We start from the raw sequence: 225,668 nt of genomic DNA, 5'->3' as shown, positions 1-225,668 counted from the left end.
AGGGTGGCACCCGCCGCGCTCGCCTCTACGTTCGTCACCTCGGTCGCCGGCGCGCTCACCTACGCCGTCCTGGCGCTGACCACCCCCGGCGCCATCGCGCCCGAGTGGGCGCTGGGCCTGTCGTGCGGCGCGGGCGGCCTGATCGGCGGCTACGCCGGCGCCCACCTGCAGCCCCGCCTGCCGGAGAACGGCCTGCGGCTGCTGCTGGGCACCCTGGCCATCGCCCTGGCCTGCCTGTACGCCGCCGAGGCCCTCACGTGAGTGCTGTGGCCGTTTCCGGGACAGATCCGGGAGAGATCGCGTACGGTGACCGGTTGATGACCGACCGAGCCAGTAAGCCACCCGGAGCCTGTTTCATGCGAACCGCAGCGGCGATCCTCTCCTTCGTCCTCGCCATCACCCTCCTCCCCGTCCAACCGGCGGCCGCCGCGGCACTGCCCGGCGGCAAGTCCACCTTCGTCGTCTCGCAAGGTCACCTGAAGGCGGCCTCCCAGCAGAACTGGCTCCGCCTGGGCAGCTACCGCTTCGCCGCGAACGGCACGGTCAGCGCCTCGCTGTACCTGTGGTGGCAGCGCAACCCCGAGGCCAGGCAGCGCACCGGCATGGTCCCCGACAAGGGCTGCTCCACCAAGGCGGGCGGTTCCGCCTCGCGTGCCAGGACCTGCCGGGTGCTCACCGCCGGCGGTTTCACCGGCGCCCCCGACGAGAGCCGCACCGGGACGTACAGCATGGCGGGCAACGTGCTCACCATCCGCTGGAAGATCGCCCAGACCTGGACGGAGCAGTGGTACGTCCGCCGCTCGCCGGACGGCAAGCTGGCCCGCCTCGACCTCAAGCGGAGCACCCTGGCCACGCACGGGTACGGCTACGGCAGCAACGCCGCGATCGGCACCCGGCGCGAGATGAGCTCGGTGAAGGCGTTCCGCGGCTCGCTCAGGCAGGACCTGACGAGCTGGGCGGGCGGCAAGCTGGTCACCTCGAACAACCAGCCGTTCAGCCACTCCGCCTTCCGCGCCTGCACGACCACGACCTCGTGCCTGACGTACCTGCAGCCGTCCTCGCGTGGCGCCTGCCAGAAGTCGGGCGGCTGCCCCCGCTACGGCGGCGGCACGAAGGCGGGGGTCAGCTCCATCCAGTACTACCTGACGAAGATCTCCAACTCCGACCGCCGCGACACGATGTGGCACTGGTGCACCTGCCTGGCGATGGAGCGGGGCGAGTTCTGCTACACGGGTAACTCGCACGTCAAGCCGCTCATGCAGATCATCGACGACAGCGGGGCCTTCCGCGGCTGGGTCGGCGCGGAAGCCTCCTTCTCGACCGGCTCGTCGCGGGCGGCGGACATGCTGGCCGTCTTCCGCCTGTCCGACTTCCGCTGACCCGCAGCGGCGGCGGAACTTCCGCCGACCTTCGGCAGTGGCGGGACTTCCGCTGATCTACAGCAGTGGCGGGACGACGATCAGGTCGTCCGAGTCGCAGGCCACCTCGCACACCACGTCCACGACGCCCTCGACGGCGCGGACGGCCTCGGTGAGCGCGACGGCCTGCGACCGCCACCGCACCCGCCCGCCGACCTTCACCACGCCCGCCTCGATCTCGACCGTGAACGGCCCCGGCTCCGGCAGCACCGCCCGGACGTCGGCCTCCAGGTCGGCGGCCGGGCGGGTGAAGACGCGCAGCACGTCCCGCTGGTGCAGGGTGCCCGCGATGCGCCCGGTCACCACGTCGATCACGGGGAGCTGCTTGACGCGCCGGTCGTGCATCAGCCGGGCGGCCTCCCGCACGCCGGTGCCGGGGGTGACGGTGATCGCCGGAGCGGTCATGAGCTGCGCCGCCGTGACGCCCGCGGCCTTCTCGCGGTCGCGCCGCCTGCGGGGCCCGAACCCCGGCCCGCTGTGGTCGATCTCCTTGAGCAGCAGGTCGTCCTCGGAGACCACGCCTATCGGGCGGCGGTCGGCGTCGATCACGGTGACCGCGCCGACCGCGAACCGCTTCATCGCGGCCACGATGTCGGCGAACGACGCGTCCGCCGGCACCGCGATGGCCACCCGTCCCATGACGTCCTTGACTTCGATCGGCATGAACATCCACCTCGCTTCCGCTGCCACGCTCCCGCATCGTGGCGCGCGCGGTCAGCGGCGAACGTCCCCGATGACCATGACGAAGGTCCCGTCCCGTCAGGCGCGGGCCACGGCCACCGGGCTCCGTGCCGTCAGGCGCGGACCACGGCCACCGGGCAGCGGGCGTGCTGCAGCACGTTCCGGCTGACCGAGCCGAGCAGCGCCGATCCGAGGGCGCCGCGCCCGTGCGAGCCGACGACGACCAGGTCGGCCCGTTCGGCCGCCGCGATCAGCGCGTCCACCGGATGCGCGCTCCGCACGTCCTCGACCACGCTCACCCCCGGGTGGTCGCGACCGAGCGTCTTCAACCGGTCGCGGACGACCTGGAGCCGCGCGGCGCGGACCTCGTCCATGTCGAAGTCGAGATCCGGGGCGTAGGCGTGCACCGGGAGCTGCCAGGCGTGCACGGCCCTGAGCGTCGCGCCGCGCAGCTCCGCCTCCTCGTACGCGAACGCCAGGGCGGGCTCGCACTCCGGCGAGTCGTCCACCCCCACCACCACCTCACCCTGGGCGGGCAGGTGCGCGGCGTGCACCACCACGACGGGGCAGTGCACGTGCCCGGCCAGGTGCATGCTCACCGAGCCCACCAGCGCGCCGGCGAACCCGCCGAGCCCGCGGCTGCCGGTCACCAGCTCCGCGGCGTCCCCGGCCCGCTCGCGCAGCACGTCGGCGGGGCTGCCCGTCACCAGCTCCGTGGTGGCCTCGACGGCCGGCTGCCGCTCGCGGGCCAGGGCCTCCGCCTCGGTCAGCACCTGGCGCCCGCCTCGCAGCAGCGTGTCCGGGAGCGCGGCGCCGGGGGGCTTGCCGACCTGGTACCACGAGGTGTCCACCACGTGCACGATGCGCAGCGGCACATGCCTGAGGGCGGCGTCGCCCGCCGCCCACTCCACGGCGGCTCGCGAGGCCACGGATCCGTCCACTCCAACGATGATCACGATTTCCTCCTTCGTCACCTCTCATCGCATCACGCGCGGGCCCGTCGCGGCAGGGCCTGCCGTCGCCGACGCATGCCCTGAGAGGGGCGACGCATGCACCGCCCGCCGGGTACGACGCGCCGCCTATGGCGCGGCGGTCGCGGCACGACGGTCGCGGCACGACTGGCGCGGCACGACTGGCGCGGCACGGCGGCTTGGCGGCTGCGGCTTGGCGGCTGCAGCGCAGCGGTTGCGGCGTGTTCGTTCGGCATCGTGAGGTCACCGGCCGCTGAAGGGCCGCGCGTGAGGACACCCGCCGGGCAGGAGGGACGCGGCCCTGCCCGGCGGGCCGGGCTCGCCACTGTGACTGCCGGTCACCGCCACCGATCCGCTGCCGGGCCGGGGGCCGCCTCGGGGATGGGGATCTCCCACCTCGGCGGGTGTCTGCTCCCATGATCACCGTACGGGCCGTGCCACGGCAGGGCCGAAAGTCCCCGGCCTTCCAGGACGAACGACCCGTACCGCGCCCGGCCCTTACTCCGCGTACGGCTGGTCCGCCCCCTGGGCGCTGTAGCCGAGGCTCCAGATGTAGCCGTCCGGGTCGGCGAACGTGCCACCGTACCCGCCCCAGGGCAGCGCGCCGGCGGGCTTGAGTATCGTGGCGCCGGCCTTCCCGGCCTCCGCCATGACCTCGTCCACCCGTGCCTCGCTGCGGACGACGTACGTCAGCACCAGCCCGCTGAACCCGCTGCCCTCCGGGCTGGTGCCCACCTGCTCGGCCAGGCCGTCGCGGCGGTAGAAGCCGACGGGCGAGGCGCCGTCCGACTCGAAGAACACCGAGATGCCCCAGTCGTTCTTGACCTTCCAGCCGAGCCCGTCGGTGTAGAACCGCTTGGCCCGCTCCATGTCCCGGACGCCGAGCAGGATCGAGCTCACGTGCGCTTTCATGGTGTGTCTCCTCTATCTGTACTGACAGGTGCGGCACCGGGGACGGGCCCCGGTGTCACATTTCTCCCTTGCGTCGGTCAATCTGAATGACCGGCGAAACGGAGGAATGTGACAGATGGCCGAGCATGACTGGGTCAGCGAGCGGTTCGCCGAGCACCAGGACCGCTTGCACGCGGTGGCCTACCGGATGCTCGGCTCGCCCGGCGAGGCCGAGGACGCCGTACAGGAGGCGTGGCTGCGGGTCAGCCGCGCCGACACCGGGCAGGTGGAGAACCCGGCCGGCTGGCTGACCACGGTCGTCGCCCGCGTCTGCCTGAACATGCTGGAGGCCCGCCGCAACCGGCGCGAGGACGCGGCCGGAGCGCTGCCGGCCGAGCCTGTCACGACGCACGCGGATGTCCGGTCGAGCGCGACAGGCCCTGAGGAAGAGGTGGTGCTGGCCGATTCGGTCGGTGTCGCGCTGATGGTGGTGCTGGACACGCTGGCGCCCGTGGAACGGCTCGCGTTCGTCCTGCACGACGTCTTCGCCGTGTCGTTCGGCGAGATCGGCGGCATCATCGACCGCTCCCCCGCAGCGGCCAGGCAGCTCGCCAGCCGGGCGCGGCGCCGGGTGCGGGGAGCGGCCGGCGAGTCCGAGGCCGCGCGGTCGGTGAAGCGGGACATCGTCGAGGCGTTCCTGTCCGCCTCCAGGAACGGGGACTTCGCCGCCCTGATCGAGATCCTCGACCCGGACGTCGTGGTCGGCGAGATCCACGGCGATCGGGCGGTGGCGGCCTTCTTCGCCGGCGGGGCCAAGGCGGCCCGGCTCGCCCTGGTGGACGGTGTTCCCGCGGCCGTCTGGCTGCACAGGGGCCGGCCGAGGGCGGTCTTCGCGTTCACCGTCACCGGCGGGAGGATCACCCGGATCGCCATCGACACCGATCAGGACCGGCTCCGCGACCTCGACATCCTCCTTCTCCCCGCCACCAAGGAGCGGCCTTGAAACTCTCGCACTGCGCGCTCGCCGTCCACGACGTGGACCAGGCGCTCGGCTTCTACCGGGACGTGCTCGGCTTCGAGGTGCGCGACGACGCCGAGACCGAGGGGACCCGATGGGTGAGCGTCTGCCCGCCCTCGCAGCCGGACGTACGGATCCTCCTCCGATCGTCCGGCGCGGACCCGGGGGTCCCGCAAGCGGACCGCCGGGTGATCGAGGACCTGCTGGCCAAGGGCCTGCTGGGCCGCCTCGTCTTCGTCACAGGCGACTGCGACGCCACGTTCCGGCGCCTTGAGTCGGCGGGCGCCGAGGTGATGCAGGAGCCGAAGACCCGGGCGGACGGCACCCGCGACTGCGCCTTCCTCGACCCGTCCGGCAACCTGCTGCGCTTCACCCAGCAGGCCGCCTGAGGAGGAGGGTGCGTATCGATTCCCGAAATTCTCAGGCGCTGACGATTTGACGTGGGGCATCCGTGTGAACCGTTACCCAGACCGGCCTTGACGATCTCCTACGGCGCGCTTACGTTAACGGCATCTGCAAGGTTCTTAAATCGTTTTAGAGCCGCAGGGAGTGACTCTCATGTCCTCATTACGCCGCTTGTTGCCAGGCCTGGGACTGACGTTCACCCTCGTCCTGGTCAACCCCTCACCGGCCACCGCCGCCGCACAGCCCAACGTCGACGTCGTGGACCTGCGCGTGGACGGCCGCCGCGACCAGCCGCTCGGCATCGACAACCCGGCCCCCTCGCTGGGATGGCGGATGGCCCCGGCCCGGCGCTCCGCCGGCCATCCGTGCCACCGTCCCGCCTCCCGGGCCGCCTGCCCGGCGGACGCGCAGACCGCGTACCAGATCCAGGTGGCCGCGAGCGACGGCGACCTCGGGCGCGGGCGGCTGCTGTGGGACTCCGGCAAGGTGCGCTCCGCCATCCAGTCCGGCGTCCGCTACGGCGGCCGGGCCCTGGGTTCGCGGCAGCAGGTCAGCTGGCGCGTACGTGTCTGGGACGCCGGCGAGCAGCCCTCGGCCTGGAGCAGGCCGTCCTCCTGGGAGATGGGCCTGCTCCAGCAGAGCGACTGGGGGCAGGCCCGCTGGATCGAGTACCCCGGCCGCACGGAAGCGCAGCCGATGCCGATCTTCGCCCGCGCCTTCGACCTCGACCGCCGCAAGCGGGTGGCCAGCGCCCGCCTCTACGTGTCGGGCGTCGGCCTGCACCTGCCCACGCTCAACGGCCGCGAGCTCACCGACGAGGTGCTCGCCCCCGGCAACTCCAACTACCAGCTCTCCAGCGAGTACCGCACCTACGACCTCACCCGTGCCCTGCGCGCCGGCGCCAACACCCTGGGCGTCCGGCTCGGCAACGGCCCCGCCTACGTGCGGCGCAGCGTCACCAACCCGGCCGTCGGCCGCACCTCCCCCTACTCCTGGTGGCAGAGCCAGCTCAAGGGCACCGGCACCCTGACCGCCGCCACCGACCCCGGCGCCACCGCCGTGCCCCTGGACAACGTCACCGGCTACCACGTCGGCGGCACCATCAACATCGACACCGGCGACGGCGGCGACAACCTCGAATCCCGCACCATCACCGCGATCGGCACCTCCGGCATCACCTTCACCCCCGCCCTGTCCCGTCCCCACTCCGCAGGCGCGACGGTGACCGGCTCCGGCAACAACCTCGCCGCCAGCGACCCGAGCGCCGGCGCGGCGGTCACCCCACGCCTGATCGCCCGCCTGGAGATCTCCTACACCACTGGCTCCTCTGACGTCATCGTCTCCGACCGGAGCTGGCGCACCGCCCTCGGCCCCCTGGTCACCGACGCCTGGTACTCCGGCTCCGACCACGACGCCCGCCGCGAGCAACCCGGCTGGGACTCCCCCGGCGCCGACCTCTCCCCCGCCGCCAAGCGCCGCGACGGCTCGGCCATGGAGTGGACCTCCGCCGGCATCGCTCCACCGCCGAACCTCGCCACCCAGCTGGTCGCGCGCACCGCAGAACCCATCAAGGTGGTCGAGACCTTCAGACCGGTGTCGATGACGAACCCGGCACCCGGCACCTGGGTGTTCGACTTCGGGCAGAACATCGTCGGCTGGCCGCAGCTGAACCTCAAGGGCACCGTGCCCGCCGGCACCGTCATCCGCATGTCCCCCGCCGAATCCCTGGCCGCCGACGGCACCGTCGACCAGGCCTCCCTGATGGGCGGCGGCGGCAACAGGGGCCGCGACCTGTTCAACACCTACACCACGGCCGGGCTACGCGGCGGCGAGCGCTGGCGCCCGGACTTCACCTACTTCGGCATGCAATGGGTCCAGGTGACCGGCCTGCCCGAGGGCCACACCCCGGACAAGGACCTGATCAAGGGCGTCCGGCTGCAGGCCGACACCCCCGTCGCCGGCCAGGTGACCACCTCCAACGCGCGGGTCAACCGGATCCACAAGATGGCCCGCTACTCCTTCGCGTCCAACATCATGTCGGTGTTCACCGACTGCCCAGGCCGCGAGAAGCTGTCCTACCCGGCCGACTACACCATGCCGATGGGCGCCATCCACCGTAACCACGACCTCGCCGCGTACCTGAAGACCACCATGCGGCACCTCGTCGAAGGCCAGTCGGTCGCCGACACCCCGATGCGCGGCAACGTGGCCCTGAAGACGCCCGTCTACGACTGGGGCTACAGCGGCCGCTTCGGCGACGAGATCAACTGGGGCAACGCCATCATCCTCGTCCCGGCCATGCTGTACGAGCTGTACGGCGACACCGAGACCATGGCGCGTCACTACGACCAGATGGTGGACTTCGCCGACTACATCCAGCGCCAGAAGGCCGGCACCGGCGACAACGCGCACATCGTGGACGCCGCCCTGGCCGACTGGGTCGCCGCCGACCAGACCTCCGGCCGCATCACCGGCACCTGGGGCTACTACACCATGATCACCAAACTGGCCAAGATGGCCGAACTCACCGGCCACGCCGACGACGCCACCCGCTACCAGGCCCTGGCCGCCGACATCAAGACCGCCTTCAACGCCCACTTCTACAACCAGCAGCTCCGCCGCTACACCACCGACGGCAACGCCGGCGCCACCGGCGCCACCCAGACCGCCCAGGCGCTCGCCCTGGACGCCGGCCTCGTCCCCGACGGCGAACGCCAGGCCGTCCTCGACGCCCTCGTCGAGCTCGTCTACGCCTTCCACCCCAACGGCGAAGGCCCGCACTTCAGCGGCGGCACCATCGGCATGGCCCCCACCGTCCGCGCCCTGGCCGACGGCGGCCGCGACGACGTCCTGTGGGAGCTGCTGCAGAGCGACACCCAGCCCGGCTACGGCTACTTCATGGCCTCCACCCCCGCCAACCCCGGCGGCATGACCACCATCGGCGAGCGGTGGAACCGCGGCGACTCCAAGAACCACATGATCCTCGCCCAGATCGAGGAGTGGTTCCACACCGGCCTGGCCGGCATCCGCCCGGCCCCCGGCACGATCGCCTACCGCAAGCTCATCATCCAGCCCAAACCGGTCGGCGACCTCACCTCCGTCAAGGGCGGCTACGAAACCCCCCACGGCACCGCCCGATCGGAGTGGACCAGGACCGATCAGCGCTTCGAGCTGACGGTCGAGGTCCCGCCGAACACCAGCGCCGAGGTATGGATGCCGGCCAAGGACCGCCACCTCGTGGCGGCACCGCACCGGGCCACGTTCCTGCGGATGGACGGCGATCATGCCGTCTACCGGGTCGCCTCCGGCTCCTACACGTTCGTGGCACCCCCCACCGGCCAGGCCGCGTAGGCGCATCCGTGTGCCCGCAGCCCCGCCCACGACGCGGCTGCAAGCGCCGTGCGGGCATCGGCCTCAGGCGTGCCCGCCTACGGCGGCGAGGGCGGTCCGGCAGAGGCCGAGCAGCTTTTCGTCCTCGCCGACCGCCGCGCTGTGGTAGCTGTCGTCGCTCGCGTTGTGCCGGCGCGACCGGGCCAGCTCGGCGGACAGGAGCCCGGCGGCGTCCGCCGCGGGCGGACCGATCTCGGCCCAGAGCGCGGCGGCCTCGCGCCGGGTGTGCACGTTTGCCGCCCAGGCCCGCTCCAGCACCGGCAGCACCGGCTTGGGGTCGCCGGTCGCCCGCCACAGCGCGCGGGCCGCCGACAGCGGCAGCCAGTGGTGCGGGTCCTTGCGCCTGGCCAGGCGTCGCAGCCGCACCACGTACGGCCCAGCGGCCGGGCCGAGCTCGGCGAGCAGTTCCGTCCCGTCCCGCCAGGCGTACGTGCTGTCGTCGTCGAGGCAGCGCCCGGCCACCGCCAGCGCGGCGCCGTCGTCCTGGCCGATCCGCCACAACGCCGCCGCAGCCTGCACCGCCAGCCGCCGATCCTGCCCGGCGGCGGCCTCGCGCAGGATCGGCAGGCAGGCGGGCGCGTCCGGCGCGACGGCCACGAGCGCGCGCAGCACGGCCGGGGTGACCGGCCCGTCGAGCAGGTCGGGCAGCGCCTCGGCGGCGGCAGGGCCGATGGCGGCCAGCGCGTAGGCCATCCCATCGCGGCGATCGTCATGCCGGTCGCCACAGGGCAGGTCGCGCAGGCGGCTGCGCAGGAGGGGCACCAGCGGGGCGGCGCGCGAGCCGAAGGCGACCACGAGTGAGCCGGTGTGGCGCGGCATCGGCTCATGGTCGAGGACCCAGCCCAGCATCGGCAGGACCCGCTCATCCCCGGTGCGGCCGAGTGCTTCCAGCGCGGGGCCGACGGTCGGCAGGTCGCTGGGCCATTCGACGACCCAGGCCACGCGCCCTTCGTCGGTGCTCGGATGCGGCAGCACACGTTCGGGAGCGGCCGTCAGCGCCCCCACCAGCGCGTCGGCGGCCGGCGCGGCCAGCGGGCCCAGCCGCTGCAGCACGCTGACGGCGCGCGGGCGCGTACGCGCGTGCCCGTCGCGGACCTGCTCGCCGATCTCGCCGACGAGCTCACCGTAGTCGCCCCGCCAGCCCTCGATGAGCAGGGCCGCCGGCCACAACGCGTCCAGGCGGCACTCCCCATCCGGTACGCGCAGCAGGGCCGTCAGCAGGCGCACGCGGTCGGCCACCCGGTCCCCGAAGGAGGAGCTCACGCTGCGCACCAGCTCGGCCGCTCGGGGCGCGCGCCGGCCCTCGTCCTCCTGCTCGCGTAACCGGCGTACGGCCCCGACGAGGGTGCCGGTCTCGAAACCCGCGGGCGGGACGCCGGCCGTGCCCGAACGGTAGACGGCGGCGACCACCTGCAGCACGTCCTCGACCTCGGCCACCGGCGGGCCGTCCGCCGCGCCGGGCAACGAGGCGAGCTCGGCCAGAGTCACCAGCCGCAGCCCCGGGTCCGGATCGGCGGCGACGATGCCGGCCAGCAGGTCACGGAGCGCCGCGTCCGGCTCCCCGACGCGCCGCGCCAGCGTGCCCAGCGCACGTACGAACGCCGCCCGCACCCCGGAGTCACCCTCAACCGCCCGCACCCCTGGGTCACCCTCGACCACCCGCACGGCCGTGCCACCCTCGCCCGCCAGCAGGGCCGTCAGGCGGGTGAGGGCCGTGCGGCTCTGGTCCGCGCAGGCGGGCAGGACCTCGGCCGCCGCCTCCCGCACCCGCGGGTCGGCGTCCTCCAGCAGCCGCTCCCACAGCGGGTACGCCATCGCGACCGCCTGGTTGGCCTTCCGGTACGCCCCCGTCAGCTCACCGGGATCCTCAGCGGAGCCGATGCCGGCCAGCAGCCGCACCACCTCCGGCCGCCCGGGCAGCCCCGGATGGGCGGCGAGGCGCAGCAGGAACGGGATAGCCGCGATCGTGCAGGGGTAGATGTCACCCTGGTGATGCACGGCCGCGTACATGCCGTCGAGCGCGGTCTCGCGAACGGCGGGGTCGGGGTGCGCCAGCCCGCGCAGCAGCTCCGGCACGTCGCCCGCGGAGCCGTAGGCGTGCCGCATGCGGCTCCAGCGAACCTCGTCGAGCCCGGCGAACGGATCAAGGGCCTCGTCCATGGGCCGCCATCCTGCCCGAGGGCACTGACACTTTCGCTACGAGGGGCGATCGCCTGCGGTGAAGCTGTTCTGAAGCCGTCATGACACCGCCATCTGCTTGGATCATCTGTCATGAACCGCATCAAGAACTGGCCCAGGATCGCCCAGGCGGTGTGCGCGCTGTTCGCCCTCGCGACACTGATCTACACCGTGGGCGCGCCATGGGACTCGCACTGACCCGCCCGGCATGACCCCGGCCCACGGGGTAGGAGGAGGGCCCACCTGAACAGGGAGGTCCGATGGACACCCCCCGTACTCCGGCCACCCGCTCCCCCGTGCAGGTCGCCGCCCTCGGCGTCGGCGTCGTCTTCCTGCTCGTCGGCGTGCTCGGCTTCATCCCCGGCGTCACCACCGGCTACGACGACCTGCGGTTCGCGGGTCACGAGTCCGATGCGTACCTGCTCGGCGTCTTCCAGATCTCCATCCTGCACAACCTCGTCCACCTGCTGTTCGGCGTCGCCGGCGTGCTGCTCGCCCGTACGTGGGCCGGCGCGCGCAACTTCCTCGTCGGCGCCGGGGCGGTCTACCTGGTGCTCTGGATCTACGGCATGCTGGCGGGCCACGACAGCCCGGCCAACTTCGTCCCGCTCAACGCCGCCGACAACTGGCTGCACCTGGTGCTGGGCATCGGCATGATCGCCCTGGGCCTGCTCCTGAGCCGCCGCCGGGTGGCCGCCGGCGGCTGAGGGCACCGTCCCGCCGGCGAGAGCGGAAAATTTACCCGGCCGCAAATCCCCGGCCGGCACGGCATTGGAGCCCCGTTCGTGGCCTCACGGACGGGGATCCTTTTTGCCATATTTGCACCGTCTTTGGGGTGATATGTACCTTCTGTAGGTAGCGGTGCACGTACTGACGCCTTGCTGTCGTGTCGTCGCCCGCGCTGTTGACCGGACCGGACGCCGTTCTCCCAGCCTCTGGGCTGTTCGAGGACGACGCCCGGCCGCCGAATCCGCACCATGAGCGGAGCCGGGGACCCAATCTTCCCGGGGTGAATCGGACGCCGGCCCACGCCGCGCCCGTAGGGCACTTCCCAGCCCGAACCCGTCAGCTAACCCGGTAGGCGGCATGGAAGCAAGGAGTCATCACCTCATGCTCAAGCCCAAGCTCGCCGCGACCCTCAAGAACCAGATTTCCGAGCGCTTCGGCCTGGCCGTCGGCGGCGCGATCCTGGCGAGTGCCGCCGCGCTCACCGGGGTGGCCGGCACGGCGCCGGCCTCGCCCGCCGGCCACGTCGCCGCACCCGAGGTCCAGCACGAGACCCGGCAGGAAGCCCACCAGCTCTCCTACGGCCTGGACATCTCCAACTACGAGCCGCTCTACGACTGGAGCGCCAGCTCGGCCCAGTTCGGCATCGTCAAGGCCACCGAGGGCACCGGGTTCCGCGACGCGTCGTTCGCCAGGCACTGGCGCGAGCTGGGCGACAAGGGCATCGTCCGCGGCGCCTACCACTACGGCCACCCCGGCAACGACCCCATCGCCGAGGCCGACCACTTCCTGTCCGTGCTGAACGCGCAGCCCGCCAAGCCCGGCGACCTGCTGGTGCTGGACCTGGAGACGTCCGACGGCCGGTCCGTCGAGCAGGTCAACGCCTGGGCCAGGGCCTGGCTGTCGCACGTGAAGGCCAAGACCGGGGTCACGCCGATGTTCTACAGCGGCTGGAACTTCGCCGACACCTACGGCAAGGGCCTGGCCGAGTACCCGCTCTGGGTCGCGCACTACGGCAGGGCCAAGGGCGCGGTCACCCCGCCCGCCGACTGGAAGTCCTGGACGATCCACCAGTACACCGACTCGCCGATCGACCAGAACGTCTCCGCGCTCAGCCCCGACCAGCTGCGCGGCCTGGGCAGGCCCGCCTGACACCCCGGCGGACTTGCCCGAGGGCTGTTCACCTGGCATGTCGACAATGACCGCGATCAAGGCCATGTGATCAAGGCCATGTGATCAAGGGGCCGGCCGCTGACATGGCGGAAGAGGGCACGCGCTCGGACTTCAGGAAGAGCCGGATCCGCATGTGGGACGTACCGTCGCGGTCACGATCAGCCCGACGGCACGTCGGTGCTGGTCACCGACCGGGACGGCGCGCTGCGGGTGTGGGCTTCGACTGGGAGCTGTCGGTCGCGGGCGGTGAAGGGATCTCCACATGACGGCGACGGACTTCCAGCACGCGCTCCTGGCGGCCTCCGGCTGGTCCCGCACCTCTGCACAGGTCAGCAGTGTTGGGCAGGTCAGCAGTGTTGGGCACAGCAGTGTTGGGCAGGTCAGTGGCCGGCGGGCTGGCCGGCGACCGCCGCGAGCCGCAGCTTCGTCTCGTCCTGGCTGCCGGGCGCGGCCGTCATGATCACGATCTTGAGCTCGGAGTCGCCGTCGGTCAGCACGTCGCAGTCCACCGTGACCGGGCCCACCGAGGGGTGCCTGATCGTCTTGTGGTCCTCGCGGTGGGCGGCCACCGCGCCGGTCGCCCAGAGCTCGGCGAAGCGCGGGTTGCCCGCGTTCAGCACGCGGATCAGCTCGGCCAGGCGCGCGTCGCGGGGGAAGCGGCCGGTCGCGCGGCGCAGGTCGGACACGACGGCGGCGTCCGTGCCGTCGCGGTCGGACTCGGTGACGGGCCAGAGCGCGAGGCGGGCGGGGCCGCCGTCGAGCGGGAACCTGTCGCGGGCGAAGTTACGCAGGTGCGGCGGCGAGGAGGAGGGGTCGCCCAGCAGCGCGGCCCAGCCGTGGTTCCACCAGATGAGCTGCCAGTCCGCCGCGAACACGGCGACCGCCACGTCCCCGAGCCGGGTGAGCACGCGGTGCACGCCGGGCGGGATGTGGTCGCGGACGGTGCCGTCCGCCGGCGGGACGAGGCGGGCCAGCCGGTAGAGGTGGTCGCGTTCGGCGGCGGACAGTTGCAGGGCGCGGGCCAGGGACGCCACCACCTGCGCCGAGGGGGTCGTGGCACGCCCCTGCTCCAGGCGTACGACGTAGTCGACCGACACGCCGGCGAGCTCGGCGAGCTCCTCGCGGCGCAGCCCCGTCGCGCGCCGCGCCGGACGCACGGGCAGCGCCACGGCGGACGGCGGCAGGCGGTCGCGCCACGCGCGGATCGTCGCGCCCAGCCCGGCCCCGGGAGGTGTCGTCTCCATGCCCTCCATCCTCTGGCATGCCCGCCCATCAGCGGCGACGCGGAGGTGGTACTGCTGTTCCTACCGTCGAGCCGTCCCCGGCGAGCTGTCGCGGTCCGGAGGTGGTACTGCTATTCCTACCGTCGAGCCGTCCCTGGCGGAGCTGCTCGCGGCCGGACGAACATTCCTTACATGACGATCACTTTCATCACCGGAGCGAACAAGGGCCTCGGCCGGGAGACCGCCCGCCGCCTCATCGAACTCGGCCACACCGTGCTGCTCGGCGCCCGCGACCCCGAGCGGGGCGCGGAGGCCGCCGCCGCACTCGGCGCACGCTTCGTCCCGATCGACGTGACCGACGACGCGTCCGTGGCCGCCGCGGCGGCGGACGTGGCCGGGCACGAGGGCTCGATCGACGTTCTGATCAACAACGCCGGTGTCCACGGCCCCTCCGGCGATCCCAGCGCCCTCACCGGCGCCGACGCCCTGACCGTCCTCGACGTCAACCTCGCCGGCGTGGTCCGGACGACCACCGCGTTCCTGCCGCTGCTGCGCCGATCGGCGGACCCGGTCATCGTGAACGTCAGCAGCGGCATGGGCTCGCTCGCCCACACCCATGACCCGTCCAGGCCCGAGTCCAGGGTCGTCGCGCCGCTCTACACCGCCTCGAAGGCGGCGCTGACGATGCTGACCACCCAGTACGCCAAGGCGCTGCCGGGCATCCGCGTCAACGCCGCCGACCCCGGCTACACGGCGACCGACCTCAACGGCCACACCGGCCCCCAGACGGTCACCGAGGGGACGGACGCCATCGTCGGCCTCGCGACGGAGCGGCCCGGCGCGGGCTCGGGACGGCTCGTCGACCGGCACGGGGAGGTCGCCTGGTCCTGACCGCCGGGAGCCCGTGCGAAGATCAGCGCGCCGGTCTCCCCCGCCCCGCTCCTTCCGCCAGTGCCACCAGCCCGGCCAGCACGGCGGCGAGCACCGGGAGCCACGCGAGCCGGGCCGGCCACCATCCGGAGGCCGTGGGGACGGCGTTGAGCCCGGGGAGGGGGCCGAGCCTGGTCGTGGCCAGGGCGACGATCACGGGAACCGTCTGGTGCCAGAGGAAGACGGGCAGCGCGAACCGCCCGCCCAGCCGGGCCGGCCGCCCCGCCACCCTGCCGTCGCCATCGGTCCCGCCGGCGACGCCGAACCCGCCTCCGGGCCTGCCGGCGACGATGAACAGGTACGCGGCCACGTACGGCAGCGGTTCGAGAACCACGAGCAGGACCTGCCAGACCACGTCCCGCGAGTAGCCGTTCGCCAGCAGGACGACGAGCCCGGCCACCCAGGCCAGCAGGAACGTCACCACGGACCGCGGCACCCGCCTGTCGCTCGCGTGCCCGCCGGCCAGCACCGTCAGGGCGGCGAGCTGCACCGGCCAGGTCAGCCACGACGGCAGGCCGGCAGGCTCGCCCGCCACACGGACCTGGGGCGTGCTGACGAACACCGTGGCGAGCCAGTGCACCAGCACCATCCCCACCAGGACCAGCACCGCGACGGCGACCCGCGGCTCGATCCGGCGAGACGCCCGCCCGCCACCCGCCCGCCCATCAAGCCCCGCGATCCGCCCGGTCATCCGGCGCTTCCCGTGACGGCGATGCGGGCGATGCGTTTCAGCGTGGCGCTCCCCGGCCGCAGGTACGTCCCGTGCCGCGCGTCCCCCGCGTCGAACACGCGGGCGCCGAAGCCCGGGCTCACCGGATCCGCGCCGAACCCGAACGGCCCCAGCGACACCCCAGGCCGCCACACGTCGTCCCGGCTGCCCAGCCCCGCCCACACCCTGGCCCGCGTGCCCAGCTCACCGGCCGTCCCGGCGCCGAGCCCCGGGCTGCCGGTCACGACGAGGTCGGACACGCGCAGCCCCGCCACCGCCCGGCCGCAGACGACGGAGCCGTAGCTGTGGCACACCAGGCCGATCCTCGCCCGCCCCGGCAGCGCCCGTACGAACGCGCGCAACCGCCCGGCGCCCCGCTCGGCCGGCCAGGTCGTGAGGATCTCGGGGTTGATGAGGTCGGGCGGGTCGTAGCCCAGCCAGCCGATCACCGCGGTGCGGGGCTCGATGGCGGCCGCCTCGCCATGGAGGGCGCGCGCGGCCAGGCCCGGCCCCTCGTACGAGCCGTCGAACGACCGCAGGCTCTGCCCGGAGCCCGGCACGTAGACGACGATCGTGCGGGCGCTCGCCAGGTCGCCCACCACCTCGATCGCCTGCCCGTCCCCCTTGCGGCTGATCGCCAGGAACTGCCGCCCCGGCCATCCGGAGGCCGCGTACCGCTCCGCCAGCGCCCGCTCGGTGAGCGGCGGCAGCGGGGGCAGCGCGTCCACCTGCGGCCGGCCGGCCGCAGCCGCCAGCGCGGCGAGCAGGACGGCGGCCGGGACACTGCGCGGCAATCTCATGCGTGCAGATTAGGAACGCGGCCCCCCGCACGGCGTCGGCCAAAAGGTCGATCTTGGTCGGGGTGCGACGGGACCCGGGTACCACCCCTCAGGGACGACGGTCGGGGATCCAGGAGCCGTGGAAGCCGGTCGGCACGCCGCGCGGCAGCTCCACCGACGCCACCGGCCCGCCCGCCACGCGGCCGGCGTCGAGGACCAGGAGCTGCGAGGCGGAGCCGTCGCGGCGGGTGGCGACGGCCATCAGCCAGCCGTCGTCCTCCCGGCGCGGCCCCTGCGCCGCCGGCACGAACACCGCCTCGCCGATCATCGTGTCGCCGTCCAGCTGGTGGACGGCGCACGTCCCGTCGTGCAGGTCGTACTTGACGATCGCGCAGCGGTCGCGGCTGCGCGGCTCGCCGCCGGTGACGGTGTAGAGGTAGCGGGAGTGCCGCCCGGTGAGGTCGTCGTCGATCGTCGGGAACTCCACCACCCGGTCGTCGAGCCGCTGCTCGGCAGCGGTGCCGGTGGCCGGGTCGAGGGTCCAGCGGTGCAGGCGGGCGCGGCCGACCGCCGGGTCCGTCGGGACGAAGCCGCGCGCGGCGTCGGCCCGCGACAGCAGCGCCCACAGCGCGTTCCACTCGGCCGGCGAGTAGCGGACCGCGTCCACGACCACCCGCCCGGCGGCGTCCTCATGGGCGTTGCCGACGTGGAAGACCCAGCACGGCTCGATCTCGAACCAGGTCACCTCGGGGTCCGGCCGGTCGTGCCGCATCAGGCCGAGGCGGGCGCCGTGGGAGTCGTCCCACCCGTACGGCATGCCCTGGCCGGCGAGCGCGAGCTGGAAGGTCATGGGCAGGTCGAGCCAGACGACGTGGTGCTCGGTGACGGCGAAGTCGTGCATCATCGTGCCCGCCCGCACCGGCACCTCCCGGCTGTGGACGAGCTCGCCCTTGGCGTCCAGCCGGTGGTAGGTGAGGAACGGCGGGCGGAAGCCGTAGCCGAAGAAGTGCAGCTCGCCGGTGTCCGGGTCGCGCTTGGGGTGGGCGGTCATGGCGGTGGTGAGCCGGCCGCCGAAGTCGCAGGGGCCGACGGTGCCGAGCTCGGGCGTCACCTCGTACGGCAGGCCCACCTCGACCAGGGCGTAGATGCGGTCGGCGTGGGCCATCACGTGGGTGTTGGCCGAGGTGGAGGCCAGGTCCACGCGGCCGTCGGGCGTGACGAACGGCCTGCCGTGGAAGGCTCCGGTCCGCACCCACCGGTTGCGGTACCACTCGGCGCGGCCGCCGCTCAGCCGTACGCCGTGCAGCATGCCGTGGCCCGTCTGCAGGTGGCCGCTGCGCCGGCCGGGCAGGGGGTTCGGGCCGTTGCGGAGGTAGCGGCCGTCCAGCTCGGGCGGCAGGGCGCCGGTCACGGGCAGGTTCACGGCGTCGATCTCGTCGGGCACGGCTTCGAGGTGGCCGGGGAGGTCGTACTGCTCGACGGTCTGCGGGTCGATCATGGCGCCCCTCCAGCGGAAGTCGGGAGAGCGTCACCATAGAACGGGGCGGCGGCGTCGCACAGGCGCGCCGCGGACACAGTTCCGCCCTGCCGGTCAAGGCCGCGGCAAGCCAGGTCGTGCCCTCGGCGGTTCGGCTGGGTTCGCCGCCTGGTGTTGCTTATCGTGAGCGCCTGTTGTCCAGGAAAGGTGGATTCAGGATGCTCCATCGGCTGGCCGCGCGGCCCGTGCGGGAGGAGCCGGCATGAGCCGGTCACGGTACTCCAGGGTGACCGGGGTGGCGGTGCACGTGCCGGACGATGAGCTGACGACGCCGCAGCTGGAAGACCTGCTGGCCGAGCGCAACCCCGGGTTCCGCGTGCCGCGCGGCCTGATCGAGCGGCACAGCGGCGTACGGCGGCGGCACGTCGCCCCGCCGGATCGCATGGCGTCGGACCTGGCGGTGGAGGCGGCCCGCGAGCTGCTGCGGCGGACCGGGCACACGCCGCCGTCGATCGACCTGATCATCTACGCGGGCGTGTCCGGCGACGCCGTCGAACCCGCGACGGGGCACATGGTGGCGGCCAAGCTGGGGGCCTCCTGCCCGGTCTTCGACGTGCGGGACGCCTGCAACAGCGTCCTGCGGGCGATCCACCTGGCCGACGCGCTCATCACCGGCGGCCATCACCGTACGGTGCTCGTCGCCTGCGGCGAGGTCGTCACCTCCAGCATCCGGTGGCGGGTGGAGTCGCAGGAGGACTTCGAGGCCGCGATCCCGTCCTACACGGTGTCCGACTCGGGGTCGGCGCTGCTGCTGGAGTCCAGCGGCACTCCCGGGGTGCTCGGGCACCGGTTCGGGGCGAACTCCGCGTACTGGGAGGCGTCGATTCTGCCGTTCGTACGGGAGGCCGCCGGTGGTTTCCGCGGCGGCGAGTTCGCCATCGATCCCATCGCGCTGGCCATCGGGGTGCAGAAGCTGGACCTCGGCGTGCTGCGGCAGCCGCTGGCCGAGCGCGGGCTCGGCTGGGAGGACCTGGCCGTGGTGTGCGCGCACCAGCCGTCGCTGGCGGCGCTGCACTGGCTGTGCGAGCTGATCGAGCTGCCCCGGGACAGGGCCGAGGTGACGATCGCCGAGCACGGGAACCTCGCCGCCTCCACGTTGCCGATGCAGCTGCACCAGGCCGAGCGGGCGGGACGGCTGCGGCGGGGTGACCTCGTCGCGCTGGTGGGCGTGGCCAGCGGGCTCAGCTCGGGCACGATGCTGCTGCGCTGGTGACAGGGGACGGCCGGGCTGCCTGCGGGACGGCCCGATCGCCTCGCCATCAGGGGCGGAGGGAGGCTTGACCATGCCGGTCGATCTGCGTGGCCGCCGGCTCCGTCGCGGCGCCGTCCTGCCGCCCTCGGGGATCGGCGGGCGGCGGGACGGGCTCGCCGGTGGCTCCGGCGTCCTCGACCGGCTGGGCCGGGCGGCGGCGGGCACGGGCGGCCTGTTCGTCATCGCGGTGTGGCTGCTGCTGGCCGCCGGAGCCGTGATGTCGCTGCCCGGGCTCACGCACCGGCTGGCCCCGCCCTCGCTGGAAGTGCCCGGCTCGCCGTCCGCGGCGGCCGCCGCGCTGGTCGCGCGCGGGTTCCCGGAGCTGGGCGGCGAGCAGATGATGCTGGCCTTCGGCTCGGCGACGCTGAACGCGGACGAGCCGCGCTACGAGCAGGCGATCGCCGCCACGGTGAACAGGCTGGCCGCCAGGCCCGACGTGGGTGCGATGTTGCCGCTGCCGGAGACCGACGGCAGGCATCCCCGGCACGCGTACGTGCTGGTGGGCGTGCACGGCGACGAGCCGGCCCGGCAGCGGAACCTGCCCGCCCAGCTCGCGAGCGCCCGGCAGGCGGCCCGGGAGGCGTCGGCCGGGGCGGTCACCGTGACGATCCTGGGGGTGAGCCGTGCGTTCGCGCAGCTCGCCCATGCCGACCTGGCGGATCTGCGGTCGATGGAGGCCATGACGGTTCCGGTGGCGGCGGTGCTGCTGGTGCTCGGGCTGGGGGCGGTGGGCGCGGCGGCGGTGCCGCTGGCGGTGGGGGGCGTGGCGATCCTGACCGGCGTGGGCGCGCTCGCGTCGGCGGCCGCGTTCGTGCCGGTCGATTCGACCATGCTGACCTACACCGTCACCATGTCGCTGGGGCTGGGGCTCGACTACACGCTGCTGATCCTGCTGCGTTACCGGCAGGCCCGGCGGGCGGGGCTGCCGCCCCGGGTGGCCGCCGGGCGTGCGGCGGCCACCGCGGGCGGGACGGTGACCTGGTGCGGGGCCGCCATCGTCGTCACCTCGTGCGCGCTGCTGGTCGTCGAGGTGCCGTGGGCGCACTCCCTGGCGCTGGCCGGCATGCTGGCGGCCCTCGTCACCCTGGCGGCGGCGCTGACGCTCGGCCCCGCGCTGCTGTCCCGGATGGATCGCCACCTGGAGTGGGCCACGCTGCCGTGGCGGCGGCCCGGCCGGGACACGCCACGTCCGGCCTGGCCGCGGGCAGCACGAGGTGGGAGGCGGCCCGCGCGGGCCTCGCGGGGTGCCGGGCAGCCCGCGTGGGTGCGCGCGGCCGGGCACATGATGGAGCGGCCCGGCCGGTACGCCGTGGCCGCCACCGCCGTGCTGGTCCTGGCCGCCGTCCCGGTGCTGCATCTGCGGATGGGGCTGCACTACGACCGTCCGGCGCTCGCCGGGACCGACCTCGGCGCCGGGCTGGCGGAGCTGGAACGGGACGCGGTGGCCGGCCTGACCACCGTGGCGCTGCCGCACCCGGGCAGGCCCGTCCCCGTGGACACGTTCGCGTTCCAGCAGGCGTTGCGGGCCGACCCGAGGGTGTCCATGGCCACCGTGATGGACAACGGCAGGGACCTGACCGTGATGCTGATCGCCGACCGGTGCCCGCCGGACGGGGCCGCGGCGGCCGCCTTCCAGCGGGACCTGCACGCGCTCGGCGCCCGCCTGCTGCCCGCCGGTCAGCCGCTGCTGGCCGTCGGGCCGGCGGCGCGGCTCGGCGACCTGGCGGCGGGCGCCGCCGGCGGGTTGTGGCGGGTGCTGGGGGTGGTGCTGCTGGCGTCGTTCGTGCTGCTGTTGCTGACCTTCCGCAGCCTGCTCATCCCGGTCAAGGCGGTCGCCATGAACCTGCTGTGCGTCTGCGCCGCCTTCGGGCTGCTCACCGTCGCCTTCCAGGACCTCGGCGGGGACGGCGCCGACATCAACGCCCTGCTGCCGCTGATCGTCTTCACCATCGTCTTCGGCCTGTCCCTGGACTACGAGGTCTTCCTCGTCCACCGCATCGCCGAGCACTACCGCCGCACCGGCGACAACACCGCCGCCGTGCTCCACGGGCTGAGGCACACCGCGCGTCCCATCACGCTGGCGGCCGCCATCATGGCCGTCACGTTCGGCGGGCTGATGCTCACCCGGCGGCTGGACTTCCAGCAGGGCGGGTTCGCGGTGGCGGCGGCGATCATCCTGGACGCGACGATCATCCGGATGGTGCTGGTGCCGTGCCTGATGCGGCTGCTGGGGCATCGGAACTGGTGGCTGCCCGGCTTCGGGAGCGGGCGGGGCTCAGTTCCGTAGGAAGCCGGTGATGGCCGGTACGAGTTCGTCGTGGGCGTCCTCCAGCACGTAGTGCCCGGCGCGGGGGAAGACGTGCGCCTGGGCGCGAGGCAGGCGGTGTCGCCATTCGCGCAGCATGAGCGGGTCGAAGACCGGGTCGCGCAGCCCCCAGCCGATCAGGACGGGCCGGTCGGCGAAGGCGGCCAAGGTCTCCTCCGCCTGGAGCAGCAGCGGCCAGGACGGGTGGCCGGGCCGGAGCGGGATGTCGTGCACGAACCGCTGGACGGCCAGCCGGTGCCCCGCGCGGTCGTCCGGGGCCAGGAAGGCGGCCCGCACGTCCGCCGGCAGCCGGCGGCGGACTCCGAACGGCGGCAGCGTGGCCAGCCGGGCGAACGCGTGGTGGCGCAGGAACAGCCGCTCCCCCAGCCGGGTCTCGCGCAGCAGCCACAGCGGCGGCCGCAGCGCCGGGCGGACGCGCGGGCCGTGCGGGTCGGGGAAGGCGGCGGTGTTGAGCACGACCAGCCGGGACACCCGGCCGGGGTGGCGGGCGGCCCAGGCCAGGCCGATGGGGCCGCCCCAGTCGTGCACCACGAGCGTCCAGCCGCGGTCGGGGGCGGCGCGTTCGGCGATGAGGTGGCCGGTGAGCGCGTCGAGGTCGTCCACGCGGGAGGCCAGGGTGAAGGGGTAGCGGTCGGCGCCGGGTTTGTCCGACAGGCCCATGCCGAGGTGGTCGGGCGCGACGCAGCGGTGCTCGCCGCGCAGCGCCACGATCAGCCGCCGCCACAGGTAGCTCCACGAGGGGTTGCCGTGCAGCATCAGAACGGGGGCGCCGCCGCCCTCGTCCAGGTAGTGCCGGCGCAGCCCGTCGCGGGTGAACCAGCGGGAGCGGAACGGGTAGCCGGGCAGGCGCGGCCGGGTGTGCCCGGACATCAGGGCGCCACGGGGTTCGCGGAGAGGTGGGCGGCGAGCCTGGCGAGACCGTCCGCCATGCTGATGCGCGGCTCGTAGCCGAGGTCGCGGCGGGCGGCGGAGATGTCGAACCAGTGGGAGGTCGTGGCCTGGACGGCGGCCAGGCGGGTGAGGGGCGGCCGGGCCCGGACGCGGGCGAGCCGGTAGCCGTACTCGATGGCCGCGGCGCCCAGGCGGGCCAGGCGGGCCGGCACGTGCCGGGTGACCGGTGGCAGGCCCGCGGCGTCCAGCAGGGCGTTGACCCAGTGGGTGAGCGGGAGGGGCTCGCCCTGGGTGATGAAGTAGGCCCGGCCCGCGGGCGGCGAGCCCGGCGCGAGCGCGTCCAGGGCCAGCAGGTGGGCCCGGGCGGCGTTGTCGACGTACACCGTGTCGATGAGCTTGCCTGGAGCGTGCGGCAGGACGAGCCGCCCGCGGCGTGCCCGGGCAGCGAGGTGCGGCAGGAAGTGCGGGTCCCCCGGGCCCCAGATGAGGTGCGGGCGCAGCGCGACCGTGGCGAGCCGGTCGCCGTCGGCGGCCAGGACGAGCCGTTCCGCGACCGCCTTGCTCGCCGGGTAGGGGGCCAGGAACCGGCGGGCGTGCGGGGCCGACTCGTCCACGCCCTCCAGGTCGCGCCCGCCGTGGACGACGCTCGGCGAGGAGGTGTGCACCAGGCGCGGGACGCCGGCATGCAGGCAGGCGTTGATCACGTTCGCCGTGCCCCGCACGTTGACGGAGCGGTAGTCGCCGGCCGGTCCCCACAGGCCGGCCAGGGCGGCGCAGTGCACGACGGCGTCGCAGCCCGCCACGGCGGCCCGTACGCCGTCCGGGTCGCGGAGGTCGGTGGCGTGCTGGACGACGCCGAGGCCGGCCAGCGCCGGGTGGCGGCGGCGGTTCAGCGCGGAGACGTGGTCGCCCCGCTCGGCCAGCAGCCGGCACACGGCCTGTCCGAGGAACCCGCCGCCGCCGGTGACCAGGACCTTCACCGTTCCTCCCGGCCGAGCTTCCCGGCGGCCCAGCGGGCCAGCAGCGGGCGGCAGATCTTGCTGGCGTGCCGGACGTCCATCGGGAAGCCCGGGTGGGCCAGCACGTGCGTGATGCCGCCGAGCGCACGCACCCGTTCGACGGTCTCGCGGCGTTCGCGCCGTGAGGTGCCCGGCTCGCACTCCACGCACAGGACGGGGTGCTGGTCGCCCGGCGGCCCCACCCCCACCAGCGCGCTGCGCCGCACGCCCGGCACCGCGTCGGCGACCGGCTCGACGTGGTCGGTGTACAGCTCGCCGCCGGCGGTGCGCACGCGCTCGCTCTTGCGTCCGGCGAACCACAGCCGCCCCTGCTCGTCCTGACGGCCGAGGTCGCCCATGCGGTGCACGGGCTCGCCGTGGTCGTCGATGCGGGCCAGGGCGCTGTCGTACGGGCGGGCGAGGTACGGGTCGCCGACCGCCGGGCCCGCCACGGTGATCTCCCCGACGGTGCCGGGCGGTGCCAGCAGGTCGTCCGACCAGCGCGGGATCGGCTCGTCGGTGATCCTGATGACGCGGACCCGGTTGCCAGGCAGGACGCCGCCCAGGCAGGTGCCGGCGCCGCGGGCGGTGGCCTCGGCCGTGGCGGTGAGGTCGGCCGCGTCCGCCATGCTGACCAGCAGGCATTCGGTCGCGCCGTACACCGAGCGCACGCCGGCGTGCGCGGGCAGGCACCGCTGGGCGCGCCGCAGCACCGGGAACGGCAGGGGCGCGCCGGCGGTGAGCACGGTCTCGACACCGTGCAGGACCAGGCCGTGGCGCAGGCAGTGGCGGGCGAGCCGGTCCAGCAGGGCGGGCGCGGCGAACAGGGCGCGCACGCCGTGGGCGGTGATGGAGCGGGCCATGGCGGCCGGGTCGGTGCGTTCGGGATGGCGCAGGTCGAGCTGCGGGATGACGGCGGCGCACCCCATCGACGGCGCCGCCACCGCGAACGGCAGGAACGTCGAGTACAGGGTGGCGCCCGGCTCGAACGCGCCGACGTGCGCCAGCAGGCCGGTCTGCCCGGCCAGGTGCCGGTGGCGGTAGGGCACCCCCTTGGGCGGGCCGGTGGAGCCCGAGGTGAAGACGATCAGCGCCGGATCCCCGGCCTCCGGCTTCAGGGCAGGCTCGCTTCGATGGTGGGTGCGGGCGAACCACAGGGTGCTCGTGGCGAGCGTGACGGTGGTGTGCACGCTGTCGCGCGCCCAGCCCAGCACGACGCGCGCCAGGTGGGCGCGCGGGACCGCGATGAACGCGCCGGGCGCGGCCTGGTCGAGGCAGGCGCCGATGGCGCGCGCGCCGAGCCCCGGATCGATCAGCACCGGCACGGCCCGCAGCCGCAACAGAGCCAGGATCACGGCGACCAGCTCCCTGCCCGGCGGGACGAGCACGGCGGCCCGCGTCCCCGCCGTCACGCCGGCGCGCGCCAGCCTGGTCGCGGCCAGGGTGATGAGCTCGTCGAGCCGGCCGTAGGTCAGCGTCTCGGCGTGGCGGCGCCGCTCGACGCGGCACGCGACCGTGTCGGGATGGGCGTGCATCCAGTGCTCGGTCATGGCCACGACGTCGAAGAGCGGGGTGGTCACACCGCATCACCTCTCACAGCTCCGGGAGTGCCCTGGTGGGCGGGGCTCAGCAGGACGCGGCCTCCAGGACGCGCACCTCCCTGGGCAGCTCCAAGCCGAAGAGCCGCACCGGTGGTGCGGTCGCGGGCGTCGTCCCGGCGGTGGTGCCGGAGGTGAAGAAGTTCGTGAAGGCCTGGGCGAGGGACTGCACGGGCACGGTGACGCACACCCTGTCCGGGTCCGCGAACGGCACGTCGGCCGCCGCCGGGGCGGCCGGTGCGCAGGCGATCAGGGTGGTGGCGAGCAGGGCGGCGGAGATACGCATGTCAGGTCCTTGGTCAGTGCGGCGAGAAGATCAGCGTGGCGTTGTGGCCGCCGAAGCCGAACGAGTTGGACATCACCGGCCCCGGCGGCATGGGCCGGACCCGGCCGACGACGTCGAGGTCGCATCGAGGGTCCAGGTGGTCGAGGTTGGCGGTGGGCGGGATGGCCCGTTCGTTGAGCGACAGGACGGCGGCCACGGCCTCGATGGCGCCGGCGGCGGCGATGGCGTGCCCGGTGACCCCCTTGATCGAGGTGACGGGAACCCTGGTGGCGCCGAACGCCTCGTTGATCGCCTGGGCCTCGGCGACGTCGTTGAGCGGCGTACCGGTGCCGTGGGCGTTCACGTGCGTGATCTCTTCGGGGGCCAGGCGGGCGTCGGCGAGAGCGGCCCGCATGCAGCGCGCGGCTCCCTCGCCGCGCGGCGGCGGCGCGGTCAGGTGGTGGGCGTCGGAGGTGGCGGCGTAGCCGACGAGCTCGGCGTGGATGCGGGCGTCGCGGCGCAGGGCGTGGTCGAGGTTCTCCAGGACGAGGAAGGCTGCGCCCTCGGCCAGCACGAACCCGTCGCGGTCCCGGTCGAAGGGCCTGCTGGCCCGCTCGGGCGCGTCGTTGCGCTCCGACAGGGCCTGGCAGCGGTGGAAGGCGAGCAGCACGCTCGGCGTGACGCAGGCTTCGGCCCCACCGGCGATCACCAGGTCGGCGGAGCCGTCGCGCAGCAGACGGGCCGCCTCGCCGATCGCGTGGGAGCCGGACGCGCAGGCCGTCTCCACCCCCAGGCTGGGGCCCTGGACGCGGTGCTGGATGCTGATGGCCGCGGCCGCGGAGTTGTGCATGATCATCGGTACGTGCAGCGGGCCGGGATTGCCGCGCCCGGGGTGCCGCCCGGTGAGCATGCCGGACTCGTCGGTCATCCTGCCGCCGAAGCCGGAGCCGGTCACCACCGCCCGCCGGTGCGGCGGCGTCCGCGGCGCTCCGGCGTCGGCGAGGGCGTCGGTGGCGGCGCACAGCGCGAGCTGGGCCATCCGGTCGAGCCTGGACGCCTGCTTGGGCGTCAGGTACGCCGAGACGTCCAGGTCGGTGACCTGGCAGGCGAAGCCGACGCCCAGCCCCCCGGTGTCGAACGAGGTGATCGGGCGGGCGGTGGACCGTCCGGCCAGCAGCGCGTTCCACAGCTCCTTGGGCTGGGCGCCCGCCGGCGTGCGGACCCCCAGCCCGGTCACCGCGACCCGGACCCGCGAGGCCGTCACGCGCGCTCGCTGAGCAGCAGGCGGGCCTTGGCCAGCACGTCGCCGACCGTCCGGACGTCGGCGAGGGTCTCGCGGGGCAGCGGCCCCCACGTGTCCTCCAGGGCGACGTGGAGCTCGGCCAGGTCCAGGCTGTCGGCCTCCAGGTCCTCGCGCAGCAGCGCGTCCTCGGTGACCCGGCCGGGATCGACCTTGAGGATCCTCGCGCAGTGCTCGCGGACCACGGTCACGATGTCTTCGTCGCTCACGGCGAGCTCCTTCCTCCGAGGGCGTCGTACGCCTCGTGTCACCCAGCGTCCCCGATGGGGCGATAGATGATCACTTGTGGCACGTCGTCCGCCGTTAAGGAGTTGATCAAGTTTTGCCGCGAGGCGGTTGGCCCGTGCGGCCGCAGATCATGCTCGCTTCTGTCGCGGACGCGCGCCGGCGGGGATCGGCCGCGCACCGATCACGGCCCGTACAAGGAGACGACATGCCCTTTCACCCGCCCATCCGCTTCCGGTCGCTCGTGCCCGTAGCCGTGGCGGCCGCCCTGACCACCGCCCCGGCCGCGGCGGCGACCGTCCAGCAGACGCTGCTCACCTGCCAGGTCTCCACCACCTCGGAACGGCCGATCACGTTCGAGCCGCCGGTCGGGCTGCTGCCCCGCAACGTGACGGCCAAGGCCTCCATCGTGCTGACCGGCTGCACCTCCTCGGCGCCGTCGGCGGCCGGCCTGCGCTCGGGCATCATGACCGTGCACAGCACCGGCCGCGCCTCGTGCGCCGGCGTGCGGGACGTCCGCGGCAAGGGCACGATCACCTGGTACGGGGCCGACGGCCGTCAGACGGGCGTGTCCACCGTGCGGCCCTCGGTGGAGAAGGTGGCCGGCTACAACCCCGGCGACATGCTCCTCGGCGGGCGGGTCACCAAGGGCACGCTGGCCGGATCGAACCTCGTCGGCACCGCCACCCCGACCTCCGGCGTGAACTCCTGCGCCACCAAGGGCCTCGGCGCCGTCCACGGCACCGGCAGGATCACCTTCACCTCCTGACGTAGGCGCGCTGGATGAAGGGGCGCTCGCACAGGTGGTAGAAGAGGTAGATGCCGGCCTGGAAGGCGGCCGCGAAGGCGAGGCCCGCCAGGGAGCCCGACCAGAGGGCCCAGCCGTAGGCGTGCAGGTTGCCGGCGCCGTACATGGGGTTGCGCAGGTGCCGGTACGGGCCCGCGGCGACCAGCTCGCTCGCGTCCGTGAGCGGGCGGCCCGTGAACATGTCGCGGCAGTAGTAGGTGTCCAGGCCGGCGGTGCGGGCCGCCCAGACCTTGTAGAACGTGCCCACCGCCATGAGGGCCGCTCCGGTGACGTAGGCGGCCCAGGAGGGGATGGCCGCTGGGAGGCTGTTGCCGTGGGCGTGGATGACGACGGCCTGGGCGAAGCCCTGGTTCATGAAGAGCAGGCCCAGGGCGACCTCGTACAGGGCGTAGGCGCGGTCCTCGCCGAAGCGGGCGATGAGTGCCGTGCGGACGGGGCCGCCGAGCGTCAGGCACAGGCCGCCGTAGTAGAGCAGCCACACCGTCCCCGCATAGGCGGTGGCGACGGCCGGGGTCGTCAGGATCGGGGTGAGCAGGTAGTACAGGGCTGCGGTCAGGGCGAACAGGAGCAGGCGCGCGGGGCGGTAGCGGGTGCCGCGGTCCAGCCGCAGGCCGGAGATGCCGAGCAGGATGACGGGCAGCCGCCAGGTGCCGGCCCGGGCGGTGGTGATGGTGTGCATGTGCGGGTCTTCCGGTCGCTGGACGGGTGGAGCCGGCTCGACTCGCCGGCGGCCTGGATCGGGCCGAGAGGCGGCCCGGCTCGGCTCGCCGCCGGGCCGGATCGGGCTGAGGGGTGGTCCTCAGCAGGGTGCCGCCTGTAGGACGAGCATCCGCTCGGGCAGGGTGGGACCAGCGGCCGGTTGAGGTGCCGCCGGTCCCGCCTGGCCCTGCGCGGGCGCGCCGGCGCTGGGCGCCGCGGCACCCGGCGCCACGCCACCCGAAGGCGCGGCAGCACCCTGCGCGACACCGCCGGCGGGCGTGGCAGCGCCCGGCGCCACACCACCGGCGGGTGCGGCGGCGCCCGGCGCCACACCGGCGGACGCGGCGGCGCTCGCGGCCAGGCCGGACACGACGGTGCTGAAGGCGTCGGCCATGGCGCCCACCGGGATGCTGAAGCAGAGCTTGCCCGGGTCACCGCCGGGCGCGGCGGCCGGCGGGGCGGTGGCCGGGTCGGGGGTGTCGGCGGCGGCGGGCCCGGCGAGCAGGAGGCTGCCGAGGGCGGTGGCGAGAACGCGGATGCGCACGATGGCTCCTTGCGGCGAAGGGTCGTGATCGGGTGCTGAGAGGCGGTCTGTCACCCAGCGTCGCCGATGCGGCATTAGATGATCACTTGTGACGCGACGTACGCCGTTAAGGAATTGATCAAGTTTGCCCGCCCTCACCGATGAGTTCCGGAGCCCGCCGAGGTCTTCCCACAGACCCACCCATCTGAGGAGAGGACCCGGCATGGGACAGCCTGTGGTGCACTTCGAGATCATCGGCCGGAACCCGGAGAGGCTGCGCGAGTACTACGGCGAGCTGTTCGGCTGGCGGTTCCACACCGGCGACGCGGCCACGGAGCAGGTCTCGGCGCCGGGCCAGTACGGCTTCGTGGACGGCAGCACGACCGGCGACGGCACGGTGATCACCGGCGGCATCAACGGCGGCGTCGGCGGCGGCCCTGGTTTCGGCGGTCACGTGCTGTTCTACGTGGGCGTACCGAACGTGGAAGAGGCGCTCAAGAAGGCCGAGAGCCTGGGCGGCAAGCGCCGGATGGGCCCGGAGGGCACACCGGGCACGCTCGTCGTCGGCCGGTTCACCGACCCGGAGGGCAACCTCGTCGGGGTGGCCGGCACCGCCTGACCCGGCCCGGCCGGCAGGGAGCGCTCCGCCTGCGCGGCTGCTACCGGGGCCGCCGCCGAGCCTCTAAGGTGAATGATCGTGGCAACGGCGCGATGGGCACTGGGCGGCGACCTGAGCGTCGCCAGGATCGGCTACGGCGCGATGAAGCTGACCGGCTGGCCGAGGGGCGACCGCCCCAGCCGGGACACGGCCCTGGCCGTCCTGCGCCGGGCCGTGGAGGTCGGGGTCGACCACATCGACACCTCGCACTACTACGCGCGCGACGGCGTGGCCGCCAACGAGCTGATCCGGGAGGCGCTGCACCCGTACCCGGACGGACTGGTCATCGTGACCAAGGTGGGGGCGCTGGTCGAGGGCTCCGACATCGACCTGCCCGCGTCCGGGAAGACCGGCCTGACGCCGGACGGCCTGCGCCGCGGCGTCGAGGCGAACCTGCGCTCGCTCGGCGTGGACCGCCTCGACGTGGTGAACCTGCGGATGGGCGACCTCGACCGCGGCGGAACATCGCTGGCGGCGCCCCTGGAGACCCTGCTGGCGCTGCGCGAGGAGGGCCTGATCCGCCACCTGGGCGTCTCCAACGTCACGGCCGCCGAGTTCGCCGAGGCCAGGAAGATCGCGCCGATCGCCTGCGTGCAGAACCTCTACAACCTGACACGGCGCGAGGACGACCCGCTGGTCGACGCCTGCGCGGAGGCCGGGATCGCCTACGTCCCGTTCTTCCCGGTCGGCGGCTTCCAGCCGCTCACGGCCGCGCGCCTGGACGCCGTCGCCGCCCGGCACGGCGCGACCGTGCCGCAGGTGGCCCTGGCCTGGCTGCTGGCCAGGTCGCCGAACATCCTGCTCATCCCGGGCACCGGCTCCCCGGCGCACCTGGAGGAGAACGTCGCCGCGGGCACGCTGGAGTTGACCCCCGCCGACCTCGTCGACCTCACAGAGGCCGGTTAGCACCGCACGTCAAACCCTCACAAGGCCGGTTGGCACCGCAGGTCAGACCCGCACGGGGCCTGGCAGCACCGCAGGTCAGACCCACCGGCCTCACTCGGCGGCGCCGGTCAGGCCCACCAGCCTCCGGCGACCTCGACGTCCTCGCTGTCCAGGGCCTTGTGCCACACGGGGTCGCGCAGCAGCCGCGCCTCCCAGACCCGCACGACACCGTCGGGGCCCCTGACCGCGTCCTCGCGGGACGGGTGCAGGAACAGCTCGCTGGTGCCCTCGGGCAGGGCGGCGAGCCGGCGCAGGTAATCGTCCCGCAGCCGCTCGTAGGTGCCGAGCTCGCGGGCCGTGCGCCGGTTCGTCGCGATGGTCTGCGGGATGGCGACGCCGAGCGCGTCGGCGTGGGCGACGGCGAGTTCGTGGGCGGCGGCGAGGGCCGGCGGGAGGGGGCCGCCGAAGTACGGCTCCGGGTCGCGGGGCAGCCGGAAGGCCAGGCCGTGGCGGGCGCACCAGGCGAGCGCCTCGGCCAGCCAGGATCTGCCGTGCAGGCCGTACAGGGTGCCGGCGTGGGAGTCGGCGGCCACGGGGGCCAGGCCGCGCTCGCGCATCCACCGCAGCTGCGCGTCCGCCTCCCGGATGACGTCGCCGGCCTCGCCGCGGGCGCCGAGCACGTACGGATCGTCGCTGAGCGTCCCGTCCGGGTCGGCGAGGCTCGCCGGGCCGTCGAGCGGCCGCCAGCGCGGCAGCCCGCGCTCGCTGGTGAGCGTCACGTGCAGGCGCGGCACGACGCCGGTCTCCGCCACCCGGCCCGCGGCCCGCTCCGCCTCCGGCGAGACGCAGATGAGCGTCGTCGCGGACACCTGCCCCTCGGCCAGCAGCTCGACGATGACCTCCGTCGTCCCCGGCTCCCTGCCGAGGTCGTCGGCGGTGATCACGACGCGGCGGGTCATCGCGGACGCTCCGCGGCGGTCTCGTCGCCGGACCTGGGAGCCTGCGGCCCGACCGGCCCGTCACCAGGCCCGGGAGGCGGCGGCTCGGCCGGCTCGCCCGCCTCCGGCGGCGTCTCGATCGGCACCGAGACGAAGCGCGCCGCGACCGCGCCGATCGCCGTCAGCACGAACGGGTACACGCATAAGTACACCCGGAACGCCAGCCCGGGATCCCCGCCCGGGTCGGCCCCCGAGTTGTAGCCGAAGAACACGCCGAGCGAGGTGAGCGCGAGCCCGGTCACGATCCCGTTGAGCCGGGTGAAGAACCCGAAGGCGGACAGGAAGAGCCCTTCCCGGTGTTCCCCGTTGCGGGTGGCGTCGGCGTCCAGCACCCGGGCCACGATGAGGTCGTTGGTGGCGAGCATGCCCGACCAGCCGGCCCCGACGAGGATCCCCGCGGCGATCGCGGTGATGAGGTCGGTGGCGAAGAACAGGGCGGCGAAGCTGACCGCGAGGACGGCGAAGGCCAGCCGCCAGGTCCACAGGGCGCCGCGGCGGGCCACGACGCGCGTCCACACCGCGAGGCCGGCCGCGGAGACGAGGATGACGATGCCCTGGAGGTAGAGCGCGTTCCCGACGGGGAGGCCGAGCGAGTAGCGCACGTAGAGCTGGATGCCCGACAGCACGAGCGCCATGGCGATCCCGTAGCAGGCGCCGGTGAGGCCGACCGTCCAGAACATCGGGTTGCGCACGATGGACCAGATGCTGGGCAGCAGCCGGGGCCGCTCGCGGGTGGAGTAGCGGGGCCGCTCGCGCGCGCTGAGCGCCATGAACACGATCACGGCGACCGCGACCGCCCCGTAGACGATCGCGGTGGTCTGGAAGCCCTGCGTGGACTCCTCGGTGCCGAACACGCTCGTGGTGAGCAGCGGGGTGACCGCGAGCGAGATCACCAGCGCCACGAGCTGGAAGCCCTGCCGCAGGCTGTTGGCGACGGCGCGGTCGCGCTCGCGCGGGTACAGCTCGGGCAGCAGCGCGCCGTAGTTCGCGTTCAGCATCGAGTCGAAAGCCTCGCACAGGATCGCGAACACCGCGAACCACAGCACGAGGCCGACCCCCTCCAGGGACGCCGGCGCGGAGAAGAACGCGATCATGCAGGCGGCCAGCATCGGCGCGCCGACGAGCAGCCAGGGCCGGCGGCGGCCGAAGCGGGTGCGGGTGCGGTCGGACAGGTGACCGAGGAGCGGGTTGTCGAGGGCGTCGATGATCGCGTAGATCACCATGACCGCGCCGTAGGCGCGTACGTCGAGCCCGAGGATGTCGACGTAGTAGAGGATCATCGACCCCTTGATCATGTTGATCGGGATCGAGGTGCCGAACATCCCGATGGCGTAGCGCCACGCGGGAGTCCTCCCCGGATCGGACACCGTGACAGGCTGGGACACGCGATCACCTTCCTCGGGGGCGCCGATGCCGTACGTCGTGGGCCCACGTCGGCGATGTACCCCCACTCACCTGATCGTCCGGCGGCCGGATGTCGTTGCAATCGTTCCCAGGATGACGGACGTTCCCGGCCGCTGGACGACGGGAGCCCGTCAGCGGGGTGACTTCTCCCCGGCTTCGACCGCGAAGGGCAGCCGGTTCCCCGATGGCGGCAGCGGGCAGATGGGGAAGTGCTCGCTGAACGCGCACGGCAGGTTGACGGCGCGGTTGAAGTCGAGCGTCACGTTGCCGCCGGCGTCCGGGACGGGCAGGTCCAGGGAGCGGCCGGCCCCGTAGGTGGTGACGCCGCTGGTGGCGTCGGTGAAGACGGTGAGCAACCTGCCGTTCGAGGTGAGCGCCTGGAGGGTGTGCTCGGTGCCCGCGTGCTCGAAGCGGATCAGGCCGGGTGTGTCGTGGGCGTGGCTGCCCCAGCCCACGGAGTCGAGCGTGATGGACGCCGGCGCTTCGAACCGTTCGAGGCGGCCCTGGAGCACCCAGCGCGGGCTGGGCTCGTGGACGGGCACGCCGTGGAAGTCGCGCCGCGCCGGTGAGCCCGGGTCGTAGGTGACGATCAGGTACGTGCCGCGGTAGGTGATGCCCACCTCCAGGTCCCCCACGGTGACCCGGACGTCGTCGGGGGCGCCGGCGAGGGTGAGACGGCGTTCGGTGGTGAAGGTCTCGCCGTCGAAGGTCATCGGGGTGCCCTGGGGGTCGAGATGGAGGGCGTCCCCGTCCTGCCACCACAGGCCGGGCAGGCCGGGGCGGTTCCTGGGCGTGTCGTCGAGCCATTCGTGCGCGGTGGCGGCCAGCCAGCCCAGGGGCCGGCTGAGCCACTGCTCCCAGCCGGCCCGCCACTCCTGCCAGGCGCGGGTGAACTCCTGCGGGCCGGTGGGCACGGGTGCGTTGCTCATGGTGTGGTTCTCCAGGTCGTCGTGGTCAGCGTGCGGTCGTGGTGGGGCGGGCCCAGGTGGCGAAGAGGGTCAGGGCGAGCAGGGGGAAGACGATCCCGGCGGTGAGGGCGGTGGCGATCGCCGTGGCCTCGCCGGTGCCGGCGCCGCCGTACACGGTGGTCATCACCGCCAGGCCGAGCGCGCCGCCGAGTTGCTGCATGCCCTGGTTGAGGCTGGAGGCGGCGCCGAGGTGGGCGGGCGGCGCCTGGTGCATGATGACGGCGGTGACCGGGGCGACGGTCAGCCCCGCGCCGAGGCCGAGCAGGACGAACGGCCCGAGCAGGCCGCCGGCGTAGGTGTCGGCGGCGTCGATCCGCGACATCCACAGCAGCCCGAGCAGCAGGGCGGACATCCCGAGCGAGCCGACGATCCGCTCCCCGTGCCGCGGCACCAGGCGGCCGGTCAGCAGGTTCGTGACGAGCAGCGCGGCGCTGAAGGGCAGTACGGACAGCCCCGTCTGGAGCGGGGTGAAGCCGAGCGCGTTCTGGGTGAACAGCGCGGCGAAGTAGAGGAATCCCGCCTGGCCGGCCGGGATCAGCATCATGGCCAGCAACGGGGCCGCGCTGCGCATCCGCGTGAAGAACTCCAGCGGCACGACGGGGGCGGCGTGGCGGCGTTCGATGAGGACCAGCGCGAGCAGCCCGGCCGCCGCCAGCGCGAACGAGGCCAGGACCGGCGGGCCGGTCCAGCCCTGCGACTCGGCGCTGATGAGCCCGTGGACCAGGGCGGTCATGCCGACGGTGGACGCGACGGCCCCGCCGACGTCGAGCCGGGCCGGCGTGCGGGGCGCCTCCGGCACCAGCAGGCGTACTCCCGCGAGCACGACCAGGCCGATGGGGACGTTGACGTACATCACCCATTCCCAGCCCAGGGACGTGGTGAGCAGCCCGCCGAGCACCAGGCCGAGCCCGGCGCCGATGCCGATGGACAGCACGAACACGCTCATCGCCCGGGCCCGCTGCGGGCCCGGCCGGGTGATCGACATCAGCAGCACGAGCGTGCCCGGCGCGGCGAGCGCCGCTCCCAGTCCTTGCAGGACGCGGGCGGCGATGAGCATCGCCGGCGTCGTGGCCGCGCCGCCCAGCGCCGAGGCGGCGGTGAAGACGGACACGCCGATCAGCAGGGCGCGGCGCGGCCCGATGATCGAGCCCACCTTGCCGCTGAGCAGGACGAGCCCGCCGAAGACCAGGGCGTAGGAGGTGACCACCCAGGACAGGCCGGTCGCGGAGAAGCCGAGCGCGTGCCGGATCTGCGGCAGCGCGACGTTCACGACGCTGTTGTCGATCACGAGGATGAGCTGGGTCAGGCACAACACGATGACGGCCGGGTAGCGCAGCCGCTGCGCGGAGGGCGGCTCGTCGCCGCTCGCGGGCGGGACGGCACGGCCGGCGCCCGGATCGGGCCCGGCGTTCCGGAGGGAGTGGGTGCTCACCGTGAGCGTCCTTTCTGACGGTGGCCGGCGAGATGTCCGGCGCACTGCTGGGAGTCTGCGTCACCTCCGGGCGCGGGCACACGAAAGCTTGCCGATCCGGCAAGAAGCGCTCTGCGGGAATGCGCAGGCATGCCTGGGCGGTTGATGCCGGGGCCGGACGTCCGGTGCTTGTGTTCCTCGTTGCCAATTCAGCATGGGCGGCCACTGTGGACGACGATCTCGACGCCGCGCTCGCGGCCATGGGCCCGCGGCTTCGCCGGTTGCGCCGCCATCGGGGCCTGACCCTGGCCGGCCTGGCCGCGGAGACCGGCATCTCGGAAAGCACCCTGTCGCGCCTGGAGAGCGGCCGCCGGCGGCCGAACCTCGAGCTGCTCCTCCCCCTGGCCAGGGCCCACGGCATGCCGCTGGAGGAGCTGATCGGGGCGCCGCAGACCGGTGACCCGCGCGTCCACCTGCGGCCGATCCGGCGCGACGGCATGACCTACATCCGGCTGACCCAGCGGGCGGGCGGCACCCAGGCGTACAAGCTGATCATTCCCGGGGCGGCGGGCCCGGCCGAGCCCGTCCCGCAGCGGCACGAGGGGTACGAGTGGCTCTACGTGCTCAACGGCCGGCTACGGTTCGTGCTCGGTGACCAGGACCTGACGCTGGCTCCTGGTGAGGTGGCCGAGTTCGACACGCGGGTGCCGCACTGGATGGGCAACGCGGGGCCCACGCCGGTCGAGCTGCTCATCCTGTTCGGGCCCCAGGGGGAACGCGCTCACGTCCGCGCCCGGCCGCGCCCGCACGGCACGGCGGGGCGCACCTAGCGCGGCGCGGACGTGGTGGTGTCCCCGCAGCCTGGCGGCGCGTGGGTCCGGGCCCGCGCGCCATGAAGGATGAAGTCGGCCGTGCGCTCGAGGAAGTCGTCGTCCAGGGGGCGGCCGAGCATGAGCAGGTGGAAGTAGAGCGGCCCGGAGACCATCTCCAGCAGGAAGCCGGGGTCGGTGCCGGCGGGCAGTTCGCCGCGTTCGACGGCCCGCTCGAAGATGACCCCCGAGACCTTGAACCTGGCCGGCCAGAACCTGTCGAGGAGTTCGTACAGGTCGGCGTTGGCGGCGGTGCGCGGGCCGGCTTCGCGCTGCAGCGCGACGACCCAGGGCACGCCGAGGCCGAGCCGGATCTCCTTGAGCAGCTCGATGAGATCCCCGCGCAGGGTACCGGTGTCGGCGGGCGGCACGAGCTGGCCGCGGCGCTCGATGAGGGCGGTGGACACCAGGCCGACCTTGTTGCCCCACCGGCGGTAGATCGTCGTCTTGTTGACACCGGCGCGCTCGGCCACCGCGTCGACGCGCAGCCCCGCGTAGCCGACCTCGCTCAGCTCGGCGATGGTGGCGTCGATGACCGCTTCGCGGACGCGGGCCGTCCGGCCGCCCGGCCGTACGGTGGCGGTGTCGCCGCGCAGGTGCTGGACGTCTTCCGGCGGTTCTCCTGCCATGTGGCCAGGTTAGGGGTGCGGCGATGCTAGACACAACTTGCGGGTGCGTTAAGCCGGGAATTAAGCCAACAGTTGGTTGCGTTAAGCGGAGGCTGAACCTAGAGTCCTCAAAGCGACAACCCGTTGCATCCAGGTTCACCCGGAGGAGAATCGCCATGATCTACCACCAGGTACGCCTCGCCATGAAGCCCGACGCGCCGGAGGACCAGGTCCAGCACGCGCTCGACCTGATGCGTACGCTCGGCGAGAAGCTCGACGTCGTCGAGTTCTTCATGGTCGGCCGCGACTTCGGCGGCGAGTTCCACTACGGCGCCATGTACGCGCTCAAGGACATCGACGCCTTCCGCACCTACATGTACGACCCGCTGCACCGCCAGATCGACGCCATCGGCCTGCCGCTCACGGCGAACATGATCTCCCAGGACCTCACCGACGACCCCGACCCCGAGATCGGCGCCAAGATCGCCCAGGTGCACACCGACCGGTTCAGCGACCACCCCGAGCTCCTCGGCCTGGTCGAGAGCCTGGACGCCTACGAAGGCAGCGGCGTCCCCACGGACGACTCCAAGCCCCAGTCATAGCCCGCGCGAAGCGAGGGCCCGCACCTCAAGGAGACTCCATGATCGCGGTCAGCGACGCAGAACTGAACGAGCTCCGCGCCCGGCTGAAGGCCACGCGGTGGCCCGAGCCGTGGCCGGTGGGCGGCTGGCAGGCCGGTACCGACGCCGCGGAGCTGCGCCGCCTGGTCGCGTACTGGGCCTCGGGCTACGACTGGCGGGCCCACGAGGCCGCCATCAACGCCCTCCCGTCCCATCTCGCCGACCTCGGCGGGACGCCGGTGCACTACCTCCGCTTCGACGGCGAGCATCCGGACGCCCTGCCGATCGTCCTCACGCACGGCTGGCCCAGCTCGTTCCTCGAGCTCGTCCCGCTCGCCGAACGGCTGGCCACCCCGTCCCGGTACGGAGGGGCAGCCGCGGACGCCTTCACCGTGATCGTCCCCTCCCTGCCCGGATTCGCCTTCTCACCCCAGCGGCCCACGCTCACGGACGCGGACCAGACCCACGACCTCTGGCACCGGCTGATGCGCGACCACCTCGGCTTCGAGCGGTACGCGGCCCACGGCGGCGACCTGGGCGCCGGCGTCACCTCGCGGCTCGCCGAGGCCCACCCCGAGGCGCTGGCAGGCATCCACCTGCTGGCCGTGGCGCCACCGTCCGGCTACGACCCGGACGGCCTCACCCCGCAGGAGCAGGCCCACCTCGCCTCGGTGGCGGCCTGGCAGGCCGAGGAAGGCGGCTACCAGCACCAGCAGAGCACCCGCCCCCTCACCCTGGCCCACGGCCTGGCCGACTCGCCCGCCGGCCTGCTCTCCTGGATCGTCGAGAAGTACCGCGCGTGGAGTGACAGCGGAGGCGACCTGTCCAAGCGCTTCAGCGACGACTTCATCCTCACCCAGGCGTCCCTCTACTGGTTCACCGGCACGATCTCGACCTCCTTCAGGCCCTACTACGAGTACGCCCACGGCCTGACCAGACGGGCGGAACGGGTGACGGTGCCCACCGCCGTCGCCCTGTTCCCCGCCGACCTGAGCCGCCCCCCGCGGAGCTGGGCCGAGCGCACCTACCACATCACGCGCTACACGCTCATGCCCCGCGGCGGCCATTTCGCCGCCCACGAAGAACCCGGGCTGCTGGCTCACGACATCATCGAATTCTTCCGCGATCTTCGCTCCCCGGCCCGATGAATTTCCGCACGGCGAATTCGTTAAATGAATGATCCGCGCATCGAGCGGGTTTATTTCTCGTTTCCCGCCATGACCAAAGATGCAAAAGTACAGCCTGCTGTACCTGTGGTGGGCAGTGGGCGGTATCGTCACGACTCATCGCTCTTTCCTACGGTGGAGAGGGCGTCATGGCGATACGCCATGGTGCGTCCTGTTGAATTCTTGGCCGGCCGGATCCGTGAAGGGTTCACCGAGAATCCGGCCAGCGTCCGAGGCGGACCGGCACTCACGAGTGGTATATGCCGGGTGTTCGGAGAGGGATCAGGGGAAATGTCATCGGGGAGCAGTAACCAGCCCGAATTGCTGGGATCGCGCCTGGAAGCAGCCCGCGAACAGGCCTTCGTCGGACGCGAGGAAGAGATCGCACTGTTCAAAGCCGCACTGTACGGCGGCGGCTGCAACGTCCTCTACATCCACGGCCCCGGCGGCATCGGCAAATCCGCCCTCCTCCGCCGCTTCGCCCACGAAGCCACCCTCACCGGCCGGCCCGTCACCACCCTCGACGGCCGCACCCTCGAACCCTCCCCCACCGCCTTCGCCACCGCCTTCGCCACCGCCTTCGCCACCGCCTTCGCCACCCACGCCCAACCCGCACCCGGCCACCCCGACCCCATCCTGCTCATCGACAACTTCGAACGCATCCAAGCCCTCGAAACCTGGCTGCGCGAACGCTTCCTGCCCCACCTCCCCCTGACCGCCCTCGTCGCCATCGCCGCACGCAACCCCCCCGACATCCGCTGGCAAGCCGACCCCGGCTGGACCACCGCCCTGACCATCCTCCCCCTGCACGACCTGCCCCCCACCGACGCCCAAGCCCTCCTGGACTCCTGCGCCGTCCCCACCGACCTACGCGACCCCCTCCTCACCTTCGCCGGCGGCCACCCCCTCGCCCTCCTGCTCGGCGCCGCCGTCGCCATCAAAGACGGCCACGCCAGCACCCGCTGGACCCCCCACCACAACGTCGTCGCCACCCTCCTGGACCAACTCGTCGGCGAACTCCCCACCCCCGCCCACCAGCACGCCCTCGAAATCTGCGCCCACGCCCACCTCACCACCGAAACCCTCCTCCGCGCCGCCCTCCCCCACGACGCCCCCCACCTGTTCCGCTGGCTCCGCCACCTGCCCTTCATCGAATCCACCCCCCACGGCCTCCTCCCCCACGACCTCGTCCGCGAACTCCTCGACACCGACCTACGCTGGCGCGACCCCGACGGCTACACCACCATGCACAACCGCATCTACACCCACCTCTCCGACACCATCCGCACCACCACCGACACCGACGTCCTGCCCGCCGTCGCCTCCCTGCTCTACCTCCACCGCAACCACCACACCCCCACCCACCCCGACCACGACCACCATCAGGAAGGCCAATTCCAGGAAGACACCCTCCACCCCCACGACCTCGGCACACTCCTCCGCGTCGCCACAACAGCCGAAGGCCCCGCCTCCGCCCGCACCGCCGCCCACTGGGCCGCACACCACCCCGAAGCCTTCCGCCTGTACCGGCGCACCGAAACCGGCGAACTCGTCGCCTTCTCCACCTGGCTCCGCCTCACCGAACCCGACGACCACCACCTCACCGCCGACCCCATCGTGGCCGCGGCGTGGACGCACGCACGCGCCACCACCCCGCTGCGCGCCGGCGAACACCTGGCCGTCAGCCGCCTGTGGGTGCTACCGCACTACCGCGGCAACTCCCCCGTCCTCGACCTCATCCAATGGCGCCTGATCGGCAACTGCCTCCGCGCCGAACGCATGGCCTGGTCCTACATCGCCATCCGCCGCCCCAGCCGAGCCTGGACCGAACACCTCCAGCGCTACGGCATGCGCACCATCCCCGCACAACCACGACTGGACAACGACCCCTACACCCTGTTCGTCCACGACTGGCGCGCAGTACCAGCACACACCTGGCTCGACCGCATGAACCGCCTGCTCCTCGGCCGCTCCACCGACACCCCCCTCGCAGATCTGGTCGTCCTGTCACAGGCTGAATTCGCCGAAGCCGTCCGCATAGCACTACGCGAGCTCTCACGGCCCGGTGCCCTGGCCGCCTCTCCGCTGGCCCGCACCCGGCTCATCGCCGACCAAGCCCCCCAAGACCCTGGCACGGCACTCAGCGACCTGCTCCGCCAAGCCATCGACGACCTACGCGAAGACCCACGCTCGGCCAAACTCCACCGAGCCCTGTCCATCACCTACCTGCACGGCACCCCCACCCAGGAACTCGCCGCAGAACAACTCGGCCTGCCCTTCACCACCTACCGCCGCCACCTCACCGCCGGCATCGAACGCATCTGCACCGACCTCTGGCACCGAGAACTCCACGGCGCCGACGCGTCGTGACCGGGTCTCCCGTCAGGCGCTCACCTCGGGCCCATGGCGTCGCCGGAGTCCAGGCCGAGCCGCGACCAGATCCGAGCCAGGTCCCGCAGGTCCTCTTCGTCCAGCCGGTCGAGGAAGAGGCGGCGCAGGTCGCCGTGCTGCTGCTGCCAGGCCTTGCGCAGGACGGTCCGCCCCTGTGCGGTGAGGACGACGACGTATCCGCGCCCGTCCTCCTCCGCCCGCCTGCGCTCGATGAGCCCGCGGCGTTCGAGCCGGTCGGCCAGCCGGGTGAAGCCGCCGGTGGACATCACGCGGCGCTTGGCCAGCTCGGACATGCGCATGCCGGTGCGCCCTGCCCTGCCGAGCAGGGACAGGACGCTGTACTCGGCCATGCTCACGTTCAGCGGGGCCAGGCCGGCCTCGATCTCTCGCCAGATGTGGTCGTGCACGTGCAGGAAGCCCTGCCAGGCCTCGTCCTCGAGCTCGGTCAATCGCGGTATCGCCATGCCGGCACACTATCGGGGCGCCCCCGGTAGGTGACTGCGCAGGCAGCACGGATCCGGCAATGCCTGTCTGCGCAGACACCCGGACGGCGCGCGCCCGCGACACGCCGAACTGTCACCGCCTCTCTCGGTGGCGTGGACGGGCAGGGGGCACCTCACGGCGGGAACGCGTGGCCGGGGCCGGTGCTCGGCCTGGTCAGGGTCCAGCTGGCCAGCAGGTTGAGGACGTCGCGTGAGGTGCTGGCGGGTTCGGTGGTGTAGAGGAACAGGGTCTGGTCGTGGTCGCCGGGCATGGTGAGGGTCTCGTAGGCGACGGTCAGGTCGCCGGCGATGGGATGGTGCAGGCGTTTGCTGCCGAAGGTGCGCTGGTAGACGCCGTGCTCGTCCCACCAGGTGCGGAACTGCGAGCTGCGTTCGGACAGGGTCGCGACCAGGTCGCGGGCGAGCGGGTCGCCGGGGTTGGCGGCCAGGTCGAGGCGGAGGTTCTCCACGCAGTTGCGGGCCTGCTCGTCCCAGTCGAGGAACAGCTGCTGGGCGGCGGAGTCGAGGAACATCCAGCGGGAGTAGTTCCGCTCCCTGGGCGGCATCGCGTCGAAGTCGGTGAACAGCGCGCGGGCCAGGCGGTTGGCCGCGAGCACGTCGGTGCGCCGGCCGAGGATGAGCGCCGGGTGCCCGTCCAGGCTGTCGAGCAGCTGGTGCAGCCCCGGCCGGACCCGCTGGACGGCCGGGGTGCGCCGGCGTGCGGGGCGTGCGGTGGTGCCGACCAGCTCGTGCAGGTAGGTGCGGCCGGCGTCGTCGAGGCCGAGCGCGCGGGCGACGGCGTCGAGCACCTGGTCCGACGGGGTGATGCGGCGGCCCTGTTCCAGGCGGGTGTAGTAGTCGGTGGACACGCCGGCCAGCAGCGCGACCTCCTCGCGGCGCAGCCCGGGGACGCGCCGGATGCGGCCGTCGGGCGGCAGCCCGGCCCGCGCCGGGTCGGCCTTGCTGCGGGCGCGGCGCAGGAAGTCGGCCAGCTCGCGGTTGAGACTCATCCCTCCATGGTGCCGAACGGACCGGTGGTCGTGCCTGGGACTGCGCGTCCTAGGTCGCGCAGGGCCGATCATGGCCCCCACGAAGGCGTCGGCCGCGTGAAGACTCGTTGCTGTCCGCACATGACAGATCAGCGAGGTCCAGCATGTCCACGATTCGTTCCGCACAGGTGACCGCGCCCGGTGGCGCCTTCCGCTTCGCCGACACGATGCTGCCCGAGCCGGGGCGGGGCGAGGTCCGCGTCACCGTCGAGGCCGTCGGGGTGTGTCACACCGACCACTACTTCGTGCACGGCGGCTACCCCGTGCGGTGGCCCGCCGTGTTCGGTCACGAGATCGCCGGCCGGATCGACGCCCTCGGAGAGGGCGTGACCGGCTGGACGGCCGGCGACCGCGTCGCCGTCGGCTGGTTCGGCGGGAACTGCGGCTCGTGCGGGGCCTGCCGCGCGGGCGACTTCATCCACTGCGCCGACCTGAAGGTGCCCGGCTGGCACTACCCCGGCGGGTACGCCGACGCCACCGTCGTCCCGGCCACCGCGCTGGCCCGGATCCCCGAGGGGTTCTCGCCGGTGGCGGCCGCCCCGATGGGGTGTGCGGGGGTGGCGGTGTTCAACGCGCTGCGCCACAGCTCCGCCCGGCCCGGCGACCTGGTCGCGGTGCTCGGCATCGGCGGGCTCGGCCACCTGGGCGTCCAGTTCGCCGCCAAGATGGGGTTGGAGGTGGTCGCGATCTCCCGCGGCACCGAGAAGGCCGAGCTGGCCAAGCAGCTCGGCGCGCACCACTACCTCGACTCCACGGCGGGCGACCCGGCCGAGGCCCTGCAGGCCCTCGGTGGTGCGCGGGTCGTGCTGGCCACGGCCATGAGCTCCGCCGCGATGAGCGGCGCGATCGACGGGCTGGCGTACAACGGTGAGCTGCTCGTGGTCGGCGCCGCGCCGGAGCCCATCGAGGTCAGCCCGTTCCAGGTCATCCCGGGCACGAAGTCGGTGCACGGCCACCCGTCCGGAACCGCCAGGGACGTGGAGGACACCCTGCGCTTCGCCGCGCTGACCGGCGTGCGGCCCATCACCGAGGAGCGCCCGCTGGAGCAGATCAACGAGGCGTACCAGCGAGTCGTGGACAACCAGGCCCGCTACCGCGTGGCGCTCACCACGGGGAACTAGGGCAGCAGGACGATCTTGCCCCGGACGTGGCCCCGCTCCAGGCGCTCGAAGGCCGCGCGTACGTCGTCCAGCGCGTACGTCGCGGCGATCGGCACCTCCAGCTCACCGGCGGCCACCAGGGCGGCCAGCTCCGCCAGCATCGCGGCGCTCTTGGCGGAGCTGCCCTCGGCCTTGACGCCGTACTTCCCCACGGCGGCGAAGTCCACGATCGTGTTGACGCGGTCCGGAGCGACGCCGAGGCCGAGGGCGAGCTCGACGTACCCGCCGCCGTGGGTGTCGACGAACGCGCCGATCCCGGCCGGGCGCAGCCGGTCCGCCAGGCCGTCGCCGTACGCGACCGGCTCGGCCCCGTGCGCGGCCAGCCACTGGTGGTGGACGGGGTCGGCGATGCCGATCACCTCGGCGCCGGCGCGCCTGGCGAGCTGGACGGCGATCGAGCCGACGCCGCCCGCCGCGCCCGACACCGCCACCGTGTCGCCCGGCCGCGGGGACACCGCCCGTACGGCCGCGCAGGCCGTGCAGCCCGCGACGGCCAGCGAGCCGGCGACCTCCCAGGGCACGCCGGGCGGCTTGGGCGTGAGGTCGCCCGCCTCCACGAGCACGTACTCGGCATGGCTGGCGCGCCGGTCGGTGAAGCCGATGACCTCCGCTCCCGGCTCGACGCCCGTCACGCCGGGCCCGGTGGCGGCCACGATCCCGGCCAGGTCGCTGCCCTCGCCCGACGGGAACGTGGCGGGCCACCGGTCGTGCAACAGCCCTTCGCGGATCTTCGCCTCGCCGGGGTTGACGGCCGCGGCCTTGACCTGGACCAGCACCTGGCCCTGCGCGGGTTCGGGGACCGGGACGTCGGCCACCCGCAGGACGTCCAGGCCGCCGTACTCGTCGAATCGCACTGCTCTCGCCATGCCAGGGTCCTTCCGCGCGGGCCACGCGGAAAACACCGCCAGGCCAATCGTCCTTTCGCGGATAATCTGCGAAGGGATGGTTTGGGTAGGCTGGCAGGCATGACAGCGATGGCCCCCGCGCGTACAGAAACGGACCTGTCCTTCCTTCTCGACCACACCAGCCACGTGTTGCGCACGCAGATGTCGGCGGCGCTGGCCGAGATCGGGCTGACCGCCCGCATGCACTGCGTGCTGGTGCACGCCCTGGAGGAGGAACGCACCCAGATCCAGCTCGCCGAGCTGGGCGACATGGACAAGACCACGATGGTGGTGACCGTGGACGCCCTGGAGAAGGCGGGCTACGCCGAGCGCCGCCCATCCAGCACCGACCGGCGGGCCAGGATCATCGCGGTCACCGAGCCGGGCGCGGAGATCGCCAGGCGCAGCCAGCAGATCGTGGACGGCGTGCACCGCGCGGCGCTCGGAGCGCTACCAGACGACGAGCGCGAGGTGCTGGTCCGAGCCCTGAACCGCCTGGCGACAGGGCATCTCGCGACCCCCGCAGAGAGCCCGCAGCAGGCTCGCAGGGCACGGGAGCGCGCAAAGTAGGTCCGAAAAGGATCGTCTATTACGGAACCATCTGCTACGGTCTCTCCTGTCGACCTGAGACGGGAGAGACCATGTCGAATGTGCTCACCTCGCGCTGGACCGCGCTGGGCGTGCTGTCCGCGACGGGACTGATGACCATCCTGGACGGCAGCATCGTGACCGTGGCGATGCCGGCCATCCAGCGGGATCTGGACTTCTCGGCCGCCGGGCTGAGCTGGATCGTCAACGCGTACCTGATCCCCTTCGGCGGCCTGCTGCTCCTGGCGGGCCGGCTGGGCGACCTGATCGGGCGGCGGGCGATGTTCCTGGCCGGGAACGCGATCTTCACCGCCGCCTCCGTGCTGGCGGGCGCGGCCACCGATGCCAGCCTGCTGATCGCCGCCCGGTTCCTGCAAGGGGTGGGCAGCGCGCTGGCCTCGGCCGTGGTCCTGGGCATCCTGGTGACGCTGTTCACGGACCAGGCCGAGCGCGGGAGGGCGATCGCGATCTTCAGCTTCACCGGGGCGGCCGGCGCGTCCATCGGCCAGGTCGTGGGCGGCGTGCTCACCGACGCGCTGAGCTGGCCGTGGATCTTCTTCATCAACGTGCCGATCGGGCTGGTCACCCTGCTGCTCGCGCTGCCGGCGCTGCCCGCCGACCGCGGGATCGGCCTGTCCGCCGGCGCCGACGTCATCGGCGCCCTGCTGGTGACCTCCGGGCTGATGCTGGGCATCTACACGGTCGTCAAGGTCGAGGAGTACGGCTGGCTCGCCGCCCACACCCTCGGGCTCGGCGCGCTGTCGATCGCCCTGCTCGGCGCCTTCGTGGCACGGCAGGCCACCGCCAAGGCCCCGCTGATGCCGCTGCGCATCCTGCGCCCGCGCAACGTCGCCGGCGCGAACCTCGCCCAGATGCTGAGCCTGTCCGGAATGTTCGCCTTCCAGGTGCTCGTCGCGCTCTACATGCAGCGGGTCCTGGGGTACGGCGCCCTGGAGACCGGCCTGGCCATGCTGCCCGCCGCGGTGGGCATCGGCACGATCTCGCTGTTCGTCTCCGCCCGGCTCAGCGCCCGCTTCGGCGCCCGTACGGTGCTGATGGGCGGCCTGGTGCTGCTGGTGGCGGCGATGCTGCTGCTCACCCGGGTCACGGTGGACGCCGGTTACCTCACCCACCTGCTCCCGCCCATGCTGCTGATCTCGGGTGGCGGGCTGGTGCTGCCCGCGCTGGCCACGCTGGGCATGTCCGGCGCCAGGGACAGCGACGCGGGCCTGGCCTCCGGCCTGTTCAACACCACGCAGCAGGTGGGCATGGCCATCGGCGTGGCGGTGCTGTCCACGATGGCCGCCTCGCGTACCGGCGAGCTGCTGGCGGCCGGGGCCGGCGAGGCCGCCGCGCTCACCGGCGGTTACCGGCTCGCGTTCGCCATCTCCGCCGGCCTGCTGCTGGCGGCGTTCGCGGTGGCGCTCGCCGTCCTGCGGCGGCCGGCCGCCGGCGGCGACCTGCCCGCCGCGGCGGAATCGCCGGCGATGGAGACCTCCTCGACCTCCTGACCGCCACTAGGTGGACAGCGTGAACGCGTTCTGAGCCCGCGGATCGGGCCTTCACCAGCCGGCGTGGCCTGACCACGCCGGCACTTCTGTTTCAGCAAGGTTTCGGACTCTTGACAGGAGGAGGGCCACGCCTCAGTATCTTCACCACTAACTTTATTCCTAAAGAAAGTCCTCTCACATGGCAGGCACGGACCGCGGCGACCTCACCAGGACGGCCATCCTCGCCCTCCTGGGCACGGTCGGCCCGCTGAGCCGCAGCGAGATAGCCCGCGAGCTCGACCTCAGCCCCGCCACCGTCACGCAGCTCACCAAGGAGCTCATCGGGCACGGCATGCTGGAGGAGCTGGACCTGAAGCCGTCACGCGGCGGCCGTCCCGCCCAGCGGCTCGGGCTGGTGGGCAGCGCCGGGCGGGCGCTCGGGGTGAAGGTGACGGCCGACCACCTGGTGCTGGTGGACGTACGGCTCGACGGCGAAGTGCTCGGCTCCTGGGAAAGACCCCACGACCCGGCGGCGCCCGACGCGCTGGAGCAGCTGGCGGACGCGGTGGAGTCCGTGGTCCGCGAGATCTCCGGGGTGCCGCCGCTGCTGGGCGTCGGGGTCGGGGTGCCGGGCAGCGTGGACGACCAGGCCGTCGGCACCGTCAACGCGCCGACGCTCGGCTGGCAGGCCATGCCGGTGGGCGAGCGGCTGCGGCGCCGGCTGAACCTGCCCGTCCTGGTCGAGAACGACGTGAACGCGCTGGCCGCGGCCGAGCGACTGTACGGCCGGGGGCGCACGCACAGCGACTTCCTCGTGCTGACGATCGGACGCGGTGTCGGCGCGGCCATCGTCGCCGGTGGCCGGGTGTACCGGGGCGCGCGGGGCGGCGCGGGCGAGTTCGGCCACCTGCAGGTGGATCCCGGAGGGCCGCCCTGCGGGTGCGGCGCCCGGGGCTGCCTGGAGGCGTTCGTCGGCTCGGCCGGCCTGCTGGCCGCCGCCCGCGCCAGAAACGCCCAGGCGGCCGGTCGAGCGGCTCAGGTGGAGGTGCGTGACCCGCTCGGCGGGGTGGCCGCGCTGGGCCGGGCCGCGGCGGGCGGTGATGTGGCCGCGCGGGAGGTGTTCGCCGAGGCCGGGGCGATCCTCGGCCGTGCAACGGCGGGGCTGATCAACGTGGTGGACCCGGAGGTCGTGGTGGTGCTCGGCGAGGGCACGGCCGACTGGCCGCTGTGGCGGACCGGCTTCGAGCCGGCCCTGCGCGCGCAGCTCTACCCGGGGCGGCGCGACATCTCCGTGGAGGTGGAGAGCTGGGACGACACGAGCTGGGCGCAGGGGGCGGCGGCGCTCGTGCTGGCCACCCCGTTCGACTCCGCCGGAGCGGCGGGCGAGCAGGGCCGCCTGGTCCGCGCCCGCCTGATCGGAGCCGGCTCATGAACGCCCGCCCGATCCGCGCCCGCCTGATGGGAGGCGGCTCGTGAGCGTCCGGCAGGCCATCCCTCAGGCGCCGCCGAAGGCGCCGGTCACGCACGCGCGCCCGCGGCGGCGCGGCGGCTGGCGCTACGCCGGCACGGTCGCGCTGTTCCTGCTGCCGAGCCTGGTGCCGCTGACCCTCTACACGCTGATCCCGATGGTCGGCTCGTTCTGGACCAGCCTGCACGAGTGGGATCTCATCACCGAGATGCGCTGGGTGGGCCTCGGCAACTACATCGAGCTCGTCGGCGACCCCGACACCCGGGCCGCGTTCCTGCACACGCTCTACTTCATCGCCGGCTACCTGCCGCTGGTCTACCTCGGCGGCCTGGGCCTGGCGGTGCTGCTCAACCGGGCGATGCCGGCGCGCGGGTTGCTGCGCGGCGTGTACTTCCTGCCCGTGATCACGAGCTGGGTCGTGGTCGCGCTGATGTGGAAGTGGCTGCTCAACCCGGCCAGCGGCATCGTCAACTGGGCGCTCGGCCTGGTGGGCGTGAGCGGGCCCGGCTGGTGGACCGACCCCGACTGGGCGATGCCGTCGATCATCCTCGCCTCGGCCTGGAAGGACCTGGGCTTCGTGATGATCATCCTGCTGGCCGGGCTGCAGGCGATCCCCCGGGAGTACCAGGAGGCCGCGATGGTGGACGGCGCGACGGCCTGGCGCAGGTTCCGGCACATCACGCTGCCGCTGCTGTCGCCCTCGACGTTCTTCGTGGTGGTGATCTCGCTGATCAACGGTTTCCAGGTGTTCGACCAGGTCCAGATCATGACGGGCGGCGGGCCGGGCGGCGCGACGCAGGTGGTGGTCTCGCAGATCTACGACCTGACCTTCCGCTACGGCCGGGCCGGCGCCGCCTCGGCGCTGTCGTGGCTGCTGTTCGCGCTGGTGCTGCTGGTGACGATCGTGCAGATCCGCGGCCAGAAGAGGTGGGTGACCTATGGGTAAGGTCCTGAGGTACCTGCTGGTGGGGATCGGCGCGCTCGTCATGCTGTTCCCGTTCGCCTGGGCGGTGATCACCTCGATCACGCCGAGCGACGCCGTGCTGTCCGTCCCGCCCGACTTCACCCCCGAGGGGGCGAGCCTCGACGCGTACGGGCGGCTGCTGGAGACGCTGCCGTTCTGGCGGATCGTGCTCAACAGCGCCTGGATCGGCGCCGCCTCCACCACGTTGCAGCTCGTCACCAGCGCGATGGCGGCCTACGCGTTCGCCCGGCTGCCCTTCCCCGGGCGGGGCGCGCTGTTCGCGGTCTACCTCGCGACGCTGATGATGCCGCTGCCGGTGCTGGTCGTGCCGCTGTTCATCGAGATGCGCGCGTTCAACCTGGTCGACACGTACTTCGCGCTGCTGGCGCCGACGATCGCCTCGGCGTTCGGGGTGTTCCTGCTGCGGCAGGCCATCAACCAGGTGCCGCGGGAGTTCGACGAGGCGGCCGTGCTCGACGGCGCCGGACATTTCCGCATCTTCCTGTACGTGGTGCTGCCGCTGATCCGCCCGGCCCTGGCCACGTTCGCCATCTTCGGCTTCATGGCGAGCTGGAACAGCTACCTCTGGCCGCTGATCATCATCAAGTCGCCGGAGTTCATGACCCTGCCGCTGGGCCTGGCGACCCTGCACGGCCAGTTCACCACGCAGTGGGACGTGGTGATGGCGGGCTCGGTCGTCAGCGTCGTCCCGATCCTCATCCTCTACGTCTTCGCGCAGAAGCACGTCATCGCCAGCGTCGCGCAGAGCGGGCTCAAGTAAAGGAATCCCCCCATGTCACGACACATCAAGATCACCGCCGCCGTCGCGGCGGCCGCGTTGCTCGCCACCGCCTGCTCGCAGGGATCGGCCACCAGGGGCACCACCGCCGAGGCCGGCGGCAAGGTGACGCTGCGGTACTTCACCTTCTCCGCCGCGCCCGACCACGTGAAGGACCTCGACACGATCGAGAAGGCGTTCGAGAAGGAGAACCCGAACGTGGACGTGGTCGTCGAGACCGCGCCCTTCGACCAGTACTTCACCAAGCTCCAGACCAGCATCGCCGGCGGCACGGCGCCCGACACGTTCGAGCTGAACTACGAGAACTTCGTCACCTACGCCAGCGCCGGCTCCCTGCTCGACCTCGCCACGGTCGCCGGCGACAACGACACCTCGGTGTACGCGCAGGAGTCGCTCAACGCCTTCAAGCGGGACGGCAAGCAGTACGCGCTGCCCGCCTCCTTCTCCACGGTCGTGCTCTTCTACAACAAGGACCTGTTCGACAAGGCCGGCGTGCCCGTGCCGACGGCGGACTGGACGTGGGCGGACGAGCAGGCGGCCGCCGAGAAGCTGACCGACAAGAAGAAGGGCGTGTACGGCGACTTCCAGCCGGTGCAGTTCTTCGAGTTCTACAAGACGCTCAAGCAGGCGGGCGGCGAGTTCCTGTCGGCCGACGGCAAGAAGTCCGCGTTCAACAGCCCGCAGGGCGTCAAGGCCGCCACCTGGCTGGTGTCCAAGGTGGGCAAGACGATGCCGACCGAGGCCGAGGTCGGCGGCACCGCCGACTACGACACGAACCTCTTCAAGTCCGGCAAGCTCGCCATGTGGCACAACGGCATCTGGCAGTTCGCCGGGCTGAAGGACGTGCCTTTCGAGTGGGACGTCGTCGTCGAGCCCGGTGACGCGGCCAAGGCGAGCGCGGTCTTCCACAACGCGGTGGCGGCCTCCTCCACCACCAAGCACGGCAAGGAGGCGTGGGCCTGGGCCCGGTTCCTGTCGGCGTCCGGCACCGCGGCCACCACCCGCATCCGGTCGTCGTGGGAGCTGCCGCCGGTCTCCGACCAGCAGGTGCTGTCCGGCTACCTCAAGGATCCGAAGCCGGCCAACCGGCAGGCGGTGTTCGACTCGCTCCAGGCCATCGCGCTGCCTCCGGTGATCAAGCGCCAGCAGGAGATGCAGGACGCGGTGACCAAGGAGCTCAGCGAGGCCGCGGCCGGGCGCAAGAGCGTCGAAGAAGCGCTCAAGGCGGCCGCCACCGAGGTCGACGCGCTGCTCGGCTAGCCGTTCCCCCTTCTACGCATTTACAGGAGAGATTTCGTTGTCCCTCGTCGCGCACAGCCTCGACGTGATCAAGAGTTTGCAGGCGCCCACAGGGGCCTACCCGGCCTCGCCCACCTTCTCCGCCTACCGCGGCTACTCCTGGCTGCGCGACGGCGCGTTCATCGCCGAGGGGGTGAGCAGGCACGGCGACGTGGCCGGGGCGGACGCCTTCCACGCCTGGTGCGCCCGGGTGGTGGGTGACCGCGCGGGCCAGGTGGACGCGCTGGTGTCCCGCGCCGAGCGCGGCGAGGTGGTCTCGGCGGCCGAGATGTTGCCGACCCGCTTCACGCTGGACGGCGTGGACGGCGACGACGACTGGTGGGACTTCCAGCTCGACGGGTACGGCACGTGGCTGTGGGCGCTGCGCGAGCACGTCGTACGGCATGGCGGGGCCGTGGCCGGGGTCGAGAAGGGTGTCAGGACGGCGGCCCGCTACCTGACGGCGTTCTGGCAGGTGCCCTGCTACGACTGGTGGGAGGAGCACGTCGAGCACCGCCACGTGGCGACGCTCGGCTCCATCCACGCCGGCCTGCGGGCCGCCATCGCGCTCGGCGTGCTGAGCGCGACGGAGTCGGCGGCGGCGGCCGAGGCCGTCGAGGGCATCGCCGGGCTCGTCGAACGCGAGGGCCTTGCCCAAGAGGGGCACCTGCGTAAGTGGCTCGGGAGTGACGCCGTGGACGGCAGCCTGCTGGCCTGTGTGGAGCCGTTCGGGCTGTACCCGGCCGGGCATCCGGTCGGCGAGGCGACGGTCGCGGAGGTCGAGCGGCAGCTCGCCCGCGACGGCGGCGTGTACCGCTACCTCGACGACACCTTCTACGGCGGCGGGCGTTGGGTGCTGCTGGCCGGGTTCCTCGGCTGGAACCACGCCCGCGCCGGGCGGCGGGACGAGGCCGTGCGTTACCTGGAGTGGATGGCGGCGCAGGCGACCCCCGAGGGTGACCTGCCCGAGCAGGTGCCGGGCCTGCTGCTGGCCCCCGACCGGCGGCAGGAGTGGCTGGACCGGTGGGGCCCGGTGGCCACGCCGCTGCTGTGGTCGCACGGCATGTACCTGATCCTCGCCGACGAGCTGGGGGTGACGGCGTGATCCGGCACCGGCCCCACGGTTCGGGGCACCCGTACGCGGAGACCGAGGACCAGCGCGTCCCCGCCCGGCCGCTGGACGGCGAGAGCGTGGAGCTGCGGGTACGCGCGTCGGCGCGGGTCGTCTCCGTCGCGTGCGACTGGTCGGTGGACGGCGCCGCGCCTGCCGAACTGACCCTCACCAGGCGGGACGCCCACCCACCAGCCGACGCGGCCGAAGCAGGCGGCGAGGGCGGGGCCGTGGACGGCGGGCATCTGGCCGCCGCCCAGGCGCGGGCCGCTCGCGCCGCCGCCGGCTCCTGGGCCGTGCGCACCCCGCCCCTGCGGACCGGCAGCCGCTACACCTACCGCTTCCGGTCGGCGACGGCCGACGGCGCGACCCGTACCACCAGGTGGTTCGAGGTGACGGCGGCGAGCTGGTCGGACGCGGGCGGCAAGCTGGAGGTCACGGGCGCCGACCGGATCGTGCCGGGCAGCGTGCGCTGGCTCGCCGACGGCGACGGCCCGCTGCGGGTGCGGTTCGAGCTGGCGCTGGGGCCGCAGGAGCACGTGGTGGGCTTCGGCGAGCGGTTCGACGCCGTGGACCAGCGGGGCCGCGCCCTCGACGCGGTGGTGTTCGAGCAGTACAAGGCGCAGGGCCGGCACGGTCGCACGTACCTGCCGATGCCGTACGCGATGGTGGTCGGCGGCCCGGCGAACTGGGGCTGGCACGTGCGGACCTCGCGCCGCACCTGGTACGACGTCGGCGCGTCGCAGGACGGCCGGATCGTGGTCGAGGCCGAGACCGGCCCGGACGGCGAGCTGGGCGTGCGCTTCTACGACGGCGAGCGCCCGGCGGACGTGCTGGGCGCCTTCCTCGGCGACGTGGGCCGCCCGGCCGAGCTGCCGGAGTGGGTGTTCCGGCTGTGGGCCAGCGGCAACGAGTGGAACACCCAGGAACGGGTGCTGGCCGAGATGGACCGGCACCGCGAGCACGGCATCCCGGTGGGCGCGCTGGTCATCGAGGCGTGGAGCGACGAGACGACGTTCACGGCGTTCCGCGGCGCCGAGTACGAGCCGTCGGAGGAGCCGCACCGGCTGGCCGACTACACCTTCCCCGCGGACGGGCCGTGGCCGGACCCGAAGGGCCTGGTGGACGAGCTGCACCGCAGGGACGTCAAGGTGCTGCTCTGGCAGATCCCGCTGCAGAAGATGCGCCCGCACCCCCGCCACCAGGCCGCCGTGGACGCCCGCCAGCTCGTCGAGCGCGGCTACGGCGTGCGCGAGTCCGACGGCCGGCCCTACCGCAACCGGGGCTGGTGGTTCCCGCTGGCGCTCATGCCCGACCTGTCCTCCCAGGAGGTCCGCGACTGGTGGACGGCCAAGCGCCGCTACCTGGTCGAGGAGGTCGGCGTGGACGGGTTCAAGACCGACGGCGGCGAGCACGCCTGGGGCCACGACCTGCGGTACGCCGACGGGCGCGACGGCGCGGCGGGCAACGGGCTGTTCCCGGTGCACTACGCCCGCGCGTTCGGCGACCTGCTGCGTGCCTGCGGGAAGGCGCCGGTGACGTTCAGCCGGGCCGGGTTCGCGGGCTCGCAGCCGCACGGCGCCTTCTGGGCGGGTGACGAGGACTCGACCTGGGAGGCGTTCCGCTCCTCCATCAGGGCCGGGATCACGGCCTCGGCCTGCGGGATCGTCTACTGGGGGTGGGACCTGGCCGGCTTCTCGGGGCCGGTGCCGGACGCGGAGCTGTACCTGCGGGCGGCGGGCGCCTCGGCGTTCATGCCGATCATGCAGTACCACTCCGAGTTCAACCACCACCGCACGCCCGTCAGGGACCGCACGCCCTGGAACGTGGCCGGCCAGACCGGGGACGAGCGGGTGATCGCGGTGTTCCGGCGGCTGGCCGAGCTGCGGGAGCGGCTGGTGCCGTACCTGGCCGAGCAGGCGCGGGCGGCGACGGCCGGCGGGGCGCCGCTGATGCGCGGCCTGTTCTTCGACCATCCGGACGACCCGGAGGTGTGGCGGCACCCGCTGCAGTACCAGCTCGGTGACGCGCTGCTGGTCGCGCCCGTGACCGAGCCCGGTATCACCGAGACGTCGGTCTACCTCCCTGAGAGGGAGGGTGGCTGGGTCGACGCCTGGACCGGGCGCGAGCTGGCCGGCGGGCGGACGGTGAGCCTGCCGGCGCCCCTCGACCGCCCGCCCGTGTTGTGCGCGGCGGAGCACTGGACCCGTCTCTCCCCCGTGTTCACCGTTTGAGAGGAGCATCCGCCCCATGAGCTGGTTACGGTCGGTCGGCACCGTCACGGCGCTCGTCCTGCTCGCGTCCCTGGTCACCGCCCCCGCCTACGCCCTTGACGGCGTTCACCACAACCCGGCCGGAATCGACGACCTCTACTCCAGCGAGCCCACCGAACGGGTCCCGCGCGACCCGATGGCCGGGGAGCCGGTCCAGATCAAGGCGACGACCTGGCCGGTCGAGCCCGGCCAGACCGTCTGGGTCACCTGGACGAAGAACGGGGTGAACCAGACCCCGGTGGGCGCCGCCTGGGACCACAACAGCGGCAACAACAGTTACTGGAAGATCGACCTCGGCTCCTTCTCCCGGGGCGACAAGATCTCCTACACGGTCAACGCGGACGTGAACGGGGGCGGGCAGAAGAGCACGGGCCCGTTCGCGTTCACGGTCACGTCGTGGAGCACGGTGACGGACGTGACCGGGTTCGTGAACAACGGCACGTCGGTGGACGTCACGACCGGTGACAGCGCGGGGAGCTTCACGCCGAAGATCCGCTTCGCCTTCCCCGCGCTCGACCGGTTCCGCACGCAGATCGCCCCCAGCGGCTCGGGGCTGTCCATCTCCGGCGTCTCCGGCTACACGGTGACGAACTCCGCCAGCACGCTGACGATCTCGACCAGCTCGCTCGTCCTGAAGATCCAGAAATCGCCGTACCGGCTGTCGGTCTACAAGGGCGACGGCACGACGCTGATCACCCGCCAGTACGACCCCGCCGTGTTCCGCAACCTCGGCTGGGCCAGCGACGGCGTCACCACGATCACGAAGATCGAGGACCACTTCCTGTCGCCGCCGGGCGAGCGCTTCGAGGGCTTCGGCGAGCGGTACGACCGGCTCGACCAGCGCGGCACCGACGTGCACAACTACGTCTACAACCAGTACCGGGACCAGGGCGCCACCCGGCGCACGTACCTGAGCGTGCCGTTCTTCCTGAACTCGGCCGGGTACGGCGTGCACGTCTCCGGCACCCGCTACGCGATCTTCAACCTGGGCACGCACCTGAGCGACCTGGCCGGCTTCACCGTCGACACCGGCGGCGGGCTGAACTCGACGCTCGACTACCACTTCTTCGCCGGCACCCCGGCCGACATCGTGGACGACTACACGGCCGTCACCGGCCGGCCCCAGCTCCCGCCGAAGTGGGCGTTCGGGGTGTGGATGTCGGCCAACGAGTGGAACACCCAGGCCGAGGTGACCGCCGAGCTGGCGAACGTGGAGGCGTACCAGATCCCGCACACCGCGATGGTGCTGGAGCAGTGGAGCGACGAGGCCACGTTCTACGTCTGGCACGGCGCCACGTACACGGCCAAGCCCGGCAGCGGCAAGCTGGCCTACGGTGACCTGACGTTCCCGGCGGGCAGCGCGTGGCAGGACCCGAAGGCCATGGTCGCCGACGCGCACGGCAAGGGGATCAGGATGATCCTCTGGCAGATCCCGGTCTTCAAGGAGAACTTCGACACCAACCCGCCCGCGGCGCCGCAGCAGCACCTCAACGACAAGGCGTACGCGCAGGCGCAGGGATACGTCGCCAGGAACGCGACCAACGGCCCGTACCGCATCCCGACGGGCCAGTGGTTCGGCGACAGCATGATCCCCGACTTCACCAGCGCGGCCGCGACGAACTGGTGGATGAGCAAGCGCGACTACCTCCTCGACGAGGTCGGCGTGGACGGCTTCAAGACCGACGGCAGCGAGGCCGTCTTCGGCAGGGGCGTGCAGTTCGCCGACGGCCGCAAGGGCGACGAGATGCACAACGCCTACCCGGGCAGCTACACCGGCGCCTACAACGCCTACGTCAAGGGCAGGCGGCCCGACGGGACGATCTTCAGCAGGGCGGGCACGACCGGCGCCCAGACCACGTCGATCTTCTGGGCGGGCGACCAGAACTCCAGCTTCTCCGCCTTCCAGGAGGCGGTGCGGGCCCAGCTCAGCGCGGGGCAGTCCGGGGTGCCGTACACGGCGTGGGACCTGGCGGGCTTCACCGGCGACTTCCCGAGCGCCGAGCTCTACCTGCGCTCGACGGCGCAGGCCACGTTCTCGCCGATCATGCAGTACCACTCGGAGAAGGCCAGTCCCGGCGTCTCGGAGGCCCGCACGCCGTGGAACGTGCAGGCCCGCACCGGGAACACGAGCGTGGTGCCCATCTTCCGTACGTTCGCCAACGTGCGGATGAACCTCATCCCGTACCTCTACACCGAGGCCAGGGCCGCCTCCACGACCGGGGTGCCGATGATGCGCGCCATGAGCTTCGCCTTCCCCGGCGACGCCGCGGCGGCCGGGCACGACCAGCAGTACCTGTTCGGCTCGCAGCTCCTCGTGGCGCCGATCACCACGCAGGGCGCCACCAGCAAGAACGTCTACCTGCCCGCGGGCGAGTGGTACGACCTGTGGAACGGCGGCCGCTTCACCGGGCCCGGCACCAAGACGTACCAGGCGGGTCTGGACAGCATCCCCGTCTACGCCAGGCCGGGCGCGATCATCCCGCTCAACCTCAACGCCGACTACCAGCTCGGCGGCGAGATCGGCAACAGCGTCGACACGTACCAGAACCTGACCTTCCGCATCTACCCCTCGGGCACGACGTCGTACGCCTACTTCGAGGACGCGGTGAACGCCACCCGCACGATCACCTCGGCCGAGAACTGGGCCGCGCACTCGGTGGCCGTCACGGTGCCCGCGCTCACCACGACCGGCACGCTGCAGGTCGCGAGCACGAAGCCGGCGTCGGTGACCGGCGCGACCGCGCGGGCGAGCCTCGCCGCGCTCAAGTCCGCCTCCGAGGGCTGGTGGTGGGACCCGGTGCGGCAGCTCACCCACGTCAAGCTGGCGAGCGCCGCGTCGAACCGCACCGTCACGCTCAACGGCGTGGACAAGGCGGCCTACGAGTCCGAGTTCGCCACCGGGACCGGCACCTCCACCAACACCGACCACGCCGGCTACACCGGCACCGGCTTCACCGACGGGTTCGCCACCGCGGGGGACGCGGTGACGTTCGCCGTCAAGGCGGACGCGGCGGGCAGCCACCAGCTGAGGTTCCGCTACTCCACCACGGTGGCCGCCACCCGGACCGTCTACGTGGACGGCGTCGCCGCGGGCACGCTCTCGCTGCCCGCCCTCGCCGACTGGGACACCTGGGGCACGGCCACGCTGACCACCTCGCTCACCGCGGGCGCCCACACCGTCAAGATCGCGTACGACGCCTCGAACACCGGTGGGATCAACCTCGACAACCTGGTGGTGGCCCGGCCATGACTACCCGCGCGATCGTCATCCTGACGGCACTGTTCCTGCCCCTGCTGGTCGCGCCGCCCGCGCAGGCGGCCGTCCAGCGGGTGCAGTTCACCAGCGGCTCCACCTACCTGATCGTGGAGTTCCTGGACGACGACCTGGTGCACTTCGAGCTGGCGAACGGCACCTCGCCGGGGACCGGCTCGCCGATCTTCACCACCCCGCAGGTGGCCAAGACCGACTACTCGGGCCCTTCGAGCTTCAACCACTCGGGGAACACGCTCACCACGGCGGCCATGAAGGTCGAGGTGACGGCCGGCACGCTGTGCGTGAAGGTGTCCGACCCGGCGAGGCTGCTGTACGAGGCATGCCCGCGCAACCTGGCCCAGGCGTGGAAGGGCCTGTCGATCGGCAAGGGCTCGATGCAGCACGCGTACGGGCTCGGCGAGCAGTTCTTCACGGGCGGCAGCGCGAACGGCGACTGGGTGGGCCGCACCCGCTCCCCGGGCGGCCCGTACGGCAACGCCATGGTGTACGACGGCGACAACGGCCCGGTGGGCAACGCCCAGATCCCGGTGCTGTTCGCGGTCGGCGCCGCCAACCTGAACTACGGCCTGCTCCTCGACCAGGTCTACAAGCAGGAGTGGAACCTGACCGGCGACCCGTGGACGGTCGACACCTGGGGCGACCAGCTCAGGTGGTACACGATGACCGGGCCGGACCTGCCCGACCTGCGCAAGGACTACATGGAGCTGACGGGCCGGCCGCCGGTGCCGCCGAAGAAGGCGTTCGGGATGTGGGTGTCGGAGTTCGGCTACGACAACTGGGCCGAGATCGACAACCGGCTCTCCGGGCTGCGCGCGGCGAAGTTCCCCGTGGACGGCTTCGTGCTGGACCTGCCATGGTTCGGCGGCGTGACGGCGGGCTCCGACAACACCAGAATGGGTACCCTCACCTGGGACACCACCGCCTTCCCCAGCCCGTCGGCCGCCATCGCCGGCTACCAGGCGAACCAGGGCATCGGTCTGATGACGATCGAGGAGTCCTACGTCGGCAAGAACCTGCCGGAGCACGCCGACCTGGCCTCCCGCGGGTATCTCGTCCGGGCCGGCTGCGCGGCCTGCGCGCCCGCGTACCTGACCACCAACGACTGGTGGGGCCGCGGCGGCATGATCGACTGGACCCAGGACGCCGCGGGCGACCACTGGCACGCCGTCAAGCGGCAGCCGCTGATCGACGCCGGGGTGCAGGGCCACTGGCTGGACCTGGGCGAGCCGGAGATGTACGACGCCGGCGACTGGACCTCCGGCGTGCTGCCGGGCAAGCACGCCCACGCCGACTACCACAACCTCTACAACCTCAAGTGGGCCGAGAGCATCGCCCGCGGCTACGCCTCCGGGACCAGGCGCCCGTTCATGCTGGCCCGATCCGGAGCGGCGGGCATGCAGCGGCACGGCGTGGCCATGTGGTCGGCCGACATCGGCTCCAAGCTGACCGCGCTCGCCCAGCAGCAGAACGCGCAGCTGCACATGTCGATGTCGGGCATCGACTACTACGGCTCCGACATCGGCGGCTTCCGCAGGGAGATGCTCGACTCCGACCTGAACGAGCTCTACACGCAGTGGTTCGCCAACGGCGCGTGGTTCGAGGTGCCGGTGCGCCCGCACACCGAGAACCTGTGCAACTGCGCGCAGACCTCACCCGACAAGATCGGCCATACGGCCAGCAACCTCGCCAACCTCCGGCAGCGCTACGAGCTGACGCCCTACTACTACTCCCTCGCCCACCGGGCCCACCAGTTCGGCGAGCCCGTCGTGCCGCCTCCCGCGTACTACCACCAGAACGACCCGAACCTGCGCGAGGCCGGCCACGAGAAGCTCATCGGCCGCGACCTGCTGGTCGCGGTGGTGGCGGGCGCGGGCGAGCGTGAACGCGACGTCTACCTCCCCGCCGGCACCTGGTACGACTACGCCACGGGCGAGAAGCTGACCAGCACCGGCCAGTGGTTCACCGACCGGCCGCTGTGGGTCAACGGCGTCTTCCGCCTGCCGGCCTTCGCCCGGGCGGGCGCGATCCTGCCCAAGATGCACGTGGACGACCAGACCATGAACGTCACGGGCAAGCGCACCGACGCCACCACCAGGAACGAGCTGATCGCCCGCGTCCATCCCGACGCCGCCGCCACGAGCTTCACGCTCTACGAGGACGACGGGGCCACGACGGGGTACCGGACCGGCGCCGTCCGTACGACGCAGATCAGCCAGCAGCTCACCGGCGGCACGGCGACCGTGACGGTGGCCGCCGCCGGCGGCACCTACCCCGGCGCTCCGGCGAGCAGGCAGAACGTCATCGAGCTCGTCACCGACACCCAGGCCTCGGCCGTCACGCTGAACGGCAGCCCGCTCCCCCAGCACGCCACCAAGGCCGCCTTCGACGCGGCCGCCAGCGGCTGGTACAACGCGGGCGGCAACCTCGTCGTCGCCAAGTCGGCGGCCACGACCGTCACGACGGCCAAGACGTTCGCGTTCACGCTCGGCCAGGCGCCGGTGTCGGCCACGTTCACCTGCCACAACGGCACCACCACGCCCGGCCAGTCGGTCTACGCGGTGGGCAGCGCGCCGCAGCTCGGGGCGTGGTCGGTGGCGTCCGCGGTCAAGCTGTCGCCGACCGCCTACCCGACCTGGACGGGCACGATCGGCAAGCTCCCGCCCGGCACCGCGGTCGAGTGGAAGTGCGTCAAGCGGCAGGAGGCGAACTTCCCCGACACCGCCGACCAGTGGCAGCCCGGCGCCAACACCGTGCTCACCACTCCGGCGAGCGGCAGCGCCGGCACCACGACCGGCACGTTCTGACACTCCACATAAAACGGACAAATGCATATAAACGGGACGGGGTGGGTAGGAGTACAGATCCAGGGGATCGATTGCCCACCCCGCGAGGGCGCCTCTGCCGCGAGCAGCGGCCGGGGGCGTTCTCGTGCGCGGAGCCACCGGACTCCGCTAACGGGCGGCGGGCACCACGACCTCTTCCGTGTCCTTGGCGCGCGTCACCCAGAGGTAGACCAGCGCGCCGGCGAACAGCAGGATCGACGTCCACTGGTTGATCCGCAAGCCCAGGAGCAGCACCGCGTGGTCCACCCCGCCGACCGGGTCGATCCGCAGCCCCTCGATCCAGAACCGCCCGAACGTGTAGCCGGCGACGTAGAGGGCGAACAGCCGGCCGTGGTGCAGCGCGTACCGCCGCCCGGCCAGGATCAGGGCGAAGCCGAGGGCCGCGTCCCACAGCGACTCGTACAGGAACGTGGGGTGGTAGAGCACGCCCGGCTCGCCACCGTGCGCCTGGTCGATCTCCAGGCCCCACGGCAGGGTGGTGGGGCTGCCGTACAGCTCCTGGTTGAACCAGTTGCCCCAGCGGGCGATCGCCTGCCCGAACGCGATGCCGGGCGCGACCGTGTCGGCCACCGCGCCCAGGGGCACGCCCCGGCGGCGGCAGGCCAGCCACACTCCCACGCCTCCCAGGGCGACCGCGCCCCAGATGCTCAGCCCGCCCTCCCAGATGAACAGCGCCTGGTAGGGCTCCTTGATCGCGCGCGGGCCGAAGTAGGTCTGCCAGTCGGTGATGACGTGGTAGAGGCGGGCGCCGATCAGGCCGAAGATCACCGCGGGGAACGCGATGTCGCCGATCAGGCCCTTCTCGCCGCCGCGGGCGCGCCAGCGGCGCTCGCTCAGCCAGATGCCGAACGCGATCGCGACGATGAAGCACAAGGCGTAGGCGCGGATCGGGATGAATCCGAGGTCCCAGGCCCCTTGGGCGGGGCTTGGAATCGAGGCGAGGCCCATGGTGGAGAGCCTAGCCAGGGCAGGCGGGCGGACGGCTAACGATTGAGGCTCCGTTCGGGCAACAGGTTCATGACGTGACCCGCGGCTGAGCTCAGGCCACGCGGTAGCGTTCGGCCGCCGCCTCCCTCAGCGTCAGACCGTGGCCGGGCGTGTCCGTGCCGGGCCGGGCCTCTCCCCCGCCGGGATCGGCGGCGCCGTCGAACAGCTCCGCCTCGATGCGCTGGTGGTCGTGGAACCATTCGATGTGCCGCAGGTTGATCGTCGCCGCCGCGGCCGGGAGGTGCAGGTTCGGGGCGCAGTGCGCGGACACCTCCAGGTGGTGACCGGCCGCGACGGCGGTGGCGGCGAACCAGCCGCTGTAGCCGCCGCAGCGCGTGGCGTCGATCTGGAGGCAGTCCACCGCCCCCGCCGCGCACATGCGGGTGAAGTAGCCCAGGTCGCAGCCGTACTCACCGGCGGTGACGTCGGCGGCGCACCGCTCCCGCACCAGGCGCAGCCCGGCCAGGTCGTCGGAGGAGACGGGCTCCTCGAACCACGTCACGTCCTGCTCGCCCATCCGCTCGGCGACGCGGACGGCCTGCTTGGCGGTGTAGCCGCCGTTGGCGTCCACGTACAGCTCTGCGTCCTCGCCGATCGTACGGCGGGCCAGCGCCACCCGGTGCAGGTCGCGGTCCGGCCTGCTGCCGGACGACTCACCGATCTTGATCTTGACACGGCCGATGCCCTGCTCGTGCACCCAGCGCGCGAGCTGCGCCCTGGTCGTGGCGTCGTCGTACGTGGTGAAGCCGCCCGAGCCGTACAACGGGACCCGGTCGCGGGCCATCCCCCACAGCCGGGCCAGCGGCACCCCGATCAGGCGGGCCTTGAGATCCCACAGGGCCACGTCCACGGCGGAGACGGCGTAGCCGGCGATCCCGGGCCGGCCCGCGTTGCGCACCTGGCGCGCCAGGGCGGCGTGGAGCGCGGGGACGCCGTCGGCGCCGGCGCCGGTCAGCACGCCGGCGAGCGTGCCGGAGACGAACGCGGCCGCGGCGGCCGGGGCGTAGGTCCAGCCCGTCCCGGTGACGCCCGCCGCCCTCACGGTGACCACCACCATCGTGGTCGCGTCCCAGGCGAGCGTGCCGTCCCCCTCCGGGCTCTCCGTGGGAACGCGGTAGGCGGCCGCCGTGACCTGGTCGATCGTGCAATCTCTCACTGGCTGCTGCTACCCCGTGGACGACGCCCGAAAATCATCAGGCGGCGGGCGTACCTGTGGGAAAGTTGGGGCTTCGTACCAGGCCAGCGGCCTCGGGGCCGAGGGAGGTAGCGGCGCGTGGCTCATCCGTATGGTCCCTGGAAACCCGACGTGTCGGGTATCGACCCCGCCCGCATGGACGGCTTCGCCGCCGCCATGGAACGGGCCGGCGCCGACGTCGCCGAGCAGACCCAGGCGATCAGGGCCGAGCTGACGCGCCTGGGGGTCGGCACGCTGACGCTGACGCCGTTCGTGGAGATCGAACGCTGGGTGCGCGGGCAGGTGCCGAAGCTGCGGGCCCGCAACGCCGCCATCCGCCGGCGGGTCCCCGGCTGGACGCCGGGCATCGTGACGTACGACGAGGCCGCGATGCCGTACGCCACCCCGGAGGAGTCCCGCCGCGAAGGCGCCGCCATGGCCGTCCTCTACCGGCAGCACCTCCAGGCAGCCCAGCACGGCATGAGCAGCCCGCTCCCGAACGACGCCGTGCGACGCTTCAGCGAGCTGCTGGCGCGCGTGCTGGCGCACCGGGACGACCCCGACTTCGCCGCCGCCTTCTTCGGCCGCCTCGGCACGACCGCCACCATCGCGCTCCCCAAGGACCTCCTCGACCTGTTCGGCCCCGCTGCCACCGGCCTCCCCGCGGGGCTGCGGGCGAAGCAGCTCCTCGGCCACTTCAGCCGCCTGTTCGCCGCCGCCACCACCGCCTCTCCCCCGGACTCCCGCTTCCCCAGGGTCATGAGCGACCTCGAACGGGGCGGGGAGGGCATCGACTCGGAGTCGCTGTCCTGGCTCGTCAGCGAGGGCACATTCCCGACCCAGTGGCTCACCGCCGTGGCCCGGCGCCACCTGACGGACTCCGGGCGGGTGGACGTCACCGGACGCTTCCTCAGCGCCCTGTCGCACGATCCGACGGCGGCTCGGGCCGTGGTGACGGATCTGGACGGGTTGAGCGCGTGGGTGGCGGGGGATCCGGAGGCCAGCGATGCGTTCGGGCGGGTGCTGGCGGCGGCTTCGGGGGTGTATGACGAGGAGGATGGGGGGCATGGGGAGGGGGCTGCTGAGTTCGCGTTCCAGGTGATCACGCGGGGGCCTGGGCTGGTGGGGAACGATGCGGTGCGGAAGTACTTTGCGGAGATCGCCGGGGCTTATGCCACGGAGTTCGCCGCAAGCGCAGCCTTTCTGGACCCCGACTCTCAACTGCCGAGCCGGTTCGGTGGGTTCGACGACAAACTTGTCGGAACGACTCCGAGGTTCCGCCTGTCTCTTACGGACAGCTATCGGTTCATGAAGACGTTCACAGACACCAACGCTCACATGGAGCCGTTCAACAAGGGCATGGCGGCGCTCACCCAGCGACTCTTCGAGGCGGGCGTGCGAGCGGATCGGCACCTGCTGGCCTTCCCTCCTCTGCACGGGCGGCAGCAGCAGACTTCGGTCGAGCAGGTGTTCGCGCGGCTGGGCACGGTCGCGGGCATCCAGTTCGCCGCGATGAAGGCCGTCCGCGGTGCCGCGGACCTCAGGGACAAGGAGGGGGTCGAACGCTTCGGCCAAGTGCTGGACAAAGGCATGGACGCGGGGATGCTGTTCCTCCCCGCCGCAGGGGGGTTGCCAGCGGCGGCAGGATGGATGTTTCTCAGCTGGGGGCTCAAGGACGGCGTCGCAGCCGCGATGGAGCCCGATTCCCGGATGCCGGACGTCAACAAACAGGAGTTCGAGCAGGCGCGCGCAGCCCTCTACGAGATCGCTGCCGGGCTCATCGCGCAGGGCTACACCTCGGAGGATCCCCCCGTGGAATTTCAGCCTCCTAGCGACCCGCTCATCGCTGACGAGGCTGGGCGGCTGCGACCCTACTCGGAGATCAACGAGAATCCGCAGGCGATGAAGGCATTCCTGACCTGGCTGAGGGAGAACGGCAGTGTCGATGACCAAGCCGACCGTCGCGCGCTGGGAATGGTGACCGCCACGGCGTCCACAAGGTTCTCTGGAGATCGGGAGAACGTGGTGAACTACCTGGCCACGATCGATCCCGACCTGAAGGAGGTTCTGATCGGAGAATGATCGTGTCCGAACTATCCACGCGGAATGCAGTCCGTTTCACCCGAAGCCACGGCCTCGTGGTCGCTGGGCGTCTCCACAGTGATGCTGGTGCGAGACGAGACGAGTCTGAGCGTTGTCTTGGGCCGACCCGGCTTGTAGGGGTCATGAACCTCGTAGCCCCACATCGTGCCGAGCCTTCCGGCCATCTCTGCGATCAGATTGTCATCGAATCTGTTGAATGTGGATCTCACACCATAGGTACGCTTCACCCCATCCACCCCACAAGCCACATCCCTCCCCCCAGGATCAGTAACCACAAGCTCCTCCGCCCCCACCGACTCCATCAACTCCGTGATGTGCTCCTGAAGCGTCCGCCCCGCCTGCTCCACCGTCGGCCCCCGATCGCCCGTCGAGCACCCGCCCACAACAGCGACCACCCCCAAAGCAGCCACCCAACGCCACACCCCCACCATAGAGATCGTCTCCGTCCCGAACGCCCGCCCCACCGCCCCCATCCTCCATCACCAACCCCCCGCCGTACCCGTAACGCCAGGATGGGTTGCCCCCGATGACCGAGCTCCCGGTGGACAATCCCCGCTATACAGCCCTACAGCAGGCACTGGCCAGGGTCGAGCAGCACATCGCCAGGCTCCGGGCGGCGCTGGACGAGCCGTTCGAGCTCTTCTGCGGCGACGCCGTGTGGATCGGGCCTGTCGCGAGGAGGTTCGGCGAGGATCTGGGGCATCACAGGCAGCGGCTCAAGCAGCAGGCCGAGACGGTGGTCGCGGAGCTGGAGGCGGAGATCAGGCGGACGCCGCCGAAGGTGTCCCCGGCTGTGGCGCGGGAGGAGGCCGCGCGGCTGTACGGCGGGCCGCGCATGTTCACCGGCTTCTAGGAGGGGTGCCCCGGCGTTCGCGGGACGAGCAGCCCCCGGTTGAACGCCTCGGTGACGGCGGCGGCGCGGTCGTTCACGCCGAGTTTGGCGTAGATGCTCAGCAGGTGCGACTTGACGGTGGCCTCGGTGAGGAACAGCCTGGCGGCCGCCTCCCGGTTCGTGGCGCCGGACGCCACCAGGTGGAGCACCTCGACCTCGCGCGGGCTGAGCGGGCCAGGGGCGGGCCGGCGTACCCGGTTCATCAGCAGGGCGGCCACCGACGGGGCGAGCACCGCCTCGCCCCTGGCAGCCGCGCGGACGGCGCGCAGGAGTTCGTCGCGGGGGGCGTCCTTGAGGAGGTAGCCCGTGGCGCCGGCCTCGATGGCGGGAAGCACGTGTGTGTCGGTGTCGTACGTGGTCAGCACCAGGACGCGGGCTCCGTTCGCCCGTTCGGCGAGCGTCCTGGTCGCGCTCACGCCGTCCATGCCGGGCATCCGCAGGTCCATGAGGATCACGTCAGGGCGCAGGGTCTCGGCCAGCCGGACGGCCTCGGCTCCGTCGGCTGCCTCGCCTAGCACCTCGAACTCGGGGTCGCGGGCGAACATGCTGCTCAGCCCGTCCCTGACCACTGGATGATCGTCCACGATCAGCAGCCCTATCGGGGTGGCGGGGCCGCTCACGCGCACACCTCCGCCCGAGAGAGGGGGACGCGGGCCGAGATGCCCGTGCCGTTGCCCGGCTCCGACTCGATCTGCAGCGTGCCGGACAGGCTCTCGATCCGCTCCCGCATCGCGATCAGGCCGAACCCGCCGCCACGTTCGGCGAACCCGCCATACTCGGCGAACGGGCAGTGTTCAGCGTGTGGGCCGTGTTCGCCGTGCAGACCGTGTTCGGCGTGCGGACCGTAGTTGGCGTGCGGACCGTGTTCGGCGTGCGGGGCGGCGGCGTGGGTGGAGATCCGGGCCGGGTCAAGGCCGCCGTGATCGGCGTGCGGGGCGGCGGCGTGGGTGGCGACCCGGGCCGGGTCAAGGCTGCTGCGATCGGTGAGTGGGGCGGCGGCGCCGAGCTGGGAGGGGTCGAAGCCGCCGCCGTCGTCGCGGATGTCCAGGGCAGCCTCGTGGTCGAGGTACGACAGCGTCACGCCCACCCTGCTCGCCCGGGCGTGCTTGGCCACGTTCGCCAGGGCCTCCTGGGCGATCCTGAGCAGGGCGGCCTCCGCTTCTGGCCGGATCGGGCGTGCCGTGCCGGTGGTCGTGACCTGGACGGGGATCTCGTGCAGCGCCGACCAGCGCTCGGCGACGCCCTCCAGGGCCTCGCTCAGCCGCGCCGATCGCAGCGGCTCGGGGCGCAGCGCGTGCACCGAGCGCCGCGCCTCCGCCAGGCTCTCCCTGGCCAGCTTGGCCGCGGCGGCGACATGGCGACGCCAGCCCTCCGGGTCGGCGGCGACGTGCCCGCGCCGACCTGCCGGCTCGCCGGCAGCGCGGCCGCGCCGGCCCTCCGGATCACCATCGACATGGCCGCGCCGGCCCTCCGATTCGTCCGTGGCATGGCCGCGCCGGCCCTCCGGATCGCTACCGACGTCGCCGTGGCCGCCCTCCGGATCGTCGCCGACGTCGCCGTGGCGGCCCTCTGGAGCGCCATCCGCGTGGCCGCGGCGGCTCGGCGCGGTGTCGGCGGCGTGTTCGGCTGCGCGTAACTGGCTGATGATGCCGGTGAGCCCCTGGGCCAGGGTGTCGTGGATCTCGCGTGCCATCCGCTGCCGCTCCTCCTGCACCCCGGCGTCGCGGGCCTGTGCCAGCAGTTGTTCGTGCAGGGCGGCGTTCTCGGCGAGTGAGGCCGCCAGCCGGCGGTTCGCCTCGCGGGCGGCGCGGAGGGCCTGCTCGCGTTCCTCGTTCCGCCGGGCGGCGCGGCGGGCGAACCAGGCGAAGGCGCACATGGGGATGGCGTTCGCGGCCACGACGGCGGCGTAGGTGAGCAGGCCGATGGCCGTGCTCTTGTCCACGCTGTACGCCTGCGCCGTCCCCGCCACCACGGCCACCGCGGCGACGCCGGCCGGCTGCCACGGCCAGCGCAGGAGCCGGAAGGCGTAGACGTACGCGGCGGGGGTGAAGAATCCGAACCACGGAGCCCGGACCACCAGCGCGGCCATGAGCAGGAGCAGCACCGCGAGGAAGCCGGCCATCACGGCCGCGCGCCCGCGCCAGGCGGGCCGGAGTGTGAAGACGCCCAGCATCCAGGCCGCCATCAGCGCGCACAACACCAGCTCGAGCGCCGGGGACACGCCCTCCGAGCGATAGATCACCACGGTGACGGCGGCCAGGAGCGCCAGCAACGCGTACGGCCCGACCGCCAGCACCACGGGCCACCGTGCCGCGGGATCGTTCACACCGCCTCCTCTTTCCCGGGTTCCCGCCAATCTAGCCGCCACGCCCCGGCACGCCCGGTCAGCCGGCCCATCAGCCCGACCCGTCAGCCGGGCTCGGGGAGTTCGATGGACAGGGCGTGGCGGAAGACGTTGCGCGGGTCCCAGCGGGCCTTCACCTGTTGCAGGCGGGGGTAGTTGTCCTTGTAGTAGAGCGTGTGCGCGGGCACGCCCGAGGTGTTCCACGCCGGGTCGGCCAGGTCGGCGTCGGGGTAGTTGATGTAGGAGCCGTCGTCGACGTCGCCGGGGACGGGCACGCCGCCGGTGCCGGCGTACACGTCACGGTAGAGGGCGCGTACCCAGGCGAGGTTGGCCGCGTCGTCCGCCTCGTCGGCCCAGACGGTCTGGTAGACCGCTTTCATGATCACGTCGCGCTGGGCGATCGCGGTGGCGCCCGGCTCCACGGCGCGAACCTGGCCGCCGTAGCCGACGAGCAACATGCCCGAACCCTGCCCGCCGGTGGCGTTCGTCAGGTGGCGGTAGACGGCGGCGAGCTGGGTCTCGGTGAACGAGCGGCGCAGGTAGCCGGCCTTGATCTTGTACCGGCGGACGAGCACGTCGCCGGGTTCGCCGCTGCCCGGCCAGGTCATCCGGTGCAGCCACGGCATCGTCCGCCGGAGGTCGAGCGCGGGCGTGAGGTCCACGCCGGCGGTCACCGCGGCGATGAAGTCGTTCACCATGCCGCCCGCGCCGGGGAGGTCCGCGTCGATCTGCGCGACCAGCATGACGGTCCCGCCCGCGCGGTGCGACGGCTGGAGGATCCCGTACAGGCCGGCGTACGGGGAGCCGGGCGCGCTGTTGCGTTCGTGCCAGGTGCCGAAGTTGCGCAACAGCCCGGTGAGGGCCTGCTCGGTCATGTGCTCCCAGGGCCAGATGACCACGTGCTGCAGCATGTGCCGCGGCGCCGGCGGCAGCAGCCGGGACGGGTCCGTGCCGGTGGCGCCGGGCGAGCGCAGCCAGTACCGGGTGACCACGCCGAAGTTGCCGCCGCCACCGCCGGTGTGGGCCCACCAGAGGTCGCGGTTCGGGTCGTCGGGCTCGCGGGTGGCGACCACGGCGCGGGCGGTGCCGTCGCGGTCGGCCACCACGACCTCCACGCCGTACAGGTGGTCCACCACGGAGCCGTACCGGCGGGACAGCGGCCCGTACCCGCCGCCCGCAAAGTGCCCGCCGGCGCCCACCTCCGGACAGCCGCCTCCCGGGATCGTCACGCCCCAGCCCGTCATCAGGGTCCGGTACACCTCGCCGAGGGTGGCTCCGGGCTGCACGGTGAACGCCCTGCGGCGGGCGTCGTAGCCGACCTCGTCCATCGGGGAGAGGTCGAGGAGCAGCCGTACGGCCGGGTCGGCGGTGAGGTTCTCGAAGCAGTGGCCGCCGCTGCGCACCGCAATCCGGCGGCCGGATCTGATCGCGTCCGACACGGCGCGCACCACCTGGCCGGTCGAGGCGACCACGCGGATCTCGTCCGGGGTGCCGGCGAAACGGAAGTTGTTGCCGCGCAGGAGGTTGTCGTAGCGGGGGTCTCCTGGACGTACGGTCACCGGGCCGAACGCCACCGTGCCCGCCGGATCCGCCGTGTCCGCCGACGCGGTGCCGGACAGTGACGCGGTGTCAGCCGCCGACGCGGTGCCGGCCGCCGACATGGTGCCGGTCGCCGACGCGCCGAGAACGGTGGCGCCCGCGGCGGTGAGCATCCCGCGGCGGCTCAGTGCGGGGCTTGTGGCGGTGGGCATGTCGCCGCGGCTCAGCGCGGGGCTCGTGGTGGGCTCGTTCGCTGCGGGCATGGGGCTCGCTCCCCCTTCGGATCGGAGGTCGCCAGCCTCGCAATCCGGCGCCGGACCGCACATCAGCCGATGTCGTGAATCGGTGGCTGAGCTCCCGGACCCACCGACCGGCTGATCCTCTCCACCGAACGGCTGAGCCCCGCCGCCGATCGGGCTGGTCTCTCTGCCGAACGATCAGCCCCCGCCCGCCGATCCGGCCGGCCCCTCTGCCGAACAACCGGCCCCCGCCGCCTGACGCCGGGGAGGTGTCGTCAGCCCGTGGCCGCCACCGTCTCGTCCTGCTGGTCGTCGTGCTCGCCCGGCTCCTGTGCCCCCAGGGAGCTCAGGCCTCGCCGCCAGCGGTCCATGACGTACTCGGCCCAGCGGCGTTCGAGGGCCAGGGCGCAGGCGGCGCCGTGCAGGAGGTCGCCGGTCAGGGAAGGTTCCTGGGCGGCCAGGCCGGTGCAGAGGTCGAGCGCGGTGTGGTGGCCCGGTGGCGACGAGGTCAGCTCCAGCGCCGCGAGGTGTCCCGCCAGCGCGCCGCGCAGCCGCCGGTGCAGCCCGAACAGCGACAGGACGTTCGAGACGGCCAGCGTGATGCCGGGCACGTCGGGCAGGTAGGCGCCGTAGGAGTCGTCCAGGCCGAGCCCTCTCATGGTGGCTCTGAACAGTTGTGCCCCGCCGCCGTGCCCGGTGGGCGGGGCCGCCTCGGGGTCGCCGGGCAGGTGCGGGTCCTTGAGGTGGTGGATCGAGCGGTGCACGACGAGCTCGCGGTACCGTCCCAGGTCGGCCTCGCGCTGGAGCTGGGCGGCCGGGGACGGGGCGCTCGCCTCGTCCTTGGCCACCAGCTCGGCCAGCGCGTGGCGTACGTGCTGCGGCGGAACGACCGGCGGGCGCGGGACGGCGAGCGCGAGCGCGGACTCCAGGGAACGCTCCAGCTCCCGGCGGGTGGCCAGCAGTGACGGCTGCCACTCCCAGAGGTCGTCCACGTCGTCGAAGCCACGTGAGTGCAGCTCGTAGCAGGCGAACAGGGCGAGCTGGAGGTCGCCGTCGTCGAGTGCCGCGGCCGGTGGCGGGGTGACCAGCGGCGGGTCCAGCTCGCCCGGCGGGCCGCCGAGACGGGCGAAGAGCCCTGCCGTGATCGGGCCACGGGCGGCGGGCAGACGCATCCGGAACCTCCTCCGCTCGATTTCCGGCTGTGCCGCGACGGGCGTGTGCGTCCAGCGCCGGCAGCTCACCTGCTGGTCGCGGTCACCTGCCCCGCCCCGGCCCGCTCAAACGGTCCACTCAAACGGTCCGCTGAACGGGCCCGATTCGCAGGCCCGGTCAAGGGAACGGCTGCCGGACGAGTTCCGCGTTCCGCGCCGCCTACGCGGAGCGGAACGACGGCCGCTGCGACGGCTCCCCGCCCGGGACGCATCGCCACTGTGGCCGCTGCCCCACTCGGGGCGCATCACCGCTCCGGCCGCTCCCCCGCTCAAGGCGAACGGCCACTGCGGCGGCTGCTCAGGGGCGGGCGAGGAGGGCGGCGGCGATCGCGTCCGCGTCGCGGAAGAACGCGCTGTCCTGGCCGGGCCTGCCGGTGCCGACCTCGGTGAACCAGCGGGTGTGGTTGCCGGCGCCGCGATCCCGGCCTCCAGCAGCGCCGCGAGCTGGTCGACGTGCGCCGCCGGCGCCCGCGCGCCTGGCGTCCGCTCGCAGCAGCCGGGCCAGGCCGGCGTGGTAGTCGCCGGGGGTGGTGAACCAGCGGTCGCCCCGGCGGGACGTAGCGCAGGCCGTGGTCGTCGGCGTGCCGCAGCCAGGCGAGCTGCCGCTCGTCGGGCTCAAGGCTGCCGTGGCCGCCGCGTCGAAGGCCCAGATCGTCACGGTCGCCGCCGTGGTGAGGGGTGGCGGGCCCGGGTCAGGCGCTGTGACCTGCTGTGGCCCTGGTCACCCGCCGCCGCGCCGCTGGGTGGGGGCGCCAGGTGGCGACCAGGGCGAGGGCCAGGAGCAGCTCGGCGAGGTCGCCGCCGTAGTACATGATCTCGGCGGCGCCGCGCCGCTGCTCCCCGGGCACGGGCAGGTCCACGGCGAGGCCGGCGTACATGAGCTGGGACAGCCCGCTGTGCGCGGCGATCGCCACCCCCAGCACCGCCAGCCGGGCCACCACGGAGGGGCGGCGCGGGGCCGGGTCGGGCCCGGCGATCACCCAGGCGAACAGGCAGCCCGACAGCAGGAAGTGCACGTGCACGACCTCATGCAGCCAGCCGTTCGCCGTGGCGTGCCGGTAGAGCGGCGTGCAGTACAGGACGATCATGCCGCCCGTGCTCAGCACCAGCGCGGTGACCGGGTTGGCGACGGCGTGCGCGGCACGGCCGCGCAGCAGCCGGGCCAGGCGGCGGGCGTGGACGGCGGGCAGGGAGCGCAGCAGCATCGTCATCGGCGCGCCGAGCACCAGGCCGAGCGGCGCCAGCATGCCGATGAGCAGGTGCTGCACCATGTGGCCGCGGAAGTCGGTCGCGGCCCAGGCGGCGATCGGCCCGGTCACGGCCGCCGCCACGAGCGCGAGCCCGCCGGCGAACATCGCCGGGCGCCACCCCTTCCAGGAGCCGGCGCGGACTGCCAGCGTCAGGTAGCCCGCCAGGGCCAGGGCGAGGAGCGGCAGGGCAGGCGGCACCGCGCCCAGGTGAGCGTGGTGGCCCGTCATGTCCGCTGGTCGCCCTGGCACAGGTCGAGCTCCCCGCCGCCCCGCTGCAGCGCCCGGCCGCCGAGCACCAGCAGCGCGCCGAGGAGCAGGAAGGCCAGGTCCCACCAGAGCTGGCCGGGGCCGGTGCGGACGTGGTGGATGCCCAGCAGGTGGTGATCGATGACGCCTTCGACGAGATTGAACAGGCCCCAGCCGACCAGCATCCAGCCCCAGAGGTTCCGTGACCGCCAGAGCCGGCCGCGGGAGGCGGTGACGCGGGAGTAGAGCAGGCCGAGCCCGATCAGCACCGCCAGCCAGGTGAAGGTGTGGAACAGACCGTCCCACACCGTGTTCATCCGCAGCCCGGGGACAGTGTCCACCGGGTAGTACCGGATGCCGGCGTTGTCGGTGTCGGTGCTGCTCAGCATGTGGTGCCACTGCAGGAGCTGGTGCAGCAGGATGCCGTCGACGAAGCCGCCGAGACCGACTCCGAGGATCGTTCCGGGCAGCGCGATGGCGTTGCGCGTGGCCATGAGGCTCCCTCTCGCGGGCTTCGTGTCCGGGCGATGGCCTACCCCGCCAGGTCCACGGCACGCCCGGGAGGGTGATGCCCAGCCGGGATCCTTGCCGACTCCGCAGGTCCGCTTGGCCGGCTAGGAGCGGCCGGTGGTCTCGGCGTGGAAGCCCAGCACCGCCCGGGCGATCTCGCCCGGCTGTTCGGCCTGCATGGCGTGGCTGGCGTCCAGCTCCAGGACGCGCAGGTGCGGCCGGTCGGCGAGGAGGGGCAGCAGGTCGCGGCGGATGCCCGCGCGCAGCGCCGGCATGAGCTCGCCGACGCGGCCGGGCAGGCCGGGCAGGTTCCGGGTGGCCAGCACGAACAGGGCGGGGCAGCGGATCCGCGCCACCTGCGGGACGCTGTCCTTGAAGTACGGGTCGTGCCTGACCTGCCCGGCCAGTTCGGCGCTCGGCCGGACGAAGACGCCTTCACCGGTGGTGAGCAGCGCCCGCTGCGGGTACATGGCGGCGTGCGCTTCCGGCAGCGGCTGCGCCATCGCCGCCGCCTGCGCGTCGAAGACGGAGTTCAGCTCCGCGAGCAGCGCCTGGAGGTCGCCGGGGCCGAGGCCGGCGTAGTGCCGCGGCTCGGTCTCGGCCGAGCGCAGGCCGTCGAGGTTGACGATGCCGGGCCCGTCCGGGTGGCGCAGCGCCCACTGTACGGCGACCATGCCGCCGAGGGAGTGGCCGACCACGAGGGGCTCGGCGAGGCCGAGGTGGTCGACGACGGCGCGGACGTCGTCCAGGACGGCCTCCCACTCCCACGGCCCGTCGCCGGACAGGCCGTGCCCGCGCAGGTCCATCGCGACGACGCGATGGGAGCCGGTCAGCAGGGGCGCGAGCTCGTCCCAGTGCAGCAGGGTGCCGCCGAGGCCGTGGAGCAGCAGGACGGGGGCGCCGTGGCCGCCGTGGTCGCGGACGGCCAGGCGGACCGGGCGGTCGTCGATGACGAGGTCGGATACGGTCACGGGGCGTTCTCCTTCGGGCGGTTGAGCCGGGTGTGGATGGAGGAGGTCGTGACGCCGCCCTCGGGGTGTTTGTCGAGCTTGCCGCGTTTGACGAGGTCGTGAACGCCCTGGCGGGTGATGCCGAGCATGGCGCCCGCCGTGGAGTAGGAGACGGCCGTCGCGGAGGGGTGTCCGGCGCCCCGGGCCACGGCGCGGCCCAGGGGGGTGCGCCACCACTGCTCGGGCGGGTCGAAGGGCCCGTCGCCGGGGAACAGCACCGCGATCAGCCTGGCGGCGGTCAGTGCCGCCTGCCGCTGGTCGCGGCCGAGCAGCTGAGCGGCCCAGACCTCGGCCTCGATGCGCAGCCGGTCCTTGATCGGGGCCAGCAGCTCGTCGGAGGCCAGCAGGATCTCCAGGGGGTCGAGCACCCGCGTCTCCAGCAGCCGGACCAGCGCGGCCACCAGCTCGACGTGTTCGTCGGTCGTCGTCACTTGACGGACGATAGCAAGTACTTGCTATCGCCCGTCAAGTAGTCGCGTTCACGGCAGAGGGGGTGGTCCCACGAGGTCGATCCCGTGCCGCGCCGCGATCTCACCCAGCCGGTCAGGGCCGGCGCTCGCCTCGACCAGGAAGTCGGCGAAGGCCGGGCCGTGGTGCAGCGTCAGGTACCGGGCGGAGTCGCTGGTCACCACGAACCCGTGGGGCCGCCCCGCGGGCAGCACGGCGGCGCTGCCCGCGCCGGCCAGGTGCTCCCGGCCGTCCACGATCACCCGCAGCTCGCCTTCGAGCACGACGAACGTCTCGCTGGCGGAGCGGTGGACGTGCATCGGGCTGCCGTGCCCGCGGCGGCCCGTGGTCTCCACGACCGCGAACGCGCCGCCGGTCTCGTCCCCGGTGACGCGCAGGTGGTAGAGCTCGCCGAGGAACGACACGGTCTGCTGGGTGTCCGGCGTGGTGATCGCCGGCGTCCGGATCTGTGATGCGGATGGTGGTGTCATACCGCCAGTCTCGCGACGGCCGGGCCCGGCGTCGATGCCGACGCGTGCCCGGCCGTTCACTGTCCGTGCAGTCAGGCTCTCTCTGAGGGTGCCGCGAACCGGCCCACCCAGTACGCCGTCCGGTCCAGGTACGCGGTCTGCGCCGCGGCACCCGTACGCCCGTAGGCGCCCTCGAAACTCTGGTAGCCGTCACGCGGCACCGCCGGCTCGATCACGCTGCCCTCGTGCCACTCGTTGAACGACGTGATCGACACCCACGTGGGCCCCGTCGCGAGGGCGTTGGACCACTCCTTGTCGTAGGTGGCGCCGTTGTCCCTGGCGAGGGTGGGCGTGGTGTTGCCGGGCACCGCGCGGTCGTCGAGGTAGCCGGGCCCCACGGACGGGGCCCACACGAGCCCGTGCTGCCGCGCGTGATCGGCGGCCTGCTGCCAGCCGGGCGCGGTGGCGCCGGCGATCGCGTCGTAGGTGTACATGCCGTTGAAGTGGGCGATCTTGGAGGTGTCAGTGGTCTGGGCCAGGATGACGTTGTCCTGGTTCACCTGGCTCAGGGCCGACCAGTCGGTGATGCGCAGGCTCTCGAAGACGTAGAAGGCGTCGCTGAAGGCCGGGTGCGCGCCGTAGGTCTGGTTGATGTAGCGGATGTCGTCCACGGTGGAGGCGGCGGTGCGGCCGGAGTAGGGCTCCAGGTGCCAGGCCACCTTGAGCCCCTCCTTGGCGGCCGCGTCCAGGACGCCGCGGGCCAGGCCGTCCTCGTAGCTGCCGCGGCCCCACCAGCTCAGCACCAGCACCCCGGCGGCCGACTGCCTGATCCACTTCATGTGCTGGGCCACCGCGCCGGCGAAGTCGCCCGAGTCGTAGGCGCCCAGGGCCGGGTAGAAGTCGGCGCCGATGTCGCCCGGAGGGCTGTGCCCGCCCTGCTGCCAGTGCCGCCAGCCGCCGCTGACCTGCGGGGAGCCGTACCAGGGGTAGTAGAAGACGTGCACCTTGTCGGAGGTCTGCGGAGCCGTGCCGCCGTCCAGGGTGATGGTGTCGAGGTCGAAGAGGTTGCCGCTGCCGCCGGTGAAGACCAGGAAGAGCGGCCCGGTGGCCGTACCGGTCAGCGCGGTGGAGACGGTCTGGAAGTTCTCCCAGCCGCCGGTGACGGGCACCTGCACCGAGCCGAGCAAGGTGCCGGTGGCCGAGCCCGAGCGGATCTGGATGGTGCCGCCGACGCCGCCGGACGAGACGCGGGCGGAGAAGCGGGTGGCACCGGCGGTGGTGACGTTCGCGTAGCCCGCCCAGTCGCCGTTGTCCACGTAGCCAAGCGTCTTGCCGCCGCTGGCCGGCGCATGGTCGGCGATCTGCACGCCCGAGCCGGAGGTGTACGACTCGCCCTCGACGGTGATGCTGCCGCCGCCCAGTTCCCTGATCCGGATGTTGCGGAAGGCGACCTGGTCGGAGGCGCCGTGGTTCTGGATGCCGACGTGGCCCTGCCGGAGTGAGCGCCGGGAGTCGGTGTTGGTGAAGTCGTTGATCAGCGCGCCGTTGAGGTACACGCGCAGCCGTTCGCCCTCCACCAGCAGCTCGTAGGTGTTCCAGGAGCCGGGCGGGTTCAGCGCGGCGTCACGGGCGGCCTGGTCGGCGGCCTTGAAGCCGTAGATCGAGCCGGTCGTGCGGTCGGGGGTGTCGGTGGCGTCGATCTGCACCTCGTAGCCGTTGTCCACGGCCGACTGCGGGTCGCCCGAGGCGGGGAAGCCGACGAACACGCCCGAGTTGCTGTCGCCGGTCACCCGCCAGTCCAGCTTCAGCGAGTACGAGCCGAGCTCCCTGGCCGAGTACCAGAGCAGGCCCATCCCGCCCTGGGAGGTCAGGGTGGCGTCGGCGTTGGCGAAGCTGCCGGGGCCCGCCTGGGACCAGCCGGTGGTGGAGCCGTTGTAGAGCGGGGTGTAGCCGTTCTCGGGGCGGCAGTCGGCCTTGGCCACCCCGGCGGCGTAACGGATGCCGCCGAGCAGCACGTTGCGGAAGGCCGGGTCGGCGTAGGACTCGATGGTGTGGCCGAGGCCGGTGTAGAAGGCGCGGCCCTGGCCCTGGGGGTGGCACCAGGTGATGGGGTGGTCGCCCATGTCGCCGCCGCTGTAGGTGGCCTCGTCCAGCGACTGCAGCACGTGCACCGAGGGGCGGGGGTTGGCGCGGTAGTTGTACCACTCGTCCGTCCGCGTCCAGGCGGGGCCGAGGTGGGCGGTGGCGGGGTGGGCGCGGTCCTCCGTGCGGACGGTGGCCTGCTGGATGGCGGGGTGGCTCCTGAAGTACGCGCCGGCCAGCTTCTCGTAGTACGGCCAGCCGTACTCGGTGTCGGCGGCGGCGTGCACGCCCACGTAGCCGCCGCCCCCGTCCACGTACGCCTGGAAGGCGGCCTGCTGGGTGTCGTCGAGCACGTCGCCGGTGGTGTTGAGGAAGACGACGGCCTCGTATCCGGACAGGTCGGTGAAGGCGCCGGCGTCCTCGGTGGCGGTCACGGTGAAGTTGCCGGCCGCGCCGAGGTCCCGGATGGCCTGGACGCCGGCGGGGATGGAGTCGTGGCGGAACCCGGCGGTCTTGGAGAAGACCAGCACCTGGTACGCCGGATCCGCGGGGACGGCGGTCAGGCTCGCCGCCACGAGCGCGAGGGTCAGGAGTTTGGACAGCATCGCCGCCTACCTGGTGATCGTGAACGTGTCGAGGTCGAAGAGGTTGCCGCTGCCTCCAGTGAAGACCAGGAACAGCGGCCCTGTCGCCGAACCGGTCAGCCCGGTGGAAACAATCTGGAAGTTCTCCCAGCCGCCCGTGACGGGCACGGCGACCGAGCCGAGCAGGGTGCCGGTGGCCGAACCCGAGCGGACCTGGATCGTCCCGCCCACCCCGCCGGACGAGACGCGGGCGGCGAACCGGGTGGCACCCGCGGTGGTGACGTTCGCGTAACCCGCCCAGTCGCCGTTGTCCACGTACCCGAGCGTCCTGCCTCCGCTGGCCGGCGCGTGGTCGGCGATCTGCACGCCCGAGCCGGAGGTGTACGACTCGCCCTCGGCGGTCGTGGCTCCCGTGGCGAAGGTGAAGGCGTCCACGTCCAGCAGGTTGCCCTGGCCCGTCACGCCCTTGAAGACGAGGAACAGCTTGGCCGGGCCGGCAGGGGCGGTGCCGTTCAGGTCGGCCGAGACGTCGGTGAAGGTGTCCCAGCCGCCCGTGCCGGCCACGGCGAGCGTGCCCAGCAGGGTCCCGGTCGCCGAGCCGGCGCGCACCTCGATGGTCCCGCCGGGGCCGCCGGAGGAGACCCGGGCGGTCAGCCTGGTGGCTCCGGCCAGGAGGTACGGCTCGAAGGAGATCCAGTCGCCGTTGTCGGTGAAGCCGACGGTCGCGCCGCCCTCGGCGCCGCCGTGGTTCGCGATCTGGATGCCCTGCTGGGCGCCGAAGTGCTCGGCCTGGCGGTGCGCCGGTTGCAGGGTGCGGACGCTGTGGCCGGTCAGCCCGCCCTGGTCGGTGTACTCGGCGTCGAAGACGCCGTACAGGTTGGCCGCCGCGTCGTGCTCGCCGTCGGGCGGGATGGTGATCGACCCCTGGCAGCCGTTCTTCGAGGTGATGGCGTGGGTGTGGCTGTCATGGCCGACCAGGTACGTCACCTTGACGGCCGCGCAGTTCACGGCGCCGTCCTCGGGGTCGGTGACCGTGACGCGGAAGGGCACGGCCTGGCCGTAGGAGAAGATCTGGCCGTCGGCCGGGGTGGTGAACGTCACGGTGGGCGCCGTGTTGCCGACGGTGATCACCAGGCTGGCGGTGCCGGTCAGGCCCTGCGGGTCGCGTACGGTCAGGGTCGGCCGGAAGGTGCCGTCGGCCGTGTAGGTGTGGGTGGGGTTCGCCTGGGTGGAGGAGGTGCCGTCGCCGAAGTCCCACGCGTGGGTGAGCGCGCCGCCCTCGGGGTCGGAGCTGCCGGCGGAGGAGAAGGCCACGGTCAGCGGCGCTTTCCCGGAGGTCCTGTCCGCGGCGGCCCTGGCGACGGGGTTGCGGTTCGCGCCGCCGAGGTACTCGATCCGGTACAGCGCCTGGTTGCCGCCGCCCGTGCCGTAGTCCAGCACGTACAGGGCGCCGTCGGGGCCGAACTGCGAGTCGATGATCTGCGTGCCGTCCCACGGGAAGTCCTCGATCAGGCCGGGCGTGCCGTCGCTCTCCACCTCGATCGCTTTGATCCACTGGCGGCCGAACTCCATGGCGAAGTAGCGGCCGTCCAGCGACTGCGGGAACTTGACCGTCGAGGAGGAGCCGGCGTCGTAGCGGTAGACCTCGCCGCCCATGGGCGACTCCGAGCCGCCGCCGAACTCCGGGGGCGAGCCGGCGTCGCCGTACTTGATCCAGCTCGGCTCGGCGGCGGGCAGCCTGGCCAGGCCGGTGTTGCGGAAGGAGTTGTTCACCGGGCCGCCCGCGCAGTCGTACCTGGCGCCGGACGGGCCGCTGGGGAAGGTGTACTCGTTGTACGTCTCGGCGGCGGTGTTGGTGCCGGTGCAGTACGGCCAGCCGTAGTTGCCCGGAGCGGTGATGCGGTCGAACTCCACCTGCCCGCCGGGCCCCCGGCCGGGGTCGGCGGCGCCCGCGTCGGGGCCGTAGTCGCCCAGGTAGACCGTGCCGGTCTGCTTGTCGACCGACATCCGGAACGGGTTGCGGAAGCCCATGGCGTAGATCTCGGGCCGGGTCCCCGCCGTGCCGGGCGGGAAGAGGTTGCCCGCCGGGACGGTGTAACCGCCGTCGGGTTGCGGCTTGATGCGCAGCAGCTTGCCGCGCAGGTCGTTGGTGTTGCCCGAGGAGCGCTGCGCGTCGAACTGCGGGTTGCGGCCGGTGCGCTCGTCGAGCGGGGAGTAGCCGCCGGACTCGAACGGGTTGGTGTCGTCGCCGGTGGTCAGGTACAGGTTGCCCGCGGCGTCGAAGTCGATGTCCCCGCCCACGTGACAGCACTGGCCGCGGTCGTTGGGCACCTCCAGCACGACCTTCTCGCTGGCCGGGTCGAGGGTGTTGTCGGCCTTGAGGGTGAAGCGCGACAGGTTCAGGTGCCCCTTCCACGGCGCGAAGTCGGCCTCGGTGCCGGTCACGGGGGCGTCGCCGGCCGGGGTGCTCAGCTTGGGCGAGTAGTAGAGGTAGACGAAGCGGTTGGCGGCGAAGCCGGGGTCGGCGGCGATGCCCTGCAGCCCCTCCTCGTCGTGGGTGTAGACGTCCAGCTTGCCCGCCACCTTCGTGGCGCCGGAGGGGTCGGTGTGGCGGACCGTGCCGTCGCGGGCGGTGTGCAGCACGGACCTGTCGGGCAGGACCGCGAGCGACATGGGCTCACCTAATTCGGACGGCCCGAGGGCGAGCTGGACGTGCTGGTAGTCGGCGGGTGGGATGTCGATCGCCGCGGCACCGGTGAACACCAGTGACACCACGGCGAGCAGCTTCGGCCACGCAGACATGGGCTTCCTTTCCTGACCGGGGGGACGTCAGGCAAGGCGCGCGCCGACCGCGCTTTGCTGGTGAGGTTGCGCTTGACGATTTGTCGGGCGATTTCAGGATCTAACGAGTTGCTTACCGCGCCGAAATATGGCTGTCAAGGGCTTGACTGTTCAGTGAGTGAACGGTGAGAGACGACGGGAGATCCGCAAAATCGCGATCAATTAGCGCAAATACATGGCTGGAGCGCTCCACCCTCTTGCGCCCTCCCGGTCCGAGGACCTTTAATCCAGACTCACGCCCGCCTGGCGCCGACGGAAGGTTGCGGCGGCCCCCTTGCCGCCGACCACGGGGGCCCGCCGCATGTGGGTGCCGTCCTCCCGGCCAGGCGGGCGGACGCATCGCGCCGCGAAACTTACAGCCGCTGTACGCGCCTTGACATCCGTCCGGGCCTGCCCGCATGCTGCGTTCACCAAATCGATTTGCGGATCGGGGAGTACAACATGACCCATATTCCGCGGCGGGTGCTGGTCACGGAAGCAGCCGGGAGCGTCGGCCGGGCCACCCTCGACCTGCTCGCCCGACGGCAGATGAAGGCGACCGGGCTCGGCCTGCGCGACCCCGGCGGCCTGCCGCTCGACCGCATGGTGGTGGGCAGCGCCGGCGACCCGGAGGTCGTGCGGCGGGCGCCGGTGGGGGCCAAGGCCGTGATCCATCTCGCCGCGCTCCCCGCCCTCGGGCCGGCCTGGACGGGAACGATGTTGCACCGGCGTACGTGCCCCGTGGACGAGGAGATCCCGTTGCAGGTGGAGGACCCGCCACCCCGCCGACATCGAGGACATCACCCGCATTCGCCCCGTAAGGCCAAAGTTTTTAGCGGCTAAAAGGATTGGGTCGATGTAAGGTCTTGGCATGCCCACCCAGCAGCCCCCGGCCAGGCGTGAGCGGAAGAAGGCCGAGACGCGGCGCGCCATCGCCGACGCCGCGCTGCGGCTGTTCGCGCTACGGGGGTTCGACGCGGTGACGGTCAGCGAGGTCGCCGAGGCGGCTGACGTGTCGGCCAAGACCGTGTTCAACTACTTCCCCGTCAAGGAGCAGCTCTTCTACGAGCACGAGCCGCTGCTGGCAGGCGATCCCGCCGAGGTGGTGCGGCACCGGCCGGGCGGGCGGGCGGCGGTGGCGCTGCGCGGGCTGTTGCGTGCCAACCCTGCCGGTGACCTGGCGCTCTTCGGGCGGGTGTACCGCGGCAGCGACACCCTGCGCGCGCACGGGCGCGAGCTGTTCGCGGCCCGCGAGCGCGCGCTGGCCGAGTCGCTGGCCGAGTCACTGGCCGAGTCACTGGCCGAGACGGCGACGGGGTCTCCGGCCGAGCCTCTGGCGGCCCTTTCGGCCGGGGCTCTGGCGGGATCGGTGACGGAGTCCGGGGCCGACGGGATGGGCGGTCTCAGGGCGCGGATCCTGGCGGCGGCGGTGCTGGGGCCGTTGCGGCAGGTGTGGGAGTCGATCCTGCTGGAGGCGGCCGGCCGGGTGCCGCCCGCCGAGGCCGTCGCGCGCGGCGTGCGTACGCTCGAGGACGCCAACGCCGTGCTGAGCAGCGCCTTCGAAGGCTTCCTCGAAGGACGCGGCGCATCCGAAGGGTCCCTCCAAGGACGCGGCGCATCCGAAGGTTTCCCCCAGGGACGCGGCGCACCTCTGGGCCTTCCCCCAGTCGCGGGCCTTGCCGAGGGACGCGAGCCTGCCGAAGGCTCCGGAGCGCTCCCCCAGCCCCTCGGCGAGCAGCCGCGTGCGGTCAGGGGCGAGCGGCCGAGCATCAGGCGGGTGGCCGGCCTGGCCGGGGTGAGCGCCACGACCGTGTCCCACACCCTGAACGGCCGCCGCCCCGTGGCGGAGGAGACGCGCCGTCGCGTGCTGCGCGCGATCGAGGAGCTCGGCTACCGGCCGAACGTCCTGGCCAGGGGCCTGCGCACCAGCCGCAGCCAGACCATCGGCCTGATCATCCCCGACATCACCAACCCGTTCTACCCGGCCCTGGCCCGCGGCCTGCAGGACGTGCTCGGCCCCGCCGGCTACGACCAGATCATCAGCAACACCGACGGCGTGAGGCGGGCCGAGCAGGCCGCGATCGAGCAGATGATCGCCCGCCAGGTCGACGGGCTGGCCTTCGCGGTGTTCCACACCCACGCCGAGGACCTGCTGCCGGTCATCGGCGCCGGCATCCCGGTGGTGCGGCTCGGCGGCAGGCTGGCCCAGCGGGGCGTGGACGTCGTCCACAGCGACGACGAGGGCGGCGCCGCCGAGGCCACCCGCCACCTGCTCGCCCGGGGCTACCGCAGGATCGCGTTCGTGTGCGGCCCCGCGGCGGAGGGCCCGGCGGCCGAGCGCGTCGCGGGTTACCGCGCGGCCCTCGCCGAGGCCGGCGTGCCGGCCGGCCGGGCGCTCGTGGAGCACACCGCGTTCAGCCGCGCGGGCGGCGCGGAGGGCGTGGCGCGGCTGCTGGACCTGCCGGAGCTGCCCGACGCCGTCCTGTGCGCGAACGACGTCATGGCGATCGGCGCCCTCGACGTGGCGGCCCTGCGCGGCCTGCGCGTCCCGGACGACCTGGCCGTGATGGGCTTCGACGACATCGACGCCGCCGGCATGGTCTCCCCCGGCCTGACCACCATGGCCAACCCGGCCCGCGAGATCGGCCGGGCCACGGCCACGCGGCTGCTCGAACGGCTGAACGGCACCATCGGCGAGCCGTCCACCGAACTCGTCATCCCCGCCCGCCTGGTACGCCGCCACTCCGCCTGAGCACTGTCACCGGTTCGCCGATCCACCCGGACCGGAACTCTTGACACCGCATGCGTCGCGTGGAGGAATCGTCTTAACGATTTGCGCTCGCAGTCCGAAGGGACGCCATGATCGCAAAACGTCGAAGCCTGGCCCTCGTCCTCCTCCTGACGGGCCACTGACAGCAGGGCGGCCACACCCCACCCGTCCACGGCTGGTGGGGCCGGGGCAGCTACGAGGACGGCCTGGGGGCGATCAAGGGTGAGGCCGCGCGGCGGTGTGTTAGGCTCCGGCCTGGCTTCTCACCGTCGGGCCTCACGCCTCGCCAACCAGCTTCACCCGCGTCCGGATGACGCGGGGAAGGTGGAAGTCGCTCACCACATCCTGGAAAAGGGTGCTTCGCATGGTGGCGACGACGCGTGTCGGCCCTTCAGGCGAGCAACCGGCCACGCAGCGGCCGTGGCTGGTTCTCGCGATCATGTGCATCGGCTTCTTCATGTCGTTGCTCGACACGTCCCGATCGGGATCGTCACCGCCGTGCTGGCGCTGGCCTTCGTGCCGCCCCTGCGCTCCGGCCTGGCCCAGCGGCTCGACCTGGCGGGCGTCGCGCTGGCCACCGCCGGGCTGGGCGGCGTCGTCTTCGGCCTGATCGAGGGCGAACGCTACGGCTGGGCCACCGTCGCGGGGCCGATCGTGGCGGGGGTGGCGCTGCTGGTGGCGTTCGTGCTCCTGCAACGGCGGCGGGAGGCGCCCCTGATGCCCCTGGCCCTGTTCAGGGTGCGGAACTTCGCGGTCGGCAACGCGGCCGGGTTCGTCTTCCAGCTCGGCATGATCGGCGTCATGTTCGCGCTGGTGCTGTACCTGCAGCTGGCGCGCGGGTACTCGGCGCTGGAGACCGGCCTGGTGCTGCTGCCCGGCGCGGTGCTCACCGCGGCCGGCTCGGCGTACGCGGGGCGGTTGTCGGACAGGTTCGGCGGCAGGTACGTGGCGGCGTCCGGTGTGTCCAGCACGATCCGGCAGGCCGGCGGCGTGGTCGGCACGGCCGTGCTGGGCGTCCTGCTCTCGGCCCGGCTCTCCTCGGCCCTGCGCGCCGAGGCCGGGGAGCGGGCGGGCCTGCTGCCCGAGCCGCTGCGTGCCCGGTTCGTCGAGGACAGTGCCGCCGCGGCCCGCCACTACAGCCCGCCCGCGCCGCCCGGCGGCCTGGACCCGGCCACGGCCGCCCTGTACGAGCGGGTCACGGCCGAGACGTTCGCCGCCGGGTTCGTGACCGCCCTGCACACCGCCCTCGTGGCGTGTGCGGTGGTGCTGGTGGCCGCGGCCGTGCTCTGCCTGTTGTTCAGCCCACCCGGGAGCCGGCGCTGAACCAGGTGGCCAGGGCCGTGGCGAGGGTGCCGCCGGGCTGGGGGTCGGAGGTGGTGGAGACCCAGGCGGTGTGACCGTCTGGGCGGATCAGCAGCCCTTCGAGCCCGGGCTGGGCGGGACACCGGGCGTCGTAGGTGTCCACCCCGTCGCCGGGGGCCGGCAGCGGCCGGTCGCCGAGGCGGAGCAGGATCGGGCGGGCCCGGTGCAGCAGCTCGGCGACGCTGGTGCGGCGGCCGTCGAGGGTCAGCTCCAGGTTGGGGGCGAGGCGGCCGAGCCACGGGTGGTCGCCGGGGATCCTCGGGTCGTAGCGGGTGCTCACGCCGGTCGCCAGCTCCGCGAGGTACTTGCCGGCGCCGGTCACCCGTTCGACCAGCTCGCCGAACAGGTCCCGCACCGGGGCGAGGGCGGGGTCGTGGCCGGCGAGGGCCGTCTGGGCGCGGATGGTGCTCAGCAGGCGCTCGCCGGCGGCGTGCCGTTCGTCGTGGTAGCTGTGCAGCAGCCCGCCTGGGGCGTGGCCGAGCGCTGTGGCGGCGAGCTTCCAGCCGAGGTTGACCGCGTCGGCCAGCGCCACGTTGACCCCGATCGCGCCGGTCGGCGGGTGGATGTGCGCGGCGTCGCCCGCCAGCACCACGCGTCCGGCGACGTAGCGGTCCGCGAGCCGGGCCGCGTCGCCGAAGCGCGTGAGCCAGCGCGGCTCGCGCAGCTCCACGTGGCGGCCGAGCTGGTCGTCCAGCAGCCGCTGGAAGTAGGGCAGCGTCACGGGTTCGTCGCGGTCGGCGGGCGGCTCGGGGTCGTCGAGCACGATGCGGACGTAGCCGGGCCGCGGGATCACGAACACCGTGCCGCGCTCGCCCTTGGTCATGCCGAACGGCAGGGCGGCGGGGTCGGCGAGCTCGAGGTCCGCGAGCACGCCGTAGTGGGTGGCGGGCGTGCCGGGGAAGCCGATCCCGGCGCGCTTGCGCACCAGGCTGCGGCTGCCGTCGCAACCGGCGAGGTAGGCGGCCCGGGTGCGCCACCTCCGGCCGCCGGACTCGACGGTCACCTCGACGCCGTCGCCGTCCTGCTCCAGGTCGGCGACTGTGTGCCCCCAGCGCACCGGCACACCCAGCTCGGCCAGCCACTGCTCCAGCAGCTCCTCGACGCGGGTCTGCGCGATGCCCAGCACGTACGGATGGTCGGTGTCCATCACCGTCAGGTCGAGCGGCCTGGCGGGGTCGGCGAACATGCCCGCCGGCACGGCCGGCCCCTCGGCCAGGAATCGCCCGGCGATGCCGCGCCGGTCGAGCAGCTCCAGGCTGCGGGCGTTGAGGTTGAACCCCCTGCAGTACGGCGAGCGCTCCGGCAGCGCGTCGAGCACCGTCACCTCGGCCCCGGCGAGCGTCAGCTCCGCCGCCAGCATCAGCCCGGCGGGCCCCGCGCCCGCCACCATGATCGTGCCGTCGCCGCTCACTGGCCCTCCTCCTGGGCGCGTACCCAGCCGGACACGTCCGGCCAGGCCAGCCGGCCCGTCTCGATGTCGGCCACGATCTCCTCGATCCAGCCGAGCTCGGCCTCCTGCATGCGCAGCGCGTACTCCACCTCGACCACGAACAGGCGCGGCACCGTGCCGGCCGCCAGCAGCTCGCCGTGCTCGCGGCGGTGCTCCTCCAGCGTCGCGCGCACCCGGGCGGCGCGGTCCCGCAGCGCCTCCACGGCGCCGCCGGGCCCGAGCGCGCCGAGGTAGCCGACGGCGGACAGGAACTTCGGGTACTCGGCGGACGGGACGCGGATCAGCTCCTCCACCCAGCGGGTGAACTCCGCCCGCCCGAGGGGGGTGTGCTGGTAGACGGTGCGCTCCGGCCGGGCGCCGACCTTGACGGTCTCCCGCGCCTCGATCCACCCGGCCCGCTCCAGCGCGCGTACGACGTCGTACAGGGAGCCGGTGGTCACCTTGAACACCCGGTCCTGGCCGCGTTCGCGCAGGGTGGCGGCCATGGCGTGCGGGTGTGCAGGGGACTCGATGAGCAGCCCGAGCACGGCCAGGCCCAGCGCGTTGGACACCGGACGTCGATTACTCGTTCCCAATCGCTTGCCTCCTATTGCTCGGGTCCGAGTATTAGGAGGGCGCGCGGGTCTGTCAAGCCGCCCGCGGCTGTCAGAGCTGTTCGAGCCGGCGGGCCAGGAAGCGGCGCTCGGGGGCCGAGGTGGCCAGCTCCAGCGCCCTGCCGTACGCGGTCCTGGCCTCGGCGGGCCGGCCGAGGCGGCGCAGCAGCTCGCCGCGGGTCGAGTGGAAGTAGAGGTAGCCGTCGAGGTCGAGCCGGTCGACGGCGCGCAAGGCCGCGGCGGGATCGCCGGCCTGGGCGAGCGCCACCGCGCCGTTGAGCTCGACCACCGCGGAGCCGGTGAGGCCGGCCAGCCGCCGGTACAGCGCGGCGACCTGCGGCCAGTCGATCGGCTCGCGGGTCTGCAGCGAGGCGATCGCGGCCTGGACGACGTAGGCGCCGCGCCCGCCCAGCCTGATCGCCCGGTCGAGCACCGCGCACCCCTCGGCGATCTGGCGCAGGTCCCACAGCGACCGGTCCTGGTCATCGAGCAGCACCAGGTCCTCGCCGCGGAAGCGGGCCCGACGCCGGGCGTGGTGGATCAGCATCAGGGCCAGCAGGCCGTGCGCCTCCGGCTGGTCCGGCAGCAGCGCGGCCAGCAGCCGGCCCAGGCGGAGCGCCTCCGCGCCGAGGTCGGTCCGGCCGCGGTACCCCTCGTTGAAGATGAGGTAGACGACGGCGAGCACCGCGTCGAGGCGGTCGGGCAGCCTGTGCGCGGCGGGGACGGCGAACGGGATCCCGGTCGCCTTGATCTTGGCCTTGGCGCGGGACAGCCGCCGCTTCATGGTCTCCTCCGAGACCAGGAAGGCCCGGGCGATCTCGGCGGTTTCCAGGCCGCCGAGCGCCCGCAGCGTGAGCGCCACCTGCCCGTCCAGCGGCAGCGCCGGGTGACAGCAGGCGAAGATCAGCTCCAGCCGCTCGTCCTTGATCGCTGTGTCGTCGAACTCGTCCATGGCGGCCTCGGGTTCGTGCAGCAGGTGGATCTTCCCGGCCAGGGCGCGTTCCCTGCGCACCCGGTCGATCGCCCGGTTGCGGGCCGTCGTCAGCAGCCACGCACCCGGCTTGTCCGGCATGCCGGAAACGGGCCAGCGCTCGGCCGCGATCGCGAACGCCTCCTGCGCGGCCTCCTCGGCCCGGTCGAAGTCGCCGAGGAACCCGATCAGCGAGGCCAGCACCCGGCCCCACTCGTCGCGGAAGACCTCCTCCAGCGCGCTCAGAACCGCATCACCGGCCTGACCTCCACCACCCCGCCGAGCCGGGCCGCCGGGACACGCGCGGCAAGCTCGATCGCCTCGTCCAGGTCGGCCGCCTCGACCAGGCAGAACCCGCCCAGCACCTCCTTGGTGTCGGCGAACGGCCCGTCGGTCGGCAACGTCCGGCCCCCGGCCACGCGCACGGTGGTCGCCGTCTCGACCGGCTGCAGCTGCGCACCGCCGGCGTAGCGGGGGTCCTCGGCCAGCGCGCGATAGTCCGCGTACGCCGCCTCACGGTCCTCCTCCGTTAGCCCGTCGAGGTAGCCGGGCTCCTCGTAGATGATCAGGGCGTACTGCATGCGACCTCCGCAGGGGCGACGTGGGCTCTCTCCTCTACGACGAACCGGCGGCCGCGCAGGGGACACTCACCGGTATTCTCCTCCGCGCCGTCCCCGGGCGCCGGTCCGCTTCGTCGGTGGGGTGTAACCGTCGACACGCAAGGAGATCACCATGGACGCCCGTCTCGACTACGCAGGCAACCCGGTCGGGGCCAGGATCGTGAAGCACGTCGTCTCGGCGAGCAGGGCCGCGCACGACTCGTCCCTGCCGGCCGCCACGCGCGAGCTGGTGCAGCTGCGCACCAGCCAGATCAACGGCTGCGCCGTCTGCGTCGACCAGCACGCCAAGGACGCCGCGCACGCCGGGGAGACCTCCGTGCGGCTCAACCTGGTCGCGGCCTGGCGCGAGGCCACGGTCTTCACCGAGGCCGAGCGCGCCGCCCTGGAGCTGACCGAGCAGGGCACCCGCATCGCCGACGGCGCCGGCGGCGTCACGGACGAGGCCTGGGCCGAGGCCGCCAGGCACTACGACGAGGAGCAGCTCACCGCCCTGGTGAGCCTGATCGCCGTCATGAACGCCTGGAACCGGCTGAACGTCATCACCCGGCAGCCGGCCGGCGACTACCGGCCCGGCCAGTGGGGGTGAGACCCGCTCATCCCGGGGCACCCGCGACCGGCGGGTCCTTGACGAAGGCGCCGGCGAAGGCGGCGAGGGCGGCGGCCCTGGCGGCCAGTCCGGGCAGGTCCGGGTCCGGTGGCGTGCGGAGCAGCACCAGGTGGTGGTAGAGCGGCGCGGTGGCGGCGACGAGCAGCACTCGCGCATCGGTGCCCGCCGGCAGCTCGCCGCGCCGCACGGCCCTGCCGACGATGACCTCGCAGCGCGCGTAGCGGTCCTCCCAGAGCCGCCGCAGGCCGCGGGCGGCCTCCTCCGAACGGAACGAGGCCGCGATCAGGGCGGCGGCGATCGACGGCTGCGCGGTCATGGCGGCCAGGTTCTCCTGGTTCAGCACGGTCAGGTCGCCCTGCAGGGAGCCGGTGTCCTGGGGCTGCCAGTCGTCGTCGCTCGTGGTCGCCTCCAGGAGGTCGGCGAGCAGGCCGCCGACGTCCCGCCAGCGCCGGTACACCGTCGCGCGGTGCACGCCCGCGCGGGCCGCGACGCCGTCCAGGCCGAGCCCGTCGTAGCCGCGCTCGGCCAGCTCGGCGCGGACCGCGTCGAGCACCTGGGCACGGACGCGGCCGGTGCGGCCACCCGGGCGGCGCCTGGACCGCGCGCTCTCGGACGTCATCGGTTCGGTCTCCGTTTGCTCATCGGGCGGCGCCATGCCACCATCTTAATGTACATCTTGTCGCATTAACGGAGCCGCCGTCCATGAATCCGCTCGTTCCCGCCGATCCGGCCGTCCTGCACCCGATGCCGGAGCAGCCGCGGGTGGTGCTGCTCCGGCCGCTGGTGAAGTCCCCGTTGATCGAGGCCGGGGAGTACTCCTACTACGACGACCCCGACGATCCGACCGCGTTCGAGACGCGCAACGTGCTCTACCACTACGGGCCGGAGAAGCTGGTCATCGGCAGGTTCTGCGCGCTGGGCACGGGGGTGCGGTTCATCATGAACGGCGCCAACCACCGCATGGACGGCCCCTCGACCTTCCCCTTCCCCACCATGGGCGGCTCGTGGGCGCACCACTTCGACCTGCTGACGGGCCTGCCGAACCGCGGCGACACCGTGGTGGGCAACGACGTCTGGTTCGGGTACGGCGCGACGGTGATGCCGGGCGTGCGGATCGGGCACGGCGCGATCATCGGCGCCGGCTCCGTGGTCACCTCCGACGTGCCCGACTACGGCATCGTCGGCGGCAACCCGGCGCGGCTCATCCGCACCCGCTACGGCGCGGAGGACGTCGCCCGGCTGCTGGCCGTGGCATGGTGGGACTGGCCGGTGGAGCACATCACCGCGCACGTACGGACGATCATGTCGGGCAGCGTCGCCGACCTGGAGGCCGCCGCACCGTGAGGCCTCCGTCGCCCGGACACCCGCCGCGAACCCGAAACGAGTGATCTTCCATGCCCCGCCGCGCCCACCTCGCATTCCGGGACGACCACCACCGACGCCGACGCCTTCTCCGGCGTCCCCTCCCGCGCTCTGGCCCTGATCACCCGGGCCATGCAACCGCACGCCGACCAGGTCGGCCCGGCACGGTGACCTTCGTCGGCCCCTGCTTCGGCCCGCGCCGCGAGGAGGACGGCTGGACCCGTCCGGCCGGCTCGTGGAGCTGGGCGTGGCCCGCCGAATCGACACCGCGGACGCCACGGCCGGCGCCCTGCGGTCCGCCCTGCTCGACCTCACCGCCGACCCGGAGGTCGCCCGCCGTTCGGCCCGGCTCCGGGCGGACGCGCGCGGAGGGCGGCACCACCCGCGCCGCCGACCTCGTCGAGCGGCTGCAGCCCTGACTTGTGCGGAGGTCAGGACTCCTTGGCGACGGGCGCCAGGGGAACGCCGCGCACCGTGAGGAGGAAGAGGAAGGCGCAGCTCAGCGTGAGGGCGATGTCGGCGACGTTGCCGACGAACAGGTCGCCGTAGCCGATGAAGTCGACGACGTGGCCCCGGGCGAAGGCCGGCGGGCGGAACAGGCGGTCGAGCAGGTGGGAGGTGGCGCCGCCCAGCAGCCCGCCGAGCACGGCCGTCCAGGCCGGGGAGTGCAGGCGGCGCCCGGCGTACAGGATGCCCGCGACCGCCGCGGCCGCCGTCAGCGTGAACACCCAGGTCACGCCCTCGCCGATCGAGAACGCGGCGCCGGGGTTCAGCAGCAGGCGCAGCTCGATGAGGCCGGGGATGACCGTGATGTTCCGGCCGTCCGAGAGCGCGGAGACCGCCCACAGCTTGGACGCCTGGTCGACGAGCAGGACCGCCGCGGCCAGCACCAGCATCCACCCGTACGGCCTCAGGCCCGTCCCGCGCGCGCCGTGGTTCTCGGGCATCTCGACCTCTCGTCCGGCTGACTGATCCGCGTCGAATGTACCGGCCGCTGCGCGGAACCGGCACCTTGATGTGCCGCGCCGGTGCCGCCCGCTTCTAGGATCAGGTGTGGCCAAGTACTTCGACGTCCATCCGGACAACCCCCAGCCCCGCCTGATCAGCCAGGTCGTCGAGCTGTTGAACGCCGACGGGCTCATCGCGTACCCGACGGACTCCTGCTACGCCCTGGGATGCCGGCTGGGCAACAAGGAGGGCCTCGACCGGATCAGGGAGGTCCGCGGCCTCGGCGGTGACCACCACTTCACCCTGATCTGCAGGGACTTCGCGCAGTTCGGGCAGTTCGTTCATGTGAGCAACGCGGTGTTCCGGCTGGTCAAGGCGGCCACCCCGGGCGGCTACACGTTCATCCTGCCCGCGACCAAGGAAGTGCCGCGGCGGTTGCTGCATCCGAGGAAGAAGACGGTCGGCGTCCGGATCCCCGACCATGTCGTGACGCAGGCGCTGCTGGCCGAGCTCGGCGAGCCGTTGCTGTCGAGCACCCTGCTGCTGCCGGACGAGACCGATCCCATGACCCAGGGCTGGGAGATCAAGGAGCGGCTCGACCACGTGGTGGACGCCGTCCTCGACGCCGGCGAGTGCGGCGCCACCCCCACGACCGTCATCGACCTGTCGCAGGACGAGCCCGAGATCCTCCGAAGAGGGACGGGAGATCCGTCCCTCTTCGAGTAGGGGCGGGTACGCGGTCAGCCGAGATCCCCCGTCACGTCGGGCACCGGTGTCTCCACCCTCGGCGGCCGCCGGTACCCCGTAGGGGCGGGCCGGGGCGGGATCTTCAGCGGCGGGCGCTCCACCTCGCCGTACGGGACCGTGGACAGCAGGTGGGAGATCATGTTGATCCTGGCTCGCCGCTTGTCCTCGCCCTCCACCTCGTACCACGGCGCCTCGGGGATGTGGGTGTGCACCATCATCTCGTCCTTGGCCCGCGAGTATTCCTCCCAGCGGGTGATCGACTCCAGGTCCATCGCCGACAGCTTCCAGCGCCGCATCGGGTCCTCCAGCCGGTCGCGGAAGCGGCGCTCCTGCTCGGTGTCGCTGACCGAGAACCAGTACTTGCGCAGCAGGATCCCGTCCTCCACCAGCAACCGCTCGAAGATCGGGCACTGGTGCAGGAACCGGGTGTACTCCTCTTGGGTGCAGAAGCCCATCACCTGCTCGACCCCGGCCCGGTTGTACCAGCTCCGGTCGAACAGCACGATCTCCCCCGCGGCCGGCAGGTGCTCGACGTAACGCTGGAAGTACCACTGCGTACGCTGGCGCTCGGTGGGCGCGGGCAGCGCGACGATCCTGGTCACCCGCGGGTTGAGATACTGGGCCACCCGCTGGATCGTGCCTCCCTTGCCGGCGGCGTCGCGCCCCTCGAAGATCACCACCAGGCGGCGCCCCTCGGCCCGCACCCACTCCTGCAGCTTCACCAGCTCGGCCTGCAACCGGATCAGTCGTTTCTCGTACGGCTTGCGGCTCAGCTTGCCGGCGCTCATGACCATCACCTCCGCCCCGCCACCGTACCCGCCGCCGCCCATCGGGGTGGTGCCGCCCTCCTTGCGCAGGAGCGAGTCGTCCGGCTGATCCGCCGGGCCTCGCCGGGCGAATCCCCTCGTGTCACGACAACGGGGAGGACAGTCATGAAGAAGCTGCTCGTCGCGCTGCTGGCCGGCGGGGCACTGGCCGCCACCGCCGCGCCCGCCCTGGCCGCCGCGAAGGAGCCCGCCCTCGGGCCGTACGGCTACGGCCCGGTCAAGCTCGGCATGAGCGCCGCCAAGGCGCGGGCCACCGGGAAGATCGTGCTCAAGCTGCCCGCGGGGGCGGGCCTGTGCTCCGGCTGGAACCTCAGGGCGCACCCGGCCGGGAAGGGGCGCGTGGGCCTGTACATCTCCAGGAAGGCCGGCGTGGCCGTGATCCTGGCACAGAAGGGGATGCGGACGCCGCGGGGAATCGGCCTGGGCTCCTCGGTCAGGCAGGTCAGGAAGGCGTACCCGGGCCTGAGGACCTCGCCCAGCGGGGTCGCCTACACCGCGGTGCCCGGCAACCCGAAGGCCTACTACGCCTTCCTCTACTCCAACGGCAAGGTCAGGGAGCTGGCGTTCGGGCTCGACAGGCAGGACTGCATCAACTGACCCCGCTCACGCGGCCCGGCACTCCTCCAGGAACGGCAGCACCCGGGCCAGCACCTGGCGTGAGCGCCGCGGGGCCTGGCCGTGGTCGGAGTCCGGGACGGAGAAGAACCGGGCGCCGTGGGCGAGCGCGTGGTCGCGCATCGGGTCGTGCCACGGGTCGGCGGTGCCCGCGTACATCAGGACGGGCACTCCGGAGGCGGCCAGGCGCGGGCCCAGGCCCGGCTCGCGGGAGAACCTGTCGTAGTTCGCCCGGTACGCGGCCGGGTCGCCCGCCTCGATGACCGCCACCTGGTACGGGTGCCCCAGCGCGCCCTGCTTGACGAGCTCGTACACGTCGTGGTCGCCGGGCAGCCCGAGCGCGGCCAGCACCGCCGGCACCCGGGACCGGAAGCCGTCCGGGTCGAAGCCGCCCGCCACCAGGCGGGTCAGCCGCTCGGGCGCGTACGCGGCCACGGCGTACCCGGTCATGGCCCCCAGCGAGTACCCCCAGAAAGCGGCCCGGTCGAGGCCGAGGTCGTCCAGGACGGCGGTGACGGACTCGGCCCGGCGCTCCGCCGCGTACGCCTCCGGCTCGTGCGGCGCGTCGCTGGCACCCAGCCCGAGGGGGTCGACGGCGATCACGGTGTGGGAGGCGGCCAGGACGCCGGTGTAGCCGAGGTGCGCCCAGTGGCCGCCGTCCTCGAACATCCCGGGGTGCAGGACCACCGGCGAACCTCCGCTCCCGGCGACCTGGTAGGCGATGCGATGTCCGTTGCTGCGCGCGTAGTGCACGATCAGAACCCCCTGAGCAGGAACGTTACCTCTTGTAACGAGAGCCCATCCTGGAGGATGATCGACGGGTCCGAAAGGAGGCACTTTCTTGTCGCAACGGAACACCGCCGTAACGGACCAGGTCACCGACTGCCCGCTGCCCGAGGTGCTGCGGCTGATCGGCGACAAGTGGTGCATCCAGATCCTGGTCGAGCTGGGCGCGGGGCCGCGCAGGTTCACCCAGCTGGAGCGCGCGATCGAGGGCGTCAGCCGCCGCATGCTGACGCTCAACCTGCGCAACCTCGAACGCAACGGCCTGGTCACCCGCACCGTCCACCCGGACGCGCCGCCGAGTGTCGAGTACGCCATCACGCCGCTGGCCGAGGACGTCCGCGAGCCCCTGGAGCTGCTCGCCGAGTGGGCCCGCCGGGCCACCCCGGCCCTGATCGCGGCACGGCAGGAGTACGACGCCCGGCCTCGCGGCCTGTGAAGCGTGAGTATTTACATCGATATTTGATATAAATACGCCCGTGCCTTCTCCACCTGGGGATCCCGCCCTCGGCGCGCTGGCCCGCGCGATCGAGGACTTCAACGGGTACTTCATCCGGCTCCCGTCGGTCGGCAGGCTGAGCTTCTCCAGCCTGTCGGTGCTGCACACCCTGTCCCGCAGGGGGCCGATGAGGCTGACCGCGCTGACCGCGACCGAGCAGCTCAAGCAGCCCGCGCTGACCAGCCTGGTCGCCAAGCTGGAGCGCGACGGGCTGGTGGCGCGCGGCCCCGACCCGCGCGACCGGCGTGCGGCGCTGCTGTCCCTCACCCCGGAGGGCGAGCAGGTCGTACGGTCGCGGCACGCGGAGCGCGTGGCGCGGCTGGCGCGCGTGGCCGGACACCTCGACGAGGAGGAGCGGGCGGAGCTCGCCGGTTACGCGCGGCTCCTGGCCCGGATGACGGAGATCGCCGCGCGACTCGACGGTCTGGAGGATTGATGAGCATGCCGAACCGCCCCTTCCCGCTGGAGCCGGTGCCGCTGCACGTGCCGGACGAGGTGCTGGACGATCTGCGCCGCAGGCTGGCGGCGACCCGGTGGCCGCTCGACGCGGGCAACGACGACGGCCGTTACGGGGTGCGGCGGGCGTACCTGGAGGAGCTGGTCGCCTACTGGGCTGACGGCTTCGACTGGCGGGCCGCCGAGCGGGCGATCAACGCCTACGAGCACTACCGCGTGGACGTCGGCGGCGTGCCGGTGCACTTCATGCGCAGGCCGGGCGCCGGCCCCGATCCGGTGCCGCTGATCCTGAGCCATGGCTGGCCGTGGACGTTCTGGCACTGGTCGAAGGTGGTCGATCCGCTCGCCGATCCGGCCGCGCACGGGGGCGACCCGGCGGAGGCGTTCGACGTGATCGTGCCGTCGCTGCCCGGCTTCGGCTTCTCGACGCCGCTGGCGCACCACCCGGACATGAACTTCTGGAAGATCGCCGACGTCTGGCACGAGCTGATGACCGGCGTGCTCGGCCACGACAGGTACGCCGCCGCGGGCTGCGACGTCGGCGCGCTGGTCACGGGGCAGCTCGGCCACAAGTACGCCGGCGAGCTCTACGCCATCCACATCGGCTCGGCGCAGAAGCTCACCTTCTTCAACGGCGACCGGGCCTGGGACTTCAGCGGCGGCGCGCCCATCCCGCCCGGCCTGCCCGCCGAGGTGCACGACCGGTACGTCGAGCTGGACCGGCGCTTCGCGGTGCACCTGGCCGCGCACATGCTGGCCCCGTCCACGCTCGGCTTCGGCCTGGCCGACTCCCCCGCCGGCATGCTGGCCTGGATCCTGGAGCGCTGGGCGAAGTGGTCGGACAACGGCGGCGACGTGGAGCGCGTGTTCAGCAAGGACGACCTGCTCACCCATGCCACGATCTTCTGGGCGGGCGGCGGCATCGGCACCTCCATCCGGACGTACGCCAACAACAACCGCTACCCGTGGGCACCGTCGCACGACCGCAACCCGGCGGTCGAGGCGCCCACCGGCATCACGTTCGTCGACTACGAGAACCCGCCCGGCGTGACGACCGGCGAGCAGCGGATCCGCGGCTTCCTCGACGGCGACAGGGCGGCCTGGTACAACCACGTCAGCATCACCGCGCACGACCGCGGCGGCCACTTCATCCCGTGGGAGATCCCCGGGGAGTGGGTGGCGGACCTGCGCCACACCGTGTACCGGGCGTCCGGGGTGGTCACTTCCCGCAGGTGACGATCACCAGCGTGACGATCGTGGTCAGGACCAGCACCATGACCGCCACCACGGCCACCTCGGTGCGGCTGACGTGATCGGCGAAGCGGCGCGGCCCCTCCTGCGCGGCGCGTTCGTTGAACTCGTTGAGCCGGCTGGCCAGGTGCTCCCCGCTGCGCCGCAGTTCGAGCTCGATCGCCGCCAGGACGAGCCGCTCCCGCGGTGACAGGCCGTCCACGCCGTCACTCCGCCACTCGCCCGCCGGCGTGCGGATAGTGCAGGTCGAAGGCCGGTCGTTCGGAACGGATGCGCGGCATGTCGGTGAAGTTGTGCCGGGGCGGCGGGCAGGAGGTGGCCCACTCCAGGGAGTTGCCGAAGCCCCAGGGATCGTCCACGACCACCTTCTTCGCCTTGCGCGCGGTGTACCAGACGTTGAACAGGAACGGCAGCGTCGAGGCCCCCAGGATGAACGCCCCGATGGAGGAGACCAGGTGCAGGTCGGTGAAGCCGTCGTCGGGGCCGTAGTCGGCGTAGCGGCGCGGCATGCCGGCCACGCCGAGCCAGTGCTGGACCAGGAACGTGGTGTGGAAGCCGATGAACAGCAGCCAGAAGTGCAGCTTGCCGAGACCTTCGTGCAGCATGCGGCCGGTCATCTTGGGCCACCAGAAGTAGAACCCGGCGAACATGGCGAACACGACGGTGCCGAAGACCACGTAGTGGAAGTGGGCCACCACGAAGTAGGTGTCGGTGATGTGGAAGTCGAGCGGCGGCGAGCCGAGGATGACGCCGGTCAGGCCGCCGAGCAGGAACGTGATGAGGAACCCGACCGCGAACAGCATCGGCGTCTCGAAGCTCAGGTGCCCGCGCCACATCGTGCCCGTCCAGTTGAAGAACTTCACGCCGGTCGGCACCGCGATGAGGAAGGTGAAGAAGGAGAAGAACGGCAGCAGCACCTGCCCGGTGGGGAACATGTGGTGCGCCCAGACGGTCATCGACAGCCCGGCGATGGCGATGGTGGCGCCCACCAGGCCGATGTAGCCGAAGATCGGCTTGCGGCTGAAGACGGGCAGCACCTCGGTGATGATGCCGAAGAACGGCAGCGCGATGATGTAGACCTCGGGGTGGCCGAAGAACCAGAACAGGTGCTGCCAGAGCATCGCGCCGCCGTTGCCCGGGGCGAAGTACTGCGTGCCGACCTTGCGGTCGGCCTCCAGCGCGAGCAGCGCCGCGGCCAGCACGGGGAACGCCATCAGCACGAGCATGCTGGTCAGCAGCACGTTCCAGGTGAAGATCGACATGCGGAACATGGTCATGCCGGGGGCGCGCATGCAGATGATCGTGGTGATGAAGTTGACCGCGCCGAGGATCGTGCCCACGCCGGCCAGGCTCAGCCCCATGACCCACAGGTCGCCCCCGATGCCGGGTGAGAAGACCGCGTCCGACAGCGGCGTGTAGGCGAACCAGCCGAAGCTGGCCGCTCCCGACGGGCTGAAGAAGCCGCTGACCGCGATGAGCCCGCCGAACAGGAACAGCCAGAAGCTCACCGCGTTCAGCCGGGGGAAGGCCACGTCCGGCGAGCCGATCTGCAGCGGCATGATCACGTTGGCGAACCCGGCGAACAGCGGGGTGGCGAACAGCAGCATCATGATCGTGCCGTGCATGGTGAAAAGCTGGTTGTACTGCTCGTTGCTCACCAGCTGCAGGTCCGGGCGGACGAGCTCGGCCCGGATGATCAGCGCCATGACGCCGGCGAGCGAGAAGAACACGAAGGAGGCGATCAGGTACATGTAGCCGATGACCTTGTGGTCCGTGGTCGACAGCCAGCTCGCGATGATGCGGCCCTTGCTCGTCGACTCGACCGGCGCCGCGGCGGACGTCAACGGTCTGTCAGTACGCGGTTCGTCAATGGTCACCGGAGACCCCCCATTTGCCCCGTGGTGCTCTCGGCGCCCTCATATGAAGGTGTTTTCGCAGGTCAGCGCCGTACGACGGGCTTACCCCCTCCGTGGGGACCTATGCCGGTATCGCCTGGCGGGCCGGGCTCGGGCCTGCGGGGAGACCTCAGATAACCTCCTGAACGTCCAGTTTGGGAGGGAATGGGTTGTCGGGGGTTGTCGCGGCGTTCGCCGCCTTGGTGTCGGTCGCCGTGCTCGGCTACGTCATCGGAGTCATCGGCCTGCTGCGGGCCAGTGACGAGCTGGTGCTGTCGCGGCTGGCGTTCTTCGTGGCGACGCCGGCGCTGATGTTCGCCACCGTGTCCCGGGCCGATCTGGGCGCGCTGCTCTCGCCGGTGCTGCTGACGGAGATCATTGCGGTGGCGGTCACACAGCTCGTGTTCGTGCTGGTGGCGAAGCTGCTCTGGCGACGGACGACGGGGCAGGCCACGATCGGCGCGCTGGCCTCGTCGTACGTCAACGCCGGCAACCTCGGCGTGCCGATCTCGCTGTACGTGCTCGGCGACGCCGCCCTCGTCGCGCCCATCCTGCTCTTCCAGCTCCTCGTCCTGACCCCGGTCTCCTTCCTGATCCTCGACCAGGGCTCGCGCTCGCCGCGCGCGGTGCTGCTGCTGCCGTTCCGCAACCCGCTCACGGTCGCCTCCCTGCTCGGCCTGGCGTTCGCGCTCAGCGGCATCTCGCTGCCGGTCACGGTCATGCGCCCGATCGACCTGCTCGGCGGTGCGGCCGTGCCGGTGGCGCTGCTGGCGTACGGGCTCAGCCTGTACGGCTCGCGCCGGGCGGCGAGCGCCCCCGAGGAGGACGGCGTCGGCAAGGACATCGCGCTGGCGGTGACGCTCAAGGCGTTCGTGCAGCCCGCGCTCGCGTACGTGACCGCCCGCTTCGCGCTGGGCCTGGACGGCACGCACCTGCTGGCGGCGACGTTGTTCGCGGCGCTGCCCACCGCCCAGAACATCTACGTCTACGCCGTCACCTACGACACCGGCAGGCGCCTGGCGCGCGGCGCGGTGCTGCTGACCACGGGATTGTCCATCCCGATCATGACGGCGATCGGCGCGGTGCTCGGCTGACGGAATTTTCTCGGGGAACGTTGTCGATCCGGGCTACCGCTGGACGACGCATTGATGACAACGATTCCCCGAGGAGGGACCCGACATGCAGAAGATCACCACGTACCTGTGGTTCGACCACCAGGCCGAGGAGGCCGCCACCTTCTACACCTCGCTGTTTCCCGCCTCCCGCATCGTCAGCGTGCAGCGCTACGGCGAGGCGGGGCCCGGTGAGGCGCAGAAGGTGATGATGGTGGAGTTCGAGCTGGCCGGGCAGCGGTTCCTCGCCCTGAACGGGGGGCCGCAGTTCACGTTCACCGAGGCGGTCTCCCTGTACGTGAACTGCGAGTCGCAGGAGGAGGTGGATGAGCTGTGGGCCAAGCTCACCGAGGGTGGGGAGGAGTCGCAGTGCGGGTGGCTGAAGGATCGGTGGGGGTTGTCGTGGCAGATCATTCCCAGGCAGCTGGAGGAGCTGCTGCGGCATCCTGATCCGGCTGTGGCGCAGCAGGTGGCGAAGGCCATGCTGGGCATGCAGAAGATCGACGTCAATGCGTTGCGGGCGGCCGCCGGCGAGTAAGCCCGGACCGTTAGGACGGCAGCATCGTGTCCACGTCGAGGACGAGGGAGAACGGGTCGTCGTAGCCGCTCCAGGCGTCCGAGCCGGCCAGCATCTCCGTCTGGTCGAGCAGGCAGCCGTCCAGCAGGTCGCAGATGTGCCGGCGATCGAGGTCGGGGCCGGTGAAGACGAGGTGCTGCACGCGGTCGCCTGTCACGGGGTTCCAGTCGAGGGCGGCCACGGCGCGGCGGGCGGGGCGGCAGGCGTCCCACGCCGACGGGGGCCGGGCGGCCAGCCACGGCCCGGCGTCGTGCACGGTGAGCCGCCCCGCCACCGAGTCCCAGGCCAGCAGGCGGTCGTGCCGGCAGGCCAGCCAGAACCGGCCGCGCCCGCGTACCGTGCAGGCGGCCAGCTCCTCGGTGACCTGGAACAGGCGGCCGGGGTGCAGGGGCCGCAGCCGGTGCCAGACGACTGTGGTGACCGCGCCGGTCCTCGCCTCGCACGGCAGCAGAGCGGTGGCAGGATCGACGCGGTCGGCCAGCTCCTCGGTGCACACCGTCCGCCCGGCCAGCGGGGGCAGGCCGTCCCGTACGTGGTGGACGGGGGTGGCGGGCGCGAGGTGGGCGAGCACCGCCCGCGCCAGCTCGCCGTCCTCGGCGTCGCCGCCGTCGAGGACGAGGTGGGTGGCGTACTCGACCTGCCTGGCCAGCACCTCGGCGACGTAGCGTTCGTCGCGGCCGGGCAGGCGGTCACCGCGCAGGATGTCGACGGGCATGTGACGGGCGTCGAGCGCGGTGAGCGCGGCGGCCAGCCGCAGGCCCGCCCGGGCGGCGACGGCCTCGGCGAACGGGCGCGGCTCCGCCGTGTCCTCCAGCTCCACCACCAGGAGGGCGGCACCGGGGAGCGGCCAGAGGTCGCGCTCGTGATGCATCGCCACCGATCCCGGATGATCGGCCAGCAGCCGCCGCACGACGGCCGCGCGGGCGCCGGCGTACGGACCGGAGACCAGAACGACAGGAGTGGTCACGCGAGCCTCCTCAAACCAGAATGAAAACCATTATCGCATCCTGGCACACCGGAACTCCTCCGCCGACTTGATGTCAACCAGACTTGAGGTCCTAGCGTGACGCCTGACCGTTCCCACAAGAAGGGTGATCACGATGCGCCTGACCACGAGCCTGCCCACGGACGACAGAGGCGTCCCCGACGTCGCCAAGGCGCGCCACCTGGAGCAGCTCGGCTACGACGCCGTGGGCATGGCCGACGTGATCGTCGGGGACGGCACGCCGGGCGCGGACCCGGCACTCACACTGGCCGCCACCGCTGCCGTCACGGACCGGATCGGGCTGGAGTTCGGGGTGCTGAGCCTGCCGTTGCGCCCGGTGGCGTGGGTGGCCTCCCAGATCCAGACGCTGCAGCAGCTCTCGGGCGGCCGGGTGGTGCTCGGCGTGGGGATCGGCGGCTTCCCCGGCTCGCCGTTCTGGCGCGCGGTCGGCGCTCCGGCGACCGGCCGTGGCCGCTGGACCGACACTGCACTGCGAGCCCTGCCAGGCCTGATCGCCGGAAGACCCACCCTCGTGGGCGAGACCGAGGTGACGCTCGGGCCGGCCGCCGCCGTCCCGCCGATCCTGGTCGGCGGCAAACTCGGAGGCGGCCATGCGCCGCGCGATCCTGTACGGGGACGGCTGGGCGCCCTCCCTCATCACCCCGTCCGGCCTGGCGGCCAAGGTGGCCCGGCTGCGAGAGCTGGCCGGCGAGCTCGGCCGCCCGGTGCCGCAGGTCTCGGTGGGCGGCCACGCCATCCTGGTCGACGACCATGACGCCGTCGAGTCGTTCGTCGCCTCGCTGACCGGGCCGCACGGCATGGCGGAGGAGGTGGCCAGGGACATCCCGGTCACGGGCGGCGCGGAACGGGTGGCCGAGCGCCTGGCCGCGTACGCGGAGGCCGGGGCCGACGCGGTCGGGCTGGGGCTGGACGGCGGGGAGTGGATGCGGCAGGCGGAGATCCTCGCGCAGGCACGCGCGCTCCTGACCGACTGAGCGGGCGCCAACGCCCCGGGCTCGGCGACACCTGGGCGCCGGACGGCCGGAGGGACGCCCGGCTGGGGCTCGCCCATCTGCCCCACGCCTGACCCTCACCGCCTCCATCGCCCTGCCCCTCGTCGCCCCGCCCCACCGCGCCGGACCCCGCCGCCTCCCCCGCCACCCCGGCCCCGTCGCGTTATCACAGCGCCACCACACCCTTCCTGAGCCCTGCCCCACGCGCGACAAGCTTCCTGAATGTGGCGAAGCACACCGTTGTCGTTAACTTTCCTGACAGATCCCTGTCCATATGCTCGACTTACTGTCGGCGAGGCTGCACCCCCCTCTAGGAGGTTCGTCGATGGAACGCCGCCATTTCCTGCGCGCCTCGGTGCTCGGCGCCGGCACGATCGCCTTCTCCGGCAGTCTCTGGCAGGGAGCGGCCCTCGCCGCGCCCGCCCAGAACGCCCCCGGCCCGTACGGCGCCCTGCAGGCCGCCGACGCCAACGGCATCCACCTGCCCGCCGGCTTCACCAGCAGGGTGATCGCCCGCTCCGGCCAGTCCGTCCCGGGCACGTCCTACACCTGGCACAACGCCCCGGACGGCGGCGCATGCTTCGCCGATGGCAGCGGCTGGATCTACGTGTCCAACTCCGAGATCAACCCGGGCGGCGGCGCCTCGGCCGTCCGCTTCGACGCCGGCGGGAACGTCACCTCGGCCTACCGGATCCTGTCCGGCACCCGTACGAACTGTGCCGGTGGCAAGACGCCCTGGAACACCTGGTTGTCGTGCGAGGAGGTCAGCCGGGGCTTCGTCTACGAGACGTACCCGTTCGGCGGCACCGCCGTGCAGCGGCCCGCGATGGGCAGGTTCAAGCACGAGGCCGCCGCGGCCGACCCCGTACGGCGGGTCATCTACCTGACCGAGGACGAGCCTGATGGGCGGTTCTACCGCTTCGTCCCCACCACCTGGGGCGACCTGTCGTCGGGCACCCTGCAGGTCCTGATGGCGGGCTCCGCCACCTCCGGCTCCTTCACCTGGGCGAACGTCCCCGACCCCGACGGCTCACCGACCGCCACGCGCAGCCAGGTGTCCGGCTCGAAGTCCTTCAACGGCGGCGAGGGCTGCCACTACGCGGACGACACCGTCTGGTTCACCACCAAGGGCGACAACCGCGTGTGGCAGGTCGACCTGACCGGCAACACGTACGAACTCGCCTACGACGACAGCCTGGTCAGCCCGGGCACACCACCGCTCACCGGCGTCGACAACGTCACCGGCTCCTCCTCGGGCGACCTCTACGTGGCCGAGGACGGCGGGAACATGGAGATCTGCCTGATCACGCCCGATGACAAGATCTCGCCGTTCCTGCGGATCAACGGGCAGAGCGCGTCGGAGATCACCGGGCCGGCCTTCAACCCGGCCGGTGATCGTCTGTACTTCTCGTCCCAGCGCGGGACGTCGGGATCGTCGTCGGGCGGCATCACGTACTGCGTGACCGGCCCCTTCCGCACCTGACCCGATCGAACGGCACCCGGCAGCGCCGCCACTCTCCCCTCCACACCGGCGCTGCCGGCACCGTCACCACCGTCGGCGCCCTCCGGCACCGGTGGGCACTCCCGAGACCGTTCACTCCTCGCGGGGACGCACGTTGGCGAGCATGCCCGCCACGGTCGGGCTGTCGGGCCGGTACAGATCCAGCGGATCCGCGCGCATCGCCGCATCGAGGGCGCGGGCGTCGTCCCCGACCAGGATGCGCCAGGTGCCCGCGCGTACACCGTCAAGGATGACCGTCGCGGCGTCGGCGGCCGACAGCGGCGCGTTGTCGCGGAACGCCTCGCCCATGCCCTTGACCACCACCCGTACCTCCTCGTCACTCAGCCGGTCGGCGGGAACGCCCGTGACGGCGGCGGCGAGCGGGCGAGCGTCCGCGAGCTCCTCGGCGGTCATGTCGTCCGGCTCGGAGCGACCGTGGATCCGGCGGGAGTTGATCACGATCCCGGTGCCGACGTGACCGGGCATCACCAGCGCCACGCGTACGTGCGGCGCGTTGAGCCGCAGATCCGTCAGCATCGCCTCGGAGAAACCCTTCACGGCGAACTTGGCGGCGCTGTAAGCGCTCATCGGCAGTCCGGGGCCGGCCGCCCAGAACCCGTTGACGCTGCTGGTGTTGACCAGGCAGCCCTCGTCACTGGCGATCAGGAGCGGCATGAACGCGCGCGTGCAGTTGTACACCCCGCCCCAGCAGACGCCGAACGTACGCTCCCACTCGGCTCGCGGGCTGGTGACGAAGCTGTTGCCGCCGCTGATGCCGGCGTTGTTGAACAGCAGGTTGATGTGGCCGATCCCGTGCCGCTCGACCACCTCGTCGCGGAACCTCGTCACCTGGGCCTCATCCGACACATCGCACCGATGGGTCGTGACCCGCACCTCACCACCGCCCGGTGAGGCTTCGGCGGCCCGCTCGGCGGTGACGGCCAGCCCGGCCTCGTCGACGTCGCAGGCGGCGACCGAGCAGCCCTCGGCTGCCAGCTGAACGACCAGCTCGCGCCCCATCCCGCCGCCGCCTCCGGTGACGACGGCCATCATTCCCGTGAACGATCTCATCGACCAGCCCTTTCGTCGCTCACCACCCTCGCACGCGGCCGGGCGGCCATCAACGCGTTCGGCGAGGGCGGCGAGCCCCACCCCTCCCACGCGGTATCCCACGGACAGAACGCGGAGCCGACCCGTACACCCCCCGAACCCGCACCGGTCACGGCGTCGACTCCCGCGCACCGGGCTGACCCCCACCCGCGGCTGGCTCCCTCCCTATACTCCAGACTTGACCGTTCGACGAGGTCAAGCGCCCCTTCCCCAGGGAAGGCGCCGAGGCGGGAAATTTCCGTGGCGGCAGGCGCAAGAACCCGGCACCGGCTCCGACCACATGGTGAACGGCGCCCACAGGGGTGCCGCCCAACCTTGAGGAGATGACATGAAATTCCTGTTGATCATGCACGTGAACCCGCAGGTATGGGACACGCTGACCGAGGAGCAGCGCAACGAGGTGATGAACGGCCACGGCGCGTTCATGGAGACCATCACCAAGTCCGGCGAGATGATCAGCACCGCGGCGCTGGCCGACCCGTCGCAGAGCGCGGTGGTGCGGGTCCGGCGCGGCACCCCCGTCGTGACGGACGGGCCGTACCTGGAGGCCAAGGAGTTCCTCGGCGGCTACTACCTGGTGGAATGCGACAGCCGGGAACGCGCTCTGGAACTGGCCGCGCTCATCCCTGACGCCGGCGTCGAAGGTCTCGGCATCGAGGTACGCCCGGTCGTCTTCGCGGGTACGGCCGACGGCTGAGCACGGTGAAGTTCCTGCTGAACGTCTACGTGACCGCTGCCGCACCGCCGGGGGAAGGCCTCGACCACGAGCGGATCCTGGCCACGGCCGCGCGTTCGGGCGAGCTCATCAGCGGTCACGCCCTCGCCGACCCCTCCATCAGCGCCTTCGTACGGGTCCGCGACGGTGTGGTGGCGGTGAACGAGGGCCCGTACCTGCAGGCGCTCCACCATGTCGCCGGCCAGTACCTCCTCGACTGCGACAGCCGGGAACGCGCCATCGAACTGGCCGGCCTCATGGCCGGCGGCCATGCCTGGGGCGTGGAGGTCCGGCCGCTGATGGACACAGCCGGCCTGGAGATGTGAGAACGCCCTGACCGGCCGAGGACCTGCTCCACGCGCCCACGCCCCCGCGCGGGTCCTCGGCGCGGTCCCGCACCGCAACCCCCGCCTACCCCTGCACCGCAGACGTCTCTCAGACCCCTTCACCGCACACATCTCTCACACCGCCGCACCCGCCGCACCGCAGACATCTCTCTCCCACACCGCCGCACCGCACGCATCTCTCTCATTCCGTTGCACCGCAGATATCTCCCTCACGAACACCCGCACCACACGCAGCCCTCACGTACTACTCCATCGCAGCCAGCCCCACTTCCACTGCGCACGCACCGCTCCCCACATGGCCCCTACGCCGCCGCACCTTGTCGTCCGGGCGGCATCGAGGCGCCATAAATCAGTTCGGCCCCGGCACCAGCCTGGGTTAGGCTGCGCCAATGCCAGAGGGGCACATCGACAAGATCGCCGAGGAGACCGGTTTCTCCGGCGTGGTCTGGATCGACCGGGACGGCCAGATCGAGTTCGCAAAGGCCTACGGTCTGGCGAACCGCACCTACCACGTTCCCAACACCGTGGACACCCGATTCGGCATCGCCAGCGGCAGCAAGGGGTTCACCGCCCTGGCCGTGCTCTCGCTGGTCCGTGACGGCGCACTGGGGCTGGACACCACCGCCCGCTCCCTGCTCGGCAAGGACCTCCCGCTGATCGCGGACGACGTGACCATCGAACATCTGCTCACCCACACCTCCGGCATCGGCGACTACCTCGACGAAGAAGTCAACACAGACATCACCGACTACTTCATCGGCGCGGCCCACGAACTGACCACCACCGAGGCGTTCCTGCCCCTCCTGGACGGGCATCCCACCAAGTTCCGAGCCGGTGAGCGGTTCGCCTACTGCAACGGCGGTTTCGTCGTCCTGGCCCTGCTGGCGGAGCGGGCCGGCGGCGCCGGTTACCACGACCTGGTCCGGGAACGGGTGCTCCGCCCGGCCGGCATGACCAGAACCGACTTCCTCCGCTCCGACGAGCTACCCGCCGACGCGGCCGTGGGCTACCTTCCCTTGGACGGGGTGAACCGCTCCAACATCTTCCACCTGCCGGTGCTGGCTACCGGCGATGGCGGCATCCACACCACCGCCGCCGACATCTCCACCTTCTGGCGTGCGCTCTTCGCCGGCGACATCGTGGATTCCGTCGAAGAGGTGGTACGGCCACGCTGCGCCGTACCCGAAGAGTCGCTGCGCTACGGTCTTGGCTTCTGGCTGCACGAAAGCACCGACACGGTGATCCTCGCCGGGTACGACGCCGGTGCGTCCTTCAAGTCCACACACGACCCGCACACCGGCACCACCCGCACCGTCCTCTCCAACACCTCCCCCGGCGCCTGGCCCATCGCCCGCGCTCTCGCACTCTGAGCACCGACACGTCCCGCCGAACAGCACGACTGGGCTCGCGGCCCCGCCTGGACCTCGCAGCTCAAAGGCGCCGACCTACCCGTTCAGGCATCGGCCTCACCCACGCCCAGCCAGCTCGGGCGTCACCCACGCGCAGGCATCGGCCTCACCCACGCTCAGCCAGCTCGGGCGTCACGCACGCGCAGGCATCGGCCTTGCCCGCGCCGCCCCCAAGCGTTGTCCACGATCACACAGCAAGCCCAACCACGCTCACGCATCCAGGCCTTACCCACGTCCAACGCATCTGGCCCTTCCCCGGCTCGCTTCGGACCACTGTCGCCGCGGAGCCGGCAGGGCCGCCGGTGCGTGCCCTGCCGGCTGTCTTCCGTCAGGAACAGGGGCTCGCGGACCACGTGATGTAGCCGGTGACCCTGCCCCAGGTCGAGACCTCGCCGTCACAGAATTCCGTCTTGACCCCGACCAGGTTGGTGCGGGCGGGGTCGGAGAAGTACTGGGTGTTGCACATGTAGCCGGCCCGGCAGATCGGAGCGGCCTGCGCGGTGGCCGGTACGGTGGCGAGCGCGGCGCTCGCCAGGGCGGCGACGGCCAGCACGCGACGGATCATGAATCGTCCTTCCTGAGCGTGGGAGCGGTGGGGTCAGCTGCAGGTGTTTCGGTTCAGGTCCCTCGTGGGCGGTACGCACACCCACGGTCTCCGGTCAGAAGCAGGGGCTTTCGTACCAGGTCTGATAGGGGCCGCGGACTCCCCAGGTGCGGGTGGTCCCGTCGCAGTCCTCCTGTTTGCCGCCGACGGCGTTGGTGAGGGCGGCGTCGGAGTAGTAGGTGGTGGTGCAGTAGTGGTCGATTCTGCAGGCCCTGGCGTTGGCCGCAGCGACCGGCAGGACACCGAGGGTGGCGGCGGCCAGAGCTGCGGCGAGGAGCGCACGACGGATCATCGACGGTCCTTCCTGAGTACTGAACAGCACAGAGGTTTCGCGGCTTCGCGGGCGCCCCAGCCGATGATCGAAATAATGCGTCCTGCGGGAAGAAAAGGCAAGAGGGGCTCATATTCCATCGTGCCCGTATGTTTCAGTACGGCATTTCGGCCCGTAGTAACTCTCGCAAATCCTGCAAGCCATACGTGCAACACTGCAGCTCAGCCCCGACGATGGCGACTCCTCGAACGCACGATGATTCGGGGCGTCGAAAAGTTCTTTTCGGCCCGCCGAGCATGCTTCAGCCTCCTATGCCACGGTCGTCAAATTGAGCAGGGAATGGACCGCCATCCGGACATCCGGAACGCTTCATGAATCACCGATGACCGGCATCACGACCATCCGCAACTGGCCCGCGTCGCCTCTCGCGAAGTGCTAACGACGGCGGCATAGACACGATCCTCGACATGGGCCACAGCCCTCCTCATGGCCGCAATCTTCGGCACGCGCCACAAACCTCCGCACGGACCGCAAGCCTCCGCACAGGCCGCGCACAAGCCACCGGGCCGTGCGCAAGCCTCCGCACAGATCGGAAGCCTCGGGCACGGACCACAAGCCTTCGACATGGGCCACAGCTTCAGGCCCGGGCGGCAAGCCTCCTGCTGCGGCCGTCATCCTCGGACATGGGCGCGATCCTCCACACGGCGCAAACCCCCCGTGGACGCGGCCGACCAGCTCCAAGGCACGCGATGGTCCCGTTGGCATCGAGTAGTGGGGCACGTCTGTCTTCCGCTTCGGCAAGACTCCCGAAAGCCGCCGGGCGAGCCTTCGCCCGCGCCGCGGAGCACCGCGGATCCAAACTCTCCAATCCGTCGATGGATCCGAAGCCGTCAGGACTCTTGAAGCTGCACGCTAGGAGTCGTCGCCACCCTCAGTGTCCTTCCCGGAGCCGGCTAACGGCGCGGGGGCGAAGACGCAGGACAGGGCGTTGCGGAGAGTCGTGGCGAAGGAGGCGGTGACACCGGGCTGGAGCCAGTGGCGCCCCGCCACGCGGATGGCGCCCGCGACTGCGGCGGCTGTGACGGCGGGGAACAGGTCGCGGCGGGGATCGATGCCGGTTCGCTCCGCGATGGCCTCGGCAAGCGGCGCCTCGGCCATGCTGAACGCCTTCAGTGCCTCACCCTCCAACTCGGGCGTCGACATGATCATGGCGAGGCCCGCCCGGTCGGGCTCGGGATCGGTGTAGAGCTCTATCACGGCCGCGAGCACGGCCTCCTGCAGCGACTCGCCGGCGGGTCTGGAACGCAGCGCCTGCCCCACCCGCCGCGACTGGTCGGCCTGGAAGGCACAGATCGCCTCCTCCCGGCTGGAGAAGTAGTTGTTGTACGTGCGCGGTGAGACGCCCGCGGCCGTGGCTATGTCATGGACGCGGACGAGCGCCAGCCCGTTGGGGCCCTGCTCGATGGCCAGCCGCAGTGCGGCATGACCGATCGCCTCCCGGGTGGCCTGCTTGTGGCGGGCTCGCAGATCCATGGCGTCCTCGTTCATGGCTGGAAGCATATCGCAGGATGCGTGGCGCGCAACTTGTGCGCGCCACGCAATTTGTGGGTAGAGTGCGATGCGGCAACCGGCACCTCCCCGAGCGGAGTGCCGACCACGCGGCACTTCCCCGCTTGAAGTGCCGACCCACCCGGTACTTCCGCATGCGGGGTACCGACCCACTGGCGCTTCCGCGAACGGAGTACCGACCATCCGATACTTCGCGAACGGAGTACCGACCACCTGGCACTTCCGCATACGGAGCACCGACCCACTGGCGCTTCCGCGAACGGAGTACCGACCATCCGATACTTCGCGAACGGAGTACCGACCACCTGGCACTTCCGCATGCGGAGTGCCGACCACCTGGCGTGCGCCGGGGCGGTGAGGTCTCACAGACAGGCCCCCATGGCTGTGCTGCGGGCCGTCCGTCGCGGGCTCCGTCCCGGCCGCACCCGGAAAGAGCGTCGCGGCACACGGCAGCGACAGCAGCATCCCGGCCCATACCCGACAGGAGCTCGGCCAGAGCTCCGAGACACTTCGACCAGAGCAGGAGCAGCAATGACCTCGAAGATGATCGCGTTTGACGAGGACGCCCGGCGCGGTCTCGAGCGCGGTATGAACCAGCTCGCCGACGCCGTCAAGGTGACCCTGGGCCCCAAGGGCCGCAACGTCGTGCTGGAGAAGAAGTGGGGCGCTCCCACGATCACCAACGACGGTGTGTCCATCGCCAAGGAGATCGAGCTCGAGGACCCGTGGGAGAAGATCGGCGCCGAGCTGGTCAAGGAAGTCGCCAAGAAGACGGACGACGTCGTGGGCGACGGCACCACGACCGCCACCGTGCTCGCCCAGGCGCTGGTGCGTGAGGGCCTGCGCAACGTCGCCGCCGGCGCCAACCCGATGGCCCTGAAGAAGGGCATCGAGGCGGCCGTCGAGCGCGTCAGCGAGGAGCTCTCCAAGCTGGCCAAGGACGTGGAGACCAAGGAGCAGATCGCTTCCACGGCCTCCATCTCCGCCGCCGACGCCGAGATCGGCTCGCTCATCGCCGAGGCGATGGACAAGGTCGGCAAGGAAGGCGTCATCACCGTCGAGGAGAGCAACACCTTCGGCCTGGAGCTCGAGCTCACCGAGGGCATGCGCTTCGACAAGGGGTACATCGCCCCGCTCTTCATCACCGACGCCGACCGGCTCGAAGCGGTCCTGGACGACCCGTACGTCCTGATCGTCAGCGGCAAGGTCTCCGCCAACAGAGACGTGCTGCCGCTGCTCGACAAGGTCGTGCAGTCGGGCAAGCCGCTGCTGATCATCGCCGAGGACGTCGAGGGCGAAGCGCTCGCGACCCTGGTTGTGAATAAGATGAAGGGCGTCTTCCGGTCGGTCGCGGTCAAGGCGCCGGGCTTCGGTGACCGCCGCAAGGCGATGCTGAACGACATCGCGATCCTGACCGGTGGTCAGGTCATCGCCGAGGAGGTCGGCCTCAAGCTGGAGACCGCCACCCTCGACCTGCTGGGCCGCGCCCGCAAGGTGGTCGTGACCAAGGACGAGACCACGATCGTCGACGGTGCCGGTGACGCCGAGCAGATCTCCGGCCGGGTCAACGAGATCCGCGCCGAGATCGAGCGGACCGACTCCGACTACGACCGTGAGAAGCTCCAGGAGCGCCTGGCCAAGCTCGCCGGTGGCGTGGCGGTCATCAAGGCCGGTGCCGCGACCGAGGTCGAGCTGAAGGAGCGCAAGCACCGCATCGAGGACGCCGTGCGTAACGCCAAGGCGGCCGTCGAGGAGGGCATCGTGCCCGGCGGTGGCGTGGCGCTGCTGCAGGCGGGCGCGAAGGCGTTCGACAAGCTGGAGCTGAACGGCGACGAGGCCACCGGTGCCGCCATCGTGAAGAAGGCGCTGGAGGAGCCGCTCAAGCAGATCGCGGTCAACGCCGGTCTCGAGGGCGGCGTCGTGGTCGAGAAGGTGCGCAACCTCACCCCGGGTGAGGGCCTGAACGCGGCCTCCGGCGAGTACGTCAACATGTTCGAGTCGGGCATCATCGACCCGGCCAAGGTGACGCGCTCGGCGCTGCAGAACGCCGCCTCCATCGCGGCGCTGTTCCTGACGACCGAGGCCGTCATCGCCGAGAAGCCCGAGAAGACCCCCGCCGCCCCGGCCATGCCGGGCGGCGGCGACATGGACTTCTAGGTCGCTTCCAGGTCCAACGCCGTTCAGGTACGGCAGGGGTCTGGATGCACATCATCGTCGTCGCCGAGCCCATGCAGCCGCTGCTGGCTCGCCCGGCCTGTCCTCGATGACGTGGGAGCGGGCCAGGCTCGGGCGCAGGCGCCCGTTCCGTCAGGAACGCAGGTAGCGCACGCGGTTGCCTCGTGAGAGATCCAACCGGCGCGCGCAACCGCAGGGTGGGGACCAACAACTGGCATACAACCGCTTCGCGACGAACATGACCGGTACACACCGCCTCGCGAGGAACGCGCCAGGGCGGAATCGGTCCTCACTCTCCGCGGGTGGACACCGCGTGGCCGAAAGGCGGGACGGCTCCCGCAGGCACGGAAGAACCCCGCGCCGCCGATCGCCGCAGCATGCCCTGGGGAGCGGCGCCGTGTTGCGGTCTCGATCAGGCGCCGTGTGCGGTCATGATCAGGCGCCATGTTGCGGTCACGAGTGGGCGGGTTGGTGCGGTCATGAGTAGGCGGGTTGGTGCGGCCTTGGGCAGACGGCTGACGTCTGAGAGCCTGCTGACAAAGGCTTGAAGACAGGGCCGACTACCGCTGATCCCAGCGATACCGATCCCCGCCGTCCTGGCGTTCTACCGAAGCGGGGGGCTGCAGCCCCCGCGAGCGGCCACTCGCTGCGGCAGACGGCTGTGGCGCCGCCGACTTGGCCGGGTGCCGGTGCGGCTGGTTCTCGACGGCCTCCGGCTCGACTAGAAAGAGCCGATGGACGACTTATTCAGTGCCTGGTGGGTCGTGGCCGTTCCGGCTGTGCCGCTCCTCGCCGCCCTCCTCGCCGCCAGGAGCGGCACGGTGCTGCTCGTCACCGCGTTCTCGGCCGGCCCGATCGTCACAGTGCTCGGTCTCGTCGGCGGAGCTCAGGCGCTGGCCATCTCCCGTGCAACGCAGGAGGACTGGCCCAACCTTCAGGCCGCGGAGAGCTTTCTCGCCGTGGCGGACGCGGTGATCAAGGGTTACGCCTGGGTGTTCGGCACGCTCACCTTGGCCCTCGCTGTCTTGGTCTGGCGCATCAGAGGGTACGGCGTGACCGAGTCGTCCGCGGCCGCAGCGTTCTTCCTTGTCCTGCCGCACTTTTCGGTGCTGTTGTTCGCGTGCATCTTCACGCCGTTCCGGCTCGGCGACAGTGACGAGGCGGTCCTGGACGTGGTGATCGAGGGCCCGCACTGGTACTTGCCGAGTGTGGTCGCCGTCGGCGTGGCATCTGTGGCACTCATGGTCAGCGGACTCGCCCGGCTCACCCGTGCTCAAGAACAGCTGCCGTGAAGGGAGCGCTGCGCCGGTTACCAAGTAAGAAAGGCAGTCATGTCTCTGACCATGGCTTTCACGGGAGCTTGGACGAGGTGGGGCGCCACGATGGCGTGCTCTGGAGGTGACGATGGCCCGGCATGGTGCGCGGGTGCACTTGACCTGGGCCTCGATCACTCTCATGTCACGCAGAGACCTTCGCGGCGATCACACTCATGACGCGACGCCTCGCCAGGACGAAACGGGCGGAGAAATACCCGAGACCACGTAGTAACCGGAAGTCCGGCGGAAGGGCGCTGTCGAGCGGCCGGTTCGCTTCCTCTCCAGGCTGGCCAGGAAGGCTGAGCGGCCAGGAGCTGCAGGACCTTGCCGCGCCGGTCGGGGCTGGACAGGACCGGAAGCGGCGGCTGGGTCGCTCCAGCGGCTTGAGAGTGGCCGTCCCGCCAGTTCGCGTGTCAGGCGGCGGGTCATCTGGTGCACGGTGGCCCACCAGATGAGGGCTTCATGTTGTTCGGGTTTGCGTTCATAGATGCGCACCAGTCGGCGGTAACGGACCAGCCAGGGAGCAGGTGCGCTCCGCCATCATCCACCTGCGGGGCAGCGCCGCGAAGCCGGGCAGGTTTCGCTGCGCTTGACGATCGTGACGGCCAGGCCGAGGACCTGCCGGGCCCAGGCATGCAACCGTCCGGCGGAGCCGCCGTCGGCCCCGACGAGGCGGATGGTGGAGAACTTCTCGCACAGCAGCGCCAGCACCGGATGCGCGCCGTCACGGTCTTGCACCGACACGGCGGTGACCACCACGCACAACAGCAGCCCGAGCGTGTGTAGTTCCGCCCGTCCGGCCAGGATGCGCAGCCGTCCGCGGAGCCGCCCGGCCAGCGTTCGGGCAGCCGTTCGGGCAGCCGTTCGGGCAGACCGTGCCGCGACCAACGCAAGAAACCCGCATGCACCGCCTCATTCGGCGGGAAGTCGACCGGAAGAGCCCGCCACTCGATCCCGTACCGGGTCACGTAGCCGATCGCGTCCACCATCACGCGCAGGTCATGCACCATCGGCCCGACCCGGGTATACCCGTCGGATCTGGCCGATGCCGAACGGTCGGTGCTGGAGCGCGAGGCACGGGCGGTGATGGCCGAACTGATCGCCATCGCGCTTTACGGTCTCGACATGCGCATCCCGGTGAGGAGCAACCGCAGGCGTTCACGACCGCAGGCGTGTAGGCGGACAACCACAGGCTCCTGGCTGCTGAGCTGCTGAGACGCCACCCCAGCTACCGGGAGCCTGCTCCTGTTCACCGGTCGACAGCGCGAGCATGACCACACCCCGGGTCGCGGGTCTGAGCGGGCGTCCGCCGGCTACCGGGTCGGCGGCACGGTGGACGTGAGCGTGGTCAGGCCGGCGCGGGCGAAGGCGAGCACGCGGCCGACCAGGCCGGGCAGCTCTTCACGGCGGCCGGCCTCGTGGGTCATGTACAGCTCACGCAGACCTCCCACCAGCGCGTACGCGGTCAGCCGCGGCGCCAGCGCGTCCGCCGGCAGGCCCAGGTCCTTGCCGATGGCGGCGGCGATCAGCCGCTCCAGCTCGTAGTAGCTCGCACGGGCACGGCCGCGGAGATCGTCGTCCCCGGCTATCAGGGCGGCGCGCTTGGTACGCAGGGACCAGATCTCGCCCGGCTCGCGCCCCTGGTCGGCGTCGTGCTCGTCGAGGGCGCGCATCGTGTCGCGCATCCACTCGCCCACGCAGTCGAGCGCGTTACCGGAGCGGCCGGCGAGGTAGGTGGCCAGGGACTCGGGGGGGAACGGGTCGTCGGCGAACAGCAGGTCTTCCTTGGTGGGGAAGTGCAGCGTGACGGTCCGTGTCGCGACGTCGGCGTGCTCGGCGATCGCCGCGATGGTCGTGTTGCGGTAGCCCTGCGACGTGAACAGCTCCAGCGCCGAGGCCTGGATCCGCTCGCGGGTCTGCCGCTTCTTCCTGTCTCGCCTGCCTTCCATATGCAAAAGTGTAGCAGCAGAGGAATTAATACACTCCATGCTACTGTTGCAACAGACGGTATCTATTGAGGAGAGGTGAGGACGTTGTCCAAGACGTGGTTCATCACCGGTACGTCGAAAGGGTTCGGCCGCGAGTGGGCGGAGGCGGCGCTGGAGCGCGGCGACCGGGTCGCCGCCACCGCGCGCGACCTCGACACCCTGCGCCCCCTCGCCGAGAAGTACGGTGAGGCGATGCTGCCTCTGCGGCTCGACATCACCGACCGCGCGGCCGTGTTCGCCGCCGTACGGCAGGCGGCCGAGCACTTCGGCACGCTGGACGTGGTCGTCAACAACGCCGGTTACGGCCACTTCGGCATGGTGGAGGAGCTGACCGAGGCCGAGATCCGCGCCGAGATGGAGACCAACTTCTTCGGCACGCTGTGGGTCACGCAGGCGGTCCTGCCCGTGCTACGCGCGCAGGGGCACGGCCGGATCATCCAGGTCACCAGCGAGGGCGGTGTCCGGGCGTACGCGGGCATCGGCGCCTACCACGCCTCGAAGTGGGCGGTGGAGGGGCTGTCGGAGTCGCTGCGCAAGGAGGTCGCGCACTTCGGCATCGACGTGATCTGCCTGGAGCCCGGCCCGTACTCGACCGACTTCGGCGGGGGCAGCATCCGCGCCAGTGCCGAGCATCCCGACTACGCCGAGGTTCGGGCGGCCACCGAGCCCGTGTGGGACCTCGGTGACCCGAAGGCGACGCGCGGGCCGATCCTGGAGCTGGCCGACACCGACGACCCGCCGGCGCGGATCTTCTTCGGCAAGTCGTTCGAGCCGGTCGCGGCCGAGTACGAGGAACGGCTCGCCACCTGGAGGAAGTGGCAGCCGGTCGCGCTGGCCGCGTTCCGTTAGACGTGGCCAGGCGTCGAAGCGGCGGCGGGCCGACTCGATGTGGCTCAGGCGTCGAAGCGGCGGCGGGCCGACTCGATGTGGCCGAAGTAGTCGTGGGTCCAGCCGCAGAGCAGATCGACCGTCGCCCGCAGGGCCTGGCCCGGCTCGGTGAGGGTGTACTCGACGCGTGGCGGCACCGTCGGGTGCACCGTCCGCTCGGCCAGGCCGTTGCGCTCCAGCATGCGCAGGTTCTGGGTGAGCATCTTGTGGCTGATGCCCTCGACCTCGTTGCGCAGCTCGCTGAAGCGCAGGGTGCGCTCGCCGAGAGTCTCGATGATCAGCAGCGCCCACTTGTTGGCGACGTCCGAGAAGATCTCGCGCGCCAGGGAGTCGGCGCGCCTCAGGTCCGCCTCGTCCGACAGGCTGCTGAACTGCTTGGTCACCATTTGGTTCCCCAGTCACTGAAAAGTGCGTTCTTCCACGTCAGCGAACACTCTCCTACAGTTCCTGAGTAACTACAAGAGAGCACCGGAGATATCGTGGCTGTTTCGCTCATCAACCCTGACCGGCATGTCCAAGTCCCGCTCTACCACCACGTCGCCGTGGCGTCCGGGAGCCGGCAGGTTCACATCGCGGGCCAGGTGGCCTGGGACGAGAACGGCGAGCTCGTCGCGCCCGGCGACCTCGCCGGGCAGGTCGCCCAGGTCTACCGCAACGTCGCCAAGGCGCTCGACGCGGCGGGCGCGACGTTCCACGACGTCGTCCGCTTCACGTGGTACGCCGCGGGCTGGAAGAGGGAGATGTACGACGCGTTCAACGCGGGCGTCGAACAGGCGGCACGTGAGTTCGACCTGGCCACGCCGCCTGCCGCGTTGATCGGGGTCGACATCCTCTTCGAGCCCGGCATCCTCGTCGAGGCCGAGGTCACGGCGATCATCGACTGAGCCGGCACGGGGAGGCGCCTTACCAGTCCGGCGCGCGGGCACGCACATGCCCGGCCCGGCGGACCGGGCCGGGGCGGAGAGCACGGCGTGCGGACCGCGAGCCCGATGAATCAGGCCGGGATAGCGAGCAGGGTGTGCAGATCGCGGGCCCAACGAATCAGGCCGGAGCGGTGAGCAGGGTGTGCAGATCGCGGGCCTGGCGGACCAGTTCGCTGGTGCGGGCCCGTCCGGCCAGCTCGGCCACCGCCGGCACCTCGCCCCGCGCCCCCGCCCACCCCGCGACCTCGGCCGCGAGCCGCATCAGCCGCGTGTGCACGCTGTTCGCCCGCTCCCCCGGCCCCGGCAGGTACGCGGGCAGCAACCCGGTCATCACCTGCCACACCTCCCGGTGCGCCCCCAGCCTGGCGGCTTCGGCGAGCGCGGCGATGGCGTCGGCGGGCCGGTCCTGGCCGCGTTTCAGCAGGACGGCCAGTTGCCGGCCCAGCTCGGCGCCCGGCACGCCGCCGGACGCGGCCAGGAGCAGCAACGGCCGCACCCCATCGCCGTCGGGCCCTTCCAGCAGGTGGCGGGCCAGCAGCAGCGCCAGGCCGGGCCCCCCGGGGCCGTCGGCGAGCACCAGGCGGTCGAGGTCGCGGGCCGTCGGCTTGTTCATCGGCCAGGTCGACATCAGGGAGTAGACCGAGATGGCGGCCGCCAGCTCCCGGTGGCCGGCGAGCACGGGCAGCAGCAGCTCGCAGGCCTCGTCCCACGGGCGCGGCACGAGCAGATCCCCGAACAGCTCCGCGTACTCAGGCCCCAGGACGAGCTCGGCCTCGACGCGCGGATCACCCTCATGTGTCGTCCAGCGCAGCACCACCCCGGGATCGGCAGGCCGGTCGGTGAGCCAGCGGTGCACCAGGCGCCCGGCCGGGGTGGCGAGCCGCGCAGCCCGCCGCACCGCGTCGGCGGTCACGCTGCCGCGGCCCAGCCGCAGCAGCGCCTGCCGCAGGTCCAGCGGCAGCGCCTGCACGCCGTCACGCTCATAGCCCGCCACCCGCTCGACCAGCGCCTCCGCGTCCAGCAGCCCGTTGACGCGGGTGGGCGTGGCCAGCAGGTACGGCGGCATCCGGCCGTCCAGCATCGACTGGTAGACCTCGGCGAAGCGGGCCAGCGGCATGAGCCGCCACATGGCGGCGTGTGCAGTCTCCGGAACGCGCCGCGCCGGGTCGGCCCGCCCGTCCGGCATGGCCCTGCGCTCGGCTCCCGGCTCCATCAGCTCGCGCGCCAGGGCGGCGGCCCAGTCGGAGATGTCCCACCACGGGCCCCACCGGTACTCCAGGTTCCGCGCGGCCAGCGGAGCCAGCTCGGCGATCAGCGACTCCCGCCGCGCGTCCGACGCCAGCCGGACGAAGCCGTCGAGCCACCGCTCGGGCTGCATCCAGTCGAACTCGCGCAGCGTGACGCGGGCCAGGACATTGGCATGCGTGATCAGCGGCATCGGCTCAGCTTCGGGCACGGCCGGCAACGGCTGGGGCTGGAAGCGGGGGCGCGGCGGCGCGGGCACCGCTTCACCGCCGAAGACGCCGGCCAGCGCGGCGCCAGGGCCGGGCGGCAGCATCGGCACGATTTCCCTGATCGTCCCCACCGCATCCGGGCCGAACCGCCCCGCGTGCTTGACGGCCAGCTTCACCGCCCGTCCCCTGGCCTCGGCCGACTCGCACACCAGCGCGGCGGCCAGCGCGGGCGCGTACGCGTCGACGTCCTCGGACGGCTCCTTGAGCACGCGGTCGAGCAGGGCCAGCCCGGCGCGTACGAGCCTGCCTTCCGAGCGGAACAGCAGGCTCTCGACGGCCTCGGCCGGCGGCGTGGCCTTCAACCGGCGGAGCTGCCGTAACGCCAGGTCGGCGACGTTGGCCGCGGGGAGCGCGAGCATCGCCGCGTAGTCGCGTACGTGTGGCGCGACCTCCTCGGCGGCCGGGTCGAGCAGGTCGTGCAGCGTGATGAAGAAGCGCAGGTCGGCGGCCTCGCCGCCGCGCAGGAAGCGGGTGCGGCAGCCGTCGAGCAGCGCGGCGCGCTTGATCCGGCCGTCGGCCGACAGCCTGGCCAGGGCGGCGCCCAGCTCACGGTCGTCACGCAGCAGCCGCCCCACGCCCTCGGCCTCGAACAGCCTCGGCACCATGGCGTCGAGCAGCGGATCCGCGCTCAGCTCGGCAGCCGTCGCGGCGGCGACCCAGGCCAGGGTGAGCGGGTCGTGCCGGGGAGGCTCGGCCCCGGTCGCGCGCAGCAGCGCGAGCGCGAGCCGGACGCGTACGTCGTCCGGCCTGGGCCGGGCGGCGCGCAGGCGCAGCGCGAGACGGACGGCGAGATCCTCCTGCCAGGCGGCCGGCCTGGCCGCGACGACCTGGAGGATCGGCGGGATCTCGTCAAGATCGGCCCGGGCCCGGCGGCGCACGAGGCGGGGCTTGCTGAGCCAGGAGGCGACGGCCGCCGCGCCGGCGATGGCGCCCGCCCCGGCCACCCGCACGGGCTCGATCCAGCGGACGCCCACGTGCTGATGATGGGTCATCATCGCGTATCCCTCGGGCAGCTCCCAGATGCTGACGCCGGCCTCTTCGGCCTGGGCGGTCAGCTCCCGCCACCTGACCTCGCGTCTCCGATTGCGCTCGCGGTCGGCACGCTCGCCGGCCTGCTCCGCCACCGGCAGGTATCGGGGCAGCTCGCGCGCCACCTCGCGCCGCTGCGCGTCGTCGAACCCGGTCAGCAGCGCGGCGATGGCGGCGAGGTCCTCGGCGTCGATGGCCGCGCGGACCGCCTCCCAGGCGTTGATCATGCGGCGACACTAGGGCATCCCACCGACAATCCCGGCCCGCCGGCGACGGCCGCGACCGCGGCACGGGGATGGACCCGCGCCTGGACACGCCGCGGCACGGGGATGGACCTGCGCCTGGACGCGGTGCAGGCACGGGGATGAACCCGCGCCCGCACCCGCCGCGGCACCGGTGATCAGCGGAGGTAGCCGTGCAGGAACGCGCGGACCCCCGAGGAGACGGTCTCGTTGATCTCCTCCTCCGTGGGGACGGTGCCCTGGTAGGACGGATCGCTGACGGAGATCAGCAGCAGCAGGTGGACGGCGGCCCGGTCGGGGTTCTCGGCGCGCAGGAGCCCCTGTTCGGTCCATCGCCGCAGGTGAGCGGCGACCTCGCGGCGCACGCGGTGCGGGCCCGTCTCCTGCCAGGCCTCGATCGCGGCCTGCGGGATGTGCCCGGCCTCGGCGTTGATCTGCCGTACGAGGGCGAAGTGCTCGGCGTGGCCGTCGCCGACCGGCGCGGTGAACTCGCGGCCGAAGTCGACGAGATCGGCCTCCAGGTCGGTCACCTTGCGCAGGTGCCGGTCGATCACGGCGAGCTGCGCCTCGGCGGCCCGCGCGGCGCTCTCCTGGATGACCGCCTGGAACAGCACGGCCTTGTCGGCGAAGTGGTTGTAGATCGTCCGCGTCGACACCTCGGCCGCGCGGGCGATCGCGTCGACGCTGGCCCGGGTGTAGCCGTCGCGGGCGAACACCGTCAAGGCGCCGGCCAGGATCGCCTTGCGCTTGTCTTCCCTGGTCACCGCTGCCCTCTCCGTAGAAGTACATTGAGCGTTTTACTTTTTGCCACGCTCGTTGTACTTTACCCGACGTAGCGCAGAAAGGCACGAGGAGGCAGACATGATCAGGATCGCCATCGTCGTCGGCAGCACCCGTCCGCACCGCCGGACCGCGGTCACGGCCGGCTGGGTCGCCGAGGTCGCCGCCCGCCACCCCGCCGTCACGGCCGGCGAGGCCGCCTTCGAGGTGGTGGACCTCGCCGCGTACGGGCTGCCGGTGCTGGACGAGCCGGCGCCCGCCCTGTTCGGCGAGTACCGGCACCCGCACACCAACCGCTGGGCCGAGACCGTCGCCTCGTTCGACGGGTTCGTGTTCGTCACGCCGGAGTACAACCATTCGGCGCCCGGCGCGCTGAAGAACGCGATCGACTTCCTGTTCGCCGAGTGGAACAACAAGGCGGCCGGGTTCGTCAGCCACGGCGTGCACGGCGGCGTGCGCGCGGTGGAGCACCTGCGCCAGGTCATGACCGAGGTGCAGGTGGCCAACGTACGCACGCAGGTGGCGCTGTCGGCGTTCACCGACTTCGAGATCACCGACCCGGCCCGGCCTGGCATGATCACCCCGGGCCCGCACCAGGAGCCCACCTTGGTGGAGCTGCTGGACGAGGTCATCGCCTGGTCGGGGGCGCTGCGGACGCTGCGCCACCAGGTGGCGGCGGCATGACGGGCCGCCGCGCGGGGACTCTGGCCACGGTGCTGCTCGGCTTCCTGGCGCTGCCGATGCTGATGTCCGGCACCACCGTCGCGCTCCCCCTGATCGGCGCCGACCTCGGCGCTTCAGGTGCGGCCCTGCAGTGGGTGGTGGTGGGCTACTTCCTGGCGGCCGCCGCCATGATGCTGGTGGCCGGATCGCTCGGCGACCTGTACGGCCGGCGCCGGGTCTTCGCCGCGGGAGCCCTCGTCTACACCGCGGGCGCGCTGGTGAGCGCGCTGGCCGGAGACATCCTGACCCTGAACGTCGCCAGGATCCTGTCCGGCGTCGGCGCTGCCGGGGTGATGACCGGTGGCGGCGCCGTGCTCGGCGGCACCTTCACCGGCCCCGCCCGCAACCGCGCGTACGCGGCGATGGGCACCACGGCCGGCGTGGGGCTGGCCGTCGGCCCGACCCTGGCCGGGTGGCTGGTGGGCGCGCTCGGCTGGCGGGCCGCGTTCGCCGTGTTCGCCGGTGCCGGCCTGCTCCTGCTGGCGGGCGCCGCCGCCATGGCGGATTCGCGGGCGGAGGAGCGGCCGCGCGTCGATGTGGGCGGGGCGCTGGCGCTGATCGGCGCGCTCAGCCTGACCATGTTCGGCGTCAACCAGGCCGCGGCGGCCGGGTGGGCCAGTGCCCGGGTCCTGGTGCCGCTGGGCCTGGGGGTGGCCATGCTGGTGATGTTCGTGCTGGTCGAGCGGCGGGTCCGGCATCCGGTGCTGGATCTCGGGCTGCTGCGCGATCGGCGCTTCGTGGCCTGGACGCTGGCCGGGCTGGTGCTGGCCGCCGGGCCCGCCGGGGTGACCGCGTACCTGCCGACCTACCTGCAGGGCGCGGGTGGCGTCTCCGTGCAGGCCGCGGGGCTGACCATGCTGGCGCTCACGACGCCCGTGCTGCTCCTTCCGCAGGTGGGCGGGCTGCTGATCAACCACGGGGTGCCGGCTCGTGCGCTGGTCACCGCCGGCCTGCTGCTGGTCGCGGCGGGGAACGCCTGGCTGACCACGCTGCGCCCCGGCCTGGGGGTGGCGGGACTGCTCGGCCCGCTGGCGACGCTCGGGACCGGGATCGGCCTGATGATCGGGATCACCGACGCGCAGGCGGTGAACCGGGTCGCCCAGGAACGGATCGGCATGGCCACCGGGCTGCTCAACACCGTGCGCGCGGGCGGCGGCACGCTGGCCACCACCCTGTTCGGCACCGCACTCGCCACCGTGCTGCAGGCGCGTACCGACGATCCCGCCCGGGCCGCACGCATCCTCGCGGGCAGCCTCGCCGGGCCCGGCCGGGCCGTGGAGGCCGCGTGGCTCACCGGGGCGTGGCAGGTGGCGCTGTGGGGTGCGAGCGGGGTCTGCGCGGTGGCCGCGCCGGCGGTGTGGGCGCTGCTCTCTCCGCCCCGCCCTGTACGACCTGCGGCCGCGGCCGCCCCTGCCGCGCCCCGGCCACGACCGTCAGCACTGCCGTAACGTCGGCACATCCATAACACGGCCGCCCGGCGCCGCCGTCGCACGCCCGGCCTGGCACCGACGCGCTGGCTCAACCCACAACCCGGCTCAGCCGACGAGCTGGATCAGCCGTCGCGCCTCCTGGACCAGGCGGCTCGACCCCTTGCGGCCGGCGACCGCCGCCACCTCCGGCAGCTCCGCCCGTAACCCCGCGATCCTGGCCGCCCGCGCCCCCGCCGCCAGCAGGTCGGCCGCGCCCGCGCGGGGACGTTCGCCCTCCTTCGGCAGCAGGCCCGCCAGCACGCCCGAGATCACCTCCCACACCGCCTCGTGCGCGCCCGCCTGGGTGGCGTCGTCGAGGACGGAGACCACCCGGTTGAGCTTGACGAGGTCGGCCGTGACCAGGGCCGTCACCGCGTCGGCCAGGGCCGCGGCCGGGACCTCCCCGCGGGCCGCGAGGGTGAGGAAGGCGTCGGTGGCGGCGGCGCGTTCGGCCGGGTTGACGTGGCCCATGCCGCACACCAGGGCGTGGGCGGTGGCGGCGCCGAGGGTGCCGTCGCCGCGGGCGAGGGCGGTCAGCGCCTGCGTCTGCCGGTCGTTGGCGTCCATGGACCACGGCAGGTAGCCGACCAGGTGGGCCGCGGCGAGCTCCCGGTGGGCGGGGAGGGCCAGCGGCCACCAGGTCAGCGAGTACGTGTGGCCGTCCTGCACCTCGAACAGGGCGCGGATCTCCTCGGGCAGGCCCGGGCCCGGTGCGCCGAGCCAGGCCTCCAGCCGCACGCCGTACGCGGTCTCGCGCAGGGTCACGCTCGCCTCGGGGTCGGGCATGCCGCCGTCGCGCATCCACGCGGCACACGTACGGCCGGCCTCAGAGGTGAGCCGGCCGGCCCTCTCGACGTCGGCGGCCGCGAACCGGCGGGGCAGCCTGAGCAGCGCCTGGGCCAGGTCGGCCGGCAGGGCCCGCACGCCGGCGGCCTCCAGCCGTTCCAGGCGGCCGAGCAGCGCGGACGGGTCGAGGTGCCCGGTGCCCGCCGTGGGCGTGGCCAGCAGGACCGGGTAGCAGGTGCCCTCCTCGAAGGGGGTCACCAGCTCCAGGGCGCGGCGCCGGTAGAGCAGCTCGGGCGCGCCGGGGGCGTCGGGACGGCGGCGCATCCCCGGCTCCTGTGCTGTCAGTTTCCTGCTCCGCTCGGGGGCGGCGAAGGCGAGGAAGGCCCGGGACACGGCGGTGAACAGGCTCTCGTGGATCTCGCGGCCCGCGTGCCCGTACGCGCCCGGGCCGAACGGCTGCCACCACGGCCGCAGCACCTGCCTGAGCCGTTCGGGGTCGCGGTGCGACCACTCGGCCAGGCCCGCGAGCAGGCGCTCGAAGGCCCACACGCCGGGCGGCCATCGGAACGCCGTCAGCTCCACGACGAGCTCCTCGGGCGAGGCGATGGGCGGCGGCAGGGGCGGGCACTCGCTCACCGGCAGCGGCGGGGCGGCGGGCGGGGCCGCCTCGGCGATGCCGCCCCCGTACGCGGCCGAGACCTGCTCGCGCAGCTCCGACGGCAGCTCTGCCGCCGCCTGCCGGATCGTCTGGCGACCGGCGGGCCCGGCCTGCGGCGCGAGCTTGACGGCCAGGCGCACGGCGCGTTCCTGCAGCGCGAGCGTGTCCTGCGTGAAGATCGTCGACAGGGTGCCGAGAACGGTGTCCGCCCGGCCCGCGTCGCGCAGCACCGCGTCGCCCGCCCACGACATGGCCGCGCGCAGCAGCTTCTTCTCCGGCCGGAACGCCAGCGCCGCCATCGCCTCGGCGAACAGCTCCTCCCCCAGCCGCCCCGTCTCCTCCAGCCGCCGCAGCTGCGCCAGCGCCACGTCGGCCACCGCGACGGGGCCGGCGGGCAGCAGCGCGGCATAGTCCCTGGCGTAGCCGGCGGACTCGTCGAGGTCGAGGTCGAGCCGGTCGTGCAGGCTCGCGAGCTCCGACCGCGCCGCCGGGCCGTCGCGCAGCAGCCGCCGCACGACGCCGTCGATCACGGCCGCGCGGTCGAGCAGCCCTTCGTGGGCCAGGTGCACGACCGTCTCGACGACCCGCCAGAGCGGGGTCTGGGCGAGGGCGTCGACCTCGAGGATGCGGGGCCCGTACGCGGCCAGCAGCGGGTCGCGGCCGGTCGTCTCCGGGTGCACCCGGCGCAGCCAGCCGACGATGAACGGCTCGCCGTCCGGCGGCTCGGCGCCCGTCTCGCGGACGAGCGCGGCGGCGATCTCCCAGTGCCGGGGCTCCGGCAGGCGCATGCGGGCGGCGAGGCGATGGGCCACGTCGGCCTGCCACTCCGCGGGCCGCCGCCGCAGCAGGCCGAGGAGCAGCTCGACGTCGTCGTCATCGAGCCACCGGGGCAGCTCGCGCCGGAACAGCCACGCCGTCACGGCCGACGCGCCGCCCATGCAGGCCACGCCGGCCACGAGGAGCGGCCTGCCCTGACGGGCCCACTCCCGCCATCCGGCCGTGCGCGCGGTGGCCGTCACGTAGCCGGGCAGCTCCGCCGCGACCTTCCTGCGGCCGGGCTCGTCGAGCGCGACCAGGTACGCCGCCAGCCCGGTGGCGTCGCCTGACGTGACCCTGGTGAGGGTCTCCTCCCAGGCGGCCGCAGGCGGGGGTGAGGGGTGGGCGCTCGAGTGCGCCACCAGCGCGTGTGCCATGATCCGGGACACTAGCGAGCGGCCACGACAATTCCGGGATCATGCGGAAAACGTGATATGATCATTTTGTCATGAACAGTCATGACACTTCCGTGCCGCGCGTGGTCCTCGCGGGCGACCCCGACAGTCCCGCCGCGCAGTTCGTCGCCGCCATGAACGCAGGCGGCTCCACCGCGCATCTCTACGAGGAAGACGCCGTCCTGGTCCCCGTGCCCGGCCATCCCGTCACCGGTGAGGCCCGGCTGGCCGCCAACCGGCACCTCCAGAGCTTCGGCCTCCCGATCGAGGCCCGCCCGCGCCACGCGTACGTCGCGGGTGACATCGCCCTGCTCATCGTGGACTGGTCGATGCGCGGCACCGCGCGCGACGGCAGCGAGGTGGACCTGAGCGGCACGGCCACCGACGTCGTACGGCGCGGCGCGGACGGCCGGTGGCGCTACGTCATCGACAATCCCCACGGCTCCACCTGAAAGCGCGTGCCTGGTGGTACCCGGCGAGAGGGAGGTCCCCTCACCCGGGGAGCTGCTGCCGCGGGCGGGACGCGCATGGCAGGCGAGCGCCGACCCCGGCCTGACCGTGATCGCGGGGCAGAGCCGCGAGGGGCCTGACCGCCTCCTACGCCGCGTTCGTGGCTCCCGGGCGGTTCGGCCACGTGCTGTCGCAGTCCGGCTCGTACTGGTGGAGCGAGGACAACCCCGGGTGGCGGGCCGCCTCCGCGCACATGGGCGCCCGCCGCCCGGGGTCGATCAGGGGTTGCGGGACCCGTGCCCGCAACAAGGCCGCCACGGCTCACCTCACCGGCGCAGGCCGGTCCAGCAGGCGGAGACGTACGCCAGGCACGCGGCGCGGGAGTCCGGCCCGAAGCGCCATAAGTTAGATAAGCCTTGCCTAATATGATCGAGAAGTCGGCGCCTGTCAAGGTCGCACGGCCCTCGGAACGGGAGGTCCGAAGTCCGCCAGCACGGGCCGGGAGCAGGGGCGAGAGTTGTCGCCGTGAACAACACTGCTGTGAACCACATCCGGATCGAGCCGAACATCCTCTACTTCGGCACCCCCGTCGTGCTGATCTCGTCCTCCAACGAGGACGGCACCCCCAACCTGGCCCCCATGTCGTCGGCGTTCTGGCTGGGCTGGCGCGGCATGCTGGGGCTGGGGGCCAGGGCCAAGACCGCCGCGAACCTGCGCAGGACCCGCGAGTGCGTGCTGAACCTGCCGTCCGACGCGATCGCGGCGGCGGTGGACCGGCTGGCGCTCACCACCGGGTCCGACCCGGTGCCCGAGCGCAAGTACGAGCGGGGTTACCGGCATGTGGGCGACAAGTTCGGGCACGCGGGACTGACCGCCGTGCCGTCGGAGGTGGTGGCGCCGCCACGGGTGGCCGAGTGCCCGGTCGCGATGGAGTGCGTGGTGGAGGCGGTGCATCCGGTGGCCGACGGCGGCACCCTCGCCTTCGAGGTGCGGGTCGTGCGGGTGTGGGCGCACGAGGAGATCCGGGTCCCCGGGTCGGACGACCACATCGATCCCGACGCGTGGCGGCCGCTGATCATGAGCTTCCAGAAGCTGTACGGGCTCGGGCCGCAGGTGCGCCCGTCCAGGCTGGCGAGCATCCCTGAGCGGCTCTACCGGACGGAGGACCTCGACCGGTCCCGCTCGGAGGCGCCCGCACTCTGACCTTCCGGGCCAGGTCAGGCGGGCGCGGCCACGTCCAGGACGGCCTTGCCCGCCACGCGCCGCTCCAGCAGCGCCCGCGCGGCCTCGCCGACGCGGTCCCACGGGCCGCGCCAGCCGACCTCCGGCGAGAGCCGCCCCGCCGCGGCGAACCCGAGCAGCGTCGCGAGGTCCGGCCCGAACTCGCGAACGTCGCCGAACGTGCTCATCGTCTTGGCGGGCCCGATGGAGAACAGCGAGTACGGCTCGAACACCGCCGGCTCGCCGGACGCCCAGCCGATGTTCTGCACGCTCCCGCCGGGTGCCAGGAGCCGCCAGGCGGCGGTGAGCTGGGGCCCGCCCACGTTGTCGAGGATGAGGTCGACCGGCCGGTCGACGCCTTCGAGCCCGACCACGACCTCGTGGGCGCCCAGCTCGGCCAGGCCCTCGCCGCGCGCCCGCGAACCCACCGAGGCGATCACGTGGGCGCCGCCCAGCGCGGCGAGTTGCACCGCGTACCGTCCGACGCCGCCTGCGGCGCCGGTGATCAGCACCCGCCGGCCCAGGATGTCGCGGGTACGCAGGGTGCGCAGCGCGGTGACGCCGGCCATCGGGAGCGCGGCGGCGTCGGCGAGGTCCACCTGGCCGGGCACCTCGGCGACCGCGGCGCCGTCCACGGCCATGAGCTGGGCCCACGCTCCGGCCCCGAACGCGGCGACCCTGGTGCCGGCCGCGGGCCCGCTCCCGTCGGGGGCGGCGCGCACGACGACTCCGGCGGCGTCGTAGCCGTGGACGGTTCCGGCCGGGCGTTGCCCGGCGAAGGCCACCTCGCCCCGGTTGAGCGAGATGTGGTGCACGTCGAGCAGGAGCTGGTGCGGCTCGGGCTCGGGTTCCCCGGCCGTGCCGAGGCGCAGGGATCCGGGGGCGTCGGGGTCGACGATCAGCGCATACATGGGCATCCTCACCTGTGGGGGCAAATTCGGACCGATAGTCCGCTTTTGTGCACGGTAACATATGCGGACTGGCAGTCCGTTTCAGGAGGAGGGGCATCGATGTCCGGAGAGCGCGCCGACGCGGCCCGGAACCGGCGGGCGGTGCTCGGCGCGACCGAGCGGCTCCTGGCCGAAGGCGGCGGGGACCACGTGTCGCTCGATCGGGTCGCCGCGCTGGCCGGGGTGGGCAAGGGCACGGTGTTCCGGCGTTTCGGCAGCCGGGCGGGGCTGCTGCAGGCGCTGCTCGAAGAGCGTTCGCGGGAGCTGCGCGAGGCGGTGGTGAGCGGCCCGCCGCCCCTCGGGCCCGGCGCGCCCGCCCGCGAGCGGCTGCACGCCTTCCTCGACGGGCTCGGCGCGATCGCGGAGGGCAACGCCGTCCTGCTGGCGGCGCACGAGCAGGCGTGCGCGGAGGACAAGTACGGCGACCCGAGCTACCGGTTCTGGCACGGCCACCTCGGCGTCCTGCTCGCCGCCGAACGTCCCGACCTCGACGCGGACTTCCTGGCCCACGCCCTGCTCGCGCTCTTCGACGGCGCCCTGGTCCGCCACGTGACGACGCCCGGCGATCCCCGGCGCTTCACCCGTTCCGTCCAGGAGACGGCGGCGGCCCTGCTCGGCCTTTCCTGAATGAAGCATGCGTGCCGTTGACGTGCTACGGGCAGCCGGACGGGACCGGTTCATCCCCGCAGCAGCCGGTCCCGCTCCACCTTGCCGGTCGGGCTCCGCGGTACCGACGCCACGAACTCGACGTCGCGCGGCACCTTGAACCCGGCCAGTTCCTCCTTGACCGTCCGCCTGAGCTCGTCCGCCGACAGCCGCGCCCCGGCCGCCGCCACCACGTACGCGGCCAGCCGCTGCCCGTACTCCTCGTCCGGCACCCCCAGCACCGCCACGTCCGCCACCCCGGGAACGCGGGCCAGGACGTGCTCCACCTCCTGCGGGAACACGTTCTCGCCACCGGAGACGATCATGTCGTCGTCGCGGCCGTCGATGAACAGCAGGCCCCGCTCGTCCCGGTGCCCGAGGTCGCCCGTGGCGAGCAGCCCGTCCGGGCCCGCTCCCGCCGCGAACGTCAGCCGCCGCCGACGAGCACCCGCCCCACCTGCCCGGCCGGTTGCTCGCGCCCGCCGGGGCCCGCGATCCGGACGGTCGCCCCGCGCGGCGGGCGGCCGACGGTGCCGGGCGCGGTACGCAGGTCGGCGGGCGTGGCCAGGGCGGCCCAGCCCGCCTCGGTGGAGCCGTAGAGGTTGTAGAGGACGTCACCGTAGGCGTCCATGAAGGCGGTGGCCAGGTCCGGCCGCAGTGCCGAGCCGCCGGAGAGCACCACGCGCAGGTGGGGCAGCCGCCGGGGCGTGCAGGCCAGCAGGCGTTTGAGCATCACCGGCACGGCGACCAGGGTCCCGGCCCGGTGCCGGTCGAGGGCGTCGAGCACGGACTCCGGGTCGAAGCGGCGCATGAGCACGACGGGGCAGCCGAGCACGAGCGCGGCGGCGTACCAGAGCAGGCCGAGCCCGTGGAACAGCGGCGGCGCGATGAGCATCGGCTCCCCGCCGCGCACCGGGACGGTCGCCAGCATCGAGATGAACGGCTCGATCACAGCGGCCGGGGAGAGCCGCCGCGGCGCGCCCTTGGGCACGCCGGTCGTCCCGGACGTGAGCAGCACCAGCCGCCCGGGCCGCCGCGGGATCGGCGCCTCCCCCGCGCCGCCTTCTTCGATCAGCGCGTCCAGGTCGCCGGTCCGGGGCCCGTCGAAGCCGACGCCGGGCAGGCCGGGGTCGGCGATGAGCGTGTGCACGCCCTCCCGCCGCAGCACGTCCCGCAGGCGCGGCCCGGCCAGCCCGGTGTTGAGCAGCAGCAGGTCGGCCCCCAGCCGGGACACGGCCGCGACCGCCTCGGCGAAGCCGCGGTGGTTGGGCCACATGACCGCCACCGTCCTGCCTGGCCCCGTCCCGAACCGGCGGTGCAGGCCCGCCGCCAGCGCCGCGGCGCGGGCGTCGAGCTCGGCGAACGTGAGCGATCCCTCCTCGTCCACCACGGCCGGCCGGTCGGGCCAGCGCGCCGCCGCGGCGGCCAGCCCCGTGGCAGGGGACACGTGGAAGTGCCGGTACGCCTCCACGACGCGGGCGAGCGCGGAGGGGTGCACCGGGCTCAGCAGCCCGTTGCGGATGAGCGCGGGGGCGGCCTCGAGTCCGAAGCCGCCCAGGTCGGCCAGCCTTCCGAGCATCTGAGCACCCCGCCTTTCCTCAGGACAGGAGGTACGCGTACCCGCCCAGACCGCGACAGAACCCCCAGGCTTACTGCTGGCCGGGACGGCGCGCAGCGGCCGGGGCGGGCCCGGCCGTGCCGTCGGTGAAGCGAGCCGGCCGGAACGGCGCCAGCAGCGCCGACTCCTCCCCGAACACCTCCCCCGCGACCTCCGCCATCAGCAGCGGCGCCAGCGTGACCCCGCTGTGCGTGGCCACCGTGTACACCCGCCGCCCGGGATCGGCGAACCCCGCCACGGTGAGCCCGTCGCCGGGCATCGCCCGCTGCCCCACCACGGCCCGCTCGGCCGCGGCCCCCTCGGTGGCCCGCAACACGCCGGGCAGCAGCGCCATGATCTCGGCCAGGACCGCCTCGGGCACCGGCGCGGCGGGATCGGCCAGCCCGTCCAGGGGCAGGGACTGCAGCAGCAGCCGCCCTCCCCCGTCGGGGCGCAGGTTGAGCCCGGCGGTGGTCAGGACGCGCGACAGGCGCGCGGGCACCGGCGAGGTCGTGACCAGGAAGCCGTTGGTGACCGTGCCGGACACGGCCGGGTCCAGCATCGGCACCGTCAGCCCGGCCAGGGCCGCGACGTGCTGCGTCCAGCGGCCGGCGCAGGTGACGACCGCGTCGCCGGCGAACGTGCGCCCGTCGGCCACCGTCACCTTCGCCCCCGACGCGGACGCCTCGATCGCGCTGACCTCCGCGCCGCACTCCAGGGTGGCGCCGCCGTCGCGGGCCTCGCCGAGCAGGCGTCCGAGCAGGCGCAGCGGATGGACGTACGCCTCGCCGGGGAAGAACACGTACTCGGTGCCGGGAGGCGGCGGCACGAGGTCGGGCTCCAGGGCGAGGGCGCGGCGGGCGGTGACGCGTTCGACCGGGTAGCCCATGCCGATCAGCCGGGTGACGCGGGCTTCCAGCAGTTCCCGGTGCTCGTCGGTGGCGGCGCACTCGAGGTTGCCCGTGGGGAAGAAGTGGTCGCCGGCGAGCTGGTGGTGGGCCCAGACGGCGGCCTGGTTGAGGTCGAAGTACGCCCGGGGCGTCTTGTTGTTGGCGTTGACCCACGCGACGGAGGTGGAGCTCGTGCCCGCCCCCGGGGTACGCGCCTCCAGCACCGTGACCTGCGCGCCGCGCCGGGTCAGGCCGGCCGCGACCGCGGCTCCGACCACCCCCGCGCCGATGACGACGACTCGCACGCTAGCTCCTTTCCTGGGTGTCGGCGCCGAACAGCTTGGCGACGCCGACGAAACGTTCGATGACGACGACGGCGACCACGGCGAACAGCACCATGAGGGTGCCGATGGCGGTGACGGTCGGGTCGTAGTCGTACTGCATGTAGTTGAAGATCCGTACGGGCAGCGTCTGCAGGTCGGTGGTGACCACGAACAGCGCGACCGTCAGGTCGTCGAAGGAGGTGATGAAGGCGAAGAACGCGCCCCCGATCAGCGCCCCGCGCACGGCCGGCAGCGTGACGTGCCAGAACACCAGGAACGGCGGGGCGCCCAGCCCTGCGGCGGCCTTCTCCGCCGACCGGTCCAGCCCCGCCAGCCCGGCCAGGACGAGCCGCACCGCGTACGGGACGGTCAGCACGAGGTGGGCCAGCAGCAGCGTGAACGGGCTGGAGGCCAGCCCCATCTGCGCGAACCACTGCAGCAGCCCGATGCCGAGCACGATCGTGGGCACCGCGAACGCGCTGGACAGCACCGCTTCCAGCGCGGCCCGGCCGGGGAAGCGGTAGCGGTGGATAGCCAGCCCGCCGGCCAGCCCGACCACGGCGGAGACGGCCGCCGCGGCCAGCGCCACCCCGGCGCTGAGCGCGAACGACGACAGGAACTCCGGCTTCTGGAACACCTCGGCGTACCAGCGCAGCGTGATGCCCTGCGGCGGGAACGTCACGTACGAGGTGGCGGTCAGCGAGGAGGCGACGGTGACCGCGACAGGCGCGATGAGGAACAGCCCGACCAGCGCCGCGAACGCCGCGCCGAGCACCCGGAACAGCCGCGTCATCCGAACACCACCTGCCCGTTGCCCCGCCGCAGCAGCCGCGAGTAGCCGAGCAGCAGCCCGGTGGTGACGACCACGAGCACGAACCCGATCGCGGCCGCGTACGGCCAGTCGAGCGTGGTGGTGGCCTGCGTGTAGACGAAGTACGGCATGAGCTTCACCTTCGGCCCGCCCAGGATCGCCGGCGTGACGAAGCTGGAGGCGGTCAGGCTGAACACGATCATCGCCCCCGCGAGCATGCCGGGTGCGGACAGCGGCAGCGTGATCCGCCAGAAGCAGGTCCAGCCGGGCGCGCCGAGCCCCTTGGCGGCCGGCACGAGCGTCGGGTCGATCCGGTCCAGGCTGCCCATCAGCGGCAGCACCATGTACGCCAGCATGACGTGCACCATGCCGATCAGCACGGCGGTGTCGTTGTAGAGCAGCTGCGGCGGCGTGAGCCCGAGCCACTGGATGACGGCGGCGACGGGCCCGTTGGGGCCGAGCACGACCAGCCAGCCGTACGCGCGGATGACCATGCTGATGAGCAGCGGCGACAGCAGGAGCAGCGCCAGCCAGTTGCGCACCCGCGCGGACCGGCCGCGCAGGTAGAGCGCGAACGGGTAGCCGACGAGCAGGCAGCCGGCGGTGGTGAGGGCGGCGACCTTGAGCGTGTTCCACAACACGTCCCGGTAGAAGGGGTCGCCGAGGAAGCGCGCGTAGTTGCCGAGCGTGAACGCGCCGGTCTGCGTCCTGAAGCTGTTGGCCACCAGCGTGAACAGCGGCGCCACGAACAGCAGCGCGAAGATGAGGATGGCCGGCAGCGCGAGCAGCAGGCCGGTGCGCCAGCGCGGGCGGCTCAGCCGCGCGCCGCCAGCGAGGCGTCCGACGGCCGCCATGAGCAGGTCACCTCCTCCCCCTCATGCGGCACCCGCGCGTCGTACGGCAGCGCCGCCGTCACCTCGCCGGCCGGGGTGGCGACCACGCAGCGGATGCGCGAGCCGAGGAAGCGGGTCCCGCGGACGGTGCCGCGCAGCCCCTCCTGCCCGTCCTGCCCGATCCTGACGACCTCCGGCCGCACGTACACGCGCACGGCGGCGCCCTGGGCGGGCGGCTCGCCGACGGGGGTGGCGGTCACGGTCTGGCCGGCGACCTCGCATGCGCCGCCGCCGAGCGCGGTGCCGTCGAAGGCGTTGACCTCGCCGATGAACTGGGCCACGAAGTCGGTGGCGGGCCGCAGGTAGATCTCCTGGGGCCGGTCGAGCTGGTGGATGACGCCGTCGGCCATGACGGCGATCCGGTCGGAGACGGCCAGCGCCTCCTCCTGGTCGTGGGTGACGAGGATGGCGGTGGTGCCGATGCGGCGCTGCAGCGCGGCGACCTCGTCGCGCAGCCGTACGCGGAGCTGGGCGTCGAGGTTGGAGAACGGCTCGTCGAGCAGCAGCAGGTCGGGCTGGACGACCAGGGCTCTGGCCAGGGCGGCGCGCTGCTGCTGGCCGCCGGAGAGCTGGCGCGGGTGCCGCCCGGCCAGGCCGTCGAGGCCGACGAGCTCCAGCATGTCGGCGACCCGGCGTCTGCGCTCGGCGGCGCCGACCTTGCGCATGCGCAGCCCGAAGGCCACGTTGTCGGCGATCGTCAGGTGCGGGAACAGGGCGTAGGACTGGAAGACCATGCCCATGGAGCGGCGGTGCGGGGGGACGGCGGTGATGTCGCGGCCGTCCACCTCGATGAGCCCGCCGTCGGCGGCCAGGTGTCCGGCGATCATGTTCAGGGTGGTCGTCTTGCCGCAGCCGGACGGGCCGAGCAGGGTGAGGAACTCGCCCGGCTCGGTCTCCAGGTCCACGGCGGAGACGACCTCCTTGCCGCCCAGCACCTTGCGCACGCCGCTCAGGCGCAGCCGCCCGCGCCGCACCTCCGTCTCGGCGGGGGCCTCCGTCGTGCTGGTCACTGTTCGACCTCCTTCGTCCAGCGGTCGGTCCAGGCGGCGCGGTTGCCGTTGACGTCCTTCCAGTCCAGCGGCGTCATGCCGGCCGCCTGCTCGGGGCCGACGACCCGCGCGGCGAGCGCGGCGTCGAGGGTGGCGTCGGTGACGGTGGGCCCGTCGTACCCCTCGGCGGCGAGTTTCCGCTGGATGGCGGGCTCCAGCAGGGCGTTGACGAACTTCTGCGCCAGGTCGGGGTGGGGTGCGCCCTTGACGACGTTCGCGGTGGCGAGCAGCGGGATGGCGCCCTCCTCCGGGTAGGCGAACTTGATCGGGAAGTTCTTGTCGGCGAGCGTCTCCACCCGCGACCCGCCCCACACGGAGGCGACCGCCTGCCCCTGCAGGAAGTAGTTGGACACGTCGGCCGTGGTGTCGAAGGTGAAGGCGTTCGCGGCGACCTTCTTGATGCCCGCGAAGCCCGACTCGACCGTGCCGTCGCCCTCGCGGGCGGCCAGCATGAGCGCGCCCACGCCGTAGGTGTTGCTGATCGACGGCAGCACCACCTTGCCCTTGAGCTTGGGGTCGGCCAGGTCGGACAGCTTCCTGGGGGCGGGCAGCCCGTTGTCGGCGTACCACTTGCTGTTGTACGCCAGCCCGGTCGCGGTCATCGCGAACCCGACGCCGACGTCCCCGGGCAGCCGGGCGACCTTCTCCACCTTGGCCAGCCGGGTGACGGCGGCGGGGTCGAGCCCGGCCAGCAGCCCGGCCGCGGCGGCCTGCGCCTGCGGCCCGTCGTCGATGAGCGCGACGTCGATCTGCGGCGCGGCCTTCTGCGCCTTGAGCTTGGCGACGGTGTCGGTGGAGCTGCCGGCGATGTAGGTGACCTGGCAGCCGCACTCCTTCTCGAAGCCGGGCAGCACGGCCTGCTCGAAGGCCTCCTGGTACGAGCCGCCGTACCCGGCCACCACGAGCTTGCCCGCCGACGCGGTGGGGCTGGGCGGGGCGCAGGCCGTGAGCCCGATGAGGGCCAGCGCCGCGGCGAGCAGCCTTGTCATGAGGTCTCAATCTCCTTGTTCCAGCGGTCCGTCCAGGCGGAACGGCTCTTGTTGATCGCTGCCCAGTCGAGTTTGCGCAGCTCGGCGGCCCGTTCCTGGCCGACGACCTTGGCCGCCAGGTCGGGGGCGAGCTGGACGCCCTTGACGGTCGGGCCGTTGTAGTTGGACTCGGCCATGGCCTGCTGGGCCGACGGCTCCAGCAGCGCGTTGACGAACCGCTGGGCCAGGCCGGGGTGCGGCGCCTTGTTCACCACGTTGACGGTGGCGATCAGCGGCAGGGCTCCCTCCTCGGGATAGACGAACTCGATCGGGAAGCCCTTCTTGGCGAGCATCTGCACCCGGGAGTTGCCCCAGACGCTGGCCACGGCCTGCCCTTGCAGGAAGTAGTTGGACACGTCCGCGGTGGTGTCGAACGTGACGGCGTTCGCGGCGATCTGCTTGACGCCCGCGAAGCCGGGGTCGATGTGCTGCTCGGAGCCGCCGCCGACCTTGGCCGCGATGAGCAGCGCGCCCAGCCCGTACGTCTGCGTGATGGACGGCATCACGAGCTTGCCCTTGAGCTCGGCCTTGGCCAGGTCGGCGAGCTTGGTGGGGGCGGGCAGGCCGTTCTTGGCGTAGTAGTCGGTGTTGTAGGCGATGCCGGTGGCGTTGAGCGAGAAGCCGACGCCGACGTCGCCGGGCAGGCGGGCCAGGTCGATGACGTCGCCCAGGTTCGTGACGATCTTGGGGTCGAGCGGGGCGAGCAGGCCGGCCTCGACGGCCTGGTTCTGCACGCCGTCGTCGATGAGGGCGACGTCGATCTGCGGGGCGGCCTGCTGCGCCTTGAGCTTGGCGACGGTGTCGGTGGAGCTGCCGGCGATGTAGGTGACCTTGCAGGAGCAGGTCCGCTCGAAGTCAGGGATGACCGACTGCTTGAACGCTTCCTCGTACGAGCCGCCGTACCCGGCGATGACCAGCGTGTCCGGCGCGGCCGACGGGGTGGGGGCGCCGCAGGAGGCGAGGGCCAGGGCTGCGATGGCGAGCCAGAGCGGTCTGGGGTTCATGGCGACCTCCGAAGGGGGCGATTCGGGGCGAGGTGGTCGATGTCGCGCGTGGTGGTGCCGGTCTCGACCAGGTCGGCGACGATGTCGCCGAAGACGGGGGCCAGCTTGAAGCCGTGCCCGCTGAACGCGGCGGCGATCACGGTACGGCCCCGCGTGCCGAGCAGGCCGTGGCCGTCCGGGGTGAAGGCGTCGGCGAAGGTGGCCACGCGGATCGGGTCGGGCCGCAGCCCTGGCAGGGTGGCGGCGACGGCGGCGGCGACCTGCCTGACGTACGCGGGCGGGGCGGAGCGTTCCAGCGCGTCGGGCGAGTCGAGGTCCCGCCACGGGACGTGCAGGTTGACCTTGACGCCGGCGCCGTCCATGGAGGGGAAGCAGGAGTAGGCGGGCTCGCCGACGCGGATGGCGATCGGGCAGCGCCCGGGGTCGAACAGGGTCTCGTAGCGGCGCGGGAACCAGGTGGAGGTGATGGCCCTGGCGGCGATGGGCAGGTCCGGCAGCAGCCGGCGCGCCCAGGGCCCGGGGGCCAGGACGGCGTGGGTGAAGCGGTGCTCGCCGCCGTCCTCCGTCACGACGGTCACGCCGGTGGTGTCCTGGCGTACCTCCTTGACGGGGGTGTAGCGGAGGATGCGGGCGCCGGCCTGTTCGGCGGCGGCAGCGGCGGCGACCACGGCGGGCTCGGGCCGCAGGTAGCCGGCGTCGGGGTCGGCCACCATGACCTCGCCGTCGCGCAGCGGGTACTCGGGCGCCCGCTCGGCCGCCCGCCTGCCGGTCAGCACCTCGACCGGCAGGTCGTGGGCGCGGGCGGCGGCCAGCACGGCCGCCACGGCGGGGTGCTCGCGCGGGCCGACCGTGATGCCGCCGACCGGGGTCAGCAGCCGGCGGCCCGCGCCGCGGTCCAGCTCGGCCCACAGCTCGCGGGCCTCGCGCAGCAGCGGCACGTACCGCGGGCCCTCCTTGTACGCGGTGCGGAAGATCCGCGACTCGCCACCGGCGGAGCCGCGGTCGTGGCCGGGCGCGTAGGCGTCGAAGCCGACGGCCGGGATGCCGCGCCCGGCCAGCCGCCACAGCGCCATCGAGCCGACGGCGCCGGTGCCGACGACGGCGACAGAGGTCATGTTCCACTCCTTTTCGGGCATGGCTGGGGACCGTGGCGCCTGGCGGGCGCGACGGGTGGGTGGTCCGATCGGGGTTGGGACGGGGGTCAGGGGTGGTCGGACGAGCCGCTCAGGTCGGTCTCGACATAGAAGCGCTCGTTCCCGGGCGGGACGATCTCCTCCAGGAGCTCGGCGATCTCGCCGCGGCGGGTCCACGTCTCGCGGGTCCAGCGGAAGACGGGCGTGCCGGCGGGCAGCCCGAACAGCTCCGCCTCGTGCTCGCCGAGCGCGTACGGCTCCACGTACAGCCGGGCGCGTACCAGCTCGACCCCGCGGTCGCGCAGGTAGGCGTGGCTGGTCAGGGGCGCTAAGTCCTGGTCGAGCAGGTCGGGGGCGAGCCGGAAGGGCAGCACGTGCAGCTCGGTGTTGCTCACCTTGCCGTCCGCGCCGAGCTTGTGGCGCTCCATCTGGACGACGGCCTCCTCGTCGGGCACGCCCGGCAGCCGCAGGCGCGCCGCCCGCGCGGGCAGCACCTCCGCCGAGACGACCCGGTGGTCACCGTGCGTCTCCGGCCCCTGGATCAGCAGGCCGGTGAACCGCAGCAGGTTGTGCTGTCCGACGGCCTGGGCCACGAAGCTGCCGCGCCTGCGGAAGCGGACGATGAGCCCGGCGTCGGCGAGGTCGCGCAGGGCCCGCTGCACGGTGATGCGCGAGACCTCGAACTCCTGGCAGAGCTCGACCTCGGTGGGGATCCGGGTTCCCGGCCCCCACTGGCCGGTTCGGATACGTGCCTCCAGCGCCCTGCGGATCTGCACATGAAGCAAGAGGTCACGTTCTGACATGACAAAATACTCGTCGTGGCGATTAGTCATGTCAATAGGGGATTAGATATAACTTATCGGCGTTTAGCGTGGTGAGCGGCTTCTGGGGTGGCTCAGCGGACGGCGGCGGTCTCCCTTACCCAGGGCAGCAGCAGCCGCTCCACCAGCACCAGCGCGTAGAACAACGCGATGCTCATGACGGCGAGCAAGCCGATGGCGGCGAACGCCAGCGCCGTGTCCGAGCTCCCGCCCGCCTGCACGATCACGAACCCCAGCCCCGCGTCCCCCGCGCTGAACTCCCCGATCACCGCGCCCACCGACGCCAGCGGCATCGCCACCTTCAACCCCACGAAGACCTGCGGCAACGCGCCGGGGAAGCGGATCTTCACGAACGTCTGCCACCGCGGTGTGTCCAGCGACCTGGCCAGCTCCACCAGCTCCGGCGGCGTCGAGGCCAGCCCGCCCGCCACCGACAGCACCACCGGGAAGAAGCACACCAGCAGCGCCATGACCACCTTCGGCTGCTGCCCGAACCCCATCCACACCACCAGCAGCGGCGCCAGCGCCACCTTCGGGACCGCGTTGAACGCCACCAGCAGCGGATAGAACATCAGCTCCGCCACCCGGAACGCCGCGATCGCCATCCCGATCACCAGCCCGCACACCACCGCCAGCACGAACCCGAGCACCGTCTCGCCCAGCGTGATGACGGCCTGCTCCAGCAGGTAACCCGGCATCCGCAGGAACGCCGCCACCACGTCGGACGGCGCGGGCAGCACGATCTCCGGGATCGCGAACGCGGACGCCACCAGCGCCCACGCGCCGACCGCGACGACCACGCCCAGCGTTGACCAGCCCGCCGCGGTGACCGCGTCCCGGCCGCGCTCCACCCGCCTCAGCCCTTGGGCAGCAGGTCGAACGAGACCACCGACTCCGGCGTCAGCTCCCCGTCGAACGCGCCGGCCGAGCGCAGCACGGCGATCGCCCGCTCCACGCGCTCCCTGCTCATCGTCCCCATCGGCGTCCCGTCGGCGGGACGCACGTAGGAGGCCATCAGGGCCAGCTCGGCGGCGGCCACCTCGGCGTTCTGCGCGGGCTGCTTCTTCACCAGGATCTGCGCCGCCTCCTGCGGGTGCTCCACCGCGTACGCCAGGCCCTTGAGCAGCGCGCCGGTGAACCGCCTGACCAGATCAGGCTGGCCGGTCGCCACCGCGCTGGACGTGGTCACGGCCGAGCCGTACAGGTCGGTGATCACGTCACCGAACGGCAGGACCGTGACCTCCTTGCCCTTGGCCGCGTTGCGCACGGTGGGCTGGCCGACCACGTACTGGCCGATCGCGTCCACCTGCCCGGAGGCCAGGTTCGCGGCGAGCTGGGCCGGCTCCAGGCTGACCCACTTCACCTTGGACGCGTCCACCCCGGTCAGCCGGGCGTAACTGGGGAACATCATCCTGATCACCGACGACGCGGTGTCGGCGACGGTCCTGCCCTCCAGGTCCTTCGGCTCGCTGATCCCGCTGCCCTCCAGCGTCATGAGCGCGGCCAGCGTGCGCTGGTGCAGCGCCGCCACCGTGACCGCGCCCTCCGCCTTGCCGCCGGCGGCGCTGATCAGCGTGGCCGTGAAGTCGACGGCGGAGAACTGCGCCCGGCCGCCGAGCACCGCCGCCAGGTTCTCGCCGCTGCCCTTGCCGGGCTGCACGGCGACCTCGATCCCGGCCTCCCTGAAGAAGCCCTTCTCCTGCGCGACGTAGACATAGGCCTCCCGGCCGAACGCGCCGAACCCGGTCACCCACGTGACCCGGTCGGCCGCCGGCCGCGCCGGCGACGGCTCCTGCTGCCCCGAGCCACAGGCTGCGGGGAGGGAGAACGTCGCGACCAGAGCGGTGATCGTGATGACGCGCGGCAGTCGCCTCATGCCCCAGATCATGACGGACCCTGGGCAGCGGTCAATACGCACGGGCCCGCGAGACTGCAACCCCGCAAGGCTGCGACTCGGCATACCATCGGGATCAGGAGGTCCTCAGGTGATCCTGCTGCGCGAGGTTTCCCAGGTGTTCGGCGGGCGCCGAGGCGCCGTGGAAGCGCTGCGCGACCTCGACCTCGACGTGGCCGACGGCGAGTTCACCGCCGTCGTGGGCCGCTCGGGCTGCGGCAAGTCCACGCTCCTGCGCCTCATCGCCGGCCTGCTCACGGCCACCTCAGGAGAGGTACGCGTCGGCGGCGAGCCCGTCGTCAGGCCCCGCCGCGACGTCGCCATCATGTTCCAGCGGCCCGCCCTGCTGCCCTGGCGCAACGTGCTCGACAACGTGCTGCTGCCCGTCGAGATCTTCGGCTGGCCCCGCCAGGAGCACCGGGCGCACGCGCACCGCCTGCTGGAGATGGTCGGGCTGGAGGCGTTCCACCGGCGGCTGCCGTACGAGCTGTCCGGCGGCATGCAGCAGCGGGTGGCGTTGTGCCGGGCGCTCATCCAGCGGCCCCGCGTGCTGCTCATGGACGAGCCGTTCTCCGCGCTCGACGCGCTCACCCGCGAGGAGCTGTCGATCGAGCTGCAGCAGATCCACATGGAGCACGCCGCCACGGTCGTCCTCGTCACCCATTCCATCGAGGAGGCCGTGCTGCTCGCCGACCGCGTCGTCGTCCTCACCCCGCGCCCCGGCCGCATCCTCACCGTCGTGGACGTGGACGTGCCCCGGCCGCGCACGCTCGGCCAGCACGCCTGCGCCGCCGACCTGGCCCGCTGCTCGGCCGAGCTGCACGAGGTGCTCGGCGCCCGCCGCACCGCCACCGAACCGCCCCCGGCTCCTCAGCGGTAGGGGCGCGGGGTGCGCTTGGGGCGAATTCCGGTTGCCTGATGGTTGCGGTTGCCCGAATCATGTGCGTGTGGTGCGGATGGCCTTCGGCGTGGTGACGGGACGGGATCAGCAGGTACGAGATGCCGGCGGGCGGCCGGTGACGGACGAACACCCGCCCGGGCCCGCACCGTCCGGCGGCACTGGGCGTGTCGTCGCTGGTGGCGCCGGGCCTGGTCCCGTCGGCCACGCCGGGCGGGACACCGCCGGCGGTGGCGCTGCGGGCGATGGCGCTGCCGGCGGTGATGGTGCGCCTGTCGTGGTCGGGCCGGCCGGCGCCGACCCCGGGCCCGCCGTGGCGGCCCTCGCTCAGCTCCTCCAGAGCGGCAGTGACGGGGTGACGGCGGCCGGGGCCGGGATCGTGCTCTCCCCCGGCTTCGTCTCGGCCCGCCTGCACGGCGTGCGCGGTGACCGGCGTGACGCCGTACTGGCCGCGGTGCGGCTCCTCGGCCTGGAGGACCTGCACCGGCTGGGCGATCGCGCGGGCGTCCTGGTCGCGCTGTTCGGCATGGAGGCGACGAAGCCGCTGGCCGCCGCCGCGAGCCGGGCTATCGCCGAAGGCCGCTGGACCGCGCTCCAGCTCGCCTCCGCCGCCAGCGGCGTGCTCGGCGCCGAACAGCTCGTCCACCTCCTGACCGTGGACGTCCCCGCGCTCGACCCGACCCCGCGGGCCGCCGCCTCCACCATGGCGGCCCACCTCGAACAGATCCTCGCCCCGTACCCCCGCAAGCGGCGCCTCGACCTTCTCCTCGACCTGTGGCGGCAGGTCTCCTCCCACCAGGAACGGCTCCGGCTCAGGCGGCGACGGCGCGCCACCCAGGGCAGGCAGAGCAGGCTCGAAGAGCTCACCACCCGCTACCGCGCCTACGACGACGCGCAGCTCATCGAGCAGATCCGCCGCGAGCTCGGCCATGACCCGTCGGTCGCCGAAGCCGCCCGCTGGTACCCGCACACCTGGCAGGCGACCATGTTCATGCGCCGCACCCTGGCCGACGCCCTCGCCGCCACGGCCCTGGCACGTACGGCCGTCAACGTGGGCGACCACGGCGTCGTCCAGGGCATGAACCGCTCCACCGCCCTGCTCACCGCCGCCGCCCGTTCCCTCGGCTCGGACGAGGCGGGGGACGCCGCCCGCCGCGTCCCCGGCCTCGCCGGGCTCCCCGCCCGCCCCGGCTGCTACGTCCGGGACCTGGCCGGCCAGCTCGGCAACCCCTCCGAGCCGTACGTCCGGCAGCGCCTGACCAGAGCGGCCGACTACGCCGAGATCATCCTGGACGTCGCCACCGACCGCCTCCTCGAGTTCCGGCACCAGCTCGGCGACTGGTCGGCGGGGAACCTGCGCGACTGGCGCGACAGCGTCGGCTACCTCACCCACCGCGACCCCGCCCAATGGGCTCAGCCGCCGGTCAGCGGCGACCGCCCCACGCTCATGGAGCGCCTGGAGGCCCGCCCCGGCACCGCCCCTGCCGAGGAGGAGACGGCGGGCGACCTGTTCTGGTACGCCGAGCTCGCCGACGCGCTCGCCCTGCTCAAGGGGCACGACCAGGCCGACGTCGAATACGGCCCCCATTACCCCTACGTCGTCTGCTCCCCCGTCCCGGACGACGACCAGCAGCTCGTGCCCTCGCTCGGCTCCATCCCCTCGGCGCTGGCGGGAGCGGCGCAGCTCGTCTCGTTCGGCGGGCGGCCGTCCCGGCAGTGCCGCACCTGGCCGGACCTCACCGGCCGGCTCCTCGCCGACCTGGGCGTCACCGAACGGCTCACCACCACCTTCCGCATCCCCGAGCCGCTGCTCGGGTTCGACGGCGCGCCGCTGCCCGGCACCCAGGCGCGCCTGGAGTTCGCCCGCAACGCGCGGATGCTCGCCCAGTGGGCCACGTACATGGGCAACTGCATCGCCTCCCTCCCCTACGTCGAAGCCGCGGAACAGGGCAAGTCCGCCCTGGTGGCGCTGCGCGACGAGGGCGGCCGGGTCGTCGCCAACATCGAGCTCGAACCGCACGCCCGCGGCTGGCGCGTCAACGAGCTCCGCGCCCGCTTCAACGCCGAACCCGAGCCTGACCTGCGCCGGCGGATCCTCGCCTGGGCCGCCGCCCTTCCTTCGTCCGTCCCCGACGAGCCGGCCGGACCGCCCGCCCCCGAGCACCTCCCCGAGCCCCGACCGGCCACCCGGCGCCGTGCCGACCGCACCTTCCAGGAGGTCAGCGGGCCCCTGGCGCGGCTCGCCGCCGACGCCCTGGCCATGGAGGACACGTTGGACGCCCTCCACACCCTGCGTTCCCTGTACGACCGCCGCCCGGACGGTGATTCAAGGGCCCTGGCCCAGGACGACGCGCAGGCCGGGCCCGGCCCGGATCGGGACGCGCTCCCGCACACCGAGCTCGTGACCGCCCTGCGCCGCCTCTCCGCCGACCGCGTCGAGCGCCTCTGCCGGGACGAACTCCCGTCAGTGGGCCTGGCGGCACTATGGCGGGCCACCGCGGTACGCCCGCTCGAACAGGCCCTCGCCGCACTCCCCGCCGCCCACCGCCCCCACGCGACCGAACCCGGGAAACACCCCCAGCCGGCCGGACCTGGGGAAGGCCCTCGCACGCCTGGGGAAGGCCCTGACCCGGCCGGGTCCAGGGGCCGGCCGCAGCTCGCGCTGCTCCTGCTCGACGCGCCCCTGCCCGGTTCCCTCCGGAAGCTCGCCCGCTACGAGGCCGTCGCCCCGGCTCGCTCGATGGAGCTGGTCGCGCGCAGGATCCGCGCCGCCGTCGGCCGGCTGGCGCGCGCGGGGGACCCCGTGCTGGCCCTGCAGGTGGCCCGCCACGCCGACACGGCGGTGCTGTGCTCGCTGGTCGTCGCGGCCACGTCCTGGCCGCCGGATCCCCGGCTGCCGACCGTGGCGCTGAGCGAGCCGGGCAAGACGAGCATGCCGGGGTTCCCCCGTTCCGACCTCGAGGACCCGTCCGGGCCGTGGCAGCGCGCGCTCCCCGGGGCGGTGGAGCTGGGCGCGGACCTGGACACGTTCCGGGCGCGCGTCGCCGCCGAGGGGCTGCAGGTCCCGGTCGCCTGGCTGGGGCACGGCGGCTGGAACGCGCTGTGGCAGCGCGCCGCCCGCTGAGTTGACGTGCCGAGGCGCCATCACGGCCAGGCGCCTTTACGTTGTAGATCTCCACCGGAGCCCCTCTAGGCTGAGCACCATGGACCTCGCCACGGCCGCCAAGCTCTGGGACCCCGCCCCGGGCTGGCTGAACACCGCCTCCTACGGCCTCCCCCCGCGCCCCGCGTTCGAGGAGCTCCAGGCCGTGCTCACCGACTGGCGGCACGGCCGCACCGACTGGAAGCCGTGGGACGCCTCCGTCGGGCGCGCCCGGGCCGCGTTCGCCCGCCTCGTCGGGACCTCGGCCGCCGAGGTGAGCGTGAGCTCGACGGTGTCGCAGATCATGTCCGTGGTGGCCACCGCGCTGCCGCCCGGCGCCAAGGTCGTGGTGCCGGAGATCGAGTTCACCAGCAACCTGTTCCCCTGGGCGGTGGCGGCCGAGATCGAGACCGTGCCGGCGGACCGGGTCGCCGAGGCGATCACCCGTGACACCGCCGCCGTGGCGTTCAGCGTGGTGCAGTCGGCCACCGGGTACGTGACGCCGCTCGCCGACATCGTGGCCGCCGCCCGGGACCATGACGCCCTGGTCATCGCCGACGCCTCGCAGGCCTGCGGCTGGCTGCCCGTCGACGTCGCGGGCGTGGACGTGCTGGCCTGCGCGGCGTACAAGTGGCTCATGGCACCGCGCGGTGCGGCGTTCGCCTACCTGTCGCCGCGGCTGCGCGACCGCATGCGCCCGCTGGCCGCGAACTGGTACGCCGGCGCCGACGAGGGCGGCTCCTACTACGGCCCGCCGCTGCGGCTGGCCGGTGACGCGCGGGCGTTCGACCTGTCGCCGGCCTGGTTCTCCTACGTGGGTGCCGCGCCCGCCATCGAGCTGCTGAACGAGATCGGCATCGAGCGCATCCGCGACCACGACGTCGCCCTGGCCAACCGGTTCCGGGCGGGCCTCGGCCTGCCGCCGTCCGACACGGCCATCGTCTCGGTGGACGCGCCCGGGGAGCGGCTGGAGGCGGCCGGGATCCGCGCGGCCGTACGGGCGGGCGGGGTGCGCGCCTCCTTCCACCTCTACACGACGGAGGACGACGTCGATCGCGCCCTCGACGCCCTGACCTGACCAGGGCACTGCCGTGCGACGCTCCAGGCCGGTCAGGGTGCCGCCGGCTTGCGGCGCCCTGACGATCCGGCCGCGGTGGCGTCATTCGTCCGACGGGTGGGCGAGGATCAGGACCAGCGCGTCCAGCAGGCGCTGCCAGTCGCCCTCGCCGAGGTCGCGCCCCAGCGGGACGGCCACGGCCGCCAGGGCCCCCGCCAGCTTCGCGCGTACCGCCGCGTCGTCCTCGCCCGCCGCCTCCGCCAGCCTGCCGGCCGCGCGCCGGAAGCGGCGGCCGCGCGTGAACTCCACCAGGGACGGCGGCGGAGCCGGCTCCCCGCCGCGCTCCCGCTCCGCCCCGGGGTCGGCGAACGCGATCACGAGCCGGGTGCCGAGCGCCTCGGCGAGCCGGTCGAGGGCGGAGACGGTGGGGTTGCCCCGCCCGTTCTCGAGGTTGGCGACGTACGGCACCGAAAGCGCGGCGTCGGCGGCCACCGACGCCACGGTGCGGCCTTGCGCGGCCCGGCGGGCGCGCAACCGCCGGCCCAGTTCGACAGCGTCCACCCCTCTATCTTGACAGAATAATCGGCACCACGTTCTCTCTTGTGAGAATAATTCTCCTGAGAGGAGGGCCGGCGATGCCGCATGCCCATGCCCTGCGCGTCCGCGACTTCCGGTACCTCTGGGCGGCGGGAGCCGCCGGCGGGCTCGGCTCCAGCATGCTCGTCGTCGCCATCCCCGCCCACGTCTACGCCGTCACCGGGTCGGTGCTGGCCACCGGCGTCACGCTCGCCTTCGAGCACCTGCCGTCCCTGCTGCTGGGACCGGTCTCCGGCGTGCTGGCCGACCGGTGGGACCGCCGCCGCCTGATGATCGCGACCAATCTCGTGCACGCGCTGGCGATCTCCGTCGTGCTGCTCGCCAGGACTCCCGAGACGATCTGGCTCGTCTACGTGGCCGTTCTGGGACAGGGTGTGGCATCGGTGTTCTTCCGTCCCGCCGCCCGGGCGCAGATCCCCTCCGTGGTCGGCACCGGCCCCACCCTGACCAGCGCGAACGCCGTCAGCGCCGTCACCACGGGCGTGGTCGGGCTCGCCGGGCCGCCGCTGGGCGGGCTGCTGTTCGCGACGTCCGGCGTGGAGGCGGTGGTCGCCGCGGCGGCAGCGGCCGGTCTCCTGTCGGCCACGTCCATCGCCCGCACCTCCCCCGTGCCCGCGACCTCGTCCGGAACCGTCAGGAACGGGCCGGAGGGTGGTGCCGGTGTGACGGGCTCCGTGGGGGCCGCCGTCCGGGAGGGGCTGCGGGTGGTGCGGCGGGCGCCGGCGACGCGGGCGCTGCTGGCCGCCGACGGCGTGTACCTGCTCGCCAACGCCTCCCTGACCGCCCTGCTCATCCCGTTCGGCGTGGCCACGTTCGGCGGGAGCACCGAGGTCGGTTACCTGCTGTCCGCGCTGGGGCTCGGCTTCCTGCTCGGGGCGCCCGTCAGCCGCCGGCTGGTGGACCGCTTCGCGCCGAGGCGGGTCATCGCCACGGCGCAGGCGCTCGTCGGCGTCGCCTTCCTGCTGCTGTTCAACAGCACGTCGCTGCCCGCCGCGCTGGCCTCCGCGGTGCTGCTCGGGCTGCCGGGGGTGACGGTGCTGGTGGCCGTGCAGACGTACGTGCAGCGCGCCACTCCCGGGCACCTCCTCGGCCGGGTCACCGCCGTGTTCCTCACCGTGGAGGCGGCCGCCACCATGACCGGCGCCTTCGCGGGCCCGGCGCTGAGCGAGCTGTCGGGCCTGCCGGTGGCGCTCAACGCCGCCTGCGCGGTGACCCTCCTGTCGTCGCTGGTCACGCTCTGCCTGCTCCCGGCCTCGTCCCGCCCGCCGCGCCGACCCCGGACCGCGATCAGGTGAGCGGGTGCTCGAACCCGCGCTCCGACATCCGCCTGGCCACCTCCATCAGGTCCGCCCTGAACTCCTCGACCCGCTCGCCGGTGAAGCGGACGGTGGGCCCGCTCAGCGTGAGAGCGGCGACCGTCGCCTTCGATCCGCCGGTGACCGGGACGGCCACCGCCGACAGGCCGGGCTCGCGCTCGCCGTGGCTGACCGCGTACCCGTCGCGCTCGGCCTGCGCGGCCCACTCCCGCAGCGTCGCCACATGCCCCTCCCCGTACGGCGAGGAGCGCGCCACCCGTTCGAGCAGCCGCTCGGGCGCGTCCTTGAGCAGCACCTTGGAGGACGCGCCCGCCCACAGCGGCAGCTCGTCGCCCACCCGCACCACGTGCCGCAGCGGCTGCGGGCTCTCCTGCTGCGCGATGCACACGCGGTGCACGTCGCGCAGCACGTAGAGGTTGACCGTCTCCCGCTGCCGCGCCCCCAGCTCCCGCATGAGCTGCACGGTCTCCGGCGGGAGCTCCCAGGCGTTGCGGGCCAGGTGCGCCCACCGCCACAGGGCCGGGCCCGCCGCGTACCCCTTCGGCGTGGCCCACAGCAGCCCCATGTGCTCCAGCGTCTGCAACATCCGCAGGGCGGTGGTCTTGGCCAGCCCGGTCTCCTCCACCACCTCGCGGATCGTCAGCGTCCGCCGGTCCTCGGTGAGCAGCGACAGGATGTCGAACGCCCGTTGCACGCTGCGCACGCCGCCGGCGTCTTCAGCCTGGTTCGAAGGCACGGGATCCTCACTCGTCGGTCGAATGGTTACCTGCCGCTCACCCTCTCATGCGGCCGGACCGCCTGCGTTGCCGCTGATAGCCGGGCATATTTCAAATTTCCTGGAAATGGGCGCGCCGGGAAAGCGATTCCTGAGGCAGTCCCCGCTCAACTCCGGCGGTCCGGAGCCAGCGCGGCGAGTTCGTCCGCTCGCCGGAGGTCCTTGGGGCGGCCCAGGGCGCGGCGCATCCGGATCAGGTCCTCCCGGCTGACGTAGTGCACTTCCAGGCCGCCGGGACCGGTCGCGGTGATCGCGCGATCGAGGCAGTCCCGGACGCGGAGGCCGCCCCAGGGCAGCGCCGGGGTGCAGCAGTCGCCGCCGGCTCCGGGCGCGGTGAACCGCACCTTGGGGCGGAGGAAGGAATCGGGACGAGTGGCCACGGGCCTGCCCTCGTCGTCCGCGAGGCGGGCGCCGGCGGAGGCGAAGGCGGCCGCCAGGGCCGGGGCGTGCTCCGGGACACCGTCCCAGAGCAGGTCCAGGTCGCCGGTCAGCTCGGTGGATCCGTGCATGATGCCGGCCACCTGCCCGATGACGACGGCCCGGACGCCGTGGTCGTGAAGGGCTTGGAGCAGGGGGAACGGGTCGAACCCGAGGGCGCCGTCCGTGCCGATCGTGCCGACGTCGTCGTCGGCGTCCTCGTGACCCAGGCCGGTGACCGCCCGGTTCCCTGCCAGTTCGCGGGTGCGCCGGGCGGCGGCGCGGAGCCGTTCCAGCGGTTCGTCGATCATCCGGCTCATGCAACACCAGGACGTGCTCGCGGCGCACCGGATTTTCCTCGGTCAGCAATCGATTTCGCCCAGGCAGGGGCGGTGAGGGGCCTTAGACGTACGGGAGGGGGTTGCGGGTTCGGCACCGATCGGTCCCACCTCTGACAGCGCACCGTAACCGATCGCTACGTTCCGTAATCACTCTGCCCGGCAAGACCAATTCACGGAAACCCATGGACCCCTCCACTCACAGAGAGGCATCTTCATGCGCCACACAGCCCGCATCGCCACCCTCACCCTCGCCGGCGCGTTCGCGCTCGCCGTCGTCGCCGTCCCGGCCTCCGCCAACGTCCCCAGCGGCATCGAAGGCACCGTCAGCACGCTCAACGGCAACAGCGTCCTCAACGGGAACCAGGTCCCGGTGTGCATATCCGGGGTCGAGGCGGCCGGTGTCGGGGTCAAGGTGCCGGTGGGCTCGAAGGACTCGGCCGGCTGCGTCCAGCACTGACCCGCCCCCTCGCGGTCTCTCCCCGGGACCGCCCATAGGTCCCGCAGCGCGGCGTTCGTCCTGGTGCTCACGGCCGGCGTCGATGTCCGGCACCACCGGACGCCGCGCTGCGGCCCGCATCCCCGCCGCGCGGCACGGAGCCGCGCGGCGGGTCGTCTCACACCCCGTAGCGGCTCTTCAGATGCCGCCACCAGTCACGGAACATCCACGCGTCGAACTCCGTGATCGACGACGCGCTGCCCGCCTTCATCAGGAAGCAGCACACCCCGGTCGGCGTCCAGTCGTAGAAGTCGTCCAGGCCGAACGAGTGCCCCATCTCGTGCAGCAGGATGTGCACGTTGTCGGCGTTGAGGTTGGACAGGTAGTACTCGCTGCCGATGCGCTGACCCCAGTCGCCGCCCGCACCGCCGCCGAAGCCTGCGGTCAGCCAGAGCGACATGTCGTAGTGGTGCGAGGCGCCGCCCGGGCAGTTCGGGTAGTTGCCGCTCTGGTTGAAGAACCGGCCGCACGCCTCGGCGCACTGGGGAGCGTTCTCGCGGATGTCGTTGACGTAGATGTCGACGGAGGTGTCGCTCCACTGGAGCTGCGCGCGGTCGCGCACGGCCCAGCCCACCACCTTCACCGGCACACTGCTGTACGGCCAGCCGTTGTGGCCGACCATGACGTCCATCCACTTCTTGAACTGGCGGGCCAGCGTGGCATGGATCTGGTCGCGCTGCGCGGCGGTCACCGAGGCGCTGGAGTCCCAGCGGACGCAGTAGTTGATCGAGCCGCGGTTGGCCATGACCTGGTCCCAGCCGTAGTTGCGGAACCCGTACAGGTTCGGGTAGGTGCTCTCCTGGTGCTGCCAGACCTCGTTCAGCGGGGTGACGAGGTTGCCCGGAGGGTTCCAGCCCGTGCCGCCCGGCGAGCCGGCGGTCCACGCCCTGACCTCCAGCAGCCCGACCGACGCCTGCCCGCTCTGCAGCACGACCCGCAGCCGCGTGGTGCTCACGGCCGAGGCGAACGTGACCCTGTTGTAGGCGTTGACGTTGATCGGGTAGGTGCCGGGAATGTCCGCGTACGCGCTGCCTGTCCAGCGTTGCAGCTTCCACGAGGCCGGGACGCGCACGCCGCCGCCGTCGTCGAAGAAGTACACCTCGGCGGAGGTGAGCGGCTGGGCGGCGCTCCAGGTGAGCTCGGCCCACTGGGAGCCGGTGTTGGGCCAGGTGCCCCAGCGGCGGTTGACGGTGTCGTTCGAGCTCGGGGGGTCGATGCCGTCGTTGATCGCCGCGACGCTCTCCCAGGGGGAGGTGTACGAGGCCATCGGGGTCGCGGTCATCGCCACGTTCGTGTCCGCCAGGGCGGGGCGGGCCGGTAACAGGAAGCCGCAGATGAGCAGGATGGGCAGGATGGCCAGGCGTCTCATGCGTTTCTTCACGCCGGTCCTCCGTTCTGGTAGCGCTAACATTCGTGGGACCTTGTCGGCCTTGTTGGGCCTTGAGGAAGGGCGCGCTTCCTCAAGGCCCGGCTTGTCCGTTCGGCGCACCTTCTCGTCGAGCCGTCGTCCGTGTCGCCGTCGCCCGGTCCGTTCGGTCCGTTCGGGACGGCTCGCGGCGGGACGGCCGGCGTCGGAGCTGTTTTCGTTGGGACGACAGCCGAATTCCAACGGGCGGCAGCCCCTGCACGAGACTTGATCGCACGCCGTGGTGCGGGCGTCAATCCAGGCTCGGGAGGACTGTCGGCGACCTGCGGGTTCCTGCTGAAACTTTCATCTCCACCGAGGGGCCGCAGGGTGAACTCGTCGGCCCGCACCGGACCGGGCGGGGCGCTCGGGTCTCGGCCGCAGTCTTGGCCGTCGGCGCTGACGGGGGGTCCGGGGCTCGGCCGCGGTTTGTCGGTGGGGCCGCGTAGGGTTCCGGCATGGCCATGCTCATCGGGCGCGAACGACCCGCCGCCGTCCTGCGCGGCGCGGTGGAGCGTGCGCTGAGCAGCCACGGAGCGCTGGTTCTCGTGACGGGCGAGGCGGGCATCGGCAAGAGCACGCTGGTGGCCGATGCCGCCCAGGAGGCCGTGCGCGGGGGCGCCAGGCTGCTCACCGGCGCCTGCTGGGAGGGCGAGGGCGCGCCGGGTTACTGGCCGTGGGTGCAGGTGGTCAGGCAGCTGGCCCCCGGCGCCACGCCGCAGAGCCTGGCGGGGGCCGACGGGGAGGCGTTCCAGCTCTACGACGCGGTGACCGGCCTGCTGGTGGACGCCTCGCGGGAGCAGCCGGTGGTGGTCGTGCTCGAAGACCTGCACTGGGCGGACGCGGCCTCGCTGCGGCTGCTGGAGTTCGTGGTGCGGCACGCCTGGTTCGAGCGGCTGCTCGTGATCGGCACCTACCGCGACGCGGAGGTGGACGGGCCGCTCAGCCCTTCCCTGGAGGCCAGGGCCACCACCGTGACGCTGGCCGGGCTCGACCTGGAGGGCGTGGAGCGGCTGGTGGCCCGTACGACGGGGGTGGCCCCGGAGGCCGGGCTGGTCGCGGACATCCATCAGCGCACGGGCGGCAACCCGTTCTACGTGGAGCAGACCGCACGCCTGTGGCAGGGCGGCAGCCCGCTCGCGACGATCCCGCCGGGAGTGGGCGCGGCGATCCGGCGGCGGCTGTCGCGGCTGCCGGGCGGCGTGCTCGACGTGCTGCGCACGGCGGCGGTCCTGGGGCGCGAGTTCACCGAGAGCTGCCTGGTCACGGCCTTGACCCACGCGTCGTCACCGCAACCCGGCGTCCAGCACGACGACCCCGCCACCCCGGCGCCCCACGCGCCGGCGAGCGGCGCCACACCCGAGCTCGCCGCCACGCGACCAGGCGATCTCACAGCCGCCCTCCCGCACCCCGGCACCGCCAACGCCCGCCCGCATCCCACTGGTGGTCCGCTGCCGGGGCGGCGGGGCGGCGCCGCCCTTGCTTCTCAAGGGTCCGTCCGTCAGGCGCTCGAGCAGGCCGTGTCGGCGAAGCTCGTCGTCTCGCACGGCTCCGGGCGCTACGCGTTCGTGCACGATCTGGTGCGCGAGACCCTCTACGCCGAGCTCGACGAGCCGAGCCGGGCCGCCCTGCACGCGTCCGCGCTGGTGGCGCTCGACACGGCGCTGCCCGCCGTCCGCGCTCACCACGCCTACCTGGCCGCCGTGCCCGACGCGGCCGACCTGCTCCTGGTGGCGGCCCGGGACGCCGAGGGCCGGATGGCGGACGAGGAGGCCGTGGGCCACCTCCGCCGCGCCCTGGACCTCACGCCCGCCTCCGACCTGCGCCGGCGGGCCACGATCGGGCTCGACCTGGGCGTGGCGCAGCACCGTGCCGGCGACACCACCGCAGGGGTGCGCAGCCTGGAAACGGCCCTCGCGCTCATCCGCCGGCTCGACACCCCCGACCTGCTGGCGATCGCGGCCCTCAAGCTGCACGACCTGGTCCCCATCGGCGAGGGCCGCTGGACCGGCTTCGTCCACGAGGCCCACCACAAGCTGGTGCACCACGACACTCCCACCCGGCTCCCGGAGGCCACCCCGCCCTGGCCCGGCCTGGGTGGGGCTCGGGGCGCAGGCGAGCGCGGGGGTAAGGGTCCGGCGAGTGGTGAGGACCGGCTGAACGTGGCTGCGCGCGAGCTGACCGAGGTGGCCGCCGACCTGGCCAGGCAGGGCGAGGACGACGAGGCGCTCGGGTACAGCCTGCTGTCCAGGCTGGGCGTCATCTGGGGCCCCGGCACCACGGCCGAGCGGCTGGCGATCACCGAGGAGCTGTCGGCGGTGGCCGGCCGCACGGGGGACGACCAGCTCGAGCTGACCGCGCGTTCCTGGCGCACCGGAGCCCTGCTGGAGCTGGGCGACCCGCGTTGCCTGGCGGAGCAGCGCGCGTTCACCACCCGGGCGGAGTCCTCGGGGCTGGCGCTGTTCCAGCACGAGGCCGCCGTGCTGAAGGCCACGTTCGCCACGCTCACCGGCCGCTTCGACGAGGCCGACGCCTGCATCGACGCCGCCTACGACCTCGGCGAGCAGCCGGGCATCGGCAGGCACGACCTGCGCTGGATGCAACGCTGGTCGGCCGCCCTGCTCAGGGGCCGCTTCGACGTCGCCGGCACCGTGCTGGAGGAGATGCGGCACGGGGGCAGCCCGCACTTCCCGCTCTACCAGGCCGTGACCGCGGTGCAGCAGGGGGGAAGCAGCGAGACGGCCATGCGGCACCTGGCACAGATCATGGCGTCGGGCGAGCAGTACCTGCGCTGGATGGCGCCGCTGTGGCTGAGGTTCCAGGCGCAGGCGGCGGCCCGTTCGAAGGATCCCGTGCTCTGCGAGCACGCCAGGGCCGCGATCTCCCCGTACGTCGGCCAGTGGGGTATCACCGCGACCGTCGCCGTGGAGGGCCCGTACGCCCATTGGGCGGCCGTGCTGGACGCGGCCCAGGAACGCTGGGACGACGCCGTCGCCGGCTTCACCTCGGCCTACCGCGCGGCCGACGTGCTGGGCGCGCGGCCCTGGTCGGTCGAGTCGCGGGCCCGGCTGGCGGAGGTGCTGCAGGCCCGCGGCGACGACGCCTCCGCGCTGATCGAGCAGGTGGAGCGGGAGGCCGCGGAGCTGGGCATGCTGGTACGCCTGCCGGGCTCCGGCGCCGCCGCCTTCCGCTTCGACGGCGAGGTGTGGGCCCTGACGTTCGCCGGTCGTACCGTGCACCTGCCCGACTCGAAGGGCCTGGCCGATCTGCGCGTCCTGCTCGCCCGCCCGGGCAGCGACGTGCCGGCGGTCGAGCTGCTCAACCCGCCGGGCGGCGAGGTGGTGATCGCGGCGCGCGGCATGGGCGGCGACGACGTGCTCGACGAGGAGGCCAGGGCGCGTTACCGCAGGCGGCTGGAGCTGCTGGACGAGGAGATCGACCGGGCGGTGGAGCTGGGCGAGGAGCGCCGTGCGGCCGAGTACGACGTGGAGCGGCAGGCGCTGCTGGACGAGCTTCGCACCGCCGCCGGTCTGGGCGGCCGGCCTCGCCGCCTCGGGGACGAGGCCGAGCGCGCCCGCAAGGCGGTCACCAACCGCATCCGCAACACGCTCCGGCAGCTCGACCAGCGCCACCCGGAGCTCGCCGCGCACCTGCGCGCCTCGGTCTCCACCGGCTCGACGTGCCGCTACCAGCCGGCCTCGGAGGTGCGCTGGTCCACCTGACCGTTGGTGCCGGCCTTTGCGGGCGCCCCGGCCTCACGGGCATGCCCACATTGCTGGCGTCCCGGCCTACGGGCGAGTCCACATTGCGGGCGCCCCGGCCTCGCCAGCGTCTACCTTGCGAGCATGCCCGTCTTGCGCGCCCCGCTTGCGGGAGCCGCCTTGCGGGAGCCGCCTTGCGGAAGCCGGTGCCGCGCGACGCCTCAGCCAGGGCCGCGCGACACCGGCCATCAGCGCGGCGCTCGGTGAAAGGGTTCAGCGGAGCTTGGTGAAGAAGGTCGTGACGTCTTCAGCGAAGAGGGCGGGCTGTTCGGCGGCGAAGAAGTGCCCGCCCTTGTCGTATTCGGCCCAGTGCACGATGTTGTGGTCACGTTCGGCCCAGGAGCGGATCGTGACGTCGCACGCCTTGGACACGAGCACCCCCGTGGGGACGGTGCCCCGGGCAGCGGCGGCCCAGCCGCCCGCACCGCCCTCGGCCCCCGCCCAGCCCGCGGAGCCGTCCGCGGAGTCTTCCGTGACACCCCACGCCCCGGAGTCGCCCGTCTCGCCGGCGGCGTCCCAAGCCGCGCCGCTCATGTTCTCGTAGTAGAACTGCGCCGACGACCCCGCCGTCCCCGTCAGCCAGTAGATGGTCACATTCGTGAGCATGAGGTCGCGATCGAGCGACTCCTCCGGCAACCCAGCCACGGGCTCCGTCAGCTCCTTGAACTTCTCCATGATCCACGCCAGCTGCCCCACCGGCGAGTCGTGCAGCCCGTACGACACCGTCTGCGGCCGTTTGGACTGCGTCTGGAGGTAGCCGTCGTTCATGTTCTCCATGGCCGACCAGCGCGCCCGCTCCTCCTCCGACAGCCCGTCCATCTCCCCGTCCTGGCCGATGGGGAAGGTGAGCGCCGCGTTGAGGTGGATGCCGACGACGTGGTCGGGGGCGTGCTTGCCCATGTCGGGCGCGATGAAGGCGCCGGCGTCCCCGCCCTGCACGCCGTAGCGGGGGTAGCCGAGCCGGGCCATCAGCTCGGTGAACGCGCGGGCGGAGCGGGCGGCGTCCCAGCCGGGCGCGGAGAGCGGGGTGGAGAAGCCGAAGCCGGGCAGTGACGGGATGACCAGGTGGAAGTCGCGCGAGAGCGGCTCGATGACGTCCAGGAACTCCACGAACGTGCCGGGCCACCCGTGCAGCAGCATGAGCGGCAGCGCGTCGGCGCGCGCCGAGCGGACGTGCACGAAGTGCAGGCGCTGGCCGTCGATCGTGGTGGTGTAGTGGGGCAGTTCGTTGAGCCTGGCCTCGTGGGCGCGCCAGTCGTAGCCGGTGCGCCAGTACTCGGCCAGCTCCCTGAGGTAGCCGGCGGGGACGCCGCGCTCCCAGCCGGTGCCCGGAAGCTGGTCCTGCCAGCGGGTCATGGCCAGGCGGGCACGCAGGTCGTCCAGGTCCTGCTGCGGGATCTCGATCCGGAACGGGTGAATTGTCACGATATTTCCTCCCTAAGCTCTTAAATACGGAATGCGGCGGCGTTTTCGGCGGCCCACTGGGCGAACGTGCGCCCCGGACGGCCCGTGACCCGTTCCACGGTCGGCGCCACGACGGAGGCGGCCTCCATCGGCTCGGCGCCGAGCCTGACCCCGAACTCGATCAGGTCGTCACCCACCCCCGCCGCCCGCATGGAGGCCCGGTACTCCTCCTCGCTCTGCTCCTCGAACCGGATCTCCCGCCCGATGGCCGCCCCGAGCAGCCGCACCCGCTCCTCCGGCGTCAGCGCCTCGGGCCCGGTCACCACGTACGTCTCCCCCGCGTGCCCCTCCTCGACCAGCGCGGCGACGGCCACGGCGGCAATGTCCGCCTCGTGCACCACGGCCCCCGGGTGGTTGCCGAAGACCCGCACCACGCCCTCCTCCCGGACGGACGCGGTCCAGTCGAACGCGTTGGCCATGAACTCCATGCACAACAGCTGCGTCCACCCCAGCCCACCGGCCCGCAGCGCCGCCTCGACGGAGGTCTCGTCGAAGCTGCTCAGCACGCTGACGCGCGTCACGCCGGCCTTCGCCGCCAGCTCCACCAGCTCGGGCCCGTTCTCCAGCGGCGCGTAGTCATCGCCCCCGAACGTGATCAGATGCAGCCCGGTCACACCCTCCAGCGCCGGGGCCAGCGTCTCGAGCGAGGTCAGGTCGCCGCAGGCCACCTCGACCCCGGCGGGGAACGCGGCCTTGCCGGGGTTCCTGGTCAGCGCCCGTACGGGCACGCCCCGCTCGGCGAGCTGCCCCACGATCCGGCGCCCCACAGTCCCCGTGGCGCCGGTCACGAGAATCGTCATCCGAAAGATCTCCTGTCCGATGGTGTTCTCTCTGTACGAACAGGAGGCGCTACACGCGAAATAGCACCCGCTAGACGGCCGGAAACGCCACGGAAACGCCGCGGGCGGTTGCATCGTGCCCATCCCGCGAAGATCACGAGGAGAAGAGGGCACCCATGACCGGACACCAGCCCCGGCCGTCAAGACGGACCGCGCTCGGCCTGCTCGGAGCCGTCCCCCTGACGGTGAGCGGCGTGCCGGCCGCCGCCGCGGCCACCGGCTCCGGCGGGATCCCGGCCGGCCTGCGCCCCGGCGGCGCGTTCGACCGCTACATCAAGGACCTGGCCGAGCGCGACCAGTTCTCCGGGACGGTGCTGCTGGCGCACCGCGGCCGGCACGTGCTGGCCCGCTCGTACGGCATGGCCGACAAAGACCGGCGCATCCCCAACGAGCTGAACACCATCTACGCCCTCGCCTCGGCCTCCAAGCCCTTCACCGGCCTGGCCGTCGTGCAGCTCGCCCAGCAGGGCAGGCTCAGGTTCCACGACAAGGTCGGCGACCACCTGGACGGCTTCCCTGCGGAGATCGCCGAGCACGTCACCGTCCACCAGATGCTCACGCACACGTCCGGCATGACCGACCCCACCAACGACGCGCCGGAACCGCACGTCTTCACAAGTGTCGAGGAGCGGACCCGCCACCTCGCCGCGCGCGCCAGGTCACAGCGGCTGCGCTTCACCCCCGGCACGCGCAAGGAGTACTCCAGCATGGGGTACGAGGTGCTCGGCGAGCTGGTGGCCGCGGTGTCCGGGCAGCCGTTCCACGAGTACGTCCGGGAGCACGTCTTCGAGCGGGCGGGCATGGCGGACTCCGCCTACTACACCAGGACCGAGTGGCTGGCCGACGAGCGCATCGCGCACCCGTACATGCTGCAGGAGGACGGCTCGCGCGCCGACGGCGTGCGCCATCTGGACAAGGGCGGCATCAGCGGGGTGAAGGGCAGCAACTCGGCGCGCGCGTTCATCGGCTCCGGCGGCGGGAACGGCTTCGCCACCGCGCCCGACCTGGTGCGGTTCGCGCTGGCGCTGCAGCGGGACGAGCTGCTCAAGCGCGCCTACACCGAGCTGTACGTGAACGCGAAGGTCTCGGGCCCGCCCCTGCGGCAGGGCGGGCCGGTGGATCCGCGCCGCGGGGAGGCGTTCCACGCGTACGGGCCGACCGCGTCCATCTACAACGACCGGCGCTACATCTCGCACGGCGGCGGCATCGCGGGCGGCTCGACGAACTGGAGCATCTACCTCGACCTCGACTGGGTCGCGGTCGTCCTGTGCAACTACGACCTGCAGATCGAGCCGATCATCCAGGAGGAGCGCAGCCGGATCACCGCGTGAGCGGCTGCGCGCCGCCCGTCAGGTAGTGCTGCACCACCGGCCCGATGTCGCGGGCGAGCGTGTCGGCATCGGCTTCCACCAGGGGCGGGAACCGCAGCACGTACCGGGTCAGAGCCAGCCCGAGGAGCTGGGTGGCGGTGAGCGCGGCGCGCAGCTCGGCGTCGGGCGCCCCCGTCAGGCGGGACACGAGCGCGGTGACCTGCGTCGCGAACACCTCGCGCATGCGCTCGGCGGCCATCGGGTTCGTGCTGGCCGAGCGCAACAGGAGGATCAGCACGTCGTCGGCCTGCTCGCCTTCCCAGCGGGACACGAAGTGCCGCACGACCAGCTCGCCCAGCCGCTCGCGCGGCGGCCGGCCGAGCCTGTCGAGCTGCAGGTCCACGTCCACGGCCGCGTTGAACAGCCCGGCCTTGCTGCCGTAGTAGCGCATGACCATGGACGGGTCCACGCCGACCAGCGAGGCGACCGCCCGGATCGTCATCGCCTCGTAACCGCGCTCGACGAGCAGCTTCCTGGCGGCCGAGAGGATGGCGTTCCGGGTGGCTGCCGATCTCTCGGTGAAAGCCATGACAACGAGTGTAGGCCAACACCCGTACGACTTAGAACGTGGCCATCCAGTCCGCGATGGCCGCGGCGATGACCTTGGGGTGGTCCTCCGGGGTGTGGTGGCCCGCGACCTCCTCGCGCTCCACGACCTCCAGGGAGGCGATGGTGGCGCGGCACCATTCGATGGTCTCCGGCGTCCACATCGAGCCGGGGCCCGGGCGGAAGCCGATCAGCAGCTTCGGCACCTCGGGGCTGGTGGCCAGCCACCGGCCGAACGCCTCGATCCTTTCCACCACGTCGGCGGGCTCGCCGTCCAGCGGCATCGAGCGCGCCCAGCGCAGCAGCGGCAGCCTGCTCTCCCTCGTCGGGTACGGCCGCAGGTACGCCTGCGCGTCCTCGTCGGCCATCGGCGCGACGACGCTGCCCGGCAGGCCGCGCAGGAAGGCGTTGTCGTCGAGCATCATGGTCTCCCCGACGCCCTCCGTCTTGATCGCCCGGAACAGCGGCCGGCCGCCTTCGGGGAACTCCTCCCAGGTCATCGGCTTGACGATGGCCTCGGTGAAGGCGATGCCGCGGACCCGGTCCGGGTGGCGGGCGGCCCAGTCGGAGGCGAGGGCGCCGCCCCAGTCGTGGCCGACGAGCAGCACGTCGTCCAGGTCGAGGGCGTCGAACCAGGCGTCCAGGTAGCGGGCCTGGTCGGCGTAGGTGTAGTCGATGGCGGGCTTGCCCGAGTCACCCATCCCGATCAGGTCGGGGGCCAGGCGGCGGCCCTGGCCGACGGCGGGCATGACGTCGCGCCAGAGGTGGGAGGAGGTGGGGTTGCCGTGCAGGAACACGATCGGCGCGCCCGAGCCGAGCTCCCGGTAGGACATGGTGGAGTCGAGCACGTGCTGGATGGGCATGGCAGGGGTCCTCTCAGAGGTTCAGGTACAGGAAGTGGTCCACCGCGATCTCGATCACGACCCGGCCGGGCGGGTCGGGCGGTGGTGACAGGTAGCGGCGGGTGTAGCGGCGGGCGGCCTCGGCGATCCGGCGCGGGTCCGCCGACACTGTGGCCCGGCCCTCCAGGGTGATCCAGCGGAACCCCGCCACCTGGCAGAGCGCCACCCTGCCGGTGCCTGGGATGCCGGTGCCTGGGATGCCGGTGCCTGGGATGCCGGTGCCGGGGGTGCCGGTGAGGTTGCGGGCCTTGCGGGAGGTGGCGACGGTCAGCACGCGGGCCAGGCCCGCCTCCCGGTCCCAGGTGAAGCGGACGGGCGCCACGTGCGGGGATCCATCGGGCCGCAGCGTGGTCAGGGTCGCCACCAGCGGCTCGGCCAGGAAGTCCTCCGCCGCCCGCGGCGGGCGCCCGCTCACGCCGCTCGCCCGTCCGCGCGACGGGACAGGCCGGAGCCGGACGCGCGACCGCACGTCCCCGAGCCGGACGCGCGACCGCGCACCTGCGGGCCGGGCGGCCCGGCGGGCGCCGCGGCCTGGCTGTCGGCGCCCGGACGGGCGAGCGTCTCGGGCGCCGGGACCGCGAGCGGACGGGCGGATGTTCCCGTCACTGGAAGGCCGCGAGGTTGCGGGTGGCCCAGGTGGCGAAGGGGCGTGGGGCGCGGCCCAGGAGGCGTTCCACGTCCGGGCTGACCCGCCGCTCCTCCTCCGTCGGCGTGCCGAGGATGGTGAGGGTGCCCTCGACGGCCTGCTCGGGCATGAAGCCCAGCATCTGCGCGCGGGCCTCCTGCCTGCTCTGCTCGACGAAGCGCACCTGCGCGCCGATCGCCTGCCCGATCGCGGCTGCCCGCTCGCGCGGGGTGACGGGCTGCGGGCCGGTGAGCACGTACGTACGCCCGGCGTGCCCGTCCCGGCGCAGCACCACGGAGGCGACCTCGGCGATGTCGGCCGGGTCGATGACGGGCAGGGCGACGTCGGCGAACGGCGCGGCGGCCGTGCGGTGCGCACGGATCGGCTCGGCCCAGGCCAGGGCGTTGGAGGCGAAGCCGCCCGGCCGCAGGATCGTCCAGTCCAGCCCCGACCCGCGCACGGCCTCCTCGAAGGCGGCGGGATGCCCGTACAGGCCCGGCCGGGTCCCCGCGCCCTGCGAGGAGAGCAGGACGACGCGCTCGACGCCCCCGGCCTTCGCCGCCTCCAGGACGGCATGCGGCTCGTGCCCGGCCACGAGCAGGAACAGCGCGCCGGCCCCGTCGAAGGCGGCCTTCAAGCTCGCGGGATCGCCCAGGTCACCGGCGCTGTGCCGGACACCTTCCGGCAACGGCCCGGGCCTCCGGGACACCGCGGTGACCCGCTCCCCCGCCGCGGCGAGCAGCCGGACCAGCTCGCCTCCGACATTCCCGGTGGCACCCGTGACTACGAACATGATCACTCCTCAAAGAGTTAGTTAGTTGACTGACTCAGTTCCGGGACCATAGCGGGTTGCGGGATGACTTGTCTATAGTTAGTCAGGTGACTGACTCAAAACGGGCGGGGAAGCGGGAGCGGCTGGCCGGCGCCGCCGTACGGGTGCTCCACGAGCAGGGCGTCGAGAAGACCACCCTGGCCGACATCGCGCGCGTGGCCGACGTGCCCGTGGGCAACGTCTACTACTACTTCAAGACCAAGGACCAGCTCATCGAGGCGGCCATCGAGGAGCACGGCCACCACCTCGACGCCGTGATCGAGGCCCTGGAACGGCTCGGCACGCCACAGGAGCGGCTCAAGGCGCTGGTCCAGGGGTGGATCGGGGAGAGCGACCTCACCGCCCGGTACGGCTGCCCGACCGGCACCCTCGCCGCCGAGCTGGACAAGCGCGACGACGGCCTCGACCGGGCCGTCGCCAAGGTCATGGGGCGGCTGCTCGACTGGGTGGAGGGCCAGTTCGCGGCCATGGGGCGGGCCGACGCGCGGGAGCTGGCGGTGGCGCTGTTCGCCGCGTACCAGGGGGTCGCGCTGCTGACCAACACCTTCCGCGACCCCGGCCTCCTGGAGACGGAGGGGCACCGGCTGGAACGCTGGATCGACTCGCTCGCGCCCGCCCTCGCCTGATTTCGTCCGCCTGGCCACCCTGGCGTTCCCGACGTGACAGCGCGATGAAGCAGGACTGAAGCCCGTACACCGTAGTGTCGCGTCCCGGACCGGGAACCCGCCGCCGCGGTGGCGCTCACGGTCCGCGCGCACGGCCGCGTCACGGGGGTCTCCCACGCGCGGGGGCGGGAGACCCCACCGGCGGAAAATCACTCGTGCACGGAGAGTCATCGCTCCTACACTGTCCATCACTGGCACGGGTTGGTTTGCGGGCGGACGGCCCCGGTCGGGAGAGGCAGGGTCTGCGGCGATGGGCGGGGATCTGGAAGCGGCCGAAGACGTCGGGGATGCCGGGGATGTCGGTGGCGTCGGGGATGTCGGTGGCGTCGGGGATGCCGGGGCGGGGTCGGCTCGCGGGTTGGAGTCGGTGACCCGGCACGAGGAGCTGGTGCGGCTGCTGGCGGAGCAGTTCGTGCGGGCCGACGTGTCGCTGCGGGAGTTGCAGGCGCGGGCCGATCGGGCGGGCGGCACCCGGCTGCCCCGCGCCACCTGTGCCGACATGCTGGCCGGCCGGCGGTTTCCGAAGAAGGCGGTGATGGTGGCGTTCCTGCGCGGGTGCCGTGTTCCCGAGCAGCGGCTTCCCGCGTGGGAGCGGGCCTGGGAGCGGGTACGGGTCGGCCGGCTCGCGGCCATGGCGGCACGAGCGCAGGCGGAGGCTCAGGCCCAGCTCAGCGCCCTCGCCACGACCACTCCGCCCCAGCCGTCCGCCGCCAGAACGCCGGTCCACTTCGGGACTAACGCCGCGACGCCGGACCCGTCGCCGGCAGACGCGGGAACGGCGTCGAGCGGGCCCGGCATGAACATCGCCGCGCTGCCGCCGCAGCCGGACACCCCAGCGGAAGCGGCCGGACAGGCGCAACGGGAAGCGAACGGGCAGGGGTGGCCGAAGACTGCCGGGCAAGCGCAACAGGACGCGGCCGAGCAGGGCCAGCCGAAGGCGGCCGCGCAGGCGCAGCGGGAAGCGGACGGACAGGGGTTGCGAGAGGCGTCCGAGCAGACGTGGCAGGAGACGTCCGGGCAGGGGCAGCCGAGGGCGGGCGGGCAGACGCAGCAGGGAGTGGACGGGCGAGGGCGGCGGTGGTCGTTCGTGGTCGCGGTGATCGCCTCGCTCACCGCCGCCGCGCTCGGGCTCCTGGTGGGCCTGTGGGTGCCGCACCCGGCGACGTCCGGGCCGCCGGGCCGGTTCGTCGTGGACGACGGCCGTGCCTTCGGCCCCGGCGGTGCGAGCCGGTTCACCGTGACCGTCGATCCGGCCAACACCGGGGTGCGGCTGACCCGCCGCCTCGACGCGGGCATCGGCAGGCAGCGGGCCGGCATCACGGTGAACGGCACCCCCGCGGGCACCTGGCAGCCGCTGCCTGTGCAGCGCGCGCACCGGTGGCAGGACCAGAGCGTGGACCTGCCACCGTCGGTGAGCGCGGGCAGGCGCTCGCTCACCGTCGTGAACACCTTCGTCTCGTCCGACCAGGACTTCAACGAGTTCCTGTACGTCGTCGAGCAGCAGGTCGACGGCGCCTGGGAAACCGCGGACACCCTCGACGTCGGCCCGGAGCACCTGGACGCCGAGGCCGCCCACGGTTACGAGATCATCGGGCCGCAGACGTTCGCCGGGACGCAGGAATTCACCTATCCCCCGCCGGACGGCCGGCCATGACCGGCACGACGGAGCCCGGATTCGCGGTCAGGGCGCCCCGCCTGCGCGCTTGAACACCTGCAGAGGGTCGCTCTGCACCAGGCCGGCGTCCGGCTGCAGGACGACATAGATCATCAGCGCGATCGCGACCACCTGCGGCAGCACGCCGGTCAGGCGCACCGGCCAGCCCACGACCCCGTAGAGGGCGGCGAGATCGTGCCTCGTGGTCGTGGGCCGGCGTTCGAGCAGGCGCACGGTCTTGACGTCGATCGCGATGGCCGCCACGGACAGCACCCCCCAGACGAGGAGCGAGCGTTGCACCGTCCAGACGGCGAGGTCCTGGCCGAAGATCCGCGAGACCACCTGGTGCCCGAGCGCGGCGACGAGGTAGCTCACGGCGATCGGCAGGACCTTGACCGCGCCGGCCCGTCCGGGCAGATGCCGCCACAACAGGCCCAGCAGCAGGCCCGGGACGGACCAGAAGAGGATCTCTTCGAGGATCAGCGCGGGTACGCGCAGCCCGCCGAGGGCCTGCCCGCCGGCGAAGCTCCAGAACGGCGTGCTGAGCTCGGTGTACAGGAACCAGATCGCGGGAACGCCGCCCAGCGCGCCGGTGACGGCGGCGGCGAAGCGGGCCGTCCGCCAGGGATCATGGTGGGGCCCGAGCGCGAAGACCAGGCGTACGTGGTCGATGCCGCTCGCGGGTTCGTGCTGCTCGTCCTGCTCATCCCGCGGCTGACGGTATCGCCTGCGCGCCTCCTCCAGCAGTTCGGCGTGCTTCTGGAGCGGCGTGCCCGGCAGCCGTTCCACGGCGGCGCGGATGCCGGGCCTGTTGAGCGGCGCCCACGGCCGGGTGCAGGTCAGCGCGAGCCACAGGACGAGCCCGGCCACGACCGCGGACAGCGGCAACGAGGTCCCCAGCAGGCTGTCCGTCCAGTCGAACGTGGCGGCCGCGAAGACCCAGCTGACGAGCGCGAGGTCACGCCCGGTCGCGAGCGGCCCGCGTACGGCGGTCCTGGCGTGGAGCTGGGCGATCACGGCGACGATGGTGACGGCGGCGAGCAGGTCGGTGAGGATCAGCGCCACGTCCCAGGCATGCCAGGCGGTGCCGTTGATGACCTCGTCGAAGGGCTCCACGTCGTGGTCGAGCCAGTTCCAGTGGGGCAGACGCTGCGCGTAGTGGTTGACGAAGACGGCGGCAGCCGCGGTCGTGATCGCGATTCCGCCGAGCGCCACCCAGCGCGGGACCGGTCCGGCCTGCTCGTCGAGGGGGCGGGCGCGCATGGCGTGGAACAGCTGGAGCACGGTCATGACGACCACCAGGGTGATGACGTAGCCGCTCAGCGGGAATCCCAACACGCCGGCGACGAAGGGCGCGAAGGTCATCAGCACGGCCGACCGCGGGCGGATGCGGAACGCGCTCAGCCCCGCCACCGAGATGATCAGGAACGCCCACAGGAGCACGTCGAGCACGTTGTACACGCTGTTCCACGGCTCCAGGTCCAGGATCCCCGCGCTGGTCAGCCCGTCGTAGACGACCATGTCGGCGACGATGGCGAGCGACACCCCGACCTGCAGCAGGAGGATGCGATGCGCCCGGCCGGAGGCGGCCGCCAGGTACCGCCTGCTGTCGGATCCGGCCGATCGCCGTGGGTGCTCGGCCCGCCAGGGCTCCTCCTCGCGCGCCCGCCGGACCACCACCAGCGCCCAGGCCAGCACGCCCGCGTACGAAAGGTGTTCCATGGCGAAGGTCACCGTGCTGCCCGGGATCTTCGACATGGCCACCACCGCGCGGGCCTGGAAGTCAGGCGTCAGGGCGAGGACCGGTTGCTCGCGGAGCGCGGTCTTGTCCGTCCAGGTCAGGACGCCGGCCCGGGCCGTGTCCGGGGTTAGCTCCGAGCCGGTGGGCCAATCCGCGGGCAGCCGTACCTCGATCCGCTCCCAGGTCGCCCGGTTCAGCGCCTGAGGGGCGGCGAGGGCGAGCGTCCACGTGGTGGCGTTCAGGTCCGTACGCCAGGGGCCGAGGGCCGTGGCCGTGTCGGCGCTGCTCACGTACGTCTCCACCTCGTCGGCGACCGTCACGGTCGAGCCGCCGATCTCCACCCTGGGCAGGCGCCGCCGCTCCTCCCAGGGCCGGTGCCGCTCACCCTCGGCGGCCCCGAACAGGCAGCGCATGGCCCGCCGGTACCCGGCCGACTCCGGGTGGCCCAGCACGCCGCCGGCCCACGACCAGTTGACCGGCATCGAGACGGTGAAACGGCTGCGGATCAAGGGGATGTCCACGTTGTCGGCCACCACCGTCAGCTCGGCCGTCATCCTCGCCTCCGCCAGGACGGCCGGCTGGCAGTCCGGAGGGCTGGCCGGGTGGTCCACGGTCGTGTCGAAGAGCGCCATCGCCGTCCCCGCCAGGGCGAGCGCGGACAGCAGGCAGGACGCCAGGAGGGCCTTCTCCCATGGTCTCCACGGGCCCCTCCCCTGTCTGGTGTCCCGGATCCGGCGGGCGGCGACCCGGATCCGTACCGGGGACACACCCCTACGCAGGCGGCGGAGCATGAGCCACATGCTGACCGGCGGGGCGTCCCGCGCGGGGCGGCCTGCCGGGAATGAGGCGCAATCGTGTCCTGGCAGCACACGGCCGCTTCGTCGTGGGCATGCTGCACGGAAATCTCCGCATGATTACTCTCAGTGACGGGCATAGTACTTCTCGTCCCGAAGAGGGGCTACCTGATCGGAAATATGCCCACATGTCGGGAGAAGTGGAGACATCGGCGATGCGGAACAGCGGCACCATTCTCATCAGCACCTGCACCGTGGGGCTGCTCCTGGCCGCCGGGTGCGCCTCGGAGCCCATCGCCGGGCCGCCGGCGAAGCAGCAGGCGCCGGCACCGCCGCCCAAGCTGTCGATCACGCCGGTCGACGGCGCGAAGCGGGTTCCGCCCGACACCGGGATCGGTGTCCGGGTCACCGACGGCAAGGTCACCGGGCTGATCGTCGCCGACGCCAAGGGGCATGTGGTCGGCGGCAGCCTGGGCGCGGACGGGACGTGGCGGCCCCGATGGCCGTTGAAGCCGTCGACCTCGTACACGGTGCGGGCGCAGGCCACCGGGGCCGACGGCAGGCAGGTGGTCACGAGGCGGGCCGCGTTCACCACGCTCAAGCCGAAGCAGGTGCTGGAGACCGGCATGTCACCGCTGAACGGCGAGAAGGTCGGCGTCGGCATGCCGATCCAGCTCCTGCTGTCGAAGCCGGTGAGCGAGCAGAAGGACCGGGCCGCGGTCGAGCGGTCGCTGACGGTGCACATGTCCAAGCCGGTGGAGGGGGCCTGGAGCTGGGTGAGCGATCGGGAGGTGCAGTTCCGGCCGCGCGAGTACTGGCCGGCCGGGGAGCGGGTCACGGTGGTCGCCCATCTGGCCGGACTGCGGATCGGGGAGAACGTGTGGGGCGCCAAGGACCGTACCGTGAAGTTCACCGTCGGCCAGGAGCACATCACCACGATCCGCAACAAGGCGCACCGGGCGATCGTGCGCAAGAACGGCGAGGTCGTCAAGACCATCCCGGTCAGCCTGGGCAAGCCGGGCTTCGAGAGCTACTCCGGCACGATGATCGCCCAGGAGAAGGCGCCCGACTTCCTCATGGACTCGGCCACGGTCGGCATGCCGGGCGAGTACCTCCACCACACCAAGTGGAACGTCCGGATGACGTACAGCGGCATGTTCTTCCACGCCGCGCCGTGGTCGACGGGCGCGCAGGGGCGCCGCAACGTCAGCCACGGATGCGTGAACGCCAGCATGGACAACGCCCGCTGGTTCTACAACTTCACCCGGCGGGGCGACATCATCGAGGTCGTGGGGACGTCGCGCAGGCTCCGGTTCGGCAACGGGCCGACGCCGTGGGCCAAGACGTGGCAGGAGTGGCTGGCGGGCAGCGCCCTCGGCACCTCCACCGACGCCTGACCCGCACCGGCGCAGCCGCCCGCCCTCCTGAACCTCGACGGCTGACCGACCGCTTGATGGTCGGCCGCCCCTCCGCGCCTCTGATGACCGGCGGCCTCCCTCCGCGCGCTGGTCCGGCCAGTCGCCCCTCCCGCGCGTTGGCGGCCGGCCGCCCCTCCCGCGCGTTGGCGGGCGGCCGGCCCTTCCTCGCGGTGACGGGCGGCCCCTGTCCCGGGTCGCGCTCATCATGCCGGGATGAGGCGTACCAGGGAGTCGCGTAGCCGGGTGTGGCGGGTGTTCATGACGCGGTGCAGGGTGCGGGAGCCGAAGGCGACGCGCTGGGCGTTGCGGCGGCGCTCGGCGTCGTACGCGTGCAGGGCCGCCGGCAGGCCGTCCGGGCCGTGGGCGGCGTGGGCGGCGACGGCCCTGGTGAGCGCCTCGGCGTCGAGGAGCGCGGTGCAGGCGCCCTGGCCGAGGTTCGGGGTCATGGCGTGGGCGGCGTCCCCGACCAGGGCCGTCCTGCCGCCGTGGACGAACGCGGGCAGCGCCGGGTACAGGTGGCGGATCTCGTACCGGATCCAGGAGGCGGGATCGCTCTCGGACAGGACGCGCGGGATCGGGTCGTGCCAGCCGGCGAACAGCTCGCGCAGCTCGGCGGCCGTGGCGGCCTCGGGGACGGCGGCGTACCAGTTCGTGCGGCCCGGCTCGATCGGGGTCATGCCGAAGAACCGGCCGCGGCCCCAGGTCTCGCCGTACACGCCGGTCTCGAAGCCGGCGATGCCGATCCAGGCGACGGTGCCGATGTGGCGGGGGCGGCTGCGCCGGCCGAACGCTGCGGCGCGTACCGCGCTGTTGATGCCGTCGGCGCCCACCACCAGGTCGTGCTCCGCCGCCAGCGCGGCGACGTCCTTGACCTCGCTTCCGTAGCGGACGGGCACGTCGAGCGCCGCGAGCAGCGCGTCGAGCAGGTACGGGCGCGAGATCAGCAGCTCCGGGCGGCCGGCCCGGCGCTCGATGCGCTCCAGCGGCAGCCTCGCCAGCACCGCGCCGCCGGGGCTGCGGATCAGCCCGTCCCGGTACGGCAGCGCCCGCGCGCGGAACGCCTCGCCGACGCCGAGCCGGTCGAGCGCGGCCTGTGCCGTGGGGTGGATGCCGAACGCCGTGCCGTAGCGCTCCTGCGTGTCGCGCCTGTCCAGGACCGTCACCCGCCAGCCGGCGCGGCGCAGCCCGATCGCCGTCGCCAGCCCGCCCACGCCCGCACCCACCACTACCGCCGAACCCGTCATGTCGCCCTCCAGTTCTCGACTACCACAACTGTGGTACCACACCCAGGGTACGATGGCGAGCGTGGGGAACCAGGACCGGCGTGACCGGCTACGTGACGCGGCGATCGAGGTGCTGGCCGGGCAGGGCGGGCGGGGGCTGACGCACCGCGCGGTGGACGGCGCCGCCGGCGTGCCGCCGGGCACGGCGAAGAACTACTTCCCCACGCGGCAGGCGCTGCTGCGGGCGATCGCCGAGCGGTGCGTGGAGCTGTACCGGGAGATTCCCACGCCGGCGCCGCTCGGGCGGGACGGGCTGGCGGGCATGATGGCCGCGCTGCTGTCGGACGTGGCGGGGCCGGGGCGCAACCGGATGCTGGCGTACCTGGAGCTGCAGGCCGAGGCGTCCCGGTCGCCGTGGCTGGCGCCCCTCGTGGACTCGATCGCCGCCGCCGACTTCGCCACCATCGAGCAGGCCCAGCGGTCGGCCGGGCTGCCGGTCACACGGCAGCGGGCCGCCGCCGTGACGCTGGCCCTGCACGCGGCGATCCCGCACCTGCTGGCGGGCGGCTCCAGCACGCTCGCCGCCGCGGGCCTCGACGACCTGGACCGCTTCGCCCGCGACCTCCTGGAGTCGGTGTACGGCCCACCCGAGTGACCCACCACCACGCGGCTCGCGCGGCCGTGGGGCTGTGGGGCCGTGCGGCCAGGCGGCCAGGCCCGGCCCCGACGCCAGACGCGCGGGCCCGGCCCCGACATCAGACGCGCGGGCCCGGCGCCGCCGTCAGCGGGCGGGCCGCTGCTGTGGCGGACGGCGGGCGGTGCCTCTCAGGAACGGGGGCCGGTGCGCAGGACGGCGAACAGCCCTCGCACGGGGGTGCCGCCCGGCAGGCGCCAGGACCCGGCGACGTGGCCGAGAGTGCCCGGCGGGAGGGCGGGCACCCCGTCCCCGGCGGGACGCAGGATCCGGTGCAGCCGCAGGGCCGCCCCGTCCGCCGCCGGTAGTTCGGTGCCCTCGGGGTCGTCGGTGGCGGTGGAGAAGCCCGCCGGCACGGGACCCTCGCACGAGCGGGTGACGTCCCGGTCGGGGGTGTCGCTGGTGTTCTGGTCCTGGGCCTCGACGCGGCCCTCGATCAGTGCCACCAGCTGGGCGACCAGCACCGGGTCGTGGCAGCCGTCGTACGCCCACCGCCGCCCCAGCACCCCGTGCTCCATGGTGCCGACGAGGGCGTGCTCCGCCCCGTCGAGCGGGGCGCCCCGGTACGTGAGCGGCACCAGGTAGGAGACCGGCTCGGCGCCGGAGGTGTCCGTGACGACCAGGAACTCGAGCCCGACCTCGCCCGCGGGATCGTCCAGCCGGAAGCCCCCGGCCTTGGCCAGCTCCGGCCCGTCCGCGCCGCCGTGGTACCACGGCCGGGACGGGAGCCAGGAGGTGAGCAGCTCCAGCTTGGTCGGTGTGAGGACGGTGCGGTGGATGACGGCCATGCCGAAGGTTCTCCTCCGTTGAGCGCTTGCGATCTTCACATCTTGGCATCCGCCCTGGGGCTCGGACGCAGGAGGGCGGCATCTCCCGCGGCCATCGCGCCGAGCAGGGCGGTGCCACGCCGCCGCAGCGTACGCACCGCGAGCCGGGGGATCACGGACAGGACGGCCGCGGCCAGGACGACGGCGGCGAGGGCGGTCACCCACCACGGACCCCCGATGACACCGGGCAGGGCGGCGGCCAGGAGCGTCACGGGGAAGATCGTCATCTGGCCGCCGGTCGGGTCGCCCGCCTGCTGGCCGGGGTAGACCCGGTGGCGGGCGTCGGTGCCCACGGCCGGCATCAGGAGGGCGAGCAGTGGCGCCATGGCGCATCCCGTCGCGGCCGCGGCGACGGCGCCGCCGATGGCGGCCTGTCCCAGGGGCGAACCGGTCGCGATCTGCAGCCCGGCCGCCAGCACGATGGACGGCACGCCGAACAGCAGCGCCCAAGCCGCCATGCGTCCGCGTACATCGGCCTTGAGCGCGCCGGGGGTGGTGAGCAACTGCCACAGGGCCGTGCCGTCCAGGGCGTAGGTGTTGATCGCGGCCATCGCCCCGAACACGGCCGCCGCGGGCCCCACCAGGGGCACCGCCCAGCTCCAGCCGGTGAAGGCGATGATGACCGCCATCAGCAACGGTGTCAGCCAGGCGGTACGCAGCTCCACGCCGCGCGCCGGATCCCGCAGCCAGGTGGCCAGCTCCCGCGCGACGACCGCGGACACCTGCGGGGACGCGAACGGCACAGCCGCCCGGGAAACCTGCGGGGACGCGAACGGCACAGCCGCCCGGGAAACCTGCGGGGACGCGAACGGCACAGCCGCCCGGGAAACCTGCGGGGTCGCGGCCGGCACAGCCGTCCGGGAGACCTGCTGCGTTGCGTACGGCAGCATCGGACCGCCTCGTGAGGCGGCAGGCCGTCGCGGGTTCGCCCGGCGAGGCGGGCGGCGCAGCGCGCGAGCCGTCAGCACGATCCAGGCCGCCTGCAGCCCGGCGCCCACGGCCAGCAGCGCCGCGAGCGGCAGGACGACCGCGCCGGCGCCGGCGCCGTCACGGGCGGCGGCCACCGCGCCGTACCCCCAGCCGGTGGGCAGGGCCGCGAGCACGCCGATCACCGGTTCGGGCAGGTGCCCCAGCGTGGGAACGACCAGGGTGGTGTCCCCCTCGCCGAGCCGCGGCAGCAACCAGGCCGCGACCGGCACCCAGCCGGCGAACGACAGCGCGAGCATGATCGCGGTCTGCATGGCGGCCAGCGTCATCCCGGCCCTGCTCTGCAACAGCCGGCCCGCCAGCGCCGCGGCCGTCTTGCCCGCCCAGACGAGCAGGTACAGCTGCGCCGGCACCGCGGCCAGGGCGACCGCGACCGCCGCCGGGCCGCCGGGCGCGGCCAGCACCACCAGGGACGACAGGCAGGCCAGCGTGATCAGCGGGCCGACGCCCAGCAGCTCCGTCCACGACAGGGCCCGGGCCAGCCGCCACGGCCGGATCGGGTAGCCGCGCAGCCACTCGCGCGAGATGACGGAGGGGTCGTGACGGGGCTGGGCCAGCGGCCCGAACAGCCACATGCCGCCCCACACGGTGATCGCGACCGCGATCCAGCCCTCGTCCACCCCGTCGAGGGCGGCCGCGGCGATCACCAGCACGGCCAGGGCCAGCCCGGCCACCAGGCAGAAGGCGCGCTCGTTGTGCGGGCCGTTGCGAAACAGGCGCACCTTGAGTGCGAACAACGTGCGGGTCATGCCAGCCACTCCAGCGGGCGCACCGGGTCGGCGCCCACCAGCTCGACGAACCGCTCGTGCAGCGTCGCCCCGGCCGCCACCTCCTCGACCGGCCCCTCGGCCAGCACCCGCCCACCGGCCACCACCGCCACCCGGCGGCAGTTGCGCTCCACGAAGTCCATGATGTGGCTGGACAGCAGCACGGTGCCGCCTGCGTCGACGTACTGCTTGAGCACCTGCTCGATGGAGTGGGCCGAGACCGGGTCGATCGCCTCGAACGGCTCGTCCAGCACCAGCACCCGGGGCCGGTGCAGCATGGCCAGCGCCAGATTGATCTTCTTGCGCATGCCGGTGGAGTACTCCACGATCAGCGTGCGCGGGACCGCGTCCAGCCCCAGGACCTCCAGCAGGTCACGGGCACGGGCCTGCCATCCGTCGCCCAGCCCGCGCAGCCCGGCGCTGTAGCGCAGGACCTCGGTGGCGGTCAGCCGCTCGGGCAGCGACAGCCCGTCCATCATGACGCCGAGCTGGGCCAGCGCGGCCTCCCGCTGGGTGCGCAGGTCGTGGCCGGCGATCCTGATGGAGCCGGACGTCGGCTCCCGCAGCCCGCACACCGCCATCAGCGTGGTGGTCTTGCCGGCGCCGTTGGGGCCGACGACGCCGTAGAACATCCCAGCGGGGATGCTCAGGCCGAGCCGGTCGACGGCGAGGACGGGGCCGAAGCGCTGGGTGAGGTCCACCACCTCGACGGCGGGGACGGAAAGATCGAACACGGCGGTCATTCTGGGCATGTATCACCCAAAGTGTCAATACGGCACGTGCCGTTCCGTTATGGTGGCGTCATGACCGACGAGCATGGAGACCGAGCCGCCCTCGGGGCGGCCGGCGAGCAGGGGCGGGTCTCGGGGCACGCCTCCGGTCAAGCCCGGGCGCGCCGGGGCTCAGGCCCGGTCGAAGGTGAGGTCGAAGTCCTTGCGCCAGGTCTCGCCCCGGTCCTCGGAGATCTCCCAGCGTCCGGAGATCCGGTCCGGCTCGACGTCGGCGACGAAGCGCTGGTGGAAGTCCGGGTCCTCGCGGGTCAGGGTCCAGTGCGCGCCGTCGAAGGTCATGCCGTACTGGCGGCACACGCCGCGGTCGTCGTGGTAGAGGACGACGTAGGCGTCGTTCGCGTCGCTGCGGCCGATGACCATGCTCAGCTCGGACCCGCCCGCGGCTTCGCGCAGCTCGGTCCGTACGAGCAGGAACGACTCGCCGAGCCATTCGACGGTGGTCGAGCCCGGCACCTCGACGCCGGGAGGTTCGAGGAACCACGCGTCCGACAAGGTCGTGGTCCACTGCCCGACGAGGCCGTTCAGCTTCTCGAGCTCAGTGTTGCGCATCGACACCTCCGAGCGACTCGATCACTGCGACGCTACCAGGCGCCGGAGCCCGTCAGGCGCCCGCACGGCCGGAGTGGATCCGGTACCAGCCGAGCGAGCCCGTGAGCCTGGCGGCCAGGCTCGGGTCGTCCAGGCTCTGGGCCGCTTCCAGTGCCGCGCGCAGGTTGGCGGCCTCCGCGTCCAGCCTGCGCACCCAGTGGTGCCGGGCGGGCCCGCTCCGGTACGCCTCGGCGCACTCGGCGAGCTCCGTGTAGTAGGTGGCGTACCAGCGCAGGACGCGCTCGTGCTCGCCGGCCGCGCGCAGCCGTTCCAGCGCGTACGCCGCCACGGACTCCAGCAGCCGGTACCGGTCCCCCGCCCGCACCACCAGCGACCGGTCCACCAGCCGGCCCAGCAGATCCACCACCTCGGCGGGATCGAGGTCCCGCGGCCCCGCGTCGCCCGGCGGCCCGCCGGGGATCGGCACGGGGACGGCGCACACCCGTTCCGCGGCCTCCAGCGTGCAGCCGCCCGCCTGTACGGCCAGGCGGCGCAGCACGACGCGTTCCGGCTCGGTCAGCAGCTCCCAGCTCCAGTCGATCGCCGCCCTGAGGGTGCGCTGGTGCGCGGGACCGGCCCGGCGCCCGGCCGACAGCAGGCGGAAGCGGTCGTCGAGCCGTTCGGCCAGGACCCGCACGCCCAGGGACCGCACCCGGGCCGCGGCCAGCTCCAGCGCCAGCGGGATGCCGTCGAGCCGGCGGCAGATCGACTCGACCACCCCGGCGTCCATGACGAGGCCCGGCTCGCTCTCGGCGGCACGCAGCACGAACAGCCGTGCCGCCGCGGCGCCGTCCAGCGGCGGCACGTGCCGCACGACCTCGCCGGCGAGGCCGAGCGGCTCCCTGCTGGTGGCCAGGACGCGGATCCCGGGGCCGGTGCGCAGCAGCAGCTCGGCGAGCTTGGCCACCGGCTCGACGACGTGCTCGCAGTTGTCCAGCACCAGCAGGGTCCGCCGGGTGGCGAGGGCCGCGGCGATGCGTTCGCCCTGGTCGGCCGGCCCGCCGTCGTCGCGCAGGCCGAGCGCCGCGGCGACGGCGTCGGTCACGTCGGGCGGCGACCCCGCGGGCACGCCCGACAGCTCCACCAGGTACGCCCCGCCGCCGAACCCGCCCGCCAGCCGGTGGGCGGCCTCCAGCGCGAGCCGGCTCTTGCCCACGCCGCCGGCACCGGTGAGCGTCACGAGCCGCGCCGTGCCGGGCAGCTCCACCAGCTCGGCCAGCGCCTCGTCCCTGCCCACGAGCCCGGTGAGCGGCCGGGGCAGCCGCGCGGGCACCGGCGCGGGGGCTCGCGGCGGCCGGCGCAGGCCGGGGCTCTGCTCCAGGATCGCCTGGTGCAGCGCCACGAGCTCGGGGCCGGGGTCGAGGCCCAGGTCGTCACGCAGGCGTTCGCGCAGGGCCCGGTAGACCTCCAGCGCGTCGGCCTGGCGGCCTGACCGGTACAGGGCCCGCATGAGCAGCGCGTGGAACCGTTCCCGCGCGGGGTGCTGCGCGGCCAGCTCGGTCAGCTCGCCGACCTGCGAGGCGTCCTGGCCGAGGTCCAGCCGTACGTCGGCGTAGTCCTCCAGGGCGGCCAGCCGCTGCTCCTCCAGCAGGAGCGCGGCCCCGCGCACCAGCGGCACGTCGGCGAAGTCGGCGAACGCGGGCCCGCGCCACCACGACAGGGCCTCGGCCAGCAGCGCGGCCCGCTCCCCCGGCTCGGCCGCGGCCCTCGATCGCTCGACGGCCTCCTGGAAGCGCCGCGCGTCGGTGTCGCCGCCGACGAGGTAGCCGGGCGGGCGGGTGACGACCAGCTCCCTGCCACCCGGCTCGGCCTCCTCCAGCGCCCGGCGCAGCTGCGACACCCGGGCCCGCAGCGCGCCCAGCGGGCTGCCCGGCTGCCGCGGCCCCCACAGGCCCTCGATCAGCCGTTCGGCGGGCACCGCCCGGCCGTGGTGGGCGAGCAGGCAGGCCAGCAGCGCACGGACCTTGAGCTCGGGCACGCGCACGGCCCGGCCCTCGTCCGTGCTCGCCTCCAGCGGCCCGAGTATGGCGAAGCGCATGAACCTCACCCTAAGCAGTTCCGAATCAGACCCGAACGCCCTGTCGGCACGCTGATCGCATGACGACTGTGGAAACCCGTCCCGGGGCGCGCGCGTGGCTGGGGCTCTCCGTGCTCAGCGTGGCCACGCTGCTGCTCGCCGTGGACAACACCGTACTGATGCTGGCACTCCCCCAGCTGGCCGCCGACCTGGGGCCCAGCGGGACCGAACTGTTGTGGATCACCGACGTGTACGGCTTCATGATCGCCGGATTCATGATCACCATGGGCTCGCTGGGCGACCGGATCGGGCGGCGCAGGCTCCTGGTGATCGGGGCGGCGGCGTTCGGAGCGGCGTCGGTCGTGGCCGCGTACTCCGCCACGACCACGATGCTGATCGCCGCCCGGGTGCTGCTGGGCGTGTCCGCCGCCGCGCTCGGGCCGTCGGCTCTGGCGCTGGTGGCCGGGCTGTTTCCGGACGCCAGGCGGCGGGCCATGGCCATCGGCGTGTTCACGGCGTGCTTCATGGGCGGGGCGGCGGCCGGGCCGGTGATCGGCGGGCTGCTGCTGGAGAGTTTCTGGTGGGGGTCGGTGTTCCTGATGGCGGTGCCGATCATGGTGCTGGTGGTGGCGGGCGGCCTGGTGCTGCTGCCGGAGTCCGCGAAGGGCACCGGCTCGGGGCGGCTCGACCTGGTCAGCGTGGGCCTGTCGCTGGGTACCGTGCTGCCGCTCGTGTACGGGCTGAAGGAGCTGGCCGAGGATCCCGGGCAGGTCGCCGCGTACGTGGCGCTCGGCGCCGGGCTGCTGTTCTGCGTGGCGTTCGTACGGCGGCAGGGCCGGCTGGCCGAGCCGCTGCTGGACCTGCGGCTGTTCGGCGACCGTTCGTTCACGGCGGCGCTGCTGATCCTGGCGGGCTCCATGGTGGTGCAGGGCGGCGTCTACCTGTTCATGAGCCAGCACCTGCAGCTCGTCGAGGGGCTCTCCCCGATGGCCGCCGGTCTGTGGATGGCGGTGCCGGCGGTGGGCCTGGTGGCCGGGTCCCTCGCCTCGCCGCTGCTCGCCGGGGTGTTCCGTCCCGGGGTGGTCGTGGGGGCGGGGCTCGTGGCGTCGGCGGCCGGGTTCGCCGTGGTCCTGGCGGGGGACGGGCTGGTGGCGCTGGTCGGAGGGGTCACGGTGGCGTTCCTCGGCATGGCGCCGGTGGGCGCTCTCGGGCTCGGGCTCATCGTCGGCGCGGCGCCGTCCGAGCGGGCCGGGTCGGCGTCGGCGATGGCGGAGAGCAGCGGCGAGCTGGGGATCGCCCTCGGCATCGCGCTGCTCGGCAGCGTCGGCGCCGCCGTGTACGGCGGCTCGGTCACCTCTCCGCAGGCGGGCGGCTCGCTGAGCGAGGCGCTCGACGCCGCCGCCGGCCTGCCGCCCGCCACGGCCGCGGCCCTGGTGGCGGAGGCGCGGGACGCGTTCGGCCAGGGCCTGCTCGCGGTCACGGCCGTCGGCACGGTCCTCGTGCTGGTGCTGGCCGTGCTCTCCCTGACGCTGCTGCGGCACCTGCGGCCCATCGGGGAACAGAGCCACGGCTGAGCGCGGTTATGTACGCTCGTACACATGACACGCGACGCCGACGGCCGCACGATGCGCGAGCGCATGCTCGCCGGAGACCTTTACATCGCCGACGACCCGGAGCTGGCCGAGCACATGTTGCGGGCCATGGACCTGATGGAGGCTTTCAACGCGTCCTCGGCCCGCGATCCGCAGCTGCGGCAGCGGCTGCTCACCGAGCTGCTGGGGGCGGTCGGCGAGGGCACGGTGATCCGGCCGCCGCTGTGGGTCGACTACGGCAGCCACCTCCGCATCGGCGCCCGGTCGTTCGCCAACTACGGGCTCGTCGCGCTGGACGTGGCGGCGATCACCATCGGCGACGACGTGCAGATCGGGTCGAACGTGCAGCTCATGACGCCGACGCATCCCGTCGACCCGGACCTGCGCCGGGCCAAGTGGGAGGCCGCCCGGCCGATCACCATCGGCGACAACGTGTGGCTGGGCAGCGGGGCGATCGTCCTGGCCGGGGTCACGATCGGGGAGAACACGGTGGTCGGGGCCGGCGCGGTGGTCACCCGCGACCTGCCGGCGAACGTCGTCGCGGTCGGCAACCCCGCCCGCGTGGTCCGCACCATCGGACCGGGCACGGGCACCGAGGCAGGCCCTGAGGCGGCGGGCGGCGCGTGAGCGGTCCCGCCCCGCCGCGCCGGGCGCGGCGGCACGATCCCGGGCGGCGGGACCGGCTGATCGACGCCGCGCTGGGCGTCATCGCCGAGCGCGGCGTCGCCGGCACGACCCACCGGGAGATCGCCCGGGCCGCCGACGTGCCGCTGGGCTCGATGACGTACCACTTCGCGTCGCTGGAGGAGGTGCTCGCCGAGGCGTTCACCCGGCACGCCGACGCGGTGGCCCGCGTCTTCGACGAGCGCCTGGGCGCCGCCCGCGACCGCGGCGAGGCGACGGAGGCCGTCATCGGGCTGGTGTCGGACTCCCTGCTCGGCTCGCAGCACGATCTCGTGCTCTCGGTGGAGCTGTACGTGGCGGCGGCGCGCAACCCCGCGTTACGGGCCGTCACCCAGGCGTGGATGGCACGCAGCCGCCGGGCGCTGGAGCGTCACTTCGACGCCACCACCGCCCGGGAGCTCGACGCGCTCATCAAGGGGCTGGTCCTGCACAGCGCCCTGTCGGCCGACCCCATGACACCCGCGCAGATCCGCCACGCCATCCTCCGCTACCTGCGCTGACGCGAGCACGGCACGACCGCGGGCGTCTGCCTGTGCTGACGGGAGCAGGGCACGACCACGGGCGTCCACCTGCGCCGGCGTGAGCAGGGCAGGGCCGCGGCGTCCTGTCAGGCGCCGGGGGTGAGGGCCTTGTTCGCGCGCCAGTCCGGCGCGAGCACGGACCAGACCTCCACGTCGAACCGCTCGCCCCGGTGCAGGTAGCTCTCGCGCAGCACGCCGTCCCTGGTCATGCCGAGCCGGCGGGCGACGGCGATGCTGGCCTGGTTGGCCGCCGCGACGAGCCACTCCACCCGGTGGATGCCGCGCTCCTCGACGGCCCAGTCGATGATCACGCGGGCCGCCCTGGTGACGAGCCCCTTGCCCGCCGCGGCGGGCTCCAGCCAGCAGCCCGCCTCGGCGGTGCCCATCTTGACGTCCATCGTCCGGAACAGCACCCCGCCGACCAGGGTGCCGTCCTTCCAGATGCCGTAGATGCGGGCCGTGTCGGCGGCGGCCTTGTCCGCGTACGCCTGTAGGAACGCCCGGCTCGACGCCTGGTCCACGACCACGTCGGGCAGCCCGATGAACCTGCCGATGAACTCCCGCCCGCGATCCATGTGGGCCAGGAACTCCTCGGCCCGCCACGGCTCCAGCGGGCGCAGCACCGCGCCGTCATCTCCCAGAGGGGTCGCGAACATCGAGCAGCTCCACGGTCACAGGATGGTCCTACGGGCGCCCGTTCTCATCCCCCGTAGAGGCGACACAACGTACCAAAAGCCGCACAACGCTGTCATCAACCATGATCGGCGAAGCGCTCAGGCCAGGACGGGGAAGTTGGCGCGCAGGACGCCGCGCGGGTCGCGGGCCCGCTTGAGGTCCCGCAGCCGGGCGAGGTCCCGCTCGGTGAAGGCCGCCGCCGCCCGCTCCCCCGGCCCCAGCATCGTGAACGGCTTGCGCCCGCTGACCAGCGCCCCCAGGTCGTCGGCGAACCGCTGCTGCCGGGCACCGACGGCCGCGGACAGCTCTGGATTGAGCGCCAGGCCGATCAGGTAGAGCAGGTACGGCTCGGTCATCGGCCCGCTCGGCCCCGCGCCGGGGCGGGCGGCGGCCAGCGCCCCGCCCACGTGCCTGACCTGCACCGCGAGCACCGGCTCCAGCGGCGTGTCCAGCAGCGCCTTGGCCGCCGTGTCGTCCAGGCCGGTGAGCAGCTCGGCGCGGGAGCGGCCGGGCGCCGGGTCGGTGGGCTCGTCGGTGATGCCGCCCAGGTTCGCCACGGGGAGCGGGCCGCGCTTGTCGGCGATCACGTCGCCGATCTTGTCGAGGCGGGCGAGCAGCGCGCGCCCGTCACCCTCCGCGCCGAGGAAGGCGGCGTCCACGGCCACCATGGGCGGCGCCTGCGGGAACTGGAACCTGTTGAACCACACGGACAGCTCGTCCGGGGCCTCGGCGGTGATCTCGCGGAAGGCCTCGAACACCTCGCGGGTGCGGTGCCCCGGCCAGATCATCCTGCCCCCGTACAGGGCGGGCGCCGGGTGCAGGTCGAACTCGATCGCGGTGACCAGCGCGAAGTCGCCACCGCCGCCGCGCAGTGCCCAGAACAGGTCCGGGTCGGAGCTCGCGGTCACCGTGGCCGGCTCGCCATCGGCCCCCACCACGTCGAACGAGCGCACGCTGTCGGCCGCGAAGCCGTACCTGCGGCCGAACCAGCTCAGGCCGCCGCCCAGCGTGTAACCGGTCACGCTCACGACGGGGCTGCTGCCCGCCAGCCCGGTCAGGCCGAGCGGCCCCGACTCGGCCAGTACCTCGCCCCACTTCACTCCGGCACCCACCCTGGCCACCCGCTCCTCGCGGCGCACCTCCACGCCGCCCAGCCGGCCGGTGCGCAGCAGGATGACGCCGTCGGTGTCGCCGGACGCGCCGTGGCCGCCGGGCTGGGCGGTCACCGTCAGGCCGGTCCTGGCCGCGTACCGGGCCACGGCCGCCACGTCGGCGGCGTCCGCGGCCTCGACGACGGCGGCCACGGGCTGGGGTACGGACAGGTTCCACGGCTTGGCCGCCTGCTCGAAGGCGTCGTCGCCGGGGAGCAGCACCCGGCCTCGTACCGCGGCGCGCAGATCCGTGTTCGTCATGTTCTCCTCGGTTCTCGTGTCAGTGTCGGTCCCGGGCGTCCCGGGGCACGGATATGACGGATGCCGCCGGGGAAGTGTGACGGGGTGCCGGAGATTTCCGGCCCGTTTTGCCGTCCTGACTGTCGATGCGGCATATTGCGCCGGATGGAACGCAACCTGATCAGTCACCACGCCCACGCTGACCACCCCATCGCCGCCCCCGTCAGCGAAGGTCACCTGGAGCGGCTGCTCACCCGGGCGAAGCTGCCGGCGCGGGCCCGCATCCTCGACCTGGGCTGCGGTGAGGCGGCGTGGCTGGTCAGGGCCCTGTCGCTGTATCCGGACGCGACGGCCGACGGGGTGGACCTCTCCGACACCGGGTTCGCCGGGGCCGCCGAGGAGGCCGGGCGCCGCGGGGTGTCCGACCGGCTGCGCCTGCACCACACCCCGGCCGCCGCGTTCACCGGCGGGGAGCCGTACGACCTGGTGTTGTGCGTCGGCGCGACGCACGCGTTCGGCGGGCTGATGCCGACCCTGGACGCCGTGCGCGGTCACCTGCGTCCCTCCTCCGGGCTCGCCCTGGTCGGTGAGGGCTTCTGGGAGCGGCCGCCCTCCCCCGAGCAGCTCGCCCGGTTCGGCGCCGAGCCCGGCGAGTACGCCGACCTGGCCGGGACGGTGGCGCGCGCGGAGAACGCCGGATTCGCCACCGTCTACGGTCACACCAGCACGCCCGACGAGTGGGACGAGTACGAGTGGTCCTGGACGGGCACGCTCACCCGCTGGGCCCTCGACCACCCGGGCCCGGACGGCGAGGCCGCGCTGGCCGCCGCCCGCGAGCACCGCGACCTGTGGCTCGGCGGTTACCGCGGCTTCCTCGGCTTCGTCACGCTGCTGCTGCGCCAGTCCTGACAGTCTTCGCCCCGGACCTGCTGTTCAGCACAGGAACGCGCTGACCAGCGGGCGCAGGTGTGTTACCAGGTGACGTGGAGGGCGGCCGGGCCGATGTCGGCGCCGTCGCGGGCCCAGACGATGTCATCGGCCGTGCCGAGCAGGCGCAGGCCGGGCAGCCGGCGGGCCAGGGCGGCGAGCGCGGCGCCCACCTCCAGCCGGGCGAGGGGCGCGCCGAGGCAGTAGTGCACGCCGTGCCCGAACACCAGGGACGGGCTGGAGTCCCGGCCCGCGACGAACGTGTCGGGGCCGGCGAAGTGCCGGGGGTCGCGGTGCGCCGCTTCGAGCCGGACCAGCACCAGGTCACCGGCGGCGATCGCGACGCCGGCCAGGTCGAGGCCGGTCTGGGCGAAGCGGGGGAAGGGCTCGCCGGTCAGCCCGGACTGCAGCCGCAGCACCTCTTCGACGACGGCGCCTGCCTGCTCGCCCGTGACGTCGGCCAGGCGGTCCTCGGTGAGCAGCCGGAGGGCGGCGGTGGCGATGGCGTTGCGGGCCGAGAGGTATCCGGCGGAGACGATGGTGGCGGCCATGGCGACCAGCTCGCCATCGCCGAGCCGCCCGTCGCAGGCGTCCCGCACGGTGATCAGCGAGCTGAGCAGGTCGTCACCCGGAGCCGCCCGGCGAGCCTCGACCAGCGTGGCGGCGTACGCCGTCAGTCCCTCCCACGCCTTGGCGGCCCTGGCCATCTCCTCCTCGTCCCCGAACACGAAGTCGGCCCCACCGGTGCCCGCCAGCTCCTGGACGTGCGCGCGGTCCCCGGCGTCCACGCCGAGCAGCTCCCCGATCACCGTGATCGACAGCGGCGCGGCCAGCCCGGCCACGAGGTCGGCGGGCGGGCCGGACCGGGCGAGCGCGGCGACGTGCTCGCCCGCCACCCGCTCGACGCGGGCGCGCATCCCCTCGACCGCGCGCGGCCCGAACGCCTTCGACACCAGCCGCCGCAGCCGGGCGTGCGCCTCGCCGTCCTGGAACAGGGTCTCGTTGCCCGGGTACGCGCTCCCGGGCGGCGCGAGGCCGAACCGGCGGTCGGACAGGACCGTGGCGACGGCGTCGTAGGAGGTCACGAGCCACGCTTCGCGGCCGTCGGGGGTTCGTACGCGGGCGACCGGGGTGGTGTCCCTGAGCCGGGCGTACTCGGGCGGGGGTGCGAGCGGGCCGGGCCGGTCGAACGGGAGGATCATGGGTTTCGCGCCTCTCGGAGTGGTTGCTCCCAGTGAAGACGCTGACGTCGCGTCAAGGTCAAACGCCGTTGGCGCGGGTCCCGGGCGTTGGATAGCGTGCGGTGATGAGTTTCCGGCTGGCGGCGTACGCCGTGTGCATCGACGACGGACGGGTGCTGCTCGCTCACCACGCGAACCCGGAGGGCGAGCTGAACTGGACGCTTCCGGGCGGGAAGGTCGAGCACGGGGAGGATCCGTTCGACGCGGTCATCCGGGAGCTCGCCGAGGAGACCGGCTGCGACGGGGTGGTCGAACGCCTGCTGGGCGTGGACTCGCGGGTGATCCCCGCAGGTGAGCGGATCAGGCCCGGCCTGCCCGAGCACCAGAACGTCGGCGTCTTCTACCAGGTCCGGATCACCGGCGGGCGGCTCCGGCCGGAGCCGGGCGGCGAGATCGTGGAGTCGGTCTGGACACCGGTCACCGGCGTGGCCGGCCTCCGCCGGTCGTCGCTGGTCGACGTGGGCCTCGCTCTGGCGCGGAGCCTGCCCCCGACCGGGCATGTGGCTACCGTCCCGGTCGGCGGGCTGATCCAGCACTGAGGTCCAGAGCCGAGAACGCGGACGCCCCGCTCAGTCCGCGCGCATTCTGAAGGCGCAGACGAGGGCACCCGCCGCGAGGACGGGCACCCCCGCCAGGATCGGCGCGGTCAAGCCCCACTCGGCCGCGAGGAGCCCACCGGCGAGTGCGCCCACAGGTGCCGCTCCCATCACCACGGTCATCGACGCGCTGCTGACCCGGCCGAGGAGTTCGGAAGGCGTCAGCCGTTGCCGCAGTGTGCGGGCCACGACCGCCCACACCCCGAACGCGCCGCTCGTGATGGCCAGCCCCGAGGCGGCGACGACGGCGGACGTGGTCACTCCGAGCATCAGCTGCCCCGCCGCGGCGAACGCGAGGCAACTGGTCAGTGCCGCCGTGGATCCGATCCAGCGGGTGATGCGTGCCGCGAAGTAGCCGCCGGCCAGGCCTCCGATCGCGCCCACACCCAGCAACACGCCGTAACCCCACCCGGGCAGGCCGAGCACCTGGGGGACGTACAGGACGAGGATCGCGAACCAGGCGCTGTCCATCAACGCGAACACGCCGCCGAGGACGAGCAGCAGGCGGAGCCGCCGATGACGTGCCAGCCATCGCAGCCCCGCGAGCGTGTCACGCCGGATCCGGCCCTTGCGGGCGGCGGAGCCGGCCTTCGGGGCGAACACGTTCGGGAGGCTGAAGATCAGGGCCGCCGCCACCGCCAGCGTGCCGCCGTTGACAGCGAACGGGAGCACCATCGCGATCCCGAACAGGTATCCGCCGATCGGCGGCCCCACCAGTTCGTTGCCCGCGACTTCGGCGTTGACCAGGCCGCCGTTGGCCCGGTCGAGGTCGGCGTCGCTGACCAGGGGCGGAAGGAGGGTGGCCGTCGCCGTGTCGCGCAGGGTCTCGCCGATGCCGCAGCAGAACGCCACCGCGTACACCAGGACGATTCCGGCGATGCCGAGGGACAGCGCGGCGACGAGGACGACCAGCAGCAGCACACGGACCACGTCGACGACGACCGTCAGCCGGCGCCGGTCGAAACGATCGACGACGGCGCCCGCGACCAGGCCGAAGATCAGCCAGGGGCTCTGGCCGGCGATGGCGACGCCGGCCACCGCGACCGGATCCGGTGTCATGGCGGCTGCCAGCAACGGTAAGGCCGCCATCCGGATGCCGTCGCCGAGATTGGACAGTGCGGTCGCCAGCCACAGCCGGTTGTACGCGGGTCCTAACGAGGTTGCGGCCACCGATCGCCCTCCGTCTCGTGATCTCTGTCAGGAGTTGCCTATCAGGCTGCCGGCGTGGAGGAAAAGTGGCTGCGTGATTCGGGGCCGGGGACGTACGCGGTCGGCGGCGAAAATCCTTTGCCGATGGGCCGGTCCGGCTGGGAGGATCCGGTGTCCGTGAGCGTGAGGTCCGAGGTACCGGACGGTCCCGTGACCGTTCCCGAGGCGATCGCCGCGCTGGCGCGGGGTGATGCCGTCACCCCGGTGTGGCGCAACCTGCTGGGCGGGCTGACGTTCCGCCTCGACGCTCCCGGCGGCGCCGTCAGGTACGCCAAGTGGGTCGCCGCGGGCACGCCGGAGATCGACCTGGGCGCGGAGGCCGAGCGGCTGGCGTGGGCGGGCCGGTGGGTGCCGGTGCCGCGGGTGCTCCAGCACGGGAAGGACGCCGGCGGGGAGTGGCTGGTGACGGCGGCCGTGCCCGGGGTGCCGGCGGTGGATCCGCGCTGGGTCGCCGATCCGGCCGTCGCGGCGGCCGCGATCGGCCGGGGGCTGCGCCTCCTGCACGACGCCCTGCCCGTGGCGCAGTGCCCGTTCGACTGGAGCGTGGCCCGGCGGCTGCGTCACGCCGACGAGCACATCGCCGCCAGCGCACACAGCGCCACTGGCGAGCGCAGCACCGTCGGCGGGCGCAGCACCGTCGGCGAGGGTCCGACCGACGGGGCGGCCGGGCGGCGGCGGGTCCGCCTGGCCGAGGTCCGGGCCCGGCTCGGGGAGCCGCCGCCGGTCGACCGGCTGGTCGTCTGTCATGGCGACGCGTGCGTGCCGAACACGCTGCTGCACGGCGACGGCACGTTCGCCGCGCACGTCGATCTCGGCTCGCTCGGGCTCGCCGACCGCTGGGCCGACCTGGCGGTGGCCGCGTGGAGCACGGAGTACAACTACGGGCCCGGTCATGACGGCCACCTGTACGAGGGGTACGGGATCGAGCCGGACGAGGAGCGGATCGCCTACTACCGGCTGCTGTGGGACGTCGCGTGACGCCGGTCAGGGGTCCGACGGGGTGATGTTGAAGTTGTCGCGGAAGACGTTGGCGGGGTCGTAGCGGCGCTTGAGCGCGCGCAGCCGCCGCAGCGTGGGCTCGGGGTAGGCCTCCTGGATGCGCTCGGGGCGCAGGTCGGTCTCGAAGTTGATGTACTGGCCGGAGAAGTGGTGCAGCATGGCGTCCCACTGCTCGTCGAGGGCGCGGCGGGCGGGGCCGAACGCCACGAGCGAGAAGTTGGCCGAGCGGCCCGCGTACGCGGTGGCGTCCGGGGGCACGTCGGAGGCGGCGCCGCCGGCGGCGCGGACCTGGAAGAAGTACGTGTGCCCGCTGGCGACGAGCCGCGCGGCCGCGGCGGCGAGCTCCGGGGTGAGGTGGTCGGCGAGGCCCGCCCTGGTCACCGGCTCGCCCTGGGCGTCGTGGGGTCCGTGCGGCACGTGCATGATCGCCTCGTACGGCAGCACCTGGATCGAGTGGTCCAGCAGCGGCGCCGTGGCCGCGATCGGCTGCAGCCGGTTGATGATCGTCTCGGCGTCGCCGGAGTGCACGACCGCCATGATCTGGGCCACGATCGGCTGCCCGGGCCTGGCCCGGCCGATGATGAGCGAGCTCGTGAGGTCGCGCGGGGCGGCCTCCATCGCGGCGCCCCAGCGCTGGAGGAAGCCCGCCGTGTCGGTGGCGTCCACCACGAGCTGGGCGAACCCCACCTCGCCGCCCTCGTGCGCCTCGAACTCGAAGGCCGTGACGATGCCGAAGTTCGCCCCGGCCCCGCGTACGGCCCAGAACAGCTCGGCGTTCTCCTCGGCGTCCGCGCGCACCAGGCTGCCGTCGGCCAGCACCAGGTCCACGGCGCGGAGGCGGTCGATGGTCAGGCCCTGCTCGCGTACGAACCAGCCGATGCCGCCCGCGGTGGCCAGCCCTCCGACGCCCACGCCGCCGTAGTCGCCGGACGTGAGCGCCCAGCCGTGCGGGGAGAGCGCGGCGGCTACGTCGCTCCAGCGCGCGCCCGGCTGCACGCGGACGCGGCGGGTGGCCTTGTCGAGCACCTCGACCCCGTTGAGCCGGGACACGTCGATGACGATGCCGCCGTTGCTGGTCGAACGGCCGCTGATGCCGTGCCCGCCGCTGCGGATGGACAGCTTCACGGGTTGGGTGCGGGCGTAGCGGACGGCCTGGCCGACCTCGTCCGGCGTGCCGGGGCGCAGGACCAGGCCGGGCGATCCGCCGCGCAGGTACGTCGAGCGGACGCGGGCGAAGGCGGCGTCTCCCGGTTCGACGGCCGAGCCGGTGAGGGCGGCGGGGATGGCGTCGTAGTCGATGCCCTCGCGGCGGTGGCGGCGTACGAACAGGCTGGCGGGGGTGCGGCCGGTGACCTCTCCCCTGGCGGCGCGCAGCGCGGGGGCCACCTCGGTGGCGAAGCGGCGCAGGGTTTCCTCGTCGTCGGTGGCGAGGAGGAGGGTGCTGAGGCCGTCGTTCCTGATCAGGGGGAGCAGGTCGGCCACCCATTGCTCGGGCGGGCCGGTCAGCGGGCCTTCGGCGGTGGCGGTGAAGCGGCCGGTGAGGTAGGTCAGGCGGTGCAGCTCGCGCGGGTCCCGCCCCGCCGCCGTGGCCGCCTCGTCGATCACGGCGCCGCCCGCCGCCAGGTCGCCGCCGGAGGGGGCGATGGCGGGGGCGGGGGCGGGGGCGGGGGCGGGGGCGGTGAGCAGCCGGGCGTCGGCCTCGGCGGAGGCGGTGTGCAGCCAGCCGTCGGCCTTGGCGGCGGCCAGGCGCAGGGCGTCCGGGTGGGTGCCGGCGGCGAGCCAGAGCGGGATGTTGTGCGCCGGTGCGGGGCCGCGTTCCGCGCCCGCGACGCGGTGGTGGCGTCCGTCGAAGTGCAGGGGCGAGCGTACGTGCGCGGCCCAGATGCCGCGGATGACGTCGATCGCCTCGCCCAGCGCTTCATACGCCGCGACCGGCTCGGCCAGCGCCTCGTACGCCGCGACCGGCTCGGCCCGCCCGGCCGAGGCCGCGCTCGCGAGGGCCGCGTCCGGGACCGGCTCGATGGAGCCCACGGAGGTGAAGGGGGCGCCCAGGGCCAGCTCGACGCGGCCGTCCGAGAGCAGGTCGAGGGCGGCGGCGGCGCGGGCCACGACGGCGGGGTTGGCGAACGGCCCGGCCGGGCCCGCCAGGAGGCGGATGCGGCTGGTGCGGGCGGCGGCCCAGCTCAGCAGCGTCCAGCCGTCGAGCCCGCCGGGCGTGTCCACGAAGGACACCACGTCGTAGCCGAGCTCCTCGCTCAGCCGCGCCCGCTCCACCGCGGCCTCCGGCCGGGCGCCGTCGGACGTGAGCAGCACCCCGAACCGCAGCGGGTGACCGTGGTCCACGGTCATCGCCCCGCTTCCCGGCCGGCGCGCTCCCTGGCCACGAGCTCCCGCACCCCGGGCGCGACCTGCTCGCCGAACGTCCGGATGCTGGCCGCGTCGTCGGCCATGAGGATGTATCCGGAGAAGCCGTACTCCAGCGTCAGCACCGCGAGCTGCTCGGCCCACTGCTCGGGCGGCCCGGACAGGAACCGCTCGCCCGGCGCGCCGAAGCGCCCGGCGATGTTGAGCAGGCGGCGGACGTCGGCGGGCTCGCGTCCGGCCTCGCTGGCGGCGGCGTCGATGGTGGCGTTGGCCTCGGCGATCTGGTCCAGGCTCGGGATGTACGACAGCGAGGGCAGCCAGCCGTCGGCCTTGGCGCCGGTCAGGCGGAGCATCTTCGGCTTGTACGCGCCCAGCCAGATTCCGATGTCGTGCGCCGGGGCGGGCCCGCGCTTGGCCCCGTCGACCTGGTAGTACGTCCCGTCCACGCGGAAGCGTGCCCGGTTGCCCGCGTCCCAGACGCCGCGGATGACGTCGATGGCCTCGCTGAGCGCGTCCACGGCCTGGCCGGGGCTGAGCCGCCGGCCGCCCATGGCCTCGATGGCGTCCCAGAAGCCGCCTGCCCCGAGCCCCAGCTCGAACCGGCCGCCGCTGAGCAGGTCGAGGCTGGCCGCGGCCCTGGCGAGCACGGCGGGCGGGCGGAGCGGGAGGTTGATCACGTTGCCCGACAGGTGGATGCGCTCCGTCTGGGCGGCGACGTACGACAGCAGCGTCCAGGTGTCGAGGAAGGCCGGCTGGTAGGGGTGGTCCTGGAAGGTCACCAGGTCGAGCCCGGCGGCCTCGGACTCCTGGGCCAGCGCGACGACCTCTTTGGGTGAGGCGTTCGCCGGCGTGATGAAGGACCCGAACTTCAGGTCGTGCCCGTAGTCAGGCATGGTCTGTTCCTCCTCCGCCCGAGCAAGGCAGATGTGTTGTGCAGCAGACTATCTCTGCGGCAGACGAGTTGCACAACAGCAAATTGCGCATGGGCATTCCGCGCGTATGCAAGGAATGGAGGCGACGGCTCAGCGGCCGTCCGAGAGCAGCTCCTCGGCCACGTCACAGGGGTCGGAGACCGGGTCGATGTCGTGCACGTCACAGGCCACCCGCCACAGGAGCTTTCTGAACGTGTCGCGCTCGGCCGCGTCGAGCGCGCCCAGCAGGCCGTCCTCGGCGTCGCGCACGCGCCGCTCCAGCTCGTGGAACGCGCGCTCGCCCTCGGCGGTCGCCACGATCCTGCGCTGCCGCCGGTCGGCCGGGTTGAGCCGGCGCTCCACCAGGCCCGCCGCGACCAGGTCGTCGAGCAGGTACGTCAGCACGGTGCGGTCGATGCCCAGGTGGGCGGCCAGGGCGAGCTGCGTCGGATGCTCGCCGCCCACGACGGCGGCCAGCGTCTGGTAGCCGCGCGGGCCGTGGGGCAGGTCGCCGATCACGGTGACGACCGTGCTCTGGTAGGCGCGCAGCAGCACGCCGAGCGTCCAGCCGAGGTTGTCGCCGCCGGAGGCGTCTCCTGGCCGCTCGCTGCTCATAGGCGCATCATATCCAGGCGGTGCGGGTCATAACGGGGTGGAGCGGCTGACCTGCCTCAGGAGGGCGAGGCCGTCGAACTCGTCGGCCAGGACCGTCGGCATGAACGCGAACCTGGCGGTCAGCCGCACGGCCATCCCGCCGAAGGAGCGCAGGTGGTTGGTCTCCGCCAGCCAGGCCGCCACCGGCTCGGGGCGGTCGCCGCCGCGCAGGTCCACCAGGTAGTCGCCGGGGCGGGCCGCGGCCAGGCGCGCGGCCACGTGCCGCGCCGTGTCGACCGGCGGGACGCGGAAGACGGCTGGCGGCCTGCCCCGTACCAGCCTGCCGAAGCGCCGCCGGTGGGCGCGGAACTCGCCGTGGCCGAACAGCGCGCCGAGCGCGTAGTACGCCTGGCCGAACTCCCTGGCCAGGTGCATCCCCATCGCGGGGACGGCGCCGCCGCTGTGGGAGCGCTTCATGACATGGCCGTTGTGCGCCCACACGGCGACCTTCTCCTCGGGATCGGCCAGGAGCAGGGCGACGTTCTCGGCCATGTAGCGGTCGCGGGCGATGCCGAGGGTCTGCAGCGGGTCGGCGTGGGTGAACGGCCTGCTCGCCACGTCGGCGTACTGCCGCAGGATCCGCGCGTGCTCGCCGGCTTCGGCGGGGCCGTGCTCGGCCACGTACTCCTCCAGGCGGCGCGCGTCCGCCTCGACCTGCCGGTCCAGCGGCTGCCACGGCTGCCGGAGGCCCGTACGGTCGAGGACGCCGAGCGGGTCGAGCAGGGGCGCGGCGGCCTCGCCCAGGCAGGCGCGCAGGGCCTTCAGCGCCGCCCCCGGATACTGGGGGTCGATCCCGACGAACCGGACGGGCCGCGCGGCGGTGCGGTTGTGCTCGCGCAGCCGTTCGAGCACCGTCAGCATCTCGGCGGTGTTCAGCGTCCAGAAGCCCAGGCCCGCCAGCGCCTCGCGGGGATCGCCGGGGCCGCCGGCGGTGTACGCGTCCACGGCTCGCGCGGCGGCGGCGCTGGCCTCGATCGCGAAGGTCGTGAAGCCGAGCTCCTTGACGAGGAATTCCGTCAGCCGCCATCTGAGCAGGAAGAACTCCGCGCTGCCGTGCGTGGCCTCGCCCAGCCCCACCAGGCGGACGCCCCGCAGCGTGTCCCGCAGCGGGGCCAGCTCCGTCAGGGCGGAGCCGGATTCGAGGCTCCCGATCGGTACGGCCCGGCCGGCCAGCCAGCCTGTCACGTCGTCCGGCATGTTCTCCCTCGGGTCGGGGGCCGTGGCGAGCACTCCCGGCGGCTCAGGTCTCGGCCGGCAGCCGCAACGCGATGACGGCGATGTCGTCCAGTCCCGTGGTGGGCAGCCCGCTGAGCAGATTGTCGCAGAAGGCGTCGATCGGCTCGCCCGCAAGCGAGCCCGCCAGCGTCCGCAGCCGCTCCAGCCCCAGGTCCAGGTGCTCCCCGGACCGCTCGACGAGACCGTCCGTGTACATCAGTAACGTGCTGCGCGGCGGCAGCGGCAGCACCTCCGACACGCACGGCCGCTCGTGGCGGAAGCCCAGCAGGGGGCTGACGGCGCCGTTCAGGAAGTAGCTCCCCCCGTCGGCGGTGACCAGGAGCGGCGGCGGGTGGCCCGCCACGGCGAAGTGCACCTGGTGGCCGCCGTCGACCTTCTCCACGCGGGCGAGCGCGCACGTCGCCGTCACGTCGCCCGACAGTGACTCCATCGCGAGGTTGAGCCGGGTGAGGATCTCTCCCGGGGGTTCGCAGCGGTCCATGGCCAGGGCGCGCAGCATGTTGCGCAGCTGGCTCATGGTGACCGCGGCGCCCAGGTCGTGCCCGGCCACGTCGCCGATGGCCACGACGGTGACCCCGTCGGGCAGGACGAAGGAGTCGTACCAGTCGCCACCGACCTCCGCGGCCGACGGGCTCGCCCGGTAGCGGGCCGTGATCTCCAGGTCGGGCAGGGTCGGCGGCTCGGCGAGCAGGCTGTGCTGCAACGCCAGGGCCACCTGCTGCGCGCGCTGGAAGCGGATGGCGTTGCTCAGGGCGTCGTGCGCGTGGTCGAAGATCTCGGCCAGCAGCTCGATGTCGTCCCAGCCGATCGGCGGGCGGTCGCCGCAGGTCACGGCGCTGACCACGGCCGGGACCGCGCCGTCCACCACGACCGGGAGCGTCAGCAGGCTGTTGGCGTCGTTGGCCACCAGCCACGCCTGGAACTCCGCGGGCGCGAGATTGCCCGGCGGCGACCCGCTCGGGAAGATCTTCAGCAGCGGGCGCCGCTGCTGGACGGCCCTGACCAGGGCGTTGTCGGCGGGCAGATGCTCCTCGCTGTACGGCGGCAGCCGCCGCAGGCCCGTGCGGGCGGCGGTGGCCAGGCGCTCGACCACGAACGGCACCCCGACCTGCCTGATCGAGGTGAGGTCGGTGACGAGGTGCACGCCGCAGCCGTCGGCCAGCTCCGGCACGATCACGTCGGCCAGCGCGCCGAGCATGTCCGGCAGGCTCGTGAGGTCGGCCGTGGCCGCGGTGGCACGGTCGAGCACCTGCTGGCGCCGCCGGTCACGGACCTGCTGCTCGATGTCGGTGCAGGTGCCCACCCACTCCACGATCCGGCCGTTGTCGCGGATCGGCACGGCCTGCGCCCGGAAGTGCCGGTAACAGCCGTCGGCGGTGCGCAGCCGGTAGACCCGCTCCCAGATGTCCGCTCCGCCGTGGACGGCCTGCCACCACGCCCGCATCGTCGGCTCACGATCGTCCGGATGCAGCATCTCCTGCCAGCCCTGCCCGCGGAACTCCTCCCACGGCTGGCCCGTCACCCGCTGCCAGCTCGGGCTCGGCTCGATGACCTCGCCCTCGGCGCCGGTCACCCAGATGATCTCCGCGCTGACGCGCATCAGGCTCTCGTACCGCCGCAGGATGCGGCTGCGCTCGTCGGCGATCGCCCGCAGCTCCTGCGTGGCGTTGATCTGCTCGGTGACCTCCGTCGTCACCACCAGCACGCCGTGCACGTCCGGCGCCAGGGAGACCCTTGACAGGCTGGAGGTGAAGTACCGCTCCTCCCCCTGCTCGTGATCGGCCATGCTGGACGGGGCCGCGGTGAGCACGACGGGCTCGCCCGTCTCGTACACCTGGTCGAACAGCCGGCCGTAACGTTTCTGTGTGAATTCGGCAAACGCCTTCTCCAGCGGGATCCCTCTGGGTCTCTCGCCGAACTGTGACCGGTACATGGCATTGGTGTAGAGCAACCGGTGCTCGGGGCCGCTGGTGACGGCCACCCCCACCGGCGCCGGATCGAGCACTTCGAACGCCAGGCCGCAGCGCGAGCCGTCCCTGGCCATGGTGACCTCCCCCCGATGGTCACACCTCTCGCCTCTGATACCCCTCAGCGGCGAGTGGGAACGCCATCGGCCCTGGAAGCCCCTGTGGACGAGCCCGCGGCGGGACCCGTGGGGTGGCCTCGCCGCGGAGCCGCGATCACGGGCAGGCGAGCCGGACGGGGCCGGCCGCCATCGCCTGGTTGCCCGTGGCGTTGCCGCGGCCGGTGTCGGTGATCTCCACGATCACCAGGCCGCTGGTGACGACCAGGGGAACCGGAGCCGGAACCCACTGGCCCCGCCGCACGCTCTGGTCGAGGGTGAACTCGCCGACCGTGCGGGCCTCCTCGTCGAAGCCGTCGCTCACCGTGTACCAGACGCGCTGGCCGGCCAGCTGCGACCTCGGCACGTAGACCGTCAGCGTGCAGTGGTGCGCGCCGCGCAGGCCCGTGGTGAAGCGCCACTGGAAGGAGTTGCGCGGATTCGCCTCTCCTCGCGGCTTCAGCTCCGAGAACAGGAAGCTGTCGCCGCAGCCGGCGCCGGTCCAGCCGGACGCGGCCGCGTCCTTCCAGCCGTCCCGGCCCGGCATGCCGTCGATGCGCACGCTGCGCGTGGTGTCGCGCGGGCAGCTCGGCCCCGCGACGGCGGCGAAGGCCGGTCGTCCGTTCCCGGCCGGCTTCTCGCCGTCGCCCTTGGCCTGCTTCTTGCCGTCGTCCGTGGTCGAGATGGCGCGGAACAGCAGGTCGTCCCGCAGCGCCCCGGCCGTGGCCAGCCCGGTCACGCCGACCGCGACGAGGAGCGCCGACAGCTTGACGATGCCGGTGTTCAGCCGTGCCCGCCGCGGGCGGCGAGCGGGCGACGGGCGCGCGGGCGCCTCGCCGTCATGGGCCTGGTTGTCCAGGTCCTCTCTCAGCGCGTTCCACGTCCTGGCCCACTCGTCCTGGTCGCCGCCGCACGCCCCCACGTACGCCTTCGTGACCGCCAGACTCGGCAGCCGGTCCCCCGACGCGGCCGCAGACAGCGCCGACGACGAATATCCGGCCTTACGCTCCATGGCCCGGTAGCTCGGGTTGCCCGCCGCCATCCGCAGGTCGCGTAATCCCTGCGCGAACTCCTGGAGCGGGCCGGGCGGGACAGGCCGTTCCCGCCTGCCTCGGGTGGTGGTGTCCTGATGGATCATCGTGCCCCCTGACGAGATGAAGCTGTCGGCCCCTATTCGTGGCTGCGCGCGCGGCGGACTGATCCTTTGCGTTCCGGAATTGACACTGACCAGACGGCTCCCGTCCGAAATCCACACGCGCGCGGGGCGGCCCCCGGTTCGGGGCCACCCCGCGCGGACGATCCGGAGCTTCCGGCTATCGCCGCCTGACCTTGCCGAGAACGTCCACGACCGGCTCGTTGCAGGTGTTGACGTACCGGACGATCACGGTGTACTTGACGCCTCTCTTCAGGAAGTCCGTGGAGTACCTGACGCGGTCCTCCAGCACCGTGTTCTTGGCGACGCGCGGCTGCGGACGCAGGACCTCAGTGTCCTTCCTCGACAGGAACACGAAGTTGACCGTGCTGAACTTCTTCAGCCTGTTGCCGGACGGGGCCAGGAACGAGTTCCGGCCGAGAACGAGCGTGCGGCCCAGGTTGTCGCCGCCGATGAAGTTCGTCGGCGCGAAGCGGCCCTTGCGGACCGTCGTGCCGAACAGGCGGACGTTGCCGGGGACGCGGCAGAACTGCCGCTGCAGCTCCGGCCGGAAGTACCGCTCCGGCTCCCGGAACGAGCCGAAGCCCCTGCGCTGGGTGCCCGGCTGCCGCTTGACGATCCAGTCCACCAGGTTGATCCCGGCCTCGCGCAGCACCTTCTCGACCGTCTCCGGCACGCGCTTGCCGGCGCTGGTCGTGCTGGGGAGCTGCTGGGTCAGGCCGTCGGACGAGACGGTGCCCTCCCCGGTCGGAAGCTGCGGCAGCGTGGTGTTGGGCCGGGTGGAGGTGTTGCCGTTGTTCTTGTCGCGGTTGAGCAGCTTGTCGAGTGCCTCCTGGCCGAGCTGCTTGCCCAGGTCCTTGCCGAGGTCCTTCAGGAAGTCGCCGAACCCGCCGGAGCTGGAGCCGGTGCTCCCGCTGCCGGGCTGGGGCTGCGTGAGCCCGAAGTCGAACGAGCTGCTGCCGGACGAGCCGCCAAAGCCGAACGGGTCGTCCACCTGCGCGTGCGCCGGTCCGGCGATGAGGCCGCTCCCGGCCAGCACACCGCCGGCCGCCAGGCCGGCCACCGCAAGACGAAGCTTCGAAGGTGCTCTCACCTTGTTTCCCCTCTCATGGTGACGCGATCGGCGGGGGTGCGGTTCCGTTTCGGGAGCCGACCGGGTGCCGAAGCGCGTCGGAATGTTTCCAGCGACTTCCTGATTACGGGGCCCGGCGATGACCATCCAGGTGAGGACGTTGTCCAGCGCCGCAAACCGATGTCCACACGGGGGGTGCGCCGTCGGTGCTGGTCGGCCGGGGCGGGCCGGGCCATGGCCGTTCCGGGTGCGCGCCCCGGGTGCGCCTGTCCACACGGCCACCACCGGCTGACCGGGACGCCTGCCTCCTTCGGGAGGTCGTGTGGGTGGGGGGCTGGGGGGCTGGGCGAGCGAGGCGGGCTGGCGGGCGGGGAGGCTGGCGGGCTGGTCGGTGCTTGGACGTGCCGCTCCGGCGAGGGCGGGCACGCTCGTGGGGTCCGCAGCGGTGCGGGAGGCGAGCAAGCAGGGGGCCGCATGCCCGTGCGGGCCCTGGGAGCGCGTGCCCATGCGGGTCCTGGGAGCGCATGCCCGTGCGGCCGTGCCGGCACCAGGGGGAGACGGCAGGCAAAAGGGTCGCGCCCGGGTTTCGGGAGAAACCCGGGCACGACCCCGGTGGGACTTCAGCGGTGAGGGCTCAGCACTTGTTGCGCAACATCGCGGCATCCTGCTCGAACCGGATCTTGTTCCCCGCCTGCCCCCGCTTGGCGGCGATCCGGCCGAAGGTCTCCAGCCGCTTGGCGGCCGGCTCGTAGTTGGCGCTGGTCAGCGACTGCTTCTTGGCCAGCGCCGCCTGGGTGCCCAGGTTGACCTCGTCGGCGATGTCGTTGATGTTGCCCGGCCGCATGAACGCCACGTCGATCAACGCCGCCTGCACGGACCGGGGCAGCTTGTCGAAGCTCTCGATGCCGCGCCGCGTGACCAGTTCCCTGGCCTCCTCGTACGAGACCTCGAACAGCGCGTTCACCTGCTCCTCCGTCAGCTCGGTCACTCCGGCCTTGAGGTCGTCGAACGCCTTGCCGGACTTGATGTCGTCCTGCTCGGACGGCGGGGTGGTCTCGCTCAGGACGCGGTTGACGATGGTCCGCGCGTCGCCGCGGCTCATGTTGAAGCCGATCCCGATGGTGACGATGTTGCGGTTCTTGCCCTTCTTGGTCTTCTCACCGGCGTTGTACGCCTTCGTCCGCACACCCTCACGCTTGATCAGCATCTGCTTGACGCTGCCCTTGTAGATCGTGGTGAACGGGCAGCGGGCCTGCTCCTCGGTCAGGGCGGCGGTGGCCTCCTCGTCTCCGGTCGCCGTCTCCTCGGCGCCCTCCTCGATCTCGTCGGTGCCGACGCCGGTGTCGGTGCCCTCGGTGTCGTCCGTCTTCTCGGTGCCGTCGGTCTCCTCGGCGCCTTCCGGCTCCGTGGTGTCGCCGGTGTCGGTCTCGTCCGTCACCTCGGTGCCGTCCGCCTGCTCGACGTCGGACTCGGTGCCGGTCTCGGTGCCGGCGTCAGTACTGGTGTCGTCGCCGGACTCGGTGGTGGTCTCGTCCTCGCTCGTCTCCGTGGACGAGTCGTCGGACTCCGCGGCGTCATCGGGCTCGTCCGCGACGCTGATCTCCTCCGAGTCGGCGTCCTGCGCCGAGTCGGCGTCCTTGGCGGTGGTGGCCGCGAGCGAGTTCTGCGCCGCCGCCTCCTCCACCATGGTCACGTCCGGGTCGTCGGTCTCGAGCTGCGCCGTGGCAACCCCTATGGTGAGCCCCGTTCCGCCGAGCGCCAGCACGCCGGCCAGGGCGGCGTACGTGATGCGTCGCGTTGAGCGAATATGCATTGAGTGCCTCCGTGAGGGACTTGGTCCGTCGGACCTTCCTGAAGGCCTTGCTATGGCTCCGCACGTTGACCAGCTAGGGGGTTTTGTCCGAGATCGTCCAGTGGTCGCCCCCGGGCCGCCGCCACATGGCCAGAGGACGGCAACGGAGATCGTCCAGCCTGGGCACGACGTGCGTGGACATCACTGCTCAAGCCGGACGACCTACCGTCCCCGGCACCTGCCGCCGCGCGGGAAACGGCCACTTCGTGCCGGCCTTGCGCTGCCGCTGGATGTGCTCGCCCGCCGGGGCGCTCGACGGGAACGCGAAGTCGTAGCGGCCGAGGTCCATCGACGTGGCGATCTGGCGGGAGCCGGCCGTCTCGACCTCGACCTTCAGGCCCCAGGGCCCGCACCACCTGCGGATCCTCGAAGAACGCCTTCTTCTCCGAGCCGATCACGCCCCGGACTGGGATCGGTGGCGGGGTGGGAGTCTCGTCGTGGTCGAGGTTCACGACCACCACGGCGGCGACCACGACGACCGCCACCGCCGCTCCGACCGGGAGCAGGACCGCGGGTGCGGTCGCTTGGGCCGATGCGGTGGTGGCCGCAGCGGGCCGGGTGACCTCGGCGGGTGCGGTGGTCCGGGTCGGTTCGATGGGCTCGGCGGAGTCGGTGTCCGCGAAACAACCGTGTCAGACACTCAAGGGAAGCCGCAGGAAATGACGGCACCACCACCTTCCAGAAACTGATCGTTCATAATTTCGGGCTTTTCGTTTCGCTGAAATACACGTTCGTTCATCGTTCAGTCGTGCAGGTGGACGAGCCTGGCGCTGTCCGCCCAGAGCGTCCGCGCCAGCTCGTCGCTGCGTGCCCGCTCCGACGGATCAGGCCAGGTGAGGCGGGCACGGCGCAGAGCGGCGTAGACGTGACCGTCCGGCGGGGTCGCGAGCGCGAGTGCCAGGTCGGCGAGTGCGTTCCCGGCGGCGGCGCGGCTGTTGAGATGAGGGTTGAGCAGGCCCAGCGGGCGCCGCAGCATCGGCGAGCCCAGCACCGACCAGGCCATCCGCAGCGGGAACGGCAGGTCCTTGGCCAGCCCCGTCCCGAACACCTGCCCGGGATCGTAGGCGACCCCGGTGAGCCGCCTGTCCCGGATCGCCGCCAGCGAGCGGGCGGTGAGCACGGCACACAGCTTGGCGGCGGTGTACGCGTGCTCGCCCGCCTCGCGCGGCCGGGGGTCCAGGCCGGGATCGCGATCGGGATGCGCGAGCAGCTCCGCGTCGGCGTGACGCGGTGGCGCCAGGCTCGCGCCGGTGGCGGGATCGTGAGTGCCGCTCGTGGTCAGCACGACGATCGCCTTGTCGGCCAGAACGGGGAGCAGCAGGCGGGCCAGCAGGTAGGGCGCGAGGTGGTTGACGGCGAACGTCGTCTCGAACCCGTCGGCGGTGCGGCCGGTCACGTCGGGCCGGATCATCCCGGCGTTGAGCAGCAGCGCATCGACGGGGGCACCGCCGAGCCGCTCGCGCACCGCGGCCGCGAAGGCACGCACCGAGGCCAGCTCGGCGAGCTCCAGCGGAAGCAGCTCACCACCAACGGCGGTGCGGCCGGACACGAGCGGCATGCCAGCACCGGCGACGGTGCGGCCGGGCGGGAGGGGATCGCCGTCCGCGGTGGACGGGTGGCGGGCGCCCAGGATCAGGCGGACGCCCTTCGACCGGGCCAGCCGCTCGGCGGTGATCGCTCCGAAGCCCGAGGTGCCGCCGGTCATCACGATCGTGGGCACGTCGATCTCCCCGGCATCAGGGGGCGGGCGTGACCAGGCGGCGCAGGGTCTCGCCGATATCGGTCGGGCAGGTGAGCCGACGGTCGCCGGCGGGCTGGAGCAGGCCGCGGTCCACGGCGGCGTACATGTCGGCGAGCTCCCGCGCGAGCTGCGGCGGGAGGCCCGCCTCGACCATGGTGTCCACCCACTGCGACTGCGGGATGGTGACCACCTGGAGCGGCCTGCCGAGCACGGCCGCGAGCGATTCGGCCACCTGCCGTTCGGTGTAGGCGGGGGCGTCCAGGTCGATGACCTCGCCGGCGGAGGGCGGCGAGAGGAGGGCCTCGGCGGCCACCCTGCCGACGTCGCGCGTGGCGATCATCGGGAGGGGCGTGTCGGCGGAGTCGCCGAAGACGGGGTAGACGCCGGCCCCGCGTGCGGCGTCGAGCACGGCCTCGGCCTTCTCCTGGAAGTGGCCCGAGCGGACGGCGGTCAGCAGCACGCCCGTCTCGCGCAGCAGGTTCTCGAGGTGGTGCAGCCAGCGGACGGGGCCGGTGCCCTCGGCCAGCTCGGCGCCGAGCGAGGACAGCATCACCACGTGCGGGACCCCGCTGTCCCTGACGGCGCCGGCGATCGAGGCCGCCAGCGCGCGGTGCCCGGTGTCGTCCGCCGCCGGATCGGTGGGGAGCATCACGAACGCCCCGCGGCAGCCGCGGAACGCCTCCGCCAGCGCCGCCCTGTCGCCCAGGTCGGCGGCGAACACCTCCGCCCCCGCCTCGCTCCACGGCCCGCCCTTGGCCGGGTCGCGGACCACGGCCCGCACCGGTTCGCCCTTGGCCAGCAGCGCCCTGGCCGCCGCGCCGCCGACGTGGCCCGTCACTCCGGTGATCGCGTACATGAGTTCTCTCCTGCCGGTCGTCGTTGTGCCTGTCGAGTTCCAGTGAAGGCACCGGCGGCTGGACGATCCATATCTCTGGCGCTCGGTTCCATTTCTCGGCGTCTAGGCTGTGAGGGTGGACCCGCTAGCCGACCTGCTCGACGGCGTTCGTGCCCGCAGTGCGGAGTTCTGCCGGGCGATCCTCGAGCCGCCGTGGTCGATGCGCATCGCCGACGGGGCCATGCTCGCGCTGGCGACCGCGCTGCGCGGGCAGGCCTGGATCGTGCCCGACGGGGGCGAGCCGGTGCCGATGCGCACCGGGGACGTGGCCATCATCAAGGGGCCGGAGCCGTACACGATCTCGGACGACCCGGCGACCGAGCCGGACATCATCGTGCACGCCGGCAACCGCCTGACCACCCTGGACGGCGTGGACGTCACCGACGAGCTGCGGCTCGGCCCGAACACGAGCGGCCAGTCGCCCGACGGGTCGGCGATCGTGGCCAGCGGCACCTACCAGGTCAGCGGCGACGTGACAGGGCGGCTGCTGAGCGCGCTGCCGCAGATCCTCGTCGTGCCGCGGCCGAGCACGCAGGCCCCGATCATGGAGCTGCTGGCCCAGGAACTCAGCGGTGAGGGGCCCGGCCAGCAGGTGTTCCTCGACCGGCTGCTGGACCTGGCGCTGATCGCGACGCTGCGGGCCTGGTTCGCCCGCCCGGAGGCGCGGGCGCCCGGCTGGTACCGGGCGCAGAGCGACCCGCTGATCGGCCCGGCGTTGCGGCTGATCCACGACGACCCGGCCCGCCCGTGGACGGTGGGCGGGCTGGCCGCGAAGGTGGGGGCCTCGCGGGCGGCGTTCGCGCGGCGCTTCGCCACGCTCGTGGGTGAGCCGCCCATGGCCTACCTCACCGGCTGGCGGATCGCGCTGGCCGCCGATCTCCTGCGCTCCTCTGAGACCACGATCGACGCGATCGCCCGGCACGTCGGGTACGCCAACGCGTTCGCGCTGAGCGTGGCGTTCAAGCGCGTCCGCGGCGTGTCACCGAGCCACCACCGCGCGGGCGTGTGAGCCGGCCCTCGGTGACCGGTGAATGAGCCGGCCCGCGGTGACCGCCGGATGGGCCTGCCTACGGTGACCGGCGGGTGAGGGTGAACCAGTTCAGGTACCAGCCCGCCTCCCCCGGCGGCTCGGCGAGCCCGCGGAACTCGTCGGGCAGGTACCCGTCGGCCCTGGCCAGGCCGGTGCCGCCGCTGTCGGTCCAGCGGCGGCCGCCCTGCCCCTCGACCTCGGCGAGCAGCCCGGCCGTGTTCAGGTTGCCCTCCACGTAGCCCTGGACGCCGTGGGCCGCGTTGTAGGCGGAGTCGTTGAGCTGCTGCAGCAGGCTGTCCCCGAGCACGGCGACCCGCGGCAGGCCCGGCTGCCCGTGGGCGCTGGCGTACGGCGACAGGTAGACCTGCAACCGCCGCCGGGGGCGACCGGCCGCGGTGACAGGCAGGTGGCGACCGGCCGGTCGCCGACGCCGGAGGTGCCGCCGAGCGTGCCGGTGACGTGCTGGAACGGCACGGCCGGCGGGGTGCTCGGCGGCCACTGGTCCGGCAGGTTGTCCCAGCGCAGCTCCCACCGCAGCCCGCCGGCGCCGGACGTGCCCGAGTCGTCGGACCTGGTGAGGCCGGTCACCCTGGCGAGCGGGCCGCATCGGCCTGCCTTCCGGTCGTGTCAGCACCCGATATGACCCGATGGAGGCGGCCAACGGTCGCCCGATGCACGGGGAAGTCGATCGAAAGGCCCGCCGGGCGGGCCGGAGTACGGGCAGGATCGGACGTGACCGTCCCCTCGCCTGCAAGGGAGCCCGTGACCGTGACCACGCCGTTCGACCCCGTCCGCCCCCTGATGGGGGTCGAGGAGGAGTACCTCGTCGTCGATCCCCGTACCCGGGAGGTGGTGCCGCGGGCGGGGCAGGTCGTCCGGCGGGCCGCCGAGGAGCTCGGGGAACAGGTGTGCACGGAGATCACGCGGTTCCAGGTGGAGGCCAAGACGCCGCCCTGCGCGGAGCCCGCCGGCCTGGAGCGCGAGCTGCGCCGGATGCGGGACGCGGTCGCCGCCGCAGCGCGGGCCGAGGGGCTGGCCGTGGTCGCCTCGGGCACGCCCGTGCTCGGCGAGGCCGTGCCGCCGCCCATCACCGAGGACTCCCGCTACGACCTCGGCATCGAGAACTACCGGGCGCTCCACGACGAGCAGGCCATCTGCGCCGGTCACGTCCACGTGCACCTGCCCGACCGGGAGCGGGTGCCGCTGGTGTGCAACCACCTGCGGCCGTGGCTGCCCGCCCTGATCGCGCTCATGGCCAACTCGCCGTTCTGGACCGGCCGTGACACCGGGTACGCGGGCTGGCGGGTGCTGTCCTGGGGCAAGTGGCCGGTGGCGGGGCCGCCGCCGTACCTGGAGGGGCTCGGCCACTACGAGAGCGTGGTCGCGGGGCTGACCGCGAGCGGGGCGCTGGTCGATCCGGCGACGGTGTTCTGGGACGCGCGGCCGTCGCACCGGCTGCCCACGGTGGAGGTGCGGGTGAGCGACGTGCCGGCCTCGGCGGCGGAGTCGGTGCTGCTGGCGCTGCTGGTCAGGGCGCTGGTCACGGTGTCCCTGGAGCGGGTCGAAGCGGGCGATCCGGGGCCGCGGGTGACGGGCGAGCTGCTGCGGGTGGCGTACTGGCGGGCCGCCAGGGACGGGCTCGACGGGCACGGTGTCGATCCGCACACCGGGCGGGCGGTCCCGGTGGCGGAGATCGTGGAGGGGCTGCTGGAGCACGTCCGGCCCGCCCTGGTGGGCAGCGGCGACCTGGAGACGGTCATGCGGGGGTGGCGGTGGTTGCGCGCCGCCGGGAGCGGGGCCGCCCGGCAGCGGGCCGCGTTGAAGGCGCGCGGGTCGTTCGAGGGCGTGGTGGACGACCTGGTGGAGCGTTTCCGCGCCTAGCAGGCCGGCAGGTGCTCGGACAGGAAGGAGCGGAGCGGGGCGGCGTGGCGTACCGGGTCCTGCCAGCGGGCCTGGAGGTCCTCCAGCAGGTGCCGTTCGGCCGTCAGCTCGCCGCGCCGCCAGACGCGGACGACGGGATGCAGGAAGGCGCACTCGTCGGCGCGGTCGGGCGTCGGGTGCCGCCGGATGGCGAACACGTCGGGGTGCCGGTCGCGGGGGCCCCAGCGCAGGGTGACGGTGAGCAGCAGGTCCTCGCCGGCGAAGCGGGAGACGGCGTAGTCCTCCGGCAGGTCCTCGTAGTGCCGCGCCGTCCGCTGCGCCGGATCGATCACGTACGCGTCCGCCAGATACTCGAACTGCGTCCACAGCGCCGAGCTGTGGTTGACGCGGCCGAGCACGTCGTCCGTCAGCGGGCCGGCGGCGGCGGGCAGCTCGCGCGAGCGCAGCGGCACGCCGTCGTAGCGCTCGCACAGCAGCGCGGCCAGCGTGCGCAGGTTGTAGCGGAAGCCGTCGATGAACGCCGAGGAGGCCCGCTTGAAGTCGCGGGCCTGCATGAGCGTGCCGGCGAAGTACAGGCCGTCGACGTTGGCCGACTGGAAGTCGGGGCGGATGGCCGGAATGCGCCCGTTCGGAGCCAGTTCGGGACGGCAGGACGCGCCGAACGGCCCGGTGTCCATGGTGAAGCCGGTGCAGCGCAGCACGGCGTCGTAGTCGAGCACCGCCCGCTCGCCCTCGGCCAGCGTGTACGTGATCGCGGCCCGGTACCCGCCGTTCTCCCGCCAGATCCGGTCCACGGTGCACTCCAGCACGGCGTGCAGGGTCTTGAACCAGTAGCTGTCCAGCAGCGCGCCGTACTGGCCGCGCACGTGCCCGGGGTGCTTGCTGGTCCACGCCAGCCGTACGGGGCTGGGGCTGGCCAGGTGGATCACCGACGCGTACGGCAGCAGCGCCTGGGCGGTCTCGAACGCCGAGTTGCCCTTGCCGACGATGAGCACCCGCTGCCCGGTGTACTCCTCGCCGCTCGCGGGCACGTCCTCGTAGCCGGTGGCCAGCTCGATGCCGGGGATGCCGGGCACGTGCGGGCCGCCCCAGCCGGTCGCCACGATCACGCAGTCGGCGCGGAACACCTCGCCGCCGGCGTGGACGGCGAACCGGTCACCCGTCTTCTCCACCCGCGTCACCGGCGTGGAGTAGCGCACGCGCAGGCCGTGCACGCGCTGGAAGTCGGCCAGGTAGCGCAGCAGGTCGTCGGCGTGCGGGAAGTACTCCTGCGAGTAGCTCGGGAACGCCAGCTCGGGGCCGTCGTTGAGCAGCGAGTTCCAGTCCCAGCGGAGCTGGATCTCGCGGTCCTGCTCGCCGGTGTGGACCTTGTTCAGCGAGATCAGCCGGCGGTGGCGCGGGTAGCGGCGGAAGAAGCCGCCCGGCGACTCCTCCCGCTCCAGGGTGACGTAGTCGGCCCCGGCCCGCTGCAGGAAGTGGCTGAGCTGGAGGCCGCCGGGGCCGGCGCCGATGATCAGGAAGCGGTGGTCGTGCGTCACCCGGCCTGTCCCGCCTGCTGGGGAGCGGGATGGCCGTAGCCGTACGTCACGACGCGCTCGGCCGCCGTGGCGTAGACGGCGGGGTCGTCGGGGGCGTGCGTGGCCAGGCCGTCCACGTAACGGTTGAACATGCAGAACGCCGCCGCGATCAGCACCGTGTCGTGGACCTCCTGGTCGGTGGCGCCCTCCGCCCTGGCGGCGGCGACCAGGTCTGCGGTGACCTCGCGGCCGCCGCGCTGGACGGCGGCCGCGATCGCCAGCAGCGCCTGGAGCTTCCGCGAGATGTCCGTGCCCGCGGTGCCGGCGCGGACCCGGTCGACCAGGTCCATGCCGCCGGGGAGCTGGGCGGCGGCGAACGCGGCGTGCGAGGCCGTGCAGTAGCGGCACTCGTTGAGCCCGGACACGTAGGCCGCGATCAGCTCCCGCTCGCCGCGCGTCAGCGTGTTGTCGCCGCGGAGCAGCACCTCGGCCAGGGCGTTCAGCGGCCCGGCGGTCTCGGGGCGGAAGGCGAAGAGGCCGCGAATTCCGGGCTCACCGGAATCGATGGGGACATGGGGCATTAATGCTCCTCAATTTCGGCCGGTCCGGTCGGTCACCTCCTGCATGATCGGGTCGTCGCTCATCCACTGTCAACGTCACCTTTCCTCATTTATGCGCTTATTCCGGACGCCTTCTTGTTTTGTGGATCTACGCAGCGTAGGGTCGCGAACGGCTCATAAGCCCTGTTTGCGATGGGACGGAATCCATGACCGAACATTCCAGCATCACTGTCGCCAGCGGTTTCTACGACGCACTCGCCAAGGGCGACCTGGACGTCCTGCGAGACCTCCTCACCGACGACGTGGTCTTCCACGTTCCCGGCCGCGGCCCGATGGCCCGGGACTACCGCGGCAAGGAGCAGGTGCTCGGCTACCTGGCGCGGCTGGCCGAGGCCGCCACCGGCGGGCTGCGGCTGGAGCCGCAGGACTACCTCGTCGGCGCGGACCGCGTGGCCGCGGTGCTGTCGATCCGTGGTGAGCGTGACGGCCGCACCCTGGACGACCACGGCCTCCAGCTCTTCCGGCTGACCGGCGGGAAGATCAGCGAGCGGACGAGCTACCCGTACGACCCCTACTCCGTCGACGACTTCTTCGCCTGACGGGCGGGCGCGGGCGCCCCGCGGGGACCCGCGCCACCGCCGTTCCCCCGGACCGTCATCGCAGCTCAGCAGGCCTCCTCCAGTTCGTCGTGCCAGGTCGCCACGTACCCGCCGGTGAGCCTGGCCCGCTCGGCGTAGTGCTCGGGGTCGTCGCAGGCCAGCGTGGCCAGGCCGTCCACGTAGCGGTTGTACATGCAGAACGCCGCCGCGATCAGCACCGTGTCGTGGATCTCCTCGTCCGTGGCTCCTTCCCGCCTGGCGGCGTCCACGTGCTCGGACGTGACGTCCTGGCCGCTGCGCTGCACGGCCGCCGCGATCTCCAGCAGAGCCTTGAGCTTGCCGGGGATCGGGGCGTTGCCGAGGTCGGCGCGTACCTGGTCGACCAGGTCCATGCCGCCGGGGACGCGGACGGCGGCGAACGCGGCATGCGTGTGGTAGCAGAAGCGGCAGCGGTTGAGCGACGACACGTACGCGGCGATCAGCTCCCGCTCGCCCCTGGTCAGCGTGCCGTCGCCGCAGAGCAGCACTTCGGAGAGCAGGGTCAGCGGCCGCGCGGCCTCCGGCCGGTAGCGGAACAGGCCGCGGATTCCCGGCTCTTCCGAACGTAACGTGATGTGCGCGGAGCCGCCGCCCGCGTGGTTGGCGAAATGCCGCCAGCGTGGTGGCCAATTCACGGTATCGGGCTTATCCAAAAATGCGATGTCCGTCATTTCGTACCCTTCGGATTCGTAGGTGTTCTTTCAGCGTGTGGTGGTCACCATCGCCGGGCCGGGTCGTGCGCGGCCGGCAAGGTGCGGGACGCCGGCCGCCTCCTGCCGGCCGGCCGGTGCGAGGGCGCGGGTCACGGCGGGCCAGGCGGCGGAGAGCGGGTCGATGAGCGCGAAGTGCCCGGCGTCCTGGATCTCGGTGAGAACGGCGCCCGCCCGCGCGGCGAACCTGCGGCTCATGTCCACGGGCACGAGCCGGTCCCGGACGCCGTGCACGAGCGCGAGCCGGGTCCCGGGGGCGAGCGGCAGCAGCCGTACGGGGTCGGTCAGGCCGAGCAGCTCGGCCCGGCCGTCCAGCAGGCGCGCCGCCGCCCCGTCGCCGAGGCCGGCGGTGAACGCCTCCCCCAGGTCCGACAGCGCCGCCAGCGCCACCACCGCGCCGATCGCGGGCTTGCCGTGCCAGGAGCAGGACGGGGGCAGGCGGTGGCGCGCGGCCGACCACAGGGCCAGCTGCCCGCCCGCCGAGTGACCGGCCACCACGACCCCCCGCCGTCCCGCGGTGACCAGATCGACCGCGGCGGCCACGTCGTCGAACGTGCCCGGGTAGCCGCCGCCCGGCTGGCCGAGCCTGCGGTACTCCGGCACGTACACCGGGTGTCCCAGGTCGGCCAGTGCGGCGGCCATGGGGCGGGTGTGCGACCGGTCGTAGGAGGCCAGCCAGAAGCCGCCGTGCAGCAGGATCACCGGCGGCGCGGTCTCCCGCTTTGGGAGGTGGACGTCGATAACCTGGTCGGGGTGCGGGCCGAAGCGGATGACGCGGTCGGGCGCCCTGACGGTTCTGGTCAGCAGCTCGTGGAAGGACATGCCGCGAGCGTAGGCCGGGCGGGGTGGCCCCCACCCCGGGACGGCGTGGCAGGAAGGTGCCGTGCCGGTGCAGCAAGGGGACCCGGCGGGGCGCTGCCCGGCGGCGTGGGGGGCGGCCACCATGGGGCGTGAAGCCACGTCAGGGGAAAGGCCCAGGGGAAGGCACTGCCATGTCAGGATCTGGCATCTCGACGACGCCCGGGTGGGCGGTCCGCAAGGTCACGGTGATCGGGTGCGGGTTGATCGGCACGTCCGTGGGGCTCGCCCTGCGGCGGGCCGGCGTGCGCGTGGCACTCGCCGACCGGGACCCGCGAGCGGTGGAGACGGCCGCGCGCAGAGGCGCGGGCGTGCCGTTGACCGGGGGTGCGGCGCTGGTCGGGGACGTGGCGGCGGGCGGGGAGGCGCCCTGGGGGCGGGGGCCGGCTGATGTGGTGGTGATCGCCACGCCGCCGTCCACCGTCGTGCCGGTGTTGCGGTGGGCGCAGGAGCGCGCGCTCGGGGTGCTCTACACGGACGTGGCCAGCGTCAAGGCGCGGCTGCTGGCCGGGGCCGGGGCCGCCGGGTGCGATCTGACCTCCTTCGTTCCCGGGCATCCGATGGCCGGGCGCGAGTCGTCCGGGCCCGGGGCGGCGAGCGCCGACCTGTTCGAGGGGCGGGCGTGGGCGGTGTGCCACCATCCGGCGCTGTCGCCGCAAGCCGTGCGGGCCGTGACCACGCTGGTGACCACGTGCGGTGCCCGGGTGGTGCCGATGGAGGCGGAGGCGCACGACCGGGCCGCCGCCGCGGTGTCGCACGCGCCACACGTGGTGTCGTCGTCGCTGGCGGCACGCTTCGCCGGCTCGGGGGAAGCGGCGCTGATCCTCGCCGGGCGGGGGCTCCTGGACGTCACGCGGGTGGCGGGCGGGCCTTCCGGGCTGTGGTGCGACATCCTGGAGCACAACGCCGAGCCCGTCGCCGACGTGCTGGAGGCCGTCGCCGGTGACCTCAGCTCCGTGGTGGCCGCGTTGCGCTCGGGTGACCCCGCACGCCTGCGCGCGCTCACGGACGTGCTCGGCGCGGGCAACGCGGGCCGCTCCCGCATCGTCAGCTCCTGGCCCGGCCCGGCGGGCGGCCCGCACGGCAGGCACGACACGGCCGCGACCGGCTGACCCCGCAACACGCCCGCCACAGCGCCGCCCGGCACCGCGCAGCACAGCATCCGGCTTGGCACCCTGCCCAGGACCTGGCTCGCGCGAGTGCGGCAGGGTCAGACATAGAGCGTGTGAGGAGGGAGGCCGCACAGGGTGCGGCCGTACAGTTCGGCGCCGGTGGCGGGGTGGGTCAGGCTGTGCAGGGACATGGTGGCCAGGTCGCGGGCGATGCGGTGGAGGGGCTCGTCGTCGCGGATCGACGTCTCGTCGCCCGCCGCGGCCAGCGTGTCGGCCGCCTGCCTGGCGAGCCTGCACACCTCCCCCGCCTCCGCCCGCGCCCTGGCGCGCTCGGCCAGGCTCCACGGCTCCGACCGCGCCGCCTTGCCGTCGACGAGCCCGGCCAGGCGGCGCGTGTGGAACTCCGCCTCGTCGATCTTCATGGTGGCGTCCGCGACCTGGAGGTGGGTCATGGGCGCGGCGGCCCGGCTCTCGTAGTCGGTGTCGGCGAGCCGCCCGTACGTGACGCGCTCGGAGAACGCCTCCCTGGCGGCGCGCGCAAGGCCCACCGCCGTACCGGCCGCGCAGACCGAGGCGAACGGCACCAGCGGGGCGCGCGGCGCCGTACCCCGGAGGGCGTCGCGCAGCGGCAGCACGCGATGGGCGGGGACGAACACGTGGTCCGCGACCGTGCCGGCGCCGCCGCAGCCGCGCAGCCCCGGGGCGTCCCAGCCGTCCACGAGCCGCAGGTCGGACGTCCGGACCAAAGCCAGGACGTGCGTGGGCCTGCCGTCGGCGCCCACCCGCATCGCGGCGATGAGCTGCCACTGGCTGTGCGCCGCACCGGCGATCTGCCCCCACCTGCCGTTGATCTCGATGCCGTCACCGGTCTCGAAGGCCATCGCGGTGGGGCGCAGGGTGCCGCACATGCGGACGTCGGCGCCGCGGAACACGTCCTCCTGCGCCTGGCCGGGGAACATCGTGCCGGCCCACGCCGCGCTCCACGAGGCCGCGGCGGCCCAGGCGGCGGCGCCGTCGGCCCTGGCCAGCTCGGCGGCGACCGCTGCCACGGTGGCCGCGTCCGCCTCGTAGCCGCCGAAGCGGGCGGGCACGCACAGCCGGAAGACGCCCGCCAGCGTCATGGCCTCGACGGTCTCGGCGTGCGGCGCGCCGTTGCGTTCGGCCCAGGCCGCCCTGCCGCGCAGGGCCCTGCCCAGGTCCGCCGCGCGGGCGACGAGCTCGGCTCCGCTGGGCGTCGGGAGATTCAGCATCGCGCCTCCTCGTCGTCCACGAGACTCGCACTCCGCAACCGCGCGTACATCTCCCAGATTGCGCTCTTCCGCGCGGGGCACGGCACGAGAACATCGCGTTCGCGCGGGCGGTTACCGTCGCTGGCAGGGGAATCCGAACGGAGTTCATCATGCGACGTATTCGCGTTTCCAAGCCCACCAAGAAGCCCGCTCCCACCCAGCTCGACCTGCGCACGCCGTCCGGCAGGAAACTGCCTTTCTAGGCTGGCAAGAAACGGCGACAGGAAGGCAGCTTCCTGCCGCCGTACCACCTTTCCGCGGCATTCGCCCGAGGGCGATCATGAAAGAAAGTCGAGATTCTGCGGGTGAACTGACATGACGATTGTTGCGGAATTCGAGCCTTATCCGATGCCGGACACGGGCGAGCTGCCCGAGAACACTCCGCCGTGGACGCCCGATCCGCGGCGTGCCGTGCTCCTGCTGCTCGACATGCGGAACACCGTGCTGGACGCCTTCCCGCACGGCGAGGCCCCGCTGCGCGACCTGCTGAGGAACGTGGCGGAGCTGCGCGAGCGGTGCACGCGGCTGCGCGTGCCCGTGGCGTACGCGGCGCAGCCCGGCCTCATGACCGAGCAGCAGCAGGGGCTGCTCAAGGACTTCCAGGAGGAGCGCGGGCTCAGGCTGGATCCCGCGCAGCGGCGCTTCCCCGAGTGCGTGGCGCCCAGATCGCACGACTGGCTCATCGCCAAGAAGCGCTACAGCGCCTTTCACGACTCCACGCTGCTGTGGCGGCTGCGCGAGTCCGGCCGCGACCAGCTCATCATCGCGGGCGTGTACGCCCACGCCGGCGTCCTGGCGACGGCCCTCGACGCCTTCACCCACGACGTCCAGCCCTACATCGTGGCCGACGCCATCGCCGACCGCACCGCGGCCGAGCACCTGCAGACGCTCCGCTTCGTGGCCGGCTCCTGCGGCGTCACGATGACCACCAAGCAGCTCCTCACCCAACTGCGCACGCTCTGAGATGCCACGTCCCGTGCCTCGATTCAGGCTGGGGTGAAGATCCCCAGGTCAGAATCGAGGTACGCGCATGCGCACTGAAGCGGTGCCCGCCGGTCTCAACGCGCGGCATCACAAGGCCGCGCTCGGAGCGTTCATGGTCGTGGTGGTCGCCCACTGGGGCGAGCACCTCGCGCAGGCCGTCCAGGTGTACGCGCTGGGCTGGCCGCTGAAGGAGGCGCGTGGCCTGCTGGGCGTGCCGTTCCCGTGGCTCGTCTCCTCCGAGTGGATGCACTACGGCTACGCGTTGATCATGCTGATCGGCCTGATCCTGTTGCGCGGCGGGTTCGTCGGCAGGTCGCGTACGTGGTGGAACGTCTCGCTCGGCATCCAGGTCTGGCACCACCTGGAGCATCTGCTACTGCTCGTCCAGGCGCTGGCGGGCGCGAACCTGCTGGGCCGTCCCGCCCCGACGAGCCTCATCCAGCTCCTGGTGCCGCGCATGGAGCTGCACCTGTTCTACAACGCGCTGGTGTTCGCACCGATGGTGGTGGCGGTGCTGCTGCACCGGCGTCCCCGCGTGTCCGAGGGCGCCGGCATGCGGTGCACGTGCGCCGTGGCGCCGAGCTGGTGACGACCGTGCCGACCGCACCGACCGCGCCGACCGTGCCGACCGCACCGACCGCGCCGACGGTGACGCGCAGGCGGGCGCGCCCGTCCGCCTTCACCGTGACGCTCATGCTCTTCGCGGGCCTGCTGGCCTTCCTGGGCGCCCAGAACGCCGGTACGGTCGTGCGCGCCGCGTTCGCGGACGGCCAGGAGGGCCGCTTCGTCCCGCGCGCCCTGAGCTGCGTCCAGCATCCCGGCCACGAGTCGTGCGTGTGGACCGGCGACTTCAGCGCCGCCGGCGGGACGGTCCTGCTGCGCGGCGTCGAGCTGTACGGCAGCGACCGCTCCACGCACCGGGCCGGCCTGCCCGTCCCCGCCGTGGACGTGGGCGCGCCCGCCCGCGTGTACGGGCCCGGCGGCTCCGGCGAGTGGATGTTCCGCGCCCTGCTGCTGGCCGCCGCCGCGGCCATCCTGTGGTCCCAGTACGGCCGCCGCACCCGCACCCCGCGCCCCACGCGCTCGTGACAGCGGCCCGGACACGGCGAGGCCCCGCCCTCCGGCTGGAAGGGCGGGGCCTCTCGCGTCAGGCGGCCACGAGCAGGCCGTCGTCCACCACGCGCGTCGTACGCCCCGGCAGTGCCCTCCTCTCCGCGACGGTGACGGCGCTCTCCCCGGTGATGACCGCGACCGTGGCGACGTACCCGTCGCCGGGGTGCAGCGAGCGGAAGCGCACGTGCGCGGGCGGGATGTCGAGCGGCCAGCTCAGCAGCGCCGGCTCGGCGAAGGGGCCGCTGACCTCCACCTCCGTGGGCGAGATCCGCAGGCCGTGCCCGGTCGCCTTGAGCGCCGCCTCCTTGCGTACCCAGAGCCTGACGAAGGCCTCGTAACGCTCGTGCCGCGGCAGCGCGTCGAGCTGGGCCTGCTCCCAGGCCGTGAGCGCGCAGCGCGCCAGGTCGTCCACGGGCTCGGCGGGGACGGCCTCCACGTCCACGCCCAGCGGCCCCTCCTCGGTCAGCGCCACCACGACCCGGTCGCCGGAGTGCGAGATCGACACGTGCAGGTGGGCGCCGTCGCCCTTGAGCTCGGGCTTGCCGTGGTAGCGGTCGCAATCCGGGCACGAACGGTCGACCGCCACGTCCTGCGGGCTGGTGCCGAGCTGGGCGGCGCTCGCCGTCCGCAGCAGCCACGCTCCCGTGACGAAACGGCGGCGGTCGGCAGCGCGGCGGAACCTGGCCGCCCTGCCCAGCTCGCGCTCGTTCAGCACCACGGCCATGCTCTCCTCGGTCCGGTCGTCCGGACCCGCCCACCAGATCTGGCACTGTCCCTGCGTCAGCACCGAAGCAATCATCTGTCGTCCTCCCTGACGTCACGTGTGACAAGGCGGTGGCAGCCCACCAGTTCCCACCGGTCCACCTCCGGGCTGGCGAGGATCTCCCGGACCCGCTCGCCCACCTGCGCGCTCGTGAGCGGCTCGTCGGGGCGTACGCGGATGACGATGGCGCCGGTGGCCTGTTCGAGGTCCTTGTGCCAGCCGGCGGGCAACAGCGCCATGATGCGGATGCCGTCCACCGGCGAGGCCGGCAGCGGCAGGCCGTGCGCCTGGCGCATCGTCAGCTGGATCACCATGGCGGCATGCACCGCCGTCCGCGGAGGAAAGTGCGCTTCATGTCGTGCCTCCCTGCTCCGATCCATGTCTTCACAGCTCCACTGTGCGGTCGCGGAGGCGGCCGATCGAGGTGAAGGGGAGGCAGGAAGCTGCAGGCCAGGCACCGCATGCTGTCAGAAGGGGGGCGCAGGGGCTCCGGGGCATGCGAAAGCCCGGCCTCGGGCACGCCGGGGCCGGGCTGGGGGTACGGCTATTCAGCCCCCGCCGGTGGGCGGGGGCGGAGGGAGGTCAGGAGGAGGGTCAGAGCGGGACGTTGCCGTGCTTGCGCGGCGCGCTGTGCTTGCGCTTGTCGCGGAGCATGGCCAGGCCGCGGGCGATCGCCATCCTGGTCTCCGCGGGGTCGATCACGTCGTCGACGAGTCCGCGCTCGGCGGTGTAGGTGGGGTGGATGAGCTCGCGCTTGTAGCGTTCGAGCAGCTCGGCGCGCTCGGTGACGGGGTCGGCGGCCGCGGCGAGCTGCCTGCGGTAGATGATGTTGACGGCGCCCTCGGCGCCCATCACGGCGACCTCGTTGGTCGGCCAGGCCAGCGACAGGTCGGTGCCGATGGAGCGGGAGTCCATGACGATGTACGCGCCGCCGTACGCCTTCCTGACGATGACCGAGATGCGCGGCACCGTCGCCTCGCAGTAGGCGTACAGCAGCTTGGCACCGTGCCTGATGACGCCCTCGTACTCCTGGTCCTTGCCGGGCAGGAAGCCGGGCACGTCCACGAGGGTCACCAGCGGGATGGAGAAGGCATCACAGAACCTCACAAAGCGCGCCGCCTTCTGGGCGGCCTTCGCGTCAAGCACGCCGGCCAGCACGGTCGGCTGGTTGGCCACCACGCCGACCACCTCACCGTCGATCCTGGCCAAGGCGCAGATCACGTTGCCCGCCCAGTTCCGGTGCGTCTCCAGGAACTCCCCGTCGTCCACCAGCTCCGCCAGCACCTCACGCATGTCGTACAACTTGTTCTGCTCAGCGGGGACGATCTCGGCAAGCCTGGGGCGCAGGTCGGTGGTGGCGCCGCAGGGCGGCGCCGCGGGCGGCCGGCCCAGGTTGTTGCTCGGCAACATCGACAGCAGGTCGCGCACGGAGGCCAGGCACTCCTCCTCGTCGTCGTGCACGAACGTGGCCACGCCCGAGCGGCTGCCGTGCACCTGGGCGCCGCCGAGCTCGGCGTGCGTCACCCGCTCACCCGTCACCGCCTCGACCACGTCGGGCCCGGTCAGGTAGAGCTGGGCGGTGTCGCCGGCCATGAACGTGAAGTCGGCCAGCGCCGTGGAGTAGGCCGCGCCGCCCGCGCACGGGCCGAGCACCACGCTGATCTGCGGGATCACCCCGGACGCCTGCACGTAGCGCTGGAAGATGCCGCCGTAGCCGTTCAGCGACATGACGCCTTCCTGGATCCTGGCGCCGCCGCTGTCGTTCAGTCCGATGAAGGGGGCGCCGGTGGACAGCGCCAGCTCCATCACCTTCTGGATCTTCAGGGCGTGCGCCTCGCCGAGCGAGCCGCCGTAGATGGTGAAGTCCTGCGCGTAGACGAACACGCGGCGGCCGTCGATCGTGCCCGAGCCGGTGACGACCCCGTCGGTGTGCGGCCGCTGCCGCTCCATGCCGAGCCCCTGTGCCCGGTGCCTGCGCAGCATGTCGAGCTCGACGAACGAGCCCTCGTCCAGCAGGAGGTCCAGCCGCTCGCGCGCGGTGCGCTTGCCCAGGGCGCGCTGCCGCTCCACTCCCCGGTGGTCGCCGTCGGCGATGTCCTGGCGCAGCCTGCCCAGGTCGTCGCGGAGCCGGTCCATCGAGGGGGGCGCCGGCCGTACGGCCCGTTCGAGTTCTTCTGCGGTGATGTCCAGCTCAGAGATGCTCATCGTCTTCTCCTAACAGGCGTCTCCGATTCCTTCAGTGAAAGATCGGAGCGCGCCTGGTGTCACCTCTTCGTGTGCCGGACCCGCACCGTCAGATCCAGTTCTCCTCCTTCGCCCGCAGCGCCGCCTGGAAGCGGTTGTTCGCGCCGAGCCTGGCCATGAGGTCGGCGACGTAACGGCGGTAGGTGCGTACGGAGATGTCGAGCTCGCGGGCGGCGATCTCGTCCTTGTCGGCCGTCGCCATCACGGTGAGGATGCGCTGCTCCATCTGGGACAGCGCCGGCTCCTCCTCGGGCGGGTCGAGGTGGTGGCGCAGGTCCACGGCGCCCTTCCACAGGCCCTCGAAGTAGATGTAGAGCTGGGAGATCAGCCCCGGCTCGCGTACCAGGAGCGCGCCCGCGGAGTGGTGCGAGGGGTCGATGGGCACGACGGCCACGCTGCGGTCGTACATCAGCATGCGGTCCATGTGCTGGTCGGTGATGCGGATCTCGGCGCCGAGGTTGACCAGCTCGCGCAGGTACGACAGCATGCGCGCGTCCTCGATCGCCTTGGGGTGGAAGATCTGCTTGAGCGCCAGCCCGCGGCGCAGCGACCGCTGGTCGAGCGGCAGCGCGGACTCGATCATCACCTCGGTGAACGGTCCGCCCGGGTGCAGGCAGAGCGTCTCCTTGTAGCAGAAGAAGGCCAGGTCGTCCAGGCGCTGGCGGACGCGTGCCCCGTCCTCGACCCGTTCGATGTCGAGGATCGAGGCGACCTTGTCGCCCTCCCGCTTGTCCTCCTGGAAGGAGGAGATGGCGTCGCGGGCGCTGAACACCCGCCTGATCTCCGCGTTCAGCTCCTCCAGACGCTGCTCCACCAGGCGTTCGATGGCGACGCGCGGATCGGTGGCGGTGACGCGGTAGCGGTCGGTGAGGTCCAGCATGGACAGCCTGCCGAGCAGGTCCACGGCCTCCTCGACCGTGTCGGGGTCCATGCCGAGCGCCTCCGGCACGGACCCGACGCCCTCGCCCTTGTGCTTGAGGAAGAAGCGGTAGACCTGTTCCGCCTGCGGGGTGATGCCTATGACCGAGAGATCCATCGCGCACCTCCTGCCTGCACATGGAGCTCTGGCTCCATCATCGGGAGCCGGGACGCGCCGCGTCCCCTCGCAACGTGCGCTGTCAGGGAACCGGGCAGGGCAGTACCGTGGCCGACGGGGCGGCGCGGTAGCAGGCCGCGCCCGGGCACACCACCTTGACCACCTGGCCGGGCGCCTGCGGCTCCACCGCGACGGGCTCGTGCCCGAACCGGTGGCCGGCGATCTCCGGCCAGCTCGCCGGGCGCAGCCCGCCCAGCTCGTGCACCAGCGACGTGTCGGCCTCGACGGCCATGCTCTCCAGGTACGCCGCGTAGTCCCCCTCGCGGTGCCACACCGCGAAGCGCCGCATCGAGTCGGGCAGCGGCAGCGTGTGCCACGGCTGCGCCCTGGACGCCATGGCCAGCAGGAACGCCTCGCTCACGGCCGACTTCACCGTACGGTCGGCGGCGACGGCCAGCGCGCCCGCGTCCCCGCCGACGGTCACCAGGGCGACGCTGGCGTCCTGAGCCGACAGCACGAACGCCGACACCCGCAGCCCCAGCCCGGTGGCCGCCGCCATCACCCCTGGTGGCAGCAGCCGGTCGAGCTGCTCCGACACCCGCAGCAGCGGCCGGCGCGGATCGGCCCACCAGCGCGCGACCACGTCGTGGGCGAAGATCTCCGCGATCGCCTCGGCCACGCCGTGGTCCACCACCCCGCTCGTGGCCGGCTCGACCCGGCACTCCTGCCGTTCGAGCCACACCACCTCGGCGGGCAGCAGGTAGCGGGTGCCGCTCAGCAGGCCCACGCCCGGCACCAGGACGCCCGCGCTCCTTGGCGGGCCGTCGACGAAGTCGTCCAGCCGCAGCTCCTTGCCCGGGCGCTCCCGCACGGCCCTGTCCGGCCGTTCGGCCAGCTCGCGCAGCGCGCGCACCGCCGCGGCCCTGGCACGCGCGCGGGCGCGCGTGCGCGCCTCGTGCCCGGAGAAGCCGGCCACGATCACGGCCACCTCACCGGTGCCCTCGCCGGCCGCCTCCGCGTAGGCCAGGTGAACGGCGCCGCCCAGGCAGTCGACCACCTCGCCCACTCCGGCGGTCGACCACGAGCCTGCGGGCATGGACGCCATAGCCACTCCTCAACCGGGAAAAAGGGAAGCCTGCGTGCCTTCAGTACAGGTGGCGCCCGCCACGGCAGTCAACGTGCCGCTCCTGATCGAGCAATCGCAGAGAAACCCGGCCGCTGACAGCAACCTGCCAGCCACGCCCAGCTTGCTGCCCGGCCAGCCGCTGTCGCCGCGCGGGCGCCCGCGGGCACCGTGGAGTCATGGACTCCTTCAACATCGCCACGCGGTTCCTCGGCGCAGGCCGGGCGGACGCCACCGCGCTCATCACCCGTGCGGGCCCGATCAGCTACGGCGAGCTGCGGGCCCTGGCCGGCCAGGCCGGCAACGCGCTGCGCGCGCTCGGCGTGCGCCGCGGCGACCGTGTCCTCATCGCGGCCGGCGACGGCCCCGAGTTCGTCGCCACCTGGTACGGCGCGCAGCAGATCGGCGCGATCACCGCCGAGGTCTACACCTACCTGCGGCCCAAGGACTACCGCTACTTCGTCGGCTACACCAGGCCCAAGGTCATCCTCGCCGACCCCGCCGTCCTGGACAACCTGCGCGCCGCGGGCGCGAGCGACCTGCTGGTGACGGGATACCCGCGTGGCGGGCTGCGCGCCGGCGAGCACCACTTCGACACGCTCGTCGGCGCCCAGTCCGACAGACTCGACCCCGTGCACGTGGCGCCGGAGGACCCGGCGATCTGGAAGTTCACCACCGGCAGCACGGGCGCGCCGCGCGCCTGCGTGCTGCCCGCGCGCAGCCCGCACCGCAGCTTCGAGTGGTACGCGCGCGGCGTGCTGGGCCTCCGCGAGGACGACGTCGTGCTGCCGGTGCCGAAGCTGTTCTTCGGCTACGCCCGGGACCTGGCCGCGCTGTTCCCGTTCGGCGCCGGCGCGGCGGGCGTGGTCTTCCCCGAGCGGAGCCGGGCCGAGACCATCTTCGAGCTGATCGCCGAGCACCGCCCGACGATCCTGGTGAACGTGCCCACCATGATGAGCGCGATGCTGGCCCACCCCGACGCCGCCGGGCAGGACCTGAGCTGCCTGCGCCTGTGCACGTCCGCGGGCGAGCCGCTGCCTCCCGAGCTGCACCGGCGCTGGCTGGACACGTTCGGCGTCGAGGTGGTCGACGGGATCGGCTCGTCGGAGGCGTACCACATCTACCTGTCGAACCGGCCCGGGCGGGTGCGGCCCGGCACGCTGGGCGAGCTGGTGCCCGGGTACCGCGCCAGGGTCGTGGACGAGGGCGGTGCGGAGGTCCCCGACGGGGAGGTCGGCCGGCTGGAGATCACCGGTGACACGGTGGCGGCGGAGTACTGGCAGGAGCCGGTCAAGTCGGCGCGCACGTTCGTCCGCGAGCGCACCGTCCTGTCCGGCGACCTGGTCAGCAGGGACGCCGACGGGTTCTACCGCTTCCACGGCAGGGCCGACGACCTGCTGAAGGTGGGCGGGGTGTGGATCGCGCCGTCGGAGATCGAGAACTGCCTGCTGACGCATCACGCGGTGCGCGAGTGCGTGGTGGTCGGCGAGCAGGCGGGCGGCCTGAGCAGGCCGCGCGCGTACGTGGTCGCCACCTCGCCGGTGTCGGCGGAGGAGCTGAAGGCGTACGTGCGGGGCAGGCTGGCGCCGCACAAGTACCCCAGGGAGATCACCCTCGTCCCCAGCCTGCCGCAGACCGCCAACGGCAAGGTCGATCGCCGCGCGCTCGCCGCCTAGAATCCGTCGGTGTAGTCACCCCCCGAACGAAGAGGTTCCCATGCCGGATCTTGACGACCCGACCGCCACGTTCAAGGTGTTCGACGGCGACGCCGACGGATACATCACGCGCGAGGAGTTCGTGCGCGCCATGAACTCGCGCGGCGAGGAGGTCACCGCGGCCGAGCTCGACTCGATCTTCAAGGTGTCCGACGAGCACGACGGCGACGTGGACGGGCGCATCTCGTTCGCGGAGTTCCTGGTGGCGTGGAACAAGTGACGAGCGCGGGCGCGCGGCGGGCGGCCTGAGGGCCCCGCGCGCGGTCCGCGCCCGCGAACCGCTGGACGGGGTGTCCGGCGGGCGGGTCCGCACCGTGAGCCGCCGGACGGGTGTCCGGCGGCTCGGGCGTTCCCGTCCCGTGCGCTCCCGTCAGGCCGCGCTCCTGCGCGGGAACTGGCCGGGACGGCGCCCGGCGCCCGCGGGGCCGCGGTAGGCCTGGGCGATGTCCAGCCACCGGTCGGCCTCCTCGCCCACCGCGGTGACCGCGACGTCGGCGCGGTGCCTGCGCCTGGTCACCAGCAGGCAGAAGTCCTCGGCGAGCCCGCTGACCCGCTGGTCGGCGTCCTCCGGCCCGTACGCCCACAGCTCCCCGCCGGGGCCGGTGATCTCGAAGCGGAACTCGGCGGCCGGCGGGGTCAGGCCGCGCGACAGGTAACCGAAGTCCTTGGTGAGCACGGCGAACACCACCAGGTGCTGCAGGCTGGCGCCGCGCTGGAGCGGCACGCCGAGCGTGTCGGCGATGTCCTGCCCGTGCGCGAACTGCTCCATGATGCCCGCGCAGGCGAGCACGATCGGCGGCAGCGGGTTGACCAGCCACGGCACGGCACGGTCCGGCGGCACCGAGGCCAGGCCGGTGACCGCGGCCGTGCGCTGGGCGCGCCACTTGGCCAGCAGGGTGGCGGGCGTGTCATCGGCGAAGGCCTTGAGCGCGGCGTTCACCGCGCCGTCGAAGTTGTGCTGCGCGTCCTTGGTCATGTCCTGGAACGCCTCGGCGTCCGTCGCCGCCGTGGCGGCCAGCCGGAACACGAACGTCAGGTGCGCGATCTGGTCGGCGATCGTCCAGCCGGGCGCGGGTGTGGGGAGTTGCCACTGGGCCGGTTCGAGGCCCGCCACCAGGCTGTCGAGCTGGTTGCCGTCCGAAGCCAGGTCGCCGAGCACGGCGTCGAGTTCGCTCACGGGTCTGTCCTTTCCACCGATGGGACGTTGACTGGAGGAGGCGCGGGGAGCCTGCCGCCGACGCGGCGCGCGGCTGACAGGCTCGCCCACGCGGTGAGTTCGATGAGCGAGCGGTCGTCCTGGCCGGTCCTCCGGCAGGCCTCGACGACGCCGTCGTCCACCTGGTAGGGGGCGAGCGCGATCAGCAGGGCCAGCGTCGCGGGCGGGCGCAGGGCGTCCGGCAGCGCCGCCGTCGCCTCAGCGGCCCAGGCCCTGCTCGGCACCCCCGCGCGGCCCGAGGGGCCCGGGGGCGGGCCGCCCGTCCAGGACGCCAGCCGTTCCGTCAGCAGGTCGCGTACCGGGCCGGGGACCGAGCGCCGGCCGCCTGCCTCGATGGCGGCCGACGCCCTGGCGAACGCCTCGGCTTGCGGGCCGCTGCCCGCCCACGCCAGGTCCGGCGGCAGGGGGGCGGCGGGCAGCAGCGGCAGCGAGGCGCCGGCCGGCGGCGTCCTGCGCGCGGCCGGGCGCATGAGGCGGCCGAAGGCGCGCAGGGCGGGGCCGCGCGCGCGGGCGGGCACCTCGGGAGGCAGCGGCGAGTCCCCGAGGAACACCGCCACCATCCTGTTGAGGTAGTGGAAGGTGACCGCCACCGCGATGAGCTCGGCCTCCGGCGCCGCTGACCGCTCTCCCACCGCCACGAGCCCGGCCCCCGATGGCGGCCACTCCCCCACCGCAGACAGCCGGGCCTGCGACGCCGGTGGGGGCCCCGGTGCCGCTTGTTCCCCGGCCGTGGTGCGGGCCCAGGCCGCTACGGGCGCGAGCCGGGGGTCGTCGTGTCCGGGCAGGCCGCGCAGCGTCGCGTCGTGGACGTCCACGCAGTACGGGCAGGCGTTGGCGGCCGAAACCCCGGTCGCCACGGCCTCCTTGACGACCCGCGCGACCGCGCCCCCGCACAGCAGCGACTCGCGCAGCATCATCCAGCACGCCGCCAGCACCTCGGGCGCGGGCGAGTGCAGCAGCACCGGCGGGGCGGCCATGCCGAAGTCCCGTACGAGCTGCCCGTACACCCGCGCCACCAGCCCGCGTGCCGAGCGTGGTGGCACCGGGGAGACGTGGCGCACCTGGGCGAGCGCGCCGCGCGCCGTCACCAGGGCGAGCATCCTGCCCACGTCACCCTCCCAGGGCGGGCACCAGCGGCGCGGTGCCGCGACGGCCGCTGGTGGAGCCGTCGGGGGCGGGCGCGCCGTACGAGACGTCGACCCCGCGCTCCCGGGCCGCCCGGACGATCGCGGGCACGGCGCGCTCGGCGAGCGCGGAGATGGTCATGGCCGGGTTCACCGTCAGCGCGCCGGGCACGGCGGAGCCGTCGGTGACGAAGATGCCCGGGTGACCGCGCAGCTCGTGCCGGTCGTCGAGGGCGGAGGTGTGCGGGTCGTCGCCGATGCGGCACGAGGCCAGCGGGTGCACGGTGTACGCGCCGACCAGGTCGTTCGTCCACGCCGTCACGGTGGCCAGGCCGTCGCGCTCCAGGATGTCCTTGCACTCGGCGTCGGCCATCGCCCACGCGGCCTGCGTGTTGAGCGTCGGCTTGTAGCTGAGCGTGCCGAGGCCGAGCATCTGCTGCGAGACCCGGTCGGCGTTGCCGCGCGCGGGCGGCGGGCCGAACACGCCCTCGTTGTCGTCCTCGATCATCTGGAAGATGATCAGCCACTTCTGCCAGTGGCTCAGCATCTCCTTCTTGTCCAGGCCGAACCAGCGCGGGTCGGGGCCGCCGGGCATGGCGAGGATCGTGCCGAGCCCGGGCGGGAAGTAGAGCTGCTCCAGCGAGAAGCGGGTGTATTCGGGCAGCGAGCCGTCGAGCCGGTCCCAGTTGGCGACCGTGGGGCCCTTGCCGATCTGGAACGCCGCCGGGTCCAGCTCCAGCCCGAGCACCTCGCGTACCCGCTCCTCGTTCAGCACCGCGGTGTTGAGCCGCTCGCCGTTGCCGGAGAAGTAGCGGCCCACGGCGTGCGGCATCGGGCCGAGCGCGGCGGCGCTGCGCTGCAGGATGACCGGCGTGGCCGCGGCGCCCGCCGCGAGCACGACCACCTTGGCGTCGATGCGGCCCTCGCCGGCCGTGATCCGGTAGTCCTCGGCGTCGACGAGCTGGTAGTGCACGCGGTAGCCGCCGTCGGGGCTCTTGGCGATGCTCTGCACCTCGTGCAGCGGCCTGATCTTCGCGCCGTGCGCGAGCGCGGCCGGCAGGTAGTTCAGCAGCAGCGACTGCTTGGCGTCGAAGCGGCAGCCGGCCATCATCCAGTTGCAGTTGGTGCAGGCGGCGGTGTCCACGGCGGCGGGCACGGGGTTGGCGGTGCGGCCGGCGTGGCGGCAGGCCGCGGCCCAGAGCCCGCCGGAGTACGACACGTCGTCCCAGCCCTGCCGGGTGATCGCGATCGACTCGGCCACGCGGTCGTACCAGGGGTCGAGCGTGTCGCGGCTGATCGACGACGGCCACATGCGCCGGTTGATGCCGCCCCGGCGCTCGAACACGAAGCGGGGCGCCCGCGGCATAGCGGCGAAGTAGACGACGCTGCCGCCGCCCACGCAGTTGCCGCCGAGCACGCTCATGCCGTCGCCGACGGTGAAGTCGAAGATGCGCGTGTAGGACGAGCCGAGCTTGAAGTCGTGGTCGTACTCGCCGGCGGTCAGCCACGGGCCGCGCTCCAGCATGACCACGTCGGCCCCGCCCGCCGCCAGGTGGTAGGCGGTGATCGCGCCGCCGAAGCCGGTGCCGACCACGAGCACGTCGGTGCGCTCCACGCTGTTCATTCGGGACTCCCTGTGTCGGTGGTGCCGGGGTGGAGGTCGGCGAGCTGCCTGCCGTACGAGAAGGAGGGGAAGCGCCACAGGCCGTCGGCGCCCGGGCGGGCCAGGCGCATCGAGGTCAGGCCGGGATGCCCGGCGGCGAGCGCGGCGGCGGTGCCGGTGTGCGCGGCCGAGTCGTAGGCCATGTAGCAGAACAGGGACAGCAGCACCCACAGCGGCTTGTCGGGATGGCCGGGCGCGGTGAGCACGCGGACCAGGTCGGTGCGCTGCTCGAAGGTCAGCGCCACGAACGGCGGGACGTCGCCGTCGAGGTCGAGCCCGTGCTGCCCGGCGTGCTCGCGGGCGTGGTCGTTCAGCGCGCGGGCGTAGTCGCCGAGGCTCTGGCTGATGCCGGTGGCGTCCCAGTGGATCAGCTCCATCGCGCCCGCGGCCACCGCGCCGCCGGTGGGGCTGGCGCCAGCCACCGCCCTGTCCTGGCCGGACCGCTTGGCGCCGGGGATGATCGTGTCGGCGAACGCCTCGAGCGTGGTGACGACCCTCGTCTCGTGGTCCGCGGGGAGCTCTGCGCTCATGGGGCCTTCCTTAGGTGGATGAGGCGTCCAGCGCGTCCCTCAGGGTGTTCAGCGCGCGGACGGTCTGGCTGCGTACCGTGGATGACTCGTTGCCCAGGACCCGCGCGGTCTCCTCCACGCTGCGGTCCTCCCAGAAGCGGAGGAAGATCGTGGCGCGCTGCCGGGGGCCGAGCCTGGCCAGCGCGTCCCTCAGCACCATGCGCTGGCTCACGGGGACGTACGGGTCGCGGGCGGCGCCGGCCTCCGGCGGCACGCCGAAGAGGACTTCCCTGGTCCAACGCGACGACCTGCGGTCGCTGATGAGCAGCCGCGTCATGACGCGGCGCGCGTAGGGCGCCATCGTGTCCCGCCGGTCGAGCTCCCGCCAGCGCAGGAAGATCGTCATGAGTGTCCGCTGGACCAGGTCGTCCGCCTCGTGCCAGTCGTCCGACAGCGCGAAGGCGATCCGCCTCAGCGCGGGCCTGGTCTGCTGGACGAAGCGCGTGAATTCTTGTTCGCCCCGCCCTTCGGCCATAATCGCTCCCCCGGTTTTTCCGTCGGTCGATATTGAGAGAATCGATCGGCGTACTATGCGGCACAACCCCTATCCGCGCACCCGGCGCCCTTATTCGAGGGGGCACCCCTAATCGCGGCCGGCCGACCCCTAATTTCGCGCCGCCGTCACTTCTTTCCGCGGCGGGCGCTCCTACGCTCGGGTGATGGGCACCTTGCCGGGCCGCCATCGCGGCCCTCCCGAGCACTCCGGCCTTCTCCGGCCAGTTGACAACAATCAACAGGGTTTTGCAAGGAATAACCACCGCGAGATACCGGGCAATGACCCAGCGATTTTTCCGGAAATAATTTCGCGGACCGTGCAGCATTACCGCGGGCTCGGCGCGTGTACCTCCGAACGGAATTTATCGACGCGTATCCGGAAAGCATGCCTCACCGGCCGATCCGGAAGCGGGAGGCCACATGGACGACGTCATTGAACGAGCCGTCATGCGAGTGATCGAGAACATCCAGGAAAACTTCGGTGAGCAGATCACGATCGACGACATGGCGCACACCGCGATGTTCAGCAAGTTCCACTTCTCGCGGGTCTTCCAGCGTGTCACGGGGCTGTCGCCCGGCCGGTTCCTGTCGGCGGTGCGGCTGCGCGAGGCCAAGCGGCTGCTCGCCTCGACCTCGCTGAACATCGCCTACATCAGCCACCAGGTCGGCTACTCCAGCGTCGGCACGTTCAGCAGCCGGTTCACGCGCAGTGTCGGCCTGTCACCCAGCCGGTACCGCCAGGTCCTGGGCGTCTCCAGGAAGAGCCTGGCGGGCGGGGCGAGCCGGTCGCGCGGCGGCGGCACCGCCACCGTCCACGGCACGGTCACCTCGCCGCTGCCCGACAGGCCCGTCTTCGCGGGGATGTTCGTGGGGCAGCTCCTGGAGGGCAAGCCGGCCAGCTACACCGTGCTCAGCCGTCCCGGCCCCTTCGTCATGGACGACGTGCCGGCGGGCCACTGGTACCTGCTGGCCCAGTCGGTGGCCGAGGGCTGCGACGACGCCGTCAACCTGCCGCCCACCACCGAGGTCTCGCTGTGCGTGGCGCGCCGCGGACCGATCGCGGTCGGCGAACAGGGCGGCACCCACCGGGCCGACCTCACGCTCCGGCCCATGAGCAGCTTCGACCCGCCTCACCTGCTCGCTCTTCGCGACGTGCTGGCTGCGTGGAACCAGGAGGCGTGGAACCAGGAGGGCGACGGGTGAAGCCGAACGCTGACGCGCCGAGCCGCGGGCGGTGATCTCCTCACCGCCCGCGGCTCTTTCTCACAGGAGGCTGACGGTCATCGGCAGCCCGCCGCGCACCCGCAGCGACAACATCGCCTCGGGCACCGCCGGCCGCCCGGGCAGGCCGGTCAGCCGCAGCTCCCGCGCCACCGACGCGAGCACGAAGACGGCCTCCATCATCCCCAGGTGGCTCCCGACGCAGAACCGCGGCCCGGCGCCGAACGGGATGTAGGCGTACCGGGGCCGGTCCGACCGCGCCTCCGGCGCGAACCGCTCGGGGTCGAACCGCTCCGGCTCCCGCCACCAGCCCGGATGCCGGTGCAGCGTGTACGGGCTGATCAGCACGTCGGCCCCGGCGGGCACCCGGTACCCACCCACCTCGTCGCCCGTCACCGCCACGCGGGTCAGCGCCCACACCGGCGGGTAGAGCCGCATGACCTCCTCCAGCACCATGGTGGTGTAGGTGAGCCTGGGCAGGTCGGCGACAGTGGGCGGCCGGTCGCCGAGCACGGAGACGGCCTCCTCGCGCAGCCGCTCGCGCACGCCGGGATGGCGGTCGATCAGGTGGAAGGCCCACGACAGCGTCGAAGCCGTGGTCTCGTGGCCGGCCAGCAGGACCGTGATCAGCTCGGCGCGCAGGCGGTCGCGGGCCGCCCGCTCGCCGGGAGCCTGCCCGGCGGAGGCGATCAGGCGGGACAGCAGGTCGTCCCCGCCGGTCGGATGCTCGATCCGGTGGGCGATCAGCGCGTCGGCGATCCGGTGCAGCTCGCGGCGCGACCTGCGGAAGCGCAGGTGGAGCGGGAGCGGCAGCCACAGCGGCACCGCGCCGAGCGTGACCATCTCGAACATCGCCTGGTCCTGGACGCCCTCGAAGGCGTGCCCGATGGACTCGTACGCGCCGAGATCGGCCTCCAGCAGCGTCCTGCCGAGCACGCCGAGCGTGAGCGCGGTCATCTCGTGCGCCACGTCCACGGGCCCGCGGCCGGCGTGGGCCCGCAGCCGCGCCACGAGCCTGCCCGTCTCCTCGGCGACGGCCGTGTCCTGCCCGGCCAGCCGCTTGTTCTGGAAGAGCGGCTGGATCGACCTGCGCTGGTCGCGCCACACCTGGCCGTGGCTGGTCAGCAGGCCGTCGCCGAGGACCCGCCTGGCCTCGGCCAGGCCGAGACCCTTGCGGTAGCCGGCGTTGTTGTCGGCCAGCACGTGCTTGGCGTGGTCGGGGTGGTTGAACAGGTAGAGGCTCTTGGGGCCGATGGTGAGGCGCACGGCGTCGCCGTACCTGGAGACGGCGCCCGACAACATCCCGAGCCGGTCCGAGACGAGCTGCCTGAACAGGGCGGGGCCCGCCCACAGGGGCGGGCCGGGCGGCGCCGCACGCACGCGTGCCGGCGCCGCCTGCGGCGGGAGGTGGACGACCATTACGCCGCGACCTCTTCGAGCGAGGCGAACCTGCCCCGATACACCAGCAGCCCGTCACTGCCGGGGCGCTGCCGCATCGACAGCACCTTGCCGAGGAAGATCGTGTGGTCGCCGCCATCGTAGGAGCGCCACAGGTCGCACTCGAAGCACACGGCGGCGTCCGCGATCAGCGGGACGTCCGTGAGCTCGCCCGGCACCACGTCCACCGCGGCGAACTGGGCCGCGCCCGTCTCGCGGTAGCGGTTGGCGAAGTGCCTGGCCTCCGCCTCCTGGTGGGCGGCCAGCACCGAGACGCCGAAGAACGTGCTGTCCCCGAGGAAGCGGTGCATCGACGCCGACTTGGCGACGCAGATCAGCAGCAGCGGCGGGTCGAGTGAGACCGAGGTGAAGGAGTTGGCCGTCATGGCATGAGGGACCGGGCCGCCCGTCGTCACCACGGTGACTCCGGTGGCGAAGGCGCCGAACGCGTGACGCAGTGCCGCGCTGTCGGTCACGCTGTCGGTCAGTGCGGTTGATGAGGAGACGTTCACGCTGACCTCCTGGATCGGCGTCTAGGCTGCGTACGGTTCGAGCGCGCCGACCAGGGCGGGCGGGACCCTGGCCGGTACGGTCCTGGTGTTCGGCCCCCGCATGCAGGCGACCCGCTGCCGGCCACGCGCGATGAGCAGTTCGCCGTCGCCGGGGCCGATCCTGACGTAGTCGAAGCCGAACTCGAGCTGGGTCTGGGCGAGCTCGATCAGGCGCATCCTGATGGACAGCTCGTCGAATGCGGTGATCTCCGCGAAGAACTCGCAGTCGACCTTGAGGGTGAACAGCTTGAGG

The 225,668-nt window shown here is 72.8% G+C and carries 209 protein-coding genes, 2 pseudogenes and 1 riboswitch (2 of these 212 cut by a window edge); of the genes and pseudogenes, 85 read left to right on the top strand and 126 right to left on the bottom strand.

Annotated elements, in window-relative coordinates:
• A protein-coding gene (locus HD593_RS24115) for a sulfite exporter TauE/SafE family protein (protein WP_185104384.1) crosses the window boundary here: on the top strand, positions 1–261 show its 3' end. 525 nt of this gene lie to the left of the window's left edge; the window shows 261 of its 786 coding nt (coding positions 526–786); its start codon lies beyond the left edge, outside the window; its stop codon occupies positions 259–261.
• 95 nt (positions 262–356) lie between these two features.
• Entirely contained in the window at positions 357–1,379 is a 1,023-nt protein-coding gene (locus HD593_RS24110) for a hypothetical protein (protein WP_185104383.1), read from the top strand.
• Between the two features lie 57 nt (positions 1,380–1,436).
• Here the strand turns inward: HD593_RS24110 and HD593_RS24105 are convergent, their stop codons facing one another.
• The 3 genes from HD593_RS24105 to HD593_RS24095 form a co-directional block, all read right to left on the bottom strand.
• Positions 1,437–2,081 (bottom strand): CBS domain-containing protein, encoded by a 645-nt coding sequence (locus HD593_RS24105; RefSeq protein ID WP_185104382.1) that lies wholly within the window; start codon positions 2,079–2,081, stop codon positions 1,437–1,439.
• 131 nt (positions 2,082–2,212) lie between these two features.
• Positions 2,213–3,055 carry a universal stress protein gene (locus HD593_RS24100; protein ID WP_185104381.1) on the bottom strand — a complete coding sequence of 281 codons (843 nt, stop codon included), beginning with the start codon at positions 3,053–3,055 and terminating at the stop codon, positions 2,213–2,215.
• A 513-nt stretch (positions 3,056–3,568) separates the two neighbouring features.
• A complete protein-coding gene (locus HD593_RS24095) occupies positions 3,569–3,982 on the bottom strand; it encodes a VOC family protein (RefSeq protein WP_185104380.1) in 414 nt (137 codons plus the stop codon).
• Between the two features lie 115 nt (positions 3,983–4,097).
• Here HD593_RS24095 and HD593_RS24090 point away from each other — a divergent pair, with 115 nt between their 5' ends.
• The 3 genes from HD593_RS24090 to HD593_RS24080 all read left to right on the top strand — a co-directional run bounded on the left by HD593_RS24090 (position 4,098) and on the right by HD593_RS24080 (position 8,735).
• Positions 4,098–4,964: a sigma-70 family RNA polymerase sigma factor gene (locus tag HD593_RS24090; RefSeq protein WP_185104379.1), complete on the top strand. Its 867-nt coding sequence runs from the start codon at positions 4,098–4,100 to the stop codon at positions 4,962–4,964.
• Positions 4,961–5,368, top strand: a complete 408-nt coding sequence (locus HD593_RS24085; RefSeq protein ID WP_185104378.1) for a VOC family protein — start codon at positions 4,961–4,963, stop codon at positions 5,366–5,368. Before HD593_RS24090 ends, HD593_RS24085 begins: the two co-directional genes overlap by 4 nt.
• 169 nt (positions 5,369–5,537) lie before the next feature.
• Positions 5,538–8,735 carry a family 78 glycoside hydrolase catalytic domain gene (locus HD593_RS24080; RefSeq protein ID WP_185104377.1) on the top strand — a complete coding sequence of 1,066 codons (3,198 nt, stop codon included), beginning with the start codon at positions 5,538–5,540 and terminating at the stop codon, positions 8,733–8,735.
• Between the two features lie 63 nt (positions 8,736–8,798).
• Here HD593_RS24080 and HD593_RS24075 read toward each other — a convergent pair whose 3' ends face one another.
• Complete coding sequence (locus tag HD593_RS24075; protein WP_185104376.1) at positions 8,799–10,934, bottom strand: PBS lyase; 2,136 nt, start codon at positions 10,932–10,934, stop codon at positions 8,799–8,801.
• A gap of 278 nt (positions 10,935–11,212) precedes the next feature.
• On the opposite strand from HD593_RS24075, the gene HD593_RS24070 reads away from it, so the two are divergent.
• Positions 11,213–11,659, top strand: coding sequence for a DUF4383 domain-containing protein (locus HD593_RS24070; RefSeq protein ID WP_185104375.1), 447 nt, complete (start codon positions 11,213–11,215; stop codon positions 11,657–11,659).
• Positions 11,660–11,904: 245 nt separating this feature from the next.
• Positions 11,905–12,051, top strand: a riboswitch (cyclic di-AMP (ydaO/yuaA leader).
• 11 nt (positions 12,052–12,062) lie between these two features.
• Positions 12,063–12,830: a glycoside hydrolase family 25 protein gene (locus HD593_RS24065; protein ID WP_185104374.1), complete on the top strand. Its 768-nt coding sequence runs from the start codon at positions 12,063–12,065 to the stop codon at positions 12,828–12,830.
• Between the two features lie 401 nt (positions 12,831–13,231).
• Here the strand turns inward: HD593_RS24065 and HD593_RS24060 are convergent, their stop codons facing one another.
• Entirely contained in the window at positions 13,232–14,095 is an 864-nt protein-coding gene (locus HD593_RS24060; RefSeq protein ID WP_221524923.1) for a helix-turn-helix transcriptional regulator, read from the bottom strand.
• Positions 14,096–14,266: 171 nt separating this feature from the next.
• Between HD593_RS24060 and HD593_RS24055 the strand changes: the two genes are divergently transcribed.
• Positions 14,267–14,965, top strand: coding sequence for an SDR family NAD(P)-dependent oxidoreductase (locus HD593_RS24055; protein WP_185104372.1), 699 nt, complete (start codon positions 14,267–14,269; stop codon positions 14,963–14,965).
• 22 nt (positions 14,966–14,987) lie between these two features.
• Here HD593_RS24055 and HD593_RS24050 read toward each other — a convergent pair whose 3' ends face one another.
• From HD593_RS24050 to HD593_RS24040, 3 genes are all read right to left on the bottom strand, one after another.
• A complete protein-coding gene (locus HD593_RS24050) occupies positions 14,988–15,695 on the bottom strand; it encodes a hypothetical protein (RefSeq protein WP_185104371.1) in 708 nt (235 codons plus the stop codon).
• Positions 15,692–16,513, bottom strand: a complete 822-nt coding sequence (locus tag HD593_RS24045) for an alpha/beta hydrolase (protein ID WP_185104370.1) — start codon at positions 16,511–16,513, stop codon at positions 15,692–15,694. Before HD593_RS24045 ends, HD593_RS24050 begins: the two co-directional genes overlap by 4 nt.
• Before the next feature lie 88 nt (positions 16,514–16,601).
• Positions 16,602–17,990, bottom strand: coding sequence for a carotenoid oxygenase family protein (locus HD593_RS24040; RefSeq protein ID WP_185104369.1), 1,389 nt, complete (start codon positions 17,988–17,990; stop codon positions 16,602–16,604).
• 241 nt (positions 17,991–18,231) lie between these two features.
• Here HD593_RS24040 and HD593_RS24035 point away from each other — a divergent pair, with 241 nt between their 5' ends.
• Both HD593_RS24035 and HD593_RS24030 read left to right on the top strand, forming a co-directional pair.
• Positions 18,232–19,242 (top strand): 3-oxoacyl-ACP synthase III family protein, encoded by a 1,011-nt coding sequence (locus HD593_RS24035; RefSeq protein WP_185104368.1) that lies wholly within the window; start codon positions 18,232–18,234, stop codon positions 19,240–19,242.
• A gap of 70 nt (positions 19,243–19,312) precedes the next feature.
• The gene (locus HD593_RS24030) at positions 19,313–21,568 is read left to right on the top strand and encodes an MMPL family transporter (protein WP_185104367.1); all 2,256 of its coding nucleotides are present in this window, start codon (positions 19,313–19,315) and stop codon (positions 21,566–21,568) included.
• Here HD593_RS24030 and HD593_RS24025 read toward each other — a convergent pair.
• Genes HD593_RS24025 through HD593_RS24000 form a run of 6 tightly spaced genes read right to left on the bottom strand, consistent with a single transcriptional unit; the run spans position 21,557 to position 26,868 of the window.
• On the bottom strand, positions 21,557–22,477 hold the full coding sequence (locus tag HD593_RS24025) for an alpha/beta fold hydrolase (RefSeq protein WP_185104366.1): 921 nt from the start codon (positions 22,475–22,477) through the stop codon (positions 21,557–21,559). The two genes, HD593_RS24030 and HD593_RS24025, sit on opposite strands and share 12 nt — an antisense overlap.
• On the bottom strand, positions 22,477–23,478 hold the full coding sequence (locus HD593_RS24020; RefSeq protein ID WP_185104365.1) for an NAD-dependent epimerase/dehydratase family protein: 1,002 nt from the start codon (positions 23,476–23,478) through the stop codon (positions 22,477–22,479). Before HD593_RS24020 ends, HD593_RS24025 begins: the two co-directional genes overlap by 1 nt.
• Positions 23,475–25,076: a fatty acid CoA ligase family protein gene (locus HD593_RS24015; RefSeq protein WP_185104364.1), complete on the bottom strand. Its 1,602-nt coding sequence runs from the start codon at positions 25,074–25,076 to the stop codon at positions 23,475–23,477. Before HD593_RS24015 ends, HD593_RS24020 begins: the two co-directional genes overlap by 4 nt.
• Before the next feature lie 46 nt (positions 25,077–25,122).
• Entirely contained in the window at positions 25,123–25,380 is a 258-nt protein-coding gene (locus HD593_RS24010) for a hypothetical protein (RefSeq protein WP_185104363.1), read from the bottom strand.
• A 13-nt stretch (positions 25,381–25,393) separates the two neighbouring features.
• Positions 25,394–26,623, bottom strand: coding sequence for a beta-ketoacyl-[acyl-carrier-protein] synthase family protein (locus HD593_RS24005; RefSeq protein ID WP_185104362.1), 1,230 nt, complete (start codon positions 26,621–26,623; stop codon positions 25,394–25,396).
• Positions 26,620–26,868, bottom strand: coding sequence for an acyl carrier protein (locus HD593_RS24000; RefSeq protein ID WP_312903659.1), 249 nt, complete (start codon positions 26,866–26,868; stop codon positions 26,620–26,622). The genes HD593_RS24005 and HD593_RS24000 overlap by 4 nt, the downstream gene beginning before the upstream one ends.
• A gap of 224 nt (positions 26,869–27,092) precedes the next feature.
• Between HD593_RS24000 and HD593_RS23995 the strand changes: the two genes are divergently transcribed.
• Positions 27,093–27,653 carry a hypothetical protein gene (locus HD593_RS23995; protein WP_185104361.1) on the top strand — a complete coding sequence of 187 codons (561 nt, stop codon included), beginning with the start codon at positions 27,093–27,095 and terminating at the stop codon, positions 27,651–27,653.
• Here HD593_RS23995 and HD593_RS23990 read toward each other — a convergent pair.
• Together HD593_RS23990 and HD593_RS23985 are read right to left on the bottom strand one after the other, a co-directional pair.
• The gene (locus tag HD593_RS23990) at positions 27,643–28,371 is read right to left on the bottom strand and encodes a PEMT/PEM2 family methyltransferase (RefSeq protein ID WP_185104360.1); all 729 of its coding nucleotides are present in this window, start codon (positions 28,369–28,371) and stop codon (positions 27,643–27,645) included. The genes HD593_RS23995 and HD593_RS23990 overlap by 11 nt on opposite strands.
• Positions 28,372–28,491: 120 nt before the next feature.
• Positions 28,492–28,935: a hypothetical protein gene (locus HD593_RS23985; protein WP_185104359.1), complete on the bottom strand. Its 444-nt coding sequence runs from the start codon at positions 28,933–28,935 to the stop codon at positions 28,492–28,494.
• 202 nt (positions 28,936–29,137) lie between these two features.
• Between HD593_RS23985 and HD593_RS23980 the strand changes: the two genes are divergently transcribed.
• A complete protein-coding gene (locus tag HD593_RS23980) occupies positions 29,138–29,533 on the top strand; it encodes a VOC family protein (protein WP_185104358.1) in 396 nt (131 codons plus the stop codon).
• Between the two features lie 72 nt (positions 29,534–29,605).
• The gene (locus HD593_RS23975; protein ID WP_221524922.1) at positions 29,606–30,478 is read left to right on the top strand and encodes an oxidoreductase; all 873 of its coding nucleotides are present in this window, start codon (positions 29,606–29,608) and stop codon (positions 30,476–30,478) included.
• A gap of 107 nt (positions 30,479–30,585) precedes the next feature.
• On the opposite strand, the gene HD593_RS23970 is transcribed toward HD593_RS23975, so the two are convergent.
• The 4 genes from HD593_RS23970 to HD593_RS23955 form a co-directional block, all read right to left on the bottom strand.
• Positions 30,586–31,416 (bottom strand): carbohydrate deacetylase, encoded by an 831-nt coding sequence (locus HD593_RS23970; protein WP_185104356.1) that lies wholly within the window; start codon positions 31,414–31,416, stop codon positions 30,586–30,588.
• The gene (locus tag HD593_RS23965; RefSeq protein ID WP_312903657.1) at positions 31,413–32,840 is read right to left on the bottom strand and encodes an MFS transporter; all 1,428 of its coding nucleotides are present in this window, start codon (positions 32,838–32,840) and stop codon (positions 31,413–31,415) included. Before HD593_RS23965 ends, HD593_RS23970 begins: the two co-directional genes overlap by 4 nt.
• A 150-nt stretch (positions 32,841–32,990) precedes the next feature.
• Positions 32,991–33,788 carry a DUF1684 domain-containing protein gene (locus HD593_RS23960; protein ID WP_185104355.1) on the bottom strand — a complete coding sequence of 266 codons (798 nt, stop codon included), beginning with the start codon at positions 33,786–33,788 and terminating at the stop codon, positions 32,991–32,993.
• Positions 33,789–33,813: 25 nt separating this feature from the next.
• Positions 33,814–35,259: an MFS transporter gene (locus HD593_RS23955; protein ID WP_185104354.1), complete on the bottom strand. Its 1,446-nt coding sequence runs from the start codon at positions 35,257–35,259 to the stop codon at positions 33,814–33,816.
• Positions 35,260–35,465: 206 nt separating this feature from the next.
• On the opposite strand from HD593_RS23955, the gene HD593_RS23950 reads away from it, so the two are divergent.
• On the top strand, positions 35,466–36,068 hold the full coding sequence (locus HD593_RS23950; protein WP_312903655.1) for an XRE family transcriptional regulator: 603 nt from the start codon (positions 35,466–35,468) through the stop codon (positions 36,066–36,068).
• On the opposite strand, the gene HD593_RS23945 is transcribed toward HD593_RS23950, so the two are convergent.
• Positions 36,065–36,736, bottom strand: coding sequence for a TetR/AcrR family transcriptional regulator (locus HD593_RS23945; protein WP_185104352.1), 672 nt, complete (start codon positions 36,734–36,736; stop codon positions 36,065–36,067). The two genes, HD593_RS23950 and HD593_RS23945, sit on opposite strands and share 4 nt — an antisense overlap.
• A gap of 155 nt (positions 36,737–36,891) precedes the next feature.
• Here HD593_RS23945 and HD593_RS23940 point away from each other — a divergent pair, with 155 nt between their 5' ends.
• The 3 genes from HD593_RS23940 to HD593_RS23930 all read left to right on the top strand — a co-directional run bounded on the left by HD593_RS23940 (position 36,892) and on the right by HD593_RS23930 (position 40,871).
• The gene (locus HD593_RS23940; RefSeq protein ID WP_185104351.1) at positions 36,892–37,317 is read left to right on the top strand and encodes a Dabb family protein; all 426 of its coding nucleotides are present in this window, start codon (positions 36,892–36,894) and stop codon (positions 37,315–37,317) included.
• A gap of 38 nt (positions 37,318–37,355) precedes the next feature.
• Positions 37,356–38,483 (top strand): epoxide hydrolase family protein, encoded by a 1,128-nt coding sequence (locus tag HD593_RS23935; RefSeq protein ID WP_185104350.1) that lies wholly within the window; start codon positions 37,356–37,358, stop codon positions 38,481–38,483.
• A 339-nt stretch (positions 38,484–38,822) separates the two neighbouring features.
• Positions 38,823–40,871 (top strand): ATP-binding protein, encoded by a 2,049-nt coding sequence (locus HD593_RS23930; protein ID WP_185104349.1) that lies wholly within the window; start codon positions 38,823–38,825, stop codon positions 40,869–40,871.
• Between the two features lie 20 nt (positions 40,872–40,891).
• On the opposite strand, the gene HD593_RS23925 is transcribed toward HD593_RS23930, so the two are convergent.
• Together HD593_RS23925 and HD593_RS23920 are read right to left on the bottom strand one after the other, a co-directional pair.
• Entirely contained in the window at positions 40,892–41,356 is a 465-nt protein-coding gene (locus HD593_RS23925) for a MarR family winged helix-turn-helix transcriptional regulator (RefSeq protein WP_221524921.1), read from the bottom strand.
• A 152-nt stretch (positions 41,357–41,508) separates the two neighbouring features.
• Entirely contained in the window at positions 41,509–42,384 is an 876-nt protein-coding gene (locus HD593_RS23920; RefSeq protein WP_185104348.1) for a helix-turn-helix domain-containing protein, read from the bottom strand.
• A gap of 143 nt (positions 42,385–42,527) precedes the next feature.
• On the opposite strand from HD593_RS23920, the gene HD593_RS23915 reads away from it, so the two are divergent.
• Positions 42,528–43,544, top strand: a complete 1,017-nt coding sequence (locus tag HD593_RS23915) for an alcohol dehydrogenase (protein WP_185104347.1) — start codon at positions 42,528–42,530, stop codon at positions 43,542–43,544.
• Here HD593_RS23915 and HD593_RS23910 read toward each other — a convergent pair.
• Positions 43,541–44,449 carry an NADP-dependent oxidoreductase gene (locus HD593_RS23910; RefSeq protein WP_185104346.1) on the bottom strand — a complete coding sequence of 303 codons (909 nt, stop codon included), beginning with the start codon at positions 44,447–44,449 and terminating at the stop codon, positions 43,541–43,543. The two genes, HD593_RS23915 and HD593_RS23910, sit on opposite strands and share 4 nt — an antisense overlap.
• Before the next feature lie 99 nt (positions 44,450–44,548).
• Here HD593_RS23910 and HD593_RS23905 point away from each other — a divergent pair, with 99 nt between their 5' ends.
• The 10 genes from HD593_RS23905 to HD593_RS23860 all read left to right on the top strand — a co-directional run bounded on the left by HD593_RS23905 (position 44,549) and on the right by HD593_RS23860 (position 60,516).
• Positions 44,549–45,037 (top strand): MarR family winged helix-turn-helix transcriptional regulator, encoded by a 489-nt coding sequence (locus HD593_RS23905; RefSeq protein ID WP_185104345.1) that lies wholly within the window; start codon positions 44,549–44,551, stop codon positions 45,035–45,037.
• A gap of 71 nt (positions 45,038–45,108) precedes the next feature.
• Positions 45,109–46,566: an MFS transporter gene (locus tag HD593_RS23900; protein WP_185104344.1), complete on the top strand. Its 1,458-nt coding sequence runs from the start codon at positions 45,109–45,111 to the stop codon at positions 46,564–46,566.
• Positions 46,567–46,744: 178 nt separating this feature from the next.
• Positions 46,745–47,977, top strand: a complete 1,233-nt coding sequence (locus HD593_RS23895; RefSeq protein ID WP_185104343.1) for an ROK family transcriptional regulator — start codon at positions 46,745–46,747, stop codon at positions 47,975–47,977.
• Between the two features lie 40 nt (positions 47,978–48,017).
• Entirely contained in the window at positions 48,018–48,959 is a 942-nt protein-coding gene (locus HD593_RS61655; RefSeq protein ID WP_221524920.1) for a carbohydrate ABC transporter permease, read from the top strand.
• Entirely contained in the window at positions 48,952–49,758 is an 807-nt protein-coding gene (locus tag HD593_RS23885; RefSeq protein WP_185104342.1) for a carbohydrate ABC transporter permease, read from the top strand. Before HD593_RS61655 ends, HD593_RS23885 begins: the two co-directional genes overlap by 8 nt.
• Positions 49,759–49,770: 12 nt before the next feature.
• Positions 49,771–51,036 carry an ABC transporter substrate-binding protein gene (locus HD593_RS23880; protein WP_185104341.1) on the top strand — a complete coding sequence of 422 codons (1,266 nt, stop codon included), beginning with the start codon at positions 49,771–49,773 and terminating at the stop codon, positions 51,034–51,036.
• A gap of 37 nt (positions 51,037–51,073) precedes the next feature.
• Complete coding sequence (locus tag HD593_RS23875) at positions 51,074–52,159, top strand: glycoside hydrolase family 15 protein (RefSeq protein WP_221524919.1); 1,086 nt, start codon at positions 51,074–51,076, stop codon at positions 52,157–52,159.
• Positions 52,156–54,399, top strand: coding sequence for a glycoside hydrolase family 31 protein (locus tag HD593_RS23870; protein ID WP_185104340.1), 2,244 nt, complete (start codon positions 52,156–52,158; stop codon positions 54,397–54,399). The genes HD593_RS23875 and HD593_RS23870 overlap by 4 nt, the downstream gene beginning before the upstream one ends.
• A gap of 16 nt (positions 54,400–54,415) precedes the next feature.
• Positions 54,416–57,688, top strand: a complete 3,273-nt coding sequence (locus HD593_RS23865) for a TIM-barrel domain-containing protein (RefSeq protein ID WP_185104339.1) — start codon at positions 54,416–54,418, stop codon at positions 57,686–57,688.
• A complete protein-coding gene (locus tag HD593_RS23860; protein WP_185104338.1) occupies positions 57,685–60,516 on the top strand; it encodes a TIM-barrel domain-containing protein in 2,832 nt (943 codons plus the stop codon). Before HD593_RS23865 ends, HD593_RS23860 begins: the two co-directional genes overlap by 4 nt.
• 147 nt (positions 60,517–60,663) lie before the next feature.
• Here HD593_RS23860 and lgt read toward each other — a convergent pair whose 3' ends face one another.
• Positions 60,664–61,503: a prolipoprotein diacylglyceryl transferase gene (lgt, locus tag HD593_RS23855; RefSeq protein WP_185104337.1), complete on the bottom strand. Its 840-nt coding sequence runs from the start codon at positions 61,501–61,503 to the stop codon at positions 60,664–60,666.
• A 91-nt stretch (positions 61,504–61,594) separates the two neighbouring features.
• On the bottom strand, positions 61,595–62,698 hold the full coding sequence (locus tag HD593_RS23850; protein WP_312903653.1) for an enolase C-terminal domain-like protein: 1,104 nt from the start codon (positions 62,696–62,698) through the stop codon (positions 61,595–61,597).
• Between the two features lie 150 nt (positions 62,699–62,848).
• Here HD593_RS23850 and HD593_RS23845 point away from each other — a divergent pair, with 150 nt between their 5' ends.
• Positions 62,849–64,798 carry a hypothetical protein gene (locus HD593_RS23845; RefSeq protein ID WP_185104336.1) on the top strand — a complete coding sequence of 650 codons (1,950 nt, stop codon included), beginning with the start codon at positions 62,849–62,851 and terminating at the stop codon, positions 64,796–64,798.
• 11 nt (positions 64,799–64,809) lie between these two features.
• On the opposite strand, the gene HD593_RS23840 is transcribed toward HD593_RS23845, so the two are convergent.
• On the bottom strand, positions 64,810–65,283 hold the full coding sequence (locus HD593_RS23840; protein ID WP_185104335.1) for a hypothetical protein: 474 nt from the start codon (positions 65,281–65,283) through the stop codon (positions 64,810–64,812).
• A gap of 62 nt (positions 65,284–65,345) precedes the next feature.
• Here HD593_RS23840 and HD593_RS23835 point away from each other — a divergent pair, with 62 nt between their 5' ends.
• Positions 65,346–65,672 carry a hypothetical protein gene (locus HD593_RS23835; protein ID WP_185104334.1) on the top strand — a complete coding sequence of 109 codons (327 nt, stop codon included), beginning with the start codon at positions 65,346–65,348 and terminating at the stop codon, positions 65,670–65,672.
• Here the strand turns inward: HD593_RS23835 and HD593_RS23830 are convergent.
• From HD593_RS23830 to HD593_RS23770, 12 genes are all read right to left on the bottom strand, one after another.
• A complete protein-coding gene (locus tag HD593_RS23830) occupies positions 65,669–66,331 on the bottom strand; it encodes a response regulator transcription factor (protein ID WP_185104333.1) in 663 nt (220 codons plus the stop codon). The two genes, HD593_RS23835 and HD593_RS23830, sit on opposite strands and share 4 nt — an antisense overlap.
• Positions 66,328–68,037 (bottom strand): histidine kinase, encoded by a 1,710-nt coding sequence (locus HD593_RS65565; RefSeq protein WP_221524918.1) that lies wholly within the window; start codon positions 68,035–68,037, stop codon positions 66,328–66,330. The genes HD593_RS23830 and HD593_RS65565 overlap by 4 nt, the downstream gene beginning before the upstream one ends.
• An 83-nt stretch (positions 68,038–68,120) precedes the next feature.
• Entirely contained in the window at positions 68,121–69,857 is a 1,737-nt protein-coding gene (locus HD593_RS23815; protein ID WP_246546699.1) for an FAD-binding oxidoreductase, read from the bottom strand.
• Positions 69,858–70,108: 251 nt separating this feature from the next.
• On the bottom strand, positions 70,109–71,005 hold the full coding sequence (locus tag HD593_RS23810) for an iron-containing redox enzyme family protein (RefSeq protein ID WP_185104332.1): 897 nt from the start codon (positions 71,003–71,005) through the stop codon (positions 70,109–70,111).
• A gap of 337 nt (positions 71,006–71,342) precedes the next feature.
• On the bottom strand, positions 71,343–71,702 hold the full coding sequence (locus HD593_RS23805) for a hypothetical protein (protein WP_185104331.1): 360 nt from the start codon (positions 71,700–71,702) through the stop codon (positions 71,343–71,345).
• Between the two features lie 34 nt (positions 71,703–71,736).
• Positions 71,737–72,522, bottom strand: coding sequence for a cytochrome c oxidase assembly protein (locus HD593_RS23800; RefSeq protein WP_185104330.1), 786 nt, complete (start codon positions 72,520–72,522; stop codon positions 71,737–71,739).
• On the bottom strand, positions 72,519–73,034 hold the full coding sequence (locus HD593_RS23795) for a DUF2243 domain-containing protein (protein WP_185104329.1): 516 nt from the start codon (positions 73,032–73,034) through the stop codon (positions 72,519–72,521). Before HD593_RS23795 ends, HD593_RS23800 begins: the two co-directional genes overlap by 4 nt.
• Before the next feature lie 120 nt (positions 73,035–73,154).
• A complete protein-coding gene (locus tag HD593_RS23790) occupies positions 73,155–74,021 on the bottom strand; it encodes an alpha/beta fold hydrolase (protein WP_185104328.1) in 867 nt (288 codons plus the stop codon).
• Positions 74,018–74,491: a hypothetical protein gene (locus HD593_RS23785; protein ID WP_185104327.1), complete on the bottom strand. Its 474-nt coding sequence runs from the start codon at positions 74,489–74,491 to the stop codon at positions 74,018–74,020. The genes HD593_RS23790 and HD593_RS23785 overlap by 4 nt, the downstream gene beginning before the upstream one ends.
• Before the next feature lie 48 nt (positions 74,492–74,539).
• A complete protein-coding gene (locus HD593_RS23780; protein WP_185104326.1) occupies positions 74,540–74,998 on the bottom strand; it encodes a cupin domain-containing protein in 459 nt (152 codons plus the stop codon).
• A gap of 71 nt (positions 74,999–75,069) precedes the next feature.
• Complete coding sequence (locus HD593_RS23775; RefSeq protein WP_185104325.1) at positions 75,070–77,664, bottom strand: ThuA domain-containing protein; 2,595 nt, start codon at positions 77,662–77,664, stop codon at positions 75,070–75,072.
• Between the two features lie 6 nt (positions 77,665–77,670).
• Positions 77,671–80,445: a carbohydrate-binding protein gene (locus HD593_RS23770; protein WP_185104324.1), complete on the bottom strand. Its 2,775-nt coding sequence runs from the start codon at positions 80,443–80,445 to the stop codon at positions 77,671–77,673.
• 480 nt (positions 80,446–80,925) lie between these two features.
• Here HD593_RS23770 and HD593_RS23765 point away from each other — a divergent pair, with 480 nt between their 5' ends.
• Both HD593_RS23765 and HD593_RS23760 read left to right on the top strand, forming a co-directional pair.
• Positions 80,926–81,306, top strand: coding sequence for an NAD-dependent epimerase/dehydratase family protein (locus HD593_RS23765; RefSeq protein ID WP_185104323.1), 381 nt, complete (start codon positions 80,926–80,928; stop codon positions 81,304–81,306).
• A 28-nt stretch (positions 81,307–81,334) separates the two neighbouring features.
• Positions 81,335–83,215: a substrate-binding domain-containing protein gene (locus HD593_RS23760; protein ID WP_185104322.1), complete on the top strand. Its 1,881-nt coding sequence runs from the start codon at positions 81,335–81,337 to the stop codon at positions 83,213–83,215.
• Positions 83,216–83,509: 294 nt separating this feature from the next.
• Here HD593_RS23760 and HD593_RS23755 read toward each other — a convergent pair whose 3' ends face one another.
• A complete protein-coding gene (locus tag HD593_RS23755; RefSeq protein WP_185104321.1) occupies positions 83,510–83,707 on the bottom strand; it encodes a hypothetical protein in 198 nt (65 codons plus the stop codon).
• Positions 83,708–83,731: 24 nt separating this feature from the next.
• Between HD593_RS23755 and HD593_RS23750 the strand changes: the two genes are divergently transcribed.
• On the top strand, positions 83,732–84,556 hold the full coding sequence (locus HD593_RS23750; protein ID WP_185104320.1) for an efflux MFS transporter permease: 825 nt from the start codon (positions 83,732–83,734) through the stop codon (positions 84,554–84,556).
• On the opposite strand, the gene HD593_RS23745 is transcribed toward HD593_RS23750, so the two are convergent.
• From HD593_RS23745 to HD593_RS23730, 4 genes are all read right to left on the bottom strand, one after another.
• Complete coding sequence (locus HD593_RS23745) at positions 84,531–86,006, bottom strand: FAD-dependent monooxygenase (RefSeq protein WP_312903650.1); 1,476 nt, start codon at positions 86,004–86,006, stop codon at positions 84,531–84,533. The two genes, HD593_RS23750 and HD593_RS23745, sit on opposite strands and share 26 nt — an antisense overlap.
• The gene (locus tag HD593_RS23740; RefSeq protein WP_185104319.1) at positions 86,003–86,596 is read right to left on the bottom strand and encodes a PadR family transcriptional regulator; all 594 of its coding nucleotides are present in this window, start codon (positions 86,594–86,596) and stop codon (positions 86,003–86,005) included. Before HD593_RS23740 ends, HD593_RS23745 begins: the two co-directional genes overlap by 4 nt.
• A gap of 94 nt (positions 86,597–86,690) precedes the next feature.
• Positions 86,691–87,812, bottom strand: coding sequence for an RNA polymerase sigma factor (locus HD593_RS23735; protein ID WP_185104318.1), 1,122 nt, complete (start codon positions 87,810–87,812; stop codon positions 86,691–86,693).
• A gap of 38 nt (positions 87,813–87,850) precedes the next feature.
• Positions 87,851–88,189 (bottom strand): YciI family protein, encoded by a 339-nt coding sequence (locus tag HD593_RS23730; protein ID WP_185104317.1) that lies wholly within the window; start codon positions 88,187–88,189, stop codon positions 87,851–87,853.
• Between the two features lie 151 nt (positions 88,190–88,340).
• Between HD593_RS23730 and HD593_RS23725 the strand changes: the two genes are divergently transcribed.
• Positions 88,341–88,814: a carboxymuconolactone decarboxylase family protein gene (locus tag HD593_RS23725; RefSeq protein ID WP_185104316.1), complete on the top strand. Its 474-nt coding sequence runs from the start codon at positions 88,341–88,343 to the stop codon at positions 88,812–88,814.
• Between the two features lie 7 nt (positions 88,815–88,821).
• Here HD593_RS23725 and HD593_RS23720 read toward each other — a convergent pair whose 3' ends face one another.
• Positions 88,822–89,454: a TetR/AcrR family transcriptional regulator gene (locus HD593_RS23720; RefSeq protein ID WP_185104315.1), complete on the bottom strand. Its 633-nt coding sequence runs from the start codon at positions 89,452–89,454 to the stop codon at positions 88,822–88,824.
• A gap of 83 nt (positions 89,455–89,537) precedes the next feature.
• Between HD593_RS23720 and HD593_RS23715 the strand changes: the two genes are divergently transcribed.
• Entirely contained in the window at positions 89,538–90,179 is a 642-nt protein-coding gene (locus HD593_RS23715) for a CatB-related O-acetyltransferase (RefSeq protein WP_185104314.1), read from the top strand.
• A gap of 449 nt (positions 90,180–90,628) precedes the next feature.
• Here HD593_RS23715 and HD593_RS23710 read toward each other — a convergent pair whose 3' ends face one another.
• Positions 90,629–91,144 carry a signal peptidase II gene (locus HD593_RS23710; RefSeq protein ID WP_185104313.1) on the bottom strand — a complete coding sequence of 172 codons (516 nt, stop codon included), beginning with the start codon at positions 91,142–91,144 and terminating at the stop codon, positions 90,629–90,631.
• Positions 91,145–91,250: 106 nt separating this feature from the next.
• Between HD593_RS23710 and HD593_RS23705 the strand changes: the two genes are divergently transcribed.
• Positions 91,251–91,871: an L-threonylcarbamoyladenylate synthase gene (locus HD593_RS23705; RefSeq protein ID WP_185104312.1), complete on the top strand. Its 621-nt coding sequence runs from the start codon at positions 91,251–91,253 to the stop codon at positions 91,869–91,871.
• Between the two features lie 14 nt (positions 91,872–91,885).
• Here HD593_RS23705 and ppk2 read toward each other — a convergent pair whose 3' ends face one another.
• Positions 91,886–92,680 carry a polyphosphate kinase 2 gene (gene ppk2 / locus HD593_RS23700; protein ID WP_185104311.1) on the bottom strand — a complete coding sequence of 265 codons (795 nt, stop codon included), beginning with the start codon at positions 92,678–92,680 and terminating at the stop codon, positions 91,886–91,888.
• 144 nt (positions 92,681–92,824) lie between these two features.
• Between ppk2 and HD593_RS23695 the strand changes: the two genes are divergently transcribed.
• Complete coding sequence (locus HD593_RS23695; protein WP_185104310.1) at positions 92,825–93,316, top strand: hypothetical protein; 492 nt, start codon at positions 92,825–92,827, stop codon at positions 93,314–93,316.
• A 6-nt stretch (positions 93,317–93,322) separates the two neighbouring features.
• On the opposite strand, the gene HD593_RS23690 is transcribed toward HD593_RS23695, so the two are convergent.
• Positions 93,323–94,087, bottom strand: coding sequence for an alpha/beta fold hydrolase (locus HD593_RS23690; protein WP_185104309.1), 765 nt, complete (start codon positions 94,085–94,087; stop codon positions 93,323–93,325).
• A gap of 88 nt (positions 94,088–94,175) precedes the next feature.
• Between HD593_RS23690 and HD593_RS23685 the strand changes: the two genes are divergently transcribed.
• From HD593_RS23685 to HD593_RS23675, 3 genes are read left to right on the top strand one after another with little or no spacing between them, the layout of a single operon-like run.
• Positions 94,176–94,556 carry a winged helix-turn-helix transcriptional regulator gene (locus tag HD593_RS23685; protein ID WP_185104308.1) on the top strand — a complete coding sequence of 127 codons (381 nt, stop codon included), beginning with the start codon at positions 94,176–94,178 and terminating at the stop codon, positions 94,554–94,556.
• A gap of 40 nt (positions 94,557–94,596) precedes the next feature.
• A complete protein-coding gene (locus tag HD593_RS23680) occupies positions 94,597–95,052 on the top strand; it encodes a MarR family winged helix-turn-helix transcriptional regulator (RefSeq protein WP_312903648.1) in 456 nt (151 codons plus the stop codon).
• 5 nt (positions 95,053–95,057) lie between these two features.
• The gene (locus tag HD593_RS23675) at positions 95,058–96,308 is read left to right on the top strand and encodes an epoxide hydrolase family protein (RefSeq protein WP_185104307.1); all 1,251 of its coding nucleotides are present in this window, start codon (positions 95,058–95,060) and stop codon (positions 96,306–96,308) included.
• On the opposite strand, the gene HD593_RS23670 is transcribed toward HD593_RS23675, so the two are convergent.
• The gene (locus HD593_RS23670; protein WP_185104306.1) at positions 96,292–96,525 is read right to left on the bottom strand and encodes a DUF3040 domain-containing protein; all 234 of its coding nucleotides are present in this window, start codon (positions 96,523–96,525) and stop codon (positions 96,292–96,294) included. The genes HD593_RS23675 and HD593_RS23670 overlap by 17 nt on opposite strands.
• Before the next feature lie 4 nt (positions 96,526–96,529).
• Positions 96,530–98,167: an aa3-type cytochrome oxidase subunit I gene (ctaD, locus tag HD593_RS23665; RefSeq protein ID WP_221524915.1), complete on the bottom strand. Its 1,638-nt coding sequence runs from the start codon at positions 98,165–98,167 to the stop codon at positions 96,530–96,532.
• 221 nt (positions 98,168–98,388) lie between these two features.
• On the opposite strand from ctaD, the gene HD593_RS23660 reads away from it, so the two are divergent.
• Together HD593_RS23660 and HD593_RS23655 are read left to right on the top strand one after the other, a co-directional pair.
• On the top strand, positions 98,389–99,312 hold the full coding sequence (locus HD593_RS23660) for an AEC family transporter (RefSeq protein ID WP_185104304.1): 924 nt from the start codon (positions 98,389–98,391) through the stop codon (positions 99,310–99,312).
• An 85-nt stretch (positions 99,313–99,397) separates the two neighbouring features.
• Positions 99,398–99,868 carry a VOC family protein gene (locus tag HD593_RS23655; RefSeq protein WP_185104303.1) on the top strand — a complete coding sequence of 157 codons (471 nt, stop codon included), beginning with the start codon at positions 99,398–99,400 and terminating at the stop codon, positions 99,866–99,868.
• Between the two features lie 10 nt (positions 99,869–99,878).
• Here the strand turns inward: HD593_RS23655 and HD593_RS23650 are convergent, their stop codons facing one another.
• Complete coding sequence (locus HD593_RS23650; protein WP_312903646.1) at positions 99,879–100,874, bottom strand: GTP-binding protein; 996 nt, start codon at positions 100,872–100,874, stop codon at positions 99,879–99,881.
• Between the two features lie 133 nt (positions 100,875–101,007).
• Here HD593_RS23650 and HD593_RS61645 point away from each other — a divergent pair.
• The 3 genes and pseudogenes from HD593_RS61645 to HD593_RS23640 form a co-directional block, all read left to right on the top strand.
• Positions 101,008–101,427, top strand: a pseudogene (locus HD593_RS61645) (LLM class flavin-dependent oxidoreductase); the annotation flags it as partial.
• Between the two features lie 76 nt (positions 101,428–101,503).
• Positions 101,504–101,887: an LLM class oxidoreductase gene (locus tag HD593_RS61640; RefSeq protein ID WP_246546696.1), complete on the top strand. Its 384-nt coding sequence runs from the start codon at positions 101,504–101,506 to the stop codon at positions 101,885–101,887.
• Positions 101,888–102,230: 343 nt separating this feature from the next.
• A complete protein-coding gene (locus HD593_RS23640) occupies positions 102,231–103,388 on the top strand; it encodes an alkaline phosphatase PhoX (RefSeq protein ID WP_185104302.1) in 1,158 nt (385 codons plus the stop codon).
• A gap of 111 nt (positions 103,389–103,499) precedes the next feature.
• Here HD593_RS23640 and HD593_RS23635 read toward each other — a convergent pair whose 3' ends face one another.
• Positions 103,500–104,477 (bottom strand): SDR family NAD(P)-dependent oxidoreductase, encoded by a 978-nt coding sequence (locus HD593_RS23635; protein WP_185104301.1) that lies wholly within the window; start codon positions 104,475–104,477, stop codon positions 103,500–103,502.
• Between the two features lie 367 nt (positions 104,478–104,844).
• On the opposite strand from HD593_RS23635, the gene HD593_RS23630 reads away from it, so the two are divergent.
• The 3 genes from HD593_RS23630 to HD593_RS23620 all read left to right on the top strand — a co-directional run bounded on the left by HD593_RS23630 (position 104,845) and on the right by HD593_RS23620 (position 106,948).
• Positions 104,845–105,213 carry a YciI family protein gene (locus tag HD593_RS23630; RefSeq protein ID WP_185104300.1) on the top strand — a complete coding sequence of 123 codons (369 nt, stop codon included), beginning with the start codon at positions 104,845–104,847 and terminating at the stop codon, positions 105,211–105,213.
• 5 nt (positions 105,214–105,218) lie between these two features.
• Positions 105,219–105,557, top strand: coding sequence for a YciI family protein (locus HD593_RS23625; RefSeq protein ID WP_185104299.1), 339 nt, complete (start codon positions 105,219–105,221; stop codon positions 105,555–105,557).
• A 410-nt stretch (positions 105,558–105,967) separates the two neighbouring features.
• The gene (locus tag HD593_RS23620) at positions 105,968–106,948 is read left to right on the top strand and encodes a serine hydrolase domain-containing protein (RefSeq protein WP_185104298.1); all 981 of its coding nucleotides are present in this window, start codon (positions 105,968–105,970) and stop codon (positions 106,946–106,948) included.
• 367 nt (positions 106,949–107,315) lie between these two features.
• On the opposite strand, the gene HD593_RS23615 is transcribed toward HD593_RS23620, so the two are convergent.
• The 3 genes from HD593_RS23615 to HD593_RS23605 all read right to left on the bottom strand — a co-directional run bounded on the left by HD593_RS23615 (position 107,316) and on the right by HD593_RS23605 (position 109,410).
• On the bottom strand, positions 107,316–107,552 hold the full coding sequence (locus HD593_RS23615) for a DUF6289 family protein (RefSeq protein WP_185104297.1): 237 nt from the start codon (positions 107,550–107,552) through the stop codon (positions 107,316–107,318).
• Positions 107,553–107,646: 94 nt separating this feature from the next.
• Entirely contained in the window at positions 107,647–107,883 is a 237-nt protein-coding gene (locus HD593_RS23610) for a DUF6289 family protein (RefSeq protein ID WP_185104296.1), read from the bottom strand.
• An 891-nt stretch (positions 107,884–108,774) separates the two neighbouring features.
• The gene (locus HD593_RS23605) at positions 108,775–109,410 is read right to left on the bottom strand and encodes a TetR/AcrR family transcriptional regulator (protein WP_185104295.1); all 636 of its coding nucleotides are present in this window, start codon (positions 109,408–109,410) and stop codon (positions 108,775–108,777) included.
• A gap of 552 nt (positions 109,411–109,962) precedes the next feature.
• Between HD593_RS23605 and groL the strand changes: the two genes are divergently transcribed.
• Together groL and HD593_RS23595 are read left to right on the top strand one after the other, a co-directional pair.
• Positions 109,963–111,588 carry a chaperonin GroEL gene (groL, locus tag HD593_RS23600; protein ID WP_185104294.1) on the top strand — a complete coding sequence of 542 codons (1,626 nt, stop codon included), beginning with the start codon at positions 109,963–109,965 and terminating at the stop codon, positions 111,586–111,588.
• Between the two features lie 752 nt (positions 111,589–112,340).
• Entirely contained in the window at positions 112,341–112,898 is a 558-nt protein-coding gene (locus HD593_RS23595) for a hypothetical protein (protein WP_185104293.1), read from the top strand.
• Positions 112,899–113,462: 564 nt separating this feature from the next.
• Here HD593_RS23595 and HD593_RS61635 read toward each other — a convergent pair.
• The 3 genes and pseudogenes from HD593_RS61635 to HD593_RS23585 all read right to left on the bottom strand — a co-directional run bounded on the left by HD593_RS61635 (position 113,463) and on the right by HD593_RS23585 (position 114,871).
• On the bottom strand, positions 113,463–113,681 hold the full coding sequence (locus HD593_RS61635) for a hypothetical protein (protein WP_246546695.1): 219 nt from the start codon (positions 113,679–113,681) through the stop codon (positions 113,463–113,465).
• Between the two features lie 110 nt (positions 113,682–113,791).
• A pseudogene (locus tag HD593_RS65145) lies at positions 113,792–113,932 on the bottom strand (transposase); the annotation flags it as partial.
• A 303-nt stretch (positions 113,933–114,235) separates the two neighbouring features.
• A complete protein-coding gene (locus HD593_RS23585; RefSeq protein WP_221524914.1) occupies positions 114,236–114,871 on the bottom strand; it encodes a TetR/AcrR family transcriptional regulator in 636 nt (211 codons plus the stop codon).
• Between the two features lie 75 nt (positions 114,872–114,946).
• On the opposite strand from HD593_RS23585, the gene HD593_RS23580 reads away from it, so the two are divergent.
• Positions 114,947–115,759 (top strand): SDR family NAD(P)-dependent oxidoreductase, encoded by an 813-nt coding sequence (locus HD593_RS23580; RefSeq protein WP_417629378.1) that lies wholly within the window; start codon positions 114,947–114,949, stop codon positions 115,757–115,759.
• Between the two features lie 44 nt (positions 115,760–115,803).
• Here the strand turns inward: HD593_RS23580 and HD593_RS23575 are convergent, their stop codons facing one another.
• Positions 115,804–116,184, bottom strand: a complete 381-nt coding sequence (locus HD593_RS23575; RefSeq protein ID WP_185104289.1) for a winged helix-turn-helix transcriptional regulator — start codon at positions 116,182–116,184, stop codon at positions 115,804–115,806.
• Between the two features lie 93 nt (positions 116,185–116,277).
• On the opposite strand from HD593_RS23575, the gene HD593_RS23570 reads away from it, so the two are divergent.
• The gene (locus tag HD593_RS23570; protein ID WP_185104288.1) at positions 116,278–116,682 is read left to right on the top strand and encodes a RidA family protein; all 405 of its coding nucleotides are present in this window, start codon (positions 116,278–116,280) and stop codon (positions 116,680–116,682) included.
• 157 nt (positions 116,683–116,839) lie between these two features.
• Here the strand turns inward: HD593_RS23570 and HD593_RS23565 are convergent, their stop codons facing one another.
• Together HD593_RS23565 and HD593_RS23560 are read right to left on the bottom strand one after the other, a co-directional pair.
• Positions 116,840–119,491: a DUF6493 family protein gene (locus tag HD593_RS23565; protein ID WP_185104287.1), complete on the bottom strand. Its 2,652-nt coding sequence runs from the start codon at positions 119,489–119,491 to the stop codon at positions 116,840–116,842.
• Between the two features lie 173 nt (positions 119,492–119,664).
• Complete coding sequence (locus tag HD593_RS23560) at positions 119,665–120,270, bottom strand: TetR/AcrR family transcriptional regulator (RefSeq protein ID WP_185104286.1); 606 nt, start codon at positions 120,268–120,270, stop codon at positions 119,665–119,667.
• A 97-nt stretch (positions 120,271–120,367) separates the two neighbouring features.
• On the opposite strand from HD593_RS23560, the gene HD593_RS23555 reads away from it, so the two are divergent.
• Together HD593_RS23555 and HD593_RS23550 are read left to right on the top strand one after the other, a co-directional pair.
• The gene (locus HD593_RS23555) at positions 120,368–120,970 is read left to right on the top strand and encodes an NADPH-dependent FMN reductase (protein ID WP_185104285.1); all 603 of its coding nucleotides are present in this window, start codon (positions 120,368–120,370) and stop codon (positions 120,968–120,970) included.
• Positions 120,967–122,457 carry an MFS transporter gene (locus tag HD593_RS23550; protein WP_185104284.1) on the top strand — a complete coding sequence of 497 codons (1,491 nt, stop codon included), beginning with the start codon at positions 120,967–120,969 and terminating at the stop codon, positions 122,455–122,457. The genes HD593_RS23555 and HD593_RS23550 overlap by 4 nt, the downstream gene beginning before the upstream one ends.
• A gap of 87 nt (positions 122,458–122,544) precedes the next feature.
• On the opposite strand, the gene HD593_RS23545 is transcribed toward HD593_RS23550, so the two are convergent.
• A complete protein-coding gene (locus tag HD593_RS23545; RefSeq protein ID WP_185104283.1) occupies positions 122,545–125,115 on the bottom strand; it encodes a DUF6493 family protein in 2,571 nt (856 codons plus the stop codon).
• Between the two features lie 71 nt (positions 125,116–125,186).
• On the opposite strand from HD593_RS23545, the gene HD593_RS23540 reads away from it, so the two are divergent.
• A complete protein-coding gene (locus HD593_RS23540) occupies positions 125,187–125,585 on the top strand; it encodes a YybH family protein (RefSeq protein ID WP_185104282.1) in 399 nt (132 codons plus the stop codon).
• Positions 125,586–125,730: 145 nt separating this feature from the next.
• Here the strand turns inward: HD593_RS23540 and HD593_RS65140 are convergent, their stop codons facing one another.
• Complete coding sequence (locus HD593_RS65140) at positions 125,731–125,901, bottom strand: hypothetical protein (protein WP_185104281.1); 171 nt, start codon at positions 125,899–125,901, stop codon at positions 125,731–125,733.
• A 207-nt stretch (positions 125,902–126,108) separates the two neighbouring features.
• On the opposite strand from HD593_RS65140, the gene HD593_RS23530 reads away from it, so the two are divergent.
• Positions 126,109–126,786 (top strand): flavin reductase family protein, encoded by a 678-nt coding sequence (locus HD593_RS23530; RefSeq protein WP_185104280.1) that lies wholly within the window; start codon positions 126,109–126,111, stop codon positions 126,784–126,786.
• Positions 126,787–126,800: 14 nt separating this feature from the next.
• On the opposite strand, the gene HD593_RS23525 is transcribed toward HD593_RS23530, so the two are convergent.
• Positions 126,801–127,715, bottom strand: coding sequence for a zinc-binding dehydrogenase (locus HD593_RS23525; protein ID WP_185104279.1), 915 nt, complete (start codon positions 127,713–127,715; stop codon positions 126,801–126,803).
• A gap of 99 nt (positions 127,716–127,814) precedes the next feature.
• On the opposite strand from HD593_RS23525, the gene HD593_RS23520 reads away from it, so the two are divergent.
• The gene (locus HD593_RS23520; RefSeq protein WP_185104278.1) at positions 127,815–128,381 is read left to right on the top strand and encodes a TetR/AcrR family transcriptional regulator; all 567 of its coding nucleotides are present in this window, start codon (positions 127,815–127,817) and stop codon (positions 128,379–128,381) included.
• Between the two features lie 50 nt (positions 128,382–128,431).
• Here HD593_RS23520 and HD593_RS61625 read toward each other — a convergent pair whose 3' ends face one another.
• From HD593_RS61625 to HD593_RS23460, 12 genes are all read right to left on the bottom strand, one after another.
• Complete coding sequence (locus HD593_RS61625) at positions 128,432–128,725, bottom strand: AMP-binding enzyme (RefSeq protein ID WP_185104277.1); 294 nt, start codon at positions 128,723–128,725, stop codon at positions 128,432–128,434.
• 101 nt (positions 128,726–128,826) lie between these two features.
• A complete protein-coding gene (locus HD593_RS23510; protein ID WP_185104276.1) occupies positions 128,827–129,978 on the bottom strand; it encodes an AMP-binding protein in 1,152 nt (383 codons plus the stop codon).
• Between the two features lie 70 nt (positions 129,979–130,048).
• The gene (locus tag HD593_RS23505; protein WP_185104275.1) at positions 130,049–131,191 is read right to left on the bottom strand and encodes an NAD(P)/FAD-dependent oxidoreductase; all 1,143 of its coding nucleotides are present in this window, start codon (positions 131,189–131,191) and stop codon (positions 130,049–130,051) included.
• A gap of 1 nt (position 131,192) precedes the next feature.
• Entirely contained in the window at positions 131,193–132,002 is an 810-nt protein-coding gene (locus HD593_RS23500) for an ABC transporter permease (protein WP_185104274.1), read from the bottom strand.
• Positions 131,999–132,874 (bottom strand): ABC transporter permease, encoded by an 876-nt coding sequence (locus tag HD593_RS23495; RefSeq protein ID WP_185104273.1) that lies wholly within the window; start codon positions 132,872–132,874, stop codon positions 131,999–132,001. The genes HD593_RS23500 and HD593_RS23495 overlap by 4 nt, the downstream gene beginning before the upstream one ends.
• Entirely contained in the window at positions 132,835–133,923 is a 1,089-nt protein-coding gene (locus tag HD593_RS23490; protein ID WP_185104272.1) for an ABC transporter ATP-binding protein, read from the bottom strand. The genes HD593_RS23495 and HD593_RS23490 overlap by 40 nt, the downstream gene beginning before the upstream one ends.
• Positions 133,920–134,951: an ABC transporter substrate-binding protein gene (locus tag HD593_RS23485; RefSeq protein ID WP_185104271.1), complete on the bottom strand. Its 1,032-nt coding sequence runs from the start codon at positions 134,949–134,951 to the stop codon at positions 133,920–133,922. The genes HD593_RS23490 and HD593_RS23485 overlap by 4 nt, the downstream gene beginning before the upstream one ends.
• Positions 134,948–135,994, bottom strand: coding sequence for an ABC transporter substrate-binding protein (locus HD593_RS23480; RefSeq protein WP_185104270.1), 1,047 nt, complete (start codon positions 135,992–135,994; stop codon positions 134,948–134,950). Before HD593_RS23480 ends, HD593_RS23485 begins: the two co-directional genes overlap by 4 nt.
• A complete protein-coding gene (gene solA, locus HD593_RS23475; protein ID WP_185104269.1) occupies positions 135,991–137,109 on the bottom strand; it encodes an N-methyl-L-tryptophan oxidase in 1,119 nt (372 codons plus the stop codon). Before solA ends, HD593_RS23480 begins: the two co-directional genes overlap by 4 nt.
• Positions 137,110–137,195: 86 nt before the next feature.
• Positions 137,196–137,930, bottom strand: coding sequence for a GntR family transcriptional regulator (locus HD593_RS23470; RefSeq protein ID WP_185104268.1), 735 nt, complete (start codon positions 137,928–137,930; stop codon positions 137,196–137,198).
• Positions 137,931–138,022: 92 nt separating this feature from the next.
• Positions 138,023–138,799, bottom strand: coding sequence for an ABC transporter permease (locus HD593_RS61615; protein ID WP_221524913.1), 777 nt, complete (start codon positions 138,797–138,799; stop codon positions 138,023–138,025).
• A 5-nt stretch (positions 138,800–138,804) separates the two neighbouring features.
• Positions 138,805–139,824 carry an ABC transporter substrate-binding protein gene (locus tag HD593_RS23460; RefSeq protein ID WP_185104267.1) on the bottom strand — a complete coding sequence of 340 codons (1,020 nt, stop codon included), beginning with the start codon at positions 139,822–139,824 and terminating at the stop codon, positions 138,805–138,807.
• On the opposite strand from HD593_RS23460, the gene HD593_RS23455 reads away from it, so the two are divergent.
• From HD593_RS23455 to HD593_RS23445, 3 genes are all read left to right on the top strand, one after another.
• Positions 139,802–140,722, top strand: coding sequence for an ABC transporter ATP-binding protein (locus HD593_RS23455; protein WP_425262860.1), 921 nt, complete (start codon positions 139,802–139,804; stop codon positions 140,720–140,722). The two genes, HD593_RS23460 and HD593_RS23455, sit on opposite strands and share 23 nt — an antisense overlap.
• A 295-nt stretch (positions 140,723–141,017) precedes the next feature.
• Positions 141,018–143,864 carry a hypothetical protein gene (locus HD593_RS23450; RefSeq protein WP_185104265.1) on the top strand — a complete coding sequence of 949 codons (2,847 nt, stop codon included), beginning with the start codon at positions 141,018–141,020 and terminating at the stop codon, positions 143,862–143,864.
• A gap of 79 nt (positions 143,865–143,943) precedes the next feature.
• Positions 143,944–144,960, top strand: a complete 1,017-nt coding sequence (locus tag HD593_RS23445; protein ID WP_185104264.1) for an aminotransferase class V-fold PLP-dependent enzyme — start codon at positions 143,944–143,946, stop codon at positions 144,958–144,960.
• 81 nt (positions 144,961–145,041) lie between these two features.
• Here the strand turns inward: HD593_RS23445 and HD593_RS23440 are convergent, their stop codons facing one another.
• On the bottom strand, positions 145,042–145,500 hold the full coding sequence (locus tag HD593_RS23440; RefSeq protein ID WP_185104263.1) for a helix-turn-helix domain-containing protein: 459 nt from the start codon (positions 145,498–145,500) through the stop codon (positions 145,042–145,044).
• Between the two features lie 74 nt (positions 145,501–145,574).
• On the opposite strand from HD593_RS23440, the gene HD593_RS23435 reads away from it, so the two are divergent.
• Positions 145,575–146,831: an MFS transporter gene (locus HD593_RS23435; protein ID WP_185104262.1), complete on the top strand. Its 1,257-nt coding sequence runs from the start codon at positions 145,575–145,577 to the stop codon at positions 146,829–146,831.
• Here the strand turns inward: HD593_RS23435 and HD593_RS64455 are convergent.
• Positions 146,824–147,588, bottom strand: coding sequence for an IclR family transcriptional regulator (locus tag HD593_RS64455; protein WP_312903644.1), 765 nt, complete (start codon positions 147,586–147,588; stop codon positions 146,824–146,826). The two genes, HD593_RS23435 and HD593_RS64455, sit on opposite strands and share 8 nt — an antisense overlap.
• 146 nt (positions 147,589–147,734) lie before the next feature.
• Complete coding sequence (locus HD593_RS23425; RefSeq protein ID WP_246546694.1) at positions 147,735–148,355, bottom strand: hypothetical protein; 621 nt, start codon at positions 148,353–148,355, stop codon at positions 147,735–147,737.
• Between the two features lie 244 nt (positions 148,356–148,599).
• Between HD593_RS23425 and HD593_RS23420 the strand changes: the two genes are divergently transcribed.
• On the top strand, positions 148,600–148,842 hold the full coding sequence (locus HD593_RS23420; RefSeq protein WP_185104260.1) for a hypothetical protein: 243 nt from the start codon (positions 148,600–148,602) through the stop codon (positions 148,840–148,842).
• Positions 148,843–148,999: 157 nt separating this feature from the next.
• Here HD593_RS23420 and HD593_RS60355 read toward each other — a convergent pair whose 3' ends face one another.
• Complete coding sequence (locus tag HD593_RS60355; protein ID WP_221524911.1) at positions 149,000–150,262, bottom strand: hypothetical protein; 1,263 nt, start codon at positions 150,260–150,262, stop codon at positions 149,000–149,002.
• A 482-nt stretch (positions 150,263–150,744) separates the two neighbouring features.
• Here HD593_RS60355 and HD593_RS23405 point away from each other — a divergent pair, with 482 nt between their 5' ends.
• Positions 150,745–154,008, top strand: a complete 3,264-nt coding sequence (locus tag HD593_RS23405) for an ATP-binding protein (RefSeq protein WP_185104259.1) — start codon at positions 150,745–150,747, stop codon at positions 154,006–154,008.
• 252 nt (positions 154,009–154,260) lie between these two features.
• On the opposite strand, the gene HD593_RS23400 is transcribed toward HD593_RS23405, so the two are convergent.
• Positions 154,261–155,475, bottom strand: a complete 1,215-nt coding sequence (locus tag HD593_RS23400) for an epoxide hydrolase family protein (protein ID WP_185112065.1) — start codon at positions 155,473–155,475, stop codon at positions 154,261–154,263.
• A 17-nt stretch (positions 155,476–155,492) separates the two neighbouring features.
• Positions 155,493–156,311, bottom strand: coding sequence for an NmrA family NAD(P)-binding protein (locus HD593_RS23395; RefSeq protein WP_185104258.1), 819 nt, complete (start codon positions 156,309–156,311; stop codon positions 155,493–155,495).
• A gap of 155 nt (positions 156,312–156,466) precedes the next feature.
• On the opposite strand from HD593_RS23395, the gene HD593_RS23390 reads away from it, so the two are divergent.
• Positions 156,467–157,681 carry a serine hydrolase domain-containing protein gene (locus HD593_RS23390; RefSeq protein ID WP_185104257.1) on the top strand — a complete coding sequence of 405 codons (1,215 nt, stop codon included), beginning with the start codon at positions 156,467–156,469 and terminating at the stop codon, positions 157,679–157,681.
• Here the strand turns inward: HD593_RS23390 and HD593_RS23385 are convergent.
• The 4 genes from HD593_RS23385 to HD593_RS23370 form a co-directional block, all read right to left on the bottom strand.
• The gene (locus tag HD593_RS23385; RefSeq protein ID WP_185104256.1) at positions 157,671–158,249 is read right to left on the bottom strand and encodes a TetR/AcrR family transcriptional regulator; all 579 of its coding nucleotides are present in this window, start codon (positions 158,247–158,249) and stop codon (positions 157,671–157,673) included. The genes HD593_RS23390 and HD593_RS23385 overlap by 11 nt on opposite strands.
• A gap of 31 nt (positions 158,250–158,280) precedes the next feature.
• Positions 158,281–159,129, bottom strand: coding sequence for a haloalkane dehalogenase (locus tag HD593_RS23380; RefSeq protein WP_185104255.1), 849 nt, complete (start codon positions 159,127–159,129; stop codon positions 158,281–158,283).
• A 13-nt stretch (positions 159,130–159,142) separates the two neighbouring features.
• Positions 159,143–159,583 (bottom strand): pyridoxamine 5'-phosphate oxidase family protein, encoded by a 441-nt coding sequence (locus tag HD593_RS23375; protein WP_185104254.1) that lies wholly within the window; start codon positions 159,581–159,583, stop codon positions 159,143–159,145.
• A 187-nt stretch (positions 159,584–159,770) separates the two neighbouring features.
• Positions 159,771–160,586, bottom strand: a complete 816-nt coding sequence (locus HD593_RS23370) for an SDR family oxidoreductase (protein WP_185104253.1) — start codon at positions 160,584–160,586, stop codon at positions 159,771–159,773.
• Between the two features lie 86 nt (positions 160,587–160,672).
• Here HD593_RS23370 and HD593_RS23365 point away from each other — a divergent pair, with 86 nt between their 5' ends.
• Positions 160,673–161,251 (top strand): TetR/AcrR family transcriptional regulator, encoded by a 579-nt coding sequence (locus tag HD593_RS23365; protein WP_185104252.1) that lies wholly within the window; start codon positions 160,673–160,675, stop codon positions 161,249–161,251.
• Positions 161,252–161,657: 406 nt separating this feature from the next.
• Entirely contained in the window at positions 161,658–162,944 is a 1,287-nt protein-coding gene (locus HD593_RS23360) for a hypothetical protein (protein ID WP_185104251.1), read from the top strand.
• Positions 162,945–162,971: 27 nt separating this feature from the next.
• Here the strand turns inward: HD593_RS23360 and HD593_RS23355 are convergent, their stop codons facing one another.
• On the bottom strand, positions 162,972–165,476 hold the full coding sequence (locus HD593_RS23355; RefSeq protein WP_185104250.1) for a DUF6185 family protein: 2,505 nt from the start codon (positions 165,474–165,476) through the stop codon (positions 162,972–162,974).
• A gap of 218 nt (positions 165,477–165,694) precedes the next feature.
• Here HD593_RS23355 and HD593_RS23350 point away from each other — a divergent pair, with 218 nt between their 5' ends.
• Positions 165,695–166,876: a L,D-transpeptidase gene (locus HD593_RS23350; protein ID WP_185104249.1), complete on the top strand. Its 1,182-nt coding sequence runs from the start codon at positions 165,695–165,697 to the stop codon at positions 166,874–166,876.
• Positions 166,877–167,100: 224 nt separating this feature from the next.
• On the opposite strand, the gene HD593_RS23345 is transcribed toward HD593_RS23350, so the two are convergent.
• Positions 167,101–168,141, bottom strand: coding sequence for an FAD-dependent oxidoreductase (locus HD593_RS23345; RefSeq protein ID WP_185104248.1), 1,041 nt, complete (start codon positions 168,139–168,141; stop codon positions 167,101–167,103).
• Positions 168,142–168,202: 61 nt separating this feature from the next.
• On the opposite strand from HD593_RS23345, the gene HD593_RS23340 reads away from it, so the two are divergent.
• Positions 168,203–168,775, top strand: coding sequence for a TetR/AcrR family transcriptional regulator (locus HD593_RS23340; protein ID WP_221524910.1), 573 nt, complete (start codon positions 168,203–168,205; stop codon positions 168,773–168,775).
• Positions 168,776–168,945: 170 nt separating this feature from the next.
• On the opposite strand, the gene HD593_RS23335 is transcribed toward HD593_RS23340, so the two are convergent.
• From HD593_RS23335 to HD593_RS23315, 5 genes are all read right to left on the bottom strand, one after another.
• Entirely contained in the window at positions 168,946–169,602 is a 657-nt protein-coding gene (locus tag HD593_RS23335; RefSeq protein ID WP_185104246.1) for a maltokinase N-terminal cap-like domain-containing protein, read from the bottom strand.
• 35 nt (positions 169,603–169,637) lie between these two features.
• Complete coding sequence (locus HD593_RS23330; protein WP_185104245.1) at positions 169,638–171,377, bottom strand: hypothetical protein; 1,740 nt, start codon at positions 171,375–171,377, stop codon at positions 169,638–169,640.
• Positions 171,374–172,129: an ABC transporter ATP-binding protein gene (locus HD593_RS23325; RefSeq protein WP_379478805.1), complete on the bottom strand. Its 756-nt coding sequence runs from the start codon at positions 172,127–172,129 to the stop codon at positions 171,374–171,376. Before HD593_RS23325 ends, HD593_RS23330 begins: the two co-directional genes overlap by 4 nt.
• 168 nt (positions 172,130–172,297) lie before the next feature.
• A complete protein-coding gene (locus HD593_RS23320; RefSeq protein ID WP_185104244.1) occupies positions 172,298–172,735 on the bottom strand; it encodes a hypothetical protein in 438 nt (145 codons plus the stop codon).
• 52 nt (positions 172,736–172,787) lie between these two features.
• Entirely contained in the window at positions 172,788–174,812 is a 2,025-nt protein-coding gene (locus HD593_RS23315; protein WP_185104243.1) for an AfsR/SARP family transcriptional regulator, read from the bottom strand.
• A 59-nt stretch (positions 174,813–174,871) separates the two neighbouring features.
• On the opposite strand from HD593_RS23315, the gene HD593_RS23310 reads away from it, so the two are divergent.
• From HD593_RS23310 to HD593_RS23300, 3 genes are read left to right on the top strand one after another with little or no spacing between them, the layout of a single operon-like run.
• The gene (locus tag HD593_RS23310; RefSeq protein ID WP_185104242.1) at positions 174,872–176,365 is read left to right on the top strand and encodes an MFS transporter; all 1,494 of its coding nucleotides are present in this window, start codon (positions 174,872–174,874) and stop codon (positions 176,363–176,365) included.
• 24 nt (positions 176,366–176,389) lie between these two features.
• Positions 176,390–177,010: a sugar O-acetyltransferase gene (locus HD593_RS23305; protein ID WP_246546693.1), complete on the top strand. Its 621-nt coding sequence runs from the start codon at positions 176,390–176,392 to the stop codon at positions 177,008–177,010.
• Positions 177,007–177,567, top strand: coding sequence for a TetR/AcrR family transcriptional regulator (locus HD593_RS23300; protein ID WP_185104241.1), 561 nt, complete (start codon positions 177,007–177,009; stop codon positions 177,565–177,567). Before HD593_RS23305 ends, HD593_RS23300 begins: the two co-directional genes overlap by 4 nt.
• Before the next feature lie 107 nt (positions 177,568–177,674).
• Here HD593_RS23300 and HD593_RS23295 read toward each other — a convergent pair whose 3' ends face one another.
• Together HD593_RS23295 and HD593_RS23290 are read right to left on the bottom strand one after the other, a co-directional pair.
• Positions 177,675–178,244 (bottom strand): GNAT family N-acetyltransferase, encoded by a 570-nt coding sequence (locus HD593_RS23295; RefSeq protein ID WP_185104240.1) that lies wholly within the window; start codon positions 178,242–178,244, stop codon positions 177,675–177,677.
• A 117-nt stretch (positions 178,245–178,361) separates the two neighbouring features.
• Positions 178,362–179,675 carry an FAD-binding oxidoreductase gene (locus tag HD593_RS23290; protein ID WP_185104239.1) on the bottom strand — a complete coding sequence of 438 codons (1,314 nt, stop codon included), beginning with the start codon at positions 179,673–179,675 and terminating at the stop codon, positions 178,362–178,364.
• A 144-nt stretch (positions 179,676–179,819) separates the two neighbouring features.
• Here HD593_RS23290 and HD593_RS23285 point away from each other — a divergent pair, with 144 nt between their 5' ends.
• Positions 179,820–180,563: an SAM-dependent methyltransferase gene (locus HD593_RS23285; RefSeq protein WP_185104238.1), complete on the top strand. Its 744-nt coding sequence runs from the start codon at positions 179,820–179,822 to the stop codon at positions 180,561–180,563.
• 62 nt (positions 180,564–180,625) lie between these two features.
• On the opposite strand, the gene HD593_RS23280 is transcribed toward HD593_RS23285, so the two are convergent.
• Positions 180,626–181,783 carry a cytochrome P450 gene (locus tag HD593_RS23280; RefSeq protein WP_185104237.1) on the bottom strand — a complete coding sequence of 386 codons (1,158 nt, stop codon included), beginning with the start codon at positions 181,781–181,783 and terminating at the stop codon, positions 180,626–180,628.
• Between the two features lie 104 nt (positions 181,784–181,887).
• On the opposite strand from HD593_RS23280, the gene HD593_RS23275 reads away from it, so the two are divergent.
• Positions 181,888–182,361: an NUDIX hydrolase gene (locus HD593_RS23275; protein ID WP_185104236.1), complete on the top strand. Its 474-nt coding sequence runs from the start codon at positions 181,888–181,890 to the stop codon at positions 182,359–182,361.
• 30 nt (positions 182,362–182,391) lie between these two features.
• On the opposite strand, the gene HD593_RS23270 is transcribed toward HD593_RS23275, so the two are convergent.
• Complete coding sequence (locus HD593_RS23270) at positions 182,392–183,588, bottom strand: MFS transporter (protein ID WP_185104235.1); 1,197 nt, start codon at positions 183,586–183,588, stop codon at positions 182,392–182,394.
• A gap of 189 nt (positions 183,589–183,777) precedes the next feature.
• Here HD593_RS23270 and HD593_RS23265 point away from each other — a divergent pair, with 189 nt between their 5' ends.
• On the top strand, positions 183,778–184,605 hold the full coding sequence (locus HD593_RS23265; protein WP_312903642.1) for an aminoglycoside 3'-phosphotransferase: 828 nt from the start codon (positions 183,778–183,780) through the stop codon (positions 184,603–184,605).
• A 6-nt stretch (positions 184,606–184,611) separates the two neighbouring features.
• Here HD593_RS23265 and HD593_RS23260 read toward each other — a convergent pair whose 3' ends face one another.
• The 10 genes from HD593_RS23260 to HD593_RS23215 all read right to left on the bottom strand — a co-directional run bounded on the left by HD593_RS23260 (position 184,612) and on the right by HD593_RS23215 (position 198,527).
• Positions 184,612–186,975 (bottom strand): LLM class flavin-dependent oxidoreductase, encoded by a 2,364-nt coding sequence (locus HD593_RS23260; protein ID WP_185104234.1) that lies wholly within the window; start codon positions 186,973–186,975, stop codon positions 184,612–184,614.
• Positions 186,972–187,883, bottom strand: coding sequence for an LLM class flavin-dependent oxidoreductase (locus tag HD593_RS23255; protein ID WP_185104233.1), 912 nt, complete (start codon positions 187,881–187,883; stop codon positions 186,972–186,974). Before HD593_RS23255 ends, HD593_RS23260 begins: the two co-directional genes overlap by 4 nt.
• A gap of 129 nt (positions 187,884–188,012) precedes the next feature.
• A complete protein-coding gene (locus HD593_RS23250; protein WP_185104232.1) occupies positions 188,013–188,516 on the bottom strand; it encodes a MarR family winged helix-turn-helix transcriptional regulator in 504 nt (167 codons plus the stop codon).
• Positions 188,517–188,543: 27 nt separating this feature from the next.
• Positions 188,544–189,752: an erythromycin esterase family protein gene (locus HD593_RS23245; protein WP_221524909.1), complete on the bottom strand. Its 1,209-nt coding sequence runs from the start codon at positions 189,750–189,752 to the stop codon at positions 188,544–188,546.
• Between the two features lie 43 nt (positions 189,753–189,795).
• Complete coding sequence (locus tag HD593_RS23240) at positions 189,796–191,835, bottom strand: SpoIIE family protein phosphatase (RefSeq protein ID WP_185104231.1); 2,040 nt, start codon at positions 191,833–191,835, stop codon at positions 189,796–189,798.
• 136 nt (positions 191,836–191,971) lie between these two features.
• A complete protein-coding gene (locus tag HD593_RS23235) occupies positions 191,972–192,991 on the bottom strand; it encodes a helix-turn-helix domain-containing protein (protein ID WP_185104230.1) in 1,020 nt (339 codons plus the stop codon).
• Between the two features lie 175 nt (positions 192,992–193,166).
• Complete coding sequence (locus HD593_RS23230) at positions 193,167–194,099, bottom strand: hypothetical protein (protein ID WP_185104229.1); 933 nt, start codon at positions 194,097–194,099, stop codon at positions 193,167–193,169.
• A 613-nt stretch (positions 194,100–194,712) separates the two neighbouring features.
• Positions 194,713–195,891, bottom strand: coding sequence for a lysozyme family protein (locus HD593_RS23225; RefSeq protein ID WP_185104228.1), 1,179 nt, complete (start codon positions 195,889–195,891; stop codon positions 194,713–194,715).
• 781 nt (positions 195,892–196,672) lie between these two features.
• Entirely contained in the window at positions 196,673–197,650 is a 978-nt protein-coding gene (locus HD593_RS23220; RefSeq protein ID WP_221524908.1) for a Rossmann-fold NAD(P)-binding domain-containing protein, read from the bottom strand.
• 16 nt (positions 197,651–197,666) lie between these two features.
• Entirely contained in the window at positions 197,667–198,527 is an 861-nt protein-coding gene (locus HD593_RS23215; protein WP_185104227.1) for an NmrA family NAD(P)-binding protein, read from the bottom strand.
• Between the two features lie 115 nt (positions 198,528–198,642).
• Between HD593_RS23215 and HD593_RS23210 the strand changes: the two genes are divergently transcribed.
• Positions 198,643–199,575, top strand: a complete 933-nt coding sequence (locus HD593_RS23210) for an AraC family transcriptional regulator (protein ID WP_185104226.1) — start codon at positions 198,643–198,645, stop codon at positions 199,573–199,575.
• Positions 199,576–199,633: 58 nt separating this feature from the next.
• Here HD593_RS23210 and HD593_RS23205 read toward each other — a convergent pair whose 3' ends face one another.
• Positions 199,634–199,966, bottom strand: coding sequence for a hypothetical protein (locus tag HD593_RS23205; protein WP_185104225.1), 333 nt, complete (start codon positions 199,964–199,966; stop codon positions 199,634–199,636).
• 36 nt (positions 199,967–200,002) lie between these two features.
• Between HD593_RS23205 and HD593_RS23200 the strand changes: the two genes are divergently transcribed.
• Complete coding sequence (locus HD593_RS23200; protein ID WP_185104224.1) at positions 200,003–200,239, top strand: hypothetical protein; 237 nt, start codon at positions 200,003–200,005, stop codon at positions 200,237–200,239.
• Positions 200,240–200,358: 119 nt separating this feature from the next.
• Positions 200,359–201,477, top strand: a complete 1,119-nt coding sequence (locus HD593_RS23195; RefSeq protein WP_312903640.1) for a carboxylate-amine ligase — start codon at positions 200,359–200,361, stop codon at positions 201,475–201,477.
• Here HD593_RS23195 and HD593_RS23190 read toward each other — a convergent pair.
• On the bottom strand, positions 201,474–203,015 hold the full coding sequence (locus HD593_RS23190; RefSeq protein ID WP_185104223.1) for an NAD(P)-binding domain-containing protein: 1,542 nt from the start codon (positions 203,013–203,015) through the stop codon (positions 201,474–201,476). The two genes, HD593_RS23195 and HD593_RS23190, sit on opposite strands and share 4 nt — an antisense overlap.
• Complete coding sequence (locus HD593_RS23185) at positions 203,012–203,575, bottom strand: carboxymuconolactone decarboxylase family protein (RefSeq protein WP_185104222.1); 564 nt, start codon at positions 203,573–203,575, stop codon at positions 203,012–203,014. The genes HD593_RS23190 and HD593_RS23185 overlap by 4 nt, the downstream gene beginning before the upstream one ends.
• Positions 203,576–203,760: 185 nt before the next feature.
• Here HD593_RS23185 and HD593_RS23180 point away from each other — a divergent pair, with 185 nt between their 5' ends.
• On the top strand, positions 203,761–204,153 hold the full coding sequence (locus HD593_RS23180) for a nuclear transport factor 2 family protein (protein ID WP_185104221.1): 393 nt from the start codon (positions 203,761–203,763) through the stop codon (positions 204,151–204,153).
• Positions 204,154–204,218: 65 nt separating this feature from the next.
• Here the strand turns inward: HD593_RS23180 and HD593_RS23175 are convergent, their stop codons facing one another.
• A complete protein-coding gene (locus tag HD593_RS23175; protein WP_312903638.1) occupies positions 204,219–204,827 on the bottom strand; it encodes a carboxymuconolactone decarboxylase family protein in 609 nt (202 codons plus the stop codon).
• Positions 204,828–204,893: 66 nt separating this feature from the next.
• Positions 204,894–205,724 carry an alpha/beta hydrolase family protein gene (locus tag HD593_RS23170; RefSeq protein WP_185104219.1) on the bottom strand — a complete coding sequence of 277 codons (831 nt, stop codon included), beginning with the start codon at positions 205,722–205,724 and terminating at the stop codon, positions 204,894–204,896.
• A 170-nt stretch (positions 205,725–205,894) separates the two neighbouring features.
• Here HD593_RS23170 and HD593_RS23165 point away from each other — a divergent pair, with 170 nt between their 5' ends.
• Positions 205,895–206,872 (top strand): prephenate dehydrogenase, encoded by a 978-nt coding sequence (locus tag HD593_RS23165; protein WP_185104218.1) that lies wholly within the window; start codon positions 205,895–205,897, stop codon positions 206,870–206,872.
• A 98-nt stretch (positions 206,873–206,970) separates the two neighbouring features.
• Here the strand turns inward: HD593_RS23165 and HD593_RS23160 are convergent, their stop codons facing one another.
• On the bottom strand, positions 206,971–208,122 hold the full coding sequence (locus HD593_RS23160; RefSeq protein WP_185104217.1) for an acyl-CoA dehydrogenase family protein: 1,152 nt from the start codon (positions 208,120–208,122) through the stop codon (positions 206,971–206,973).
• A gap of 387 nt (positions 208,123–208,509) precedes the next feature.
• On the opposite strand from HD593_RS23160, the gene HD593_RS23155 reads away from it, so the two are divergent.
• The 3 genes from HD593_RS23155 (at position 208,510) to HD593_RS23145 (ending at position 210,234) form a co-directional block, all read left to right on the top strand.
• Positions 208,510–209,124 (top strand): isochorismatase family protein, encoded by a 615-nt coding sequence (locus HD593_RS23155; protein WP_246546691.1) that lies wholly within the window; start codon positions 208,510–208,512, stop codon positions 209,122–209,124.
• A 67-nt stretch (positions 209,125–209,191) separates the two neighbouring features.
• On the top strand, positions 209,192–209,734 hold the full coding sequence (locus HD593_RS23150) for a hypothetical protein (protein ID WP_185104215.1): 543 nt from the start codon (positions 209,192–209,194) through the stop codon (positions 209,732–209,734).
• Complete coding sequence (locus HD593_RS23145; protein WP_185104214.1) at positions 209,704–210,234, top strand: hypothetical protein; 531 nt, start codon at positions 209,704–209,706, stop codon at positions 210,232–210,234. Before HD593_RS23150 ends, HD593_RS23145 begins: the two co-directional genes overlap by 31 nt.
• 58 nt (positions 210,235–210,292) lie before the next feature.
• On the opposite strand, the gene HD593_RS23140 is transcribed toward HD593_RS23145, so the two are convergent.
• The 5 genes from HD593_RS23140 to HD593_RS23120 all read right to left on the bottom strand — a co-directional run bounded on the left by HD593_RS23140 (position 210,293) and on the right by HD593_RS23120 (position 215,406).
• Entirely contained in the window at positions 210,293–211,057 is a 765-nt protein-coding gene (locus HD593_RS23140) for a 4'-phosphopantetheinyl transferase family protein (protein ID WP_185104213.1), read from the bottom strand.
• Positions 211,054–211,335 (bottom strand): hypothetical protein, encoded by a 282-nt coding sequence (locus HD593_RS23135; protein ID WP_185104212.1) that lies wholly within the window; start codon positions 211,333–211,335, stop codon positions 211,054–211,056. Before HD593_RS23135 ends, HD593_RS23140 begins: the two co-directional genes overlap by 4 nt.
• A 280-nt stretch (positions 211,336–211,615) precedes the next feature.
• Positions 211,616–213,226, bottom strand: coding sequence for an acyl-CoA carboxylase subunit beta (locus tag HD593_RS23130; protein ID WP_221524907.1), 1,611 nt, complete (start codon positions 213,224–213,226; stop codon positions 211,616–211,618).
• An 88-nt stretch (positions 213,227–213,314) separates the two neighbouring features.
• Positions 213,315–214,301 (bottom strand): helix-turn-helix domain-containing protein, encoded by a 987-nt coding sequence (locus tag HD593_RS61610; protein WP_185104211.1) that lies wholly within the window; start codon positions 214,299–214,301, stop codon positions 213,315–213,317.
• A gap of 82 nt (positions 214,302–214,383) precedes the next feature.
• Positions 214,384–215,406: a hypothetical protein gene (locus tag HD593_RS23120; protein WP_185104210.1), complete on the bottom strand. Its 1,023-nt coding sequence runs from the start codon at positions 215,404–215,406 to the stop codon at positions 214,384–214,386.
• Positions 215,407–215,603: 197 nt separating this feature from the next.
• Here HD593_RS23120 and HD593_RS23115 point away from each other — a divergent pair, with 197 nt between their 5' ends.
• Together HD593_RS23115 and HD593_RS23110 are read left to right on the top strand one after the other, a co-directional pair.
• Positions 215,604–217,100, top strand: coding sequence for a benzoate-CoA ligase family protein (locus HD593_RS23115; RefSeq protein ID WP_185104209.1), 1,497 nt, complete (start codon positions 215,604–215,606; stop codon positions 217,098–217,100).
• A gap of 40 nt (positions 217,101–217,140) precedes the next feature.
• Positions 217,141–217,359: an EF-hand domain-containing protein gene (locus HD593_RS23110; protein WP_185104208.1), complete on the top strand. Its 219-nt coding sequence runs from the start codon at positions 217,141–217,143 to the stop codon at positions 217,357–217,359.
• A 150-nt stretch (positions 217,360–217,509) separates the two neighbouring features.
• Here the strand turns inward: HD593_RS23110 and HD593_RS23105 are convergent, their stop codons facing one another.
• From HD593_RS23105 to HD593_RS23085, 5 genes are read right to left on the bottom strand one after another with little or no spacing between them, the layout of a single operon-like run.
• Positions 217,510–218,316 (bottom strand): TIGR03084 family metal-binding protein, encoded by an 807-nt coding sequence (locus HD593_RS23105; protein ID WP_185104207.1) that lies wholly within the window; start codon positions 218,314–218,316, stop codon positions 217,510–217,512.
• Positions 218,313–219,455, bottom strand: a complete 1,143-nt coding sequence (locus HD593_RS23100) for a carboxymuconolactone decarboxylase family protein (RefSeq protein WP_185112057.1) — start codon at positions 219,453–219,455, stop codon at positions 218,313–218,315. The genes HD593_RS23105 and HD593_RS23100 overlap by 4 nt, the downstream gene beginning before the upstream one ends.
• Positions 219,456–219,465: 10 nt before the next feature.
• Positions 219,466–221,103 carry an FAD-dependent oxidoreductase gene (locus tag HD593_RS23095; RefSeq protein ID WP_185104206.1) on the bottom strand — a complete coding sequence of 546 codons (1,638 nt, stop codon included), beginning with the start codon at positions 221,101–221,103 and terminating at the stop codon, positions 219,466–219,468.
• Positions 221,100–221,672, bottom strand: a complete 573-nt coding sequence (locus tag HD593_RS23090; RefSeq protein ID WP_185104205.1) for a DUF5987 family protein — start codon at positions 221,670–221,672, stop codon at positions 221,100–221,102. Before HD593_RS23090 ends, HD593_RS23095 begins: the two co-directional genes overlap by 4 nt.
• Before the next feature lie 10 nt (positions 221,673–221,682).
• On the bottom strand, positions 221,683–222,186 hold the full coding sequence (locus HD593_RS23085; protein WP_185104204.1) for a SigE family RNA polymerase sigma factor: 504 nt from the start codon (positions 222,184–222,186) through the stop codon (positions 221,683–221,685).
• Positions 222,187–222,626: 440 nt separating this feature from the next.
• Between HD593_RS23085 and HD593_RS23080 the strand changes: the two genes are divergently transcribed.
• Positions 222,627–223,409, top strand: a complete 783-nt coding sequence (locus HD593_RS23080) for a helix-turn-helix domain-containing protein (protein ID WP_185104203.1) — start codon at positions 222,627–222,629, stop codon at positions 223,407–223,409.
• Between the two features lie 60 nt (positions 223,410–223,469).
• Here the strand turns inward: HD593_RS23080 and HD593_RS23075 are convergent, their stop codons facing one another.
• The 3 genes in view from HD593_RS23075 to HD593_RS23065 are tightly spaced (at most 21 nt apart) and all read right to left on the bottom strand, a layout consistent with a single transcriptional unit that may run on beyond the window.
• Positions 223,470–224,846 carry a cytochrome P450 gene (locus HD593_RS23075; RefSeq protein ID WP_185104202.1) on the bottom strand — a complete coding sequence of 459 codons (1,377 nt, stop codon included), beginning with the start codon at positions 224,844–224,846 and terminating at the stop codon, positions 223,470–223,472.
• Complete coding sequence (locus HD593_RS23070) at positions 224,846–225,376, bottom strand: flavin reductase family protein (RefSeq protein WP_185104201.1); 531 nt, start codon at positions 225,374–225,376, stop codon at positions 224,846–224,848. Before HD593_RS23070 ends, HD593_RS23075 begins: the two co-directional genes overlap by 1 nt.
• Before the next feature lie 21 nt (positions 225,377–225,397).
• On the bottom strand, positions 225,398–225,668 hold the 3' portion of the coding sequence (locus HD593_RS23065) for an acyl-CoA thioesterase (protein WP_246546690.1). 164 nt of this gene lie beyond the right edge of the window; only the last 271 of its 435 coding nucleotides appear in the window; its start codon lies beyond the right edge, outside the window — the gene reads right to left on this strand; it ends in the stop codon at positions 225,398–225,400.

It is taken from the genome of Nonomuraea rubra (assembly GCF_014207985.1).
Classification (GTDB): domain Bacteria; phylum Actinomycetota; class Actinomycetes; order Streptosporangiales; family Streptosporangiaceae; genus Nonomuraea; species Nonomuraea rubra.
Note: the sequence above shows the minus strand (reverse complement) of the source record. Positions and strands in the feature narration are given on the sequence as shown.

Bases quoted from the DNA above. Each gene is read 5' to 3' on its own strand.
- HD593_RS23960 (WP_185104355.1), bottom strand. From the start codon at position 33,788: ATGAGCAACGCACCCGTGCCCACCGGCCCGCAGGAGTTCACCCGCGCC.
- HD593_RS23775 (WP_185104325.1), bottom strand. From the start codon at position 77,664: ATGCTGTCCAAACTCCTGACCCTCGCGCTCGTGGCGGCGAGCCTGACC.
- HD593_RS23605 (WP_185104295.1), bottom strand. From the start codon at position 109,410: ATGAACGAGGACGCCATGGATCTGCGAGCCCGCCACAAGCAGGCCACC.
- HD593_RS23155 (WP_246546691.1), top strand. From the start codon at position 208,510: ATGCCGGACACGGGCGAGCTGCCCGAGAACACTCCGCCGTGGACGCCC.
- HD593_RS24075 (WP_185104376.1), bottom strand. From the start codon at position 10,934: ATGGACGAGGCCCTTGATCCGTTCGCCGGGCTCGACGAGGTTCGCTGG.
- ppk2 (WP_185104311.1), bottom strand. From the start codon at position 92,680: ATGAGCGCCGGCAAGCTGAGCCGCAAGCCGTACGAGAAACGACTGATC.
- HD593_RS23275 (WP_185104236.1), top strand. From the start codon at position 181,888: ATGAGTTTCCGGCTGGCGGCGTACGCCGTGTGCATCGACGACGGACGG.
- HD593_RS23420 (WP_185104260.1), top strand. From the start codon at position 148,600: ATGCGCCACACAGCCCGCATCGCCACCCTCACCCTCGCCGGCGCGTTC.
- HD593_RS24055 (WP_185104372.1), top strand. From the start codon at position 14,267: ATGACGATCACTTTCATCACCGGAGCGAACAAGGGCCTCGGCCGGGAG.
- HD593_RS23250 (WP_185104232.1), bottom strand. From the start codon at position 188,516: ATGAGCAGCGAGCGGCCAGGAGACGCCTCCGGCGGCGACAACCTCGGC.
- HD593_RS23575 (WP_185104289.1), bottom strand. From the start codon at position 116,184: ATGGTGACCAAGCAGTTCAGCAGCCTGTCGGACGAGGCGGACCTGAGG.
- HD593_RS23720 (WP_185104315.1), bottom strand. From the start codon at position 89,454: ATGACGTCCGAGAGCGCGCGGTCCAGGCGCCGCCCGGGTGGCCGCACC.
- HD593_RS23315 (WP_185104243.1), bottom strand. From the start codon at position 174,812: ATGCGCTTCGCCATACTCGGGCCGCTGGAGGCGAGCACGGACGAGGGC.
- HD593_RS23640 (WP_185104302.1), top strand. From the start codon at position 102,231: ATGGAACGCCGCCATTTCCTGCGCGCCTCGGTGCTCGGCGCCGGCACG.
- HD593_RS23925 (WP_221524921.1), bottom strand. From the start codon at position 41,356: ATGGCGATACCGCGATTGACCGAGCTCGAGGACGAGGCCTGGCAGGGC.
- HD593_RS24065 (WP_185104374.1), top strand. From the start codon at position 12,063: ATGCTCAAGCCCAAGCTCGCCGCGACCCTCAAGAACCAGATTTCCGAG.
- HD593_RS23310 (WP_185104242.1), top strand. From the start codon at position 174,872: ATGACGACTGTGGAAACCCGTCCCGGGGCGCGCGCGTGGCTGGGGCTC.
- HD593_RS23335 (WP_185104246.1), bottom strand. From the start codon at position 169,602: ATGGCCGTCATCCACCGCACCGTCCTCACACCGACCAAGCTGGAGCTG.
- HD593_RS23380 (WP_185104255.1), bottom strand. From the start codon at position 159,129: ATGCCCATCCAGCACGTGCTCGACTCCACCATGTCCTACCGGGAGCTC.
- HD593_RS23305 (WP_246546693.1), top strand. From the start codon at position 176,390: ATGACACGCGACGCCGACGGCCGCACGATGCGCGAGCGCATGCTCGCC.
- HD593_RS23520 (WP_185104278.1), top strand. From the start codon at position 127,815: ATGTCCGGAGAGCGCGCCGACGCGGCCCGGAACCGGCGGGCGGTGCTC.
- HD593_RS23865 (WP_185104339.1), top strand. From the start codon at position 54,416: ATGAGCTGGTTACGGTCGGTCGGCACCGTCACGGCGCTCGTCCTGCTC.
- HD593_RS24110 (WP_185104383.1), top strand. From the start codon at position 357: ATGCGAACCGCAGCGGCGATCCTCTCCTTCGTCCTCGCCATCACCCTC.
- HD593_RS24035 (WP_185104368.1), top strand. From the start codon at position 18,232: ATGAGCCGGTCACGGTACTCCAGGGTGACCGGGGTGGCGGTGCACGTG.
- HD593_RS23470 (WP_185104268.1), bottom strand. From the start codon at position 137,930: ATGTCAGAACGTGACCTCTTGCTTCATGTGCAGATCCGCAGGGCGCTG.
- HD593_RS23765 (WP_185104323.1), top strand. From the start codon at position 80,926: ATGACCCATATTCCGCGGCGGGTGCTGGTCACGGAAGCAGCCGGGAGC.
- HD593_RS61625 (WP_185104277.1), bottom strand. From the start codon at position 128,725: ATGATCGTCTCCGGTGGCGAGAACGTGTTCCCGCAGGAGGTGGAGCAC.
- HD593_RS23730 (WP_185104317.1), bottom strand. From the start codon at position 88,189: ATGCAGTACGCCCTGATCATCTACGAGGAGCCCGGCTACCTCGACGGG.
- HD593_RS23545 (WP_185104283.1), bottom strand. From the start codon at position 125,115: ATGGCACACGCGCTGGTGGCGCACTCGAGCGCCCACCCCTCACCCCCG.
- HD593_RS23655 (WP_185104303.1), top strand. From the start codon at position 99,398: ATGCAGAAGATCACCACGTACCTGTGGTTCGACCACCAGGCCGAGGAG.
- HD593_RS23675 (WP_185104307.1), top strand. From the start codon at position 95,058: ATGCCGAACCGCCCCTTCCCGCTGGAGCCGGTGCCGCTGCACGTGCCG.
- HD593_RS24060 (WP_221524923.1), bottom strand. From the start codon at position 14,095: ATGGAGACGACACCTCCCGGGGCCGGGCTGGGCGCGACGATCCGCGCG.
- HD593_RS23295 (WP_185104240.1), bottom strand. From the start codon at position 178,244: ATGTTCGCGACCCCTCTGGGAGATGACGGCGCGGTGCTGCGCCCGCTG.
- HD593_RS23620 (WP_185104298.1), top strand. From the start codon at position 105,968: ATGCCAGAGGGGCACATCGACAAGATCGCCGAGGAGACCGGTTTCTCC.
- HD593_RS23550 (WP_185104284.1), top strand. From the start codon at position 120,967: ATGACGGGCCGCCGCGCGGGGACTCTGGCCACGGTGCTGCTCGGCTTC.
- HD593_RS24080 (WP_185104377.1), top strand. From the start codon at position 5,538: ATGTCCTCATTACGCCGCTTGTTGCCAGGCCTGGGACTGACGTTCACC.
- HD593_RS23885 (WP_185104342.1), top strand. From the start codon at position 48,952: ATGGGTAAGGTCCTGAGGTACCTGCTGGTGGGGATCGGCGCGCTCGTC.
- HD593_RS23555 (WP_185104285.1), top strand. From the start codon at position 120,368: ATGATCAGGATCGCCATCGTCGTCGGCAGCACCCGTCCGCACCGCCGG.
- HD593_RS23905 (WP_185104345.1), top strand. From the start codon at position 44,549: ATGACAGCGATGGCCCCCGCGCGTACAGAAACGGACCTGTCCTTCCTT.
- HD593_RS23285 (WP_185104238.1), top strand. From the start codon at position 179,820: ATGGAACGCAACCTGATCAGTCACCACGCCCACGCTGACCACCCCATC.
- HD593_RS23715 (WP_185104314.1), top strand. From the start codon at position 89,538: ATGAATCCGCTCGTTCCCGCCGATCCGGCCGTCCTGCACCCGATGCCG.
- HD593_RS23445 (WP_185104264.1), top strand. From the start codon at position 143,944: ATGGACCTCGCCACGGCCGCCAAGCTCTGGGACCCCGCCCCGGGCTGG.
- HD593_RS23345 (WP_185104248.1), bottom strand. From the start codon at position 168,141: ATGACGGGTTCGGCGGTAGTGGTGGGTGCGGGCGTGGGCGGGCTGGCG.
- HD593_RS23500 (WP_185104274.1), bottom strand. From the start codon at position 132,002: ATGACGCGGCTGTTCCGGGTGCTCGGCGCGGCGTTCGCGGCGCTGGTC.
- HD593_RS23160 (WP_185104217.1), bottom strand. From the start codon at position 208,122: ATGCTGAATCTCCCGACGCCCAGCGGAGCCGAGCTCGTCGCCCGCGCG.
- HD593_RS23800 (WP_185104330.1), bottom strand. From the start codon at position 72,522: ATGACGGGCCACCACGCTCACCTGGGCGCGGTGCCGCCTGCCCTGCCG.
- HD593_RS23120 (WP_185104210.1), bottom strand. From the start codon at position 215,406: ATGGCGTCCATGCCCGCAGGCTCGTGGTCGACCGCCGGAGTGGGCGAG.
- HD593_RS24090 (WP_185104379.1), top strand. From the start codon at position 4,098: ATGGCCGAGCATGACTGGGTCAGCGAGCGGTTCGCCGAGCACCAGGAC.
- HD593_RS23185 (WP_185104222.1), bottom strand. From the start codon at position 203,575: ATGCCCCATGTCCCCATCGATTCCGGTGAGCCCGGAATTCGCGGCCTC.
- HD593_RS23140 (WP_185104213.1), bottom strand. From the start codon at position 211,057: ATGATTGCTTCGGTGCTGACGCAGGGACAGTGCCAGATCTGGTGGGCG.
- HD593_RS23970 (WP_185104356.1), bottom strand. From the start codon at position 31,416: ATGACCCGCCGCGTCGTGATCACCGCCGACGACCTCGGCAGGGAGCCG.
- HD593_RS23495 (WP_185104273.1), bottom strand. From the start codon at position 132,874: ATGGCGGCCGTCGGACGCCTCGCTGGCGGCGCGCGGCTGAGCCGCCCG.
- HD593_RS23795 (WP_185104329.1), bottom strand. From the start codon at position 73,034: ATGGCCACGCGCAACGCCATCGCGCTGCCCGGAACGATCCTCGGAGTC.
- HD593_RS24045 (WP_185104370.1), bottom strand. From the start codon at position 16,513: ATGAGATTGCCGCGCAGTGTCCCGGCCGCCGTCCTGCTCGCCGCGCTG.
- HD593_RS23130 (WP_221524907.1), bottom strand. From the start codon at position 213,226: ATGAGCATCTCTGAGCTGGACATCACCGCAGAAGAACTCGAACGGGCC.
- HD593_RS23460 (WP_185104267.1), bottom strand. From the start codon at position 139,824: ATGAGGCGACTGCCGCGCGTCATCACGATCACCGCTCTGGTCGCGACG.
- HD593_RS23860 (WP_185104338.1), top strand. From the start codon at position 57,685: ATGACTACCCGCGCGATCGTCATCCTGACGGCACTGTTCCTGCCCCTG.
- HD593_RS23940 (WP_185104351.1), top strand. From the start codon at position 36,892: ATGATCTACCACCAGGTACGCCTCGCCATGAAGCCCGACGCGCCGGAG.
- HD593_RS23880 (WP_185104341.1), top strand. From the start codon at position 49,771: ATGTCACGACACATCAAGATCACCGCCGCCGTCGCGGCGGCCGCGTTG.
- HD593_RS23115 (WP_185104209.1), top strand. From the start codon at position 215,604: ATGGACTCCTTCAACATCGCCACGCGGTTCCTCGGCGCAGGCCGGGCG.
- HD593_RS24070 (WP_185104375.1), top strand. From the start codon at position 11,213: ATGGACACCCCCCGTACTCCGGCCACCCGCTCCCCCGTGCAGGTCGCC.
- HD593_RS23615 (WP_185104297.1), bottom strand. From the start codon at position 107,552: ATGATCCGTCGCGTGCTGGCCGTCGCCGCCCTGGCGAGCGCCGCGCTC.
- HD593_RS23350 (WP_185104249.1), top strand. From the start codon at position 165,695: ATGCGGAACAGCGGCACCATTCTCATCAGCACCTGCACCGTGGGGCTG.
- HD593_RS23170 (WP_185104219.1), bottom strand. From the start codon at position 205,724: ATGTCCTTCCACGAGCTGCTGACCAGAACCGTCAGGGCGCCCGACCGC.
- HD593_RS23165 (WP_185104218.1), top strand. From the start codon at position 205,895: ATGTCAGGATCTGGCATCTCGACGACGCCCGGGTGGGCGGTCCGCAAG.
- HD593_RS23910 (WP_185104346.1), bottom strand. From the start codon at position 44,449: ATGGCGAGAGCAGTGCGATTCGACGAGTACGGCGGCCTGGACGTCCTG.
- HD593_RS23330 (WP_185104245.1), bottom strand. From the start codon at position 171,377: ATGACCCGCACGTTGTTCGCACTCAAGGTGCGCCTGTTTCGCAACGGC.
- HD593_RS23090 (WP_185104205.1), bottom strand. From the start codon at position 221,672: ATGAGCGCAGAGCTCCCCGCGGACCACGAGACGAGGGTCGTCACCACG.
- HD593_RS23180 (WP_185104221.1), top strand. From the start codon at position 203,761: ATGACCGAACATTCCAGCATCACTGTCGCCAGCGGTTTCTACGACGCA.
- HD593_RS23150 (WP_185104215.1), top strand. From the start codon at position 209,192: ATGCGCACTGAAGCGGTGCCCGCCGGTCTCAACGCGCGGCATCACAAG.
- HD593_RS23695 (WP_185104310.1), top strand. From the start codon at position 92,825: ATGAAGAAGCTGCTCGTCGCGCTGCTGGCCGGCGGGGCACTGGCCGCC.
- HD593_RS23135 (WP_185104212.1), bottom strand. From the start codon at position 211,335: ATGGTGATCCAGCTGACGATGCGCCAGGCGCACGGCCTGCCGCTGCCG.
- HD593_RS23225 (WP_185104228.1), bottom strand. From the start codon at position 195,891: ATGCATATTCGCTCAACGCGACGCATCACGTACGCCGCCCTGGCCGGC.
- HD593_RS23540 (WP_185104282.1), top strand. From the start codon at position 125,187: ATGAACAGTCATGACACTTCCGTGCCGCGCGTGGTCCTCGCGGGCGAC.
- HD593_RS23760 (WP_185104322.1), top strand. From the start codon at position 81,335: ATGCCCACCCAGCAGCCCCCGGCCAGGCGTGAGCGGAAGAAGGCCGAG.
- HD593_RS24030 (WP_185104367.1), top strand. From the start codon at position 19,313: ATGCCGGTCGATCTGCGTGGCCGCCGGCTCCGTCGCGGCGCCGTCCTG.
- HD593_RS23975 (WP_221524922.1), top strand. From the start codon at position 29,606: ATGATCGTGGCAACGGCGCGATGGGCACTGGGCGGCGACCTGAGCGTC.
- HD593_RS23565 (WP_185104287.1), bottom strand. From the start codon at position 119,491: ATGATCAACGCCTGGGAGGCGGTCCGCGCGGCCATCGACGCCGAGGAC.
- HD593_RS23080 (WP_185104203.1), top strand. From the start codon at position 222,627: ATGGACGACGTCATTGAACGAGCCGTCATGCGAGTGATCGAGAACATC.
- HD593_RS23425 (WP_246546694.1), bottom strand. From the start codon at position 148,355: ATGATCGACGAACCGCTGGAACGGCTCCGCGCCGCCGCCCGGCGCACC.
- groL (WP_185104294.1), top strand. From the start codon at position 109,963: ATGACCTCGAAGATGATCGCGTTTGACGAGGACGCCCGGCGCGGTCTC.
- HD593_RS23780 (WP_185104326.1), bottom strand. From the start codon at position 74,998: ATGACACCACCATCCGCATCACAGATCCGGACGCCGGCGATCACCACG.
- HD593_RS23710 (WP_185104313.1), bottom strand. From the start codon at position 91,144: ATGCCCGAGAACCACGGCGCGCGCGGGACGGGCCTGAGGCCGTACGGG.
- HD593_RS23480 (WP_185104270.1), bottom strand. From the start codon at position 135,994: ATGAACCCCAGACCGCTCTGGCTCGCCATCGCAGCCCTGGCCCTCGCC.
- HD593_RS23245 (WP_221524909.1), bottom strand. From the start codon at position 189,752: ATGCCGGACGACGTGACAGGCTGGCTGGCCGGCCGGGCCGTACCGATC.
- HD593_RS23980 (WP_185104358.1), top strand. From the start codon at position 29,138: ATGGGACAGCCTGTGGTGCACTTCGAGATCATCGGCCGGAACCCGGAG.
- HD593_RS23260 (WP_185104234.1), bottom strand. From the start codon at position 186,975: ATGACCGTGGACCACGGTCACCCGCTGCGGTTCGGGGTGCTGCTCACG.
- HD593_RS23995 (WP_185104361.1), top strand. From the start codon at position 27,093: ATGCCCTTTCACCCGCCCATCCGCTTCCGGTCGCTCGTGCCCGTAGCC.
- HD593_RS23355 (WP_185104250.1), bottom strand. From the start codon at position 165,476: ATGCTCCGCCGCCTGCGTAGGGGTGTGTCCCCGGTACGGATCCGGGTC.
- HD593_RS24010 (WP_185104363.1), bottom strand. From the start codon at position 25,380: ATGCGTATCTCCGCCGCCCTGCTCGCCACCACCCTGATCGCCTGCGCA.
- lgt (WP_185104337.1), bottom strand. From the start codon at position 61,503: ATGGGCCTCGCCTCGATTCCAAGCCCCGCCCAAGGGGCCTGGGACCTC.
- HD593_RS23280 (WP_185104237.1), bottom strand. From the start codon at position 181,783: ATGATCCTCCCGTTCGACCGGCCCGGCCCGCTCGCACCCCCGCCCGAG.
- HD593_RS23435 (WP_185104262.1), top strand. From the start codon at position 145,575: ATGCCGCATGCCCATGCCCTGCGCGTCCGCGACTTCCGGTACCTCTGG.
- HD593_RS23525 (WP_185104279.1), bottom strand. From the start codon at position 127,715: ATGTATGCGCTGATCGTCGACCCCGACGCCCCCGGATCCCTGCGCCTC.
- HD593_RS23585 (WP_221524914.1), bottom strand. From the start codon at position 114,871: ATGGAAGGCAGGCGAGACAGGAAGAAGCGGCAGACCCGCGAGCGGATC.
- HD593_RS23630 (WP_185104300.1), top strand. From the start codon at position 104,845: ATGAAATTCCTGTTGATCATGCACGTGAACCCGCAGGTATGGGACACG.
- HD593_RS23385 (WP_185104256.1), bottom strand. From the start codon at position 158,249: ATGGCTTTCACCGAGAGATCGGCAGCCACCCGGAACGCCATCCTCTCG.
- HD593_RS24105 (WP_185104382.1), bottom strand. From the start codon at position 2,081: ATGCCGATCGAAGTCAAGGACGTCATGGGACGGGTGGCCATCGCGGTG.
- HD593_RS61640 (WP_246546696.1), top strand. From the start codon at position 101,504: ATGCGCCGCGCGATCCTGTACGGGGACGGCTGGGCGCCCTCCCTCATC.
- HD593_RS61610 (WP_185104211.1), bottom strand. From the start codon at position 214,301: ATGGATCTCTCGGTCATAGGCATCACCCCGCAGGCGGAACAGGTCTAC.
- HD593_RS23610 (WP_185104296.1), bottom strand. From the start codon at position 107,883: ATGATCCGTCGTGCGCTCCTCGCCGCAGCTCTGGCCGCCGCCACCCTC.
- HD593_RS23395 (WP_185104258.1), bottom strand. From the start codon at position 156,311: ATGACGATTCTCGTGACCGGCGCCACGGGGACTGTGGGGCGCCGGATC.
- HD593_RS23370 (WP_185104253.1), bottom strand. From the start codon at position 160,586: ATGTTCGTAGTCACGGGTGCCACCGGGAATGTCGGAGGCGAGCTGGTC.
- HD593_RS23485 (WP_185104271.1), bottom strand. From the start codon at position 134,951: ATGACAAGGCTGCTCGCCGCGGCGCTGGCCCTCATCGGGCTCACGGCC.
- HD593_RS24040 (WP_185104369.1), bottom strand. From the start codon at position 17,990: ATGATCGACCCGCAGACCGTCGAGCAGTACGACCTCCCCGGCCACCTC.
- HD593_RS23815 (WP_246546699.1), bottom strand. From the start codon at position 69,857: ATGCCCGCAGCGAACGAGCCCACCACGAGCCCCGCGCTGAGCCGCGGC.
- HD593_RS23510 (WP_185104276.1), bottom strand. From the start codon at position 129,978: ATGCTCGGAAGGCTGGCCGACCTGGGCGGCTTCGGACTCGAGGCCGCC.
- HD593_RS23935 (WP_185104350.1), top strand. From the start codon at position 37,356: ATGATCGCGGTCAGCGACGCAGAACTGAACGAGCTCCGCGCCCGGCTG.
- HD593_RS24025 (WP_185104366.1), bottom strand. From the start codon at position 22,477: ATGTCCGGGCACACCCGGCCGCGCCTGCCCGGCTACCCGTTCCGCTCC.
- HD593_RS23945 (WP_185104352.1), bottom strand. From the start codon at position 36,736: ATGGCAGGAGAACCGCCGGAAGACGTCCAGCACCTGCGCGGCGACACC.
- HD593_RS23810 (WP_185104332.1), bottom strand. From the start codon at position 71,005: ATGCGTCTGCCCGCCGCCCGTGGCCCGATCACGGCAGGGCTCTTCGCC.
- HD593_RS23990 (WP_185104360.1), bottom strand. From the start codon at position 28,371: ATGCACACCATCACCACCGCCCGGGCCGGCACCTGGCGGCTGCCCGTC.
- HD593_RS23915 (WP_185104347.1), top strand. From the start codon at position 42,528: ATGTCCACGATTCGTTCCGCACAGGTGACCGCGCCCGGTGGCGCCTTC.
- HD593_RS23240 (WP_185104231.1), bottom strand. From the start codon at position 191,835: ATGGCCAGGGACGGCTCGCGCTGCGGCCTGGCGTTCGAAGTGCTCGAT.
- HD593_RS23215 (WP_185104227.1), bottom strand. From the start codon at position 198,527: ATGTACGCGATCACCGGAGTGACGGGCCACGTCGGCGGCGCGGCGGCC.
- solA (WP_185104269.1), bottom strand. From the start codon at position 137,109: ATGACCTCTGTCGCCGTCGTCGGCACCGGCGCCGTCGGCTCGATGGCG.
- HD593_RS23075 (WP_185104202.1), bottom strand. From the start codon at position 224,846: ATGGTCGTCCACCTCCCGCCGCAGGCGGCGCCGGCACGCGTGCGTGCG.
- HD593_RS23255 (WP_185104233.1), bottom strand. From the start codon at position 187,883: ATGCCTGACTACGGGCACGACCTGAAGTTCGGGTCCTTCATCACGCCG.
- HD593_RS24095 (WP_185104380.1), bottom strand. From the start codon at position 3,982: ATGAAAGCGCACGTGAGCTCGATCCTGCTCGGCGTCCGGGACATGGAG.
- HD593_RS24050 (WP_185104371.1), bottom strand. From the start codon at position 15,695: ATGACCGGGCGGATCGCGGGGCTTGATGGGCGGGCGGGTGGCGGGCGG.
- HD593_RS23235 (WP_185104230.1), bottom strand. From the start codon at position 192,991: ATGATCCATCAGGACACCACCACCCGAGGCAGGCGGGAACGGCCTGTC.
- HD593_RS23895 (WP_185104343.1), top strand. From the start codon at position 46,745: ATGGCAGGCACGGACCGCGGCGACCTCACCAGGACGGCCATCCTCGCC.
- HD593_RS23405 (WP_185104259.1), top strand. From the start codon at position 150,745: ATGGCCATGCTCATCGGGCGCGAACGACCCGCCGCCGTCCTGCGCGGC.
- HD593_RS23635 (WP_185104301.1), bottom strand. From the start codon at position 104,477: ATGAGATCGTTCACGGGAATGATGGCCGTCGTCACCGGAGGCGGCGGC.
- HD593_RS23725 (WP_185104316.1), top strand. From the start codon at position 88,341: ATGGACGCCCGTCTCGACTACGCAGGCAACCCGGTCGGGGCCAGGATC.
- HD593_RS23835 (WP_185104334.1), top strand. From the start codon at position 65,346: ATGACCGAGCTCCCGGTGGACAATCCCCGCTATACAGCCCTACAGCAG.
- HD593_RS23320 (WP_185104244.1), bottom strand. From the start codon at position 172,735: ATGCGCAACACTGAGCTCGAGAAGCTGAACGGCCTCGTCGGGCAGTGG.
- HD593_RS23770 (WP_185104324.1), bottom strand. From the start codon at position 80,445: ATGTCTGCGTGGCCGAAGCTGCTCGCCGTGGTGTCACTGGTGTTCACC.
- HD593_RS23085 (WP_185104204.1), bottom strand. From the start codon at position 222,186: ATGGCCGAAGGGCGGGGCGAACAAGAATTCACGCGCTTCGTCCAGCAG.
- HD593_RS23900 (WP_185104344.1), top strand. From the start codon at position 45,109: ATGTCGAATGTGCTCACCTCGCGCTGGACCGCGCTGGGCGTGCTGTCC.
- HD593_RS23595 (WP_185104293.1), top strand. From the start codon at position 112,341: ATGGACGACTTATTCAGTGCCTGGTGGGTCGTGGCCGTTCCGGCTGTG.
- HD593_RS23920 (WP_185104348.1), bottom strand. From the start codon at position 42,384: ATGAGTCTCAACCGCGAGCTGGCCGACTTCCTGCGCCGCGCCCGCAGC.
- HD593_RS23390 (WP_185104257.1), top strand. From the start codon at position 156,467: ATGACCGGACACCAGCCCCGGCCGTCAAGACGGACCGCGCTCGGCCTG.
- HD593_RS23455 (WP_425262860.1), top strand. From the start codon at position 139,802: ATGACGCGCGGCAGTCGCCTCATGCCCCAGATCATGACGGACCCTGGG.
- HD593_RS23290 (WP_185104239.1), bottom strand. From the start codon at position 179,675: ATGACGAACACGGATCTGCGCGCCGCGGTACGAGGCCGGGTGCTGCTC.
- HD593_RS23095 (WP_185104206.1), bottom strand. From the start codon at position 221,103: ATGAACAGCGTGGAGCGCACCGACGTGCTCGTGGTCGGCACCGGCTTC.
- HD593_RS23100 (WP_185112057.1), bottom strand. From the start codon at position 219,455: ATGCTCGCCCTGGTGACGGCGCGCGGCGCGCTCGCCCAGGTGCGCCAC.
- HD593_RS23110 (WP_185104208.1), top strand. From the start codon at position 217,141: ATGCCGGATCTTGACGACCCGACCGCCACGTTCAAGGTGTTCGACGGC.